Annotated in this window: 150 protein-coding genes, 1 rRNA gene and 2 pseudogenes; 69 read left to right on the top strand and 84 right to left on the bottom strand. The window is 34.8% G+C overall.

Annotation, left to right across the window (positions count from 1 at the left end; translation table 11 throughout):
• Positions 1-107: 107 nt before the first annotated feature.
• Positions 108-217 (top strand): 5S ribosomal RNA (gene rrf / locus EKM02_RS04775).
• A 350-nt stretch (positions 218-567) separates the two neighbouring features.
• Here rrf and EKM02_RS15150 read toward each other — a convergent pair.
• The gene (locus EKM02_RS15150; protein WP_255416274.1) at positions 568-873 is read right to left on the bottom strand and encodes a transposase; all 306 of its coding nucleotides are present in this window, start codon (positions 871-873) and stop codon (positions 568-570) included.
• A gap of 195 nt (positions 874-1068) precedes the next feature.
• Between EKM02_RS15150 and rlmD the strand changes: the two genes are divergently transcribed.
• The 3 genes from rlmD to EKM02_RS04755 all read left to right on the top strand — a co-directional run bounded on the left by rlmD (position 1069) and on the right by EKM02_RS04755 (position 3880).
• Positions 1069-2484, top strand: coding sequence for a 23S rRNA (uracil(1939)-C(5))-methyltransferase RlmD (rlmD, locus tag EKM02_RS04765; RefSeq protein ID WP_126452603.1), 1416 nt, complete (start codon positions 1069-1071; stop codon positions 2482-2484).
• Between the two features lie 81 nt (positions 2485-2565).
• Positions 2566-3087 carry a DUF6452 family protein gene (locus tag EKM02_RS04760; protein WP_126452601.1) on the top strand — a complete coding sequence of 174 codons (522 nt, stop codon included), beginning with the start codon at positions 2566-2568 and terminating at the stop codon, positions 3085-3087.
• Positions 3059-3880, top strand: a complete 822-nt coding sequence (locus EKM02_RS04755) for a DUF6048 family protein (RefSeq protein ID WP_126452599.1) — start codon at positions 3059-3061, stop codon at positions 3878-3880. The genes EKM02_RS04760 and EKM02_RS04755 overlap by 29 nt, the downstream gene beginning before the upstream one ends.
• Positions 3881-3980: 100 nt before the next feature.
• On the opposite strand, the gene EKM02_RS04750 is transcribed toward EKM02_RS04755, so the two are convergent.
• A complete protein-coding gene (locus EKM02_RS04750; protein WP_126452597.1) occupies positions 3981-4217 on the bottom strand; it encodes a hypothetical protein in 237 nt (78 codons plus the stop codon).
• 56 nt (positions 4218-4273) lie between these two features.
• Positions 4274-5449, bottom strand: a complete 1176-nt coding sequence (locus EKM02_RS04745) for a class I SAM-dependent RNA methyltransferase (protein ID WP_126452595.1) — start codon at positions 5447-5449, stop codon at positions 4274-4276.
• A 95-nt stretch (positions 5450-5544) separates the two neighbouring features.
• Here EKM02_RS04745 and EKM02_RS04740 point away from each other — a divergent pair, with 95 nt between their 5' ends.
• The 7 genes from EKM02_RS04740 (at position 5545) to EKM02_RS04710 (ending at position 10234) form a co-directional block, all read left to right on the top strand.
• Complete coding sequence (locus EKM02_RS04740) at positions 5545-6309, top strand: class I SAM-dependent DNA methyltransferase (RefSeq protein ID WP_126452593.1); 765 nt, start codon at positions 5545-5547, stop codon at positions 6307-6309.
• 89 nt (positions 6310-6398) lie between these two features.
• Complete coding sequence (locus EKM02_RS04735) at positions 6399-7067, top strand: ZIP family metal transporter (protein ID WP_126452591.1); 669 nt, start codon at positions 6399-6401, stop codon at positions 7065-7067.
• Between the two features lie 155 nt (positions 7068-7222).
• A complete protein-coding gene (gene murQ, locus EKM02_RS04730) occupies positions 7223-8035 on the top strand; it encodes an N-acetylmuramic acid 6-phosphate etherase (protein ID WP_126452589.1) in 813 nt (270 codons plus the stop codon).
• 56 nt (positions 8036-8091) lie between these two features.
• Entirely contained in the window at positions 8092-8313 is a 222-nt protein-coding gene (locus EKM02_RS04725; RefSeq protein WP_126452587.1) for a DUF6095 family protein, read from the top strand.
• On the top strand, positions 8313-8885 hold the full coding sequence (locus EKM02_RS04720) for a pentapeptide repeat-containing protein (RefSeq protein WP_126452585.1): 573 nt from the start codon (positions 8313-8315) through the stop codon (positions 8883-8885). The genes EKM02_RS04725 and EKM02_RS04720 overlap by 1 nt, the downstream gene beginning before the upstream one ends.
• Positions 8886-9056: 171 nt before the next feature.
• Positions 9057-9431: a DNA topoisomerase IV gene (locus tag EKM02_RS04715; protein ID WP_126452583.1), complete on the top strand. Its 375-nt coding sequence runs from the start codon at positions 9057-9059 to the stop codon at positions 9429-9431.
• A gap of 32 nt (positions 9432-9463) precedes the next feature.
• Entirely contained in the window at positions 9464-10234 is a 771-nt protein-coding gene (locus EKM02_RS04710; protein ID WP_126452581.1) for a TerC family protein, read from the top strand.
• Between the two features lie 38 nt (positions 10235-10272).
• On the opposite strand, the gene EKM02_RS04705 is transcribed toward EKM02_RS04710, so the two are convergent.
• The 6 genes from EKM02_RS04705 to ychF all read right to left on the bottom strand — a co-directional run bounded on the left by EKM02_RS04705 (position 10273) and on the right by ychF (position 21050).
• Positions 10273-12966, bottom strand: a complete 2694-nt coding sequence (locus EKM02_RS04705; RefSeq protein WP_126452579.1) for a DNA gyrase/topoisomerase IV subunit A — start codon at positions 12964-12966, stop codon at positions 10273-10275.
• Between the two features lie 242 nt (positions 12967-13208).
• Positions 13209-16712, bottom strand: coding sequence for a DEAD/DEAH box helicase (locus tag EKM02_RS04700; RefSeq protein WP_126452577.1), 3504 nt, complete (start codon positions 16710-16712; stop codon positions 13209-13211).
• A gap of 231 nt (positions 16713-16943) precedes the next feature.
• Entirely contained in the window at positions 16944-17129 is a 186-nt protein-coding gene (locus EKM02_RS04695) for a hypothetical protein (RefSeq protein ID WP_126452575.1), read from the bottom strand.
• Positions 17130-17140: 11 nt separating this feature from the next.
• The gene (locus tag EKM02_RS04690; RefSeq protein WP_126452573.1) at positions 17141-19003 is read right to left on the bottom strand and encodes a DNA topoisomerase IV subunit B; all 1863 of its coding nucleotides are present in this window, start codon (positions 19001-19003) and stop codon (positions 17141-17143) included.
• Positions 19004-19102: 99 nt separating this feature from the next.
• Positions 19103-19624, bottom strand: coding sequence for an NADPH-dependent FMN reductase (locus EKM02_RS04685; RefSeq protein ID WP_126452571.1), 522 nt, complete (start codon positions 19622-19624; stop codon positions 19103-19105).
• Positions 19625-19955: 331 nt separating this feature from the next.
• On the bottom strand, positions 19956-21050 hold the full coding sequence (gene ychF, locus EKM02_RS04680) for a redox-regulated ATPase YchF (RefSeq protein ID WP_126452619.1): 1095 nt from the start codon (positions 21048-21050) through the stop codon (positions 19956-19958).
• A 299-nt stretch (positions 21051-21349) separates the two neighbouring features.
• Between ychF and EKM02_RS04675 the strand changes: the two genes are divergently transcribed.
• Positions 21350-24079: a TonB-dependent receptor gene (locus tag EKM02_RS04675; RefSeq protein ID WP_126452569.1), complete on the top strand. Its 2730-nt coding sequence runs from the start codon at positions 21350-21352 to the stop codon at positions 24077-24079.
• 545 nt (positions 24080-24624) lie between these two features.
• On the opposite strand, the gene EKM02_RS04670 is transcribed toward EKM02_RS04675, so the two are convergent.
• From EKM02_RS04670 to EKM02_RS04595, 17 genes are all read right to left on the bottom strand, one after another.
• Positions 24625-25209, bottom strand: a complete 585-nt coding sequence (locus EKM02_RS04670) for a fasciclin domain-containing protein (protein WP_199878458.1) — start codon at positions 25207-25209, stop codon at positions 24625-24627.
• A 427-nt stretch (positions 25210-25636) separates the two neighbouring features.
• A complete protein-coding gene (gene trpA / locus EKM02_RS04665; protein WP_126452567.1) occupies positions 25637-26398 on the bottom strand; it encodes a tryptophan synthase subunit alpha in 762 nt (253 codons plus the stop codon).
• Between the two features lie 61 nt (positions 26399-26459).
• Positions 26460-26780 carry a gamma-glutamylcyclotransferase family protein gene (locus tag EKM02_RS04660; RefSeq protein WP_126452565.1) on the bottom strand — a complete coding sequence of 107 codons (321 nt, stop codon included), beginning with the start codon at positions 26778-26780 and terminating at the stop codon, positions 26460-26462.
• A 258-nt stretch (positions 26781-27038) separates the two neighbouring features.
• Positions 27039-28220, bottom strand: coding sequence for a tryptophan synthase subunit beta (trpB, locus tag EKM02_RS04655; protein WP_126452563.1), 1182 nt, complete (start codon positions 28218-28220; stop codon positions 27039-27041).
• A gap of 5 nt (positions 28221-28225) precedes the next feature.
• Positions 28226-28927 (bottom strand): phosphoribosylanthranilate isomerase, encoded by a 702-nt coding sequence (locus EKM02_RS04650; RefSeq protein ID WP_410503687.1) that lies wholly within the window; start codon positions 28925-28927, stop codon positions 28226-28228.
• Positions 28928-28991: 64 nt separating this feature from the next.
• Positions 28992-29771 carry an indole-3-glycerol phosphate synthase TrpC gene (gene trpC, locus EKM02_RS04645; protein ID WP_126452561.1) on the bottom strand — a complete coding sequence of 260 codons (780 nt, stop codon included), beginning with the start codon at positions 29769-29771 and terminating at the stop codon, positions 28992-28994.
• Positions 29772-29858: 87 nt separating this feature from the next.
• Positions 29859-30851 (bottom strand): anthranilate phosphoribosyltransferase, encoded by a 993-nt coding sequence (gene trpD / locus EKM02_RS04640; protein ID WP_126452559.1) that lies wholly within the window; start codon positions 30849-30851, stop codon positions 29859-29861.
• Positions 30852-30924: 73 nt separating this feature from the next.
• The gene (locus tag EKM02_RS04635; RefSeq protein ID WP_126452557.1) at positions 30925-31491 is read right to left on the bottom strand and encodes an anthranilate synthase component II; all 567 of its coding nucleotides are present in this window, start codon (positions 31489-31491) and stop codon (positions 30925-30927) included.
• A 144-nt stretch (positions 31492-31635) separates the two neighbouring features.
• A complete protein-coding gene (locus EKM02_RS04630; RefSeq protein ID WP_126452555.1) occupies positions 31636-33036 on the bottom strand; it encodes an anthranilate synthase component I family protein in 1401 nt (466 codons plus the stop codon).
• A 361-nt stretch (positions 33037-33397) separates the two neighbouring features.
• Positions 33398-33967 carry a YceI family protein gene (locus EKM02_RS04625; RefSeq protein ID WP_126452553.1) on the bottom strand — a complete coding sequence of 190 codons (570 nt, stop codon included), beginning with the start codon at positions 33965-33967 and terminating at the stop codon, positions 33398-33400.
• 35 nt (positions 33968-34002) lie between these two features.
• The gene (locus EKM02_RS04620; protein WP_126452551.1) at positions 34003-34635 is read right to left on the bottom strand and encodes an NAD(P)H-dependent oxidoreductase; all 633 of its coding nucleotides are present in this window, start codon (positions 34633-34635) and stop codon (positions 34003-34005) included.
• 14 nt (positions 34636-34649) lie between these two features.
• Positions 34650-35105, bottom strand: a complete 456-nt coding sequence (locus EKM02_RS04615) for a MarR family winged helix-turn-helix transcriptional regulator (protein WP_126452549.1) — start codon at positions 35103-35105, stop codon at positions 34650-34652.
• A 218-nt stretch (positions 35106-35323) separates the two neighbouring features.
• Positions 35324-35494, bottom strand: coding sequence for a hypothetical protein (locus EKM02_RS14965; RefSeq protein ID WP_234423152.1), 171 nt, complete (start codon positions 35492-35494; stop codon positions 35324-35326).
• Positions 35495-35532: 38 nt separating this feature from the next.
• On the bottom strand, positions 35533-36159 hold the full coding sequence (locus EKM02_RS04610; RefSeq protein WP_234423151.1) for a methyltransferase domain-containing protein: 627 nt from the start codon (positions 36157-36159) through the stop codon (positions 35533-35535).
• A 59-nt stretch (positions 36160-36218) separates the two neighbouring features.
• Positions 36219-37634: an MBL fold metallo-hydrolase gene (locus EKM02_RS04605; RefSeq protein WP_126452548.1), complete on the bottom strand. Its 1416-nt coding sequence runs from the start codon at positions 37632-37634 to the stop codon at positions 36219-36221.
• An 80-nt stretch (positions 37635-37714) separates the two neighbouring features.
• Positions 37715-38503: a sulfite exporter TauE/SafE family protein gene (locus EKM02_RS04600; RefSeq protein ID WP_126452546.1), complete on the bottom strand. Its 789-nt coding sequence runs from the start codon at positions 38501-38503 to the stop codon at positions 37715-37717.
• A 69-nt stretch (positions 38504-38572) separates the two neighbouring features.
• Complete coding sequence (locus tag EKM02_RS04595) at positions 38573-39199, bottom strand: Crp/Fnr family transcriptional regulator (protein WP_126452544.1); 627 nt, start codon at positions 39197-39199, stop codon at positions 38573-38575.
• Positions 39200-39471: 272 nt separating this feature from the next.
• On the opposite strand from EKM02_RS04595, the gene EKM02_RS04590 reads away from it, so the two are divergent.
• The 3 genes from EKM02_RS04590 to EKM02_RS04580 all read left to right on the top strand — a co-directional run bounded on the left by EKM02_RS04590 (position 39472) and on the right by EKM02_RS04580 (position 42366).
• The gene (locus EKM02_RS04590; RefSeq protein ID WP_126452542.1) at positions 39472-39783 is read left to right on the top strand and encodes a rhodanese-like domain-containing protein; all 312 of its coding nucleotides are present in this window, start codon (positions 39472-39474) and stop codon (positions 39781-39783) included.
• Between the two features lie 251 nt (positions 39784-40034).
• The gene (locus EKM02_RS04585; protein ID WP_126452540.1) at positions 40035-41615 is read left to right on the top strand and encodes an NADP-dependent glyceraldehyde-3-phosphate dehydrogenase; all 1581 of its coding nucleotides are present in this window, start codon (positions 40035-40037) and stop codon (positions 41613-41615) included.
• A 265-nt stretch (positions 41616-41880) separates the two neighbouring features.
• Positions 41881-42366, top strand: coding sequence for a hypothetical protein (locus tag EKM02_RS04580; protein WP_126452538.1), 486 nt, complete (start codon positions 41881-41883; stop codon positions 42364-42366).
• Positions 42367-42571: 205 nt separating this feature from the next.
• On the opposite strand, the gene EKM02_RS04575 is transcribed toward EKM02_RS04580, so the two are convergent.
• From EKM02_RS04575 to EKM02_RS04565, 3 genes are all read right to left on the bottom strand, one after another.
• Complete coding sequence (locus tag EKM02_RS04575; RefSeq protein WP_126452536.1) at positions 42572-43150, bottom strand: cytochrome b/b6 domain-containing protein; 579 nt, start codon at positions 43148-43150, stop codon at positions 42572-42574.
• A gap of 181 nt (positions 43151-43331) precedes the next feature.
• Positions 43332-43769 (bottom strand): acyl-CoA thioesterase, encoded by a 438-nt coding sequence (locus EKM02_RS04570; RefSeq protein WP_126452534.1) that lies wholly within the window; start codon positions 43767-43769, stop codon positions 43332-43334.
• Positions 43770-44008: 239 nt separating this feature from the next.
• The gene (locus tag EKM02_RS04565; RefSeq protein WP_126452532.1) at positions 44009-44185 is read right to left on the bottom strand and encodes a histone H1; all 177 of its coding nucleotides are present in this window, start codon (positions 44183-44185) and stop codon (positions 44009-44011) included.
• A gap of 383 nt (positions 44186-44568) precedes the next feature.
• Between EKM02_RS04565 and dnaK the strand changes: the two genes are divergently transcribed.
• Positions 44569-46455, top strand: coding sequence for a molecular chaperone DnaK (gene dnaK / locus EKM02_RS04560; RefSeq protein ID WP_126452530.1), 1887 nt, complete (start codon positions 44569-44571; stop codon positions 46453-46455).
• A 100-nt stretch (positions 46456-46555) separates the two neighbouring features.
• On the opposite strand, the gene EKM02_RS04555 is transcribed toward dnaK, so the two are convergent.
• The gene (locus tag EKM02_RS04555) at positions 46556-47455 is read right to left on the bottom strand and encodes a Brp/Blh family beta-carotene 15,15'-dioxygenase (protein WP_126452528.1); all 900 of its coding nucleotides are present in this window, start codon (positions 47453-47455) and stop codon (positions 46556-46558) included.
• A 110-nt stretch (positions 47456-47565) separates the two neighbouring features.
• On the opposite strand from EKM02_RS04555, the gene EKM02_RS04550 reads away from it, so the two are divergent.
• Entirely contained in the window at positions 47566-48291 is a 726-nt protein-coding gene (locus EKM02_RS04550) for a bacteriorhodopsin-like (RefSeq protein WP_126452526.1), read from the top strand.
• Positions 48292-48548: 257 nt separating this feature from the next.
• Here the strand turns inward: EKM02_RS04550 and EKM02_RS04545 are convergent, their stop codons facing one another.
• The gene (locus EKM02_RS04545) at positions 48549-51110 is read right to left on the bottom strand and encodes a zinc-dependent metalloprotease (RefSeq protein ID WP_126452524.1); all 2562 of its coding nucleotides are present in this window, start codon (positions 51108-51110) and stop codon (positions 48549-48551) included.
• A gap of 329 nt (positions 51111-51439) precedes the next feature.
• On the opposite strand from EKM02_RS04545, the gene corA reads away from it, so the two are divergent.
• From corA to EKM02_RS04485, 11 genes are all read left to right on the top strand, one after another.
• Positions 51440-52510, top strand: coding sequence for a magnesium/cobalt transporter CorA (corA, locus tag EKM02_RS04540; RefSeq protein WP_126452522.1), 1071 nt, complete (start codon positions 51440-51442; stop codon positions 52508-52510).
• 80 nt (positions 52511-52590) lie between these two features.
• Positions 52591-54684 carry a phosphate acetyltransferase gene (pta, locus tag EKM02_RS04535; RefSeq protein WP_126452520.1) on the top strand — a complete coding sequence of 698 codons (2094 nt, stop codon included), beginning with the start codon at positions 52591-52593 and terminating at the stop codon, positions 54682-54684.
• A gap of 142 nt (positions 54685-54826) precedes the next feature.
• Positions 54827-56026, top strand: a complete 1200-nt coding sequence (locus EKM02_RS04530; RefSeq protein WP_126452518.1) for an acetate/propionate family kinase — start codon at positions 54827-54829, stop codon at positions 56024-56026.
• Between the two features lie 101 nt (positions 56027-56127).
• Positions 56128-58869: a histidine kinase gene (locus tag EKM02_RS04525; protein ID WP_126452516.1), complete on the top strand. Its 2742-nt coding sequence runs from the start codon at positions 56128-56130 to the stop codon at positions 58867-58869.
• 243 nt (positions 58870-59112) lie between these two features.
• A complete protein-coding gene (locus tag EKM02_RS04520) occupies positions 59113-62124 on the top strand; it encodes a SusC/RagA family TonB-linked outer membrane protein (protein WP_126452514.1) in 3012 nt (1003 codons plus the stop codon).
• A gap of 4 nt (positions 62125-62128) precedes the next feature.
• On the top strand, positions 62129-63592 hold the full coding sequence (locus tag EKM02_RS04515) for a RagB/SusD family nutrient uptake outer membrane protein (protein WP_126452512.1): 1464 nt from the start codon (positions 62129-62131) through the stop codon (positions 63590-63592).
• 17 nt (positions 63593-63609) lie between these two features.
• On the top strand, positions 63610-64512 hold the full coding sequence (locus EKM02_RS04510) for a LamG-like jellyroll fold domain-containing protein (protein ID WP_126452510.1): 903 nt from the start codon (positions 63610-63612) through the stop codon (positions 64510-64512).
• Between the two features lie 73 nt (positions 64513-64585).
• Positions 64586-65974: a glucoamylase family protein gene (locus EKM02_RS04505; RefSeq protein WP_126452508.1), complete on the top strand. Its 1389-nt coding sequence runs from the start codon at positions 64586-64588 to the stop codon at positions 65972-65974.
• A gap of 253 nt (positions 65975-66227) precedes the next feature.
• A complete protein-coding gene (gene bglX / locus EKM02_RS04495; RefSeq protein ID WP_126452506.1) occupies positions 66228-68528 on the top strand; it encodes a beta-glucosidase BglX in 2301 nt (766 codons plus the stop codon).
• A gap of 141 nt (positions 68529-68669) precedes the next feature.
• Entirely contained in the window at positions 68670-70766 is a 2097-nt protein-coding gene (locus EKM02_RS04490) for a glycoside hydrolase family 97 protein (protein WP_126452504.1), read from the top strand.
• Positions 70767-70910: 144 nt separating this feature from the next.
• Positions 70911-72290 carry a M28 family peptidase gene (locus EKM02_RS04485; protein WP_126452502.1) on the top strand — a complete coding sequence of 460 codons (1380 nt, stop codon included), beginning with the start codon at positions 70911-70913 and terminating at the stop codon, positions 72288-72290.
• Between the two features lie 28 nt (positions 72291-72318).
• On the opposite strand, the gene EKM02_RS04480 is transcribed toward EKM02_RS04485, so the two are convergent.
• From EKM02_RS04480 to EKM02_RS15255, 5 genes are all read right to left on the bottom strand, one after another.
• Entirely contained in the window at positions 72319-73413 is a 1095-nt protein-coding gene (locus tag EKM02_RS04480) for a PAS domain-containing sensor histidine kinase (RefSeq protein ID WP_126452500.1), read from the bottom strand.
• Between the two features lie 212 nt (positions 73414-73625).
• On the bottom strand, positions 73626-74468 hold the full coding sequence (locus tag EKM02_RS04475; protein WP_126452498.1) for a hypothetical protein: 843 nt from the start codon (positions 74466-74468) through the stop codon (positions 73626-73628).
• Between the two features lie 18 nt (positions 74469-74486).
• A complete protein-coding gene (kdsA, locus tag EKM02_RS04470) occupies positions 74487-75305 on the bottom strand; it encodes a 3-deoxy-8-phosphooctulonate synthase (protein WP_126452496.1) in 819 nt (272 codons plus the stop codon).
• 195 nt (positions 75306-75500) lie between these two features.
• Entirely contained in the window at positions 75501-75953 is a 453-nt protein-coding gene (locus tag EKM02_RS04465; RefSeq protein WP_126452494.1) for a 2-dehydro-3-deoxyphosphooctonate aldolase, read from the bottom strand.
• An 83-nt stretch (positions 75954-76036) separates the two neighbouring features.
• Positions 76037-76111 (bottom strand): SBBP repeat-containing protein, encoded by a 75-nt coding sequence (locus tag EKM02_RS15255; RefSeq protein WP_126452613.1) that lies wholly within the window; start codon positions 76109-76111, stop codon positions 76037-76039.
• Between the two features lie 35 nt (positions 76112-76146).
• Between EKM02_RS15255 and EKM02_RS04455 the strand changes: the two genes are divergently transcribed.
• Together EKM02_RS04455 and EKM02_RS04450 are read left to right on the top strand one after the other, a co-directional pair.
• Positions 76147-76707, top strand: coding sequence for a YeeE/YedE family protein (locus tag EKM02_RS04455; RefSeq protein WP_126452492.1), 561 nt, complete (start codon positions 76147-76149; stop codon positions 76705-76707).
• Between the two features lie 37 nt (positions 76708-76744).
• On the top strand, positions 76745-77161 hold the full coding sequence (locus EKM02_RS04450) for a DUF6691 family protein (RefSeq protein WP_113665590.1): 417 nt from the start codon (positions 76745-76747) through the stop codon (positions 77159-77161).
• Between the two features lie 44 nt (positions 77162-77205).
• Here EKM02_RS04450 and EKM02_RS04445 read toward each other — a convergent pair whose 3' ends face one another.
• The 4 genes from EKM02_RS04445 to prmA form a co-directional block, all read right to left on the bottom strand.
• Positions 77206-77877, bottom strand: coding sequence for a lysoplasmalogenase (locus EKM02_RS04445; protein WP_126452490.1), 672 nt, complete (start codon positions 77875-77877; stop codon positions 77206-77208).
• Between the two features lie 7 nt (positions 77878-77884).
• Positions 77885-79156 carry a sterol desaturase family protein gene (locus tag EKM02_RS04440; protein ID WP_126452488.1) on the bottom strand — a complete coding sequence of 424 codons (1272 nt, stop codon included), beginning with the start codon at positions 79154-79156 and terminating at the stop codon, positions 77885-77887.
• Positions 79157-79249: 93 nt separating this feature from the next.
• Positions 79250-79525, bottom strand: a complete 276-nt coding sequence (locus tag EKM02_RS04435) for an ATP-dependent Clp protease adaptor ClpS (protein ID WP_126452486.1) — start codon at positions 79523-79525, stop codon at positions 79250-79252.
• Between the two features lie 45 nt (positions 79526-79570).
• On the bottom strand, positions 79571-80404 hold the full coding sequence (prmA, locus tag EKM02_RS04430) for a 50S ribosomal protein L11 methyltransferase (RefSeq protein ID WP_126452484.1): 834 nt from the start codon (positions 80402-80404) through the stop codon (positions 79571-79573).
• A 95-nt stretch (positions 80405-80499) separates the two neighbouring features.
• Here prmA and EKM02_RS04425 point away from each other — a divergent pair, with 95 nt between their 5' ends.
• Positions 80500-81723: a porin gene (locus EKM02_RS04425; RefSeq protein ID WP_126452482.1), complete on the top strand. Its 1224-nt coding sequence runs from the start codon at positions 80500-80502 to the stop codon at positions 81721-81723.
• A gap of 51 nt (positions 81724-81774) precedes the next feature.
• Here EKM02_RS04425 and tpiA read toward each other — a convergent pair whose 3' ends face one another.
• The 5 genes and pseudogenes from tpiA to EKM02_RS04400 all read right to left on the bottom strand — a co-directional run bounded on the left by tpiA (position 81775) and on the right by EKM02_RS04400 (position 85805).
• Positions 81775-82527 (bottom strand): triose-phosphate isomerase, encoded by a 753-nt coding sequence (gene tpiA / locus EKM02_RS04420; RefSeq protein ID WP_126452480.1) that lies wholly within the window; start codon positions 82525-82527, stop codon positions 81775-81777.
• A gap of 87 nt (positions 82528-82614) precedes the next feature.
• A complete protein-coding gene (locus EKM02_RS04415) occupies positions 82615-83109 on the bottom strand; it encodes a TlpA family protein disulfide reductase (RefSeq protein ID WP_126452478.1) in 495 nt (164 codons plus the stop codon).
• Positions 83110-83371: 262 nt separating this feature from the next.
• A pseudogene (locus EKM02_RS04410) lies at positions 83372-83982 on the bottom strand (ABC transporter permease); the annotation flags it as partial.
• Between the two features lie 72 nt (positions 83983-84054).
• The gene (locus EKM02_RS04405; RefSeq protein WP_126452476.1) at positions 84055-85155 is read right to left on the bottom strand and encodes a BT_3928 family protein; all 1101 of its coding nucleotides are present in this window, start codon (positions 85153-85155) and stop codon (positions 84055-84057) included.
• 104 nt (positions 85156-85259) lie between these two features.
• Entirely contained in the window at positions 85260-85805 is a 546-nt protein-coding gene (locus EKM02_RS04400; RefSeq protein WP_126452474.1) for a DUF1599 domain-containing protein, read from the bottom strand.
• A gap of 109 nt (positions 85806-85914) precedes the next feature.
• Here EKM02_RS04400 and folP point away from each other — a divergent pair, with 109 nt between their 5' ends.
• A complete protein-coding gene (gene folP, locus EKM02_RS04395; RefSeq protein WP_126452472.1) occupies positions 85915-86739 on the top strand; it encodes a dihydropteroate synthase in 825 nt (274 codons plus the stop codon).
• 656 nt (positions 86740-87395) lie between these two features.
• On the opposite strand, the gene rlmH is transcribed toward folP, so the two are convergent.
• From rlmH to EKM02_RS04375, 3 genes are all read right to left on the bottom strand, one after another.
• Positions 87396-87869, bottom strand: a complete 474-nt coding sequence (gene rlmH / locus EKM02_RS04385; RefSeq protein ID WP_126452470.1) for a 23S rRNA (pseudouridine(1915)-N(3))-methyltransferase RlmH — start codon at positions 87867-87869, stop codon at positions 87396-87398.
• 120 nt (positions 87870-87989) lie between these two features.
• Entirely contained in the window at positions 87990-88502 is a 513-nt protein-coding gene (locus tag EKM02_RS04380) for a CIA30 family protein (protein ID WP_234423150.1), read from the bottom strand.
• A gap of 108 nt (positions 88503-88610) precedes the next feature.
• Positions 88611-89045, bottom strand: a complete 435-nt coding sequence (locus EKM02_RS04375; protein ID WP_126452468.1) for a hypothetical protein — start codon at positions 89043-89045, stop codon at positions 88611-88613.
• 285 nt (positions 89046-89330) lie between these two features.
• On the opposite strand from EKM02_RS04375, the gene nadC reads away from it, so the two are divergent.
• The 4 genes from nadC (at position 89331) to priA (ending at position 94182) form a co-directional block, all read left to right on the top strand.
• Complete coding sequence (nadC, locus tag EKM02_RS04370; RefSeq protein WP_126452466.1) at positions 89331-90188, top strand: carboxylating nicotinate-nucleotide diphosphorylase; 858 nt, start codon at positions 89331-89333, stop codon at positions 90186-90188.
• Positions 90185-91093, top strand: coding sequence for a YihY/virulence factor BrkB family protein (locus tag EKM02_RS04365; protein ID WP_126452464.1), 909 nt, complete (start codon positions 90185-90187; stop codon positions 91091-91093). Before nadC ends, EKM02_RS04365 begins: the two co-directional genes overlap by 4 nt.
• 102 nt (positions 91094-91195) lie before the next feature.
• Positions 91196-91624, top strand: a complete 429-nt coding sequence (locus EKM02_RS04360; RefSeq protein WP_126452462.1) for a DUF2147 domain-containing protein — start codon at positions 91196-91198, stop codon at positions 91622-91624.
• 77 nt (positions 91625-91701) lie between these two features.
• Positions 91702-94182, top strand: coding sequence for a primosomal protein N' (priA, locus tag EKM02_RS04355; RefSeq protein ID WP_126452460.1), 2481 nt, complete (start codon positions 91702-91704; stop codon positions 94180-94182).
• A 10-nt stretch (positions 94183-94192) separates the two neighbouring features.
• Here priA and EKM02_RS04350 read toward each other — a convergent pair whose 3' ends face one another.
• Positions 94193-94888, bottom strand: a complete 696-nt coding sequence (locus tag EKM02_RS04350) for a LytR/AlgR family response regulator transcription factor (protein ID WP_126452458.1) — start codon at positions 94886-94888, stop codon at positions 94193-94195.
• Between the two features lie 166 nt (positions 94889-95054).
• Here EKM02_RS04350 and rpsF point away from each other — a divergent pair, with 166 nt between their 5' ends.
• The 6 genes from rpsF to ligA all read left to right on the top strand — a co-directional run bounded on the left by rpsF (position 95055) and on the right by ligA (position 102143).
• The gene (rpsF, locus tag EKM02_RS04345; protein WP_035671622.1) at positions 95055-95396 is read left to right on the top strand and encodes a 30S ribosomal protein S6; all 342 of its coding nucleotides are present in this window, start codon (positions 95055-95057) and stop codon (positions 95394-95396) included.
• 5 nt (positions 95397-95401) lie between these two features.
• Complete coding sequence (rpsR, locus tag EKM02_RS04340) at positions 95402-95698, top strand: 30S ribosomal protein S18 (RefSeq protein WP_007138295.1); 297 nt, start codon at positions 95402-95404, stop codon at positions 95696-95698.
• Between the two features lie 66 nt (positions 95699-95764).
• On the top strand, positions 95765-96208 hold the full coding sequence (gene rplI / locus EKM02_RS04335) for a 50S ribosomal protein L9 (RefSeq protein WP_126452456.1): 444 nt from the start codon (positions 95765-95767) through the stop codon (positions 96206-96208).
• Between the two features lie 94 nt (positions 96209-96302).
• Positions 96303-99467, top strand: a complete 3165-nt coding sequence (locus EKM02_RS04330) for a carboxypeptidase regulatory-like domain-containing protein (protein WP_126452454.1) — start codon at positions 96303-96305, stop codon at positions 99465-99467.
• Positions 99468-99577: 110 nt separating this feature from the next.
• Complete coding sequence (locus EKM02_RS04325) at positions 99578-100051, top strand: DUF6495 family protein (protein ID WP_126452452.1); 474 nt, start codon at positions 99578-99580, stop codon at positions 100049-100051.
• 73 nt (positions 100052-100124) lie between these two features.
• On the top strand, positions 100125-102143 hold the full coding sequence (gene ligA / locus EKM02_RS04320) for an NAD-dependent DNA ligase LigA (RefSeq protein WP_126452609.1): 2019 nt from the start codon (positions 100125-100127) through the stop codon (positions 102141-102143).
• Positions 102144-102410: 267 nt separating this feature from the next.
• On the opposite strand, the gene EKM02_RS04315 is transcribed toward ligA, so the two are convergent.
• On the bottom strand, positions 102411-103322 hold the full coding sequence (locus tag EKM02_RS04315; RefSeq protein ID WP_126452450.1) for a bifunctional metallophosphatase/5'-nucleotidase: 912 nt from the start codon (positions 103320-103322) through the stop codon (positions 102411-102413).
• Between the two features lie 173 nt (positions 103323-103495).
• The gene (locus tag EKM02_RS04310) at positions 103496-104305 is read right to left on the bottom strand and encodes a 5'-nucleotidase C-terminal domain-containing protein (RefSeq protein ID WP_126452448.1); all 810 of its coding nucleotides are present in this window, start codon (positions 104303-104305) and stop codon (positions 103496-103498) included.
• A gap of 47 nt (positions 104306-104352) precedes the next feature.
• On the opposite strand from EKM02_RS04310, the gene EKM02_RS04305 reads away from it, so the two are divergent.
• The 12 genes from EKM02_RS04305 (at position 104353) to EKM02_RS04250 (ending at position 116337) form a co-directional block, all read left to right on the top strand.
• The gene (locus EKM02_RS04305; RefSeq protein ID WP_126452446.1) at positions 104353-104871 is read left to right on the top strand and encodes a DUF6913 domain-containing protein; all 519 of its coding nucleotides are present in this window, start codon (positions 104353-104355) and stop codon (positions 104869-104871) included.
• 6 nt (positions 104872-104877) lie between these two features.
• A complete protein-coding gene (gene dapA, locus EKM02_RS04300) occupies positions 104878-105759 on the top strand; it encodes a 4-hydroxy-tetrahydrodipicolinate synthase (protein ID WP_126452444.1) in 882 nt (293 codons plus the stop codon).
• Positions 105760-105934: 175 nt separating this feature from the next.
• Entirely contained in the window at positions 105935-106735 is an 801-nt protein-coding gene (locus EKM02_RS04295) for an outer membrane protein assembly factor BamD (protein ID WP_126452442.1), read from the top strand.
• Positions 106736-106743: 8 nt separating this feature from the next.
• A complete protein-coding gene (locus tag EKM02_RS04290) occupies positions 106744-107061 on the top strand; it encodes a DNA-directed RNA polymerase subunit omega (RefSeq protein ID WP_026709525.1) in 318 nt (105 codons plus the stop codon).
• Positions 107062-107069: 8 nt separating this feature from the next.
• On the top strand, positions 107070-108287 hold the full coding sequence (gene coaBC / locus EKM02_RS04285; RefSeq protein WP_126452440.1) for a bifunctional phosphopantothenoylcysteine decarboxylase/phosphopantothenate--cysteine ligase CoaBC: 1218 nt from the start codon (positions 107070-107072) through the stop codon (positions 108285-108287).
• A gap of 69 nt (positions 108288-108356) precedes the next feature.
• Positions 108357-109241 carry a DUF4835 family protein gene (locus tag EKM02_RS04280; RefSeq protein WP_126452438.1) on the top strand — a complete coding sequence of 295 codons (885 nt, stop codon included), beginning with the start codon at positions 108357-108359 and terminating at the stop codon, positions 109239-109241.
• A 52-nt stretch (positions 109242-109293) separates the two neighbouring features.
• Positions 109294-110946, top strand: coding sequence for a DNA repair protein RecN (recN, locus tag EKM02_RS04275; RefSeq protein ID WP_126452436.1), 1653 nt, complete (start codon positions 109294-109296; stop codon positions 110944-110946).
• Positions 110947-111055: 109 nt separating this feature from the next.
• Complete coding sequence (fabV, locus tag EKM02_RS04270) at positions 111056-112246, top strand: enoyl-ACP reductase FabV (protein ID WP_126452434.1); 1191 nt, start codon at positions 111056-111058, stop codon at positions 112244-112246.
• 128 nt (positions 112247-112374) lie between these two features.
• On the top strand, positions 112375-113376 hold the full coding sequence (locus tag EKM02_RS04265; protein WP_126452432.1) for a glycosyltransferase: 1002 nt from the start codon (positions 112375-112377) through the stop codon (positions 113374-113376).
• A 1-nt stretch (position 113377) separates the two neighbouring features.
• Complete coding sequence (gene coaE / locus EKM02_RS04260) at positions 113378-113962, top strand: dephospho-CoA kinase (protein WP_126452430.1); 585 nt, start codon at positions 113378-113380, stop codon at positions 113960-113962.
• A 71-nt stretch (positions 113963-114033) separates the two neighbouring features.
• Positions 114034-115617, top strand: coding sequence for a sensor histidine kinase (locus EKM02_RS04255; protein ID WP_126452428.1), 1584 nt, complete (start codon positions 114034-114036; stop codon positions 115615-115617).
• 3 nt (positions 115618-115620) lie between these two features.
• Positions 115621-116337 carry a response regulator transcription factor gene (locus EKM02_RS04250; RefSeq protein ID WP_126452426.1) on the top strand — a complete coding sequence of 239 codons (717 nt, stop codon included), beginning with the start codon at positions 115621-115623 and terminating at the stop codon, positions 116335-116337.
• A 47-nt stretch (positions 116338-116384) separates the two neighbouring features.
• Here the strand turns inward: EKM02_RS04250 and EKM02_RS04245 are convergent, their stop codons facing one another.
• The 8 genes from EKM02_RS04245 to EKM02_RS04210 form a co-directional block, all read right to left on the bottom strand.
• Positions 116385-117125: an acyl-[acyl-carrier-protein] thioesterase gene (locus tag EKM02_RS04245; RefSeq protein WP_126452424.1), complete on the bottom strand. Its 741-nt coding sequence runs from the start codon at positions 117123-117125 to the stop codon at positions 116385-116387.
• A gap of 156 nt (positions 117126-117281) precedes the next feature.
• On the bottom strand, positions 117282-118232 hold the full coding sequence (gene miaA, locus EKM02_RS04240) for a tRNA (adenosine(37)-N6)-dimethylallyltransferase MiaA (RefSeq protein WP_126452422.1): 951 nt from the start codon (positions 118230-118232) through the stop codon (positions 117282-117284).
• A 159-nt stretch (positions 118233-118391) separates the two neighbouring features.
• Complete coding sequence (locus EKM02_RS04235) at positions 118392-119222, bottom strand: ion transporter (protein ID WP_126452420.1); 831 nt, start codon at positions 119220-119222, stop codon at positions 118392-118394.
• A 27-nt stretch (positions 119223-119249) separates the two neighbouring features.
• Positions 119250-120611, bottom strand: a complete 1362-nt coding sequence (locus EKM02_RS04230; RefSeq protein ID WP_126452418.1) for an exonuclease domain-containing protein — start codon at positions 120609-120611, stop codon at positions 119250-119252.
• Positions 120612-120729: 118 nt separating this feature from the next.
• The gene (locus EKM02_RS04225) at positions 120730-121383 is read right to left on the bottom strand and encodes a YggS family pyridoxal phosphate-dependent enzyme (RefSeq protein ID WP_126452416.1); all 654 of its coding nucleotides are present in this window, start codon (positions 121381-121383) and stop codon (positions 120730-120732) included.
• Between the two features lie 23 nt (positions 121384-121406).
• The gene (locus EKM02_RS04220) at positions 121407-122627 is read right to left on the bottom strand and encodes a DUF1015 domain-containing protein (protein WP_126452414.1); all 1221 of its coding nucleotides are present in this window, start codon (positions 122625-122627) and stop codon (positions 121407-121409) included.
• A 79-nt stretch (positions 122628-122706) separates the two neighbouring features.
• A complete protein-coding gene (locus EKM02_RS04215) occupies positions 122707-123594 on the bottom strand; it encodes a 3-hydroxyacyl-CoA dehydrogenase family protein (protein WP_126452412.1) in 888 nt (295 codons plus the stop codon).
• A gap of 43 nt (positions 123595-123637) precedes the next feature.
• Positions 123638-124603, bottom strand: coding sequence for a Gfo/Idh/MocA family oxidoreductase (locus EKM02_RS04210; RefSeq protein WP_126452410.1), 966 nt, complete (start codon positions 124601-124603; stop codon positions 123638-123640).
• 144 nt (positions 124604-124747) lie between these two features.
• On the opposite strand from EKM02_RS04210, the gene EKM02_RS04205 reads away from it, so the two are divergent.
• Positions 124748-125389, top strand: a complete 642-nt coding sequence (locus tag EKM02_RS04205; protein ID WP_126452408.1) for a protein-L-isoaspartate(D-aspartate) O-methyltransferase — start codon at positions 124748-124750, stop codon at positions 125387-125389.
• A 48-nt stretch (positions 125390-125437) separates the two neighbouring features.
• Here EKM02_RS04205 and EKM02_RS04200 read toward each other — a convergent pair whose 3' ends face one another.
• The 3 genes from EKM02_RS04200 to EKM02_RS04190 all read right to left on the bottom strand — a co-directional run bounded on the left by EKM02_RS04200 (position 125438) and on the right by EKM02_RS04190 (position 127549).
• Positions 125438-126487: a Fic family protein gene (locus tag EKM02_RS04200; protein WP_126452406.1), complete on the bottom strand. Its 1050-nt coding sequence runs from the start codon at positions 126485-126487 to the stop codon at positions 125438-125440.
• Positions 126488-126570: 83 nt separating this feature from the next.
• Positions 126571-127023: an SsrA-binding protein SmpB gene (smpB, locus tag EKM02_RS04195; protein ID WP_091204586.1), complete on the bottom strand. Its 453-nt coding sequence runs from the start codon at positions 127021-127023 to the stop codon at positions 126571-126573.
• Positions 127024-127063: 40 nt separating this feature from the next.
• A complete protein-coding gene (locus tag EKM02_RS04190) occupies positions 127064-127549 on the bottom strand; it encodes a SixA phosphatase family protein (protein WP_126452404.1) in 486 nt (161 codons plus the stop codon).
• A 49-nt stretch (positions 127550-127598) separates the two neighbouring features.
• Here EKM02_RS04190 and EKM02_RS04185 point away from each other — a divergent pair, with 49 nt between their 5' ends.
• Positions 127599-127829, top strand: a complete 231-nt coding sequence (locus EKM02_RS04185; protein WP_126452402.1) for a VF530 family DNA-binding protein — start codon at positions 127599-127601, stop codon at positions 127827-127829.
• 2 nt (positions 127830-127831) lie between these two features.
• On the opposite strand, the gene EKM02_RS04180 is transcribed toward EKM02_RS04185, so the two are convergent.
• The 3 genes from EKM02_RS04180 to EKM02_RS04170 form a co-directional block, all read right to left on the bottom strand.
• Entirely contained in the window at positions 127832-128383 is a 552-nt protein-coding gene (locus EKM02_RS04180; RefSeq protein ID WP_126452400.1) for a DUF3575 domain-containing protein, read from the bottom strand.
• A 139-nt stretch (positions 128384-128522) separates the two neighbouring features.
• Positions 128523-129074, bottom strand: a complete 552-nt coding sequence (locus tag EKM02_RS04175) for a GNAT family N-acetyltransferase (protein ID WP_126452398.1) — start codon at positions 129072-129074, stop codon at positions 128523-128525.
• Positions 129075-129084: 10 nt separating this feature from the next.
• Positions 129085-129936, bottom strand: a complete 852-nt coding sequence (locus EKM02_RS04170; RefSeq protein WP_126452396.1) for an aldose 1-epimerase family protein — start codon at positions 129934-129936, stop codon at positions 129085-129087.
• Between the two features lie 173 nt (positions 129937-130109).
• On the opposite strand from EKM02_RS04170, the gene EKM02_RS04165 reads away from it, so the two are divergent.
• Positions 130110-132377: a M1 family metallopeptidase gene (locus EKM02_RS04165; protein ID WP_126452394.1), complete on the top strand. Its 2268-nt coding sequence runs from the start codon at positions 130110-130112 to the stop codon at positions 132375-132377.
• 210 nt (positions 132378-132587) lie between these two features.
• On the opposite strand, the gene EKM02_RS04160 is transcribed toward EKM02_RS04165, so the two are convergent.
• Entirely contained in the window at positions 132588-133628 is a 1041-nt protein-coding gene (locus EKM02_RS04160) for an agmatine/peptidylarginine deiminase (RefSeq protein ID WP_126452391.1), read from the bottom strand.
• Positions 133629-133813: 185 nt separating this feature from the next.
• Here EKM02_RS04160 and EKM02_RS04155 point away from each other — a divergent pair, with 185 nt between their 5' ends.
• Positions 133814-135340 (top strand): choice-of-anchor I family protein, encoded by a 1527-nt coding sequence (locus EKM02_RS04155; protein ID WP_126452389.1) that lies wholly within the window; start codon positions 133814-133816, stop codon positions 135338-135340.
• A gap of 74 nt (positions 135341-135414) precedes the next feature.
• Here the strand turns inward: EKM02_RS04155 and EKM02_RS04150 are convergent, their stop codons facing one another.
• Complete coding sequence (locus EKM02_RS04150) at positions 135415-136302, bottom strand: carbon-nitrogen hydrolase (RefSeq protein WP_126452387.1); 888 nt, start codon at positions 136300-136302, stop codon at positions 135415-135417.
• A gap of 327 nt (positions 136303-136629) precedes the next feature.
• On the opposite strand from EKM02_RS04150, the gene EKM02_RS04145 reads away from it, so the two are divergent.
• Positions 136630-136911 carry a hypothetical protein gene (locus tag EKM02_RS04145; protein WP_126452385.1) on the top strand — a complete coding sequence of 94 codons (282 nt, stop codon included), beginning with the start codon at positions 136630-136632 and terminating at the stop codon, positions 136909-136911.
• Positions 136912-137044: 133 nt separating this feature from the next.
• Here the strand turns inward: EKM02_RS04145 and EKM02_RS04140 are convergent, their stop codons facing one another.
• Positions 137045-137914, bottom strand: coding sequence for a DUF808 domain-containing protein (locus EKM02_RS04140; RefSeq protein ID WP_126452382.1), 870 nt, complete (start codon positions 137912-137914; stop codon positions 137045-137047).
• A gap of 199 nt (positions 137915-138113) precedes the next feature.
• Between EKM02_RS04140 and EKM02_RS04135 the strand changes: the two genes are divergently transcribed.
• Entirely contained in the window at positions 138114-138581 is a 468-nt protein-coding gene (locus EKM02_RS04135) for an OsmC family protein (RefSeq protein ID WP_126452380.1), read from the top strand.
• Between the two features lie 156 nt (positions 138582-138737).
• Here EKM02_RS04135 and clpB read toward each other — a convergent pair whose 3' ends face one another.
• Positions 138738-141332: an ATP-dependent chaperone ClpB gene (clpB, locus tag EKM02_RS04130; RefSeq protein ID WP_126452378.1), complete on the bottom strand. Its 2595-nt coding sequence runs from the start codon at positions 141330-141332 to the stop codon at positions 138738-138740.
• A 143-nt stretch (positions 141333-141475) separates the two neighbouring features.
• Between clpB and ytxJ the strand changes: the two genes are divergently transcribed.
• The gene (gene ytxJ / locus EKM02_RS04125) at positions 141476-141865 is read left to right on the top strand and encodes a bacillithiol system redox-active protein YtxJ (RefSeq protein WP_126452376.1); all 390 of its coding nucleotides are present in this window, start codon (positions 141476-141478) and stop codon (positions 141863-141865) included.
• A gap of 104 nt (positions 141866-141969) precedes the next feature.
• On the opposite strand, the gene argH is transcribed toward ytxJ, so the two are convergent.
• From argH to fahA, 13 genes are all read right to left on the bottom strand, one after another.
• Positions 141970-143250, bottom strand: a complete 1281-nt coding sequence (gene argH, locus EKM02_RS04120; RefSeq protein ID WP_126452374.1) for an argininosuccinate lyase — start codon at positions 143248-143250, stop codon at positions 141970-141972.
• A gap of 58 nt (positions 143251-143308) precedes the next feature.
• Positions 143309-144376: a M20 family metallo-hydrolase gene (locus EKM02_RS04115; RefSeq protein ID WP_126452372.1), complete on the bottom strand. Its 1068-nt coding sequence runs from the start codon at positions 144374-144376 to the stop codon at positions 143309-143311.
• A gap of 87 nt (positions 144377-144463) precedes the next feature.
• Positions 144464-145267: an acetylglutamate kinase gene (gene argB / locus EKM02_RS04110; RefSeq protein ID WP_126452370.1), complete on the bottom strand. Its 804-nt coding sequence runs from the start codon at positions 145265-145267 to the stop codon at positions 144464-144466.
• Positions 145268-145292: 25 nt separating this feature from the next.
• Positions 145293-146240: an N-acetylornithine carbamoyltransferase gene (locus tag EKM02_RS04105; protein WP_126452368.1), complete on the bottom strand. Its 948-nt coding sequence runs from the start codon at positions 146238-146240 to the stop codon at positions 145293-145295.
• Between the two features lie 95 nt (positions 146241-146335).
• Positions 146336-147097 (bottom strand): glutamate 5-kinase, encoded by a 762-nt coding sequence (proB, locus tag EKM02_RS04100; RefSeq protein ID WP_126452366.1) that lies wholly within the window; start codon positions 147095-147097, stop codon positions 146336-146338.
• 45 nt (positions 147098-147142) lie between these two features.
• Positions 147143-148339, bottom strand: coding sequence for a glutamate-5-semialdehyde dehydrogenase (locus tag EKM02_RS04095; RefSeq protein WP_126452364.1), 1197 nt, complete (start codon positions 148337-148339; stop codon positions 147143-147145).
• A gap of 85 nt (positions 148340-148424) precedes the next feature.
• On the bottom strand, positions 148425-149561 hold the full coding sequence (locus EKM02_RS04090) for an aspartate aminotransferase family protein (protein WP_126452362.1): 1137 nt from the start codon (positions 149559-149561) through the stop codon (positions 148425-148427).
• A gap of 75 nt (positions 149562-149636) precedes the next feature.
• Positions 149637-150614 carry an N-acetyl-gamma-glutamyl-phosphate reductase gene (gene argC, locus EKM02_RS04085; RefSeq protein ID WP_126452360.1) on the bottom strand — a complete coding sequence of 326 codons (978 nt, stop codon included), beginning with the start codon at positions 150612-150614 and terminating at the stop codon, positions 149637-149639.
• On the bottom strand, positions 150607-151800 hold the full coding sequence (locus tag EKM02_RS04080) for an argininosuccinate synthase (RefSeq protein WP_126452358.1): 1194 nt from the start codon (positions 151798-151800) through the stop codon (positions 150607-150609). Before EKM02_RS04080 ends, argC begins: the two co-directional genes overlap by 8 nt.
• 132 nt (positions 151801-151932) lie before the next feature.
• Positions 151933-152550: a GNAT family N-acetyltransferase gene (locus EKM02_RS04075; RefSeq protein WP_126452607.1), complete on the bottom strand. Its 618-nt coding sequence runs from the start codon at positions 152548-152550 to the stop codon at positions 151933-151935.
• A gap of 444 nt (positions 152551-152994) precedes the next feature.
• Positions 152995-153207: a hypothetical protein gene (locus tag EKM02_RS15185; protein ID WP_317124973.1), complete on the bottom strand. Its 213-nt coding sequence runs from the start codon at positions 153205-153207 to the stop codon at positions 152995-152997.
• Positions 153208-153336: 129 nt separating this feature from the next.
• A complete protein-coding gene (locus tag EKM02_RS15180; protein ID WP_317124972.1) occupies positions 153337-153534 on the bottom strand; it encodes a hypothetical protein in 198 nt (65 codons plus the stop codon).
• Between the two features lie 321 nt (positions 153535-153855).
• Positions 153856-155139 carry a fumarylacetoacetase gene (fahA, locus tag EKM02_RS04065; RefSeq protein ID WP_126452356.1) on the bottom strand — a complete coding sequence of 428 codons (1284 nt, stop codon included), beginning with the start codon at positions 155137-155139 and terminating at the stop codon, positions 153856-153858.
• A 109-nt stretch (positions 155140-155248) separates the two neighbouring features.
• Here fahA and glyA point away from each other — a divergent pair, with 109 nt between their 5' ends.
• The 7 genes from glyA to EKM02_RS04030 all read left to right on the top strand — a co-directional run bounded on the left by glyA (position 155249) and on the right by EKM02_RS04030 (position 161379).
• Positions 155249-156523, top strand: coding sequence for a serine hydroxymethyltransferase (glyA, locus tag EKM02_RS04060; RefSeq protein ID WP_126452354.1), 1275 nt, complete (start codon positions 155249-155251; stop codon positions 156521-156523).
• Between the two features lie 132 nt (positions 156524-156655).
• On the top strand, positions 156656-157249 hold the full coding sequence (locus tag EKM02_RS04055) for a tRNA-(ms[2]io[6]A)-hydroxylase (RefSeq protein WP_126452352.1): 594 nt from the start codon (positions 156656-156658) through the stop codon (positions 157247-157249).
• 195 nt (positions 157250-157444) lie between these two features.
• Complete coding sequence (locus tag EKM02_RS04050) at positions 157445-158005, top strand: helix-turn-helix domain-containing protein (RefSeq protein WP_126452350.1); 561 nt, start codon at positions 157445-157447, stop codon at positions 158003-158005.
• 29 nt (positions 158006-158034) lie between these two features.
• A complete protein-coding gene (locus tag EKM02_RS04045; RefSeq protein ID WP_233592225.1) occupies positions 158035-158487 on the top strand; it encodes a response regulator in 453 nt (150 codons plus the stop codon).
• 10 nt (positions 158488-158497) lie between these two features.
• Entirely contained in the window at positions 158498-160294 is a 1797-nt protein-coding gene (locus EKM02_RS04040; RefSeq protein ID WP_126452348.1) for an ATP-binding protein, read from the top strand.
• 20 nt (positions 160295-160314) lie between these two features.
• Entirely contained in the window at positions 160315-160812 is a 498-nt protein-coding gene (locus EKM02_RS04035) for a GNAT family N-acetyltransferase (protein WP_126452346.1), read from the top strand.
• A 381-nt stretch (positions 160813-161193) separates the two neighbouring features.
• The gene (locus EKM02_RS04030) at positions 161194-161379 is read left to right on the top strand and encodes a hypothetical protein (protein ID WP_126452344.1); all 186 of its coding nucleotides are present in this window, start codon (positions 161194-161196) and stop codon (positions 161377-161379) included.
• 314 nt (positions 161380-161693) lie between these two features.
• On the opposite strand, the gene EKM02_RS04025 is transcribed toward EKM02_RS04030, so the two are convergent.
• Together EKM02_RS04025 and EKM02_RS14960 are read right to left on the bottom strand one after the other, a co-directional pair.
• A complete protein-coding gene (locus EKM02_RS04025; RefSeq protein WP_126452342.1) occupies positions 161694-162263 on the bottom strand; it encodes a pentapeptide repeat-containing protein in 570 nt (189 codons plus the stop codon).
• A gap of 100 nt (positions 162264-162363) precedes the next feature.
• Positions 162364-162798, bottom strand: a pseudogene (locus EKM02_RS14960) (DUF6526 family protein).
• A 181-nt stretch (positions 162799-162979) separates the two neighbouring features.
• Here EKM02_RS14960 and EKM02_RS04020 point away from each other — a divergent pair.
• Positions 162980-164023: an NAD(P)-dependent alcohol dehydrogenase gene (locus EKM02_RS04020; protein WP_126452340.1), complete on the top strand. Its 1044-nt coding sequence runs from the start codon at positions 162980-162982 to the stop codon at positions 164021-164023.
• The last annotated feature ends 82 nt before the right edge of the window (positions 164024-164105 follow it).

The raw sequence follows: 164105 nt of genomic DNA, 5'->3' as shown, positions 1-164105 counted from the left end.
TCAGTATGTTAAGATATTTGTCCGCCGCGCGGACAGTCCAAAGACGAAAGTCACAAGTCCAAAGGAAACTTTAGACTGTAAGACTTCGGACTTTAGACTAACAACCTTAAGGTGGTTATTGCGGCGGGGCTCACCTCTTCCCATCCCGAACAGAGTAGTTAAGCCCGCCTGCGCAGATGGTACTGCAGTTATGTGGGAGAGTATGTCGTCGCCTTTCTTTATTGGAACCCCAGTCTGAAAAGACTGGGGTTCTTTTGTTTATAGATACCACGTGTTCGCCATGCGGGCTCGGTTCGTCGCCTTTCTTTATTGGAACCCCAGTCTGAAAAAGCTGGGGTTCTTTTGTTTATAGGTACGACGTGTTCGCCATGCGGGCTCGGTTTGTCGCCTTTGCTTCCGCCCGTTCGGCTAAAGCCTCGGGTCTTTGAAAACCCCTATTCCGATAGGACCTATCTAAATTTAAATATGTATCTGTCTTAAAGGAGATTAATACAAGTATAAGTACAATGGTAAAGAATTGTAAGACGAGCTGGGGGATCAATCCTAAAACCTGTGGAGCGATAAAAATTAAGCATAAATATTTGTTAGTCTAAAAAGGAAGAATTCTATATTTCTAACCGCTCTGAATTGAGATCTAAACGCTTTTATTTTAGCATTGAATGACTTAGCTGATGAATTTGTGCTTCTATTATCAAAATAGTTTAATATTGTTTGGTAGTGATTCATTATTGATCTTGAGATGATTATGATATTGATATGAGTAGTAGTGTAACTAGTGGCACTTTTGGAGTTAGTAAGGAAATAGATGCTTATAATGCACAGTATTAATTTGAGGGTAATATTGAATATTGTACTTGCTAACTTTACCCGCATAAAAAGTTAAGAATAAAAGCCTTAATTTTAAATTATGAAAAAGAGAACCCAAAATTTATTTTAATCAACCGTAATAAGCGCAAAAAAATGAAGTTATTGTCTAAAACAGAATGTTACGCCAATAAAAAACACTTCTTATTAAAAATAGTTGCTAATTTGAATTTATAAAACCAATCAAACGCTTATTTTTGCGCTATGGCAAAGAAAAATACAGACAAAGTTGTCTTTCATCAAATAAAAGTCCTTGATGCTGGTGCAAAAGGCGTATCGGTAGCAAAGGCTCCCGATGGTAAAGTAGTTTTTATCCCGAATGTGGTTCCGGGTGACGTGGTTGATGTGCAAACTTTTAAGAAGCGTAAGGCGTATTACGAGGGAAAAGCAGTTCATTTTTATGAATATTCGGAGCATCGTGTTGCACCTATTTGCGAGCATTTTGGTGTTTGTGGTGGTTGTAAATGGCAGAATATGAAATACAGCCAACAATTGCATTACAAACAAAACGAAGTGAAAAATCATTTGCAACGCATTGGAAAAATAGAACTTCCTGAATTTGAGTCAATTCTTGGTTCGGAAAAACAATTTTTTTACAGAAACAAAATGGAATTTTCATTTTCGAACAGCCGTTGGTTGACCGAAGCGGAAATTGGCAGCACCGAAGATCTAGGAAATAGAAACGCACTTGGTTTTCACATTCCGAAAATGTGGGATAAAATTCTGGACATCAATAAATGTCATTTGCAAGAAGATCCATCGAATGCCATTAGAAACGAAGTAAGAGACTTTGCCAATGCGCATGGACTGACTTTTTTTAATCCAAGAGCGCACGAAGGTTTGCTTAGAACGCTAATGTTGCGAACCGCATCTACAGGTGAAATCATGGTTTTAATCCAGTTTTTCGAAAACGATAGAACCAACAGAGAATTACTTCTGGATCATCTTTACGAGAAATTCCCGCAAATCACTTCGCTGCAATACGTTATCAATAATAAAGCCAACGATACTTTATACGATACGGATATAAAATTATACAAAGGAAGAGATTACATCTTGGAAGAAATGGAAGGATTGAAATTCAGTATTAACGCCAAATCTTTTTATCAAACTAATTCTGATCAAGCGTACGAATTGTATAAAATAACGCGCGATTTTGCCGGACTTACCGGAAACGAAATCGTGTACGATTTATACACCGGAACTGGAACAATTGCACAGTTTGTATCTAAGGATGCCAAAAAAGTTATTGGAGTTGAAAGTGTTCCTGAAGCGATTAAAGATGCTAAATTAAATGCGGAACGCAATGAAATTACTAATTGTGAGTTCTTTGTAGGTGATATGAAAGTGGTTTTCAACGATAGTTTTATAGCACAAAATGGACATCCTGATGTGATTATTACTGATCCGCCAAGAGACGGAATGCATAAAGACGTAATTGAACAAATCATGAAGATTGCGCCTGATAAAGTAGTTTATGTCAGTTGTAATTCGGCAACACAAGCGCGTGATTTGGCGTTGATGGATGAGAAATACAAAGTGACCCGGGTACGTCCTGTGGATATGTTTCCGCAAACACATCATGTAGAGAATGTTGTACTTTTAGAAAGAAGAAAATAGTGGTCAGTTTGCAGTTTTTAGTATTCAGAACTTAAATTATGGAACACTAAAAACGGCACACTGAACACTGAATAGTATTATATGAAAAAAACATTTGTATTGTTATTGTTTTTCGTTTTCGCTTTCTCCAGTTGTGAGAAAGATGATATTTGTGATGCAAATACCCAAACTACACCAAGATTAGTGATAGAGTTTTATGATTTTTCAAATCCTTCTGTTCTAAAAAATGTAACAAATCTAAAAGTAGTTGGTGAAGGAATGACGGATGGAATTGTTTTTAATGGTCTCCAAACTACCAGTGCAAATAAGATTTCGATTCCATTGAAAACAGCCAAAACTAGCACCAGTTATAGTTTTACGCTGAACTCTGGAAATCCTAATTCGGCATTGGTTGATAAAGATAATATACAATTTAAGTATACTACACAGGAACTTTTTGTCTCCAGAGCCTGTGGCTACAAAACAATATTCACATTGGATCCAACAAATCCATATACCCATACTGATGCAACAACGGCAAATCAAAAATGGATACAATTTATATCGGTTGAAAGAAGTAACATCGAAAATGAAAATGAAATACACATTAAGATCTTTTTTTAGTTTTGGTCTCCTGTTGTCGTTGACTTTGATGCAAGCTCAAGAGAAAACACCTGTAAAAGATAGCACGAAAACTACCCAAACAGATGAAATCATTCCCAAAACTCCATTGCAGCGGGTTGGAATCAATACGTATCCAAAAAATAACGATTCGATTCCCATAAAAACAGATCGCTATGGGATACGTGTAGGAGTTGATTTATTCAAACTAACGCGAGCTTTATACGACCAAAATTATAAGGGAATTGAATTTGTAGCCGACTATAGGTTGACTAAAAAATATTTTTTAGCGGCCGAAATTGGTAATGAAAACAAAACTACAGCTGATGATCGCGTCAATTTTACCACCAAAGGTTCCTACATAAAAGCCGGTTTTGATTATAATGCTTATGAAAACTGGCTGGATATGGAAAATGTGATTTCTATAGGAATGCGCTACGGTTTCAGCACATTTAATCAGGAATTAAACAGCTATCGCATCTACAATGCAAACCCTTATTTTGGTGAAGTCCCGGAAATTGTATCCGGCAAAAAGTTCAATGGACTATCCGCCAGCTGGATTGAAGTGGTGGCTGGAATAAAAGCTAAAGTATTTGACAACGTATTTATGGGATTCAGCCTTCGATTGAACCGATTAGTAACCAATAAAGAACCGGAAAATTTCTCCAACTTATATATTTCTGGATTCAACAGAACTTATGATGGCAGTTTTGGCGTAGGATTCAATTATACGGTGACGTATTTTGTCCCTATTTATAAGAAAAAAGCGGAACCTATTGCAGTCCCAAAAAAGTAGATAAAAAAATAACCGCTAATTTGCTAATTTTTATTTAGTGCAAAAAATTGGCAAATTAGCGGTCACTATTTTAAAAATAGAATGTCTTAGGATTTCTAAACTATCCTATTTCCTTAATTCCTTTCATCAAAATCCACTTCATGAATAATTTCTCTCCGTCTTTGGTTTTTATCGCATGGAATTTTGGTGATAAAAGTGTTCCTATGACAAATGCGGTTAACGGAATCCAGAATCCGGTTAAATTCGTGTAATGTTCTACTACATATCTAGCGGAAATAAATAAGATTGCAAAACATCCCAATTGATATAAGAATGCTCGTATTTGTAATTTAGTCATTTTTTAAGTTTTAAAATTTTTAATTCAAAGGTCGAAAGTAAAAACAGAATACTAGTTTATTCAGCAGTATCAGTTGTTACCTGAAACTTTGTTCTTTTACTGCCTTCATACATTTCGTATTTTACCAAACGGGCTTCTAAGCCGGCATTGAAAAGTTTAATTTTTCTGGAAGGTTTTAGCCCTACATATTTCAAAGCTTCCAAGTTTGCTGTAATCATCCAAGCATTCGTACCAGGATAGTTTTTCTTTAAAGTATCGCCAATGTTTTTATAGAATTCTTCCATGTGAATATCCAATCGCTCATCATACGGCGGATTGAAAACAATATGAAGTTTCCCTTCGGAAGACTTCTCGGTATCAAAAAAGTTTTGTTCGTCAATAGAAATATACTCCTCCAGATTGGTGTTCTTGATATTGTCTTTGGCTTTTTGAACGGCACTTGGTGCTTTATCATAGCCTTTTATGGTGTAATGAAACTCCCTAACGCGTTTTAATAAACTGTCTGAAATACTATCAAACAAATCATTGTCCCAATCGTTCCATTTTTCGAAAGCAAATTCCTTACGGTTGATATTTGCCGGAATATTACAGGCAATCATTGCTGCTTCAGCCAGAAATGTTCCGGAACCACACATTGGATCTAAAAAATCCGTTTGACCGTCCCAACCAGAAAGCAGTAGAATTCCTGCAGCCAAAACCTCGTTTATAGGAGCAATATTGGTAGCAGTTCTATATCCACGTTGGTTCAACGGATTACCTGATGTATCCAGTGCTACTGAAACCTGGTCTTTATCAATATGAATATTGATTCTCAAATCAGGATGTACTTTATCAATGCTAGGTCGTTGCCCAGTTCTCTCTCTGAACTGATCCACAATTGCATCTTTACATTTTTGAGAAACAAATTCCGTGTGGTTAAAATATTCTGAATGCACGGTGGTATCAATCACAAAAGTCTGATTAGCACCAATCAATTTAGACCAATTGACTCCCGAAATTCCTTTGTATAAAGCCTGTTCATTATTAGCCTTGAAAAAATAAATTGGCTTTAGGATTTTCAAAGCCGTGCGCAAAGATAAATTCGCTTTGTACATGAACCCTTTATCTCCTTTAAAACTCACCATTCTTACCCCTTGCTCTACGTTTTGCGCGCCAAGGATTTGCAATTCTTTTGCTAATATCTCTTCAAAACCAAAAAAGGTTTTGGCAATCATTTTATAATTATTTTCCATTTGCGCCCTTTACCCCTCAAAGGGGAAATTGTTATCGTTATATTCGGCAAAAATACACTAAATTTGCATCAATCGAATTAATTGAAAAAGAATAAATGTCTGCAGCACAAAATCCGCCAACTGAAAACCAACTGAAATCAACTGAAAACTGGTATACTTCCTGGTTTGACACTCCATATTATCACATCCTGTACAAAGACCGAAACTATAGAGAAGCACAGATTTTCATGGATAATTTGACACATTATCTCAACTTGCCTGAAAAAGCTAATGTATTGGATTTAGCCTGTGGCAAAGGCAGACACTCTATTTATTTGAATCAATTAGGTTTTACGGTTTTGGGTGCGGATTTATCAGAAAACAGCATTGCCGAAGCTACTAAAAATGCAAATGAAACCCTTCATTTCAAAGTACATGATATGCGTGAACCTTTTGACGAAAAATACGATGCCATTTTCAATTTATTTACCAGTTTTGGTTATTTCGAAAATGACCAAGATAACCTGACTACGCTAATCGCAATCAAAGAAAGCCTATCGGAATATGGATTTGCTGTGATTGACTTTATGAACGTCACCCAAGTTATCGAAACACTGGTTCCCGAAGAAACTAAAACGGTCGAAGGAATCGATTTTCACATGAACCGTTATCTGAAAGAAGGATATTTGTATAAAGAAATTAAATTTGAAGACAAAGGACAAAAGTTTCACTTTACCGAAAAAGTTAAAGCATTATACTTAAAAGATTTTGAGGTATTAATGGAAGAGGCCGGAATTTATTTGTTAGATATATTTGGGGATTATAAATTAAAAAAATTCCACAAGACCGATAGCGAACGCCTTATTATGATTTTCAAATAGTTGTTGGGTTAATTGGTTAATCGTTTATAAGGTTAATCAAAAAAATAAACCGGGAAGCAGATCAACAATTAAACGATTCAACAAAGAATATGAATTACCTTTTACCTTTACTTTCCGTACTTATAGGATATAGTATCGCCTTGGTTTTAAAACCAAAAAATAAAACCAATCTAAAATTACTATTAGCCTTTAGTGGTTCGTTTCTGCTTTCCTTGACCGTAATGCATTTGTTGCCGGAAGTTTATGAAAGTGCAAATCCAACTATCGGACTCTTTATTATGCTTGGAATATTGTTCCAAATTATATTGGAATTTTTCTCAAAAGGTGCTGAGCACGGACACGTACACGGATATGAAACCATGACCCAAATCCCGTGGTTGTTGTTTATCAGTCTTTGCATTCATGCCTTTCTGGAAGGATTCCCGGTAAGCCATCATCATGATTTAGCGGTAGGAATTGCCATTCATCATTTGCCTATAGCCATTATTTTGACTACTTTTTTCATCAATTCAAACCTGAATAAAAAGGCTATCTTTTTCTTCATGATCACTTTTGCAGTAATGACGCCGTTGGGAACCGTTCTATCGGATTATTTGCCTATATTAAATGAGTATTATACTGAAATCACAGCCATTGTAATTGGGATATTATTCCATATCTCTTCCACCATTATTTTTGAAAGTAGTGAAGGACACAAGTTTAACATCGCCAAAGTTTCCATGATCGTGATAGGAATTGCGCTGGCGTATTTTATATAATTTTACAATTTGGGCGTGACCGCAAGGGTCGGGCTATATGTTGCAATCTTTTTTATTCCGCTGTCGCTACATAAAAAAGGATTTCCACTTCTATCCCTCACGCAAGTAATAAAAGTGCGGACACCTCGCAAGTTGTCCCTTTAAAAAACATCAATATGGAATTCACAAAAACCACCGAGCAATCCTCAAAATACGACGATTTAGAAAAAATGTCGATTCAAGAATTGCTTTCTAATATCAATCAGGAAGACAAAACCGTTCCGCTTGCCGTAGAAAAAGCCTTGCCACAAATAGAAACTTTAGTGACTGAAATTGTTACCAAAATGAAACTCGGCGGACGATTATTCTACATTGGCGCAGGAACATCCGGTCGTATCGGGATTCTTGATGCATCGGAATGTCCACCAACTTTTGGGGTTCCTTTCAATTTAGTAATCGGGATTATTGCTGGTGGAGATACCGCAATCCGCAAAGCCGTAGAAAATGCCGAAGACAACACAACTCAGGCTTGGATAGACTTAAAAGCTTTCGAGGTAAATGAAGATGATGTAGTTATAGGAATAGCAGCTTCCGGAACAACACCTTATGTTATTGGAGGATTGCAAACTTGCAACGAAAATAATATTACTACAGGAAGTATTTCTTGCAATGCAGGAAGTCCGCTTTCGCAAACCGCAAAATTCCCTATAGAAGTAGTTGTTGGGTCCGAATTTGTAACGGGAAGTTCCCGTATGAAAGCAGGAACGGCACAAAAACTTGTGCTTAACATGATCTCAACAGCCACTATGATTCAGCTGGGAAAAGTAAAAGGCAACAAAATGGTCGACATGCAACTGAGCAACAGCAAACTCATAGATCGTGGCATAAAAATGATACTGGGAGAAATCTCTGTTTCCTATGACGAAGCTGCGCAATTACTAATTAAATACGGTAGTGTTAGAAAAGCAGTTGATAATTACAAAAAGTAACACTTGTTTTTAACATATCGATTATCTTTGAAAAGTAAACTTTTAAATAAAAAAAAATGGCAACCAACAAAGAACTTTTATCTAAAGGAATCAAATATTTAGCCGGTGCATTGCCGTTGCTGTTTATTGGTCCAATTGTCATTACTAATGCTTTTATGAATCAACACAATGTTTGGCACTATTTAGTTTTAGCAATAGGTATCATTGCCTGTATCAGTGCAATGTTTTTGATGTATTTGGGACTAAAAACAATTATGAAAAGTTTATTTAACGACTAATGGAAAACCTAATTCACGTTCAAAAAACATTCGAAAAAATTATTTACGTCGATAAAAAAGTGAATAACAGAGAATTTGAGGATTGCGTTTTTAGAAACTGCGATTTATCCAATAGTGATTTTTCTTATAGCAGTTTCATGGATTGCGAGTTTATTGATTGCAATCTTGCGATGACTAAATTATCAGGAGCAAGCTTAAAAGGGATACAATTCAAAAACTGTAAATTACTTGGAATCCAATTTGAAGAATGCGATGATTTCTTATTCAATGTAAGTTTTCAGGAATGTGTTTTGGATTATTCTTCGTTTGCCAATAAAAAAATGCCAAAGACAAAATTCATTTCCTGCTCGTTAAGAGAGGTAGGTTTTGTTGGAACCAATCTTACGAGTTCCGTTTTTGATAATAGCAATTTGGATGGTGCTATTTTTAATAATACGCAATTAGCTGGAGCCGATTTTTCAAAAGCAACTGATTTTAAAATTGATCCCGAATTCAATCCGATGAAAAAAGCAAAATTTTCGACACAAGGGATTATTGGTCTTTTGGATAAATACGATATTAAAATACAATAATCTACTACCCCAGATGGAAGTGGAAACCCCGAAAGGCTTAAAGCTACTTTTTCATGGATAAAAAGAGCGACTAAAGGAAGCTCCTTTTTTGTCAATAGAAAAAAAGATTTTAGACTTAGGAGTTGCAACGCACAGCTGGATTAGGTACTAAAAAAATTAAATAATTTTAAAATGAAAAAAATAATATTCCTTCTTCCAATGCTATTGCTTTTGTCTTGTTATGATAAAGAGCGCAACTGTAAAGATTTCAAAACCGGAAAATTTAAATTTGAATATGAAGTAGACGGTGTTAAGAAAACGACTTTATTTGAGCGCAACAACAGTATTGAAATTGAGACTTTTGAGGGGAAAACAGATACAGCTTCCATTCGTTGGATCAGTGATTGCGAATATGTACTGCAAAAACTGCATCCCAAAAACATGGCTGAAGAAAAAGCTATTGGTATGAAAATTTTGACTACATCAAAAAAATCGTATACTTTTGAGTTTGGAATGGTTGGTTCTGATGCCAAACAAAGAGGAACAGTAACAAAGATTTCTGATTAAATATTTAAATCAAACAATTATAACTACGTAAAATGGAAGTATTTTTAAATCCTGATGCTTGGGTAGCACTGTTAACATTGACGTTTCTGGAGATCATACTGGGTATTGATAATATCATCTTTATCTCTATTGTTACAGGAAAATTACCCGTTGAAAAACGCAAAAAAGCGACACAAATTGGTTTATTTCTAGCCATGTTCATGCGGATTGCCCTGTTATTTGGGATTACACTTCTTATTGCCATGAAAGAACCTTGGTTTAGTGTGGATTGGGGTTGGTTCTCCGCTCATTTTAACGGGCAAGCGATGATTTTATTGGCTGGAGGGATATTCTTGATTTACAAAAGCACCAAGGAAATTCACGAAAAAGTAGACCATAAAGGAGAAGAAGAAAAGGATTTAAACATTTCAGCTGCGAAATCATTTGCTAACGTTATTGTCCAGATTTTGTTGATTGACCTTATTTTCTCCGTAGATAGTATTTTGACCGCTGTAGGCATGACTAACGGACTGGAAGGTGCATTGTATATTATGATAACGGCTGTAGTGATTTCTGTTGGGGTTATGATGCTATTTGCAGTTCCGGTTGGAACGTTCGTCAACAACAATCCATCGATCCAGATTTTAGGTTTAGCGTTCTTAATTCTGATTGGTTTTATGCTGATCACAGAGAGTATGCACTTATCCGAAGCAGTATTGGTAGGCCAATCTGTAGGAGCGGTTCCAAAAGCTTATTTGTATTTTGCAATTGCTTTTTCATTGGCTGTAGAGTTTCTGAACATGAAAATGAGAAAGAAAAAATAATTGTTTAGAATAAAAATGCTCCAAATCGGAGCATTTTTTTATTCTAAACTTAATATTATTTGACCGTCATCATCACGGTGAATGTCTGAATCGTCAGCATTTGTTTCGCCTTTTACTTCCAATTCTTCCGGAATAATTTCTTTTGGTGCTTCATAAGGTAAAGAATCCAGGAGGTTTACTTGTTTTAACTTATCAGCGGTTAATTGATTCCCTAGTGCTTTAAATCCTTTAAGTGCAATAAACGATTCTATATTTACAGTTATATTTTCTTTTTGAACGCCTTTCACTTTTGTGAAAACTAATTCAGCTACTGGGCGATACTCTGTTGATACAATTTCAAGATGTGAGTTAGTATGTTCTGTAATAAAACTTTCCTCTTTGTTTTCGGTTTCCACCAAAAAGCGTTTGATGTAGTAGCGTTCTTTTTCGCCGTCATAATAAATGGCTGAAATTGGTTTTTTAGGAATCCATTTTTCTAAAACGACCATATCTTCATCGAAATGAGTAGATAATTCTGGTGTAATTACCTTTACTTTTCCGGATTGCGAAAGAACCAAAATTTTATCATTAGGTCTAAATTCGCCTAACAGTTCTCCTCTTCCATCTACATTAAGTCTTTGGACGGTTTCATCAAACCATACTTTTCGAGGCAATAATGTTGAAATTCCTTTTTCTTTTAATTCAATTTTTTTGATTGGATATTTAGTCACTAAATTTCCCTTAGAACCTCTTCCTTTTATAGCCAAACTCGCAAAATCAATGTCGAATTTTAGTTTTTTGACAGTTCCCACCTGACGCAACATAATGGTAATTACTTCTGCCTCTCCGTTTGGATTACAGGAGAAATACACCACTTGTGATCCCGCACTTTCATTCGTAAGATCATACGCTTTGTCTCTCGTCACGCCTGAAACATTGAAGCGTTTGATGTAAGAAGGTCCTGATTTTCCGTCACGGTAAATCGTATTGTAAATGGTCCGTTTATCACTTTTGTCAAAAATGGCAATATGAATAATATCTTTACCCACAAAGGTTTTCGCATCTACTTTGGTTATCATCATTTTTCCGTCACGCAGAAAAACAATTACATCATCAATATCAGAACAGTCTGTAACGTATTCGTCTTTTTTTAAACTCGTTCCTACAAAGCCTTCTTCTCTGTTTACGTACAATTTAGTATTTCTAAGGACTACTTTCGTGGCTTCTATATCATCAAAAACACGAAGTTCGGTTTGGCGCTCCCTGCCTTTTCCATATTTCTCTTTTAATCGTGTGAAATAGGCTATAGCAAAATCAATCAGATGTTCTAAATCGTGTTTCACTTGTTCAATATCTCCTTCCAGCGCCTGAATTTTATCTTGAGCCTTGTTGCTGTCAAATTTAGAAATACGCATGATTCGGATGTCCAATAAACGCAGAATATCGTCCTCGGTAACGGCGCGTTTCAGGTGTTTAATGTAGGGTTTCAATCCATCATCTACCGCTTTAATGACGCCTTCCTTAGTGGTCTGTTCTTCAATATCACGATAGATTTTATTTTCGATAAATATACGTTCCAAAGAAAGAAAATGCCATTGCTCCTCTAATTCACTCAACTGGATTTCGAGTTCGCTTTTCAGTAATTGGACCGTTCTGTTGGTCGAAATTTTCAACATTGCAGAGACCCCAATGAACAGCGGTTTGTTGTCTTCAATCACACAACCTAATGGTGCCACCGAAGTTTCACAGGCCGTAAAGGCAAACAATGCATCAATGGTTTTATCAGGCGAAACACCCGGAAAAAGATGAATTAATATTTCGACCTCAGCAGCAGTATTATCCTCAATTTTCTTGATTTTGATTTTCCCTTTTTCATTGGCTTTCAAAATACTGTCAATCAAAGTCGTCGTATTGGTTGAAAACGGAATTTGGCTAATTACCAAAGTATTTTTATCTAGCTGACTAATTCTGGCCCGCACACGGATGCGTCCACCACGCAATCCATCGTTATAATTGGACACATCTGCAATTCCCTGTGTCAAGAAATCAGGATATAAAGTAAACGGTTTTCCTTTTAATATTTTTATCGATGAATCGATTAATTCATTAAAATTATGAGGCAATACTTTCGTAGAAAGACCTACTGCGATTCCCTCGGCTCCGGAAGCTAATAATAAGGGGAATTTAACTGGCAAGTTATTGGGTTCTGCCCGTCTTCCGTCATAGGACACACCCCAATCGGTAATTTTTGGAGAATATAACACTTCTAAAGCAAATTTAGACAAACGTGCTTCAATATAACGAGAAGCCGCAGCTCCATCTCCTGTAAGAATATTTCCCCAATTTCCTTGACAGTCAATCAGTAATTCTCTTTGCCCTATTTGTACCATAGCATCACCAATACTCTGATCTCCGTGAGGGTGATATTGCATGGTGTGCCCAACAACATTGGCTACTTTATTGTAACGACCGTCATCCAGCTCCTTCAAAGAGTGCATGATACGGCGTTGCACCGGTTTAAAACCATCTTCAATTGCGGGAACAGCGCGTTCCAGAATTACATAAGAGGCATAATCCAGAAACCAGTCTTTGTACATTCCCGTAACTTTGGTAATGGTATCGTTGCCGTCTTCTGGATTATCGTAAAAATGCTTGCCTCCTGTAGAAATTATATCTTCAAAAGCATCTTCTCCAACTGTATTTTCGTCTTCCTGACCTTCTGGTAATATGTTGTCGTCTTCTTCGTCTTTCATTTATTTTTTGTAAAATACTGTGCCAACTCTATTAATATGTGCTTTTAAACTTGGAGAATGTAGCAATTTAAAAATTGAAATATCAAATCGATAAGGTGTATTTAAATCATCAATTTCTGAACTTACTTTTCCGATTAATTCATAGTTTAAACTATTTCCAAACATTGATAAATCTATATCAGAACCCACTTCTATAATTGTCTTTTGCTCTTAAACCATAAATAATTACAAATATACTTAAACTAACCCACCTTAAACAATTCTTTCAACTCCCTATTACTTAAATTTCCTATCCAATTCTCTCCAGTGGAAACCGTCATTTCGGCAAGTGCTTTTTTAGCCTGAATCATATCGTTTATTTTTTCTTCAAAGGTGTTTTTGGTTATAAAACGATGTACCATCACATTAGATTTTTGTCCAATTCTGTACGCTCTGTCCGTGGCTTGGGCCTCTACGGCGGGATTCCACCAAAGGTCAAAATGGATGACGTGGTTGGCGGCTGTAAGATTTAGACCTGTTCCTGCGGCTTTGAGTGAAAGGATAAAGACTTTGTCGGCACGGTTGTTTTGAAAACCATCGACCATTTCCTTTCTTTGTTTCAAGGTGCAACCTCCGTGGTAAAACAAGGGTTCTTCTTTGTATCTTTCGGTTATAAAATACTTTAATAATTTACCCATTTCAGTATATTGGGAAAAAATCAATACTTTTTCGCCGCTTTCGATAATGCTGTCGAGTTTGTCAAACAATAGATCCATTTTGCCGCTCAAAGAGGCATCGAGGATGTTGTTTTTCAGGAATTGCGTGGGATGATTGCATATTTGTTTCAATGCCATAATCATTTGCAATACTAATCCTTGGCGAACAAACATGGCTTTGCTGTCTGAAAGTTCCATTTCTTCGATGTCATTCATCGCTTTTTCGAGGGTGGCTTCATACAAAGTGGCTTGTTCTTTGGCTAAAGCCGAATAGCAATCCATCTCAATTTTATCGGGCAAATCGGAAATAATGGTTTTGTCGGATTTTAATCTTCGCATCATAAACGGTGCGGTTACTTTTTTTAGTTGCTCGGCTACCTCGGCATCATTATTAATCTCGATGGGAATGCCGTAGGTTTGGCTAAATTCTTTACTATTTCCCATTAAACCTCGATTACTGAAATCCATAATGCTCCATAATTCGCTCAAACGGTTCTCGACAGGTGTTCCGCTCATTGCTATAAAATGATTGGCTCCAATGGTTTTCAGTGCCTTTGATTGTTCGGTATTGCTATTTTTTATGTTTTGGGCTTCATCAATTACCAGCGAATGCCATTTTTTCTTTTTCAGTTCTTTTGCATCGCTACGCACGATTCCGTAGGAGGAAATCAATACATCAAAATCGTCTGTTGCTTCAAACTTTCGATTTGATCCGTGGTAAATTTTAGTTTTTAAGGTTGGAGCAAATTTAGCTATTTCGGTTTCCCAATTCGTCAAAAGTCCCGTTGGAGCTACGACCAAAGCTTTTTCTTTTTCGAGCAATCCCTCTTCTTTATATTTCAATAAAGTGGTAATGACTTGCAGGGTTTTCCCCAATCCCATATCATCGGCAAGGACGGATCCAAAACCAATTTGCGCATTGCGATACATCCATGAAAACCCGCGATGTTGGTAGGGACGCAAGGTGGCGTTGATACCTTTTGGTAATTCGATTTTGGAAAAATTAGTCAGTTCAGCAATCAAATCTCGGACCTCATCTGTCAAACCAATGGCAGCTCCTTGGTATTCACCACTCAAAACTGCACGCAACATTTCGAAAGCCGAAAGTTCCTTGGTGGAGGTGAAATGTTTGTGAATTTTTTCTAAATCTTGCTGATTTACATAAATATAATTGGCTTTGTACTTGATTAACCCATCTGATTTTGTCATCAATTTCTTGAATTCAGTTTCGTCCATCAGAGTGTCACCAATAGCAATTTGCCAATCGAAATCGAATAATTGTGCCAAATTCAGGAATGATTTTCCTTCGGGTCTTTTCTTTATTTTGACACTCGATTTGGGTTTCAAAATTTCTCGCAATGCTTTTGGCAACATAATATCAATGTCCAAAAGCTGAATTGCCGGAATCATACTCATCAAGAAAGGCGTAAAAGTAGCGTTGTTCATCACAATTTCTCGTTCTCCTTGGGTATTGATATAATGATCTAATCCGTCTATAAAAGAACTCAACTGAGTAAGACTTTGCAAGATTTCGTAGCGATGTTCGTTGAATTTATCGTTAGTTAAAATATCCTTTAAACTAAAAATTTTCTCCTTTGTATCGTGAATATTGATAACCAATTTGAAGTTTTCATTGGGCAGTTCTTGCACCACAATTTGGGGTTTATAATTACCTTGGGTAATGTAATATTTTTGTAACCAAGCTAAAATACCGCCACTCAGCGCCTCTTCGCCAGGATTTTTGAACGCATACGTTGTATTTCTAAAAAACAAATTCAAAAATAAATCTGGATTGGATGCCTCTTCCATAACATGAATAATCTCCGTAATGAATAACGACAGCAAGTTGAAAGCTTGATTGTTATTAATCGCTTTTTGTCCTTTTTTTTCTTCCCAAAGAAAAATCGCGGGTGGTAAAATTTCTTCTAGTTTTTCAACTAAACTCCGCACATCCTTACTTAACATGGCAGGTAACCAGCGAATGGCAAATTCCTTGTTTTGCAATTGTACAATTTGAGGAATTACGGCTCCATTGGCCAATAAATGAACGGCAAACTGCAAAACCGTATGCAAGGAAGCTGTTGACGGTTGGTAATCTAATGTTTTAGACGAATTAATTTGAGCAATTTGCTGCAAAAATCCAAGAAACGAAAACTGGGTTTCGTTTACAAAAACCTTGGATTGATAGGTTTCGTCTATCGTGATTTTGTTGTGGCTATGGTGATTTATTTGTTGTTCCTGAAGGCTTACTTTTAGGAATAGATTTTCAAGTGAAATTTTTCCTTGTACCACTTTTTGGGCGTTCCTTACCGTTTTGCCTATTTTGGTACTGTATTTTTCCTTGAAATTGCCGGAACCTTGATAGAAAACGGGAAAATCTGATAGTAAAGCCGTTAGTGGTTCGTGTATGGGCGATAGTTTAGAAAATGAAAGCTTTTTGTATGCGTTTTCTGGTTTATATTCAGGCGTATTTTTACTTTTGGTATCAAAATACAAATCGGTAATTTTCGGAATTTCAGATGTTGTGATATTTACAAAAATGCCTAATTTATTGAGTTCTTCTATCAAATTCACTTGGTGCAACTCAAACACTAAAAACGGATTGTTATCAATCTCTGCACTCACTTTATAGACTACAGCAGCCAAGTGTTTGCAAGGCACCGCCCAATCCGGGCACGAGCATTGCATCTTGAAATCAGTCCATTGTTTTGGAAAAACTTTCAGTCCTAAATTTTCGGCTATGGTCAATACCTCAGGGTCGAGCTCTCTGTTTAAAAGTTTGGATATTATTGTTGGTTTTTTGGATAGTTGACTAATAAAATTCCCTAATTCTGGTTCAAAAAACGGAGGTAAGGTAATGTCTACATTATATGGTTTGGGTCTGGAGCCAGTTACTTTGGCTTCGATTCTATTGCCTTTGATATTGATTTTTGTCACGGAACCCTTGTTGGCATAACTTTTACCTCTTGGCAATCGGTTGTCATAATCAATGTTCGATAATGTGTTCAGCCATTGCAGGCCCCACCAGGTTTTTCCGTAGCTATTAGACATGTTTTATTTTTAATTTACACTTAATATTTTAAAAAAATATTTTTCTGTTAGTAGCTCTTCTTTATTATAATTAACTTCCTTTGTCTGCAATGTTTTTTTGAGTAATTCCAGATTGGCGGCATCGTTTAACTCTGGCTCAGAAGCAAAATTATTCTGCGGACTCTTTTTCTAATTAAACTAAAAGGAAAAAAAAGCAAGAACGGCAGTTAATTATAATAAAAAGAACTCCGATTAAAACGAATATTTTTCTTTACAAATATGCTCTTCTTTTGTGACACTATTTCCATTTTTATCTAACTCTTTTTTTACAACTGTTTCACATTCCTTGTGATCATTGCTCTTTATAATAAAAAAAGTAGCTAAAAAACTGATCATAAACAGTAAGGCAATAAGAATAAGTATTCTTTTTGTAGGCATTTTATAATTATTTAAATTTTCTCAATCACATCTAATTCCACCTTCAAATTCTTGATGATAAATTCCTGTCTGTCGGGAGTATTCTTGCCCATATAGAACGACAATAATTGCTCAATCGAAGTGTTTTTATCCATCATAATGGGTTCTAAACGAATGCTTTCGCCAATGAAATTTTTGAACTCATCCGGTGAAATTTCACCCAATCCCTTGAATCGTGTGATTTCTGGTTTTGGTTTTAATTTTTCAATAGCATTTCTTCGTTCCTCATCAGAATAGCAGTAAATTGTTTCTTTTTTGTTTCTAACCCTGAAAAGTGGCGTTTGCAAAATGTATAAATGTCCTTCTTTTATCAATTCAGGAAAAAACTGCAGGAAAAAAGTAATCAATAACAAGCGAATATGCATACCATCAACATCGGCATCAGTAGCAATTACGATGTTGTTATACCGCAATTTTTCTAAGCCATCTTCAATATCTAGTGCCGCTTGCAGCAAATTGAACTCTTCATTTTCATATACAATTTTTTTACTCATTCCATAGGAATTCAAAGGCTTACCACGCAAACTAAAAACGGCTTGCGTATTTACATTGCGCGATTTAGTAATGGATCCGGAAGCTGAATCTCCCTCGGTAATAAAAAGAGTGCTTTCCAGATTTTTAGGGTTTTTAGTATCTGGGAGATGCGCCCTGCAATCTCTTAATTTCTTATTGTGCAGATTTGCTTTTTTGGCACGATCTGTCGCTAATTTTCGTATTCCGGACAATTCTTTGCGTTCTCTTTCGGCTTGAATAATCTTTCGTAATAATGCGTCTGCGGTTGGTGGATGCTTGTGTAAATAATTATCTAATTTGGTTTTTACAAAATCGTTTACAAAAGTACGCACGGAAGGCATTCCCGGTTCGGATCCCATGTCAGTTGAACCCAATTTAGTTTTGGTTTGCGACTCAAAAACCGGCTCCATTACTTTGATGCTGATCGCTGTAACGATTGATTTTCGAACATCAGAAGCTTCAAAACTCTTGTTGTAAAATTCCCTGATGGTTTTCACGATAGCTTCCCTGTAGGCTGCTAAATGTGTTCCGCCTTGAGTCGTGTTTTGTCCGTTTACAAACGAATGGTATTCTTCGCTGTATTGGGTTTTGCTGTGCGTCAAAGCAATTTCGATGTCCTCACCTTTCAAGTGAATGATAGGATATTCTAAATCCTCAGTATGAATAGTTTCTTCTAATAAATCTTTCAGACCATTTTCTGAAAAATATTTTTCACCATTAAATAGGATCGTCAAACCATTGTTTAAGTAACAATAATTTTTAAGCATTTTGATTACATATTCATACCGATATTTGTAATTTTTGAAAATTGCTTCATCTGGAATAAAAGTAACTTTAGTTCCTTTTCGCTTAGTTGTTTCGATAATATCTTCTTCGAGAACAAGGTTTCCTGCAGAGAATTCTGCTGCTTTTTGTTTTTCATCCCTAACGGATTCTACTCTAAAATAATTGGACAACGCATTGACTGCTTTTGTCCCTACTCCGTTCAGACCAACTGATTTCTTAAAAGCAAGCGAATCATATTTTCCGCCGGTATTCATTTTGGAAACTACATCAATCACTTTTCCCAAAGGAATTCCACGTCCATAATCCCTGACGGTAACGGTTTTATCTTTAATAGTGACCTCAATTGTTTTTCCGGCACCCATAACAAATTCATCGATACAGTTGTCGAGTACTTCTTTTAGCAGAATATAAATTCCGTCATCTGAGGAGGAGCCGTCGCCTAATTTTCCGATGTACATTCCGGGTCGCATGCGAATATGCTCTTTCCAGTCGAGTGACCGAATGTTGTCTTCGGTATATTGATTTTGATCGGACATTGTAGGTTTTGTGGATTTGGTGCTAATGTAATGTAATTCGATAAAGTTTAAAACAGGAAGCCATCAAAGTTATTAAGAATGATATTGACACTCCTCTATTTAAAAATTTTTAATGATTTCTTTCAATTGATTATCAAATTCAGGATTGGAAATTATTCCTTTTTCTACATCAAAATTAATATCAAAACTAGGTAATGAAAACGTGGCTTTAATGTTTCCACCATAAAATGGGAAAGCGTTATTCGCAATTCCTAAAACGCTAGCGCCACCTTTGCCTCCAGGAGAAGTTGCCATCAATAACATAGGTTTTTCCTGAAAAACCTTCGCATTTATTCTGGTACACCAGTCAAAAATATTCTTGAAAGCAACAGAATAATTCCCGTTATTTTCTGCCAAGGAAACCACTAGAAGATCAGCAGTGGCAATTTTAGCCAGAAATGATTTTGCTAATTCATGTTGACCAATTTCTTTTTCTATATCGACGGTAAATATCGGCATTTGGAAATCATTTAAATCCAGTACCTCAATTACTGCATTTTCAAAAAGATTCGCTGCGTAAGTCGCTAATCTTTTATTGATCGAGTTTTTGCTGGGGCTTGCGCCAAAAGCGATTATTTTCATGATACTTTATTTTGACTAAAAGTACTAAAAATTGGCTCTCTTACAAAATAATTGGACACAGATTGACCTATTTTGAAAACAAAGATGAAATTATGAAATTTGATATTAGCAAAATCGATTTTACCCCAGATTGCAACGGAAAGCATTTTGCCAATCAGTCTCTTTTTTTGTCTTAGAAAAAAGAGATTGATGGGAAAATAGTACTTCACTAAACTTTTATTTTAATTGGAGTTCAGTGAACTTCGTTTGAAGTGGAAAGCTGGATTGAGTACAAAAAAGTCGAAAGCTATTACTAACTTTCGACTTTATGACTTTCGACATTATGACTTATTTACACGTTGAATCTAAAATGCATCACATCTCCATCTTTTACGATGTATTCTTTTCCTTCTACCTTGAATTTCCCGGCTTCCTTACATTTTGCTTCGGAACCGTAATGAACAAAATCTTCGTATGCAATCACTTCGGCGCGGATAAATCCTTTTTCGAAATCAGTGTGAATTACTCCTGCAGCTTGTGGCGCAGTTGCCCCAACATCTATAGTCCAAGCACGAACTTCTTTGACACCTGCTGTAAAGTAAGTTTGTTGCTTCAATAATTTATAAGCTGCACGTATCAAGACTGAGGCTCCTGGCTCAGTCAAACCCATATCTTCCAGAAAAACCTGACGCTCTTCATAGCTTTCTAATTCGGTAATATCAGCTTCAGCACCAACCGAAAGAATAATTACTTCCGCATCTTCATCTTTGACCAATTCTCGAACCTGATCGACGTATTTGTTTCCATTTACTGCTGAGTTTTCATCAACATTACAGACGTATAAAACTGGTTTTGCTGTAATTAACTGAAACGCTTCCATCAAAACCTCTTCATCATTGTTTTGAGGAATTACTATTCGTGCTGATTTTGCCTGAAGCAATGTTTCTCTGATTCGGTCTAAAAGAGCTTTTTCGGTTTGTGCTTCTTTATTTCCTGTTTTAGCGGCACGATTTACTTTTTCTAAGCGTTTTTCAACATTCTCCAAATCCTTCAATTGCAGCTCGATGTCTATGGTTTCTTTGTCGCGGATAGGATTTACATTTCCGTCAACGTGAACAATGTTATCGTTATCAAAACAACGCAAAACGTGAATGATCGCATTACATTCTCTAATGTTTCCAAGGAATTGATTTCCTAAACCTTCCCCTTTACTAGCTCCTTTTACTAATCCTGCAATATCAACGATATCGACTGTTGCCATTTGCACGCGTTCTGGTTTTACTAATTCTTCCAGTTTTTCCATTCTGGAATCCGGAACATTTACAACACCTATATTGGGTTCGATGGTACAAAAAGGAAAGTTAGCACTTTGCGCTTTTGCATTGGATAAACAATTGAATAATGTTGATTTTCCAACATTTGGTAATCCTACAATTCCTGCTTTCATATGTAGATAATATTTATTTTTAATGGAATAGTGTGTCGTCACTTTTGCTGTTTTTTGAACAGATTTCATGACGACTTCATGATACTTTTTTTTGAATAACACGCTAAACTTAAAATTCAGCAGCTGCCATTAAAAGTGTGCAAAGATAAGATTTTAAAAATGTTTAAATAAGTAAAATTTCAGATTAAACGGGTCTGAATTTTTTTTTATAAAAAAATAAAATATTTACTAATATTTTGTTAAAAAAATTTATATTGCGGACGATTTTAAACCAAACCAAAAACTTAATTCAAAGTATTATGAAAAAATTCGTATTGTTATTATTTCTACTCAACATCTCGGTGCTTTTTGCACAAAAAGAAGTCTCGGGTATCGTCAAAGATGACACAGGCAATGGCTTGCCGGGTGTGAATATTATTGAAAAAGGGACTCAAAATGGAGTTTCTACTGATATGGATGGAGCCTACAAGATAAAAGTTAAAGAAGGAGCTACTCTAGTTTTTAGTTATGTAGGTTTTGCCAAATTAGAAAAAGTGGTTACTAGTGCTGTACTGAATGCTGTCTTATCAGAAGAAGGCGGACAAAATTTAGATGAAGTTGTAGTTACTGGGACCAGAACGGCGCCAAGAAGTAATACCACATCAGCGCTGCCCATTGATGTCATTTCTGCAAAGGATTTAGCCTCAACCGGACAAGCGACTTTTGACAAAGCATTGCAGTACAAAATTCCATCGTTCAACACGGTTCAAACACCTGTAAACGATGCGACTTCATTACTGGATCCGTATGAAATCAGAAACATGGGACCTAGCAGAACCTTGATCCTTATCAACGGGAAGCGTAAAAACATGAGTTCTTTGCTGTATACGCAAACCTCTCCAGGACGTGGTGAGACGGGTGCAGACATTTCTGCAATTCCTACAGATGCTATCGAAAGAGTAGAAATACTTCGTGATGGAGCATCAGCACAATACGGATCAGATGCGATTGCCGGAGTTATGAATATTATATTGAAAAAGAATACTAATTACGGATCTGTAACATTAAGAAGTGGCGTTACTTCTGAAGGCGACGGCGAAATGTTAGGTGTAAGTTTAAATAATGGATCTACTGTAGGCGATAGAGGATTTGTCAATTATACAGTAGATTTTTCTAAAGTGAACCTGGCCAACAGACCTGGGAAAGTTGACGCAGCTGCTGAAGCTAATGGAAATACAGGTTTTGGAGCACCTTTAGCTGATGTCCAAGCTTTTCTTGCTAAATATCCGGATGCTGGTAATGTGAATGGTTCTCCAGAAACTGCTGCTGCAAAATTCTTAGTAAATGGTGGTATTAATTATACTGAAAATACGCAGTTATATTATAATGCCGCTTATGTTTATAAGAAAGTAAACTCATTTGCTAACTACAGAACTCCATATTGGAGAACACTAGAGGAGTTTCCTTATCTATTAGATTTATTTGGAGACGGAACAAACCCAAGTTCTTATGTAGGTTATGTTCCTACTTTTACCGGGGATTTAAATGACTACAATGCTACAATAGGGTATAAATCTACTAAAAATGAATGGAATACAGATGCTAGTATTACAACAGGCGGTAACAAACAAAGCTATACGGTTAGTAATTCTCACAATAGGTCAGACTTTGATGGAGATCCAGCAACATATGATTTTGTTTACGGTGGTTTAAGCCCAATTTCATTCAGACCAGGAGGAACATCATTCAATCATATCGTTGGAAACTTAGACATTTCTAAAGTGGTATCTGATAAAATCAGCATTGGTTTTGGATCTGAATTCAGAACAGAGAATTTTGAAATTATAGCTGGTGATGAAGCTTCTTATGTTGGTCTTGGAGCAGATTCATTCCAAGGAAATACTCCTGAGAATTCAGGAAAATTTAATCGGTACAATTTAGGTGGCTATTTTGATGTTGCGTATGATGTAACCGAAGATTTCTTGGTTAACGGAACTGTACGTTATGAAGATTATAGTGATTTTGGTGGAGCAACCGTTTGGAAAGTAAGTTCAAGATATAAATTCCTAGATGACAAAATCACTTTACGAGGTTCGCTTTCAACTGGTTTTAGAGCGCCATCATTACACCAAATTTACACTCAAAAATCACAATCCTCTTTCGAAGCTGGTGGAGCCATTGTAGTTACAGGTTTGATAAACAATGTTTCATCTGCAGCTAGACAAAATGGAATACCTAAATTAGATGCTGAAAAATCGAACAACTTAACTTTAGGTTTTGGATTAAAACCGTCTAAAGATTTCACCTTTACGCTAGACTACTATAATATTAAAGTTAAAGACAGAGTATTACTAAGTAATGAAATTGCATTTGAAGTTGATACAAATGGCGATCCTACTAACAGACAAAGCTTCTTTGTCAACGGTATGGATACTAAAACTTCTGGAGTGGATGTTGTTGCCAGCTATAGAAACATTTTATTAGGAACAGGAAAATTAGCACTTAATTTCTCTGGAAATTACACCTTCGAAAATGAAAGAGACGGAGCGGTAAAAGATCCTCAAAGTGTTAAAAACTTATCTGGCCCTTTAGCAAATCAAACTATTATTGACGCTACTCAGGAAGCATTACTTTTTACATCAAGACCAAAATTTAAGTATATTTTTGGTGGAGATTACGAAATTGGTAAATTTGGGTTCTCATTAAACAATACTGTTTTTGGACCTACAAAATTCAAAAACGCAGGTATGAGCGATGATTTAAGAATCGAATTTTTAACTAAAGTAGTTACTGACTTAGGCGTTACGTTTTCTGCAACAGAGAAATTAACAGTATCTCTAAATGTAAATAATTTATTAAACGTTCTACCAGAATGGCAATTCAAAGCGGAGAATGCAGCTGGAACGGCTTTAATAAATAATGCAGTAGGCATCAAAGAACAGTCTGACTTGATTACTTTCAACCAACGTTACTCTCAAATGACGTATGATGGATATCACTTTAGCCAATTAGGAACAATGTTTAATTTATCATTAAACTATAAATTCTAATTTAAGTATTTAATTAATTATAAAGGGCTGTCAATCGACAGCCCTTTTTGGCACTAATAATTAATAGAACAAAGGATTATTTTTGTTTTATTAAATTGATTTTTAGGTATTTAATTCGCGTTTATGTAGTTGCACTATAGCTCAAAAAAATCAATTTTGGGGCCTTTCATCAAGTGCAAAATATTTTTTTGTCTGCTCCTTAAAAAGAGGTAGTTCCACAGGGTTTTCTAGTTCGTGTAGTGCATGATGGGGGAAGATGAAAGTGATCGCAATATTACTATTTTTAATCAACTATATTACGAAGGACTCCGTCCATCCCGACACGGCAGATGCGGCCAAAATATTTATACATCTTGCCCTATATGAAGTCCGTATTGGTATATTTATAAAAAAAAGCAGCTGAATAAGCCTCTTTTTAACTCACTTTCTTGAGAGTGAAATAGCTTTTTGGAAATTGTAGGTTTTCCCTTTTTGAAATATAAACAAAAGAGGCTGGCTCATTTTTATTTTGAGCCAGCCTCTTTTTTTAAAAGTATTATAATATCTTATTTGGGCATAACCACTGTATCAATCGCGTGGATTACCCCGTTTGAAGCCACTACATCAGCAAGAACTACTGTAGAAGTTCCTCCATTTGCATCTGTTAGGATTACTTTTCCATCTTTAAGGCTTAAAACAATCGTACCACCTTGAACAGTAGTTACTGTATATTTTCCGTTATTTTTGTTTATGGCCTCAATCACTGCGGCAGCTTCAAATTTTCCTGCTACAACATGATAGGTTAATACAGCTTTAAGTTTATCTAAACTTTCTGGTTTCAATAAACCATCTACAGTTCCCGCAGGTAGTTTTGCAAATGCTTCATTGGTAGGTGCAAATACAGTAAACGGACCTTCGCCGCTTAATGTTTCAACTAATCCTGCTGCTTTTACGGCAGTAACAAGTGTTGTGAAATCTGCATTGCCCGCAGCTACACCTACTATATTTGGTGTTTCAACTACGGCTGTTGTGTCCATTGCTACGGCAGTAGAATCTGTCATTTCAGCTGATTCTGCTTTCTTTTTTTCTCCACAAGAAGTTGTAATTACTCCTAATAATACAAATGCGGTAATTGTTTTTACTAATTTCATAATTAATTTTTTAAGTTTAAAATTATTTGTTATATCAAATGTACATATTAAAATTCATTGTTTAACTTTTTTAACAATTAATTAAACAAAATTAAATTTATAGACGCAGTGTTAATACTGATTGTGGAATTAATGTAATTCTATAAAAGCAATTGTTTTCTAAGTATATCAGCATTAGAGGAATAATTTTCAATTTTGTTTTGTATTTATTGTGATTTCTTATAATCCCACGCATTTGTACTTACGATTCATAAAAATGGCTTAAATCTACCTTTTTTTTCATGAGACGATGACTTTTATTTATTGCGTTAGTATAAGAATATTTCTTGACAAAACATGAAAAAGGCTTTTTTTAGCTAAACGGCTATAAAAAAACGGTGCTTAAAGGAACTGTAAACACCGTTTGATTTTATATAATAGAAGTTGTTTATCGAATTGCGTTTACATATTCTTTTATTTTACCAGTACCATTTTCAGTTAAATGCTGAATGAAAGCACTTCCTATAATTGCTCCTTTAGCAAATTGAGTTGCTTGGTTAAAGGTTTCCTTGTTGTTGATTCCAAAACCTATTACTTGAGGGTTTTTAAGATTCATATCGGCAATACGTTTGAAATAGGCTTCTTGAACGCCTCCAAAACCGGATTGTGATCCCGTAACGCTCGCTGAACTTACCATGTAAATAAATCCATCAGAAACACTGTCAATAAAGTTAATGCGCTCTTCGGATGTTTGTGGCGTAATTAGGAAAATATTTTTAATTCCGTATTTTTCGAAAGTAGTTTTATATTCATCTGCATATACGTCAACGGGAAGATCGGGAATGATTAATCCGTCAATACCAATCTCCGCACATTTTTGACAAAAATTTTCTATTCCGTATTGTAATATTGGGTTGAAATACCCCATAATCACTAAAGGAATGGATACTGTTTTACGAACGTCCTTGAGTTGGTCAAACAGCACTTGGGTAGTTATCCCGTTGTGCAACGCTTGTGTAGAACTGGCTTGTATTGTCGGACCATCAGCAAGCGGATCACTGAACGGCAGTCCAATTTCAATCATATCCACGCCATTTTTCTCTAAATCCTGAATGATTTGTACCGTGTCGTTAAGGTTTGGATATCCTGCGGAGAAATAGATGGAAAGGATCTTCTTAGTCTCTTGTAATTTTTGATTTATTCGATTCATTTTTGTGTTTTTTTATTCTATTTTTAGGATCTTTTTTACTTTAGAGTTTTAATTGGAATGTTTAAACAGCAGCACTGTATGCCCATGCTTTTTGGTCGGATTGCAAGTGCACTTCAATGCGTTTATAATGCAATCCTTCGTAAAGATCGGATTGATGGAGTTCCTTTGTGGTGACGGTGTATACCATTCCGTTAATGGTGTCTTCCGGTTTTTCTGTTTGCGTAATGATGGGATAGCGCACTAATCCAAATTCTTCTTCAATTTGGATTTCTTTTACGATGTAACCAATTAGTGTTTGTGGTGTTCCCTCAAGAATACGTCCAAAAAGATCTTTTTGTATGTCCTCATTTTGTAAGCTGCCGTAAGTGAATATTTTTTCCATAATTTCTGTTTTGAAAATGTGAATTGAACGTCATTTTATGTTGTTTCGTTAGCGTTAAGGTTTACTTCATTATACTCTTATCTCTTATTGGAGTTCAGTGAACTTCGTTTGCGGTGAAAATACTTTTTTATCTCGTTTTTTAACGAGATAAAACAGATTGCAACGAAAATCCTGACCTTGCTGTAACGTCAGAAGAAGCGAGGGAACGGCCCGAAAGAAATTCGGAATAAACCCTGAAGAATATCAGGATAAACCCAGTTATAATTTAAAATAATCAATATAAGTATTCAAATCTTTATCGCCACGACCGGAAAGATTGATAACTACCACATCTTCCGGTTTGAATTTCATTTCGTCAAGAACAGCAAAGGCATGCGCACTTTCGATAGCAGGAATAAGCCCTTCCATTTGAGATAATTTGATTCCCCATTGCATGGCTTGATCATCCGTAATTGAGATGAATTGTGCTCTTCCGGTGGTGAATAAATTGGCGTGCATAGGTCCAACACCCGGATAATCCAGTCCTGCTGAAATGGAATATGGTTCAGTGATTTGGCCATCGGTAGTTTGCATCAGTAAGGTTTTACTGCCGTGAATAACACCTATTTTTCCTAGGGCAGATGTTGCGGCACTTTCGCCTGAATCGACACCTAAACCGGCGGCTTCAACAGCAATTATGTTCACGTCTTCGTTATCCAGAAAATGATAGTAGGTTCCAGCAGCGTTGCTACCACCACCCACGCAAGCAATTAGATAATCTGGATTTTCACGACCTTCTTTTTCCAGTAATTGTTCCTTGATTTCCTTAGAAACGACACTTTGAAAACGAGCTACCATATCCGGATAAGGGTGTGGTCCTACGACTGATCCAATGATATAATAGGTATCTACAGGGTTGTTAATCCAGTCGCGAATGGCTTCGTTAGTGGCATCTTTCAGTGTTCTTGAGCCAGACAGCGCAGGACGAACCTCTGCTCCTAGCATTTTCATACGAGCTACATTTGGCGCTTGACGTTTAATATCAACTTCACCCATATACACGATGCATTCCATTCCCATTAAGGCACAAACGGTTGCTGTGGCTACACCATGCTGACCAGCACCGGTTTCGGCAATGATTCTTTTTTTTCCTAGGCGTTTGGCTAACAAAATTTGCCCAATAGTATTGTTTATCTTGTGTGCCCCAGTGTGGCATAAATCTTCTCTTTTTAGGTAGATTTTAGTATTGTACTGCTCTGATAAGCGTTTAGCATAATAAAGTGGCGTAGGACGTCCCACATATTCTTTTAGCAAAGCATTAAATTCAGCTTGAAATTCTGGTTCAGCTGTAATTTTTAAATAATTTTGGCGTAATTCTTCTACATTTGGATATAGCATTTCGGGAATGTAAGCGCCCCCAAATTCACCGTAGTAGCCTTTTTCATTGACATTGTATGACATAATTTTTATTTTTTTATTTTGTTATCTGTAGAGACGGACAGCAGCGCGTCTCTGCATAATTGTATGTTTTTTAATCCGGGTTCTATTTCAAATTTACTATTTACATCAATAGCATAAAGAGGTAAATTAGTTTTCAACATTTCATTCACCGCATCCATTTCATCAATTCCGATTCCCCCACTCAGGAAGAACGGTTTGTTTGACGGATACTTTTCTAATACTTTCCAATCAAATGTGGTTCCGTTTCCGCCGGGTAATTTTCCTTTGGTATCAAAAAGAAAATAATCACAAACGCTTTCAAACGGTTTTAGCACCTCAAAATCAAAAGAATCATCAACAGAGAATACTTTTATAATAACTATTTTACGATCTGTTTTATTTTTTAATTCCTGGCAAAAGGCAACGGATTCGTGACCGTGCAATTGAATGGCCTGCAAATCGTGTTTTTTAGCTTTCGCCAAAATAATTTCGACGGTTTCATTTACAAAAACCCCAACTTTCCTGATCGACTTTGGTACATCAGGAATCACATCATCAAAATACCGAGCTGATTTCTCCCAGAATATAAACCCCATATAATCGGGTAGGAGCGATCCTACTTCCTGTATGTTATCGGAATATTTCATGCCGCAAATCTTAATCCCCACCACAGCCCTCCCAGAAGGGGAGCGAGCCGAAGTATCTTGATTGTCAGTGTGTTTTTTCATTTTATGGTATTTTTTTAAACTTTACCCAATCCTGTTAGAATTTTAAATCCTAACAGGGTTGTTTTTATAGTTGGCTGATAAATTCGGTTGCAGCTTTACCTGCGTTATCAGTTTTCATAAAGTTTTCTCCAATTAGGAATCCTTTATATCCAAATGGTTTTAATTCATTAATCGCTTCAATTGATGAAATCCCACTTTCGGAAATTTTTATAAAATCATCTGGGATTTGCGCTGCTAATTGCTTGCTGAAATCCAAATTCACTTCAAAGGTTTTTAGGTTTCTATTGTTTACACCAATCATATCTAATGTAGGCATAATTGATTTTTCTAGTTCCTCTTGATTGTGTACCTCCAGTAAAACTTCTAGTCCTAAACTTTTGGCAAATTCAGACAAGGATTTGATTTCTTCTCTGGTTAAAATTGCTGCGATAAGTAGAATTAAATCAGCTCCGTAGGCTTTGGCTTCCAATATTTGATAGTCATCAACAATGAATTCTTTTCGCAATAATGGTATATTTACTGTGGCTCTTGCCAAAAGCAAATCGTCTAACGAACCACCAAAATATTTTCCATCAGTCAATACTGAAATCCCGCAAGCCCCTGCATTTTCATATCCTCTGGTTACTTCTTCAACCGTAAAACTATAATTTATTTCAGCTTTGGAGGGCGAACGGCGTTTGTGTTCTGCAATAATTCCGGATGTGCTTTTTTGTAAATTAGTACTCAAAGAGATCGTCTTTTTTTCAAAAAAAACAGATGCTTCCAATTGTGAAACTGGTATGATAGATTTCTTGAGAATGACTTCTCTTTTTTTGTCAACTATGATTTTATCTAAAATATTCATTTATTTTTTTGTTTAAAGTTTTATTTGTTCAAGGTTTAAAGTTGTTGGAAATGCAAACAACTTTAAACCTTGAACTTCAAACTATTTTTATTTACTTAAATCTTTCAATTTCTTCAAAGCTACAAGTCCTTTACCGGATAATAAACTTTCTTTCGCTATTTGAAATCCTTCTAAAGGAGAACATTTTGTAACAGTCGCAATTGCCATGGCCGCATTGGCACAAATCACATTATTTTGTGCTTCTGTTCCTTTACCGGAAATGATATCAGTAAACATTTGAGCAGATTGCTCTATAGTTTTCCCTCCTTCGATTTCGCTTTGCAGCAAAAGGTGAACACCAAAATCTTCCGGATTTATCATGCCTTCCATGGAGCTGGTAATCGTTTTTGTAGGTCCCGTCAAGGACACTTCATCATAGCCGTCAAGCGAATGCAGGATGGTAAAGTTCACATCAGTATTTTGATATAAATACGCATACATTCTGGCCATTTCTAAATTGAAAACACCAACCAATTGATTTTTTGGGAACGATGGATTTACCATTGGTCCCAACATATTGAAAAAAGTTTTCACCCCTAATTCTTTTCGAATAGGTCCCACATTTTTCATCGCTGGATGAAATAATGGAGCATGTAGAATACAAATTCCCGCTTTATCAATACTTTTTTCTAAGAAATCAGAATCGTTACTAAACTTAATGCCTAATTTCTCCATTACGTTACTAGAACCTGAAATGGAAGAAACACCATAATTCCCATGTTTTGCCACTTTAATTCCTGCACCCGCTGCCACAAAAGAAGCCAAGGTTGAAATATTAAAAGTGTCTTTTCCGTCACCACCTGTACCGCATAAATCGATGGTATCATATGCGGATAAATCCACACGAATGCACAGTTCTAACAACGCTTCACGAAAACCGGCTAGTTCTTCAATGCTGATGCTTCGCATCATATACACGGTTAGGAAAGCAGCTATCTGACTCGAGTTATAGCTCCCGTTGGAAATATTAACCAGTACGTTTTTTGCTTCTTCTTGAGAAAGGATTTCGTGATTGATTAATCTGTTTAATATATTTTTCATTTTTATATATGTCTTAAAGTTGAAAGTCTTAAAGCCTTAAAGTCTTTCAACTTTATGACATTTGACTTTATGACTAATTTTTAACCCAGTTCTCCAACATCTTTTTTCCATTTGGAGTCAACACACTCTCGGGATGAAATTGTACACCACGTACATCGTATGTTTTGTGGCGCAATGACATTACTTGCCCGTTTTCATCAAAGGAAGTTGCCTCTAGAACATCCGGTAAATTGGCATTAACTACCCAGGAATGATACCGTCCTACTTCAAATTCGTTTCCTAATCCTTCAAATAAAATGTCATCATCTACTACTGTTTTCACCTTGGTAGCCACACCGTGATATACTTTGTCTAAATTGGAAAGCGTTCCTCCGTAAACTTCTCCGATAGCTTGTTGGCCTAAACATACCCCGAAAATACTTTTTGTAGGGCCATATTTTTGAATCACTGCTTTGAGTAACCCCGCTTCATCCGGAATTCCGGGTCCCGGCGAAAGAAGAATTTTATCGAAAACGGCAATTTCATCAATGTCAAATTCATCGTTTCTATAAACGGTTACTTCGCAATCTAAATCTTCCAGATAATGCACTAAATTGTAAGTGAAACTATCGTAATTGTCTATAACTAGTATTTTTTTCATTTTCCTCCCCCAACCCCTCCGAAGGAGGGGAGTACCTATTGGGGTAAATAGGTTTTTTAATTGTTATTTTTATTTACAACTTCATAAGTTGCTAATTTTTTTACATTTGGCTCCCTTCCCGTCAGGGAGGGTTGGGAAGGGGATTTATATTGTCTCCGCTAAATCCAAAGCGGCATTTAAGGCCCTCAATTTATTATATACTTCCTGCATTTCGCTTTCTTCATCTGAACTGGCTACAATTCCGGCGCCGGCTTGAGAATGCAATTGATGGTTTTTACTAAGGAAAGTCCGAATCATAATCGCATGATTAAAATTACCTTCAAAATCCATAAAACCTATAGCACCACCATAAAAATTACGATTTGTTTTTTCATACTCCTCAATCAGTTGCATGGCTCTGTGTTTGGGAGCGCCACTCAATGTTCCAGCTGGAAAAGTATCGGCTACAACCTGCATTGTAGAAGCTTTTTCATGTAAATGTCCGGTTACTTTTGAAACTAAGTGAATGACATGTGAGAAAAACTGCACCTCCCTGTATTTCTCTACATTCACATTATGACCGTTGCGGCTCAAATCATTTCGGGCTAAATCCACCAACATTACATGTTCACTATTTTCTTTTTTATCAATGGATAGCTCTTTGGCAAGAATGGCATCTTTTTCATCATCGCCTGTTCTTTTAAAAGTTCCTGCAATAGGATGAATTTCAGCTTTGCGGTCTTTGACAATAATTTGGGCTTCGGGCGAAGAACCAAATATTTTGAAATCACCGTAATCAAAAAAGAATAAATAAGGCGAAGGATTAATGCTTCTCAATGCTCTATATACATTGAATTCATCGCCCTTGAACCCTTGTGTAAACCGTCTTGACAAAACCAATTGGAACACATCACCTCTAAAGCAATGTTTTTTGGCTAAAGCCACATTATGTTTGAATTCTTCGTCGGTTAAATTTGAAAATCCGTCTCCTTGTTTCGAAAATTTATAAGAAGCAATATTTCGGGATTGTAATAATTGTTCAATTTCTGAAATGTTGTTTTTACCATCTAAACTATGACAAAAAATATAGGCCTCATTCTTGAAATGATTAATAGCAATTATGTTTTGGTACACGGCATAATACACATCAGGAATGGTATTGCTATTTTCTTTTTTGGCAATAGACACTTTTTCAAAGTAACGAACAGCATCGTACGAAATATATCCAAAAAGTCCATTATTGATGAATTTAAAATCGTTTTTCTCGGATTTGAATTGACCCGAAAATTCTTGAATTACTTGCGGGATATTGGTGTTGGCATCAATTTCAATTTTCTCAAAACTCCCATCAGGAAATGTTTTGTAGATGATTTCATTTTCTATTTTTATGGAAGCAATCGGATTACAACAAATATAGGAGAAACTGTTGTCATTACCATGATAGTCGCTACTTTCCAGTAGTAAACTATTTGGAAATTTATCACGAATTTTGAGATATACGCTGACAGGAGTTATCGTATCTGCCAGGATTTGTTTGTATTTGGTATTTAATATCAAAGTTTTCATTGTGTTTTTGTTATTTGATAGCAACAGGATGCATCCTATGTGTGTTCTAATTTATAATTTGAAACAAAAAAAAGGCCTGTCGTGATGACAAGCCTTTTATATTTATAGTTTTAATAATACTATAGGAGCTTAGTTCACGACGACTGACGTAAATTGTTCCACCACCAAGTATTGTTTAAAATTGTTTTCATGTTTTCTTTATTGCTACAAATATAGAAATGAAATTTGATTTTTCAAAAATATTAGACGTGAAATAAGTTGAAAAGTATAGTTTTTTTGTTAAATAAATTTTCAGGCTAGAATTATTAAAATAAAACCCCGACAATTGCTTGTTGGGGTTAGAAAACGAATGTACTTAAATTTAGAATTTCAAAGCAACAGCTAAAGCAAAATCGTCTGAAATTGCTTTATCTCCTAGGTTGTCAAAGAAACTTCCAGAACCGTATTTGATGTCATATTTTGTTCTGTCAATTTTTACAGTACTTGAAGCTGTATTTGCAGTTGTAGTTAAATCAAAAGTAACTGGTTTCGTAATTCCTTTAATTGTTAAATCTCCAGTTACAGTGTACACATTGGGTGCTTTGGTAACTAATTTTTTGAATACTAAGGTTGCTGTTGCAAATTTTTCAATTCCAAAAAAATCTTCTGATTTCAAGTGGCCTTCTAATTTTTCTTTGCCTTGACCTGCTTTTAAGTCTGTTGCCACAAGTGAGGTCATGTCTACGTTGAAGGTACCGCCAACTAATTTTGTTCCTTTAAAAACTAATGCGCCATCTTTCAGATTGACTGTTCCTTCATGTTGTCCCGTTACTTTTTTTCCTGTCCAGTTGATGGTGCTTTTTGCAGCATCAACTTTTTTAGTTTGCGCTGATACTGATACCGTAGATAAAACCACTACTAATGCTAATGCGATTGATTTGAAATTTTTCATGTGTTTGAATATTTAATTTTGAATTTGATTAATAATTATAATGTGATAAATAATTCTTCGTTTGATTTTCTAACTTTTTTGTTGTGTTGTGTTGCATCATCCTCGTGTCTATAGCCAATAGTTGCTATTAAAGTGGCATTTAAACCTAATTTGTCCAAACCTAGTATTTCATTGACCTCGGCAGGAACAAAACCTTCCATGGGTGTGGCATCAATTTTAAGTTCAGCAGCGGCATTCAATAAATTTCCTAAAGCCAAATACGTTTGTTTTGCCGTCCAGATATTTCGCATTTCTTCAGGAAGAGAGGTGATGTTTTTAATCACCAAATCTTGATACCCCTTCATACTTTCTAGAGGAATTTGTCTAATTTCACTAGTATTTTTAAAATAATTATCGATTCCGGTTGTGCCAAAGTTAATTTCATTAGCAAAGATAATTAAGTGTGATGCCTCTATAATTTGCGATTGTCCCCAAGCTGATGGTCTAATTTTAGCTCTTAGTTCAGGATTTTCAACAATTATAACTTTATAAGGTTGCAATCCGTAGGAAGAAGAACTTAAACGGATTGCTTCTTTTAGAATATTTAAATCTGCATTGGATATTTTCTTGGTGGCGTCAAACTTTTTGGTGGCGTATCTCCAATTTTGGTGGTCTAAAAAGGTGTTCATATTATATGTGCTATTTATTGGTTTCTGTATTTTTCTAATAATTGATTTAATTGAATGATTTCCTCTGCACTCAAATTTTTTGAAAAAAACGCTTCGTGTGCGATTACTTTAGGATCTAATACTGCTAAAACATCCAATCCTTTTTGTGTAATCAGAACTTCTATCTTACGTCTGTTTTCAGGACACACTTTTCGAGTGACAAACGCTTTCAATAGTAGTTTGTCAACTAATCGAGTGGTGTTACTGGTCTTGGCTAACATTCGCTCCTGAATGGCCCACATATTGGCAGGATTTCCTTTTTGGCCTCTTAATATTCGAAGTACATTGTATTGTTCTCCTGATATTTCGTGAGGTTTTAATAATTCATTAAATTTTTCTGCAATTACATTTTGTGTGTACAACACATTAAGGATAATTTTTTTTGAATTATCTATTGGTATAGTTGTTTTTAAAATTTCTTCAATTTTCATATTTGTATATATGTAATTTGTTGGTACAAATGTAACACTTTTTATAGTTGTATATACAAGTGTTGGGTTTTTTTGTTAATTATTTTTTAAGTGCTATCCAAGATACTGGCTTGTGCAAATAAAAATATAGCCTATACACGAGGCGCACCCGGCGCATAATATGCCAATTTGTAAATAATAATATTTTCATTTTTGCTGTCTAAAAAAGGAATCTGAATTTAGTTCTTTATTTTTTTGATCGTGTACTTTTCGTCATAAGCAGTCACTTCGTGTAATGTTTCGGTTGTAATTTCATTTTTACTCACAAGTAGCACATGGGCAAAATTACTGCTGATACTTACATTTAAAACACTGTTAATTGCCAGTAGTTTTTCTATAAGTTTTTCCATACAGTCGCTATCTGTAATGCCTTCCAGCTCATATAAATTCACAACAACCTGACTGTTTTTTTTAATTCGATAAACAACTCTGAATTTGCTCTTGGTGCAATTGAATCTTTAGATACCTCTATTTTCAAAAAGTCAAAAGCACCTTTGAAAATCAGCTCATATTCTTCTTTGCTTCCGCCAAAAGGAGGTCCGGATTCAAACGTTCTATTGAATAATAATCCCGCCAGAATTCCTTCTTCAGCTAAGAGTTGATGCATTTTCCAAACGTATTTCTGGCGCATTGTTGGAGGCAAAGCGCAGAAAAAAGTTTGCTCAATAATCAAATCATAGTTTCCCTGATGTGTAAAGAAATCGCCTAAAACAATCTTAATAGAAGGGTTGTTTTTAAATTTTTCTTTTAAAGCTCTAACAGGTGTTGGAGCAATATCAATAATGGTAACATTTGTAAATCCATGCTCCAGAAGATATTCCGCTTCGTAGCTGTTGCCACAACCGGGAATCAAAACACGACTGTTTTTAGTAGTTATAGTATTGATATACCTTTGTATGGGCGGAGATACTTGGCCTAAATCCCAACCGGTTGTTTTGGTTTTGTATTGTGCTTCCCAATAGCCTTGGTCCAGCGGTTCGTTGTTAGAAATGACACAACATTTTAGATGCTCCATAATTTTATTTTTTTGAAATAGCCATTACTTTGAAACAGCCGTTGTCATTGAAATTATTTTTATTTCAAAATTTTGCTTTGGCAAACGAAATCCGTTTTAGGAGCAGTCGTTTTTGCAATAGCATTAAAACCGCCTTCAATTTCAGTAAAATTTCTAAAACCCCGCGCTTCCAGTATTGAAGCCGCAATCATACTGCGGTATCCACCGGCACAATGCAGGTAAAAATGGGCTTTAGGATTTACGTCTTTGATCCATTCATTAATAGCTGCTAATGGCTTGCTGTAGGACTCCTCAACATGTTCTGCGGAGTATTCACTTTCTTTCCGAATGTCGATTACTTTGCTTTGGCCAATTTTTACTTCCTTGGCAAATTGTTCTGCAGTAATTCTATGTACGGTATCCATTTCTTTTCCTGCTTTTGCCCAGGTATCAAAACCACCAGCCAGATGCCCCATTAAGTTGTCAAAACCCACACGGCTCAAGCGCGTAACGGTTTCTTCCTCTTGTCCCGGTTCACAAACAATCAGGATGGGTTGTTGCACATTGGCAATTAAAGTGCCTACCCAAGGAGCAAAATCACCATCAATCCCAATATTTATGGATTGCGGAATAAATCCTTTGGCAAATTCTCCGTTAGTACGGGTGTCTAATAATAAAGCTCCGGTTTCTTCAGCGGCTACTTCAAATTCAGAAGGGGAAAGCGCACGCATTCCCAGATTCAAAACGTTTTCAAAACTTTCATATCCTTTTTTGTTCATTGCCACATTCATACCAAAATAAGCTGGAGGAGGCAATAAACCTTCGGTGACTTCATGAACAAATTCAGCTTCCGTCATGTTCGCACGCAATGCATAATTGGTCGCTTTTTGGTCGCCAATGGTCGAAACGGTTTCCTTGCTCATGTTTTTTCCACAGGCACTTCCTGCACCGTGAGCAGGATATACGATGACGTCGTCTGCCAAGGTCATAATCTTTGTTCGTAAAGAATGAAATAAAGTTGTGGCCAGCTGTTCCTGGGTCATGTGTGCCGCTTTTTGGGCTAAATCCGGTCTTCCCACATCACCAATGAACAAGGTGTCACCGGAGAAAATGGCATGGTTTTTTCCGTTTTCGTTTATCAATAAAAAAGTGGTGCTTTCCATGGTATGTCCCGGCGTGTGTAGTACTTTTATTTTGATGTTTCCAATGCTGAATTCCTGTCCGTCATTTGCAGAAATGCATTCAAATTCACATGTTGCATTTGGGCCATAAACGATAGGAGCACCAGTTTGACGGCTTAAATCTATGTGACCGGAAACAAAATCAGCGTGGAAATGAGTTTCAAAAATGTATTTTAATTGCACACCATCTCGTTCTAATCGATCCAGATAGGGCTGGGTTTCCCGTAACGGGTCAATAATGGCTGCTTCCCCATTTGAAGTAATATAATACGCACCTTGTGCTAAACATCCGGTATATATTTGTTCGATTTGCATGATTGCGTTTTTTTAATTTATGGTATAAATGTACTTTTGTTTTTTAGGATAAACGGTAACAATTGCTACATTCTGTTTTTTTAATTCAGGAGAAATTCTTTGATAATAATATACATTCCCATAGCTAACAAAAACCAACCAAAAGCCGGTTTTAGTTTTGCGCCATCGATTTTTTTAGATAAATAGGTGCCAATGAATAGTCCCAGGATGGCAATTGCCGAAATGGTAAAAAGCAGTCTGAAATTGATGCTGATACCGTTTAACACATCGCCGCCAAAACCAATTAACGAAGTAATAAAGATAATCAACAAAGAGGTGCCAATAGCTTGTTTCATGGGTAAATTTGCGAAGAAAAGCAAGGCCGGAATGATCAAAAAACCACCACCAGCGCCTAAAAAACCAGTAAGGAAACCTACTAATAGTCCAATGAGGGCTATCTTACCGAAATTGTCTTTTTGAAGAGTTTTTTTTGGTGTTGCCTTTTTGATCATCGATACGGACGTGGCAATCATAAGGCACGCAAACACAATCAGAATCAAAAGATTTTTTGATACTTCAAAATGGTGGAGTGTGAAAATAATGGCCGGAATTTTTGGCAACACAATTTCTCGTACAAAAAGTAAAGAGAGAAGAGAAGGAATCGCAAAGGCTAACGCTGGTTTTATTTTTAAATTACCGAGTTTGTACTGGCTGTAGCTCCCAATCATAGCTGTTATTCCGACTATAAATAACGAATAACTGGTGGCTAGTTCAGGATTGATATTAAAGAGATATACCAGTATGGGAACGGCAAGTATGGATCCGCCACCGCCAATTAAACCCAAAGAAAGACCAATAATAACTGAAGCAAAATAGCCTAAATATTCCATCGTAACATTTTTTTGAAGCTCTGATTTTTAAAAATAGTTGCACAAAAACACCGCTTCAGGGCGTAAATTTTATTTTAACAGTTCAATGTTATTGCGGTGTAAGGCCACAATGCCGCGTTGTTCCATTTTTTTTAACAAACGCGATATTACTTCTCTTGAGGTATTAAGCTCTGATGCGATTTCCTGATGGGAGAGTTTCAATTCTTTACAACCACAAACATCGGCATGGCGTTTTAGATAAAATTCCAATCGCTCATCCATCGCACGGAAAGCAATGCTGTCAACGACTTCGAGAACCTCCTCAAAACGACTTCTGTACGTGTCAATTACAAATTCATACCAGCTGCGGTGTTGCATCATCCACTTGTCCATCAAGGGTAAGGGCACTAAGATTAATTCAACATCTTCAACGACTTTAGCCATGATTTGGCTTTTTTCATTTTTGGTGGCACATATCATGGAAATGGCACAAGCCTGACCGGGTTGTAAATAATACATAAAAAACTCTCCTCCATTTTCATCTTCTCGATAGACCTTAATTTTCCCATTGATTACCAATACAGTGTTTTTTATGTACTGTCCGGTACGCATGATGATATCACCAGTTTTGAAAGATTGGATCGCAGCATTTGCATCCACATCTTTGACTAGTTCAGTAGAAAATAAGGGAAATATTTTTTTTATGGAATCGAGCATTTTTTATTTTTTTCTATATTCTGCCGTGTAAAAGTAGTATAAAAAACTCAAAAAAAAGGCTGTTTTTCAGACTATAACAGTGTCCAAGCCTCTGATTTATGGCTTGTTGTCTATGGATTTAATAGACTATTTCTAATAAGAGTTCAAGCGTTAGTTTTAGTTTATTGATGTTTAATGTTTTGCGAAAATGATTTTTTAATAAAAACATCTAATTAACAATTGTTACGTTTATTGTTTGGTAAAAACGTTGTATTTTTACAAAAAACATCATTATGAATTTAACACAAGAAGATTGGGTTTCTCAATTTGAAGCTGATGAAAATGCAGTAATTCTCGACGTGAGAACCGAAGATGAATTTAGCGAAGGCTATATTGCCAATGCCATCAATATTGATATTCACAGCGGCCAAGATTTTGTAACTGAAATAGAAGCTTTGGACAAAAATAAAAAGTATTATGTGTATTGTCGCTCCGGAATGCGAAGTGCAAAAGCATGCGAAATAATGAATCAGCTTGGTTTTGAAAATGCCTACAATTTAATGGGCGGAATTATTGAATGGGATGGAGAAGTAGTAGCTCCATAAAGCACAAAGAGGGTAATGCACCTTTTGAATATTTAAATTATAGATTTCACCACTTTTTGTGTGGGTTTAATTAGAAATCACACTACTTAGGGAATCTTTTTTTTACCATTAATACATTAAATAGCAGTAAGTTTAATTAACATAATGCTTCAATACAGGTGTCATTAAGTCTTTATTTTGTAGAACAGTATAGCAAGTAACACATACCCATATCGTGGCGGGATCAAATTATAAATATAATATCTATCTTTATGAATGTAATACCAGAAGAATTTAAAATTAGCACTTTATTAAATCAAGATACGTACTTAATTGATGGAGAATTAAAAAAATGGACCGGCCAGACAACTCCTGTTTTTTCAACAATTTCATCCACGGAAGAATATGGTCCAACTATTTTAGGCTCTATTCCATTTATGGGGGAAACGGAAGCGCTAGAGGCGGTAAATGCAGCCAATGCAGCGTACAATAACGGTCAAGGATTATGGCCTACGATGAAAGTGGCGGATCGGATAAAGTGTATGGAAAACTTTGTTACTCAAATGAAAACGACCCGTACAGACGTAGTTAAACTATTGATGTGGGAAATAGGAAAATCATTGGGTGATTCTGAAAAAGAATTTGACAGAACTGTAGAATATATATATGACACTATTGACAGTTTAAAAGAATTGAACAGCCGTAGTGCTCATTTTTCTAAAGTTCAGGGAGTAAACGCGATGGTTCGTAGAGGACCACTTGGAGTTGTTTTATGCCTTGGGCCTTATAATTATCCGTTGAATGAGACTTTTTCGTTGCTCATTCCAGCATTGATCATGGGGAACCCAGTAATTTTTAAACCGGCAAAACATGGTGTGCTGTTGATCTCCCCTTTATTAGAAGCTTTTAGAAGCAGTTTTCCAAAAGGAGCCATCAATATTGTATACGGTCGCGGACGTGAAGTGGCTTCTCCAATAATGAAATCCGGTAAAGTAGCTATTTTGGCTTTGATAGGAAACAGTACATCAGCGATTGCATTACAAGACCAGCATCCTAATAAAAACAGATTGCGTTTGATCCTAGGCTTAGAGGCGAAAAACCCTGCTATAGTTCTTCCGGATGCTGATTTAGACTTGGCCATCCAAGAGTGTATTGGTGGTTCTTTATCGTTTAATGGACAGCGTTGTACGGCTTTGAAAGTTTTGTATGTGCATGAGTCTATTGTTGAGGAGTTCAATACGCGTTTTGCTGCCAAAGTGGATGCCTTAGTTTTTGGAAATCCGTGGGAGGCCTCCGTGTTTCTGACGCCTTTACCAGAAAAAGAAAAACCAGCCTACATTCAGGAATTGATTGATGATGCTACTAGTAAAGGAGCTATTATAATTAATGAAAAGGGAGGACAGCATTATTCTAATTACATCTTTCCGGCTGTTTTATTTCCAGTAAATAAAGAAATGCGTGTGTATAACGAAGAGCAATTTGGTCCTGTGGTGCCTATTATTTCTTTCAAAGACATTCAGGAACCTTTGAATGATATGGCCGAATCGAATTATGGGCAACAAGTAAGTTTATTTGGAAAAGATATTAAAACTATTGCGCCACTTATTGATGCTTTGGTGAATTTAGTGTGCAGAGTAAACCTGAATAGTTCTTGCCAAAGAGGTCCGGATGTTTTACCGTTTACAGGACGAAAAGATTCAGCAGTAGGAACACTGAGTATTCATGATGCGTTGCGCTCGTTCTCAATTAGAACCTTTGTAGCCTCTAAAGACAATGCCTATAACAATGCTATTTTACAGGAATTATTGAGCAGTAAAGAATCTAATTTTATTAATACCGATTATATTTTATAATCTTTTATAATCAAAAAAAGCCGGCTCATTTTTTCGAGCCGGCTTTTTTTTGGCCTTAGCATTCCTCTTTGAAATATATTTTAGGATTTTAAACGACATATTTCAAAAACATCACCTGCTAATAGCGCCATAAAATAGTAGGGTTTATAGAATTAATACCTGATGGACAAATCCTTATTTAGGTGAAATTATCTAAAAAGCTTAAAAAGAAACTTTATCTTTATACTTTTTACGAAGTGCAATTATTAACTAAATATATACTTACATGAAAAATCTAATCCTTTTTTGTTTACTATTAGCTTGCTTTGGGTTCGAAAGTTGTAAAAAAAATCAAAATCTGAACGCTACAGATGCTGTGCAAGCCCAAGCTGAAAAGCCAATAAACGTTCAGTGTTATAAAGCTTTGTTCGAAAATGACACCATTGATTTAGAAATTAGCACTCTGCAAAACGGAAAAATTACAGGAAACATGGTGATGAAGATTTTTAACATGCCCAAAAAAACTGGAAAAATCAACGGCGAATTCCGAGGCGATACATTATTTGCTGACTACTCGTTTATTCAAGGAACTTATGATAAAATAACGTATAAAAATCCATTGGCAATGTTAAAGAATGGGAACGAACTCATTTTAGGTAATGGAAAAATTGAAACTTATTTAGGAGCTTCTTATTTTGTGAAAGGCGTACCTATAGATTTTGATAACGTGAAATATAAATTTACAAGTGTTGATTGTGTTGGTGTAAAATAATTAATTCAACAGCATAAAAAATATTTCTCAAAACATCAAAAGTGCAATTTCTGCCAACAAGATTCAAATATTTTGTCGGATTCAATTTGATTAACAGTAAGTAACAATCAGTGTGTAATGGGATATTTTAAAATTAGATAAAATGAAGTAACAAATTGATTTTAAGATACTATTATTAAGCATTCCCTTTGAATAATCTTTAATTTTAGTTCTTTTTTTGTGAACCACTTATTATTCTAGAAATCAATCCTTGTTGGTTCGTAAATTCAGAAAAGAAAATAGTCGCCAAGTGAATTACAATAAAGGTCAATAAATAATAAATGGAAAGGTCATGTATATCTTCCATTGATTTCTTACTATTTTCTGGACCCAAAACGATGATTAAACCGGTGATTAGGGAAATTGCCACACAAGCATAAAAAACTAAATACGTCCAACACTGGATTTTTTCTTTAAATACTAATCCTTTAGTAAAGGGATTGGAGAATTTCATGTGTCCAAAAAAGGGAAGCGCCAATCTGATACTGTACAGCCCCACTAACGCATAACCAATATAAACGTGCCAATCCCACATGGGTTTTCTTATTTTTTTAGCAAGCAAAATAAGCTGATCCTGGGATAAGGATTGATTTGTGGTTGAAAGATAGTCTTGCATGATCAGTGCAACATTATTTTTGTTCATCCAGGTCATCCTAAGAAATATGGTAATAAGCATTAACGTCATACAAAAGGCTATTGACCAGTGCATGATTCGGTAAATGGCGGAGTAATTTCTGGATTTCATGATTTATCAGAATTGGGTTGTTATGGTTTAAGAGTCAGTTTTGATCGCAATACAATTTTAGAAAGAATGTGGGTTTAATTAATTTAAAGTACGCAGATTATAATGAAAGGCAATGAAGAATGTTCTTAGAAAAATAGCAACGATACGCTTCTATTTTACAGGCCAATATATCGTTCTTTCTTTAAAGTGTGGCAGAATGATCACTTTTAGGAAAAACACTCAAGGCTTCAAGCGCAATTTTTGGAGTAGGAGAGGCTAGTTTGCGAAGTTTGAGATCCATCCAAGCGCCATCAACTGTTATAGTTGCACATAATTTGTTGTCCTCATTTATAAACTCATGAACAATAGACCAACGGGAAGCATCCGCATTTACTTTTGAAGTTTTGGTGTGCATAAAAATGTTGTCAGAAAGCTTTATTTCTTTTCTAAAAACACATTCTTCCCTAAAAAGAATAGGGCCAAAGCCTTGTGACTGCATCACCTTAATGGTCAAACCAAGACTTTCCAGAATTTCGATACGATGCTGTGCGCCAAAGTCATAATAAGCACTGTGCCGAACGTGAAAATTAGGATCAAGATCTGACCAACGAAAGGATAATTCTTTTTTAAATGAAGCCATTGTTTTTTTTTAGAGATGTTTCCAAGATTTGATATCAAGGAAGCACTGGGTTTTTTTTGAAATTCAAAAGTACGACAAAAAGCAAGTGGAAAGCTAATGAAATTATAAATCCGATCCATTTATTGTGGTATGTTTTTAGCACTATTAGAAATATTGAATAGTGAAGCCCAATTAAAAAAAATCCTATTAAATAAAAAAGCCCTTCAGAAAATCCAAAGGGCTGATGCTTGCTGCGTAATTTATTTTTTTGATTCTTCAACAGAAACTTTTCTAAACTCTTTTAGTAGTTTTTCCAGTTCCAAAGTTGATTTGCGAGCTCTTGGTCCGGCAGCTTTGACACCTTTCTCCGTTAGTGACTCAGATTCTGTTTTGAATGTTTCGAATTCAGCGTTGATTTTTGCAACTAAATCTTTCATAATAGTACTGTATTAAATTAGGGCGCAAAAATAGAATTTTGATTTTTAGATTGGGATGTTTTGAGGTTTAAATTAACATTAGGGAACCATTATTTTATTATCTGGGTCAGAAACATTCATTTTTTATAAATTAATGAATGAAATTATGCGCTCTTTCTTTAATTATGCAATAAATAAGAAGTGAGATCTCAGTATTCCTGTGATCAAGAATGACGACTTTAGGAAGAATGACAACTTCTCTGTGGTGTCATATTGTCAGATTTTTTTACGCCAATTTTAACATAAACTGACAATTCATTAGCCCCTTTTGTATTGGCACAAAGATTGACTTATCGACTCCGAGTCATTAAAACAAGTATACAATAAAATTAAATATAGTAAAAATGGGTAAAATAATCGGAATTGATTTAGGTACGACAAACTCTTGTGTTTCTGTAATGGAAGGTAATGAAGCTGTTGTTATTCCTAATGCAGAAGGAAAAAGAACAACACCATCGATCATCGCTTTTGTTGAAGGTGGAGAGATTAAAGTAGGAGATCCTGCTAAAAGACAAGCGGTAACTAATCCAACTAAGACTATTGCTTCTATCAAACGTTTCATGGGACATTCTTTCGGCGAAATTACAGCTGAAGCAAAAAGAGTTTCTTACAAAGTAGTAAAAGGAGACAACAATACACCACGTGTGGATATTGATGGCCGTTTATACTCTGCACAAGAATTGTCAGCAATGACACTTCAAAAAATGAAAAAAACAGCAGAAGACTATTTAGGTCAAACTGTTACCGAAGCAGTTATTACTGTTCCTGCTTATTTTAATGATGCACAACGTCAAGCTACGAAAGAAGCGGGTGAAATTGCAGGTCTTAAAGTAATGCGTATCATCAACGAACCTACAGCTGCAGCTCTTGCTTACGGTTTGGATAAAAAAGGTAAAGATCAAAAAATTGCCGTTTACGATTTAGGTGGTGGTACTTTTGATATTTCTGTTCTTGAATTAGGAGACGGAGTTTTTGAAGTATTGTCTACAAATGGTGATACTCACCTTGGTGGAGATGATTTTGACCACGAAATTATTGACTGGTTAGCTGCTGATTTCTTAACGGAAGAAGGGATTGACTTACGTCTTGACCCAATGTCATTGCAACGTTTGAAAGAAGCTGCTGAGAAAGCAAAAATTGAATTGTCTTCTTCTGCGGAAACTGAAATCAACTTGCCTTACGTAACCGCTACAGCTTCAGGACCAAAACACTTAGTAAAAAAATTGACAAGAGCTAAATTTGAGCAATTGACTGATTCATTAGTAAAACGTTCTATGGCACCAGTGGCTAAAGCGCTTAAAGATGCAGGTTTATCTGTTTCTGATATTGACGAAGTTATTTTGGTTGGAGGTTCTACTCGTATGCCAAGAATTGCGGAAGAAGTGGAAAAATTCTTTGGTAAAAAAGCGTCTAAAGGAGTTAACCCTGATGAAGTTGTCGCCATTGGAGCAGCGATTCAAGGAGGAGTTCTTTCTGGAGATGTAAAAGATGTATTGTTACTTGATGTTACACCTTTGTCTTTAGGTATCGAAACTATGGGTGGTGTTATGACGACTCTTATTGAGTCTAATACAACTATCCCAACTAAAAAATCTCAAGTTTTCTCCACAGCGGCAGATTCTCAACCAACAGTTGAACTACACGTTCTTCAAGGAGCAAGAGCTATGGCTGCTGATAACAAAACAATTGGTCGTTTTAACTTAGACGGTATTCCACCAGCACCAAGAGGGGTTCCACAAATTGAAGTGACTTTTGACATTGATGCTAATGGTATCATCAAAGTTTCTGCAACGGACAAAGGAACAGGAAAATCTCACGATATTCGTATCGAAGCTTCTTCTGGATTAACATCTGAAGAAATCGAAAGAATGAAACAAGATGCTGAAGCTAATGCAGAATCTGACAAAATCGCTAGATCAAGAGCTGAAAAATTGAACGAAGCAGATGGAATGATTTTTCAAACTGAAACACAATTGAAAGAACTTGGTGCTAAATTATCTGATGATAATAAAGTAGCTGTAGAATATGCATTGACTGAATTGAGAATGGCGCACCAATCTCAAGATATTCCTGCAATTCAAACGGCTCTTGACAACATCAATGCAGCATGGAAAAAAGCAACTGAAGCAATGTATGCTGAAGGAGAACAAGGTCAAGCAGCATCTAAACCAGAAGGTGAAGCTGCTCAAGGCGACAATGTTGAAGACGTTGAATTTGAAGAAGTAAAATAATTATTTAGAGATGTGATTTATTGCATCTCTATTTTTTATAACTAAAACCGTTTACCACATTGGGTAAACGGTTTTTTTATGAAATTTTTTTTCAGTACAATTACTCTGATACGGTTATCTGTCCCTTAAACATTCGCGCTATTACTACAGCATGTGGAAACGTAATGGCAGCAAGAAAAGAGAAAAACAAAGCATTGAATAATTGTTCATCTCTAAATAGTAAGTAAATCACTGTAATCCCAATTATTGAAATCAACCAATATATCCCCGCAGCCTTGCAATATTCAATAAAATTTTTAATTGAAAAGGAGCCATTTAAATATTTTATTTGGTCTATTATTGACGGAATACTGTGCCATAAGACAAAGTAGATAGCAAAACCCCAGATTAAGCTCGACGCTTTAAATAGGATTGTAAATAACACCATAAAAAAAAGTTCGAGAAGCATTTTTTTTCTCAACGCTTGTGATTTCCAAAAAATATAAATACATAAAAAAAGAAAAAGAGGTAATGCATATTTAATCAACAGTAAAAAATAGGGGATGGGGATACTTACACTTGTAATTTTCAAAATAATATTTTGAACTTGAACGGTGTGAAAATTAAAGAGAAGCAGTAAAATAATAAATCCATAGAGGAATTGGAAAGTAAAAACCAATATTTTTGGAAAGTCTTCTTTTAATTTTTGCCATTGTTGCTCACCAAAATGATAAGAACTGACAATAATAAACAATAATAAAGCAAATAGCGGAATGGTATAAAATAAAAGTACCCCTGTTAACACTACCATAACATAATATCCTAAAATCTTAAACCATGAGTTCCTTCCTTTTATTGTGTTTATGTTTTTTATCAATAGCAAATCATTAGCGCCATGGAGAATTCCAAATGAAAATATCAATAAAAATCCCAAAATAATTTGGATCTGATGAGAAAAATAAGAATCCATCCATAATCCGAAAAAGCTTGCTACAATTGCAATATTGAAATAATTTTTCATAAGCTTAATTATTGTTTAAAGATATGTAAAAAATAATAGACAAAAATAATTTTTTTTGTTGAACAATACCTATATTTACATGAACAAAAAAATAACCTAATTTTTTAACTATGACAAATTTCATGTTTATTTCAGGACTAGTCGGAAAGTTATCGCCTACGGATTATGTAGGTTTTACTTTCTTCGTAGGTTGCATGGCTATGATGGCTGCATCTGCATTTTTCTTTTTATCGCTGAGCCAGTTTGATAAAAAATGGCGTACTTCAGTGTTGGTTTCAGGTTTGATTACTTTTATTGCTGCAGTACATTATTTCTACATGAGAGATTATTGGGCAAGTTTCGGTGAGTCGCCCACTTTTTTCCGTTATGTCGACTGGGTATTGACGGTGCCATTAATGTGTTTAGAGTTTTACCTGATACTAAAAGTAGCAGGTGCAAAACAGTCTTTATTATGGAAAATGATTATCTACTCTCTTGTCATGTTAGTTACAGGATATTGGGGAGAGGTCGTTGATCCTAGTAATGCAGCAGCTTGGGGAGCAGTTTCAGGAATAGCTTATTTCTTGATTGTTTATGAAATATGGATTGGTGAGGCCGCTAAATTGGCCAAAGCTGCCGGTGGAAACACACTTGATGCACACAAAATACTATGTTGGTTCGTGCTTGTAGGATGGGCAATTTACCCATTAGGTTACATGCTAGGAACTGATGGATGGTATACGGGTATTTTTGGTAAAGGAAGCGTTGATGCAGTTTACAACATCGCGGATGCTATCAACAAAATAGGGTTTGGATTAGTAATCTACACTCTTGCTTCAAAATCACAAACAAACTAACAAAAACCTATTTTTATTTGTTCACTAAAGCCGAGCTAGAAATAGCTCGGTTTTTTTATATTGATTAAATAAAAACCCGACCTGTTTTATAAACAGGTCGGGTTTGAATTATTATTCTGTCGTCGTTATGTCCGCAGAGACGGACTGCAGTGCGTCTCTGCATTGTGCGTCCTACGGTGTACTTAGCATTGAATTCCTATTCAAGAGGGCATTAAAAAAAGGTAAAATGTTGTTACACATTGTACCTTTTACCTTTATTATTTAGGATCTAAAGCTTCTGCTATTCTGGAAATTAAATCGAGAACATGATATTTGCTCATTCGATCTGACATTCTAGAGGTAGATAACTTCAATTCATTTTGTAAACTATTCAGTTGACCTCTTGCAATAGATGGTAAATCCGTTTGCGTCAGATTGACTTTTCTGGTGGTGAAACCATAAGTGACTCCTACCGGAACAGATCTAACGCTTGCCGTACCTGGTTTTAGTAATTCAATCATCTTGTCTACATACAATTTCTGGATGTTTCTGCGGTAGATGTCAATAGAATTTTTATTTTTCAGTTCAGAGAAAATTCCTTTGTTCAAATCGGTTATTAATTCATCTACAGAATAGTTGTCTTTACTCACCGAGGAGGTTTCTAAAAGACGAACCATTCTATCTCCAGCTAACAAACTGTTTAAGGTGGCATCCTGCATTCCTTTAATCGCTTCGACACCATTTTCTGGGTTAATTTTTGAAAGAATATCTTGATTCAACAACCATTTTGGCGTGGTGAATAACTGGGTATTCAAGAAAGCTACAGCATCTTTCTGTATGCTTTTTGGTACTACTTCAAATTGATTACCAGTCATGTCATACGTTTTTGGACTATCATATATTCCACCTACATTTTTCGTTACATGTCCCATATACCTTTTAAACTGACCGGTAAGTGCACCATAAAGTTCATCCAGTTCAGTATAACTTTCGCCATCTTCTTTAGACCATTCTAGTAAATTAGGTAAAATTCTTTTTAGATTTTTAATACCATATTCAGAGGCTCTCATGGCATTGTCACCAATATCTTCCGTTTGATATCTTGGATCATAAGGACTGGTTTCTGACCCAAACCATAAACGACGGTTTTTGTAGGCTTCCTTAGTCATTTCATTCAAAAAAGCTTTCTCTTCTGCTTCCGTTTTTGTATCTTGAAAGTAAGAGTATCCCCACTTAATAGCCCATTTGTCATAGTCTCCAATTCTAGGAAATAAACTGGTCACGCCATCTTCTGGTTGTGCAACATAATTAAAACGTGCATAATCCATTATAGATGAAGTATGTCCGTTTTGCTCTTGGTAGTCTTTATCTCTTAGTTTTTCAACAGGAGTGGCAGAGCTAGCTCCCATATTGTGGCGCAAGCCTAATGTATGTCCTACCTCATGTGAAGACACAAAACGAATGAGTTCTCCCATTAACTTATCATCAAATTTCTTAGCTCTAGCAGCCGGATCGACAGCAGCAGTCTGAATCAAATACCAGTTTCTCAAAAGGCTCATGATATTGTGGTACCAACCAATGTGACTCTCTAGAATCTCACCACTTCTAGGATCATGAACATTTGGTCCATACGCGTTTTGAATTTCAGCAGCGAAATATCTTAATACTGAAAAACGAGCATCCTCTAGGCTCATAGTAGGATCGTTCTCTGGCCAATATTCTCCACGAATAGCGTTTTTCCAACCTGCATTTTCAAAAGCAATCTGCCAATCATCAATTCCTTGTTTGATGAATTTTTTCCATTTATCGGGTGTAGCTGGGTCAATATAATATACAATTGGTTTCAAAGGCTCTATCAATTCACCATTTTTTTGTTTTTGAGCATCTTCGGCAGATTTAGGCTCTAAACGCCATCTGACAGCAAATACTTTGGTGTCGGACTTTTGGGATTCTTCTTCAAAAACACCGTATTGATTTGCGAAATATCCCACACGCGCATCAAATTCTCTTTTGCGCATAGGAGTTTTTGGCAATAAAATCATAGACGTATTTATTTCTACAGTGAGTACACCAGCATCTAGAGCCGAAGGTAAATCAACTCCAATTTTTGGCGTTGGTGTTGTATTGATTTTCGGCGGTGTAGTTGTAAATGTTTTTACACTTCTTATTTCAGTATTTATAGGAAAACTACTTATTTTTGAAATAAATGATTTGTCTTTTTGAAATGTTTGAATGTTTAATAATTGTTTCTTAATTGGATCTAATGAAAAAGTTTGAACATCAGCATCAAATGTTGCAGATAAATCGAGAACATAGCCCGTTATTTTTCCAGAATCATCTTTTTTGTATGCAAGTACATCATAATTACCAATAATTGGATCTGAAGTGGAGTTTTTAACTGCTTTAGCCATTGGTTTGTCTTCATCTGGAGACATAATGACATAGGTAATTGATCTCAGCAGTATATTGTTGTTAAGTCCTTTTTCCCAACGAACGACTTGTCTGTTGATTTCTTCTCCGCCAAAAATTCCTCCCCCGGCCGGAGTCTTAGAATATCGGGTTATGGTCATTATTTCACTTCCTAATAGGGAATCAGGAATTTCAAAAAGATACTTATTGTCTATTTTATGAACATCAATTAATCCTTTTTGAGTAACGGCACTACTATCAACTACTTTTTTATAGGGTTTAGGCTCTTTTTTGGCATCAGCTGCTTTGGCGTCAACTGCTGTTACGGCATTTTTATCTGTTTTTTTCTTTTTCTTACTTTGGGCAAATGTTTCCTGGACGGAAAAAAATAGCAGACATACAATAATTAGGGTTAGTTTTTTTTTTAGCATTTAGTTAAATGTTTTAAAAAGGTTAAGGATTAGCTTTAATAAATAAGTAGGAATTTTTTCTTTTTTACAATTAAAATCCAAATCTATTGATATATTTTTAAAAACAGACCAATAATTTACAAAAAATCATATAATTAACATTTATTAAATAATAAGATTTTTTAATATCATAATATGATTTTTCTCATGAAAGGATGTGTTTTTTCGCCTTATCTTTGTTTTATAATAAATAGACCAAGAATATTTTTTTCCTTTTCAACAGCTGTAAAAGTAATGAAGAGGGATTTTTTTTAAAAGTTTTTGTAATATTATGATACAAATGACGCTGTATGAGAAAAATTAAATACAAGAAAGGCAGAAAACTACAACCCAACAATTTAGAATATACCGGGATTCATAAGGACAATAAATCGGAAATGCAATTGTTTGTTTTTGATGATTTAATGCTGACAGAGTATGAGGATTTTAAAGTTTCGGATTTTGATAAATATATTGATCTGCAAAAAAATAATTGGCTTAACCTACACGGTCTAAGTAATACTGAATATATAAAAGCTATTGGGAATTATTTCAAAATAGATACTTTCATTTTAGCTGATATTTTAAATACTACACGAAGAACTAAAGTTGAAGAATTATCAGATGTTTTGTTTTTTAACATAAAATCATTACTTCCGACAGGAAATTCAGACAATATAAGCGTAGAGCAAATTAGTTTTTTGATCAAAGATGGGGTCTTAATTTCCTTTCAGGAAAAGCGTAGTGACTTTTTTACGCATATTCGCGAACGCCTTAGGACGCATTCTGGCATTGTGAGAACCAAAAAAACTGATTATTTGTTGTACATTCTCTTAGATGCCATTATGGAAAATTTTTACATCACTTTAGAAAACGAAGAAGATAAAGTAGAGGAACTCATCAATCTTTCCAAACAAAGTGCTAACCCAATTATCTTAGAAAAAATCGAAAAACACAGGGATAATTTCAATTTTTTGAAGCGCTCCATAGTTCCGCTTAGAGATTCTTTGTACAACATAAAGAGCATCAAAGATGATAATGTATTTAATGCGATAGAAAAAGAGAATTTTAGCTTTTTTGCGCGATTGCATCAAAAAAGCCTAGAACTTTTAGAACAAATAGAATCGGATATGGGGTCATTAGAAAGTGCCTCTAATTTTTTTTTCTCGGCACAAACACATAAGATGAATGAGATTATGAAAACACTGACTATTGTTTCAGCAATCTTTATTCCGCTTACATTTATTGTAGGTGTGTATGGAATGAATTTTGAAAACTTACCGGAACTTAAATACCAATATGGCTATCATACCGTTATGGGGGCTATGTTTTTGATCGTAATAGGAATGATTATATATTTTAAAAGACGCCAGTGGTTTTAATATAAAAACGGTAGTGCAAAAAAATATTAAATAATAATAGGACCTCCAATTTGTTTTGGAATTAATACAAATATAGAAAAATGAGTAAAGCCATTTATGTAGCAACAACGGAACAAAATAGTGGGAAGTCAATTATAACTTTGGGCTTGATGAGTATATTGATTGGTAAAACTGCTAAAGTAGGTTATTTTAGGCCCATTGTTGAGGATTTTGAAGAAGGTGGATTTGACAATCACATTGAAACAGTCATGGGCCATTTTGGGTTGGATATAGAATTTGAGGATGCCTATGCCATTACAAAAAGCAAGTTAATCAAAAAGAAGAATAAGGGAAAAATAGGAGAGGTGCTGGACTTAATTATTGAAAAGTATAAAAAATTAGAAGAGCGTTTTGATTTTGTTCTAGTAGAAGGAACTGGTTTTAGTGGGGAAGGAACCGTTATTGAGTTAGACATGAATGTTCTGATTGCTAAAAATCTAGGTATCCCAACCATTATTGTAGGTTCCGGAGTAGGTAAAACATTAGAAGAACTAATAGACAGTCTTTATTTAGCCTATGATTCATTCAAGGTAAAGGATGTCGAGGTTTTAGCGGTAATAGCCAATAAAGTGCAACCTGAAAACATTGAGTTAGTGACCAATGGATTGAAAAAAAGTTTACCAGAAGGTCTTCTGGTAAATGCTATTCCATTGATTCCTAATTTGAATAATCCTACCGTTCAGGAGATTGTGAATAAGTTGGATGCCAAAGTCTTATTTGGTGCCGCCCATCTAAACAATCAAACCGGGAACTTTAGTGTAGGGGCGATGCAATTGTGTAATTATTTGTTGCATTTAAAAGAAAACAGTCTGGTGATAACTCCCGGAGACCGTGCAGATATTATTCTAGGGGCGCTGCAAGCCAATGAATCCATAAATTATCCCGCTATTTCAGGAATTGTTTTAACAGGTAATATTTTGCCAGAGATTAGTATTTTAAAATTAATAGAAGGTCTTGCCCCAGTTGTTCCAATTATTGCCGTTGAAGAAGGAACCTACTATATTACTAATAAAATTGGGGCTATCAAATCCCAAATTTATGCGGATAACAAACAGAAGATTGAAATCTCGATTACTACTTTTGCAAAATATGTGGACATAGATAATTTGGCTGAGAAGCTTATCACTTTTGAAGCCGAAGGCATGACACCAAAAATGTTTCAATATAATTTAGTCAAAAGAGCCAGAAAACATAGAAAACATATTGTGTTACCGGAAGGAAATGATGAAAGAATTATTAGGGCTGCTTCACGATTATTAGCAATGGATGTGGTCGATATTTCGATTATTGGCAACAAAAAAGAAGTAGAAAATAAAGTCGCGGAGTTGGGGCTGGACTTTGATTTTTCGAAAGTTAAAATTATTAATCCCATCGAGTCAGATCAGTATGATGATTATGTAAATACGTACTTTGAGTTGCGAAAAGCAAAAAATGTAACTCTAGGAATGGCCAAAGACTTAATGGAAGATGTTTCGTATTTTGGAACGATGATGGTGTACAAAGGACATGCGGACGGTATGGTTTCCGGTGCAGCACATACTACGCAGCACACTATTTTGCCTGCTTTGCAATTCATTAAAACAAAACCCAATTGTTCTGTAGTTTCATCGATATTTTTTATGTGCCTAGAGGATAGAGTTTCTGTTTTTGGGGATTGTGCCATTAATCCAAATCCTACAGCGGAGCAACTTGCCGAAATAGCCATCTCATCCGCTGATTCGAGTTTGGCTTTCGGAATTGAACCCAAAATTGCCATGCTTTCCTATTCTTCCGGCTTCTCCGGCAAAGGAAATGAGGTTGATAAAGTGCGAACGGCTACAGAAATTGTGAGAAAGAAACGTCCCGATTTAAAAATTGAAGGACCCATTCAATATGATGCTGCAGTTGACATGAGTGTGGGACAAAGCAAAATGCCAAACTCAGAAGTGGCAGGACAAGCGAGTGTTTTGATTTTTCCGGATTTAAATACAGGCAATAATACTTACAAGGCAGTACAAAGAGAGACTGGCGCGTTGGCAATTGGCCCCATGTTACAGGGTTTGAACAAGCCTGTTAATGATTTAAGCCGCGGTTGTACCGTTGATGATATTATAAATACCGTAGTGATTACAGCCATTCAAGCGCAAGGATTGTAAAAAAGGTAAAGGTTTAATCGTTTAATTGATTAACGGTTTAAAAGTAAAAAAACAGAAAATATATTTATAACTTAGTGCTACCTAGTCTCTCTTTTATATAGAGTCCCGAAACTTTGGGATGGGAGAAGAAAAACAATAAATAATGAAAATAGTAATTATAAACGCCGGAAGTTCCTCAATAAAATACCAATTAATCACAATACCGGAAAATGAAGTGATTTGTTCGGGAATGATTGACAGAATAGGACTGGAAACTTCGAATCTAACTTACGTAACCAAAGCGACTAAATTAGAAGAGACTTTAGCTATTGCTAACCATAAAATTGGGTTGGAAAAAATCGCTAAATTATTGATGGATGAAAAAGTTGGAGTGATTAAAAGTACGGATGAAATAGAAGCTGTCGGGCATCGTGTGGTGCATGGTGGAAGCGCTTTTTCGAATACGGTAATCATTACCAATGAGGTAAAAGATAAAATCAGACAGCTTTTTGATTTAGCACCCTTGCACAATCCTGCCAATTTAGAAGGGATAAATGTTGCCGAAGCAATTTTTAACTCGGCCCAACAAGTAGCTGTTTTTGATACTGCATTTCATCAAACTATTCCTGTTGTGGCACACAAATACGCGGTGCCCAATTATCTTTTGACAGAAAATAAAATTCGTGTGTATGGTTTTCACGGAACAAGCCACAAATATGTTTCAGAACAAGCGATTGGTTATTTACAGCAAAATTTTAAGAATAAAGGGACTAAAATCATAACAATACATTTAGGAAACGGTTGCAGTATGACTGCTATAAAAGACGGAAAAAGTATCGATCATACGTTAGGATTTGCTCCAATGAATGGTTTGATCATGGGAACTCGAAGTGGTGATATTGATCAATCAGTGATTTTTTACCTGGTAAATTCTTTGGGGTATTCGTTTGAAACCGTGAACGATATGTTACAAAAACAAAGCGGAATGCTTGGGCTTACGGGATACAGTGATTTAAGAGATATTGAAGCAAATGCAGAAGCGGGAAATGCAGATTGTCAGTTGGCACTGGCCATGAACGCCTACCGAATAAAAAAATATATTGGCTCTTACACGGCAGTTTTAAATGGATTGGATGCCATTGTTTTTACGGCGGGAATTGGAGAAAATTCTTCGTACATCAGAAAGTTAGTATGTACGGAGATGGAATATTTTGGAATTGAACTGGATCAAGGTAAAAATGAAGTTCGTTCAAAAAAAATTCGAGAAATCAATAAACCGGAATCAAAAACTAAAATATTGATCGTACCAACGAACGAGGAAATCGAAATTGCCAATCAGGTATTTGAATTATTAAAAAATTAAGAAAATTCTCTGTTCTAAAAAAAGCGTCTGTATTCAGACGTTTTTTTTATGCCTTTTATTTAAGAAATCTATCTATATTTGGAGATAAAAAATGCCGCGTTTTGAAAGTAAAAATTACAATAATAATCCTTTTATCTTTTATTTCATCCCAACTTTTTGCTCAGGAGCTACTTCCTTTTGTGGAAAATTATAACAAATCAGATTATAAAGGCGACAACCAGATTTGGAATGTAGCCCAGGGAAATGATGACGCAATGTACTTTGCTAATAATTATTATTTGTTGCGATATGATGGTGTAAAATGGGAGAAATACACACTGCCCAACAAAACGATTATCCGTTCGATACTTGTGGATGGCGACAGGATTTATTCGGGTTCTTATAAAGAATTTGGGTATTGGTACAGAAAAAATGGAAAAATGTTGTACGTCTCCCTTTCTGATAAAACGAAGGTTTTTGAAGATAGTGATAATGAAGAAATTTGGAAGATATTTAAGTTCAATGGAAAAATTCACTTTCAATCATTCAATGGGATTTTTTTGTTTGATGGAAAAGCAATCAAGAAGGAAAAGTTTTCTTTTTTGATTTCTTATTGTTTCGTAGTTGACGATCAGTTGCTCGTTGCTTCAGTAAAAAATGGAATCTATAAAATGAATAATTCCACTTTTGAAAAAATTCAAAGATGGTCCATATTAGAAAATAATGTGATTCATGCTGTAGAAAAGTTCCAAAACAAAACCTATATTTTTACAAAAAAAAATGGAGTTTACATTGATGAAAAAGGTGTTTTGAGTCCTTGGAAAAATCCTTTAAACGCTATTTTGAAAACGGCTAATATCAATGCAGCGGCGTTTATAAAAAATAATAAATTAGTTATTGGAACTGCCAGCAAAGGGTTGTATCTGTTTGATTTAAAAACCAATTCCTATAAAAACATTAATAGAAATAATGTATTGATGAACAACTCGATTTTGAGCATGGGGTTGGACAAAGAAAATGATTTATGGCTTGGCTTGGATAATGGAATTGCCCATGTTGAAGTCAATTCTCCCATCTCAATTTTTTATGATAATTCTGGGATTTTAGGTTCGGTGTATTCAGTTGCAAGTACTACCAAAGGCTATTTAATGGCTTCCAATCACGGGGTTTTTAAATATGAGGATAAGGAACTCTCTTTGATTCCAACTACACAAGGGCAAGCTTGGAACATCAGTAAAATAAACAATAAATTTCTTATAGGACATAATGAAGGTACTTTTGTTTACAAGGACGGAAGCATCTCTAAATTAAATACGGTAAATGGCGGTTGGAATTTAGTAAAAAGTGGCATCAACAATTCCTATTTGCAAGCTACTTACAGCGGTATTATTATTTACAACGACAAGAATGATTTAAATCAGAAAAAAGTTATAAAAGGTCTTTTGAAGCCTATAAAATATGTAGCTCAAAATCGAAAAAATGAAATATGGGCTGCAGATAATTATAGAGGCTTGTATTTGATCAAATACAATGATGCCTATGAAACACAGGTCGAAAACATTACCCAGCACAGTAAGATTGAGAATGATTTTGGCGTGAAAATATTTGAATTCCGAAATGAAATTCTTTTTCTGATAAATAAGTTTTGGTACACTTATAATTCAATCACGAACCAACTCGAGAAAAATAAATTATTTAATTCTAATTTCAAAAATATATCCAATATTGCCGCTATTGACGAAAATCAATTCATAGTACTTCAGAGTGGTCTTTTGTATCATATTTATGCCAATGCAAATAAATTTGTTTGGAATGTTATTCAGGAAAAATATTACTCAGGTAAGATTATCAATGACAATTTGAAAATTTTTAAAAACAACGAAAGTTATTTATTAAATCTTGACGATGGTTTTATTTCACTTCAGTTACAACAAGAAAAAAAACAAAATACGAATATAAAAATAGAAGCTTTTACTGAAGATAGTTTGATTGAGGATAAATCAAGTATAAAGTACAATTCAGAGTTGAAGATATATGTAATATCTGGAAAATTTGGAGCAGCAAAGCCAAATTTATTTTATAAAACCACTAACACGTCTCATTTTATACCCATCAAGCAAGGATTGATTGTTTTGAATAACCTTAGCAGTGGCGCTCATAGCGTTACTATTTACGGAAATGATGGGCTGAATTACACTACAATTTCTAATTTTCAATTCATTGTGGCTAAGCCTTGGTATTTTTCTTTTTGGATGATCTCGTTGTATCTTTTTGTGATAAGCACAATATTATACCTATATTATAAGTGGAATAAAATACGATATGTTCAAAAATTAAAGTTTCGTGATGAGGAGTTAAAACATCAAAATAAAATTTTGGAAATGGAATTAAAAGCCCAAAACAAGTTGAATATTCAAGAATATGAAAAGCACATTTTGGAACTCGAATTGCAAACAAAGTCATCTGAGGTTGCCGGTAAGTCTCTTTCCATAGCAAAACAAAGTGAAATGATAGAACGTATTCAAGGCATTTTAGACTCTGAATTGGACTTTAATAAACTAAAAAGTGACATCAAAAAAGTGATAAAAATAAATGCCTTGAATAAACATGAATGGGAGACTTTTGAGACCAACCTAAATCAGATTCACAATGAATTTATTGTCAAGCTAGCAAAGAAATATCCCAACCTTACCTCTAAGGATATTAAACTTTGTATTTACTTAAAAATGAATCTTTCTTCTAAAGAAATTGCTCCAATGATGAACATTTCATTTAGAGGAGTTGAGTTGCAACGGTATCGCCTTAGAAAAAAATTAACTCTTACTCAGGATGAAAACCTTTCTAAATTTTTGTTAAACATATAAATACCTTCTTTTTTTTATAGATACTGTAGTTAATGTGTTGTATTTTTTTGAAATTACAATACATCATTATTACATCATGGATATCTATTGCAATACCCGTTTTCTTTATTAACGACTTCCAATCATTGATTTGTTTTGCTATTTTTATTTTTTGATGTATTTATGTAGTAACTCTGTTCTGTTCACTATAACGTTGTAATTATCTACTTTAGCTTTAGCAATATATTAACAAATTAATACTATATGAGAAATTTTATTTTGGGCTTTTTAGCACTCATTCTACTTCCGGCATATATGTCTGGTCAAGTAATTAAAGGAAAGGTATCAGATAAAAATGGCATAGGAATTCCGGGCGCCATTATAGTGGCTGTTGATTCAAAAACGAATACAACTACTGACTTTGATGGGAATTTTGAAATTAGGGCAGCAGAAGGTGAAATTTTACAAATGTCGATGTTAGGTTTTGAATCAACGTCGTTAGCTGCGTCGTTAAACCGTATGGCTGTTGTTCTGCAAGAAGATCAAGACACTCAATTAGATGAAGTGGTTGTTATTGGGTACGGAACCCGTAAAATAATTGATAATACGTCCTCTATTACTTCATTGAAAGCGGAAGAAATTTCTAAAACTAAAGTCTTGAATGCTTCGCAAGCCATACAAGGTAAAGCTGCGGGAGTTCAAGTCATTTCTTCGGATGTACCGGGTAGTTCACCTACGGTAGTCATTAGAGGTTTAGGAACGGCAATTGGGGGGCGAACTCCTTTATTTGTTGTAGATGGGATGCCTACAGATAACATTAATAACATCAATACTAATGATATTACTTCTTATGAGATCTTGAAAGATGCTTCTTCTCTTGCTATTTATGGCACCAGAGCGGCCAATGGAGTTATCATTATTACCACCAAAAAAGGGAAAGGTGATAAAGTTTTAGTAGAATTTGAAACTTTTGTAGGTTTTAGACAGCCTTTGAAAAAAGTGAAAATGGCAGGAAGTAACAAGTTTTCGCATTATTCGAATTCCGCTTTGCAAACTACTACTTTCTCGCAAGATCAACCGGTAAATACAGATTGGTTTGATGCTATTACCAGAACAGGAATGTATACTCAAAATAACGTTTCGGTTTCCGGGTCAACAGAAAAGATCAAATATTTTTTCAGTATTGGAAACTATGAAGAAAAAGGTATTCTTAACGGATTAGATTATGGTCGTACCACCTTTAGAAATAATAATGAGTATAAGATTTCTGATAAGATAACCTTAAGTCAGAACTTTAGTTTTGGTTCGACTAATTCAACTCCCAAACCTTTGGGCGCTTTTACCACCGCTTATAAACAATCACCAATTGTTCCTGTTTTTTTTCCTGATGGTCAATATGGGGTTCCTCTAGTAGGCGCAAATGGTTTTGCAGGTACTTCTGGTAATTTATTTAACAATGTGGGCAATCCGGTAGCGCAATTGGACTTTTTTGATGAAGAGCAAAGGAGTTTGACTTTGCAGGGTGGTTTGAAATTAGATTATGAAATTTTAGAGTCTTTGAACTTTACTTCCCAATTTAATGGGGAATACTATTCTTGGAAAAATTATAACTTTTCTGATTCACGAGGAATCTGGATGGCGCGCAACCCAAATACAAGTGCTGCGGATTATGAAGCAGCTAATGAGGGAGTTCCTTTAAATTTATTGACAAAAGGGAGATCCCAATATTTCAATTGGAATTTAACGAATTACTTTACCTATAAGAAAGTTCTTGGGGAAATTCATGATGTGGAACTTACCGGAGGAATTGAAACTTCCATTAGAGGGTCTAGAGAAACATTGACTGTTACCAGAAAAAATGTAAATGCAGATGCTAATTATTGGGCTTTAAACGGAGTTGATTACTCCGCCGATATAATGAACTATACTGATGCAGTGTCTAATGAAAGTAAATTAGCTTCTTATTTTGGTCGTTTCCAATATAAATTAATGGATCGTTACTTAATTACGGGAACGCTAAGACGCGATGGTTCTTCTAATTTTGGGAAAAACTACCGTTGGGGAACCTTTCCTGCCTTTGGTTTAGGTTGGATTATCACCAACGAAGGTTTTATGGCGGATGTCAAAGGAGTTAATTTATTGAAATTAAGAGGTGGTTGGGGTAAACTGGGGAACCAAAACGTACCGCTTAACAATCAAGCGTTTTCTTCAGGATTGAGCTATCCTTTAGGAGGTTCCATATTGTTAAGTGAAGGAACTACGATTAATTCTCAGATTGATCCTAGCTTATCCTGGGAAATTACCGAGGAAGCTTCTGCAGGTATCGATTTTGAATTCTTGAATAGCAGATTAAAAGGTTCTTTTGATGTGTATGACAAAACCACAACAAATGTTATTTTATATACAAGACCTTATATTACCTCTGGAATAAGTAATGATTCTCCTGCACATGTGGGTGAAGTGTCAAACAAAGGATATGAAATTGCTTTGCGTTGGGATGATCAATTAGTTGATAATTTGAGTTATTGGGTTGGAGGTAATTTTTCAAATAACCAAAATGAACTTTCAGGGCTAAAAGATGTTAGGTTACCACAACGTCTTGGTGGAAGCTTAGGAAACGGACAAAACACAAAAGTATTAGACAATAGTTCTGTTGGTCAACCATTAGGTAGTTTCTTTATGTACGAATACGCGGGTTTTGATCCTACAAATGGAGCTATGTTGTATTACAATACAGCAGGCGAAAAAGTGAGTCAAGGAACCTTGAATGATGCAGATAAAAAATATGTAGGATCTGTTTTACCCACTTCAACGTATGGAGTTACTTTAGGACTGAACTATAAAAACTTTGACTTCTCCGTTGATGGGTACGGAACTTCAGGAGCTAAAGTGTACAATGGTAAAAAAGCACAACGTTTTGGAAACGAAAACATCGAAGAGTCTCTAGCTACTGATTTCTGGACCATAAACAATACAACAGCTTCTAATCCAGCAGCATTCAATCAAGTTCCGGTAGCTTCTACTTATTATTTAGAATCAGGTGACTTTTTTAGAATCAACAATATTACTTTAGGATATAAAATTCCGTTAAAAGGAGATTTTATAAACTCTTGCAGAATATATGTTAATGCGATCAATCCATTAATTACACAAAAATTCTCTGGTTTTTCACCTGAATTGAATGGAAATGGTGATCCTTATGGAAGTCAGGGAATCGAGCTAGATGCTTATCCTACTTTGAGATCATTTGTAATTGGTGCTAATTTAAAATTTTAAGAGTATGAAAAAAATATATATCTCCGTTTTTGTTCTATCCGCTTGCTTTATTTCAGGATGTTCAGATGAGTATTTAGACGTAGATCAAACCGAATCTATTTCTACCAAAGATGTTGCATTATTAAACAATGATGCCGGTGCAGCAACTTTTGTTACTGCAATTTATAATAAGTTTTTAGATTGGAATATGTCTTCCTTTTCTTGGAATGGGGTTTCTAGTATTGCTTCTGATGATGCCGATAAAGGATCATCACCAAGTGACACAGGTTCTGATAAAGACTTATTAGATGCCTTGACCTATAATCCATCAAGTCCTTCGACCACTGAAATTTTTGCAGCCAATTACGAAGGGATCAACAGATGCAACCAAGCATTAAATATTATTCCTCAATTAGATCAGGCTAATGCTGCTTTGCGTAGTAGATTAATTGGCGAAGCTAAGTTTTTGCGTGCTTTCATGTATTTTACTTTGGTCAAAACCTATGGTGGTGTTCCCATTGTAGATCGTTTGCCAAATCCTTCTTCTGATGAAGATCGAATTATGCAATTAACGCGTAAATCAACTGCAGAAGTCTATGCATTTATTGAAAATGATTTAATTGACGCGATTGCAGCGTTACCAAATAAAGCTGCTTACAACGCTTCCGAAAAAGGAAGAGCTTCTCAAGGAGCTGCTTATGCCTTGTTAGCCAAAGTAAATTTGTACCAAAAAAATTGGCAAAAAGTGATTGACAATTGCAATTTAGTTACCGGATATTCTCTTGTTTCGGATTATGCATCTATGTTTAGATTAGCTGGAGAAAATGATGCCGAATCTATATTTGAAATTCAAGGTGTAGGAGGATCTCTTCCTGCTCAAGGAATCAAACAATATTCGCAAACTCAAGGTGCTCGTGGTACCGAAGGTTGGGGTTGGGGTTTCAATACGCCTTCTCAAAGTTTATTAAATGCTTATGAAGCGAATGATGTCAGAAAAAATGCAACAATTATGTTTAGAGGCGCAACTTTATACGATGGAAGAAAAGTTCCCGCCGATGCTGATAATCCAATGTATAATTACAAAGCCTATTCTTCCGCTTATTCTGGTCAGGATAATTCAGATACCAATATCAAGTATTTGCGTTATGCTGAAGTGATCTTAATGAAAGCAGAAGCGCTGAACGAATTAAATCAAACTTCTGAAGCAATTGTTTTATTGAACCAAATAAGAACTAGAGCCGGATTAGCCAATACAACATTCTCCTCACAAGCGGATATAAAAATTGCAATTTGGAAAGAAAGAAGAGTCGAAATGGCTTTTGAACACGACAGATTTTTTGATTTAGTTCGAACAGGATCTGCTCGCGCTGTAGCTGCTTTTGCTGTTCATGGCAAAACATTTGTAGCAGGAAAACATGAAGTGTTTCCTTTACCACAAAACTTTATTAGCGAAGCGTCTGGATTGTCAACTCAAAATCCTGGATATTAATTCTTAAAACAGTAAAAATGAAAAAAAATAAATATATTTTCTTGTTCGCCTCTGTTCTGGTTTCCTCATTTTTTGTGAGCTGCAATGAAGACAGTATCGACACCGTAAACAGTCCAATTGCTTATGAAGCAATTGGAGGTTACGAAAGCTCAGATGAAATCGCTGCAGGTAATTTAATAACTAAATTCAGCTTTGAGAATACTATTTCAGATTCAAAAAATGGAATAACTGGTGGAGTTGGAACAAATGTGACTTATGGAAACGGAATCAAAGGTTTGGCTTACAAAGGATCTGCAAGTTCTTTTATAGCCTACAGCACAGTACCAAGCGTTTTAGTTGATGTAAAAAGTATTAGTGTTTCTATGTGGATTAATACAAATCCACACACAGGAGGAGCGCAATCTTTATATACATTACCAAAAACATCAGATTTCTGGGGAAACATTTTTACTTTAGTTGAAGGAACAGGCCCTGCTGCAACTATGTTATTAAAAAATCATATTCAAAAAGATGTGACTCCAAGCATTGCATGGTCAGGCCAGTTTATGGAACATTCAGGAGATAATCTTTTGAAGAATATGTATGGGACCTGGAAACATTTGGTATGGACATACAATGGGGCCAGTTCTACTTACAGCATGTATATTGACGGAAAAAAGCTTGTTTTGCCTGCATCACTATCTAAGCGATATGCAAGTGATCCTCTTACTGGGGGGCTTGGATATGGAACCTTAGCTAATTCGAATGTTTCAAAGTTCATTATTGGTGGATTCCAGCAACATTTAGGTGCTCCATGGAACGCTCCGGATGGTTGGATGTTGAATTATACAGGTATGATGGATGAGTTTAGAATTTATAACGCAGCTCTTTCTGACAATGAAGTTGTTGCTTTATATAAATTAGAAAAAGACAACAGATAAAAGATTGGAAACCCCTAGATTTCTTAAACTAGGAGTTTATCTTAAAACTATTAATCCTATTATTTTTATTAAAATGAAGATTTCTCTGAGTATACTATTTTGTATTAGTTTTTTTATTTCTTGTTCTTCCTCAACTCCGGAGAGTAACGGAGGTACTGGAACTCCATTGCCAACAAATCCTGTTACTCCAACAGTTCCTTTGACGGATATTGAGGTTCTGGATCAGGTTCAAAAAGATGCCATCAAGTATTTTTGGGAGTATGCAGAACCTAATTCTAAACTGGCAAGAGAACGGTATTATACCAATGATCCTGGTTTTGAAGCTAATATTGTCACCACGGGAGGTTCCGGTTTTGGGTTGATGTCAATAATAGTAGGTATTGAACGCGGTTTTGTAAATCGGTCAGAAGCAGTTTCACGTCTTACAACTGCCATGAATTTTCTCGAAAAAGCAGAACGGTTTCACGGTGCTTGGCCCCATTGGATGGATGGTTCAACCGGAAAAGTAATTCCCTTTGGAATAAAAGATAATGGAGGTGATTTAGTAGAGACATCGTTCCTGTGCCAAGGATTATTAAGCATCAGAGAATATTTTAAAAATGGTTCTGCCTCAGAAAAAGAATTAGCTGCAAAAGCCGATGCACTTTGGAAAGGAGTAGAGTGGGATTGGTATACCAAAGGAGAAAACGCCCTTTACTGGCATTGGTCTCCGCAATACGGTTGGGAAATGAATTTTAAATTAGAAGGATACAACGAATGTTTGATTACCTATGTTTTGGGTGCCGCTTCGCCTACGCATCCTATTTCGGCACAGGCCTATCATCAGGCTTGGGCCAGAAATGGAGCCATTACAAATGGAGGATCACAATATGGAATTCCTGTGATTTTCAATTATAATGGAGCTTCAGGAAATGTAGGGCCTTTGTTCTGGGCGCAATATTCTTATTTAGGATTAGATCCCACTACATTGAAAGATCAATATGCCGATTATTGGGCATTGACCCAAAATCATTCTAAAATCATCAATCAATATTGCATTGCTAATCCACGCCAATGGAAAGGATATTCAGATAAATGTTGGGGATTAACGGCTAGTTATTCCCGTAACACTGATGGTTCTACAGGATATTCAGCACACCAGCCTAACAATGATTTGGGGGTAATTACGCCTACGGCTGCACTGTCTTCATTTCCTTTTACACCAGTAGAGTCCATGAAGTTTCTTCATTATTTATATGATGAAAAAAGAACAGAATATATTGGAATTGCAGGGCCTTATGATGCCTTTTCACCGCATTATAACTGGGTAACACCACGATATTTAGCTATTGATCAAGGTACAATTGCACCTATGATTGAAAATCACCGTTCCGGTTTATTATGGAAATTATTTATGAACGCTCCGGAAATTAAACCAGGTTTGACAAAATTGGGTTTTAATTCTACAAAATATAATTTTTAAAGAATGATGAAAGGTCTAATTTTAATACTCGCCTTTTTAATGTAATGGAATTCTTTTTCTCAAACTGAGAGCAACGGGAAAATTAAAACGGAAGTCGTTAAAAATCACGAACTAAATTACGTTTTGCACATTCCAAAGAACTTCAATGTGGATTTAACCATTTTTGATAATGCAAACCACGACAGTTGGCCGCGTGTGTATGACAACCAAGAAATTTATGATTGGATGTTCCAACAAACAAAAAACAAGCAAAATGAAAATTAAACTTATTATATTAATTTTTGGAATTTCTCTTTTTGGCTACAGCCAAAAAAAGACAACTAAAAAGAACGTTAAAATTAAACCGAAAACAGAATTCGTTTCAGTGTTACTTTCTAAAATGACTTTGGAAGAAAAAATAGGGCAATTAAATTTACCTACTTCGGGAGATATTACCACGGGTCAGGCTAACAGTTCCAATGTCGCAAAGAATATCGAAGAAGGTAAAGTGGGTGGTTTATTCAACATCAAATCAGTTCAAAAAATATATGAAGTTCAAAAGATCGCGGTCGAAAAAAGCCGATTAAAAATTCCGTTGCTTTTTGGGATGGACGTAATTCACGGGTATGAAACGACCTTTCCTATTCCACTTGGATTGTCTTGTACATGGGATATGAAACTGATAGAACGAAGTGCTCAAATTGCAGCACAAGAAGCCAGTGCTGATGGAATCAACTGGACTTTTTCTCCTATGGTTGATATTTCCCGAGATCCTCGCTGGGGAAGAGTTTCCGAGGGTTCGGGTGAAGATCCGTTTTTGGGAAGCCAAATTGCAAAAGCAATGGTCAAAGGGTATCAGGGAGATGATTTGTCCCTTAATAATACCATTTTGGCTTGTGTCAAACATTTTGCTTTATACGGCGCGCCCGAAGCAGGACGTGATTACAATACGGTTGACATGAGTCGAATCAGGATGTACAATGATTATTTTCCACCTTACAAAGCCGCTGTTGATGCGGGAGTTGGTTCGGTTATGGCTTCTTTTAATGAAGTAGATGGAATTCCCGCAACCGGAAATAAATGGTTAATGACGGATGTGTTGCGCAAGCAATGGGGATTTGACGGTTTTGTGGTTACTGATTTTACAGGAATTCCTGAAATGATTGAGCACGGAATGGGAGATTTACAAACGGTTTCAGCCTTGGCATTAAATGCTGGTATTGAAATGGATATGGTGGGCGAAGGTTTTCTGACGACTTTAAAGAAATCAGTGGAGGAAGGAAAAGTTAGCATCGAACAAATCGATAATGCCGTTCGTCTTATTTTGAATGCCAAATATGATTTGGGCTTGTTCCATGATCCGTATCGCTACACAGATGCTAAAAGAGCTAAAACAGAAATATTCACCGCCAGCAACAGAGCGGAAGCTCGAAAAACGGCTTCTCAGTCTTTAGTTTTATTAAAGAATCAAAATCAGTTGCTTCCTTTGAAAAAGTCTGGGACGATTGCCTTAATCGGACCCTTGGCTGATGCCAAAGAAAATATGGCAGGAACCTGGAGTGTAGCCACAAATCAGGATAAATCCATTTCACTTTTGGCAGGAATCAAAGAAGTGGTTGGGAATTCGACCAAAGTGCTTTACGCCAAAGGAAGTAATCTGGATTATGATGCCGCTTTCGAGGAAAAAGCAACTATGTTTGGCAAAACCTTACATCGCGATGACAGAACTCCCGAAGAATTATTGGAGGAAGCCTTGAAAATTGCGAATCAATCGGATGTAATTGTTGCCGCACTTGGAGAATCAGCAGAAATGTCCGGAGAAAGCAGCAGCAGAACGAACTTAGAAATTCCACAAGCGCAAAAAGACTTATTGCAAGCCTTATTGAAAACGGGAAAACCGGTGGTTTTGGTTTTATTTACTGGCCGTCCATTGGTTTTGGTTCAGGAAAACGAAACCGTTCCTGCTATTTTGAATACTTGGTTTGCCGGTAGTGAAGCAGGCAGTTCAATTGCTGATGTTTTGTTTGGCGATGAAAATCCTTCGGGAAAATTGACTGCTACTTTCCCTAGAAGTGTAGGGCAGATACCTATTTATTACAACCAAAAAAATACAGGAAGACCTTTAGGGAACAAAGAAGGGAAGTTCGAAAAATTCAGATCGAATTATATCGACGAAAGAAATGAACCTTTATATCCTTTTGGATTTGGATTGAGTTACACCACTTTTGAGTACTCGAATTTGAGAATATCAGCAGATAAAATGAGTTTCATCGAGAAATTAAGTGTGACTGTTGATGTCACCAATACCGGAAATTTTGATGGTAAGGAAGTCGTTCAATTATATATTAGGGATTTAGTGGGTACGGTTACAAGACCAGTCAAAGAGTTAAAAGGATTCCAGAAAATAGCAATTAAAAAAGGAGAAAAACAGACAGTTACTTTCGAAATTTCACTAGAAGAATTGAAATTTTATAATTCGGATTTGAAGTTTATTGCAGAACCGGGAACTTTTCAAGTTTTTGTAGGAACAGATTCGAACACGGACCGGAAAGTTAGTTTTGAGTTGATTAAATAGATTTGGTTTATTTATTTATGATCGGCCCTTCAGTATTTGTACTGAAGGGTTTTTTTAAACAAAATAATGGTATTTGTTACATGTGAGACTGTGATACACGACTATTTTATTTACTTTTATCAATTCAAAAAATCATTCAAAATGAAATATTTCTTTTCTCTTTTTCTACTCTTTATGTTCAGTTTTGGACATGCCCAAACCGTTCAGTCTCCATCAGGTACTCTAGCTCTAAATTTTAAATTAGTGGGAAATGGCCAACCAGCATATTCTGTAAATTACAAAAAAAAGACAGTTGTTTTAGAAAGTCTTTTAGGCATAAAATTAAAGGAAAAACCGGATCTCGACACTAATTTTGAAATTCTGACTTCAAAAACTTCAAGTTTCAGCGAATCTTGGAAACCCGTTTTAGGGGAACAAACTAGTATTCAAAATCAGTATAATGAGCTTAATGTTTCTTTAATAAATAAAGAATCTAAAGTAAAAATGAACATCATTTTTAGAGTTTTTGATGAAGGTGTAGCTTTCAGATACGATTTTCCAAGACAAGCGGAGTTGAATTATTTCATCATTTCGGATGAGGTTACGCAATTCAATTTGACCGAAAATAATAAAGTATTCTGGATTCCAGGAGATTTTGACAGCAATGAATACGAATACAATGAAACTAAGTTTTCTGAAATTGATAACAGCAAAATCAATATGAATAATGGAATTGGAGTAAAATCTATTCCGGGAAAATATATGGTTCAAACACCTTTGATGATGAAAGCACCATCAGGTTTGTATCTCAATATTTTTGAAGCTGCGGTTGTCAATTATCCGGTCATGCACCTTAATGCTGATGTGACAAATTACAAATTGAAAGCCGAATTAGTTCCTAATGCTATTGGCGATAAAGCCTATTTACAAACGCCTTGCGTATCGCCTTGGAGAACAATCATGATTAGCGATGATGCCAGAGATATTGTGGCTTCTAAAATGATTTTGAACCTCAATGAACCGTCAAAATTAGACGATACGTCTTGGATCAAACCTATGAAATATGTTGGAATTTGGTGGGAAATGCATGTTGGGAATTCAACTTGGGATTATGCCGGTTCTCAAAATGCCACTAATTTTGCAGATGCCCCAAAAGCTTCAGGAAAACATGGTGCTACCACGGAAAACACGAAAAGATACATTGATTTTGCCGCAAAAAATGGTTTCGGAGGGGTACTTGTTGAAGGTTGGAATGTAGGTTGGGAAGATTGGAACGGAAACTGGAAAGAGGAAGTTTTTGATTTTACCACTCCGTATCCGGATTTTGATATTGCTGCAATTTCGGCTTATGCCAAAGCAAAAAATGTACAGATGATCATGCATCATGAAACATCGGGTTCTGTCAGTAATTATGAAAGACACTTGGATCGCGCTTTTGATTTGATGAAAAAACACGAATATCCAGCGGTAAAAACCGGTTATGTGGGTAAAATTATTCCGCGTGGTGAATTTCATGACGGGCAATCTATGGTGAATCATTTCAATTTTGTTGTTAGACGTGCCGCGGATTACAAGATTATGATCAACTCCCACGAATCATCAAGACCCACCGGTTACGGACGAACATATCCTAATTATATCGCTGCCGAAGCGGCTCGAGGGAATGAATTCAATGCTTGGAGTGTTGGGAATCCACCTATGCATGAAACTATTTTGCCTTTTACCAGACAACTGGGAGGACCTATGGATTATACACCGGGTATATTTGAAATTAAAATGAGTTATTATGATAAAAATAAAACGGAGCAGGTTCATACGACTTTAGCAAAGCAACTAGCTTTGTATGTAACAATGTATTCTCCGTTGCAAATGGCGGCCGATTTATTAGAAAATTATGAGAAATACCCGGATGCTTTTCAGTTTATCAAAGATGTAGAAACAGATTGGGATGAAAGCAAATATTTAGAAGCGGAACCAGGCGATTATGTTACAGTAGCCAGAAAAACAAAAGGAAAGGAAACCTGGTTTTTGGGAGCTATTACAGATGAGAATGCCAGAAAAGCAGAAATTAAATTAGATTTCCTGACCAAAGGAATGAAATACAAAGCCATCATTTATGAAGATGCTAAAGATGCCGATTGGAAAAACAATCCAATTGCTTATAAAATAAGAACGATAGTAGTGACCAGCAAATCAAAAATCAAATTGAATTTAGCTCCAGGAGGAGGAACGGCAATCAGTTTCGAACCAATCCAGTAATACTCAAAACCTGCAAGAACGCATAACTTGCAGGTTTTTTTTGAATCTTAGCTCAAATACTCGATAAGAATTACGAAATTGCGACGGCAACCAAAACCAAAACCAAAATATAAAGCAGAATACTCAAAAAAGCCCAAATTTATTATGAAAAAATCAATTGTTTTAGCCGCACTTTTCTTTGGTGGAATTACTGCTTTTGCGCAAGCTAAGGAGGAACAAATGTTAAAAGAAATTTACAAATTATCCTTAACCAATGCCAAATGTTATCCTTGGCTGGACCATTTATCCAATACCATTGGATCCCGATTATCAGGTTCTTTAGGAGCTGAAAAAGCAGTTTTGTATACCAAAGCACAATTAGAAACCCTGGGTTTAGATAAAGTCTATCTCCAGGAAGTAATGGTGCCAAAATGGGTTCGTGGCGAAAAAGAAATCGCATATTTACAAGTAGGGAAACAAAAAATTAATTTCCCCATTTGCGCGCTGGGAGGTTCAGTGGCCACTCCAAAAAAAGGAGTACAAGCAACTATAATTGAAGTAAACAGCCTGGAAGAATTAACCGCATTAGGGGAAGCAAAAGTAAAAGGGAAAATCATTTTCTTCAACAGAGCGATGAATCCTGAATTTATCGAAACTTTCAAAGCCTATGGGAGTTGTGTTGACCAAAGATCATCAGGAGCCAGAGAAGCTGGAAAACTTGGTGCTTTAGCTGTAATTGTAAGATCCATGAATTTGCGATTGGATGATTTACCGCATACCGGTGCAACTAATTATGGAGAAATTTCCAAAGAACAACGAATTCCAGCTGCTGCCATTAGTACAAATGGAGCCGAACTGTTGAGCAAAAGTTTAAAACAAAATCCAAATTCGCTATTCTATTTCAAACAATCTTGTGAAACATTTGATGATGTTTTATCCTACAATGTGGTTGGTGAAATAACGGGTTCTGAACATCCTGAAAGAATAATGGTTGTTGGGGGGCATCTTGATTCCTGGGATTTAGGAGACGGATCTCATGATGATGGTGCTGGATGTGTGCAAAGTATGGAAGTATTAAACATCTTCAAAAACATTGGGTATAAACCTAAAAACACGTTGCGTGTGGTATTGTTTATGAACGAAGAAAACGGAGTTCGAGGCGGCAAAGAATATGAAGTACAATCCAATAAAAACAATGAAAACCATATTTTTGCTTTAGAAAGTGATTCGGGAGGATTTTCCCCAAGAGGATTTTCAATTGATGCTGATGAAGCTAATTTCAACAAAATCAGTAGTTGGGAAACGTTATTTGAACCATACCTAATCCACAAATTTGTAAAAGGACATTCTGGAGTTGATATTGGTCCTTTAAAATCCAATCATATCGTAAAGGTGGGATTGCAACCGGATTCGCAACGTTATTTTGATTACCATCATGCCGCTAATGACACATTTGATGCTGTCAATAAAAGAGAGTTGGAACTAGGTGCAGCGGCTATGGCTTCCTTACTTTATTTGGTGGATCAGCAAGGGATTGTCAATTAAAAAACCAAAATCTTAGAAGGTACTACATTCAATATTTGAAACAAATAGTAAATGTAGTACCTTCATTTATTTTACTTTCAACAGCAATTCGGCCACCTAAGCTCGTAATGTGATTATAAACTAAATAGAGTCCTATGCCGTTACTGTCGTTGTTGCTGTGAAATTTTTCATACAATCCAAAAATCCTGTCTTTTACTTTGTCTAGATCAAAACCTAGCCCATTATCAGAAAAAATTAATTGATTGATTCCATTTACTTTTTTAGATTGAATGAAAATAACTGGATTAGCCTCCGGTTTTGCATATTTAATAGAATTGGTCAATAAATTCAGAAAAATACTTTTGATGTACGCTTTGTTAAAAGTTACATTTTCAAAAGCTGAAAAGTCGACATTAATTTCTGCTTTTGAATCTTGGATTAAAGAATTTATCGAAATCAGGACTTCTTTCAATGCTTCATTTAGGTTTATTTCTTCTATTTGAGTGTTGATGTTATCGTTATCAATTAATTCATTAATCGAATCGTTTAAGGTTTGTTTTAAATTTTTACTAGACAATTTAAGAATTTCTACTAACTCCAACGTTTCTGGATCATTGATTTTAGTACTGTCGATCAAACTGATGACCGAAAGGATATTGTTAATGGGAGACTTTAAATCATGAGATGTTTTGTGTGAAAAAACAGTAAGTTCCTTATTAATTTGGGTAAGATTGGCAAGAAGTAAATTGCGTTCTTCTTCGATTCTTTTTTTATGGGTGATGTTTTTTGCAATCGCATACACTAATTTTTCGGACTCGACAGGCATCGATGTCCAGGATAACCATACAATTTCCCCCGTCTTAGTTAAATACCGATTTTCAAAATTTAAAAGAGGCTTGTTTTTATATACTTGTTCTCTGGTTTCAATAGTAATTTTAAGGTCAGATGCATACACAAAACTGCTGATGGGTCTAGCATACAATTCCTCTTCTGAAAACCCTAATAATTTTGAAACAGCGGGGTTTATTCTTTTGAAATAGCCATCAAATCCAGCAATACATATAAAATCTGCTGAGATGTTAAAGAAATTATCAAAGTGATAGTCCGTTTTTAAAGAAGAAATTGAGGCGTTATTTTCGGTCATTTATAATTTTAAAAAATTATTTAGGGCTAAAGAAATCCGACTATAAATAAATAAGTCTAATCGCTAAATTTAGCTAATTATAATTAAAAAAAAGAAAAAAATTAAAACAATTCTACTGTTATTGATTCTGTAGATTTTGGTAATTTTAAATATAAATTCATTATCAGAGCCGTCATAAATGACAGCTTTTATAATTTTTGATTAAGAATGAATTAAATTCTAAAAATTCCTCCCACGGCAATAATTCTCTGAAAAAAGAAAAAATCCTGTGAAGCGCTATCTTCCGTACTTTGTGTAGTTCGTATATCTTGCATATTGATGTACCCCCCTTTGAGTTCTCCTTGGATATAAAAGTGTTTAAAAAAAGTAACATTCAAACCTGCTTTCAAGGAAGTTCCAAAACCTGAAACATGAAAATCATCATGACGATCTTTCCCCAATAAAGTGGTGTTAGTTTTCGGATATAAAAGACCAAAACCAACTCCCTCAGTTAGATTAACTTGAATTTTGTCTGTATTATTAATTTTGAACAAGGATGAGATATCATCATGTCGAGAAAACTCAGTATTCACATAATTTAAACCATCGGTATGTTCGTATTTTAGAAATTCTTCAGTCAATAGAACTTGATTATTGGCTAATAGCTCATCATAAGATCCCGGATTGGGATAATACCCATTGATCGTTACCGCCTTGTCTTGTAGCATTACATATTTCATGTGATCTACACCTACAGCAACGCTAAAGTGGTCACTTATGAAATACCCCATTCTAAAATTAGTTTGAGGAATAGTCATTTTTGCCGGATTGATATAATCTACATGCCATCCTTTTGGCTTGTCCTGCGCTTGGACATTTTCTAAGGTAAAATTGTAATCTTTACCTCGAAAGGTTATGTCCGACATGGAGTAAGTCTCCCTGTTTCCTCCCCATGAGATGAAAAACTTTCCTTTGTTATGAGTTGTATATTTAGTGTGAATTTCTGTAATTTCCTGTGCAATTGTACTATTGGTAAATAAAATAATAAGAAATGCGTAATATAAAAGATATTTCAATGTATTTGAGGCCTAAATTTAAAATGTGTGTATTGTTTTTCTGATGGCAACTAACTTGGTCATTAAGGATTCAAAATAATCCAAATGCAACATATTAGCACCATCGCTTTTTGCATTAGCAGGATCAAAATGGGTTTCTATAAAGATTCCGTCTACGCCTACAGCAATACCAGCTTTGGCTATAGTTTCAATCATATCAGGTCTTCCACCAGTTACGCCAGCTGTTTGGTTGGGTTGTTGTAGTGAGTGCGTCACATCAAGAACGGTTGTAGCATATTGTTGCATTGTAGGAATTCCTCTAAAATCAACAATCATGTCCTGGTAGCCAAACATCGTACCTCTATCGGTAATCATCACTTTTTCATTGTGACAATCCAATACTTTTTGAACTGCATGTTTCATGCTTTCCGGACTCATGAATTGTCCTTTTTTCAAGTTGACTACTTTTCCGGTATTGGCAGCAGCCATTACTAAATCCGTTTGACGTACTAAAAAAGCTGGAATTTGCAATACATCAACATATTGAGAAGCCATATCCGCATCTTCATTTGTATGAATATCCGTAACGGTAGGAACTTTAAATGTTTCCGAAACTTTTCTGAGGATTTTCAATGCTTTCTCGTCACCGATTCCTGAAAAACTGTCAATTCTAGAGCGGTTTGCTTTCTTGAAGGAACCTTTGAAAACGAAAGGAATTTGTAAATTATCAGTAATACCAACTAGTTTTTCGGCAATTCGCATCGCCATTTCTTCCCCCTCGATGGCGCAAGGCCCAGCTAACAAAAAGAAATTGCCACTATCAGTATATTTGATTTGTGGAATATGTTGTAAGTTCATAGTATGAATTTTTAAAGGTGCAAAGGTAGTTATGATTTACGATTTCCAATTTACGTTTCCCAATTAATTTCGGGCATTAACTTTTTTTAGGAGCTATTTCCTGCTGTATGTTGCAATCTCCCTGAAAAACGGGAGGATTTTCACTGCCATCAGGGCTAGGAATTTGGTTTATAAGGACTTTTGGGATTTTAAAAACTATTTTTTTTTCAATGTAAGTCCCACCGGAACCATCAATATTCCTTTTTCATAGATGTTCAGGTAGAGTAGTAGCGGTTCTTTCTGACCGTTCCATTTTAATTCATAAACATCCAGAAATCCAGCACCCATTTCACTTCTTTTCGTTGGAAACGGACAGCAGCTTTCTCGTTTGATAAACGTGATGTTTTCACCATTTGGTCCCGCTAATGCGTTCAAAAACCGTTCTTGGTTGATCGTTTCGTTTTTAGTATTATTAAAGAATATATTGATGGGATAATCCTTATCATATCCATATTTTTTGTTTGTACTGTACTGAGTAATCACAAAAGTGTAGTCTTGTGACAGCAATAAATCGGGAGCATTATCGTCTGTGTTTTTCAAAGTAGATTGTGTACTTATACAAGAAGTAGTACCTATTAGCAAAGCAATAAAAAGGATCGATTTTTTCATATTTAAGGTAGATTTATAATGTCAAAATTTAAACGGCACTTTTAATTGCAAGGAAGTACTTCGACACAAATATAAACAGAACTTTAGACCTTAGTGCTAGTTCCAATAATAAATATAGAGCCTCTTTTATCGAATGTAACATTTCTCACATAGATCAAGCTAAATGCTTCTTATCTTTGTACAAAAAAACAATATGGATATTATTTTTAAAACATGGTCTTGGTCTGTTTCCGGTTTTTTGATCGGCTTGATTATGCTGGCACTTATTTATTTCGGAAAGTCTTTTGGAATGTCTTCTAATTTGCGTTCGCTTTGTTCGATGGCTGGTTTAGGAAAACGAGTTTCTTTTTTTGATTTTGACTGGAAAGCACAACGCTGGAATTTAGTGGTTGTTCTTGGTGCAATGTTAGGTGGTTTTGTTGCCGTTCATTTTATGAGTGATGCTTCAAATGTAACTATTAATCCCAAAACTATTGAACAATTAGCACAACTTGGTATCGATGCCCCAAACGGAAAATTAATGCCGGATGCGCTTTTTGGAATCTCCATTTTAGAATCCCCAAAGCATATTTTTATACTGCTTATTGGTGGTGTTTTGGTAGGTTTTGGTTCTCGTTATGCAGGAGGTTGTACTTCAGGACATGCTATTTCAGGCTTGAGTAATTTACAAATTCCTTCGTTGAAAGCCGTAATTGGATTTTTTATTGGTGGATTGATAATGGCGCATTTTTTATTGCCATTAATTGTAAAGTAGATAAGCAATCATTGACTCTTAATATAAAATAAAAAGCATGAAAAATATACTAAAATATTTATTGGTTGGATTTGTTTTCGGAATTGTTTTGACTAAATCAGAAGCCGTTTCTTGGTATCGCATTTATGAAATGTTTCAATTTCAGTCGTTTCACATGTACGGAATTATTTCGGTGGCTATCTTGACGGGAATTATTGGCATTCAAATCATTAAACGAAACAATATAAAAGACATCAAGGGAGAATCTATAGAAATTCCGGATAAAGAAAAAGGCTCTGCCAGATACTGGATCGGTGGATTGTTTTTTGGATTGGGTTGGGCATTAGTAGGTTCTTGTCCGGGTCCAATATTCATCTTGCTTGGGGCTGGTTTTTGGACCATTTTGATAGTGCTTTTCGGAGCTCTTTTGGGAACTTATTTATATGGATTATTGAAAAATAAATTGCCTCATTAATCGAAAAACACTTGACGTCAAAATAGCATTCTCTTGTGGGAATGCTATTTTTTTTTGTTTAATTTCAAAATACCGACAACAATCAGATATTGTGCAAGTAAATAGGTTGCCATAATCAGAAAGGAGCTGTATTGCAATGGTGCATAGAATTTATCAAAAGCCAAAACACTATCTGAAGCTACAAAAATAGTAGCGCCAATTAATATATAGCTGTTGGCAGGTTTTTGCCAGTTTAAAAAACCCTTGAGCGCAAATAACAACATAATTGAAATAGTAAGGGCATATAATAGAACAGGAATTTTTAAGTCCCCTAAACTTGGCAATAAAAGCAACATCATTACGATTAAATAAACTACGATTACTGTAACTCCTACCCAGAAAATAATTTTACTATTCTTTAAATAAATTTTCAATTGTTTGTTAAATAGTATGATATACGAAATGTGCGAAAGTAGAAAGGCAATCAGCCCTGCAATAAAATACAACTCTCCTTTGTCAGCAAACATCAAAATAATGTCCCCTATCCACGACAAAGTCAAAGCAGTTATAAGAACTTTTTTAGTACTAAATCTTTCGTGTAAATAAACTGTCAGAATTAAAAACGGCAATAAAAATGGTTTCAAAAACCAAGCTATAGTTTCCCAACCAAAAAGAATTAGCAATAGATAAAAAAGACTAAACCCAATAAAACTCTTTACTTTAATGTTGTGTTTCATATTTTTTTTAAGATTGAACGGTAATCATGGCATCTTTTTCAAAATTAGTGCTGACAAAATATACAGTTACAGCCAAGGATAAAAGGAGATAACCACCAATAATATAACTCGCAAAAGGAAAAAGTTGATTCATTCCAAACCAATCTCCAAAATAGATGATTAGTCCAATTCCAAAAACAAAACGGATACTTTCCCAGAAGATGGAAATTTTGCGGGTATCCATTAATTCCGTGTAACTGTAAACGGTCAGGAAGATGAATAAGCCGTAAATAAACACATTTGGCAGCCCTATCACCGCAATAGAATTATACATATAACTGATAAGTAACAACGTTATTATTGCTTGAAATAAGGACCAATGCATTAGCTTTTTGGTGTGTTTAACATCGTATTTTTCAAAATCATAAACATTAGTAATTTTGACAACGGGATATTTTTCTTCAAAATTTTCTGGACGCCAGCCTGTTGGTTTAAACCAAATGGTGAACTTATCTTTCCAGTTGTCAGCGCGCCAAGCATCTGTAATCAATAGCCATAAATGCTGAAAATTTATCCGGATCGGATTCCAGGTTCTGGCTGGTCTTGTGATTCCAAAAACAGGTGGAACGCTTTCTAATTCCGCTTGAAAAGTACCAAACAATTTATCCCAAATGATGAATATTTGCGAATGGTTCTTGTCCATGTATTCTGGATTGATGGCATGATGCACCCTATGATGGGATGGTGAAACCAGTATTTTTTCTAGAAAACCAATTTTCTTAATGTGCTTTGTATGGTACCAAAATTGAAGGAATAAATGAATCGGTAAGGTAATCGCAATCACTTTGGAGGGAACTCCTAAAAGTGCGGCTGGAATTAGCAAAAACGTAAACAGATTGACAAAACTGGAAACGGGCTGGCGTAGGGCACAGGCCAAATTGAATTCTTCACTGCTGTGATGTATCGCATGTTTGTTCCATAAAAAGTTAATTTGATGCGACAAACGATGACTCCAATAGCCATAAAAATCAATAGCTATAAATCCAATAAAATAGGTTAAAAAGGTAGCTTCAAGATTTAATAAAGCTATTTTAGATACAATCCAATCGTACGAAACCAGTGTGACACTGAGTCCTAAAACATCTTTTAGAGAGTTCACCATTCCAGAACTGACGCTGGATACAGCATCCATGTTAGGTGCGGTATCTTCCCCTTTGTAATGCCCATAAATTTTTTCGATGCTAATTAATATCAAAAAAATGGGCATTACAAAAACTAAAATTTTACCATATTCTTCCATAAGAACACTTTTTTTTATTCAAATATAGAATAAAAGAGAATGTTTTTGAATTATTCACAGTAATTTATTTATTAAAGGGACTTTTTATTATTCTTAAATTATTTCTGCATTTAATCCTGCTTCTAATAATTGTGTGCATTGTGGTTTTAATTTGTCGTAAGGCCCTGTTTTTACAGTACATTTTCCGTTATAATGTACAATTAACGAACATTGTTCAGCTTGTTCCGGTGTGTGATTGCATACGCGAATTAAGGTGTCAATAACATGGTCAAATGTATTTACATCATCATTGTAAACGATGATTTCGTTGTCCAGCCGGGTTGCTTCTTTGACTAGGACTCTTTCTCTTACTTTTTCTTTAGTACTCATTTTGTAGGTTTTTGTACTTTCGTAATTAATAAAAAAATAATGCTACTAATTTACATATTTTAAAGATACCCAATTGTTTCTTTCAAATTTTTTAACATAAGTTAGTCCTTTTTCGGTACAAGAGGCATCTATAAATGGTATATCTTCCTGATAGAAACCACTTAAAAGTAACGTTCCATCAGGATTTAAACTGTCTATGTAACTCTGCATATCGTTCAACAAAATATTCCTATTGATGTTAGCTATAATCAAATCGTATTTTTTACCTTCTAATAAAGTGGCTTCCCCTTCATAAACAGTAATGTGTTTGCAGTTATTACGTGCTGCATTTTCTATAGAATTCAAGTAACACCAATTGTCAATATCAATAGCATCAATTGGTTGCGCTCCTTTCTTTTCGGCAAGAATTGCTAATATTGCTGTTCCACATCCCATATCGAGTGTTTTCATCCCGGTTACATCTATTTCTAATAAATGTTGAATCATCATGTGAGTGGTCTCATGGTGCCCTGTTCCAAAACTCATTTTTGGTTCAATTATAATATCAAATTCGGCATCTGTTTTTGGATGAAATGGTGCTCGTACATGACAGTTTCCGTCGACATCAATGGCTTCAAAATTCTTTTCCCATTCCTCATTCCAGTTGACTTGTTCGATTTCTTCAAATGTATAATCAATCGTAAATTCTTCGGATTGTAAAATATGGATATCCGCTAAGATGGTTTCATTCCATAAATCCTTTTGCACAAAAGCTGAAATCCCGGTTTCAGTTTCTGTAAAACTCTCAAAAGCTCTTTCTCCCAATTCCGCGATTAAGATTTCAGACCCCAATTCTTTAGGTTCAATAGTAAAATGGTACGCTATATAAATATTTGACATGCTTGTTTTTTTTGCAAAGGTAACAATCGCATATTAAAGAGTATTTGTAAATCAAATTTTATTTTACATTTGTACCCAAAACACAGTAGTACACCATGAAAAAAATAATTTTATTTTGGATCTTTGTAAGTTGCATTTCCAGCAATGCGCAGGTGAATATCAAGCAAAGCAAACAAGATAATGACTTAAGATTATCGGCGCTTCCGTACTATAGTTTTGGTAAAGGAATTGGAATCACTTCTCCGGATAGTTTATACCAATTGAATATTCGGTTCCGAATGCAAAATAGGGTGACTTATATTGAAAATGAAGATGAAAAAAGGGGATATGACGGACAAATCCGAAGATTACGTTTGCGATTTGACGGATATGTGGGAAATCCAAAATTTTTATATGCAGTTCAATTGTCATTTGCTCCGGGCGATGTTGGTGAAATTAGAGAAGGTGAGAACATAAATATTATCAGAGATGCAGTTGTTTTTTACAGACCTAATCGACACTGGAATATCAGTTTTGGACAAACAAAATTACCAGGAAATCGCCAACGTGTGAATTCTTCAGGCGGATTACAGTTAACGGACCGATCGATTAACAATGCCAGATTTACAATTGACAGGGATTTTGGTTTTCAAGTTCACAATATGAATGAATTTCGGGATAAATTTTCCTATAATTTCAAAACAGCTATTTCAACAGGAGAAGGTCGAAATATCACGGGGAATACAGATGAAGGTGTTGCCTTAACAGGGAAGGTAGAGTTGTTACCGTTTGGGGCATTTTCAAGAGACGGAACCTATTTTGAAGGGGATATTGTAAGAGAAAAAAAGCCGAAATTAATGCTTTCGGGTGCTTTTCAGCAAAATAATCATGCCAAAAGAACCCAAGGTCAATTAGGAAATGATTTATTTGAAGCTCGCACTATGAAATCAGTGATGCTTGATGTTTTGATTAAATACAACGGATGGGCCGCTATGTCAAGTTATATGTCCAGAATTACTCCAAGAAATGCAGTTACAATAAATCCGGATGATATTTCACAATCTAATTTTGCTTACGTTGGTAACGGATTTGATCATCAATTGAGTTATAATTTGTTATCAAATTATGAGATTATCGGACGGTATTCTACTCAAAAAGTGGGCGAGGACATTAAGCTTTTAGCACCAAACACAAAACAGTATACCATTGGTTTGACGAAATATATTTGGGAACACACTTTTAAATTGCAAACGGAATTGACTTTTGATACCCTACATTATTTTGACGGTAATACAAAGAACAATTGGTACCTGCGTTTTCAGGTTGAAATAGGAATATAAAAAAAGCGATGAAATGAATCACCGCTTTTTTATGACGTTTAAAATTGAAATTTAGAGAGCCTTTACAATTGCTACAAAATCATCAGCTTTTAGTGCGGCACCCCCAATGAGGCCTCCGTCTACATCTGGTTTTGAGAAAATTTCTTTAGCATTATCCGGTTTCACGCTTCCTCCATATAGGATAGATACGTTTTCAGCAATATCGCTTCCAAAAGCTTTACGAACGGTTTCTCTTATAAATTCATGCATTTCCTGTGCTTGCTCCGGAGAAGCTGTTTCTCCTGTTCCTATTGCCCAAACTGGCTCATAGGCTAAAACGATACTGTCCCAGTCTTTAGCCTCAATATGAAATAAACCATCTCGTAATTGGTTTTCAACTACATTAAAATGATTTTTTGATTGGCGGTCTTTTAATTCTTCACCAAAACAAAAAATAACTCTTATGTCATGTTCCAAAGCCGTATTTACTTTATTCGCAATTAAAGCATCTGTTTCCTGAAAAATGGCTCTGCGTTCGGAGTGTCCTAAAATGACAATGTCTACACCTACACTTTTTAACATATCTGCCGAAATTTCACCCGTGAAAGCACCGCTTTCTGCTTGATGAACGTTTTGTGCAGCAACATCTATATTGGTAAATTCTAAATGATCTACAGCAGAAGCCAGGTTTACAAATGTTGGCGCTACAATTATTTGCACATCAGTATCTGTAGGGATTTTTGCTATTAATTCATTTAATAAATCTTCTGTTTGCTCTGCATTTTTATGCATTTTCCAGTTTCCTGCAACAATCTTCTTTCTCATTTTGTCGTGTTATATTTAGTTTTTGGTTTCGTTTTTTTGAAGTTTTTAAAATGATAAGAACTGCATCTCAAATGGTGTTTGAATGCTTTATTTTAAATTTTCTAAAGTCTCGTTAATCGTGTCAAAATCAGTTTCAATAGCGCGGTATAAAGCAATTTTTCCGGTTTTGTCCACAATGATATATCTTGGAATCCAATCTAGGTCAATGGCTTTTGCAAATACACCTCCCATTTGGTCATTTGCCATGAAATGATCGCCTTTCAATTCGTGTTTTTCAATTCCAACTTTCCATTTATCTGCAGTTTTGTCCATTGAAATAAATAAATAAGAAACATCAGGATTGTTCGCTTGTAATTCTTTGATTTTTGGCATTGCTTTGACACAATCCCCACACCAAGAGGCCCAAACTTCAATTACTATAGTTTTGCCTTTGTGTTTTTTTAAAATATCCTGAAAAGCAACTTGACTTCCGTCAGTGGCTAGTAGGGTTTCAGACAAAGCAGTTTTAGAAAATTCAGTTTTTCCCTCTTTTGCACAAGAAAAGGCTACAATAGACATTAGAAGTAGTAGTATATATTTCATTATATGGTTGTTTTTTAAACAAAGTTAAACAAACTATTGGATTGAGTTGTGCAGAATACCATATTTTGAAAGCAGAATTCAAAAATGCTTAAACAATATCGTTATAGTTGATGAGATTTAGACAACATCAAACCTGTTGTTACTTTGGAAATCTATTTCTTGTCAAAATACAGTGATTATCCCAGTCTTATTTTGGGATCTAAATATGCATATACAAAATCCATTGAATATAACTTCCTTCAACGAAATTATGTACTTTTTATAGGCTTCCGGGCATATTAAACTGCGTTTGTTTTCGTAATACAAATCCAAAGAGCCTGGTAAATAGGATTGCACTAAAAAAGGAAGGGATGCTCATCCCTAAAGTACTGATTAAAGCAATTAGGCGATGGATCCAGGTATCTTTGTATAAGGCAGAAATAATACCAAAAACAATAGCGATACCTATGGCAAATATGGCTAATACGGCTGTGCTTGGCAATGTATGTCCAATAATTTGAGAAACTTTTTTTCCGCTTTTTTGAAAACTTTCTCTTAAATAAGGGTTTTTCAAAACCAATTCATTTGTACCAATTCCAAAAAGGGGTACCGCATTGTATTTTCCCTCGCTCAGAAAAGTATAATCGGATTGGGTATCACTGTGCAAAGAAATAGGCAACAGGTCATTCAGATAATACAAGTATTGAGTAGCAATAGGATTATCAAAATCATATTTCTTTTTTACAATGGCCAGTTGTTCTGAATTTTCATTTTGATCCAGCATCATGCGTGCAGGATTCCCGGGAAAACAGTAAACAAAAATAATATCACTGTAAACACTCCAAAAAGAGTAAGCAGTGCAGATCCAAATTTACCAAGAAAATATTTTAACATAAATGCTTTTAATAGGGAAAAATAATTAGCGGTTAAAGTTCTGGAATACCGTAAATCAGAACCGACCTATTCTTATAATCTTAAGTCTTTGACGTCGTTATGATGAAGTTTTTGTATGATTGTTCCTTTCTCGAGCAATACAATACTTGGATTGGCTCTTTCAATTGTTTTTAATGTGATTGCATCACAAAAATAAAAGTCAAATGTCAATCCATATTGTTTTTTTGCTGCAGCTATCTCTTCCGGTAAGGAAGATGTCATTCCAATTACCTTGTATCCTTTTGTTTTTGCATCTAAATACAGTTTTTCCATTTTGCCCATTCCCGCTTTATCGGCATTCACTAAATCATAGGCTACAATCAACATCAATTTTGGTTCTCGCAAGAACTGATCTTTAAAATCTGATCCGTCTTTTTCCATCGTGAAGTCATGAATAGGAGGAACATATCCTTCTGTGATGACTTTGTCTTTTCGGTCTACAAATACGGCGCCTTCAGGAATCGACATTAGGTCTTTTTCGGTAAATTCTTTGTCTACACCATTCACTTTGTATATAAACACCATTTCTACCACTGATTTATCAGCGCCGTCAGGGATTTGCATTCCTTGTTGAATATTATTTCCTACCTTGAATGGTCTAAAATCTATTAATGGCAAATGGTTTAAAACGATAACGCCCATAAAGGCTGATAAAACGATACTGGCATAAATAATTATGTTTTGAACTGTAGTTCTAAATAAGGGTTGGATTAATTTTTTGTTAAAGAACAATACCAGAATAAAGAACAACAACACAATATCCTTTGTAAACGATTGCCATGGTGTTAGTTTTAGCGCATCGCCAAAACAGCCACAATCTTTTACTACATTGAAATAAGCGGAATAAAAAGTTAGGAAGGTAAACATTACAATCAAAACCAATAAACTCCAAACCGTGACTTTAGTCTTGTATCCAATGAGTAACATAATCCCCAAAACCACTTCAAGAATTACTAAAAACAGGGCGATTCCCAGTGCAAACGGAACAAAAAAGGGCATATTGAATACAGGTTCACTGAAATACTCCGCCAATTTATAAGAAAAACCAACAGGGTCATTCAGTTTGATTAATCCGGAGATAATGAATAGGATTCCAACGAAAATTCTAGAAAATTGAGTAATTATATTTTTCATATGAAGATAATATTTATGTTTTAATGGAATATGGTATCGCCATTCTTGATTACAGTTTGTGATTTTAAAACCTTGGCAATTTCATGTTTAGTTATTGCTTTTTATTATTTGTTTCCAAAACCCATTAGAATCAAGGCAAAAATCGAATAATTTATCATGTCCTGATAATTAGCATCGATTCCTTCAGAAACTAATGTTCTTCCTTTGTTGTCTTCAATTTGTTTGACACGAAGTAGTTTTTGCAAAATTAAATCTGTTAGTGAACTTACACGCATTTCGCGCCAAGCTTCCCCGTAATCATGATTTTTGTCTTCCATTAATTCCTTGGTTAGTTTGATTTTGGCATCGTATAATTTGGTTGCCTTTTCCACACTTAAATCAGGCTGATCTGCAACGCCTAATTCCAATTGAATCAACGCCATGAGAGCATAATTGATGATCCCAATGAATTCACCCGTTTCATCTTCATCAATTTTGCGGATTTCATTTTCTTGTAAACTTCGGATTCTTTGGGCCTTAATATAGATTTGATCCGTTAATGAAGGCAGTCTCAAAATGCGCCAAGCACATCCGTAATCTCTCATTTTGTTGATATACAGTGCCCGACAAGTCGCAATCACAGCATCATATTCCTTTGAAGTATTCTTCATTATTGGTGTATATTTGTATTCAAATTTTTTCAAAAATAAGAATAATTTTTTTGAATGCAGAATGAAGGGTAAATAATGTTGAAAGTAGTAGTTTTAAAACTAAAAAAGAATGACAATTAATTGTAAAGGAATACTCATTGATCTATCAACTCCCAAAGTAATGGGAATTTTGAATGTGACACCCAACTCTTTTTTTGATGGAGGAAAGTATAAGAATGAAACCGAAATCCTTTCTCATACTGAAAAAATGCTGCTTGATGGCGCAACTTTTATAGATGTAGGTACTTATTCGAGCAAACCAAATGCAGAATTCGTTTCTGAACAAGATGAAATTTCCAGAATTGTTCCTGTTGTAAATTTGGTTCTAAAGCAGTTTCCAGAAACAATAATATCTATTGACACTTTTAGAAGCGAAGTAGCAAAAGCATCGATTGAAAGTGGTGCGGCTATCATCAATGATATTGCAGCCGGAAATCTAGACGACAAAATGCTGGAGATAATTGCAAAATACAATGTTCCGTATATTATGATGCACATGCGAGGAAATCCGCAAACGATGCAAACACTTACGGATTACGATGATATTGTAAAAGAAATGGTGTTCTATTTTTCTGAAAAAGTAGCTATGGCCAGAAGTTTTGGAATCAATGATTTGATTATCGATCCGGGCTTTGGCTTTGCCAAAACTATAGCACAAAATTATGAAGTTTTTCAAAAAATGGACTTCTTTAACATCTTGAAATTACCACTTCTTGTAGGAGTCTCCAGAAAATCCATGATTTATAAAACCCTAGATACTTCAATCGAAAATGCATTAAATGGAAGTACAGTTTTAAATACTTTGGCATTGACCAAAGGCGCAAAAATCCTTCGTGTTCACGATGTAAAAGAAGCTGTGGAATGCGTTACATTATTCAATAAAATCAATTTATAACAATGAAATGTTTTACTTTGATTGTTCTTTTTACTCTATTTTCTTGTGCAAGTGAAGAAGATATTATGTTACCAAAATCCAATATTTCAATTGTCAAAAGTGTCGATGATCTTTCGCCAATTTATATTTTTTTTAGAACAAAAGGCTTGGATTCGCTGGCTGAAGTAAACCGTAAAAACAGTATTATTTAGACCAATTGGATTCTTGATGTAGACAAACGTTTACCGTTACGACTTAATTCCGGATATCATGAGGTTGCAACAAAAGAAGCGCTAAGAAAAAGCACACAAGAATGAAAAGACCGAAAATTATTATTCTTACGCAGATACAATTGGTAAAAATCTGGCTTTTATACCTTTTACTACTGTGTATTATAAAACATAAAGCCTTCAAATGGAGGCTTTATGTTTTATTTTAAAAAGGGATCTGATTTAGTTTTAATTAATACCATTAAAATAAAAAGAAGTGAATTTTTAAATTACCTGTATAGTTTTAATTTTGCTATTAATCCCAAAATAGTATTAGTTTTTGATAAAAACATGAGTTTTGAAGAGTATTTATAAATTAAGATTTTGACGAGAGAATTAGACACTTTTAATAAAGAAGTTCCGGAAAAATATATCTATTAAATAGTTCAATAATTAATCTTGTAATCTCTACTGATGATGATATGGTTCGTTTTTCAAGATTGTGAATCCACGATACAATTGTTCGATAAAGAATAACCGAACCATCTGATGCGAAAAAGTCATTAAAGACAACGATATTTTTCCTTGTGCTTTAGCATAAACCGTATCCGAAAAACCATAAGGACCACCAATTACAAAAACTAAAGTCTTTACCCCGGAATTCATTTTCTTTTGTAATTCTTCTGAGAAGCCAACGCTAGAAAAATTTTTCCCGTTTTCATCCAACAAAATAAGTTGATCTGTTGGCGTAATTTTTGCCAAAATCAATTCGCCTTCCTTTTCTTTTTGTTGACTTTCCGATAAGTTTTTTACGTTCTTGATATCAGGAATAATATCTAAATCGAATTTAATGTAAAAAGACAAACGCTTGGTGTAATCGTCGATCAAGGATTCTAGAGCTTTGTTATCAGTTTTACCGATAGCAATCAATTTGATATTCATTTTTGTTAGATTTCAGAGATGCAAAGATAGAAAAATTAGCAGTTTTACATTACATTCTCTATAATGGAAATTAATAATCTGATTTTTAAATTTATAAAATTACGAAAGCTAAGATGCTATTTATTTTACCTCAATGCGATCAATTAGCAATTGAAAGGACTCTTCTATCTTATTGCCTATCAGGAAAGCAATTTCCTCTAATTTTGATCCGTCATGATTAGGCTGATCTAATTTTCGTCCTCTGAAAGCTGGATACAACTGGGTGAATGGAATTTCAATTGTTTGCCAATCTGTGGTAGTCTGAAAAGGGAATACATACGAATGGGAATCTGTACGATTTATCTTCACTCTAAATTGGTATTGTTTGCCGTCTCCTTTAAGGTGGATGCAAATATGTTTAGCAGGTTTTAGATATATTGGTTCAAAAACATATTTCACAGCACAAAATCCGCCATTGTTTTCTAATGAAACAGTACCTTCAAAAGTTCCTTTTCCATTTGAGTTCCGATAGCATGTACTTTCTGATATTCCTCCCATTACAGCATCATTTACAATTTTCCAATTGCTTAGATCGCTATTTAAATTAAAATCAAAAATTAGTACAGGTGTCATTGTTGGTTGGTATTGTAACATATTTACGCTGAACAAATTACTATCACGCGGTAGGATTCAAAAACTAAAACGGGCCTAAACACTTGAGGATTTGCGCCCATTTTTTATTTTTGAGGAGGATTCAAATTCCTATTTAGGCAACGGAGCACCCACAGCAATATCACAGCGGTGATTGGTTTGTCCGTGTGGCGGATTCATTCCTTCAGCCGTAGGAGTTCCCTGGTCTTGCGTTGTTGCAGTTGAGACAGTATTAGCCTGAACAGGCGCGTTTTGTTGTGGCGTAGCAGAAGCATTTGTAGCAGCCGGGGAGTTCAAAGGAGCACCAACGGCTATATCACATCGGTGACCAGGTTGACCATGAGCTGGATTCGCGCCAGTGGCAACAGCAGTAGGATCCTTATTTTGTTGTTGCTGAGTGGCAGTTTGCGATTGGTTCTGCATTTGTCTGCCAACTTCAGTAAAAGGAACGATATTTGTTGGGGTAATATTTTGTGTGTCTACTTCCTCTTTACAAGAAATAAAAAGTAGTGACGATACAAAAAGCAGGCTAAAATAAGATTTCATAAAATAGTGATTTAGTTACTAAATTCAAATATAGGATTTTAAATAGTACTGCCCTAAACAAACAATTGATTTATGGGTTTAAATAGCTAGGGAGCCTAAAATCAATTTGCAAAGCTGTAATTGCGTATGGGAACTGTGTTGTTTTCTACAATTGAATCTTTAATACGTCTAGTTTTTTCCTTGGTAAAATGGATTCATTTGTCTCTTTATCCAAAGAAGCCAACCCGCAAATTTTCAAATCCATAAAATATATGCTACCTTAGCATTCCATAAATTTTCTATAAAATGATTAGCAAAGCACAATTCAATAACGAGTTACAAATACTAATACAAAACGCCATTCGGGAGGATGTGGGCCCTGGAGATTATAGCTCTTTGGCGAGTATTCCTGCATCGGCCACAGGAAAGGCAAAATTATTGGTAAAAGAGGACGGTATTATTGCAGGCGTGGCTTTTGCCAAAATGATTTTTGATTACATAGACTCTAACTTACAAATAGAGACTTTCATTGAGGATGGAACTTCAGTAAAAAAGGGAGATGTTGTTTTTCATGTTTCGGGAAGTTCACAATCTATTTTAAAATCAGAACGTGTAGTTTTGAATTCAATGCAAAGAATGTCAGCTATAGCAACTAAAACCAAAGAATACGTTCGTTTAGTAGCAGGGCTAAATACAAAAATTCTCGATACCCGCAAAACAACACCGGGATTCAGGGCCTGTGAGAAATGGGCGGTCAAAATTGGCGGTGGCGAAAACCACCGGTATGCTTTGTACGATATGATAATGCTCAAGGACAATCATATTGATTTTGCGGGCGGAATTACCTTGGCCATTGCCAAAACCAAAGCCTACCTCAAGGAAAATAATCTGGATCTTAAAATCATTGTCGAAGCCAGAAACTTAGCTGAAATAAAAGAAATTCTCGAAAGTGAAGGAATATACCGGATTTTGATTGATAATTTTAATTATGAGGATACGATAAAAGCAGTAGCTTTGATTGGGGATAAATGTCGGACTGAATCTTCTGGAAACATAAATAAAAATACCATTCGCAAGTATGCAGAATGTGGCGTCGATTATATTTCGTCAGGTGCCTTAACGCATTCCGTTTACAACATGGATTTGAGTTTAAAAGCAATATGAGTAAAGAGATAGAGGTTAAGCTCGAAAAAATCCCGATAATTCGGAATCTGGTTCATGTGTTAAAAAAGATCAAGCTTCCTTGGCTAGAAGGCTTGTCATTATACGATTTGTTAGAACTATACGGACTTGGGATTGTGGAGAGTGCGTTGACCTATCACGCCAGTGCAATTGCATTTAGTTTTTTTATGGCCTTATTTCCTTTTGCGCTGTTCATCTTAAATCTTATTCCTTATATACCTATTGAAGGTTTTCAGAATGATTTTCTTCAATTTGTAAAGGATGGAGTTCCGCCCAATACCTATGATGCTATTTATAAAATCATCAATGATATTCTTAATAACAGCCACTCAGGATTAGTTTCCTATGGGTTTTTACTCTCCATTTTATTAATGGCAAACGGGTTAAATGGAATTCTTGGAGGTTTTGAATCTTCCAGACACGTCCTGATCAAGCGAGGGTTTATCCGTCAGTATTTAGTCGCATTAGGAATGTCATTATTGCTGTCTTTCCTTTTAATTGTAACGGTTGCAATAATTGTTGTTTTTGAGGTATTTATACAGAAAACAGTATTTAGCGATCAGCTGCAACTAATTGTTTTAGGACGATATGCATTCGTGATTTTGATGATTTTAACTACTACATCTATACTTTTTAAGTTTGGAACTAAATATTATAAAAACAGAGCTTTTATCTCTATTGGCTCTATATTTACAACAATATTGATTCTGCTGGATTCATACGGTTTTGGAATTTGGGTCACAAAATTTTCACAATACAATGAATTATATGGCTCAATAGGAACATTATTGGTCTTGATGTTTTATATTTGGATCAACTGCATGATATTACTGTTGGGTTTTGAATTGAATGCCACAGTAAATAAACTGAAAGCAAAAAAAGTATAATTTTCAAATCAAAACAGTATCAAAATTAAGAGTTATTTCCTGCTATTCGTTTCTTGCCGTGGCAAGATTTTCAAGGCTATAAGGGCTCTAAAAAGAAAAAAAATGAAAAAGACAATTACAATTCTGGCATTATTTATTTCGATGGCCTTTTATGGACAAACGCATAGCGTTATCGGAAAATGGAAAACCATTGACGACAAAACTGGCAAAGCCAAATCAATAGTCGAAATCTACGAACGTTCCGGTAAAATTTACGGAAAAATCGTTGACATATTAGACTCCGAAAAGAAAAAAAGTGTATGTACAGCATGTTCCGGTGATGAAAAAAATAAGCCTATTATGGGGCTTGTGATTATCAAAGGCCTTACTAAAGATGGTAAAGAATACAATTCAGGAAAAATTTTGGATCCAACTACGGGGAAGCTCTACAAATGTTTTCTGGTTTTGAATGGTAGTGATAAACTGGACGTTCGAGGATATATTGGTGTGGCCTTATTTGGAAGAACACAAACTTGGAACAGAGTAAAATAAGTGTGAAATTAGGAGCTATGGGTTCAAAGTAAAAATTCAACACATCACTCAAATTGATAACTCATAATTGATTATAAATGTATTTTGCAGAAGTAATTTTACCTCTTTCCTTAGCTAAAACATTCACGTATAGCGTTTCCGAAACAGAGTTTCTGTACATCAAAAAAGGAATGCGGGTAGCTGTTCCTTTTGGAAAAAGTAAAATTTTTACGGCTTTAGTTATTGAAACTCATCAAAACAAACCAGAGTTGTATGATGCGAAGGAAATCCATCAAATTCTGGATGAAAAGCCCATCGTAACTGAAATCCAGATTGCACATTGGCAGTGGATCGCTTCCTATTATATGTGTGCCATTGGAGATGTGTATCGTGGTGCCATGCCAAGTGCTCTTTTGCTGGAAAGCGAAACCCTGATTTCTCAAAAAACGAATTTATTTGTGGATACCAATCTTCTTTCGGATGATGAGTTCCTGGTTTACGAAGCTTTGCAACAGCAGAATTCGCTAAAAATTCAAGATATTATTGCTATTTTAAACAAGAAAAATATCTTTCCCGTTATTCAAAAACTAGTTGATAAGAACATCTTGGTGCTTCAGGAAGAAATAGAGGAAAGCTACAAACCTAAATTAGTTCGCTACGTGCGGCTACACCCTAAATACGAATCCAATCAAGGCTTAAGCGAATTACTTGAGACGCTGAAAAATGCCAACAAACAAAAGGAAGTTGTAATGCACTATTTTCAATTGAGCGCAACGCAAAAGTCCCAAGGCGAGGCCGAAAAGAACGGAGCTAAACCCATTACCGTAAAAAAATTAGTGGAGCAAGCTAATTCTTCTTCGGCAATTGTTAAAGCTTTAATCGAGAAAGAAATATTCGAAGATTATTTTTTGCAGGAAGACAGAGTACATTTCAACGGAAAAATTCGTGACGAAGAATTACAGTTGAGTCAGGCACAACAAGCTGCTTTCGAAGAAATTAAAGATCGTTTTATTCTAAAAGAAGTCTGTTTATTACACGGAGTAACATCCAGTGGAAAAACGGAAATTTACATCAAACTCATTGAAGAATATTTGGCAACGGGAAAACAAATCCTGTATTTACTACCTGAAATTGCCTTGACGACTCAATTAGTAGGCCGATTAAGAAGTTATTTTGGAAATAAAGTAGCGGTGTTTCATTCGAAATACAGCAATAATGAACGGATTGAAGTGTGGAATCAAGTTTTGCAAAATTCTGAGAAAGCACAAGTGGTAATTGGAGCGAGGTCAGCGTTGTTTTTGCCTTTTAATAATTTAGGGTTCATAATTGTAGATGAAGAACACGAGCAAACCTTCAAGCAGGCAGATCCGGCTCCGCGATATCACGCCCGGGATGCGGCTATAGTTTTAGCACATTCACACAAGGCAAAAGTGCTTTTGGGTTCTGCTACGCCAAGTATAGAAACGTATTTTAATGCCAAATCAGATAAATTTGGCCTGGTCGAAATTTCGGAACGTTTCGGGAATGTCAGGATGCCCAATATTGAATTGGTGGATTTGAAAGACAAATACTTTCGAAAAAAAATGACAGGACATTTTAGTGACGTTTTAATTGAAGAAATTACAAACGCGTTGTCTTTAGGAGAACAAGTGATTTTGTTTCAAAACCGCAGAGGATATTCTCCTGTAATTGAATGTGTCACTTGCGGTCATGTACCTCAATGCCAACAGTGCGACGTAAGTTTGACCTATCACAAGCATAAAAACCAGTTGCGTTGTCATTATTGTGGATACACCATGGCTAAACCTACTCATTGTCACGAATGTTTTAGTGTTGATTTGACTACAAAAGGCTTTGGAACCGAACAAATTGAACAAGAATTACTGTCTATTTTTCCAAATTCAAAAATAGGGAGAATGGATCAGGATACGACCCGAGGAAAATTTGGTTTCGAAAAAATCATTGATAGTTTTAAGAACAGAGAAATGGACATATTAGTAGGGACCCAAATGCTGGCCAAAGGGTTGGATTTTGACAACGTGAGTTTAGTAGGAATAATGAATGCGGATAATATGTTATATCATCCTGATTTTAGGGCTTTTGAGAGAAGTTTTCAGATGATGACTCAGGTTGCCGGTAGAGCAGGACGTTCTCAAAAACAAGGGAAAGTGATCATACAAACCTACAATCCCAGTCACAATACAATACAACAAGTGACTAAGAACGATTATTGTGGAATGTATAACGAACAATTGTATGACCGACAAATTTATAAATATCCACCGTATTTCAGGCTTATAAAACTAACGCTAAAACAACGTGATTTTGATAAGTTAAAGGAAGGTGCTATGTGGCTGTATCAAGTGATAAGTCAAAACTTAAATATGCCAGTATTGGGTCCGGAAGAACCGGCTATCAGCAGGATTAGAAACGAATACATTCGTATGATTATTATCAAAATACCTCAAAATGTGTCTATTGGGAACACGAAGAGAACGATTCAGAAAATGCTAAATAGTTTTGAGGCTGTTGCTCAGTTCAGAGCTATAAAAGTAACTTCAAATGTAGATTTTTATTGATTAATGGGAATTAAGAAAAGGAAAGGGCTCGTACTAGATCTTCTTTTTTGTGTCGGCTCAAAGGAATTTTCGTCATCCCAATTTCGGCATATTTGCTATTGAAGCGTTCTACCTTATCGATATTAATAATATAAGATTTATGAACTCTGACAAATTTATCTTTGGACAGATCATTTTCAAAAGATTTCATTGTAGAGAGGACCAGATTACTGTCCTCTTCAGTAACGACTCTGACATAATCTCCAAAGGCTTCAATCCATTTTATTTTTGAAGTAAAAATTTTCAATTTTTTCAAATTACTTTTTATAAAAATATGCTCGCCTTCATCTTCTTTATTCTCTTTTTTGAGTAAGTGAAAATCAATGGCTCTTTTGACAGAGGCGTTAAATCGATCAATTGTAATTGGTTTTTGAAGGTAGTCTGTTGCGTCATAATCAAACGCTTTCATGGCGTATTCTGCCTTGGAAGTAATGAAAATAATTTGAGGTTTTACTTTTAAGCCATCTAGAAAATCAAAACCACTGATCACTGGCATTTCTATGTCTAGAAATATTAAGTCTACATTGTGAACAGACATACAGCTTTTTGCTTCTATGGCGTTAGAAAAATCTGCTATTAGGTGTAAATTTTGATGAATATTAACTAACTTTGTAATAATCATCCTCTGGATAGAACTATCATCAACTATAACACAGTTTAGTTTCATAAAATTTCAGTATTAGATTTTGTTAAGTAAATCTACTACTTTTTTATTTACAAAAAAAAATAATTTTATCGATTTTTTTAAATGTAGAGCAAAAAAACGAAATAAGATTTGTGAAACAAAAAATATTGATTACTTTTGCACCCAAATAACAAATAAATTTATATTTATGAATCATTATGAAACTGTTTTCATTTTAAATCCCGTTTTATCTGAAGTCCAGGTAAAGGAAACAGTAAGCAAATTTGAAGATTTTCTTACTAGTAGAGGAGCAGAAATGGTGTCGAAAGAAGACTGGGGCCTAAAAAAAATGGCGTACGAAATTCAAAACAAAAAAAGTGGTTTTTACCATTTATTCGAATTCAAGGTAGCTGGAGAAGTGCTTATTGCTTTTGAAACTGAATTTAGACGTGACGAAAGAGTAATGCGTTTCTTGACTGTAAGTCTTGATAAACATGCTATTTCGTGGGCTGAAAGAAGAAGAACTAAATTAAAATCTACAAAAGCTTAATTATTATGGCAACATTACAACAATCAGCTTCAGGAAAAAAAGACGGTGATATTAGATATCTTACGCCTTTAAATATAGAAACAAACAAAACTAAAAAGTATTGTCGTTTCAAAAAATCAGGCATAAAATATATTGATTATAAAGATGCTGATTTCTTATTGAAATTTGTTAATGAGCAAGGAAAAATACTTCCTCGTCGTTTAACAGGAACTTCATTGAAGTACCAAAGAAAAGTGTCTGTTGCTGTAAAAAGAGCACGTCACTTAGCATTAATGCCATATGTGGCTGATTTACTAAAATAATAAAAAATTAACAGTTGTTGGTTTTCTGAAATACGAAACCTAACTTCTATATAAAAGGACAACAACATGGAACTTATTTTAAGACAAGACGTTCAAAATTTAGGATTTAAAGATGATATCGTTTCTGTAAAAAACGGATACGGACGTAATTTTCTAATTCCACAAGGACACGCTCATTTAGCAACATCTTCTGCAAAGAAAGTATTAGCTGAAAACCTAAAACAAAGAGCTCATAAAGAAGCTAAAGTAGTTGCAGATGCGCAAGCCTTAGCAGAAGCTTTGAAAGCGATCGAAATTAAGATCTTCGCAAAAGCAGGAGGTGAAAAACTATTTGGTTCAATCACAAATATTGATATCGCTGCAGCTTTAGTTAAAGGTGGTCAAGTAATTGACAGAAAATTCATTACAAGCGGAATCGTAAAACGTACAGGGAAATATGCTGCTACCGTGCGATTACACAGAGATGTAATTATAGAATTGCCTTATGAAATTATTGCTGAAAAAGCATAAATTTGTTAACATTTTGTTAATACATTATTAAAATCACTCTTAGGAGTGATTTTTTTTTGTTTAATTTTGCATCACAAATAACAAATTTAAACAAATGAAAAGAATCATTACTTTATTATTAATTTTATGCAGTTTCAGTGCTGCCATTGGGCAAACTACAACTTCTAGTATCAAAGGGATTGTGCGAGGTTCTGACAATGAGACGCTTCCCGGAGCGACGGTTCAGGCGATTCATATTCCTACAGGTTCTAAGTATTCCGCTTTATCCAATGCGGATGGAAGAATCAGTATGTTGAATATGAGAATTGGTGGTCCTTACAAAATTGTCGTATCCTATGTAGGATATAGAAGTGAAGAATACAATGATGTTTACCTTGATTTAGGTAAAGTATTCAGTTTAGATGTTGTCTTGAAAGATGAAAGTCAGAATTTAGACGAAGTAAAAGTAGTTGGTTCTAAAAATAGAGTTTTTCAAAGTGGAAGAACTGGTGCAGAAACCACAATCGGTCGACGAGAATTATCAGCATTGCCATCTATTTCAAGATCAGCTGATGATTTTACCCGTTTAGAACCAACAGCAAGTGGAGGTTCTTTTGGAGGTAGAAACGATCAATACAATAGTTACTCGCTTAATGGTGCTATTTTTAACAATCCTTTTGGTTTAGATGCAGCAACTCCGGGTGGACAAACCGGCTCTCAGCCTATTTCATTGGATGCAATCGAACAAATTCAAGTTGCCACCGCTCCTTATGATGTTACATTATCAGGTTTTACTGGAGCTTCTGTAAATGCAGTCACTAAATCAGGATCAAATGAATTCCATGGTACTGCCTATAGTTTTTATAGAAATCAGGATATGACAGGTAGTAAAATTAAAGGAGAAAAAATATTTGTGCCCGCATTAGAGCAAACACAAACCGGTTTTAGTCTTGGTGGTCCAATTGTTAAAAACAAATTGTTTTTCTTTACCAATTTTGAAATTGATAAAAGAAGCGATTCAGGATCAAATTTTGTTGCTAATGATGGAAATGGAACTACTGGAGTGAATGAATCCAGAGTATTAGAAACTGATTTAATGCATGTATCTACTGAGTTAGGAAAGCTAGGTTATAATACAGGTGCTTATCAAGGATTTACACATAATTCTAATTCAAGTAAAGGAATTGTAAAGTTGGATTGGAATATTAATGACAACCATAAACTAGCTGTTATTTATAATTTTTTAGATGCTTCAAAAGATAAGCCTGCACATCCTACTGCTATTATTCGTAGAGGAATTGATGCAAATACGTTACAATTTGAAAATTCAGGGTACCAAATTAACAACCAAATTAGCTCTTTTTTAGTAGAATTAAATTCTAAATTTAGTGAGACGGTTTCTAATAAATTACAAGCGGGTTATACTCATTTTAATGATTTTAGAAATCCTTTTTCTACTCCTGCGCCGGTAATTACTATCACTAAAGATGGTTCTCCTTACATTATAGCAGGTCATGAGCCTTTCTCTATCAATAATAAATTAGATCAAAAAGTAATTCAAATTACTGATAATTTAAATATTGTCAGAGGAAATCATACCTATACAGTAGGCTTCTCATTCGAAAAGTTCATTTTTAAAAATTCATTTAACTTAAAAGGTTATGGTTTTGATGTTTTTGGAAGTACAAATATGGCTGGTTTTGATGCGAATATTGCAAATGGTTATTACAGCACTGCAATAAAAAACGCACAAACAACTTTTGACACAAAAAATGCATTGAAAGACGGTGTTGATGGGGGTTGGAATTTAGCTGAAACGACAGTAGGACAATTAGCTTTTTACGTTCAGGATGAATGGAATATCAGTGATAATTTTAAATTAATTTATGGATTAAGAGCTGATAAACCATTGTATTTCAATACATCTGAATTAGCTCAAAAATTTATTGATACAGATAATTCAGAAGGATATTTGCCAAATATTGATTATTACAACCCAGCTGATGGAAGTGTAAAGAATTTTGATTCAACTAAATTACCTAATAATAATTTACTTTGGTCACCAAGAGTTGGCTTCAATTGGGATATTAATGGAGATAAAAAACAACAGTTGCGCGGAGGTACTGGAATTTTCACCGGTAAACTTCCTTTTGTATGGATTGGAAATCAAGTAGGCGGTATAGATCCATTTTTCTATCAAGTAGTAGACGAAGATTTTAAATTTCCACAGGTTTGGAGAACGAGTTTAGGATTTGATCACAAATTCGAAAATAATTATATTGTAACCATAGACATGTCTTATAATAAAGATTTAAATGGGGTTCATATACAAAATTGGGGGTTAAAAAGACCAACAAGTCAATTGACAGGTGTTGATAATAGAGCAATATACGGTAGTGCGGATTATGGTACTTGGACAGATTATGGTTTTCCGGCGAGAACTAATGGATATGTATTGACGAATACCAATAAAGGAAGTGCATTCAACTCTTCTATCAAAGTACAAAAGACTTTTGACAATGGATTGTTCGCAAGTTTAGCTTACAACTATTTGAAGTCACAGGATGTTAATTCTATTGAAGCAGAAATTACGGGTGATGCTTTTAGATTTAATCCAGCATTAGGAAATGTGAATGATGCAGTTTTATCTGATTCTAAGTATGGCGATACGCACCGTTTTATAGGCGTAGCTTCAAAAAAATGGAAGTATGGTACTAATGATAAATGGGCTACTACTGTATCGACTTTCTTTGAATACGCACAAGGAGGCCGTTTTAATTATACGTATGGAGGCGATATAAATAATGATGGATCTGATTTAAATGATTTAATTTATATACCAACTTCAGCCGAAATAAGTACTATGCTATTTACAGGAGGAGTTAGTCAAGGTGCCGCATTTGATGCCTTTATCAAGCAGGATAACTATTTGAGTGATAGAAGAGGTCAGTACGCAGCGCGTTATGGTGCGTTGTCTCCATGGAGAGGAAAATGGGATTTTAAAATAATGCAAGATTATAATTTTAAAATTTCTTCAGCTTCTAATAAAACGAATACCATCCAATTTAGTATTGATGTACTGAACTTGGGTAATTTGATTAATTCGGATTGGGGATTGGTTCAAGTACCAACAAGTGTACAGCCAATTGGAGTATCTGTTGATCAAACTACAAAAATACCAACCTATACTTTTAACGGTACTCAAACCAAAACCTTCAACTATGATGCAAGTTTATTATCAAGATGGCAGGCACAGTTTGGAATTAGATATATTTTCTAAAAAAAGATAAAAATATAGATTAAATTTGCCCTCTCGTTTGAGAGGGCTTTTTTTGTTTTATAAATTCAAAAAATAGCTAAAAAACAAAAGTTAAATATTAAAACGCAATAATGAAATACTCAAGATTAACAAAAGAACAATTTGAGGAATTGAATCAGGAATTCAGTACTTTTTTAGCAACGCAGACTATCGATAAAGCCGAGTGGGATAAAATAAAAGCAGAAAAACCGGAAGTTGCCGAACAAGAATTAGATGTGTTTTCTGATTTGGTTTGGGAAGGAGTACTTTCAAAAGCAACCTACTTAGAACATTTTTCTAAAAATCATATTTTCCTTTTTCATTGTTTTGATACTCATGTGCAATCAATTGTCTTGAAATCTTTAGTTCCAGAAACTGATTTCTTGACCAAACAAGGATTGCAATGGCTTAGCGATAATATGTTTACGGATACTATTGAAATGAAAGTGGGTAAAAAAGAGTTTACAGAAGAACGAAATTCTTCAATTTTTGAATTAATACAGCAAGGTTCGTTTTTGAGTGATGGTCTATTGTACCAACAAATAAATACTATTATAGCATCGTAATTGTATTGCTATTTATTTTTAATTGGTTATTTTAGTACACTTTTTCAAAACTAAAATGGCCAATTTATTTTCTATGGATATTCAGAATACAATTCAAAAATTAAGGGAGGAATTAAATCAGCACAACTATAATTATTATGTGTTAGATAATGCAATAATTTCTGATTATGATTTTGATTTGAAATTAAAAAAACTACAAGAGTTGGAAGGTCAATGTCCGGAATACTTCGATGAAAATTCTCCTACGCAACGAGTAGGAGGAACGATAACGAAAAATTTTCAAACCGTACCACACCAACACCGCATGTATTCTTTGGATAATTCCTATTCCAAAGAAGAATTAATCGATTGGGAAAAACGTGTTCAAAAGGTTTTAGGAGATGTTCCATTAGAATACACCTGCGAGTTAAAATACGATGGAGCTTCTATCAGTATTACGTATGAAAACGGAAAATTAAAACGTGCTATTACGCGTGGCGATGGTTTTCAAGGGGACGATGTGACTAATAATATTAAAACCATAAAATCAATTCCGCTCAAGCTTAAAGGAAATTTCCCTGCGACATTTGACGTTCGCGGTGAAATAATTTTGCCTTTTGCCGGTTTCGAAAAAATGAATCAGGAACTAATAGAAATTGGAGAAACTCCCTATTCAAATCCTCGAAATACGGCTTCAGGAAGTCTAAAATTGCAAGATAGTGCTGAAGTGGCAAAACGACCTTTGGATTGTTTGTTATATTTTTTAATTGGCAATAATTTGCCTTTTAAATCGCAATTTGAAGGATTAGAAACGGCAAGAAATTGGGGTTTTAAAGCACCCAAAGAAGCAAAATTGGCTCATAATCTAGAAGAAGTTTTTGACTTCATTAATCATTGGGACACACACAGACATACTCTTCCTTATGAAACGGATGGCGTAGTAGTTAAAATAAATTCTTTTCATTATCAAGAGGAACTGGGTTTTACTGCTAAATCGCCTCGTTGGGCCATCGCTTATAAATTCAAATCAGAACAAGTTTCAACAAAATTAAATTCTATTTCGTATCAGGTAGGACGCACTGGTTCTATAACTCCCGTGGCTAACCTTGAACCCGTTCAATTAGCTGGAACCATTGTAAAAAGGGCTTCTTTACACAATGCAGATCAAATAGAAAAGCTAGATATTCGTGAAGGAGATACTGTTTTTGTAGAAAAAGGAGGAGAGATTATTCCCAAAATTATAGCAGTCGATTTAACAAAACGATCCGATGTCTCGGAGCCTACAAAATACATTAGCCATTGCCCGGAATGCAATACAAAATTAGTGAGAATTGAAGGTGAAGCCAATCATTATTGTCCAAATTTTTATGGTTGCCCACCGCAGATCATTGGAAGAATTCAGCATTTTATTTCTAGAAAAGCCATGGATATTGAAGGTCTTGGCGGAGAAACGATAGCTTTACTTTTTAATAATGGATTAGTGCATAATTATGCCGATTTATATGAATTGACGGTAGATCAGATTTTACCATTGGAGCGAATGGCACAAAAATCGGCTGAAAATTTAGTGAATGGTGTCGCTAATTCGAAAAATATTCCTTTCGAACGCGTTTTGTTCGCACTTGGAATTCGCTTTGTAGGAGAAACAGTAGCGAAGAAATTGGCTAAACATTATAAAAACATTGATACCTTGGGTCAGGCGACTTTGATGGATTTGATTTTAGTGGATGAAATTGGAGACCGAATTGCACAAAGCGTAATTGATTTTTTCGAAAATCAAGAAAACAGAATTATAATTGAAAGATTAAAAGAACATGGCGTACAATTTGAAATTTTCGAAAAAATAAATCTAAATGCCACGGATAAACTTTCAGGAAAGACTTTTGTAGTTTCAGGAGTTTTTGAGAAATTTTCCAGAGACGATTTGAAAAAAGCAATTGAAGATAATGGAGGCAAAATAGGGAATTCTATTTCAGCAAAAACGGATTATGTTGTAGCTGGAGACAATATGGGGCCTGCTAAATTAGATAAAGCCAATAAACTAAATGTCCCAATAATTTCAGAGGATGATTTTATCAATTTAATTCATAGTTCTACTGCAGAGACTGATTAAAAATATATTTTTTTGCATGAATATTAGTTGTCTGTTTTTTGATGTATTGTTTGAAATTCTTGTAAAGGTGTTTTTACACAGTAATGTTCTATGTTATTAAACAATTGGTCTTATTTATAGCACGCTAATCTGTTTTTATAAATTTGGAATTAATGCCCAAAGTTTAAATCCGGACTTAAAAATAAACAATGAATAGAATACCGGTTGGTTTTGTTCAAAAAATAATTGGTATTAATGGTTTAATTTCATAGAAAAAATCGATTACAGTTACACTATGATCGATTTTCCTTCAAAAGCTTTTGCTTTATTGTTATCGAAATAAAAATCAATTCTTCCCAGATTAATTCCGTAGCAACCTACCTGATTTACTAAAACTTCTTTGCCTACAAGATTTTTTATAACCGTTGGTTTGTCCAGAAAAGTATGGGTATGTCCACCAATAATCAAATCTATATCTTGAGTCAGCTCGGCCAATTTTAAATCAGATATTTTGGCAGGTTCGTCTCTGTATTTATACCCTAAATGAGACAAACAAATTATGATATCACATTGCTGCTCTTTCTTTAAAATCCGAACCATATCTTGAGCCGTTTCAATCGGATCATTGTACACCGTTTCTTTATACATTGCCTTGTCTACTAAGCCAGCAAGCTCTATCCCGAGTCCAAAAACACCTACTTTTATTCCGTTTTTGTTGAATATTTTATAGGGTTTTACAAAACCATCCATCACCGTGTTTTTAAAATCATAATTGGCAGATAGGAACTCAAATTTAGCGTGTGGCATTTGCGCATGCAAACCTTCTACACCATTGTCAAAATCATGATTCCCTATTGCAGAAGCGTCGTACTCCATCATGCTCATCAATTTGAATTCTAATTCACCTCCGTAATAATTAAAATAAGGGGTTCCCTGAAAAATATCGCCTGCATCCAGCAATAATACATTTGGATTTTCTTTCCGAATCGTTTCAATCAAAGCGGCTCTTCGGGCCACACCGCCCATATTAGCATTTCTGGGATGATCTGCTGGGAAAGGATCAATATAACTGTGCACATCATTGGTGTGTAAAATTGTTAGTTGTTTGGTTTTAGACCACTCAAAACTGCTCAAGGATACACCTAAACCTAATAAAGCTGATCCAGCAGCTGTTTTCTCAATAAATTCTCTTCTTTTCATTTTTATTTATTTGAATCCAATTGTCATTGCGAGGAACGAAGCAATCAGGAGCTATTTCCCGCTTTTCGTTGCAATCTTTTTTATCGTTAGAAAACGATAAAAAAGGATTTTCACTTTAATCGGGGCTATGCTTTATGTTTTCAAAATTACTTTGGATTGTTTATTACCCTTTTTTATTCAACCGTAATCCGAACATCATTTATCACAGGAATAGTATCCACTTCTTTAAAATAATCAATCAGTATATTTCGTAGTTTGTACTCTAAATCAAATTTTTGAACTCCTTTTTTAAAGAAATTCATATTGTCACCACCATTTGATAAATAATCATTGGTTCCTACATAATAAATAGTTTCTTGCTGAACAGGTTTTCCTTGAACCAATATATTTTTTGGAAGATTGTTTTTGTCAATAGTAAAAGTTAATCCAGCTAATGGATGCGGTTTTTTTTCAGCAATAAAGTAGGAAACGATTTCAAGGATTTGTTCTCCTTTTAGCGCAATAACGACCAGACTGTTTTCAAAAGGCATAATTTCAAAAGCCGTTCGGGCGGTGACATTCCCTTTTGGAAGTATAGAGCGAATCCCTCCGCTATTCAGCAAACAAATGTCGATATTCTTTTTTTCTCTAGCTTGAAACACAACATTACCTCGTTTTAATGTGACATCGGCCATCAGATTACCAATTGTAGTTTGCCATTTTCCAGAACTCTTGTCTAATGTTTCCGGACAATACGCAAGGACACTATCTAAATCTTTATTGATGTGTTCCCGATACGGTTTGATGAAATTTTCAATTTGCAGGGCTTGTTTTCCTATGGGGTCTGTAATAGAGACTTGATTTTCTTTTTCAGTGACAGGAATTCGTTTTCCTTCAATTTTAGTAACATAGTAATTTTGTTTGCTGCACGAAGCAACAAATAAAAATGTTAAGAATATAACAAAAAGTTTAGAAACGTCGTTATACTTTTTTAGATTTACCATTTTAAATGCAACTTAATTAATTAATTTTGTAATCAAGTAAAAGTACTATGTTTTTAAATTATATAAAGAATTTTTTTGTAAAAAAAACATTAAAAAACAGCTTTCAAAATTTAAAAAGTAATGGATCTGTGGCTGGTGTGCAAACAATTGGTTTAGTCGTTGATACTACTGGTTTTGCTGAGACTGAATTGCTGGTAAAGGAAATTTTATCCTATGGAATTTTGCCTGAAAATATCAAAATTATTGTTTATAACGATAAATTAAAACAAATTAGCGAAAAAAAATATCCTATATTTAGTGCTCGAGATCTCAATTGGAAAGGACAAATTGCATCCACGGAGGTTAATGCTTTTAGCAATGAAAAATTCGATTTATTAATAAGCTATTACGATATAGAAAAAGCGATTTTATTGCAAGTTACCCATAATTCAAAAGCACAATTCAAGGTTGGTTTTTCATCCATAGACCAAAGATTAAATCATTTCATGATTAAAACAGAGGTTAATAGTTACCGTATTTTTTCAAGTGAGTTATTCAAATATTTAAAATTATTAAACAAAATATAAAATAATATGCAATTATTAATAGGAACAGGTGTTGCTCTTGTAACTCCTTTTAAACAAGATTTTTCAATAGATACCGAAGCTTTAAAAAGAATTGTACATTTTTCTATCGATGGAGGAATTGAATACTTGGTAGTATTGGGTACCACTGCAGAAAATGCTACTTTGTCTCCAGAGGAAAAAGAATTGGTCATCCGTACTGTAATCGAAGCTAATAATGGCACTTTGCCCTTAGTGCTTGGAGTAGGAGGTAATAATACCTTAAAAGTTGTCGAGGAGTTAAAAACAAGAGATTTAACTGCGTTTACGGCAATACTTTCCGTTTCTCCGTACTATAACAAACCTACTCAGGAAGGGATTTACCAGCATTTCAAGGCTGTTGCTGAAGCCTCTCCCATTCCAGTGATTTTATATAATGTTCCGGGAAGAACGGCAAGTAATATGTTGCCTTCGACTGTTTTGCGTTTGGCAAATGATTTTGAAAATATCGTAGCCATAAAGGAAGCAGCAGGAGATCTTGTTCAGGCAATGCAATTATTGAAAAACAAACCAAAAGATTTTCTTGTAATTTCCGGTGATGATATGATAGCTTTACCAATGGTTTTAGCAGGTGGAGCAGGTGTGATATCAGTTATTGGTCAAGGTTTCCCTAAAGAATTTTCTGAAATGATTCGATTGGGCTTGAACAGAAAGACAGATGAAGCGTTCAAAACACAGTATCTTTTATCAGATTGTATTGACATGATTTTTGAGCAGGGAAATCCAGCAGGAATCAAACAAGTCTTTCTTTCACTAGGTATTACTGAAAACACAGTGCGTTTGCCACTGGTAAAAGTAGATGATTCACTAGCAAATAGAATTGATCAGTTTGTAAAAAAAATGAATAAATAAGGATGAAAAAGTAGCATTTTTTTAAACAAAAAATATATTTTGAAGTCGCTAAATTAATAACTAAATTTGCCAGCGAAACTTCGGTGTGATTTGGTAGGTTGTTTCAGCCAAAGGAATCATGAAAAAAGTAAAAAAATGAAATCAAAGATTCAAGAAATCTAAAAAACAATATTAAATGTTGAGTAAAAAAATAATATCTCTATTGCTTCTTGTAGTTTTTTTTAGTTCTTGTAACGAATACCAAAGAGCACTAAAAACCGAAGATGTAGCTGTCAAATTTGAAATGGCGACTAAATTATATGATGCTGGAAAATTTTCTAAAGCAATTCGTATTTTTGAGCAGATTGGCCCAGCATACAGAGGAAAGCCTCAAGCAGAAAAATTGTTTTATATGTTTGCGCAATCCTATTACAAGACAAAGCAATATTATTTAGCAGGATATCAATTTGAAAGCTTTGTTTCAGGATATCCTAAAAGTGAAAAAATACAAGAAGCAGCTTATTTAGGGGCAAAAAGTTACTCGATGCTTTCTCCTTCTTATAGTTTAGATCAAACGGACACGAACAAAGCACTCGATAAATTACAACTGTTTATTGATAGTTATCCAAACTCAGAATATCTGGCTGATGCCAATGCTTCCGTTAAAATGCTTAGCGAGAAAATACAAAAAAAAGTATTTGAAAATGCTAAAGGATACCATACAATTTCTGATTTCAAATCAGCGATAATTGCTTTAGATAATTTTGTTGCAGATTATCCAGGAACACCTTTAAAAGAGGACGCATTGTTTTTTAAGTTAGATTCAGCTTACCAACTGGCAATAAACAGTGTTCCTGCAAAAATGGAAGAACGGTTGAATGTTGCTAAAACAGCGCAAGCTAATTTGATAAAATTTAATGCTGAAACGAAATATATAAAAGTAGCGAACCAAATGTTAGCTCAAATAGAAAAAGATTTACAAAAATTTACTAAATAAATAAAGCCATGGATTTAAAAAAGACGAATGCTCCAGTAAATACAATAACATACAATAAAACTGTTATTGAAGAACCTACTGGTAATGTGTATGAAGCAATAACCATTATGGCTAAAAGAGCAAACCAAATCAATTCAGAAATTAAAAAAGAATTGACAGAGAAATTAGAAGAGTTTGCAACATATAATGACAGTCTTGAAGAAGTTTTTGAAAACAAAGAACAAATTGAGGTTTCAAAATTTTACGAAAAACTGCCCAAACCACACGCTTTAGCAGTTCAAGAATGGTTAGATGGTAAAATTTACCACAGAGACTCTAATAAATAATAAATGCTATGTCAGTTTTAAACGGTAAGAAAATTTTACTAGGAATTTCTGGTGGAATTGCAGCCTATAAAACCGCTTCATTAGTACGACTTTTCATAAAAGCAGGTGCACATGTCCAAGTGATAATGACACCTGCTTCTAAGGATTTTGTAACCCCTCTTACATTATCTACGTTATCCAAAAATCCGGTTTATTCTAGTTTTTATAACCAAGACAATGAAGATGAAAAATGGAACAATCATGTTGAATTGGCACTTTGGGCTGATTTGATGATTATTGCGCCAGCTACAGCAAATACATTGTCTAAAATGACAAATGGTATTTGTGATAATCTATTGATTGCAGCCTATTTATCCGCAAAATGTCCCGTGTATTTTGCTCCTGCAATGGATTTAGATATGTACAAACATCCTTCAACTATTGCTAATTTTTCCTCTTTGACACAATTTGGTAATACAATAATTCCTGCCGAAACAGGCGAATTGGCAAGTGGATTGTCCGGAGAAGGCAGAATGGCGGAACCAGAGAATATAGTGGCTTTTATTGAGGCGGATTTAAACAATAAATTACCTCTTAAAGGAAAAAAAATATTAATTACTGCTGGTCCTACTTATGAAGCAATCGATCCCGTGCGTTTTATAGGAAATCATTCTTCAGGTAAAATGGGTTTTGATATAGCAATTAGCGCTGCTAATCTAGGTGCTTCAGTATTTTTAGTAAGTGGACCAACGCTTTTTACAGTTTCAAATCCCTTGATTGAAGTTATTAATGTAGTCTCTGCCGAAGAGATGTATCTAGCCTGCCACCAGAGGTACGGTGATGTAGATGTCGCCATTGCAGCAGCAGCAGTTGCGGATTATAAGCCCAAGAATGTAGCTAAACAAAAAATTAAAAAGGCAGCTGATAATTTTGTAATTGAACTCGAGAAAACCAAGGATATTTTAGCTTCTTTGGGAACGCTGAAGAAAAATCAGTTTCTGATTGGTTTTGCTTTAGAAACAGAAAATGAAATCGAAAATGCAAAGCTGAAAATTCAGAAAAAAAACTTAGATTTGATCGTTTTGAATTCCCTTCAAGATCAGGGTGCCGGTTTTGGAAAACCAACGAATAAAGTTACTTTTATAGACCAGTTTTTTAATCTTGAACCAATGGAATTAAAATCGAAAGAGGCTGTTGCGGATGATATACTAAATAAAGTAATAGCGCATTTTGAAAAACTAAGGTAGTACATGACACTCTATGAGGTAATAACGGTTGTGATTTATGGTGACAGATAAAAAAACAGAAATCTACAGATGAATAAAATATTTACTTTTTTGCTGCTTTTTATTTTTGGAGGTGTCCAAGCACAACAATTGAATTGTACTGTAACAGTTGATGCACAGCGATTGAGTGTTACCAATCAACAAGTTTTTAAAACCTTGCAAACCTCGATCAGTGAGTTTGTAAACAAAACAGATTGGACCGGTCAAACAGTGAAGCAAAATGAAAAAATTAATTGCTCAATTTATATTACTGTTTCTGCTAATAATTCCGATCAATTTATAGCCACCATCCAGGTACAATCATCCCGTCCGGTTTTTAATTCATCGTACACTTCACCAGTTTTAAATTATAACGACAAAGATTTTAGTTTTCGGTATACTGAGTTTGAAAATTTAATTTTTAACCCTACCAGTTTTGATTCTAATTTAGTTTCGGTTCTTTCTTTTTACAGTTATGTCATTTTAGGAATGGATGCGGATACTTTTGTGATGGAATCCGGAAATCCTTATTTTGAAACTGCTCAGAATATTTTGAATGTAGCACAACAAGGAGGATCAAAAGGATGGAGTCAGGCCGATGGAAATCAAAACCGTTATTTTTTGATAAATGATATTTTATCCCCGGCATTCAAACAAGTTCGACAAACGATGTTTGAGTACCATTCCGGATTAGATTTGATGAATCAGGATTTAAAAGAGGCTAAAGAAAAAATAAAAGGATCTTTAATTGATTTAGCTAAGTTAAATGCTTCAAGACCTAATGCGTTTTTAACCCGTGTCTTTTTTGATGCTAAATCAGATGAAATTGTAGCTGTATTTTCAGGTGGTCCTAGTATCACAATTTCAGATTTAGTTGATAATCTAAATAAAATTTCTCCTTTGAATTCTAGCAAATGGGCACTGATACACTATTAATTAGCGGCCAGATTTTAATTTAATCGCCGGTTCCAATAAAAAAAACAAATAAATGATAACGTCACTTTCGATAAAAAACTATGCTTTAATAGAAAAATTGACAATCGATTTTTCAAAAGGTTTCTCAACAATCACTGGAGAAACTGGTGCAGGAAAATCAATAATTTTAGGTGCATTGGGGCTGGTTTTAGGAAAAAGAGCCGATTTGACTTCTCTAAAAAACAAAGAAGAAAAGTGTATCATTGAGGCTCATTTTGAAATTTCTAAGTATAATTTACTTCCTTTTTTTGAAACAAATGATTTAGACTATGAAAATGACACTATAATTAGACGCGAAATCCTGCCTTCAGGAAAATCAAGAGCGTTTGTTAATGACAGCCCCGTAAATCTTCAGGAATTGCAGGAATTGAGCTTATTCTTGATTGATATTCATTCGCAACAACAAACTCAAGAACTTTCGGATGAAAATGTACAGTTTGAAATTATAGATGCTATTGCCACAAATAAAAATATAATTCTGGAGTATCAGTCGCTTTTAAAAAAATATAAATCGGATAGATCCAAATTAAATTCGGTACTGAAAAGACAAAGCGAATCTAAGAAAGAGCAGGAATACAATACTTTTTTATTGGATGAATTGGTAGCAGCGCAATTAAAATCAGGTGAACAAGAATCTCTTGAGGCTGATTTTGAAAAATTAAATAATGTTGAAATTATCAAGGAATCTATTGATAAATCTTTGGCTATCGCCAATGAAGAACAAATGGGTGTGATGCATAATTTGAATGAAATTAAGGTTTCATTACAAAAAATTGCTGTTTTTTCATCGGATTACCAATCTTTCTTAGAAAGAATTACAAGCGTAACGATTGAATTTGAAGATGTTTTGGAAGAAATGAATCGTTGTTCTGAAAAATTGATCAATGATCCGGAACAATTGGATTTAATTAGTCAAAAGCTTCAGGTGATTTTTACCTTGCAAAAGAAACATCAGGTGTCATCTGTGGATGAACTACTTCAAATTCAGATGAATCTAGAAAATTCAGTATTAGAATTAGGAAATATGGAAGAAGAGATTGCTGCACTGACGCTTTCTCTAAAGCAAAAAACCGTTGAATTAGATGTTTTTTCAACTACAATTCATACGAATAGATTGAATTCGATTCCAGTTTTATCCCAAAAGTTGATTGCGATTTTAGAAACTTTAGGAATGCCTAATGTGCGCTTTAAAATGGATGTAAAATCAACTGAAACCTATTTTCAAAACGGAAAAGATGAGCTTCAGTTTTTATTTTCGGCCAATAAAGGGACGGATTTTGGTTTGTTAAAAAAAGTAGCTTCTGGTGGAGAAATGTCAAGGATTATGCTTGCTGTTAAGGCGATATTGGCACACTATTCAAAATTACCAACATTGATTTTTGATGAAATTGACACTGGTGTTTCCGGAGAAATAGCCATAAGAATGGGGGAAATTATGAAGGAAATGAGTCAGCAAATGCAAATTTTTGCTATCACGCATTTACCCCAAATTGCGGCAAAAGGGAATGCTCATTTCAAAGTATTTAAATCGACTGTTGGCGAGGATACGCAATCTGAATTGAAATTATTAACTAGAGAAGAAAGAGTGGTTGAAATCGCGCAAATGTTATCTGGAACAATCGTTTCCGACTCAGCCTTAAATCATGCCAAAGCCTTGTTGAACTAAAGAAATGCCTTATATTTGTCAACTTAAAAAGATAAATAAATAAAGATAAACTTAGTTATGTGCTTAATCTATTACCGATTAAACGTTTAACCAAATAAACAATAGAATTATGATTATAGAACCTAGAATGAGAGGATTTATTTGTACGACATCACACCCAAAAGGATGCGAGCAAAACGTAAAAAATCAAATAGAATACATACAATCAAAAGGCGCAATCAACGGTGCTAAAAATGTATTAGTAATTGGTGCTTCAACCGGTTTTGGTTTGGCTTCCAGAATTACAAGTGCTTTTGGTTCTAATGCAGCAACTATTGGTGTATTTTTTGAAAAAGCTCCTTCTGAAGGAAAAACAGCTTCACCAGGTTGGTACAATTCTGCAGCTTTTGAAAATGAAGCGCATAAAGCAGGTTTGTATGCAAAAAGTATCAATGGAGATGCTTTTTCGAATCAAGTAAAGCAACAAACATTAGATCTTATAAAAGCTGATTTAGGTCAAGTGGACTTAATAATCTACAGTTTAGCTTCTCCCGTTCGTATGCATCCTGTAACAGGAATATTACATCGTTCTGTTTTGAAACCAATTGGTGGTACTTTTACCAATAAAACAGTTGATTTTCATTCTGGTAAAGTTTCTGAAATTTCAATTGAGCCTTGCACTGGTGATGATATAGAAAACACAGTCGCCGTTATGGGCGGGGAAGATTGGGAGATGTGGATTGATGCTCTAAAAGCTCAAAATCTATTAGCTCAAGGCGCTACAACTGTTGCTTATTCCTATATTGGGCCATCATTGACTGAGGCAGTGTATAGAAAAGGTACAATTGGTCGTGCCAAAGATCATCTTGAATCGACTGCATTTGCAATCACGGACAGTTTAGCAGCTATTGATGGAAAAGCATTTGTTTCTGTAAATAAGGCATTGGTTACACAAGCAAGTTCTGCAATTCCGGTTATTCCATTGTATATTTCTTTATTATATCAAATAATGAAGGAAGAAGGTATACACGAAGGATGTATTGAGCAAATTCAGCGTTTGTATCAAGAACGATTGTTTACCGGCAATGAAGTTCCTGTTGACGAAAAAGGAAGAATTAGGATTGATGATTTAGAGATGCGTCCTGATGTTCAGGAAAAAGTAGCTAAATTGTGGATGGAGGCTGTAACTGAAAATTTATCCGAAATAGGAGATTTAGTAGGATACAGAAAAGATTTTTATAATTTATTTGGTTTTGACGTGGATGGTGTAGATTACAAAGCGGATACAAACGAAGTGATAAACATTAAAAGTATTTCTTAATTATTGTACCTTAAAATAGTATTTATAAAACCATCAATTAATAGTTGATGGTTTTTTTATGGATAACTATTATATTTGTTAAAATTTTAAAGACCTAAAAACAGACTACTAATACCTCATTTTGATTTATGTTATTTTCCTTAATAATCCCAGTTTACAATCGCCCGGACGAAGTAGATGAACTTTTAGAAAGTTTGTCTCATACAACCTATAAAGAGATATTTGAAATTGTAATCGTAGAAGACGGTTCTGCTTTAGTGTGTCAGGATGTTGCTCAAAAATATGGAGACAGACTTGATATTTCCTATTATTACAAAGAGAATTCAGGACCTGGCGATTCCAGAAATTATGGAATGAAAAAAGCCAGAGGGGATTACTTTATTATTTTTGATTCGGATTGTATTATACCTGAGCAGTACTTGTCTGAAGTTGATACGGCTTTAAAGCAAAATTATGTAGACTGTTTTGGAGGACCGGACAAGGCTTTAGATAGTTTTTCAGACATCCAAAAAGCAATTAATTTTGCAATGACTTCTTTTTTAACCACAGGAGGAATTAGAGGAGGTTCTGAAAAAATCGATAAATTTCAGCCCCGAAGTTTTAACATGGGGCTGTCTCGCAAAGCTTTTGAAGCATCCAAAGGTTTTGGAAATATTCATCCAGGAGAAGATCCTGATTTGTCAATTCGTTTGTGGAACTTAGGTTTTGAAACCACACTTTTCCCACAAGCATTTGTATATCACAAACGAAGAATCGACTGGGATAAGTTTTCAACTCAGGTAAATAAATTTGGAAAAGCACGACCAATTCTTAACAGTTGGTATCCAAAATACAATAAGCTTACTTTTTTCTTTCCTTCGGTTTTCATCATTGGATTTTTCTTTTCAATTGTATTGTTGTTAATTTTTAATTTTGATTATCTGCTTCAGTTGTATTTTATTTACTTTTTGGTATTGTTCTTGGTCTCTTCTTACCAGAATAAGAGCCTTAAAATAGGTTATTTATCATTAATAGCGGTTTGGAAACAGTTTTATGGTTACGGTTTAGGTTTCATAAAATCCTATTATAAAGTTATTATTTTAAGGCAAAAACCACAAGAGGCTTTTCCAGAATTATTTTTTAAAGTGTAAGATGACAAAAATCATTGGTTTAACCGGAGGCATAGGAAGTGGCAAAACAACCCTTGCAAAATATTTTGAATCATTTGGGATTCCCGTTTATATTGCGGATGCGGAGGCCAGAAAAATGATGGAATCTGCTGTAATTTTAAAAGCCATAAAAAACGAATTTGGGAGTTCTGTTTTTGAAATTAACCTGTTAAATAGAGAAAAATTAGCTAAAATCGTATTTGAGGAACCTGAAAAATTAGAAAAACTCAATGCTATTATTCATCCGGCAGTAAAAAAACATTTTGATCAATGGATTTTACAACAAGAGACGGCGCCGTTTATTATCTATGAAGCGGCTATTTTATTTGAAAGTGGGCGTGATAAAGAATGTGATTTTATTATAACGGTTACAGCACCGTTAGAATTGAGAATTCAAAGGGTAATCGACAGAGATAAATCAAATCGAGATCTTGTTTTGAAACGAATAAATACACAATTGACTGATAAACAGAGAATTGATAAAAGTGATTTTGTTATTCATAATGTTTCACTTGAAACAGCAAAGCAGGAGGCAAATGAAATTCTTAAAATATTAAAGATTGTATAAAAACAAGCATAGTTGTTAATGTTTGGTTAATCTATTATTTAATATATTGTTAAAATACTAAATTTGTTTTGATGAATAAACTTTTTTTTAGATTACTTGTTTTATTAATGAGCTTGTCCTTAATAGGGATAATTTTAGTTCAGGTATATTGGTTCAATACCTCGTTTAAAAATAATGATGAGCAATTTAAGTTTAATGTTAAGCAAGTTATTGGTAATGTGGCAAATAATCTTCAAAAACAAGAAGAGTATAATTTTTATGATAAAATAAATCATTACAAGGATAGTACCGGAAAAGTTCCTGAAAAGGATGATATATTAGAGTTTTATTACGTTCAGAAAAACCCAAGAACAAACAAAACCATAATATATTCAAATAGTATCATGTCTGAGAATTATAATATTTCTTCTACGTTCTTTGATAAGAAATTTGATAGTGAAAAATTTAAAAATTTCAGTTCTAAACGCGTTACAGAAGTATACAACAATAATTCTATTGATAAATTAGGTGGGAATCAAAGTTTGATTCCAGATGTTAGAATTGAAAAAGAAGGAAATTTAGATATTTTAGACAATGCTCTATTTAAAATTTCGGCAAAAGATGTATTGTCAGCAATGCCGCTTGAAGAACGTGTTTCGAGCAGTGTTTTACAAAAATTAATCAAGAAAGAATTAGAAGAACACGGTATTGAAACAAAATTTGAATTTGGTATTTACAGCAATAATTTAGCGACTAAAATCAAATCAAATGAGTTTAAATATGATAAAGATGCCACCTATTCTATTCCTGTATTTATTGATAATGAAGGAGGCAGTAAGTATGATTTGTTGGTTACATTTCCGCTTAAAAAGAAGTTTTTATTGTCAGAACTCGTAAGCATTACCGTACTTTCAATTGTTTTTACTTTGATTATTTTGATTGCGTATTCAAGTGCATTGAATCAATTGATTCGACAACGTCAAATTTCTGAAATTAAAAATGATTTTATTAACAACATGACGCACGAGTTTAAAACTCCAATAGCCACGATTAATTTAGCATTAGATGCGATACGAAATCCAAAAATAATAGATGATAAGGAGAAGGTATTACGATACCTTCAGATGATTAAAGACGAGAATAAACGCATGCACGCCCAGGTAGAGAATGTTTTAAGAATTTCTAAACTAGAAAAGAAAGAATTGGATATTATTAAAGAATCGTTTAATGTGCATGACATTATCAATGATGCTATTGAACATGTAAATCTAATTTTAGAAGATAGAGAAGGAACTATTAGAAGCCACTTTGGCGCTTTAAGAACTACCGTATTACTCAACGATGTTCATTTTACCAATGTGATTGTCAATATTTTAGAAAATGCTATAAAATATTCACCTAATGTGCCAGAAATAGACATTTTTACTGAAAATGTAAAAGATATAGTTATTATCAAAGTTAAAGATAACGGTTTAGGAATGAGTAAAATAGCGCAAAAAAGAATTTTTGAGAAATTTTATAGAGAACATACCGGTGACATTCATAATGTCAAAGGACATGGATTAGGTTTAGCGTATGTAAAAAGAATTGTAGATGACCACAACGGTCAAGTATATGTAGAAAGTGAAAAGGGAAAAGGGAGTACCTTCATAATAAAATTACCATTAATAAATTAGAATATGGAAAATGTAAATAAGAAAATACTTTTAGTGGAAGATGACCTGAATTTTGGTGCGGTTTTGAAAGATTATTTAATGCTAAATGATTTTGACGTCACTTTAGCCAAAAATGGAATGGAAGGTTTCGAAAAATTTAAAAAGGATACTTATGATTTGTGTATTCTTGATGTAATGATGCCTTACAAAGACGGTTATACTTTAGCAAAAGAAATCAGAGAAAAAAACAACGAAGTTCCAATTATCTTTCTAACTGCAAAATCGATGAAAGAGGATGTGTTGAAAGGCTACAAAGCGGGTGCTGATGATTACTTAAACAAACCTTTTGATTCAGAAGTATTGTTGATGAAAATCAAAGCAATAATTCAAAGAAAATCATCAGATACCAGAGCAGAACAAGTACAATTTGAATTTAATATTGGGAAGTTTTATTTAAATTCAAAACTTCGTTTTTTAACTTTTAATACTGAAGAGCCAATTAAATTATCTCCAAAAGAAAATGATTTGTTGAAGATGTTGATTCTTCATGAAAATGATTTGATGCCAAGAGAATTAGCCTTGACAAAAATATGGAGAGATGATAATTACTTTACATCAAGAAGTATGGATGTTTATATCGCAAAACTGAGGAAATACCTTAAACTGGATGAAGATGTTGAAATTTTGAATATCCACGGAGAAGGATTCAGATTAGTAGTAAAAAATAAAGTAGCAGAATAAGTAGCCATAAGCCTCAAGAAATTGAGGCTTTTTTATTTGAAAAATATTTATTTCCAGTTTAATTGCAAAGCGAAATTGGTTTTTTCTTCTTTTGTAATACTAAAAATAGTTTTATTTTTAGAAATATTTTCATGAATAATGATGTGATCCTTTAGCGATAATTCTTTTAAGAAATTCATTTCTAAACTAATAATTTTCTGATTTAGGATTAATTTTTCATCAACTAGATCCAAACACCATTCCAGATATTTGACATTATTAACATGATTTACAATGTCTAAATCCGATAAGAAAACGGTTTTTTCAAAAACTATTTCTTTCTCCTGATTGAAATTAATTTTAGAAAAACTTTCATGAGTAGCTTTTTTTTCGGGATATACTTCAAAATGCTCGAACGGCAACGCCAATGCTTCCGGCCGTCTTTTTTTAGTATTGAATACAGCCCAGAAAGTCTCTGAGCCCACAATTTTTTCTCCATTTACATGCATTTCCAGCGCCCGTACTGAACGGGAATTCTCTAAGGAATTAATCCAGGTTTTTACCGTTACGACATCTCCGGATTTAGGTAATTTAGTAACTTCAACACGCATTCTGCTCAAAACCCACGCTTGATTAAATTCCTGCATGTCCGTAAAACTGATTCCACCAATTTCTGAATGTGCAGCTGCTGTTAATTGTAATATAGAACACAAATCAGTGTATTTTAAAAACCCGTTTGGAGCACATTGTGTAAAATTGATTTCCCAGTCTTTGCTAAGAATAGATGTGAAGTTAGGTGAAATGGGCATATTTATAGATTGTAATTATTAGTAAAAGGTTTAAAAAAGCTTTTTTGTTGTACTTCTTTTGTTTATCAAAATTGTTAAAATAAAACATTTTTATAAATAATAATAATGACCGCTAATTATATTCGAAGTATAGGTTTTTTATTAGCGAATTAGTGGTTAATTTCTTTGATCTTCATCAATAATGATATTTTTATTTTTTGAATTGATGTACTTCACAATCGTTTCATACGGAGTTTCAAAATCAAACCATTTGGTGTTTTCATTTCTTTTGAACCAAGTGAGTTGACGTTTTGAGAATCGGCGGGTATTTTTCTTTATTTCTTCGATGGCAAATTCCAATGAAATTTCCCTGTCAAAATAACGGAATAGTTCTCTGTAACCCACTGTTTGCAAGGCGTTCAATTCTTTATTCTGGAATAACGTTTTTGCTTCCGCTAATAAACCCTCTTTCATCATGGCATCTACACGTTGATTAATTCGGTTATAGATACTCTTTCTGTCGGCTTCTAAACCAATTAAAATAGGAGTGAAGTTGCGACTGTTTTGCTTTTGATTTAAAAAAGAAGAATATGGTTTTCCGGCACCAATACATACTTCTACGAAACGCATCATGCGTTGTGGATTTTGTAAGGTTTGAGAATTCTCGACAGTCAAAGTTTTGTAATAATTAGGATCTAAAACTTCGAGTTTTTGTTGCAAATACCCAATTCCCAGTTTTTCATAATTCAGTGTTATTGCTGAGCGAACTGTAGGGTCTATTTCTGGAAATTCATCAAAACCTTTTAGGATTGCGTCTACATATAATCCCGAACCACCAACTAGTATAGCATAATCATTGGTCAGAAATAATTCGTCCAGTTTTGCAATGGCTTCTTTCTCGAAATCACCTACGGTATAATTCTCGAATATGGATTTGTTTTGGATAAAATGATGGGTAGCTGTTGCTAGCTCGGCTTGGTTTGGAACTGCGGTTCCGATGGTCATTTCCTTGAAAAACTGGCGGCTGTCACATGACAGGATATCGCATTTAAAATAATTAGCCAAAATGATGCTCAAAGAAGTTTTTCCTATTGCTGTGGGTCCGATGATGGTGATTAGGTATTTCATAGTTTTTAGCCCAGATGGAAACGCAAACCCCGGAGGTATTGCAGTTTGTTTTTCTTGGTGTAAAAGAGCGACCGGAGGAAGCTCCATTTATGCCTTAGAAAAACAACTGGAATAACGAGGAGTTGCAGTGTACAGCTGGAATTGCTTCAAATTAATAAATTATAATTCGGTGCCACAATGGTAGCAGTATTTTGCATTATATTCATGACCGTCAGTTCCGCAAACGGTGCATGGATTGATTCTTTCGGCTCTTGATTTTTTACGGTTACTGTTTGCAAATTCAGCTGAAACGATACCCGTAGGAACGGCTATTATTCCATATCCCATGATCATTACTACTGATGCAATCGCCTGGCCCAATGGTGTGATGGGCGAGATATCACCGTAGCCAACGGTCGTGAGTGTTACAATGGTCCAATAAATGCTGGTGGGAATGCTGGTAAAACCGCTTTCTTTACCCTCTACCACATACATAACGGAGCCTATCAGGATGCTGCTGATCAACATGAAATAGATAAAAATTAATATTTTTCCTCTACTGGCAATTAGGGCTTCTTTTAGGTGAGTGGATTGACTGGAGAATTTTGGATGTTTCAATATTTTAAACAATCGCAGTAATCTCAGAGCCCTTACCACAGTTAAAACGCTTGTTCCAAAATAAAACAAGGACAAATACATAGGCAAAGTGGCAATCAAATCAATGATTCCATAGAAACTGAGAACATATTTGACAGGTCTTTTTATAGATATAATTCGAAGAATGTATTCTAAGGTAAAGAAAATTGTAATGACCCACTCTAGGATAATGAGTTCTTGATGGTATTTTGTATCGAAACCTTTTACGGTTTCAAGCATCACAATTATAACACTTAACAAAATTACTCCCAAAAGTACCAGATCAAACAAGCGTCCGGAAGCCGTGTTTGTGCCATAAATAATGACATTAGTTTTTTGTCTGAAAGTGTCAAATTTTGACTTTATTCGGTGCATAATTATGGATGGATTGATAGCGTACGATTAGAATTTTAACGTTTTCAAGGTTTTATTGCTTCGTATGTGCCCTTGTATAATATTTTTAGTGTCCCGGTTATTTTGCATCGGAATGAGGATATTTCTCAGTATTTCGATATTGTTGATTTGATAATTTAAATCGTAAAACGCATAGCCTTTGTAAATTCCGTTTTCTATCAAAACGGCTGATCGTTCGCTGATGGTTCTGCCTTTGTCAATCAATATCATATTTTGATTTTCGAAACTGTTTTTCTCGATAAAAGCAAGAACTCTGACATTGTATTCTTCAGGTGAAACTTTGCTAATACAAGCGCCGTCACATTCTTTTATCGTGTATTGAAAACAGTTAGTTTTAGAAACATATAAACCGGTTAGTTTTTGGCATAAATTATAATGAGAAGTAATTCTGAATAATGCGTTTTTACCTTCTTGCAGGGAGGAAAAGGAGGTGATTTCTTTTTTGCGTCCATCTGCTTTTTGAAGCTTTAGGTTGAGATACCCATTTTTATCTTTTTCGGCATAGAGTGCCAATTGAAAAATATTTTTTCGCTGTGCTCTGTTATATATGGGTTTGTTGATTTTTATTTCCTCGCTTTCTTTTAATAATGCGATCAATTCACTTCCCGTTTCATCATAGGTTACGGAAAACACTTCTGCTTGAATTTTCTTGCATTTTGCAGAAGTTCCTGTAAAATGCTGATTGATTCGTTTTTTTATGTTTCGGCTTTTGCCAATGTAAATTAGATTTCCTTTCTCATTATGAATGTAATAGACACCTGTTTTTGCTGGTAATCCGGACACAATATCCAGTAATTTTGGAGCGATTCCTTTTTCGATTTCCAGCTTTATAAAATCTTTTACAATTTCTTTCTCTAAATCTTTTTCTAAAAGAATTTTGAATAATTTGACTGTTGCTAAAGCATCACCACTGGCTCTGTGGCGGTCTGCCATTGGGATTCCAAGCGCACGAACGAGTTTTCCTAGGCTATGGGATGGTTGTTCCGGCAATAATTTTTTTGATAATTCAACCGTACAAAGTGTTCTGGCTTCAAAATCATATCCTAATCGTCTGAATTCGGTTCTCAAGATTCTGTAATCAAAAGAAGCATTATGAGCCACGATAATACAATCGTTTGTCATTTCGATGATGCGTTTTGCTACTTCAAAAAACTTGGGAGCAGATTGCAACATGGCATTATTAATACCAGTAAGTTTAACTACAAAGGGCTGAATTGGGATTTCCGGATTTACCAAACTAATGAACTGATCCACGACCTCATGTCCATCAAATTTATAGATAGCGATTTCCGTGATTCCCTCTTCGTTGAATTGTCCTCCAGTGGTTTCTATGTCTAGTATTGCGTACAAAATAAGTATTCAGTGTTCAGTTTTTAGTATTCAGTTTTGAAGTAGAGATTTTTAAATCTGAAATGCTTCGCCAGTTCGCTACCGCTCGGGTCAATATTCGTTAATCTCAAATCAAAAGTCAATTTCTTCCTCCAAAGATACTACTTCCAATGCGAACCATCGTACTTCCGCATTCAATTGCAAGTTGATAATCACCGGACATTCCCATAGAAAGAATGGTAAATTGTGAATTGTGAATTTTGAATTGATCAAAAATAGATTTCAGATGGGTGAATTCTTTCTTGATTTGATCTTTCTTGTCTGTAAAAGTTGCCATTCCCATTAATCCAACGATTCTAATGTTTTTTAATTCCTGGAATTCGTTTGAGGATAGGATTGAAGCAAGTTCTTCTTGGTCAAGACCAAATTTAGTTTCTTCTATGGCAATATGCATTTGTAATAAACAATCAATAATTCTATTGCTTTTTAGTGCTTGTTTGTTTATTTCCTGTAGCAATTTCAAACTATCCACACCGTGAATCAAGCTCACAAATGGCGCCATAAATTTGACTTTATTGCTCTGAACATGGCCTATCATGTGCCATTGAATATCTTTGGGCATTTGTTCCCATTTCTCCGCCATTTCCTGGATTTTATTTTCTCCAAAAATGCGTTGACCGGCCTCATACCCTTCCATTAAATCCGAAACAGGTTTGGTCTTTGAAACCGCAACTAAGTTTATATGTTCCGGTAAAGTGGATTTTATTTGGAGTAAATTATTTTTTATAGACATTTTAATGTTTAAATTTTGATGTGTTAAAGTTCATACACGACTAAACCGCTTCTAAACTTTGGTTCAATATACGTACTTTTTGGAGGCATTATTAAATTGGCATCGGCCAAGGCTTTTATTTCTCCAATATTGGATGGAAATAATATGAAACCGATTGCAAATTCTCCTTGATCAATTTTGTTTTTTACTTCCAATACGGATTGTTTTCCTGAAAGGTATTCTATTCGCTCATCATTGCGTAAATCTTCGATGGCGAGAATAGGCAATAACACTTTTTTGTATAAAATTTGTGTGTCTAAACTATCCAAAGCCGTTAAGAAAACTTTATTTTCTTTTCGTAAAATTAAGCTATAAAATTCATTGTCCAGATACATTCCGAATTGATGCTTTTGAGAAGGCTGAAAAGGCTGCTGAAATTTGTTTGTAACAATGAAATTCTTTTCTAATTCCTTTATCAAATCTTCTTTCGACAACCCGTTTAAATCTTTTACCAAGCGATTAAATTCATATATTTTAACATTGTTTTCAGAAATTAAATAGCTCAGAATATGATTTTTGGCTGAGTTGTCTGGATCATCATTTTCCTCGGATAATAATTTTAAGGCTTCGGTACGGTGATGGCCATCTGCAATATAAAGACTATCTGTTTTTTCAAAAATGTTCTGAAGCCAATTGATTTCTAATGCATCTTCAATTTTCCATAAGTAGTGAATTTCTTTTTTGGTGGTTGAAAACTCAAAATCGGCTAATTTTTGGGTACAATTAAAAATCCAGTTTTCAATCGTTTTATTATCTGGATAGGTCATCAAAACCGGTTCCGTATTGAACTCAGAATATTTCATATAGTCTTTTAATAATCGGACTCTGAAGGCAATAATATCTTCATGTTTTTTGATGATATCATTGCGATAATCTTCTACACTTGTACCTGCAATGATACCTGTGAATGATTGTGTTTTGGTAACAATTTTATGAATATAAATCGCGAGTTTTTTGTCTTTTACTAAAATTATTTCATTTTTGAAATCCTGATATTTTTGATGTACTTGGCGGTATCTTTTTTCAAAAGAAACAGTTTCCTGATTGGTGTAAGCAGGTTTTAGTATGTGCAAAAAAGACAACGGATTGAAATCCAATTGCGCCGCTAATTCCGCATTGACATATTCTTCATACGAACGGCAAGTAACAAGGCAAACCTTATCACGAGTGGGACGAACAGCTTTGAAAGGGACAATTTTAGCCATAATAATATAAAAAGTGAAAAGTGAAAATCTGAGAATTTAAAGGTATTGACTTTAGGCCCTCAATTTTTAAATAGTACAACTATATAAATTGTTTAGAAATCTTCTCTGCTTTTTTGCTTTCAGAATAATCGTAAAAACCTTCACCTGATTTTACACCCATTTTTCCGGCACGAACCATATTGACCAATAACGGACAAGGTGCATATTTTGGGTTTTTAAAACCGTCGTACATTACGTTCAAAATGGCTAAACATACATCAAGACCAATAAAATCTGCTAGTTGCAAAGGTCCCATCGGGTGTCCCATTCCAAGTTTCATCACCGTGTCAATTTCATAAACACCAGCCACTTTGTTGTATAAAGTTTCGACAGCTTCGTTAATCATGGGCATCAAGATTCTATTGGCAACAAAACCAGGATAATCGTTGACTTCAACAGGCGTTTTTCCTAACTTCTCGGAAAGATTCATGATGATTTTTGTCACTTCATCAGAAGTATTATAACCACGAATAATTTCCACTAGTTTCATTATTGGCACCGGATTCATAAAGTGCATACCGATAACGCGTTCCGGATGCGCCACAACGGCTCCAATTTGAGTAATTGAGATAGAAGAAGTATTAGTTGCCAAAATTGTATTATGAGAACAAGCTTCGTTTAATTGCTTGAAGATATTCAGTTTTAAAGCTACATTTTCAGTGGCCGCTTCAATCACTAAATCAACCCCTACAACGCCATCTTTGATATCCGTATAGGTTATGATGTTAGTAATCGTCTTTGCCTTGTCTTCTTGGCTGATACTTCCTTTTGCAATCATTCGGTCTAAATTAGCGGCGATAGTTGCCATTCCTTTATCCAATGATTGTTCTGAAACATCTATTAATTTTACGGTAAAACCACTTTGTGCAAAGGTGTGTGCAATTCCATTGCCCATTGTTCCTGCCCCAATTACGGCTATTGTTTTCATTATTTATGTTGGATTTAAATATTTTAGAGTTTAAGATTAAAAATTATCTCTTAAAACAATCAATAATTTGATAGGCTACACGAAGTGCTTCTGTAGCTTGATCTAAAGTAACCACTGGAGTTGAGTTAGTATTGATAGCATCTGCAAATGATTCCAGTTCATCCAGAATAGCATTGTTTTGTTCTACATCTGGATTGGAAAAGTAGATTTGTTTTTTTACACCTTCCGCATTTTGTAAAATCATGTCAAAATCGCCTGGAACTTCCGGAGCATCTTTCATTTTTACAACCTCGCATTTCTTTTCTAAGAAATCTACTGAGATGTAGGCGTCTTTCTGGAAAAAACGAGATTTTCGCATGTTTTTCATCGAAATTCGGCTCGCTGTTAAATTAGCAACACAACCGTTTTCAAACTCTATTCTTGCATTGGCAATATCCGGCGTATCACTGATAACTGAAACACCGCTAGCACTAATATTTTTTACTTTTGATTGTACAACGCTCAAAATGGCATCAATATCATGAATCATCAAATCTAAGACTACAGGAACATCAGTTCCGCGAGGATTGAATTCAGCCAGACGATGCGATTCAATAAACATAGGGTTTTCGATCATGTTTTTGGTCGCTATGAATGCTGGATTAAAACGTTCCACATGCCCCACCTGACCTTTGACATTATATTCTTTTGATAAAGCGATAATTTCTTCGGCTTCTTCGACCGTATTTGAAATAGGTTTTTCAATAAAAACATGCTTACCGGATTTGATGGCTACTTTGGCACATTTGTAGTGAGAAAGGGTTGGGGTAACAATATCGATTACATCAACGGCATGAATAAGGGTGGCAATTGTGCTAAAATGTTTGTATCCAAATTCTTTAGAAACCTTTTCGGCGTTCTCTTGATTTGGATCATAAAATCCCACTAATTCATATTTTTTAGATTGTTGTAATAAACGCAAATGTATTTTTCCTAGATGGCCAGCACCTAATACTCCAATTTTCAGCATAATGATGTAATTTTTACAAAAATAGCAATAAAATGATTAATCTATTATTGATGCTGGACAATTCTTTAGTTAATTTAAAATTTAAAATCCAACATTTGAATTCAGAAATTGTTTTCTATTTTTACCAAAATAAAATAATAAACTTTGAAAGACACAGGTAAACATCAAGGACTTCGGAATCAATTAGTAAGCGTTTTAGAGCAAAAAGGGATTACTGATAAAAGTGTTTTGGAGGCGATAAAAAAGATTCCAAGACATTTATTTTTAAATTCCAGTTTTGAAGATTATGCCTATCAAGACAAAGCATTTCCTATTGCTGCAGGCCAAACGATATCGCAACCGTACACTGTTGCTTTTCAATCCCAATTGTTAGAAGTCAAAAAAGAACACAAAATTTTAGAAATAGGAACAGGTTCAGGGTATCAAACAGCTGTTCTATGCCTTTTAGGTGCCAAAGTATTTAGTGTAGAAAGACAGAAAGAATTGTTTAAGCAAACCTCACTTTTATTTCCAAAACTGAATATTAGGCCCAAATATCTCTCTTTTGGAGATGGATACAAAGGATTACCAAATTACGCTCCTTTTGATAGTATTATAGTAACTGCAGGCGCTCCGTTTATTCCGCAACCGTTGATGGCGCAACTCAAAATAGGAGGAAGGCTTGTTATTCCACTAGGTACAGAGGTGCAGATTATGACCTTATTAATCAGAAAAAATGAAACTCAATTTGAGAAACATGAGTTTGGGGAGTTTCGATTTGTTCCTTTATTAGAAGATAAAAATTAAAATCCCATCCCCAACCCTTCCCAAGGGGAAGGGAGCAGAAGATGAATTTTATTGACCAATAATGGTTAGATACCGCTCTAAACTTTCTTTTTCTATTTGAGCAATGAATAACAAAAAATCTTCTTTGTTGTTTTTAGTTTGTGCAGTTTCAAGTGTTTGATAATAGCGCATTCTATTTTCATAATCCCCTTTTATATTGGCAATTATGTAACCATGCTGCAATAAAACCAAGTTCATGATTAAGCGCGAAGTCCTGCCATTTCCATCAATAAATGGATGAATAGTAACCATGCGTTCATGCATTTCAGCAGCTAAAATTATCGGATGTAAGGTTGATTTATTAGTTTCATACCAAATAAAAAAATCTTCCATTGCTTTGGTGACTAAAAAAGGTTGTGGAGGCACGTAATTGCTTCCTTGAATCATCACCTGGACTTTTCTATACCGACCTGCATCTTCGGGTTGAATTCCTCTCAAAATAAGATTGTGGATAGAAAGCACTTCTCGTTCCTTTATAGCAGTATTTTTCTGCATTAAATCTTTGATATAAGCGATGGCTTCCTGATGATTAATGACTTCCAGATGTTCCCGCATACTTTTTCCAGAAATCGTCAAACCTTCATTGATAACTAAATCCGTTTCGCGTAAAGTCATTGTGTTTCCCTCGATGCGATTACTTTCAAACGTATATTCTAGCTCTAATGCTTGTGCAATCCGATAGCTGTCAAATTGGCGAAACCCATCCAGTTGTATCTTCAAAGTATCTATTTCATCTAAAATTTTCTGAAGAGTTACCGATAATTTTTTCTTTATTGGTTTGCTTTGATACCTAATTTCTTGCTCTGCAACCAATAATGCTTTTAGAGCAAATTCATCCTGACCAATTTCATAAATAATTTTTTCTTTAAGCCAGGCGACCATGATTGTTTCTAAATCTATTTCTAGTAAAGATGCTAATTTTACGACTTGGTCTCTTGTAGGTTTTCTAGTTCCACTTTCAAACTTACTGATTAAGGCTTGATCAATTGCTAAAAGTTGTGCGACTTCTCTGGTTTTGAGTCCTTTTTGTTCTCTTGCGTTTTTGAGTAGTGTTTTCATTTAAAAAATGATTTAAATTGTCATGACAAATATAGTCATTTATTTAAATAAAAAGTAATTAATTAATACATCTTTTTTTCAATTTAAAATGATTTTTTGATTCGGTCTAAGTCACGTTTGGTATCTTGTTCTTTGAGAGATTCGCGTTTGTCATAGGTTTTCTTCCCTTTACAAAGACCAATTTGGAGTTTGGCCAGTCCTTTTTCATTGGTAAACAATTTCAAAGGAACTATTGTCAATCCTTTTGCTTGAACACTTTTCAGCAAACCTTTTAATTCCTTTTTTTTTAAAAGTAATTTGCGCTCGCTTCTTGCTTTGTGGTTGAACTGATTACCGAAAGTATATTCTTCAATATAGGTGTTTATCGCAAAAAGTTCGTTATTGCTAAATTCACAAAAACTTTCTGTGATGTTTGCTTTTCCTAATCTAATGGATTTGATTTCCGTTCCAGCCAAAACAATTCCTGCATTGAAGGTTTCGATTATTTCATAGTCAAATCGGGCTCTCTTATTGAATATATTTATTGTTTTTAACATAGCGTGCAAAGGTAACAAAAATTAAAGGTTTAGCAATTATTTAGTCCAATTTCAGCAATTGGAATGTGATTGCTTCATCAACCATAGTTACGATATAAAGATTACCAAAAGTTTTATCTTGAATGTCAGTAAATGAGTTTTGATTTATCATTTGATTGACAAATTTTGGTATTGTGTTACTATGTCCCACAATTAAAATTTTTTTTCCTATCGTTTCTTTTTTGAAAACTTCAATAGGTATATATTTAGGATCATACAGCTTAACCTTCATCTTCTTTGTTGTCGCGGTTGGACTTGCAGTTTGTAAAGTTCTTTTGTAATCCGTTGAATAGATTTCATCCAAACTAATTTCTGAGAATATTGTATTCCATTTTTTAGCTCTTTTCAACCCTTTTTCAGATAAATTTGGATTTTGAGAATTATCTACTTTCTCGGCATGACGAATAAAGTAATAGGTTGTGGCGGTACTTTGTCCAAAACTGATATTTAAAAATAGTAGCGCAAGTAGTGAAAGAAATTTTTTCATTTGAATCAATTTTAAAAAAAAGTATTTGTGATTTTAATATCTTTGCAAAATGGAACACTTAAAATCGAAAGATCCGCTTCACGGAATTACACTCCAAAAAATAGTAGAGCAGCTAGTGGATCATTACGGATTTGATACTTTGGGGGAACTCATTAAAGTAAAATGCTTTACAGATAAACCAAGTGTAAAATCCAGTTTGACTTTTTTACGAAAAACAGATTGGGCACGAAAACAAGTGGAAGATTTGTATATAAAATCAGAAGCTAAATTACTCAAATAAATCTAGTTTAACTTATAGGAAACCATAATGCCACCTCGATATGGCAACCATTCGCCACTTTTATTATAATTTTTTGCTTTTTCGTATCGTATTCCGGTAGTTAAATCATATCCTTTATAAAAACCTTGATGCCAACCACCACCTAAAAAACAGTCTAGCATGAATTTATCATTGATTTTGATCTGATATCCAATGGTTGAACCTATGAAATAACCCACTCCTTTTTCATATAAATTAGTATTTATATAATTCCATTTTTGGAAATTAAATATACTTGCCCCAATATGTGCTCCTGCATAAAAACCATTGTATTTTTCTTTAAAATGGTATCGATATTCCGGCGTGAAAGTGTAAAATTCTCTGGGCTTACCATTTACAGATTTCCAAAAAGAGGCTACAGCGTCAAAGTGAAAGGTTGATTTTTCTCCAATACTAGTTTCAATACCCACGTTTGGAATTGTTAGTAATGTTGTGAAAGCATTAGCTTTTATATAAGTTTGAGCTTGGGATACAATACAGGAAAGAAGAAAAGAAACAATAAATAATTTTTTCATAAAAAGGTTTTTCTATTATTTAGACCAATGGCTTTTTGGGGAAAATCAAATACAAATGTAAAATATTTATCTGTAAGGTTTTTATGTTTTTAATTTATATTAGTCACGCAACTAAAATTTAAATAAAAAGGATGTAAAATTAGTATTTGTTCAAAAGAGAATAAATTACAGTATCAAAAAAATGTCCCTCATAAAATTCATTTTCTTTTAAATATCCTTCTCTGACAAACCCATTTTTTTCTAAAACTTTTGCAGATGCATCGTTATCTGGATCAATCATAGCTTCAATGCTATGTAATTTCATGAATTGAAAACCATAATTAACAGCTTCTTTTACTGCTTCAGATACAATTCCTTTTCCATGATATTCAGGTAATAATATATAGCCAATTTCGGCACGATAATGTTCGGGTTTTATGCTGTAATGACCAATAACTCCAATAAGTTTGGGGTTGTCTTTCAACGTAATTGCCCAATTAATACCTTCGTTATTATCTATTTTACTATCAATCATTGCAATGTATTCCAAGGCATCTTCGTTTGTTTTTATCAAAGGTCTTGGAATATATTTCATAGTTTCCGGATTGGATCGCAATTCGAATATTTCTTTAATGTCATTTGTGTTTACTCTTCTCAAAAGCAAGCGTTCGGTTTCTAATTCAGGAAATGGACTGAAATTTATAGCTAACATAACTTGGTAATTAAAGTATTTCGATACTGTATTTTGATCGGAACGTTTCCTTGGGTTCTAGAATTTGAATGCCTTCTTTTTCAAATAGATTTCCGGAACTTTCAATGGTATCAGAATAACCAAACCAAGGTTCAATACAAATAAATGCCGCATCTATTTTGGTCCAAATTCCTAAGCTTGGAAAATCATCAAAATGTATTTTTAGGATTGGATTTTTATTTTCTAAAATAGTCAACGAATTGGATTTTAATGTTTTGAAAATCAAAGCATCGTTTTTAAACAACTCATATGTCAGCGGAATATATTTATTATGAACGTCTAATTTCTTCGTTTTATTTGAAATTAAATCATCCTCCAAAAGATGATATTTCAATGGTTCTTCTTTTTCAAAAGCAATAGCATAACTCTCGAATTGATTTGGCAAAGCAAAAGCAGGATGTGCGCCAATAGCAAACGGCATTGCAGTTTTTCCGTTGTTGATTACTTTATATGCAATCGATAAATTATGCCCGTGTAATGTGTAAATGATTTGCAATTCAAAGTCAAACGGATATGCTTTTAAAGTTTCTTCAGAAGAGTGTAAGGAGAAAACAGCACTGTTTTCTGTTGCATTAATCAATTCAAACTCCATATCTCTGGCAAAACCGTGTCGCGATAAATAATATTCCATTGCATTATAGTGAAAGGAATTATTTTTTAAAGTCCCAACAATTGGGAATAAAACAGGAGCGTGCTTGCCCCAAAATACCGGATTTCCTTCCCAGATGTATTCTCTATCGTGGTTTGTTTTTAAAGAAATTAATTCAGCTCCAAAATGTTTAATTTCGGCAGTGAGATTCGAGTTTTTAATTAGAGTTGTCAAAATTATTTTTTTGGGTTACTTTAAAAATGGTTTTCTGGCGTAAATATATTTTATAATTTTTAATTCTGATACGCTTTAAGCATGATTTTATTGATTTATAATGGAATAAATTCGATCTCAATAGTTCATAATCCTCTTTTTTTTCATTAATTTGTGATATAAACAATTAGAAAATGAAAAAAATTCGTCGCGGAGTCATGCTACATTTGGCTTTATTATTGGGATTTACATCTATTTGGGCACAGCAAACCCCAGCAAATGCATCCGGTAATGCAGTTTCTAACTACGATTATCATGATGCTTTTGCTCCGTTCTTTTATTCCAAAAACGGAACAAGTACACGATCTGCGAGTGGTCAGCCTGGAGCTGAATATTGGCAAAATAGCGCTGATTATAAATTAACGGCAAAACTGGATGAAAAAAACAACGAAATTTCGGGTACAGGAATCATCACATATACGAACAACAGTCCGGATAAAATGGCTTTTGTTTGGATGAATGTAGACCAGAATTTATTCAAAGCGGATTCACGAGGAAATGCAGTTGTTCCAATTACAGGAAGTAGAAATGGGGCTCAAGGCCAAATTTTTGATGGCGGACATAAAATAAAATCAGTCAAAGTAATTACTACTGTAAAAGGAAAATCTACTGAAGTAGAAGTTAAGTACATTATTACGGATACTAGAATGCAGGTATTTCTCCCGCAAGTATTAAATGCTAAAGGCGGTTCAGTTAAAATAAAAATAGACTTTTCGTTTATAGCTCCTTTTGAAGGGTCAGACAGAATGGGAGTTTTAGAAACTAAAAATGGAAAAATTTTTACCATTGCACAGTGGTATCCGCGCATGTGCGTGTATGATGATGTACGAGGCTGGAATACGAATCCGTATCTTGGAGCGTCGGAATTTTATTTAGAATATGGTGATTTTGATGTCAGTATTACAGCACCATCCAATCATATTGTGGTGGCTTCCGGCGAATTACTGAATCCTGCCACAGTCTATTCTACCGAAGAGCAAAAGCGTTTAGCGCAAGCAAAACAAAGTGATAAAACAGTTTTTATCCGTACTGCTGCCGAAGTTGAAAATTCATCAAAAATGATTACTGCAACTACTAAAACGTGGAATTACAAAATCACAAATGCCCGTGATTTCTCTTGGTCCTCTTCAGCAGCATTTATTTTAGACGCAGCAAAAATCAATTTACCTAGCGGTAAAAAATCATTGGCAATTTCCGTTTATCCGATAGAAAGTGCCGGAGATGCCGCATGGGGACGTTCCACAGAATATACAAAGGCTACTATAGAAAATTATTCAAAAAGATGGTTAGAATATCCGTATCCAGCGGCTACAAATGTTGCCGGAAATGAAGGCGGAATGGAATATCCTGGAATAGTATTTTGTAGCTGGGAGTCAAAAGGGGCAGATTTATGGGGCGTTACAGATCATGAATTCGGACACATTTGGTTTCCTATGATTGTGGGTTCCAATGAAAGACTGTTTGCCTGGATGGATGAGGGTTTCAATACTTTTATTAATTCATTGAGTTCAGTAGATTTTAATAATGGGGAATATAAAGAGCCGCGTGCGGATATGCATCAAAGGGCGGAAGTGTACACGAGTCCAAATCTGGAAACCATAATGAGTTCTCCGGATAACATGAAAGAGTCTAATATAGGTCTTTTGGCGTATTCGAAACCAAGTTCAGGATTAGTGATTTTAAGAGAGCAAGTTCTTGGGCCGGAACGATTTGATCGGGCTTTGAAAACTTATATTGAGCGTTGGGCATACAAACATCCGCAACCGGACGATTTCTTTCGAACAATAGAAAATGTTGCTGGAGAAGATTTGAGTTGGTTCTGGCGTGGTTGGTTTCAATACAATTGGCGTTTAGACCAAGGGATTAATTCAATCAAATACGTGAAAAACGACCCAAAACAAGGAGTTGTGATTTCGATTGAAAACTTCGAAAAAATGGCTATGCCGGTAAGTTTAGACGTAAAAACGAAAAGCGGAGAAATAACGCGCGTTCAATTGCCGGTAGAAGTTTGGCAAAAAAATAAAGCGTGGTCTTTTAAACACAATTCGACGGAAGAAATCGAAAGTATCAGACTAGATCCGGATCATGTTTTACCGGACAGCAACACAGCAAATAACACCTGGACAGCAGACAAAGGATTGATTGAAAAAGATGTGATTCTGGATGGGTATTTAGGAACTTTTTCTACATCAATGGCGCCTGTAAAAATTGTTTTTTCAGAGAAAAATGGGTTGTTAAATGTTTTGATTACCAATTATCCAAGCTTTTCCGTGGAGCCAACTGGAAAAAATACGTTTGCATCGAAACTTGCGGGACTTAAATTTGAATTTAATGACAGTCTAATGGGATTTGATATGTTGATTCCTGATGGGCAAAAAATACCGTTTACAAGAGATAAGTAAGTCGAAAGTTTAAAAGTCGTAAAGTCAAAAGAATTAACTTTAAGTAAAACAGCTTTAAATCAGATTGTTATATAATTTTATCCTGATTTTAAAATTCGACATTATACCATGGTTATTACATAAATAGTCATAAAATATTAAAAAAAGAAAAGACTTGTAGGAATTAAATCCACAAGTCTTTTTTATGTGTTATATTTTTCTATTCTAAATTTACTCAGGAATTTGCTGGCTTAGGCAATGCAATGTTCCAAAACCCCAAATAAAATCAGTAGCACTGATCCCAATGATTTCTCGATCAGGAAAACATTCTGCAAGGATGTTCAATGCTTTTCGGTCGTTACTGTCGTTAAAAGTAGGCACCAAAACACAATTGTTCAAAATAAGAAAATTGGCATAACTGGCAGGCAATCGCAAGCCATCAAATTCCAGCTGTTTTGGCATTGGTAGAGTCACAATTATAGGTGATTTTCCATTTTCTAGTTTGGCATTTTGCAAGCGTTTTAAATTGTCTTGCAACGGTTTGTAATTATTATCCGTTGGATCTGTTTCTACAATAGTCACAATAGTATCTTCATTCACAAATCGGCATAAATCATCAATATGGCCGTGCGTATCATCACCTTCAATTCCATTGCCTAACCAAATTACATTGGTTATCCCAAGATATTCCTTGAAGACGGCTTCGTAATCGGCTTTAGTGAAATTGGGATTCCGAACCTGAATATCCGGATGCATCAAGCATTCTTCTGAAGTCAATAAAGTTCCTCTTCCGTTAGTATCAATCGCACCGCCTTCTAAAATTACCGGTTTTCCTTTGTATAAAACTTGAGTAATAGGAATATTCAGAAATTCTCCCACTTTGGCAGGAACAAATTTATCTAATTGAATGTTTTTATATTTTGCCCAACCATTAAAATTAAAGTTCAAAGCTTCTCTTTTGGCTCCGTTTTTGACAATTATCGGACCTGAATCACGCATCCAACTTCTGTTGGTTTTATGAATGATGTAGGAAACATTTGTTAGCACAACATGAGCTGTTTCCAGCATCATATTGACTTTCTCTTTTTGGTTTTCATCAGCAACTACTAAATAGACTTGCTCAAAAGAAGCTGCTTTTTTAATGAATTCTACAAAAGCCCATTGAACAGTCTCGTATTTCCCAGGCCAGTCTTTACCGTTATGCGGAAAACAAAGTAAAATACCTTGTTGCTTTTCCCATTCAGCTGGAAATCTTCTATTATTTGTAGTCATACAGCGTATCTAATTTTAAAGTCTGCAAATATAAACATTCAGTAGGATTTTAAAATAGTTTGCAACCATTCATTTCCGATATTTCATGAATTTATAAGAATAGTTTTGGTAATGATTATATAATATTTAGTTAATTCTTGTTGGGCTTCAGCTAGTTATTTTTGATAAAAATTAAAAATACACTTATGAAGAAATATGGTATTACACTATTAGCGGCAATTATGGTATTGTCAAGTTGCGAAAATGACTCTGATAAAGAGGGATCTCCTGAGTTGGTTGTCAATGAAAACGCGGCCACTTTCAAAAAAATTGGTTCCATTACGATTGGTGGAGCCGGAGCGGCTGAAATAAGTGCGTATGATGAAATTTCTAAAAAGTTATTTTCCGTAAACAACAGTAATACGAACAGGATTGATGTTATAGATTTATCGAATCCATCCAGTCCAGTTTTTCTAACAAGTATCGATTTAACTTCGTTTAATGGAACTTCAAATAGCGTTGCAACTTTTAATGGTAAATTAGCAGTTGCATTGGAAGCAAAACCAAATAAGCAAGATGCAGGAAAGGTGGTCGTTTTTGACACGGCTAATTACAGTGTAATCAAAGAAATTACGGTTGGCGCCTTACCTGATATGATAACATATTCACCAGACGGAAATTTCATCATGACTGCTAATGAAGGAGAGCCTAATGATACATATTCTAACGATCCGGACGGTTCTGTATCTATTATTGCGGTTAATGCTAATTATGCAGTGACGACTTTAAATTTTGGAAGTTTTAGCACTCAATTGAGTACGTTGAAAACCAAAGGATTCAGAATTGCAAGTCCAACTAATAATTTCGCCTCTGATATTGAACCGGAATACATCACGATTTCTGCTGATTCTAAAACGGCTTGGGTGACTTTACAGGAGAATAACGGTGTGGCTAAAATTGATTTGGCGACCAAAACGATCACGAATATTTTTCCATTAGGTTATAAAGACTATAATCTTGCCGAAAATGCTATCGATATCAGCGATAAAGATGGTGGTGTTTTTGCGAATACTTGGAAACTCAAAGGAATGTTTCAACCAGATGCTATAACTAATTTTGAAATCAATAAAACCCCTTATTTTGTAACCGCAAACGAAGGTGATGCCAGAGAATATACTGGTTTTGTTGATGTAAAAAGAATTAGTAGTTCTTCGGTTGTGCTTGATCCAATTGTATTCCCAAATGCTGTGGCTTTAAAAGCGGAATTAAGTATGGGAAGATTAAATATCAATACTAAAATGGGCGATACAGACGGCGATGGTGATTTTGATGAATTGGTTTCTTTTGGCGCACGCTCTTTCTCTATTTGGAATGGAAACACTGGCGAATTAGTTTTTGATAGTAAGAATGAATTAGACAAGAAAGCACAAGAATTGGGGATTTATGATGACGGAAGAAGTGATGATAAATCAGTAGAACCAGAGTCGGTTGTGGTGACAAAAATGGGTGATAAAATGATTCTTTTTGTAGGTTTAGAAAGAGCTGATGCAGTTATGGTCTACGATGTTTCGAATCCTGCTGCGCCAAAATTTTTACAAACTTTTAAAACGGGTGATGCTCCTGAGGGATTACTTTTTATTCCAGCTTCAAAAAGTCCGACAAAAAGAAGTTTAGTGGTGGTTAGCAGTGAAGGGGATGGTATGGTTAAAATATTCCAACCAGATTTGAATTAAATACAGCTTTAAAACTAAAATCCCTGCTCAGAATATATTCTAAGCAGGGATTATTTATTTGTTTAAAATAACGATTAGTCAATGGCTCTTTTAGTAATATCTCCAAAAGCATCTATTCTTCTGTCTCTAAAAAATGGCCAATTCTGACGAACATTTTCCTGTAAGTCTAAATCTACTTCGGCTATCAATATTTCTTCTTGGTCGTGTGAGGCTTGCGCCAAAATTTCGCCTTGTGGTCCAGCAATAAATGAAGATCCCCAAAACTGAATTCCCGCCGTATCAGGCAAGTACTGTTCTAAGCCAATTCTATTTGCAGCAGCAACATAAACGCCATTCGCAACCGCATGTCCCTTCATAACACTCATCCAAGCGCCATGTTGGTTTTCGCCGTATTGTTCTTTTTCTTGTGGATGCCATCCAATTGCGGTTGGGTAAAACAATACTTCAGCACCTTGTAGAGCCGTCAAACGAGCTGCTTCCGGATACCATTGATCCCAACAAATCAGCGTTCCAACTTTTCCTTTTTTAGTTGGAATCGTTTTAAAGCCCAAATCACCGGGGGTGAAATAGAATTTTTCATAAAAATGAGGATCGTCCGGAATGTGCATTTTGCGGTATAATCCTGCCTCTGAACCATCAGTATCAATAATGTAGGCGCTATTGTGGTAGATTCCTGCCATTCTTTTTTCGAAGAAAGGAACAATAATTACTACTCCTAATTCTTTTGCCAAAGCACTAAAAGCGATAAAAGAAGTACTATACAAAGGTTCTGCTAAAGCAAAGTTATCTACATCTTCACTTTGACAAAAATAATGACTGCTATATAATTCTGGCAACGAAATGACTTCGGCACCTTGATTTGCTGCATCACGAACCCAATTTAAACATTTTTTTAGGTTGTTTTCGGCAATATCATTAAGGTTTAATTGGATGACTGCTATTTTGTATTTCTTGTTTGGCATGACTAAAATTTTAGACTGCAAAAATAGTGAATTTTATAAAGAGTAGAAAATAGAGATAATGTGTTTTTTTTAGGATTTTAATTAGCCGTTGTTCATATTTATTGGTTTTTTTAGATTTACACTTACTTTTAAAGAATTTGTACATGGATATAGAGAACATTTACTTTAAACATCCAGATTTTGAGCCATAGAAAAAATTAATATAAAATTGGCACTAACAAAACAAGGAGGTTTTATTTTTGTAGGTAGTATTATAGCGAATAAAAGGTGTCAAGTTTTTACTTTACCAAAATACTGTAATTTAGTATTTATTAAATTTTTACAATTATGAAAGAAGAATTCAAAATCATCGATAAAGAAGACATAACTCTTCTTAAATTTCCACAAACAGACGTCCTTAACGATGTTGACGAAATAAAAACTAGAATAAGTGAGATCAACAGGGCTTTAGCATTGGGTAATTTAGAACATTCAAAAATTAAAATTTACTTTGAGGATAACGAATCAAAAAAAATAGTTGACACAACGGTTTGGGGTGTTACAGACAAAAATGTGATCTTAAAGCAAGGTGTGATGATTCCAATTCACAGAATATATAAGTTGTTTTAGTATATTGGTATTCTTTAATTCTTTGGTGCAGTTCTTTAGATCACTTTCTGTGCAAGCAAGTGTTCTGCTCTTGCCGTTACAAATTTATAGTAGTCAGTTTTTGTTGATATTCATGAGTGAGACTAAAGTGTTTTTACTTTTTGCCAATTATCTTTTTAAACAGGGTTACAATTCCCAAGACAATAGCACCAAATACAAGGCCGATTATAAATTCAGTTATTATGGACGGTATTTGTGGTAGTATGTCGTGCAGGAACGGAATTTCATGTACAAATATGCCGCCAGCCACTAATAATAAAGCGATTGTACCTATTACGGATAAACTTTTGATGACTTTTGGCAAGGCTTGTACCAGAATATTTCCTAACGTTTTTGAAAAATTTTTCTCTTTGGAACTCAGTTGCATCAGTTTTAAACCTGCTTCATCCATTCGGACAATTAGGGCCACAATGCCGTAAACACCAACGGTTGCTATGATTGCAATGATGGAAACTACCATTATTTGTGATGAAATGGGTTTACCAATTACAGTTCCCAATGCAATAATTACGATTTCTACTGATAAAATAAAATCGGTTACTATAGCTGATTTGATTTTTTCTTTTTCGAAAGCTAAAATTTGTTCCTCGGTCAACAGTTCCATTAAAATTTCGTGTTTTGCATGTTCGTGCGGGAAGAAGTATTCGTATATTTTTTCGGCGCCTTCGTAAGCTAAATAAAGCCCGCCAAGTATTAAGATTATGATAACAGCTACCGGTAAAAATGCACTTAGAAGAAAGGCAATGGGCAAAATGATTACTTTATTAAGGAATGAGCCTTTTGCTATTGCCCAAAGAACGGGTAGTTCTCTAGAGGAGATGAATCCCGAAGCTTTCTCTGCATTTACGGCTAAATCATCGCCTAAAATACCAGCCGTTTTTTTGGCTGCAATTTTACTCATTACTGCAACATCATCCATGATTGCTGCGATATCATCTAATAGTGCGAAAAAACCTGATGCCATTTTGATTGTTTTTTACAGCGCGGATTCTGGTATTGTTGTACCCAAATCTAATCTGCGCATATTGATTGTTTAGTGATGCGAAGCTACTACTTTTTGATTTACTCTATTTATAAAACGGGTAAATTTTTAGTTAATATTCACCCAGAATCTTTCTGTAGTAGCGATACTGTTTTTAATTACATTTGAAATAAAAATAAGTATGGAATTTAAACATGTATTTAAAGCTAAATTAGATTGGCTTTTTTCCAAGAAGGAAGCGGCGACGTACACTAAAAGTCATACCATAACTATTGATGGTAAGGCTGTTTTAAATGTTTCGGCTGCTAAAGCTTTCAAAGGAGATCCTGCTTTGTACAATCCTGAAGACCTGTTATTGAGTAGCGTGGTATCCTGTCACATGATGTCTTACTTGTATGTTTGTAAACAAAATGGTATCGACGTGATAACCTATACGGACGAGGCAGAGGCAACTCTGGAGATTTCGGACGACGGTAGCGGACGTTTTATTGCGATTAAACTGAATCCAAAAGTTCGTATTACTAACAAAGAAAAAGTAGAAGAGGCACTTAGCTTGCATAAAAAAGCAAACAAACTCTGTTTTATAGCCAATTCGTGTAATTTTCCAATTGTACACTTTCCAACTTGTGAAGTTGCAGGTATAAATTAAAGTTGGAATGTCGTTTCTACTTTTTTGTGGATTTTAATTATAAAATGGCAAGCAAATCAGCGGGTTTACTTCAAAAAAACTGTAAAGTATAAAAAAAACACTAGCCTTTCGACCAGTGTTTTCATAAGTTTAAATGTTTCTAGAAACTTAAGAAACTCACTCACTTTGATTTCTAAAAACCAGTTTTCCATCAAAAGCATCTATCAACACAATGCTGTCGGTTGTTATTTTTCCGGATAGAATTTCTTTGGATAATTCATTGAGCACGTCTCTTTGAATTACTCTTTTCACCGGTCTGGCGCCAAATTGCGGATCATATCCTTTCTCAGATAAGTAGGCAATAGCTTCCGGAGTTGCGTCCATCGTGATGCCTTGAAGTGCTAGCATTTTAGTCACGCTTTTTAGTTGTAAGCCTACAATTTGGGCAATGTTTTCAGTAGTCAATGGCGTGAACATCACAATTTCGTCAATACGGTTTATGAATTCAGGACGCACCGTTTGTTTCAATAATGCCAGCACTTCTATTTTTGCAACTTCGGTTGCAGCTTCGACACTTCCTTTTAGGTTCTCAAATTTATCTTGAATAATTTGACTTCCCATATTCGAAGTCATGATGATAATCGTGTTTTTAAAATCGGCCAAACGTCCTTTATTATCTGTCAAACGTCCTTCATCCAAAACTTGCAACAAGATGTTGAACGTGTCCGGATGCGCTTTTTCAATTTCATCCAATAAAATTACGGAATACGGTTTTCTTCGAACGGCTTCGGTCAATTGTCCGCCTTCATCATAACCTACATATCCAGGAGGCGCACCAACCAAGCGGCTTACGCTGTGGCGTTCTTGGTATTCACTCATATCAATACGTGTCATAGCATTTTCATCATCAAATAAATATTCGGCTAATGCTTTTGCTAATTCGGTTTTTCCTACACCTGTTGTTCCGAGGAATAGGAAAGTTCCAACTGGTTTCTTCATATCTTGTAAACCGGCACGGCTTCTACGTACGGCGTCACTCACTGCCTCAATCGCTTCTTCCTGCCCTACGACTCTATGATGCAGTTCGTCTTCCAGTTTTAGGAGTTTTTCTCGTTCGCCCTGAAGCATTTTCATAACTGGGATTCCAGTCCATTTGGCTACAACTTCAGCAATATCCTCGCGGGTCACTTCTTCTTTTATCAACGAAGTTCCGGATTGGTTTTCTTGTAATTCCTTGAGTAAAATGGCTAAACGTTCTTGTGCTTCCTTGATTTTACCATACCGAATTTCAGCTACTTTTCCATAATCGCCTTCACGTTCTGCACGTTCTGCTTCGTATTTAAAGTCTTCAATCTCCGTTTTTACGGCTTGAATATTATCGACAACGTCTTTCTCTGATTTCCATTTGGCGTAGATTTCGTTGCGATCTTCTTTGAGATTGGCCAAATCCATTCCCAAAATTTTAAGTTTGCTTTCGTCTTTTTCTCGTTTAATGGCTTCAATTTCAATTTCCAATTGCATGATTTTTCGATCCAAAACATCCAGTTCTTCGGGTTTCGAATTGATTTCCATACGCAGTTTAGAAGCGGCTTCATCCATTAAATCGATGGCTTTATCTGGAAGAAAACGGTTGGTAATATACCGTTGCGATAGTTCGACAGCGGCAATAATAGCATCGTCTTTGATTTGGACTTTATGATGCGTTTCGTATTTTTCTTTAATTCCGCGCAAAATAGAAATAGCACTTTCGGTATCCGGTTCTTCGACCACAATTTTTTGGAAACGTCTTTCGAGCGCTTTGTCTTTTTCAAAATATTTTTGATATTCGTCCAATGTTGTGGCTCCAATGGCACGAAGTTCTCCACGAGCCAAAGCCGGTTTCAGAATATTAGCCGCATCCATAGCGCCTTCGCCACCGCCGGCTCCTACAAGGGTATGGATTTCGTCAATGAATAAAACTATATCGCCTTCGGCAGAAGTCACTTCTTTCACCACGGATTTTAATCGTTCTTCAAATTCTCCTTTGTATTTGGCGCCAGCAATCAAAGCTCCCATATCAAGCGAATACACGATTTTATCTTTCAGATTGTCTGGAACATCTCCATCAACAATTCTATGTGCTAATCCTTCGGCAATGGCTGTTTTTCCCACTCCAGGTTCTCCCACGAGCATTGGGTTATTTTTAGTTCTTCGCGTTAGAATTTGTAGGACTCGTCTAATTTCTTCATCCCGACCAATAACAGGATCTAATTTTCCTGACCTGGCAAGTTCGTTGAGATTTTTGGCGTATTTATTTAATGAGTTATAGGTTTCTTCGGCAGAGGCAGAAGTCACTCTTTCTCCTTTTCGCAATTCTTCGATAGCAGCTTTTAGCCCTTTTCCGGTAACGCCCTGATCTTTTAATATTTGGGATACTTTACTTTTAGAATCAAAAATTGCTAAAATTAAATGCTCCACAGAAACGAATTCATCATTCATTTTTTTTGCAATAATTTCGGCTTCGTTCAGCGTGGTGTTTGCAGTTCTGGAAAGCATAATTTCGCCACCAGAAACTTTTGGAAAACTCTGGATTGTACTGTTTAATATTTGAAGAAACAAGGGCACATTTACATTCAGTTTTTTTAAAATAAAAGGTGCCACATTTTCGTCGACTTCAAAAATAGCTTTAAAAATATGTTCATTTTCTATTTGTTGTTGCCCATAGCTTTGTGCCAATTGTTGCGAAAGCTGAATGGCTTCCTGGGATTTGATTGTAAATTTATTTATGTTCATGATGGTACATTGTTTTGTTGCTTTTACTTAACTTTACGAATTATATTCAATATATATTCCAATACAATAATACAGACAAATTGACGGAAAATTTATGATTGGTATCATACTTTAAAGTCAAAATGTCTTAAAAAAAGACAATTATGAGTTTTTTCAAAAATATTTTTAGTAGTTCAGACGACAAGGATTTTAAAGAAAACAAAATCAACTGGAATGAATTAACTGATTTGGTACAACTGGATGAAATTATCGCTATTTCAAATGAAAAACCGGTAGCCATTTTCAAACACAGTACGCGATGCAGTATAAGTAGAATGGCGCTAAAACAGTTTGAAAATGAGTTCAATAGTTCAGATAAAGTTACGCCTTATTTTTTAGATTTAATAACGCATCGTGATATTTCTAATGAAATTGCGAATCGTTTTGGCGTGACCCATCAATCTCCACAATTGATTTTAATAAAAGAAGGAAAAGCTATTTATAATGTTTCCCATAGCGATATTGACGCGGAGGAGTTAGGGACGAAAGTCTAGTAAAAAGTATTGTTTTTAAATAATTTACCGCAAATTCACTAATTTAATGTAGCCATTAGTTAGCGAATCTGCGGTTTTATTTTGTGGACAAATCGATGAGATGATTAGTAAGCATTCATCATTTTTTCTTTTATTTCTGCTAAACAAAGGTTGTTAATACTTCCTTCGTGTGTATGTTTGGTTTCTTTTGGAGATTGGAAAGTACCATTTTCTAATTGCTCAGCAACGGCTTTATACGCATCTCTAAAAGGCATTCCTGCAACAACCATTTCGTTTAAGGAATCTACCGTAAACAAATAATCGTATTTTTTATCGTCTAAAATGTGTTCTTTTACCTCAATGTCTTTAATCGCAAAAATAGCGATATCTAAACATGCTTTCAGGTTTTGAATTGCTGGAAATAAACCTTCTTTCAACAATTGTAAATCTCTGTGATAACCACTAGGAAGGTTGTTGGTAATTAAAGTAATTTCGTATGGCAATGCTTGAATCTTGTTGCATTTTCCACGAATCAATTCAAAAACATCCGGATTTTTCTTATGCGGCATGATACTCGAGCCTGTTGTAAGATGGGCAGGCAAAGTGATGAAATCAAAATTCTGACTCATATACAAACAAACATCCATAGAAAATTTTGCCAAAGTTGCAGCAACACTACTCATGGCAAAAGCAACCGTTTTTTCTGATTTTCCACGGCTCATTTGTGCCGCTACAGAATTGAATTTTAAGGTTTCAAACCCTAATTCTTTAGTCGTAAATGTTCTATCGATAGGAAACGAACTTCCGTAACCTGCGGCCGAACCTAATGGATTTTGGTCTACAATTTTCAAAGCGGCATTCAGCATCGTTACATCATCAATTAAGGTTTCGGCATAGGCAGAAAACCACATTCCAAAAGAAGAAGGCATCGCAATTTGAAGGTGAGTATATCCTGGCAATAAAATATTTTGATGTTTTTCGGCCGATTCCATTAGTAAATCAAAAAGACTTTTTACTTGTTGCTTTAGTTCTTTAACCACGTCTTTTAGATACAAATTAACGTCTACCAAAACTTGGTCGTTACGAGAACGAGCAGTATGAATTTTTTTTCCGGCATCGCCTAATTTTACCGTTAATAGATACTCGATTTTAGAATGTACGTCCTCGAAACTGTCTTCGATTTCGAATTTACCGTTTTCAACGTCTCTTATAATTTCTTCCAAAGCCAAAACCAGAGAAACGGTTTCGGAGTCTGTTAGAAGACCAATTTGTCCCAGCATTTTTGCATGTGCTATAGAACCTAAAGCATCGTATTTTGCCAGCACTAAATCCAGTTCTCTGTCGTTACCAACGGTGAAATGTTCTATTTGTTTATCTGTTGGTATTCCTTTTTCCCAAAGTTTCATGATTTTTATTTTTTTTTCGTAGGGACAAGTCGCGACTTGTCCCTACAGATTATTATTATTATTTAAAAAAATCAGTTAGTATTTTGATATACAATTGAATTCCTTCTTCTATTTCGTTTATAAATATAAATTCGTCTGCCGAGTGTGACCGCAGGGTTTCACCAGGTCCTAATTTCAAGGATTGACAACTCAAAACCGATTGATCCGAAAGGGTAGGCGATCCATACGTGGTTCTTCCCAATGTGATTCCTGCTTGTACTAATTCGTGTGCAACAGGAATTGATGACGCATTTAAATGCATCGAACGTGGATTGACTTCGGCAGTCAAATGTTTTTTTACAATATCTAATATTTCTTGATTATTATAACGATCATTCACTCTGATATCGACAACCAAATGACATTCGGCGGGAACTACGTTGTGTTGTTTACCTGCAGTGACTTGTGTTACGGTCATTTTTACAGGACCTAAAACCTCCGATATTTTTTCGAATTGATAGCTGTTAAACCATTCGATAACGGGTATCGCATTGTAAATAGGATTATCAGGATTGTTGTGTGCAGCGTGACTTGCAGTGCCTTTTACGATGACATCGAGTACCAATAATCCTTTTTCGGCTACGGCCAATTGCATCAATGTAGGTTCTCCCACAATCGCACATTCAAGTTTCGGTAAATGTTTCAATACGCTGTTTAATCCATTTTTCCCGCTGCTTTCTTCTTCGGCTGAAGCTACCATCACAATATTGTAAGGCAGATTCTCATGCGAATAAAAATGTACAAAAGTGGCTAAAAGTGAAACCAGACAACCTCCCGCATCATTGCTTCCCAGTCCAAATAATTTGCCGTCTTTTACGATAGCTTCAAATGGATCATTAGTATAACCTTGGTTTGGTTTTACAGTATCGTGGTGCGAATTGAGTAATAGCGTAGGTTTGGTGGTATCAAAATGTTTATTGAAAGCCCAAATATTGTTATTCTCTCTTTCGAAAGGAATACTATTTTGTGTAAACCAATTTTCGATTAAAAGTGCAGTTTGGTCTTCTTCACTTGAAAATGAAGGCGTTTCAATCAGTGCTTTTAATAGCGAAATGGCTTCTTGTGTAAGAATTTCTATATTTTTCATACTTATTTTAGCCACGGATTCACAGATTTTTTTTTAATTGAAATAAAAAATTTTGTGCAAATCTGTGAAATTTGTGTTCAACTTTTTTTATAATTTGATACGTGTGCAAATTGCCTTTGAATCTTTCAACATTCGGTGATGACCAATTTTTATTTTTTGAACTCCCTTGCATAAACTGTTGAAACAGTTGTCTAATTTAGGGATCATGCCAGAATGTATGGCGCCTTCGACTTTTAATTTAGAATACAACTCTTGATTTATGTTCTCGATTACGGAAGAATCATCTTCGGCATCATATAAAACGCCGGGTTTTTCGAAGCAATAATTCAAAGTGACATCAAAAACTTCCGATAAAGCAATCGCCAATTCACTGGCAATGGTATCGGCATTCGTGTTTAATAATTGTCCTTTTCCATCGTGTGTTATTGCGCAAAATACAGGAACTATTCCAGTTGAAAGTAATGTTTCTAACAATTCCGTATTCACTTTTTTTACATCGCCCACAAAACCATAATTGATTGTAGGATGGTTTCTTTTATCCGATTGAATTAAATTCCCATCAGCACCAGAGAACCCCATCGCATTGGTTGATTTTGATTGTAATTGGGCAACAATATTTTTGTTGATCTGACCTGCATAAATCATCACAACTACATCAAGCATAGCGGCATCGGTGATGCGTCTTCCATCAATAATTTGTGGAATTAAACCAATGCTTTCGGCCATTTTGGTAGCTGATTTTCCTCCGCCATGAACGAGTATTTTGTAGCCTTCAATCTTAGAAAAATCGGATAAAAATTGTGACAATTCCGTTGGGTTATCAATGATGTTTCCACCAATTTTTATGATTGAAAGGGATTTTAGGTTCTGGGTTTTGGGTTTTGGACTCATTTTTAATATTTTAAAAATCTTTTCTCTATTTTCCACTTTCTAAAATCTTCTGCAACACTAATTGCGCGGCATAGGTTCTATTATTGGCTTGTTCGATAACAATTGAATTTTCGCTGTCAATCACTTCATCCGTTACAATTACGTTACGTCTTACTGGCAAACAGTGCATAAATTTAGCGTTGTTGGTCAGTTTCATTTTGTCGGTCGTTACGGTCCAATTTGGGTCGGAATTTGTAATCTGACCATACTCGTTATAATTGCTCCAGTTTTTGGCATAGATAAAATCGGCGTTTTCGAAAGCTTTGTCTTGGTCGTATTCAATCTTGGAGTCTTTCGTGATTTCAGGATTCAATTCGTAGCCTTCAGGATGCGTAATTACAAAATCAGCCTCTTGTAATTGCATCATTTCCACAAAGGAATTGGGTACCGCTTGAGGTAAAGCTTTAGGATGTGGTGCCCAAGTCAAAACTACTTTTGGACGGTGTTCCGTTTTGTGTTCAGCCATTGTAATTGCATCGGCTAGTGATTGTAATGGATGTCCTGTAGCACTTTCCATATTGACAACCGGTACCGTGGCGTATTTTAAGAAACCCATAAGAACGGTTTCGGCATTGTCTTTTTCTTTGTCTACCAATCCGGCAAAAGCCCTGATGGCAATTATATCGCAATATTGAGAAACTACTGCAGCCGCTTCTTTAATATGTTCCGAAGCACCGGAGTTCATGATGGCTCCATCTTCAAATTCTAATGTCCAACCTTCGCTGGTGAAATTCATTACCATGACGTTCATTCCCAAATTTAAAGCTGCTTTTTGTGTACTCAAACGTGTTCTTAAACTGGAATTAAAAAACAACATTCCTAAGGTTTTGTTCTTACCCAGTTTTTTATTTTTAAGTGGTTTTTTTTTGATTTTTAAGGCTTGTTTCACCCATTCGTCGAGCGAATCTATGTTTTGTATGGATATGTAGTTCATTATCTTAATTTGTTTAATCGGTTATTTACTTCGTCAGTTCGCTTTGCTCGTGTGTTTAATAAATTAACCGAATTAACGATTAACCGCATCAACATTTATACAATTTTAGTAAATGGTATTTCGTTTTTTAAAGCTTTCAAAATAAAATTGTCTTCCAAGCCATTTACAATCCAGGTTTCGATAGTAGCGGCTTTGGCGATTGCCGATGCTTCAATTTTAGACTGCATTCCGCCAGTTCCGTGTGAGGATTTTGAATCGCCGATTTCTTTTTCCAATACTTTTAAATCAGTTACCAAAGAAATGGTTTCAGGAACGGCATCATGGATGGATGCTTTGGTATAAATCCCATTCGTATTGGTGGCGATAATCAGAAGGTCAACATTTAATAAAACGGCTGTTAGAGCAGCTAATTTATCATTATCACCAAACCGAATCTCATCCGTTGCCACGGTATCATTTTCATTGATAATTGGGATGTAATTATTTTTGACTAACACATTGATGGTGTTTACGATATTTACTTTAGATTGTTCTTTTTCAAAATCAGAATAAGAAAGTAAACATTGCGAAATCAGCAATCCTAAATCGCGGAAATTTTCATGATAAATCCGCATTAAATGTGGCTGACCAATCGAAGCTAGTGCTTGTTTTACAAAAACATCTTTGTCGTGGTTGTCCAGTTTTACAAATTGTTTGGCCGCAGCAATCGCGCCCGAACTCACAATGATAAACTCGTACTCGTCTTGTAAAACTGCTATTTGCATTCCAATATCTTCAATCTTTCCTCTCGAAATGTGATTGGTTTCTTTGGTTAATGTATTGCTTCCTAACTTTAATAAAATTCTTTTTTTGGCCATTTTTATTTTTTGTTTAGACAAGTCGCAACTTGTCTCTACTAATTTTTACCTGATTTGTCCATTTCCGTAAATATACCACTTATTAGTAACTAGATGTTGCAAGCCCATTGGCCCACGTTGGTGTAATTTGTCCGTGCTTATCGCCAATTCGCCACCTAAACCAAACTGTCCTCCATCCGTGAATCGGGTAGAGGCGTTTTGATATACGGCTGCCGTATCTACATTTTCCATGAATTCCTGGGCAATTGCATCATTTTTTGTGATTATCGAAGCGGAATGTCCACCACAATATTTATTTATTTTGTCAATCGCTTCCTGATCCGAATTGGTTGTTCCAATAACAATTTTATAATCCAAAAACTCTTCGTACCAAATTAAATCCGATTCAATCTGAGGAACAGCTGTTGCCCTGGAAATGCTTTCATCTCCCAAAATCGTAACGTTTCTTTGTTGTAATTCGGTAGTTATTTTTTTTGCAAAAGCTTCCCAGTTTTCAAGATTTGTATCAATTAAAACTTTATCCAAAGCATTGCAAACCGAAATATTTGAGGTTTTTCCGTTAATTATAATAGCAAGTGCTTGTTCTAAATCTGCATCAGCATTTACATACACAAAATTATTACCTCGACCACTAATTATTACGGGACAAGTAGCGTGTTTTTTTACAAAAGCGATTAAGTTCTCGCCACCACGAGGAACGATTAAGTCCAATTTTTGCGTTGGTTTTTCTAAAAACGTTTGTGTTTCTTCCCGATTGTAATTCAAATATTCCACCCATTCCTTTGATACATTGTTTGTTATTAAAGCCTGATGCCACAATTCCACAATTTTCAAGTTGGATTGCAAAGATTCTTTTCCGCCTTTCAATAGAATTTTATTTCCGGATTTAAAAGCGATTCCGCCAGCTTCAACAGTAACATCGGGTCTGGATTCATAAATAATCATTATGGTTCCAAAAGCCGCTGTTTTATTGATGATTTTCATTCCGTTTTCATGGTCGAAATTAAAACGTTCTACGCCAATAGGATCTTCCTGACTGGTTAATTGTTGCAGGGACAAAATCATACCGTCAATTTTGGCGTCATCAACGAGTAAACGTTTTTCCATAGCCAAATCATCCCCAGAATAATTATTGATATCCTGTTGATTCACCGTTTTAAGGTTGGCTCTTTCTAGTTCAAGAAGTTTAGCCATATGGCTTAAAACGGCATTTCGTTTTTCTATTGCTAATACGTGGTTCATTAGTTTTTGGTTTACTATTTTAAAAAAATATAAACATATAAGGCACAAAAGTTTAAGAGGTTAGATGACTTATATGTTTAAAAAATCATTTCAATTCTGCCAATGTTTCTTGTAAAGCTACAATAAAAGTATCAATTGCTTCTTTCTTGATTGTCAATGGAGGAAGGATTCTTAATAAGTTTTTATTGTTCGCATTTCCGGTAAAAATATGCTTGTCCATAATCATTTTTTTACGAAGTGCACTTACGTCAAAATCAAATTCTACTCCTAGCATTAATCCCCTTCCTTTTACTTGGATAACTTCAGGAACTTGTTTAATTGCTTCTAAAAAATAGGCGTAAACGTCATTTACGTTATCCATTAATTTTTGGCTTTCAATCACATCCAAAACAGCAATTCCAGCGGCGCAAGCCAAATGGTTTCCACCGAAAGTAGTTCCCAATAATCCATAACTCGCTGTGAATTTTGGTGAAATCAAGATTCCGCCAATAGGAAATCCGTTACCCATTCCTTTGGCCAGACAAATAATATCTGCTTTGATATCATGATGTTGGTGTGCAAAAAACTTTCCGCTTCTTCCGTATCCTGATTGCACTTCATCCAAAATTAAAACGGCATCGTATGCTGCACACATTTTTTCTAATTCCTGAAAAAATTCAGTTGTTCCTTGGTCTAAACCTCCAACTCCTTGAATTCCTTCAATTATAACAGAAGAAACATCTCCTTTTTTTAGTTCGTTTTCTACCAACTCGATGCTATTCAATGGCAAAAAAGTAACGATTTGTTGTGCATTGATTGGCGCAACAATTTTTTTGTTATCTGTAACCGCAACTGCCGCCGAAGTTCTTCCATGAAAAGAGTTATCAAAAGCGATTACTCTTGTTTTATTGTTGTGAAAAGAGGCTAATTTCAAAGCGTTTTCATTGGCTTCAGCTCCAGAACTGCACAAGAATAAAGCGTAGTCTTCTAATCCGGAGAGTTTCCCTAATTTCTCTGCTAATTCTACTTGCAATGGATTCTGAATCGCATTCGAATAAAAACCGATATTATCCAATTGATTTTTTAATTTGGCAACATAATCAGGTTGTGTGTGTCCAATGGAAATTACTCCATGACCACCATATAAATCTAAATATTCTACTCCTTTTTCGTCTGTAATAGTGCAATCCAGTGCTTTTACAGGAGTGATGTTGTATAATGGGTAAACGTCAAATAAGTTCATTTTTTTTAAGTTTAATCGGTTAATTGGTTATTTGTTTAATCGATTAACCGAATTAACGATTAACCAAATAAACCTCTAGAAACCGCTTGGTTTCAAATGTAAACCTGTGGTTTCATCCAGTCCAAATAGTAGATTCATGTTTTGTACGGCTTGACCTGAGGCTCCTTTTGTCAAATTATCAATTACTGAAGTAATCAATAACCGGTTTCCTTTTTTCATTAAACTAATAATACATTTGTTTGTTTGAACTACTTGTTTCATGTTAATTTCAGTGGTTGTAACTGTTACAAAAGGGTGGTCTTTGTAAAAAGCTTCATATTTTGAAACTATATCTTCCAGACTTTCTTCGATTGTAGTGTATAATGTTGCGAAAATTCCTCTGGCAAAATCCCCCCTGTTGGGAACAAAAATCAATTCACTGGTATAATCCGCCTGCAATTGGTTGACACTTTGGTTTATTTCGCCTAAATGTTGGTGTTCAAAAGCTTTATAATGTGACATATTGTTAGATCTCCAACTAAAATGTGTTGTTGCCGAAGGCGAGACTCCAGCTCCCGTGCTTCCGGTTGTGGCATTGATATGAACATCAGTCGTAAGCATTTCATTTTTGGTCAATGGCAATAATGCTAGTTGAATTGCTGTCGCAAAACAACCTGGATTAGCGATAAATTGAGCGTTTTTAATAACCGCTTTATTCAATTCAGGCAAACCGTAAACAAAAGTTTTACTATCAAAAGCTGCATTTTTTGTTAATCTGAAATCATTTCCTAAATCGATAATTTTGGTATGACTCGCAAATTGATTGTTCTCTAAAAACGATTTTGATTTACCGTGTCCTAAACATAAGAAAACTACATTCACATTTGGATTTACAGTATCGGTAAAATTCATTTCGATATCACCCATTAAATCGTGATGTGCGACATGAAGTGGTTTTCCGGCGTTTGTCGTGCTGTAAACAAAATCAAGTGTAGCATTGGGATGAAACATCAATATTCTGATGAGTTCTCCCGCAGTGTAACCTGAACCGCCAATTATTCCAATATTAATCATGGGTCAGTTTGTTTACAGATGAAAATATGTTTTGGGCATTCCCCAGAATTTTTATAAATCCTTTGGCATCGTCTGAGGTCCAAGCGTTGTTCATTTCACCGTATTGACCAAAAGTGGTATTCATTAAATCATTTTCAGATTCAATACCGTCCAATGTAAAGTGATATGGTTTTAGAGAAACGATAACAGTTCCGTTAACTGTGGTTTGGGTATCTTCCAGAAATGCCTCGATGTTTCTCATCACAGGATCTAGAAATTGTCCTTCATGAAACAACATTCCGTACCAGTTTCCCAGTTGTTCTTTCCAGTATTGTTGCCATTTACCTAGCGTATGTTTCTCTAACAAATGGTGTGCTTTGATGATGATTAAAGGTGCAGCGGCTTCAAAACCAACTCTTCCTTTAATTCCGATAATGGTGTCGCCCACGTGCGTGTCTCTACCTATAGCATATGCATTTGCCAGTTTTTCTAAGGCAACGATGTTTTTTGTTGGGGTATCCAATGTCCCGTTGATGCCTACTAATTGTCCTTTTTCAAATTGTAGAGTCACTTTTTCTTCTCCAGTTTTTTGCAGTTGAGAAGGGTACGCTTCACTTGGCAAAGTTTGATTTGAGGTCAATGTTTCTTTACCACCTACGCTGGTTCCCCATAATCCTTTATTAATGGAATATTGTGCTTTTTCCCAAGAATAATGAACTCCATTTTTAGCCAAGTAATCAACTTCTTCTTGTCTTGATAATTTTAAATCTCTAATAGGAGTTATGATTTCAATTTCGGGAGCAATGGTTTGGAAAATTAAATCAAAACGAATTTGATCATTTCCTGCACCAGTACTTCCGTGGGCAATTGCTTCGGCACCAACAGATTTTGCATATTTTATTGCTTCAATTGCTTGAAAAACACGCTCTGCACTTACGGACAATGGATAGGTGTTATTTTTCAATACATTTCCGTAAATCAAATATTTAATGGCTTTATCATAATATTTATCTACAATGGTAAGATTTGCATGTTGCGCACTTCCTAATTCGTAGGCTCTTTCTTCAATAGCAGCTAGTTCGGCATCATCAAATCCGCCTGTATTTATAAGAACGGTATGAACTTCATATCCTTTTTCGTTTTTTAAATATTTTAGGCAATATGAGGTATCTAATCCTCCGCTATAAGCTAATACAACTTTTTTCATAATTATTGTTTTTTCTTCCCCCCAGCCCCTCCGAAGGCGGGGAAGCCGAAACTGGCAAAGGGGAATTTTTTGTTATGATTATTTTATTTTTCTCTTCGGCTCCTTCCCCTTCGGGGAGGGCTGGGGAGGGGATTATTTTTTTAAGAAAAGCGCTTGTTTAATTGATTTTAATCTATTGAGAACTTTTATGTTAAATGGATGTTTTGGCGGATGTTTTAGCTTTTCTTTTGGATCAAACAACATTCCGGTGCATAAACACATTTTGTTGTCTTTACTTTTTAGAATTTCATAATTGGTACAGGTTTTACAACCGGCCCAAAAGGTAGGGTCAGTTGTCAATTCCGAAAAGGGAACTGGTTTGTAACCTAAATCAGAATTGATTTTCATAACGGCTAGTCCAGTTGTAATTCCGAATATTTTGGCATTCGGATATTTCTCTAAAGAATAGTCAAAAACAAATGATTTTATTTTTTTTGCCAAACCTAAATTTCTATATTCAGGATGAACAATTAATCCCGAATGGGCCACATATTTACCGTGTTCCCAACTTTCGATATAACAAAAACCAGCAAATTTTCCATCGATTAATGCGATAACAGCATCTTTGTTTTCCATTTTTTTTTGGATGTATTCAGGAGTTCTTTTAGCAATTCCTGTGCCTCTCAATAGTGCGGATAATTCTATGGTTTCGCATATTTCCTGCGAATACTTATAATGTTCTTCCTGAGTTGTTATGATAGAAATGTTCATTTCAAAAGCTGGATTTTGAGTTATAAAATGATTTAGGGGTCTTTTTTGAAATGCATTTTTTCTAAAATCTATTATTTTATCAAAACGGTTCAGGGCAGTACGATAAAATGGATTAAAGTACACTAATGATGCCTTAGTTTTAATTTGTGGATAGATTGATCCAGTGGAAAATGGCGATGATTTCAAAACAAAAAAATAAAATGAATAAAGATACGAAACAGCTTTTGGGTACTATAGTGATAGTATCCGTACTTCGGGAGAAGTAGAACGACTGTTTGTCCGTAACAAAGAAATAATATGTAAACTTAATTTATTCATTAGTACAAAAGTACACATATTTTGATAACACAGCGCTAATTTTGTCTTTTGTAACAAAATTTTAATGGATTGTTGTTTTTTTTTAATCCAAGAAAAACGCATTTACAAGTATAAGTGTCAAGGCGTTTATCGAATCGTAAAGTCTTGAGAACATAAGTTTCTAAACTCGTTTTGGTTGATGATTTCTCTAATTTTAGGTTTTAAATCTTTTCCGGTATCATAAACCATTTGTTCGCTACTAGGAAAAGGAATTGGACTTCTGTCAAAATAAGAATAATTATCATCAGTGGCGAGTCGGTCTCCTTTGTAAGAGGCATTTATAGTTTTGAGGTTATCCACCGTAACCACTTTTCCTTTTTAGTCTAAAACTTCTTTCCCAGTAGTATCAATCAGTTTCTTGACACCGTCTTTGATGATGCGTTATTTTACAATTTCTCTTTCTTTAATTTGTGCTGACGAAATATAAATTTATCTAAAATGGATTGCCATTCCATAATCATACCCAATTCCTTTTTGTTTGTTGCTGAGGTAAACAGTCCATTTAGTGTTTAATTCCAATGTGCTGAAGTCCAACAAATCATTTTGAAGATGAACCGGAATAATCATATTTGTTTCGTTTTTAGTGTAAACCGAAACATAATCAAAACCTTTAAAATTTAGCATCATCTAGCAGGTAAACATATTCCTGCTTGCTTTTTTTGCCTTTATTGGTATTCAAATTCGAAATCGCATTATCAATTGCCTGATCTTAATTTCCGGAGCTTAAAAAGTTTTGGGTTTGCTTTACGATACGTGAAGAGAGTAGTACAAAAAAAGAGAATAAAAAGATGATTTTTTCCCTGTGGTTTAGTATTAAATAATGGTGTTGTTCCGGCAGTTTATTTTAAGCGGTTTTTTTGGTTTTTAGTTTAAAGCTTAAAAAAAAGCCATAAAAAAACCTAACAAAAAGAGTACAATTGTTAGGTTTTTGATAGAGTATTTTATTTTTTATTTGCGAACAAAAGGAGGGAGCAGTTTGCTGGAAACTTCACCAAAGCCAATACGTACTCGTCCGTTTAGACAATATCCTTTCATAATAACAGTATCATTATCATTAATGAATTTACGTTCAGTTCCATCCTTTAACTTGATGGGATTTTTTCCGCCCCATGATAGTTCTAACATGGAACCGTAACTGTCTGGTGTAGGGCCCGAAATGGTGCCTGAACCCATCATGTCGCCAGAATTTACTCGGCAACCATTAGAGGTATGGTGTGCTAATTGCTGACTCATGGTCCAATACATATATTTGAAATTCGAACGTGAAATCACAGTTGCTTCTGATTTTTCAGGTTGAATGGCTACTTCTAAATTAATGTCAAAAGAATGTTTTCCTTTTTGTTGCAAATAGGGAAGTGGCGTTGGTTCTTGTTTGGGTCCCCTTGTTCTAAAGGGTTCCAAAGCATCCATGGTAACAATCCAGGGTGAAATAGAAGTGGCAAAGTTTTTTGCTAAAAAGGGGCCTAGCGGCACGTATTCCCATTTTTGAATATCACGAGCACTCCAATCATTCAATAAAACCATTCCGAAAATATAATCTTCTGCTTCGCTTACAGAAATATTCTCTCCCATAATATTAACATCTGTTGTTATAAAAGCGGTTTCGAGTTCAAAATCAACAGACCGGGAAGAACCAAAAACTGGTGTGGTTTCCCCAGTAGGTAAAGTTTGTCCCATAGGCCTGTGCACAGGTATTCCAGAAGGAACGATCGTAGAACTTCTGCCGTGATATCCAACAGGAATATGAAGCCAATTGGGAAGTAATGCATTTTCAGGGTCGCGAAACATCTTCCCGACATTTGTGGCATGTTCTTTACTGGAGTAAAAGTCCGTGTAATCACCAATTAAAACGGGCAACTGCATTTCGACATCTTCCATTTTAAAAATTACAATATCACGGTCTTTTGGATTGTCTTGTAATTTTGAATTGGTTATATCGAAAAGCTCCGCAATTCGGTTTCGCACTAAACGCCATGTTTTTTGACCATCAGATATAAAATCATTCAAGGTATCCTGCATGAACATATCATCGGTCAGTTCTATCCCTTCAAAATAATTTAATTGTTGTAAAGCTCCCAAATCGATTGCGAAATCTCCAATTCTAGTTCCAACTGTTACGATGTTTTCTTTGGTTAAAAAAACACCAAAAGGAATATTTTGAATGGGAAAATCATTATTGAATGGTACTTCTAGCCAGGACTTTCTATTGGTATCGTTAGCTGTTATCGGCATATTTTGTTAATTATTTTGTTAAAAAATTACTCATCAAATATATTATAATCTAACTATTAACCAAACGTTTTTTTGTATTTTTGCATCAAAATTAACGAAAATCAAAGAAATGCAACGCGACGAACAAATTTTCGACCTTATTCTGGAAGAACAAGAAAGACAAATTCACGGATTAGAACTTATCGCTTCGGAAAACTTCGTAAGTGATGAAGTAATGGAAGCAGCTGGGTCTGTTTTAACTAACAAATATGCTGAAGGGTATCCCGGCAAAAGATACTACGGCGGTTGTGAAGTAGTTGATATTGTGGAACAAATTGCTATTGATCGAGCTAAAGAATTATTTGGTGCTGCATATGCAAATGTACAGCCACATTCTGGTTCTCAAGCCAATACAGCGGTTTACCACGCTTGTATTAAACCAGGAGATAAAATTTTAGGTTTTGACTTGTCTCATGGTGGGCACTTAACGCATGGTTCTCCTGTAAACTTCTCTGGTCGTTTGTATACTCCGTCTTTTTATGGTGTTGACAAAGAAACTGGACGGTTAAATTACGATAAGATTCAAGAAATAGCCACTAAAGAGCAACCAAAACTAATCATTGCAGGCGCTTCGGCTTATTCTCGTGATATGGATTTTGAGCGATTCAGAGTAATTGCTGATAGTGTTGGCGCTATTTTATTGGCAGATATTTCTCACCCTGCTGGGCTAATCGCCAAAGGCTTGATGAATGATCCATTGCCCCATTGCCATATTGTAACTACCACAACTCACAAAACATTGCGTGGCCCTCGTGGAGGATTAATTTTGATGGGTAAAGATTTCGAAAATCCATTTGGTTTAACCACTCCAAAAGGAGAAATCAGAATGATGTCTTCCTTATTAGACTTGGCCGTTTTCCCAGGAAATCAAGGTGGTCCGTTAATGCATATTATTGCTGCAAAAGCAGTCGCGTTTGGCGAAGCTTTGAAAGATGAATTTTTTATTTACGCGTTGCAATTACAAAAAAATGCTAATGCTATGGCTGATGCTTTTGTAAAAAGAGGCTATGAAATCATTTCTGGAGGTACGGATAATCACATGATGTTGATTGATTTAAGAAATAAAAATATTTCTGGGAAAGAGGCTGAGAATGCACTAGTAAAAGCAGAAATTACAGTAAATAAAAATATGGTTCCATTTGATGATAAATCACCATTTGTAACCTCAGGTATTCGTGTAGGAACTCCAGCTATTACCACTCGTGGTCTGGTTGAGGAAGATATGGAAACCATTGTGGCATTAATAGACCGGGTATTAATGAACCATACGGATGAAAACATTATCGAAGAAGTAGCCAATAAAGTAAACGAAATGATGAGCGAAAGAGCTATCTTCGTATACTAAAAAATACGTCTTAAAGTTTTTAAAGTCGAAAGTCGAAAGTCCTTGATTAGAATTTAATATTCTGTCTTAGTTTTTGACTTTCGGCTTTATGACTTTCTAACTTTATGACTTTCTAACTTTAAGACTAAAAAAATGTCCGTACTACGATTAAAATTACCAACAGATCCCAGATGGGTCAATATTGTAGAAAAAAATATTGAGGAAATCCTCACAGATCACGCTTGGTGCGAACAGAAAGCAGCCACAAATGCAATCACAATAATCACCAATAACTCCGAGCATCAGGATCTAGTGAAGGATTTATTGGCTTTGGCCAAAGAAGAAATTGATCATTTTGAGCAAGTACATAACATTATCATCAAACGCGGCCTAAAGTTGGGACGCGAGCGTAAGGATGATTATGTCAATGAACTGTATCTGTACATGAAAAAAAACGCTACCGGAAACAGGATTTCTGCTTTAGTGGAACGGTTATTGTTTTCAGCTATGATAGAGGCCAGAAGCTGTGAGCGTTTCAAGGTGCTTTCAGAGAATATCAACGATGAAGAATTAGCTGTTTTTTATAGGAATTTAATGGAAAGTGAAGCAGGACATTATACCACTTTTATAACCTATGCACGTAAATATGGGGTAGGAATCGATGTTGAAAAACGATGGAGAGAATGGTTGGAATTTGAGGAAAATGTTATAACAAATTATGGAAATAGTGAAACAATCCATGGATAAAATCTATTTATGTGTTTATATTTTTATTGTAAATAAATTTATATTCGCGTAATTACACTAGTAATCAGTAATTTGTGTTTTATTTCTTTTTAAAGAGTGCTGTTTTAATTCTAAACTACTTTTTTTTGCTGTAAATTCATATTTTTTGATTTATATTTATGTTTTTAAATTTAATTCTAACAATTATCTATTGCTATGAAGCTCAATTTTAATTATGATGGAAACATAGCTTGCAGGGCTATATTGCAAGAGCAATTAGAAAAATTAGAGATTAATTATCAACTTTTAGACTTAGGGCAAATTGAAATTGTGGATGCTATTTCAGAAGAGGATTTGAACGCACTTCAGGATGTTTTAAAAAAATATGGGATTCAAATTATCAATAATCCAAAAGCACAATTAATTCAAAAAATTAAAGATGCTATTATAGAAATAGTGTACGATAAAGATAAATTTCCGGACGTAACGATATCGCAATATTTAGCAGACAAACTGAACTTTAGATACGGTTATATCACTAATGTTTTTTCTGAATATACCCATACCTCTATTGAGAATTTTATTATTATTCAAAAGATTGAAAGAGCAAAAAAATTAATAATTGAAGAGAAACTGACTTTAACGGAGATTTCGTATGAGTTAAACTATAGCAGTGTAGCCTATTTGTCTACGCAATTTAAAAAAGTAACCGGATTAACTCCTTCCTTGTTTAAAAGAATTGTAGGTAAAAGAAGGAAATTATCAAACAAAGAATAAATAAAATTTAAAAAATAATTCCCTATTTTATGATTGCACACCAAGATTCAATGCATATTCTTCTGGCTGATGATGATGAAGATGATCGCACTTTTTTTAGTGAAGCTTTGCAAGAACTCAAAATGAATAATGATTTAACGCTGTTTAAAGATGGTAAAGACCTGATGGATTATTTAGAAAATCCATTAAGTAAGTTGCCCCATGTTTTATTTCTGGATTTGAATATGCCCGGAAAAACAGGACTGGATTGTTTGAATGAGATTAGAGCCAACAGCCGCTTTAAAGAGGTTTCAATTGCGATATATTCTACTTCTTCCTCAGAGAAAGATATTGAAGATACTTTTATTAAAGGAGCCAATATTTATATTAAAAAGCCAAATGACTTTATAAAGTTGAAAAAAGTAATCAAGGAAGTAGTACACATGAATTGGCAATTTCATTCTTCAGGACTCAACATAGAAACTTTTTTCTTTAGCATATAAAAAAGAATAAATGAAAATTTTAACAATCTATAAAAATTCTCAAGTATTTAAAATAGCTTTGACCATCGCAATCGTTGTGGTTTGTTATATTGCATCGATGTTTTATTCTCAAATGGAAAAACTGGATTCAACAGTTGAATTAATTGCAAATTCAAATGAAACCCAAATCGAATTAGAGAAACTTTTGTCTATTATCAGTATTTACGAAACTAGTTTGCGGAGTTTCATCATAACAAAAGAGGACAGCTATATTGAAAATCGGTTTTTGAGCAGAGGAAAAATAGAGGAAAGCATCAAAAAGTTAAAAGAGTTGACCGCTAATAACGCTTTGAGAAATAAAGATATTGAACAGCTCGAAAAAATCATCGATTACCGCTTTAAGTTATTCAGACAAACCTACATTATTGCTAAAAGTAAAAATTCCGGCCCGATTGATTTAAATGCAAAGTTACTCGAAAGTAGTAAAGTCACTGAAGAAATGAAATCCTTTGTGACTGAAATTATATTTTCGGAAAGTAGAAAAACAAAATTTCAAAATGATAACCATCAATTTGAATTGCAGGACTCCTTAATTACGGCTTTTCTATTAGTCATCCTCTCGCTTTTGATTTTATTGCTTTCCTTTCAAAAAATGAATGTTGATATTGACGAACTCAAAAAAGCAAATGACGCCTTAAATTTACTAAACGAATCTTACAACGCTGCAGAAAAAACAGCAGGTTTTGGACATTGGATGGTTAATATAGAAACAAAAAAGTATACTTTTTCAGATAATTTATTCCGTTTAATGGGAGTTGAGCCTAAAGCTTTCGAACCTAATATTGAAAATTCGATTCCATACATACATCCCGATGATTTAGAATATGTAACCAAAGTACACCAGGATTCTTTGATAAACCACCAGTCGACTTCCATGATATTCCGGTTTTTAACACCAAGCGGTGATGTCAAATATATTATGGGTGTTGGAAGTTTTACTACTAATGGAAAAGGAGATTTAATAAAAATTGGAGTAAATTATGACATCACTAATCAGTATAAAAAGACACTTGAATTAGAAGAAAATAATAAAGAACTAAAATATATTAATACAGAACTGGAAGCTTTTAATAACATTGTAAGTCATGATTTGCAAGAACCGCTTCGTAAGATTCAAATGTTCATTTCCAGACTGGAAGAAAAAGAATTGGACTTGATTTCAAGACAAGGGAAGGAATATTTTTCTAAAGTACGTGTGGCAGCTAACAGAATGCAAACGTTATTAATTGATTTAGTCAATTATTCCAGAACCATAAAAGGCGATAAAGTTTTTGTAACAACGGATTTGAATGTAGTTTTGGGCGAAATACTCCAGGATTTATCATCAAACATTGAAGAGAAAAAAGCCGAAATTCAAATAGGTAAATTACCAACCATTACCGCAATACCTTTTCAAATTAAACAGCTCTTCATAAATTTGATTTCCAATTCACTTAAATACAGTAAGGAAGATAGTGCTCCTGAAATCAGTGTCACCTCGAAAAACATTACGGATAAAGAAGTCCGTGAGTATAAAATAAGCAATAAAGAGGATTATTATAAGATTGTTGTTACTGATAACGGAATAGGTTTCAAACAGGAATATGCCGAAAAAATATTTCTTTTGTTCAAGCGCTTGGAAACTGATTCTAAATATTCAGGAACCGGACTGGGACTGGCTATTTGCAGCAGAATTGTAGACAACCACAATGGTTTTATACAAGTAAAAGGAAAGCCAAATGTAGGAGCTAAATTTTATATTTTTATTCCAAAAACCGATGTGATTTAATTATATTACTAAAAAACAGAATGGTAACAATAGCAGAAGCTACTACGAAAGATTTAAAAACCATTCAGGAGATTGCCTATAAAACTTGGCCTCAAACCTATGGAGCCATATTGTCAAAAGAGCAGATTGACTATATGCTTGAACTCTTTTATTCAGAGCACACATTACTTGAAAATTTGATCCAAAAAGGACATCGTTTTCTTTTGGTACATCAGGATGAATTTTGCCTTGGTTTTGCCTCCTATTCACATAATTATTTAGCGCAAAACCTAACGCGGCTGCACAAGATTTATTTGCTTCCAGAAGCACAAGGAAAAGGAGCAGGGAAGCTATTGATTGATACAATTGAAAATTTGGCTAGAGAAAATAATTCGGTTGCGGTCTCTTTGAACGTAAATAAATTCAACAACGCATTGTCTTTTTATAAAAAAATTGGTTTTGAAATTGTTGCCGAAGAAGATATTGAACTAGAATTCGGGTATAAAATGGAAGACTACAGAATGGAAAAAAAGCTATAATCACCACAGATTGCTTATTGAACAACGCTTTTTAGTTGATAATTTGCGATAAGCAATAATGGTCTTTCAAAATAGATATTGTTGTTTATTTATAGAACTACTTTGCAACAACTTTAAAGTTAAATAAGAAGCGAAATGGGTTTGAATTTACCATCCATATTTAATGTATTAGTGATCACTTGGCTTCTTGTTCTAAAAATAAAGTAGCAGCAATTAAACCCTCAGTAGCAGAAGTTATGGAAATTGTGCACGCATCGGGAGTTATAAAAGCAGATGGATAGTACACGGTTTATGCTACCGTAAATGATACACTGCAAAAAGTAATTAGTATCGCCGGACGACCCATCAATAAAGGGTATTCACTATTTGAACTAAGAGGTGATGAAGTACAACAGAATAATTCATAACGAACTTAGTACGGGGGAAACCGACAAAGAATTAGCAGTAATCCGACATGAAAAAATTGGTTATATGCTTCAGTTTCATTACTTATTGGCAGAATATAATGTGTTGAAGAATGTAATGCTTCCGGGGATGAAATTAGCCAAAGATACAGATACAGCATAAGAGCATTACGCTATGGAACATTTGAAAACACTGAACATGGAAGACCAAGCTTTGAAAATGCCTAATCAATTAAGTAGTGGATAGAAGTAGCGCGTGGCAATTGTACGTGCTTTGATGAATGATCCGTTCATTATAATGGGGATGAGCCTACAGGGAATTTAGACAAGAAAAACAGTGACTTGGTTTTTGATGTTTTCAATAAATTGACTAAGGAGAAAAATCAAACTTTATTGGTGGTTACCTACGATACTGATTTTGCCCAATAAATTAATAGAATAATTACTATAGAATACGGAATAATAATTTTATAATTACTACTTAACTATGATTTCATGTTTGTATAGCAATCCCTTCACACCTTCTAAAGCGAAAATGGCTTTTTTTAATTTTGTAGTTTGGGGATCAATTGTATAATTATAGCTGGTTCTAAAATCAGCTTTATTGGCAATTGCTTTTGCAAACTCAGAACGGTATAAATCGCAGTTTTCAAAAACAACTGTGGTCAGATCAGTGCTCATAAAATCGACTGCAATAAGACTGCAATTGGAGAAGGAGGTTCCTTTTATATTTAACGTATAAAATTTAGAGAAATCCAAAATACAATCCTTAAAAGCGATTTCGAAAATTAATTTATCGCACATGGCAAAATTGACATCTTTGATTTCACACCGATTAAAAGTTACGGTTCTAAAGGCAACATAATTTATTTTGGCATTACTAAAAGTGCAATCATTGAAGGTGCAATCAATGAAAGTAACCGCCACAAAAACGCATTGGGAGAAATTACAATTGGTAAAAGTACAGCATTCAAATTCCTTAAAATTGACTTCTTTTTCCTCGTAAGTAATGTATTTGTACTCAGTATCTAGATAATATTCTGCCATTTTAGGTTTTGAATTCAGTTTTATTGTTTTCTTTTCACCACAAAGAAACAAAATTCGAAATTGTTAGATTGGATAAATTAGTCTTATTATTTTTAGAATTTTAAACTCTTTTATCAGCCGCTTTCCAGTGCCTGGTCGTTTTTTTAATTTCCTTTGCCAAAAGATTTTCATTCTGTGCTCTTTGTGTTAACGCTGGAAATTAATAATCTGAGACAAAATGCAACGCAAACAGTTGATAGATATTTAATTGAAATTCAAAATCTTCCAATCTTTTTTCAGTAAAAGAAAAATAACGGTACCGAAGTTCTAAATGGACAGTTCGGTTTTGTAAGGTCAACGCATAATGTTAGCGCAACATAAAGGTTAAGCAAAAAAGCATTACAAAGAGTGCACTAATAAATTTTCATATTAAAGAATCTTTTTTGGTACAACTAAAATAAATACCGAAGGCCAGCAATGTCATGATTATTGGATAGTAACCAAAATGATAAGGCCGATAGTATCGAGTGTGATTTTTAAAAGATTGTGCTTTGATGGATGTCGATTAAAAAAACTTAAAAATAAATAAAACTATCGACTTAAAGCATTATTGGCTATCCAATTACTACAAGGTATTCTTTTCTGGAGGAGACATTTATAATTTCTTTCGATTTATTTAACATTTTGACAACTTATTTTTCAAGATAAATTTAATAATTTTAGTGAAAATAAAGAAAATGATAGCTACAAAAGGATATGCAGTTCAAGATGCCAAGACAGATTTAGCACCTTGGGATTTCGAAAGAAGAGAAGTAGGACCACATGACGTACAATTCGACATTGAGTTTTGTGGCGTTTGTCACAGTGATTTGCACCAAATCAAAGACGATTGGGGAGGATCGATCTACCCAATGGTTCCGGGACATGAGATTGTAGGTAAAGTGGTAAAGGTAGGAAGCCACGTAAAGAAGTTTAAAATAGGGGACATAGCAGGGACAGGTTGCCTAGTAGACTCTTGTAAAAGTTGTGAAAACTGTAAAGAGGGATTAGAGCAATTTTGTTTGAAAGGAAGAACAGACACCTATAATGCTTTGGGACAAGACGGAAAAACACCTACTTATGGTGGGTATTCGAACACCATTGTAGTACACGAAGATTTTGTTTTGCAAGTTTCAGATAAATTACCTTTGGCCGCTGTAGCGCCTTTATTATGTGCCGGAATCACAACCTATTCTCCATTGAGACATTGGAAAGTTGGGAAAGGGCATAAATTAGCCGTTCTTGGTTTGGGAGGTTTGGGACATATGGCGGTTAAATTTGGAGTTTCTTTTGGAGCTGAAGTTACCGTGTTAAGTACATCAGCAAATAAAGAAGCCGATGCCAGAAAATTAGGAGCACATAATTTTATCGTTACTAAAGATGCTAAACAACTCGAAAGTGTAGCTGGTTCTTTTGACTTTATTCTGGATACTGTTTCTGCGCCACACGACTTAAATTTGTATTTGTCATTATTGAGAGTAAACGGCGTGCATATTTGTGTAGGCGTACCACCAACACCTTATGAAATCCAAGCTTTTAGTCTCATAGGCGGACGAAGAAGTCTTGCAGGTTCACTTATAGGAGGCTTGCCTGAAACTCAGGAAATGTTAGATTATTGTGCGGAACATGATATTGTTTCTGAAATAGAAATGATTGATATCAAAAATATACATGAAGCGTATGACCGAATGACAAAGGGAGATGTCCGGTATCGTTTTGTAATCGACATGGCTACTTTGTAAAAATATGTCTTGTCCTGAATAACCGATACAGATTATTAGATAAAAATATTTAATTAAACACTTGCAAAAACGTTTTTGCAAG

The sequence above is a fragment of the Flavobacterium sp. RSP49 genome (assembly GCF_003968735.1).
Taxonomy (GTDB): domain Bacteria; phylum Bacteroidota; class Bacteroidia; order Flavobacteriales; family Flavobacteriaceae; genus Flavobacterium.
This window is presented reverse-complemented; position numbering and strand designations above follow the sequence as displayed.

Excerpts from the sequence above, each read along its gene's own strand:
- rpsF (WP_035671622.1), top strand. The coding sequence starts at position 95,055 with ATGAATCATTATGAAACTGTTTTCATTTTAAATCCCGTTTTATCTGAA.
- EKM02_RS04715 (WP_126452583.1), top strand. The coding sequence starts at position 9,057 with ATGAAAAAAATAATATTCCTTCTTCCAATGCTATTGCTTTTGTCTTGT.
- EKM02_RS04400 (WP_126452474.1), bottom strand. The coding sequence starts at position 85,805 with ATGAAGAATACTTCAAAGGAATATGATGCTGTGATTGCGACTTGTCGG.
- tpiA (WP_126452480.1), bottom strand. The coding sequence starts at position 82,527 with ATGAGAAAGAAGATTGTTGCAGGAAACTGGAAAATGCATAAAAATGCA.
- rlmD (WP_126452603.1), top strand. The coding sequence starts at position 1,069 with ATGGCAAAGAAAAATACAGACAAAGTTGTCTTTCATCAAATAAAAGTC.
- pta (WP_126452520.1), top strand. The coding sequence starts at position 52,591 with ATGAGTAAAGCCATTTATGTAGCAACAACGGAACAAAATAGTGGGAAG.
- EKM02_RS04045 (WP_233592225.1), top strand. The coding sequence starts at position 158,035 with ATGATTGCACACCAAGATTCAATGCATATTCTTCTGGCTGATGATGAT.
- priA (WP_126452460.1), top strand. The coding sequence starts at position 91,702 with ATGTATTTTGCAGAAGTAATTTTACCTCTTTCCTTAGCTAAAACATTC.
- EKM02_RS04025 (WP_126452342.1), bottom strand. The coding sequence starts at position 162,263 with ATGGCAGAATATTATCTAGATACTGAGTACAAATACATTACTTACGAG.
- EKM02_RS04095 (WP_126452364.1), bottom strand. The coding sequence starts at position 148,339 with ATGAACCACGTATTAGCAATAGAAAAACGAAATGCCGTTTTAAGCCAT.
- EKM02_RS04135 (WP_126452380.1), top strand. The coding sequence starts at position 138,114 with ATGGAATTTAAACATGTATTTAAAGCTAAATTAGATTGGCTTTTTTCC.
- EKM02_RS04700 (WP_126452577.1), bottom strand. The coding sequence starts at position 16,712 with ATGTCTAATAGCTACGGAAAAACCTGGTGGGGCCTGCAATGGCTGAAC.
- ytxJ (WP_126452376.1), top strand. The coding sequence starts at position 141,476 with ATGAGTTTTTTCAAAAATATTTTTAGTAGTTCAGACGACAAGGATTTT.
- EKM02_RS04695 (WP_126452575.1), bottom strand. The coding sequence starts at position 17,129 with ATGCCTACAAAAAGAATACTTATTCTTATTGCCTTACTGTTTATGATC.
- EKM02_RS04415 (WP_126452478.1), bottom strand. The coding sequence starts at position 83,109 with ATGAAATATATACTACTACTTCTAATGTCTATTGTAGCCTTTTCTTGT.
- EKM02_RS04375 (WP_126452468.1), bottom strand. The coding sequence starts at position 89,045 with ATGAAATCTTATTTTAGCCTGCTTTTTGTATCGTCACTACTTTTTATT.
- smpB (WP_091204586.1), bottom strand. The coding sequence starts at position 127,023 with ATGTTAAAAACAATAAATATATTCAATAAGAGAGCCCGATTTGACTAT.
- EKM02_RS04220 (WP_126452414.1), bottom strand. The coding sequence starts at position 122,627 with ATGGCTAAAATTGTCCCTTTCAAAGCTGTTCGTCCCACTCGTGATAAG.
- rplI (WP_126452456.1), top strand. The coding sequence starts at position 95,765 with ATGGAACTTATTTTAAGACAAGACGTTCAAAATTTAGGATTTAAAGAT.
- EKM02_RS04090 (WP_126452362.1), bottom strand. The coding sequence starts at position 149,561 with ATGAACTTATTTGACGTTTACCCATTATACAACATCACTCCTGTAAAA.
- EKM02_RS04435 (WP_126452486.1), bottom strand. The coding sequence starts at position 79,525 with ATGAGTACTAAAGAAAAAGTAAGAGAAAGAGTCCTAGTCAAAGAAGCA.
- EKM02_RS04465 (WP_126452494.1), bottom strand. The coding sequence starts at position 75,953 with ATGAAAAAATCGATCCTTTTTATTGCTTTGCTAATAGGTACTACTTCT.
- EKM02_RS14965 (WP_234423152.1), bottom strand. The coding sequence starts at position 35,494 with ATGGAAAAACTTATAGAAAAACTACTGGCAATTAACAGTGTTTTAAAT.
- EKM02_RS04055 (WP_126452352.1), top strand. The coding sequence starts at position 156,656 with ATGTCCGTACTACGATTAAAATTACCAACAGATCCCAGATGGGTCAAT.
- EKM02_RS04670 (WP_199878458.1), bottom strand. The coding sequence starts at position 25,209 with ATGAAATTAGTAAAAACAATTACCGCATTTGTATTATTAGGAGTAATT.
- EKM02_RS04200 (WP_126452406.1), bottom strand. The coding sequence starts at position 126,487 with ATGAAAACACTACTCAAAAACGCAAGAGAACAAAAAGGACTCAAAACC.
- EKM02_RS04635 (WP_126452557.1), bottom strand. The coding sequence starts at position 31,491 with ATGAAAAAAATACTAGTTATAGACAATTACGATAGTTTCACTTACAAT.
- EKM02_RS15150 (WP_255416274.1), bottom strand. The coding sequence starts at position 873 with ATGCGGGTAAAGTTAGCAAGTACAATATTCAATATTACCCTCAAATTA.
- EKM02_RS04490 (WP_126452504.1), top strand. The coding sequence starts at position 68,670 with ATGAAATATTTCTTTTCTCTTTTTCTACTCTTTATGTTCAGTTTTGGA.
- fahA (WP_126452356.1), bottom strand. The coding sequence starts at position 155,139 with ATGCCGATAACAGCTAACGATACCAATAGAAAGTCCTGGCTAGAAGTA.
- EKM02_RS04150 (WP_126452387.1), bottom strand. The coding sequence starts at position 136,302 with ATGCCAAACAAGAAATACAAAATAGCAGTCATCCAATTAAACCTTAAT.
- EKM02_RS04295 (WP_126452442.1), top strand. The coding sequence starts at position 105,935 with ATGTTGAGTAAAAAAATAATATCTCTATTGCTTCTTGTAGTTTTTTTT.
- ychF (WP_126452619.1), bottom strand. The coding sequence starts at position 21,050 with ATGAAAGCAGGAATTGTAGGATTACCAAATGTTGGAAAATCAACATTA.
- EKM02_RS04365 (WP_126452464.1), top strand. The coding sequence starts at position 90,185 with ATGAGTAAAGAGATAGAGGTTAAGCTCGAAAAAATCCCGATAATTCGG.
- EKM02_RS04185 (WP_126452402.1), top strand. The coding sequence starts at position 127,599 with ATGGAACACTTAAAATCGAAAGATCCGCTTCACGGAATTACACTCCAA.
- EKM02_RS04315 (WP_126452450.1), bottom strand. The coding sequence starts at position 103,322 with ATGAAAAGAAGAGAATTTATTGAGAAAACAGCTGCTGGATCAGCTTTA.
- EKM02_RS04750 (WP_126452597.1), bottom strand. The coding sequence starts at position 4,217 with ATGACTAAATTACAAATACGAGCATTCTTATATCAATTGGGATGTTTT.
- EKM02_RS04115 (WP_126452372.1), bottom strand. The coding sequence starts at position 144,376 with ATGAAAAATATAGAAATTCTTACACAAGAAGCCATTTCGCTATTAAAA.
- EKM02_RS04405 (WP_126452476.1), bottom strand. The coding sequence starts at position 85,155 with ATGAAAAATATAATTACTCAATTTTCTAGAATTTTCGTTGGAATCCTA.
- EKM02_RS04710 (WP_126452581.1), top strand. The coding sequence starts at position 9,464 with ATGGAAGTATTTTTAAATCCTGATGCTTGGGTAGCACTGTTAACATTG.
- miaA (WP_126452422.1), bottom strand. The coding sequence starts at position 118,232 with ATGAAATACCTAATCACCATCATCGGACCCACAGCAATAGGAAAAACT.
- EKM02_RS04255 (WP_126452428.1), top strand. The coding sequence starts at position 114,034 with ATGAATAAACTTTTTTTTAGATTACTTGTTTTATTAATGAGCTTGTCC.
- EKM02_RS04740 (WP_126452593.1), top strand. The coding sequence starts at position 5,545 with ATGTCTGCAGCACAAAATCCGCCAACTGAAAACCAACTGAAATCAACT.
- EKM02_RS04075 (WP_126452607.1), bottom strand. The coding sequence starts at position 152,550 with ATGAACATTTCTATCATAACAACTCAGGAAGAACATTATAAGTATTCG.
- EKM02_RS04145 (WP_126452385.1), top strand. The coding sequence starts at position 136,630 with ATGAAAGAAGAATTCAAAATCATCGATAAAGAAGACATAACTCTTCTT.
- EKM02_RS04630 (WP_126452555.1), bottom strand. The coding sequence starts at position 33,036 with ATGAAAACTTTGATATTAAATACCAAATACAAACAAATCCTGGCAGAT.
- EKM02_RS04530 (WP_126452518.1), top strand. The coding sequence starts at position 54,827 with ATGAAAATAGTAATTATAAACGCCGGAAGTTCCTCAATAAAATACCAA.
- coaE (WP_126452430.1), top strand. The coding sequence starts at position 113,378 with ATGACAAAAATCATTGGTTTAACCGGAGGCATAGGAAGTGGCAAAACA.
- argC (WP_126452360.1), bottom strand. The coding sequence starts at position 150,614 with ATGATTAATATTGGAATAATTGGCGGTTCAGGTTACACTGCGGGAGAA.
- prmA (WP_126452484.1), bottom strand. The coding sequence starts at position 80,404 with ATGTCAAATATTTATATAGCGTACCATTTTACTATTGAACCTAAAGAA.
- EKM02_RS04310 (WP_126452448.1), bottom strand. The coding sequence starts at position 104,305 with ATGGTAAATCTAAAAAAGTATAACGACGTTTCTAAACTTTTTGTTATA.
- fabV (WP_126452434.1), top strand. The coding sequence starts at position 111,056 with ATGATTATAGAACCTAGAATGAGAGGATTTATTTGTACGACATCACAC.
- glyA (WP_126452354.1), top strand. The coding sequence starts at position 155,249 with ATGCAACGCGACGAACAAATTTTCGACCTTATTCTGGAAGAACAAGAA.
- EKM02_RS04245 (WP_126452424.1), bottom strand. The coding sequence starts at position 117,125 with ATGCCCATTTCACCTAACTTCACATCTATTCTTAGCAAAGACTGGGAA.
- EKM02_RS04505 (WP_126452508.1), top strand. The coding sequence starts at position 64,586 with ATGAAGATTTCTCTGAGTATACTATTTTGTATTAGTTTTTTTATTTCT.
- rlmH (WP_126452470.1), bottom strand. The coding sequence starts at position 87,869 with ATGAATATCAAATTGATTGCTATCGGTAAAACTGATAACAAAGCTCTA.
- corA (WP_126452522.1), top strand. The coding sequence starts at position 51,440 with ATGAGAAAAATTAAATACAAGAAAGGCAGAAAACTACAACCCAACAAT.
- kdsA (WP_126452496.1), bottom strand. The coding sequence starts at position 75,305 with ATGAACTTACAACATATTCCACAAATCAAATATACTGATAGTGGCAAT.
- EKM02_RS04140 (WP_126452382.1), bottom strand. The coding sequence starts at position 137,914 with ATGGCATCAGGTTTTTTCGCACTATTAGATGATATCGCAGCAATCATG.
- EKM02_RS04570 (WP_126452534.1), bottom strand. The coding sequence starts at position 43,769 with ATGGCTTCATTTAAAAAAGAATTATCCTTTCGTTGGTCAGATCTTGAT.
- proB (WP_126452366.1), bottom strand. The coding sequence starts at position 147,097 with ATGGCCAAAAAAAGAATTTTATTAAAGTTAGGAAGCAATACATTAACC.
- EKM02_RS04615 (WP_126452549.1), bottom strand. The coding sequence starts at position 35,105 with ATGAAAATTGAAGAAATTTTAAAAACAACTATACCAATAGATAATTCA.
- EKM02_RS04690 (WP_126452573.1), bottom strand. The coding sequence starts at position 19,003 with ATGTCCGATCAAAATCAATATACCGAAGACAACATTCGGTCACTCGAC.
- EKM02_RS04580 (WP_126452538.1), top strand. The coding sequence starts at position 41,881 with ATGAAAAATCTAATCCTTTTTTGTTTACTATTAGCTTGCTTTGGGTTC.
- EKM02_RS04020 (WP_126452340.1), top strand. The coding sequence starts at position 162,980 with ATGATAGCTACAAAAGGATATGCAGTTCAAGATGCCAAGACAGATTTA.
- EKM02_RS04610 (WP_234423151.1), bottom strand. The coding sequence starts at position 36,159 with ATGGAGCATCTAAAATGTTGTGTCATTTCTAACAACGAACCGCTGGAC.
- trpC (WP_126452561.1), bottom strand. The coding sequence starts at position 29,771 with ATGAATATTTTAGATAAAATCATAGTTGACAAAAAAAGAGAAGTCATT.
- EKM02_RS04450 (WP_113665590.1), top strand. The coding sequence starts at position 76,745 with ATGAAAAATATACTAAAATATTTATTGGTTGGATTTGTTTTCGGAATT.
- EKM02_RS04605 (WP_126452548.1), bottom strand. The coding sequence starts at position 37,634 with ATGCAAATCGAACAAATATATACCGGATGTTTAGCACAAGGTGCGTAT.
- EKM02_RS04105 (WP_126452368.1), bottom strand. The coding sequence starts at position 146,240 with ATGAACTACATATCCATACAAAACATAGATTCGCTCGACGAATGGGTG.
- EKM02_RS04440 (WP_126452488.1), bottom strand. The coding sequence starts at position 79,156 with ATGGAAGAATATGGTAAAATTTTAGTTTTTGTAATGCCCATTTTTTTG.
- EKM02_RS04510 (WP_126452510.1), top strand. The coding sequence starts at position 63,610 with ATGAAAAAAAATAAATATATTTTCTTGTTCGCCTCTGTTCTGGTTTCC.
- EKM02_RS04225 (WP_126452416.1), bottom strand. The coding sequence starts at position 121,383 with ATGTCTATAAAAAATAATTTACTCCAAATAAAATCCACTTTACCGGAA.
- EKM02_RS04050 (WP_126452350.1), top strand. The coding sequence starts at position 157,445 with ATGAAGCTCAATTTTAATTATGATGGAAACATAGCTTGCAGGGCTATA.
- trpA (WP_126452567.1), bottom strand. The coding sequence starts at position 26,398 with ATGAATCGAATAAATCAAAAATTACAAGAGACTAAGAAGATCCTTTCC.
- clpB (WP_126452378.1), bottom strand. The coding sequence starts at position 141,332 with ATGAACATAAATAAATTTACAATCAAATCCCAGGAAGCCATTCAGCTT.
- EKM02_RS04445 (WP_126452490.1), bottom strand. The coding sequence starts at position 77,877 with ATGAAACACAACATTAAAGTAAAGAGTTTTATTGGGTTTAGTCTTTTT.
- EKM02_RS04625 (WP_126452553.1), bottom strand. The coding sequence starts at position 33,967 with ATGAAAAATTTCAAATCAATCGCATTAGCATTAGTAGTGGTTTTATCT.
- EKM02_RS04515 (WP_126452512.1), top strand. The coding sequence starts at position 62,129 with ATGAAAAAAATATATATCTCCGTTTTTGTTCTATCCGCTTGCTTTATT.
- EKM02_RS04755 (WP_126452599.1), top strand. The coding sequence starts at position 3,059 with ATGAAATACACATTAAGATCTTTTTTTAGTTTTGGTCTCCTGTTGTCG.
- argH (WP_126452374.1), bottom strand. The coding sequence starts at position 143,250 with ATGAAACTTTGGGAAAAAGGAATACCAACAGATAAACAAATAGAACAT.
- EKM02_RS04520 (WP_126452514.1), top strand. The coding sequence starts at position 59,113 with ATGAGAAATTTTATTTTGGGCTTTTTAGCACTCATTCTACTTCCGGCA.
- EKM02_RS04165 (WP_126452394.1), top strand. The coding sequence starts at position 130,110 with ATGAAAAAAATTCGTCGCGGAGTCATGCTACATTTGGCTTTATTATTG.
- EKM02_RS04575 (WP_126452536.1), bottom strand. The coding sequence starts at position 43,150 with ATGAAATCCAGAAATTACTCCGCCATTTACCGAATCATGCACTGGTCA.
- EKM02_RS04175 (WP_126452398.1), bottom strand. The coding sequence starts at position 129,074 with ATGTTAGCTATAAATTTCAGTCCATTTCCTGAATTAGAAACCGAACGC.
- EKM02_RS04685 (WP_126452571.1), bottom strand. The coding sequence starts at position 19,624 with ATGAAAATAATCGCTTTTGGCGCAAGCCCCAGCAAAAACTCGATCAAT.
- EKM02_RS04480 (WP_126452500.1), bottom strand. The coding sequence starts at position 73,413 with ATGACCGAAAATAACGCCTCAATTTCTTCTTTAAAAACGGACTATCAC.
- EKM02_RS04735 (WP_126452591.1), top strand. The coding sequence starts at position 6,399 with ATGAATTACCTTTTACCTTTACTTTCCGTACTTATAGGATATAGTATC.
- EKM02_RS04235 (WP_126452420.1), bottom strand. The coding sequence starts at position 119,222 with ATGCACCGAATAAAGTCAAAATTTGACACTTTCAGACAAAAAACTAAT.
- EKM02_RS04760 (WP_126452601.1), top strand. The coding sequence starts at position 2,566 with ATGAAAAAAACATTTGTATTGTTATTGTTTTTCGTTTTCGCTTTCTCC.
- EKM02_RS04705 (WP_126452579.1), bottom strand. The coding sequence starts at position 12,966 with ATGAAAGACGAAGAAGACGACAACATATTACCAGAAGGTCAGGAAGAC.
- EKM02_RS04035 (WP_126452346.1), top strand. The coding sequence starts at position 160,315 with ATGGTAACAATAGCAGAAGCTACTACGAAAGATTTAAAAACCATTCAG.
- EKM02_RS04215 (WP_126452412.1), bottom strand. The coding sequence starts at position 123,594 with ATGAAAACAATAGCCGTAATTGGGGCAGGAACAATGGGCAATGGAATT.
- dnaK (WP_126452530.1), top strand. The coding sequence starts at position 44,569 with ATGGGTAAAATAATCGGAATTGATTTAGGTACGACAAACTCTTGTGTT.
- EKM02_RS04590 (WP_126452542.1), top strand. The coding sequence starts at position 39,472 with ATGAATTTAACACAAGAAGATTGGGTTTCTCAATTTGAAGCTGATGAA.
- EKM02_RS04350 (WP_126452458.1), bottom strand. The coding sequence starts at position 94,888 with ATGAAACTAAACTGTGTTATAGTTGATGATAGTTCTATCCAGAGGATG.
- recN (WP_126452436.1), top strand. The coding sequence starts at position 109,294 with ATGATAACGTCACTTTCGATAAAAAACTATGCTTTAATAGAAAAATTG.
- EKM02_RS04565 (WP_126452532.1), bottom strand. The coding sequence starts at position 44,185 with ATGAAAGATTTAGTTGCAAAAATCAACGCTGAATTCGAAACATTCAAA.
- EKM02_RS04675 (WP_126452569.1), top strand. The coding sequence starts at position 21,350 with ATGAAAAAATTCGTATTGTTATTATTTCTACTCAACATCTCGGTGCTT.
- EKM02_RS04250 (WP_126452426.1), top strand. The coding sequence starts at position 115,621 with ATGGAAAATGTAAATAAGAAAATACTTTTAGTGGAAGATGACCTGAAT.
- EKM02_RS04720 (WP_126452585.1), top strand. The coding sequence starts at position 8,313 with ATGGAAAACCTAATTCACGTTCAAAAAACATTCGAAAAAATTATTTAC.
- argB (WP_126452370.1), bottom strand. The coding sequence starts at position 145,267 with ATGAGTCCAAAACCCAAAACCCAGAACCTAAAATCCCTTTCAATCATA.
- EKM02_RS15180 (WP_317124972.1), bottom strand. The coding sequence starts at position 153,534 with ATGATGCTAAATTTTAAAGGTTTTGATTATGTTTCGGTTTACACTAAA.
- EKM02_RS04380 (WP_234423150.1), bottom strand. The coding sequence starts at position 88,502 with ATGTTACAATACCAACCAACAATGACACCTGTACTAATTTTTGATTTT.
- EKM02_RS04190 (WP_126452404.1), bottom strand. The coding sequence starts at position 127,549 with ATGAAAAAATTTCTTTCACTACTTGCGCTACTATTTTTAAATATCAGT.
- EKM02_RS04080 (WP_126452358.1), bottom strand. The coding sequence starts at position 151,800 with ATGAAAAAAGTTGTATTAGCTTATAGCGGAGGATTAGATACCTCATAT.
- nadC (WP_126452466.1), top strand. The coding sequence starts at position 89,331 with ATGATTAGCAAAGCACAATTCAATAACGAGTTACAAATACTAATACAA.
- EKM02_RS04455 (WP_126452492.1), top strand. The coding sequence starts at position 76,147 with ATGGATATTATTTTTAAAACATGGTCTTGGTCTGTTTCCGGTTTTTTG.
- EKM02_RS04160 (WP_126452391.1), bottom strand. The coding sequence starts at position 133,628 with ATGACTACAAATAATAGAAGATTTCCAGCTGAATGGGAAAAGCAACAA.
- EKM02_RS04545 (WP_126452524.1), bottom strand. The coding sequence starts at position 51,110 with ATGCTAAAAAAAAAACTAACCCTAATTATTGTATGTCTGCTATTTTTT.
- EKM02_RS04265 (WP_126452432.1), top strand. The coding sequence starts at position 112,375 with ATGTTATTTTCCTTAATAATCCCAGTTTACAATCGCCCGGACGAAGTA.
- EKM02_RS04325 (WP_126452452.1), top strand. The coding sequence starts at position 99,578 with ATGAAATACTCAAGATTAACAAAAGAACAATTTGAGGAATTGAATCAG.
- EKM02_RS04485 (WP_126452502.1), top strand. The coding sequence starts at position 70,911 with ATGAAAAAATCAATTGTTTTAGCCGCACTTTTCTTTGGTGGAATTACT.
- EKM02_RS04360 (WP_126452462.1), top strand. The coding sequence starts at position 91,196 with ATGAAAAAGACAATTACAATTCTGGCATTATTTATTTCGATGGCCTTT.
- EKM02_RS04330 (WP_126452454.1), top strand. The coding sequence starts at position 96,303 with ATGAAAAGAATCATTACTTTATTATTAATTTTATGCAGTTTCAGTGCT.
- EKM02_RS04745 (WP_126452595.1), bottom strand. The coding sequence starts at position 5,449 with ATGGAAAATAATTATAAAATGATTGCCAAAACCTTTTTTGGTTTTGAA.
- EKM02_RS04660 (WP_126452565.1), bottom strand. The coding sequence starts at position 26,780 with ATGGAAAAAATATTCACTTACGGCAGCTTACAAAATGAGGACATACAA.
- coaBC (WP_126452440.1), top strand. The coding sequence starts at position 107,070 with ATGTCAGTTTTAAACGGTAAGAAAATTTTACTAGGAATTTCTGGTGGA.
- EKM02_RS04210 (WP_126452410.1), bottom strand. The coding sequence starts at position 124,603 with ATGCTGAAAATTGGAGTATTAGGTGCTGGCCATCTAGGAAAAATACAT.
- EKM02_RS04280 (WP_126452438.1), top strand. The coding sequence starts at position 108,357 with ATGAATAAAATATTTACTTTTTTGCTGCTTTTTATTTTTGGAGGTGTC.
- trpD (WP_126452559.1), bottom strand. The coding sequence starts at position 30,851 with ATGAAAAATATATTAAACAGATTAATCAATCACGAAATCCTTTCTCAA.
- EKM02_RS04585 (WP_126452540.1), top strand. The coding sequence starts at position 40,035 with ATGAATGTAATACCAGAAGAATTTAAAATTAGCACTTTATTAAATCAA.
- folP (WP_126452472.1), top strand. The coding sequence starts at position 85,915 with ATGACAATTAATTGTAAAGGAATACTCATTGATCTATCAACTCCCAAA.
- ligA (WP_126452609.1), top strand. The coding sequence starts at position 100,125 with ATGGATATTCAGAATACAATTCAAAAATTAAGGGAGGAATTAAATCAG.
- EKM02_RS04290 (WP_026709525.1), top strand. The coding sequence starts at position 106,744 with ATGGATTTAAAAAAGACGAATGCTCCAGTAAATACAATAACATACAAT.
- EKM02_RS04030 (WP_126452344.1), top strand. The coding sequence starts at position 161,194 with ATGAAGTACAACAGAATAATTCATAACGAACTTAGTACGGGGGAAACC.
- EKM02_RS04180 (WP_126452400.1), bottom strand. The coding sequence starts at position 128,383 with ATGAAAAAATTATTTATTGTTTCTTTTCTTCTTTCCTGTATTGTATCC.
- EKM02_RS04620 (WP_126452551.1), bottom strand. The coding sequence starts at position 34,635 with ATGAACACCTTTTTAGACCACCAAAATTGGAGATACGCCACCAAAAAG.
- EKM02_RS04155 (WP_126452389.1), top strand. The coding sequence starts at position 133,814 with ATGAAGAAATATGGTATTACACTATTAGCGGCAATTATGGTATTGTCA.
- EKM02_RS04725 (WP_126452587.1), top strand. The coding sequence starts at position 8,092 with ATGGCAACCAACAAAGAACTTTTATCTAAAGGAATCAAATATTTAGCC.
- EKM02_RS04650 (WP_410503687.1), bottom strand. The coding sequence starts at position 28,927 with ATGAAAAAACACACTGACAATCAAGATACTTCGGCTCGCTCCCCTTCT.
- rpsR (WP_007138295.1), top strand. The coding sequence starts at position 95,402 with ATGGCAACATTACAACAATCAGCTTCAGGAAAAAAAGACGGTGATATT.
- dapA (WP_126452444.1), top strand. The coding sequence starts at position 104,878 with ATGCAATTATTAATAGGAACAGGTGTTGCTCTTGTAACTCCTTTTAAA.
- murQ (WP_126452589.1), top strand. The coding sequence starts at position 7,223 with ATGGAATTCACAAAAACCACCGAGCAATCCTCAAAATACGACGATTTA.
- EKM02_RS04305 (WP_126452446.1), top strand. The coding sequence starts at position 104,353 with ATGTTTTTAAATTATATAAAGAATTTTTTTGTAAAAAAAACATTAAAA.
- EKM02_RS04600 (WP_126452546.1), bottom strand. The coding sequence starts at position 38,503 with ATGGAATATTTAGGCTATTTTGCTTCAGTTATTATTGGTCTTTCTTTG.
- EKM02_RS04425 (WP_126452482.1), top strand. The coding sequence starts at position 80,500 with ATGAAAAAAATAATTTTATTTTGGATCTTTGTAAGTTGCATTTCCAGC.
- trpB (WP_126452563.1), bottom strand. The coding sequence starts at position 28,220 with ATGTCATACAATGTCAATGAAAAAGGCTACTACGGTGAATTTGGGGGC.
- EKM02_RS04550 (WP_126452526.1), top strand. The coding sequence starts at position 47,566 with ATGACAAATTTCATGTTTATTTCAGGACTAGTCGGAAAGTTATCGCCT.
- EKM02_RS04555 (WP_126452528.1), bottom strand. The coding sequence starts at position 47,455 with ATGAAAAATTATTTCAATATTGCAATTGTAGCAAGCTTTTTCGGATTA.
- EKM02_RS04595 (WP_126452544.1), bottom strand. The coding sequence starts at position 39,199 with ATGCTCGATTCCATAAAAAAAATATTTCCCTTATTTTCTACTGAACTA.
- bglX (WP_126452506.1), top strand. The coding sequence starts at position 66,228 with ATGAAAATTAAACTTATTATATTAATTTTTGGAATTTCTCTTTTTGGC.
- EKM02_RS04040 (WP_126452348.1), top strand. The coding sequence starts at position 158,498 with ATGAAAATTTTAACAATCTATAAAAATTCTCAAGTATTTAAAATAGCT.